We start from the raw sequence: 225,170 nt of genomic DNA, 5'->3' as shown, positions 1-225,170 counted from the left end.
CTGGACGTTCGTCACCTCGTCGGGGCCTTTCTCGATTTCCTTTTTGGTGTCGAGGTACTCCTTCCCGGCCTTGGCGACGGTGTCCTTGGCCGCCTTGCGCTTTTTCTTCGCCATGATCGTGTAGTCGTACACGCCGAGGATCATGACCACCAGGAAGGCAAAGCCCGTCGCGGCCAGCGCCGATCCGCTGAGGTTTCCGATGGCCATCGCCAAGCCGACGAGAAGCAGGATGACTGCTCCGATGCGGATGAACCCGCTGAAGTTCGAGAGGTTGTCCGGCGTGTCGATGTCCGGATGGTCCCCCGCGACCGCTGCCCCGTACAGAACGACCGACAGTAGTTGTGCAACTACCATACGAGGAGGCTGCGAATCGATCACCTTCAATCTTTGCCCGTCCGACATGTTGGCTTTAGAATGTTTTCTCGTGCGTCGCGAGGGCCGGTGAGTCGGGGGGCAGTTCCGTCGCGGGGGACGTCGTCCCGAGCGCGGGCGGTCGGCCGTCGCGCCCGGGGCAACATTTATTCCCATCCTCGTTTCATGTTTCTCGATAACGAGGTTCGACGAGCGCGCCACGGGGGGAGTCCGGCGTGCGTTCGTGAACCACGGGAGATCCAACGAATGCCTTCGACATGCCCGAACTGTAGCGGAAGCGTGCCGTCGGACGGCGACTTCTGTCCGAGCTGCGGGGAGTCGCTGTCGTCGAACTGTCCGAACTGCCGCGAGTCGCTGCCGGTGGACGCGCAGTTCTGTGCCAACTGCGGCCAGGACCTCACCGAGTCCGCGGGCCAGCAGGGGTCGGGGAGCGACGCCCAAGGTGGAAGCTGGCGGCTGGCGGGCGACGAGTTCGCCAAGCGCGTCGACGGGGAGGCGCTCGACGGCGACGGACTGCTCGCCACGCTCAGCCGCCGGAAGGACGTCGAAATCGAGGCGGGGAACCGGGCGCTCCTGCTCCAGAACGGGGAGCTCGTCGAGACGCTCGACCCCGGCAAGCACAAACTCGACAGCCTCGGCAAGCGGATTCGGGAGCTCCGAACCAGTCACAACCTCACGGTCGTACTGGTGCAGGAGGGACGGACCACCGTCGCCCGCTCGTTCGACGACGTTCGCACGGCGGGCGACTACCTCGTCGACGTCACCGTCGAACTCGACGTGGGGATGCACGACCCCGAGACGTTCTTCCGGTCGATGATGGCCGACCGCGAGGTGCTGACGACCGGCACCTTCAACCAGTTGCTCGGGCGGGCGATCCGGAACGCCCTCGAAACAACCCTCTCGGAGTACGAACACGAGGAGCTCTACGGGAGCCGGGAGGTGAAGCGTCGGGTCGCCCGCGAAATCGAGGAGCAGTGTCGGTCGGTCCTCGAGAGCAACGGGCTCGAACTCGTCGAACTGATCTCCTTCGACTACGACGACGACCGCGAGGAGATCCGACAGGGTCGCAAGGACGTCGACATCCGCGAGGACAAAGAGGACATCAAGGACCGCGAGAGCGAACTGGACCGGCGGGGGCGGGAACGCCAGACCGAGGACAAGGTCCACGAGGAGAGCCAGCGCGTCCGTCGGGAGTCCGCGGAGATGAGCGCCGACCACGCGCTCGACGAGCAGGAACTCGAACAGGAACAGGAACTCGACGACAAGCAGCGCCGCCACGGCCACAAGGCCGAACGGGAGAACGTCGAACACGAGGAGGACGTCAAGACCCGCCGGACCGAATCCGAGGTGGAGCGCGAGGACATCCGCCACGAGCAGGAGATGAAAGAGCGGGAGCAGGAACACGAACAGGACGTCGACGAAATCGAGGACCTGATGGACCTCAAGCGGAAGAAAGACGAGCAGAAACTCGACAAGCAGGAGCGAAAGCAGGAGATGGAGATGGAGAAGGAGAGCCACGAGGTCGAAGTGGAGAAAGAGCGCCTCGAGGCTCGCGACGACGTGGACGCCCAGACCCTCGCCAGCATGGACGACGCGGGCGAGGAGATGGCCGACCTCGCGAAGATGGACAAGGCGGAGAACCTGAACGCCGACCAACTCGACTCGCTGGGCGCCCAGAAGAGCGACGAACTGGCGAAGGCCCGACAGGAGGCCAACAAGGCCGAGAAGGAACGCGAACGGGTCGAGGACCAGAAGGAGTTCCGCGAGGAGATGAAAGACATGATGGAGGGGTCGATGGACCGCATGGAGCGGACCACCGACAAGGCGATGGACAGCATGGGCGGCGCGGCGGAGGCGGCCGCGGAGGACACCTCCGACAACGTCATCGTCGGCGGCGAGGGCGGCGGGTCGTCGGGCGGCGACACCACCATCGTGCAGGGCGGCTCCGGTGGGGGCGACGGCGGATCACAGGGCGACGGCGGCAACGCGGGCGGTGGCGACGCACAGGACGACGACCCCGAGAAGCTCCTCGTCTGTCCGAACTGTGGCTCGGAGGAGCCCTACTCCAACGCCTTCTGCATGGAGTGCGGACAGGAGTTCCCGTAAACTACCCCACCCTACTTCGCTCACCGCATACGCGGTTCGCTCGTTGAGGGAGAGGCTTTGATGTGGACTCCCGGCGATCAACTGTCGGCGGTTGGCCGATAGCCGTTGCCGCTCAACTACTGTCTCGTGGTTTGTGTCGTGGAGTGTCGGCTTCCTCCCCGGCCTACCCGCGTCGCGCTTCCGACCAGTCGGAAGCCTCGCTCCTTGAGGTCGGGGGCTCCGCCTCGAAACTGCTGATCGACCCGGACGCGTCGCCGCTCAGCCCTCGGTGACGAAGAAGGCGACCATGGTGTCCTCCCAGCGGGAGAACTGCACGTCCGACACCTCGTGGTGATCGAGGTACGCGTTGATCTGGGACTCCATCTCCTCGATGCTGGTGGACTCGTACTGGAACTCGAGAACCTGCACTTGCATACTCTCCCCTCCGGACGAGGGTCGTATAGGCCTTCGGGCCGTCGATCCTCCCGAAGATCGGGTGCCGATCCGTCGGTCGGAAGATCCGCTCGGAGTCCCCGAATTGGACCCCAATTTTATGTAGCGGGTCGGTAATTTCTGGCCGTATGAGTTATCAGGCACCGGGGATGCTCGGGGGCGATGGTCCGACCGACGGTCGAGTCGCGAGGACCGAGGTGCTAGCCCGAGCGTTTGCCGACGCAGCAGGGGAATTCTTCGAGCGTAGAAAACAGTACGAGGACGCCATCGACGAGGCGGAGGATCGGAAGGACCGGATGAAAGTGATCGGTATCGGAGGGGTCGGCGTCGGCGTCTTCCTCGTGCTGTTCGGGGTGATCGGCGGGAACAGTCCCTCGCTCGCGTTGATCGGGGTCGGACTGCTGGTCGCCGCGGGGAGCGGGGGGTACGCGTACAAACAGTACCAGGAGGCGGTCGAACGGATCGAGGAAAACGAACGCAATCTCCGGGAGAACGAACCGGACGGCGAAGTCTCGTTCGTCTCACAGGTGTCGGTGCCGTTCTACCTGGTCCCGTACCAGGAGCGGTTCATGATCTTCGACGGGCTCAATCAGGCCCCGGAGACGCGACTGGAACTCGCGAACATCGACGGCGACGCGCTGACGACGGAGGGCGAGCGCCTCGAGGAACTGATGGACGCCTACGAGGACACGCTGGGCGGGGAGTCGGTGGTCTCGCCGGAGTTCGCCGAGCAGTTCGCCCCGGACGTGGCCGACCACGGACGGCTCGAACGGCCGCTGCTCGACCAGATGGACCGGATGACCGACATCGCGTCGGACGTCTCCCACGACGTGGTCGACGTGAACGTCCACGCGAACGACGCCAAAAGCGAGAGCATCCGACGGCTCGCCGAGCGGGGCTACCTCGCCGAGGGGAGCGACCTGCCGGGCGTGCCGACCCGACGGTCGGCGGCCGAGAGCGAGGCGGAGGTCGACGAGATCCGGGGCGTCGAGCAGGAGGCGGTGAGCGGCGACCTGCTCTCGCAGGCCCGCGAACAGCGCACGTTCGTCAACGAGCGGGCGACTGCGTTCGCCGAGCGACTCCAGACGAACGAGCAGGCGGTCACCGACCACTACGACGCGTACGCGGAGACGGTCGACGCGGCGGTCCACCGACACGTGTGTGCGGAGTGTCTGGCCGACCGCGTCGAGGACATCGACGGCCGTCTGGATCTCGTATCGGAGATCCTCAGTTCGGAGACGGGGAGTCTCGGGGCGGCCCTGAGCGACCGCGACCTCGACGAGGGGTACGACGGGGAGTTCACGGAGAAGATCCGCAACGACATCCAGCGGGAGATCCCGGAACTCAGCGAGGAACTCAAGCGGGCGTTCAACACCCTCCCCGACATGGGGAGCGACGGCGGGCACTGCGAGATCCACGGCGACGTGGAGACGGCGCGGGTTCCCGACAGCGGCGCCGTCTTCGGGGAGACCTGGCGGAGCCTCTACTACGCGTTCCGCGAACCGATCATGGAGAGCGCCGACGACCTGGAACGCGACGCCGAGGAGGTCAGACAGAACAAAGAGCAGAAGATGATCGACATGACACAGTACGAGCAGATCAAGGAGCGAGCCGAGCGCGACTACCACCAGGTCAGGTCCGACTACGAGGCCGCGAAGACGGTCGAACGGAGGCTGCGATAGATGGCCGAGAAAGTCTCACTCACCAGAAGCAGCGCGAAGCAGGTGGGGAAGGCGGCCGCGAACGGCATCAAAGGCGAGATCTCGGACCTCCGGAGCACGCTGAAGCAGACGAACCGACAGCTCGACAATCTGGAGTCCCGCATCGACCAGCTGGAGCAGAGCTTCGAGCGGATCGAGCAGACGAAAGCCGCCGCCCAGCGGGAGGCGATGGAGGGGCTGGTCGACGACCTCAAGGAGCAGGTCGACGAGAAGCGCGCGGAGTTCGAGCGCCGCCGCAGGGACGTGCTGGAGGATTACCGGGACAGCATCCGCCGCCTGAAGGACCGCTTCGTCGGCGCCATCTCCGGCAACCGCGAGCAGTTCGAGCAGGTGGAGACGGAGTTCACGGACGTCGAGGAACACCGGACCCGGACGGCGGAGGCGTCGAGTCGGCTGAGCGACGGATCGGCGCGGACGTACGACGACCGGCTGGATTCGGTGATCGAGAGCCGAAACGGGTTCCTGTCGGCGATCAACGAGTTCCTCGACGACCGGGAGAAGACCGCGAACACCATCGACTCGCTCCAGACGCCGCTGTCCGGCATCTCCGGGACGACGACGGTCGAGGTCCCGTTCTGGGTGGTCGGCATCGAGCGGAACGGTCACGAGGAGATCAGGGTGCTCCCGGTGCTGACGCGCGGGAGCGCCGACGAGTCGGCGACCCGGGGGCGGCCCTACGTGAACTACCTGCGGGAGCATCCCACCCACAGTTACGGCGACATGGCGGAGGCGGTGACCGAGTACGCCCAGCGCGACGACGTCCGCGACCGGCTCGCCCGACAGGACGGCGAGTTCGCCGATCCGGAGTTCCTGCGCCGGCGCGACGAGACGCTCGACCGCTTCGTCGACGCGCTGGAGGAGTACCAACTGGGCCGCGACACGCGGGGGTCGGGCCGGCCGAGCGACGGGGCCGAGGGGTCGACGGCCCGACGCGAGGTGACGACCGATGCCTGAGGAGGCCAAGGGGGCGATCACCTCCGACAAGGTCGAAACCGACAACACGAACTTCGCGACGGTCAGGGCGGACCAGACCTGTGAGGAGGTGCTCGTCCCTCGCGAGAACGCGTACCGACAGCTCAACTGGCAGGTCACCCTGGAGAAGGGATCGATCTACAAGCCCCAGGAGGACGTGGGCATCTACGCCGACGAGGTGGACTGCAAGTACGGCGTCCAGATCCGCGGCGACGTGTTCGGCCGCAGCGCCGTCAGCCTCGAACACGGCGGCGCGGTCCACTCCGGGGCCGACGACGGCGAGTCGGCACCGGTCGTCGGCGCGCGGGTCGTGGGGTCGGTCGTCTCGGAGGGGCAGGTCGACGTCACGGCGCCGGGGTCGCGGATGGACGACTGGGAGCCGCGGCCGGTGCAGGTGTACGGCGACGTGATCGGCGACCACGTGACGATCGAGGAGCCGACGGTCGTCTACGGGACGGTGTCGGCCGAGACGACGCTGCGTGCGAACGCCCCCCTGGTCGTGGTCGGCGACGTGCGCTCGGAGGGGATCGTCGAGGCGTCGGATCTCGTTGCCGTCTCGGTGAGCGCGCGCGACGACGTGACCCTCGGCCACGACGTCGCGGTGGTCAACCCCGAGATCCGCTCGGACGAGGGCACCCTGACGATCGCCGACCGCGTCGGGATCCTCACGCCGGAACTCCTGGAGCACGTCCGTGCGAACAACGACGTCGACGCCGTCGGCCCGTGGGTGTTCGACGTGGACGCGGTCTGGGAGGGGTCGGCGCTGGTGCCGGCGGACGTCTCGGACCACGGACAGGGACAGATCGCCGACCGCGCCTGGCGGACGGTCGAGGAGCCGACCGAGCGGCGCGCGAAGGTGCGCAAGACCGTCGAGTCGATGATCGAGCGGACCCGCAAACATCCCCCGGACATCGAGGAGTTCCGGTACGCCAGCGTCGGGTCGGTCGGCGGCACGGAGATCACCGTCGAGGGCGACGTGGTCGCCGGCGATCAGCGGAAGACGGTCGACGAGAGCACGACGGCGATCGACCGGAGCACCGAAGTCCACGACGAGAGCACGACCGTCGAGGACAGCGTCGTCAACCGATCCGACATCGCCGGGGACGAACCGGAGGAGTGAACGCATGCCCTACTGCGACGAACACAACGAGGTGTACAGCGGCGCCGAGTGTCCGGCCTGTGCGGGAGGGGCGGACGCCGACGGCGGAGGCGAGAGCCCGAGCGGGGGCGACTCCATCGGCGACGTGGTGGACGACGCCCTCGACGCCGCGAGCGACGCCGTGGAGTCGGCCGAGGCGGACGGCGACGTGGTCGCCGGCGACCAGGAGAAGACGGTCGACCGGAGCACCACCGTCGTCGACGACAGCACGGAGGTCCACGACCGGAGCACCACCGTCGACGACAGCGTGGTGCAGGGCTCGTCCATCGGTGCGGGCGAGGGCGCCGGCGAGGGACGGACCGTCGTCGACGACAGCGTCGTGCAGGACTCGACCATCGGCGGGGAGGGAGAGACGGACGTCTCGGACAGCGTCCTCGACGACGCGACCGTCGGCGACGAACACGTGGAGTCGGCGGTGGGGGACGTCGAGTCGGGGAGCGGGCCGGAACGGGATCCCGATCCGGATCCGGAGCCCGATGGCGCGGAGAACGACGAGTCGGCGTTCTGCATCTACTGCGGCACCGAGATCCCGGCGACCGCCGGCTTCTGTCCCGCCTGCGGTGAGGAGCAATGAGAAGCGCCCACAAGACACTTACCACCCGTTAATGATCCACCAACCACACCGCGACGAGAGCGAACTGGCATGACCGACATCGTCACCGAACTCCGAACGCAGGCGCTCGAATCGACCTACGGCGACGACCGGCGGGACGCGCTGGAGCGGCTGGCGGAGCGGTACGACCGGGCCGACGAGGCCGGCCGCCGCGAGATCCTCGGGACGCTCGCGGACGTGGCCCGGGACGCCACCCACCGGGAGGAGCGCGAACTGGCCCGGGAGCGACTGGAGGACCTCTACGAGCGCGACTCGTCGGCCGCGGGGACGGTCGTCAGCACCTACTGCTGGCTGGCCACCGAGGCGGACTACTCGAGCGAGCGCGAGGCGGCGCTGGACCGCCTCCGTCGGATCGGTCGAGGGGGCGTCTCGGCGGATCTCCGTGATCGGATCGCGGACACCTTCGAGACGGTGAGCGAGGAGGCGACCTACAGCGCCGAGCGGGAGGCGGCCCGGCGCGGGCTGTCGGAACTGCCCGACGACGGAGACGTTGCCGGGGGCGGAGGCGGAAGCGGCGGCGGGAGCGCCGCGTCGGGCGACGACCCGGAGAGCGGCGACGCCTACCTCGCCGTCTCGCTCACCGAACACCTCTCCGCCGCCCGGACCGAGGGAGCGGACGCGTGTCTCACGCGCGCGGAGGAACTCCACGACTTCGTCGACCGCCACCCGCTCGACGACGACGCCTACGGGGAGGTCCGCGACGACCTGTCGTCGCTGGTCGACCAGTTGAGCGTCGTCGCCGACGGCCAGTCGGACCTCGGCGAGGAACGACGCGCACAGGTCGAGCGGGTGGCCGACCGGACCAAGCGGCTCTACCTCCGCGACTGACCGGCGACCGGCACGCCTTTGAGCGGCGCTCCGGAACACGGAGTCATGCCAGACGACTCGGAGGATAGCGTCAGCGTCGGGGTACTCTCGCTCCACAACAGCAAGGAGACGAAGGCGATCCTGAACGCGGTCGAGGACCTGGGTCACGAGCCGGTGTGGCTGCGCCGGGAGAACACGACCGTCTCCATCGAGGACAGCGAGGTGACGGTCGACCCGGACGTGGACGTGGTCGCGAACCGGCTCCTCCTCTCGACGACGAGCGAGCCCGCCGAACTGCTGGGGCTGGCGACGACGTTCAACCGCATCCGGCCGATGCTGAACGAACCGGACGCGGTGCTGACGGCGATCCACAAGTTCGCGACGGCGGCGACGCTCGCGGACTGGAACGTCCGGGTGCCCGACGCCTTCCTCGCGCTGTCGAACGACCGCCTCAACGCCGGCCGGGGGCGGTTCGGCGACGTCGGCGTCTACAAGACGGCCATCGGCACCCACGGCGGCGGCACCTGGAAGGTCGACCTCACCGAACCCGTCAACCCGCGGGTCGGCAACCGGCAGGCGTTCCTGCAGGACCTCGTCGAGCGCGACGAGAGCCGGCACCGAGACCTCCGGGTGTACGTCGTCGACGACGAGATCGTCGGCGCGATGTATCGCTACGCGCCGGAGGGCGACTGGCGGACGAACGTCGCCCTCGGGGGCGACGTGACCGACGCGACCGACGACCTGCCCGAGACGGCGGCGGAGACGGCGCTGTACACGACCGAGGTGATGGGGCTGGACTACGCCGGCGTCGACCTGATCGAGGGGGAGGACGGCTGGTTCGTCCTCGAGGTCAACCCCACGGCGGGGTTCAAGGGGCTCTACCAGGCGACGGGGACGAGTCCGGCGCCCTACGTGGCGAAACTGGCCATCGAGCAGGCTGGCGGGGAGGTCGACGACGAGCGCGTCAGCACGCTGGCGGCGACGCTCGACGACTCGACGCCGTCGTGCAAGCCACGGATCACGCCGCCGGAACAGGAGGACCTCCCGGTCATCGGCTACATCGAGGACGTCATCGTCAGCGGGACGAGCGGCTCGAAGCAGGTGAAGGCCAAATCCGACACCGGGGCGACGCGAACCAGCATCGACACGGGGCTGGCCGCCGACATCGGCGCCGGGCCGATCAAGAGCATGACGCGCGTGAAGTCGGGGAGCGTCAAGTCCGGGAAGGCCCGGCCGGTCGTCGACCTGGTCATCGGCATCGGCGGCACCCAGCACACCGTCACCGCGAGCGTCGAGGACCGGGGCCACATGGACTACCCCCTCCTGCTCGGCCGCGACGTGCTGGAACACTACCGCGTCGACGTCCGGCGGCGGTCGGACGAGGAGGAGCGAAGCGACGGCGAACTGCTGGAGGAGTAGCCTTTTCAGCCTCGTTCCTGAAGTCGGGGGCGATGACGCCGCTGGAACTCGGCTTGCGCCTGATCGCGGGCCTGCTTCTCATCCTCGCGAACGGCTTTTTCGTCGCCATCGAGTTCGCACTCACCAGGGTGCGACAGTACCCCGAAGCGGAGTTCGACACGCCGGGGTTGCGGCGGGCGTGGGAGATGACCCAGGACCTCGAAATCTACCTCACGAGCTGTCAGGTGGGGATCACCGCCTCCAGCATCGCGGTCGGCATCGTCGCCGAACCCGCGCTGGCCGCGCTGTTCGAACCGATCTTCGCGGGGAGCGCGCTAGCAGGGATCGGCGCCGGTGCCCTGATCGCCTACGCCATCATCAACCTCCTGCATCTGACCCACGGGGAGCAGACCCCGACGTACCTGGGCGTCGAGCGCTCGAAGTTCGTCTGTCGGTACGGCGCCCGGCCGCTGTACTGGTTCGCGTGGCTCATCTCCCCGATCATGAAGGTCGGGGACAGCGTCGCCAAGGCGACCCTGTCGGTGTTCGGGATCGAGATGTCCGGCGCGTGGCTGGAGACCGAGGAGGAGGTGATCGAGTCGCGCGCGGAGCTCCGGAACCGGCTCGGCTCCCTGCTCGACGAGGGCGACGTGCCGGAGGAGCGCCGGGAGGAAGTGCTCAACGCCCTCGCCGTCGACGAGATGTCGGTCGCGGAGATCGTGACCGATCCCGACGACATCGTCGCGCTGTCGACGACGGCGTCGGTCGAGGAGAACCTCACGACGATGCGGTCGACCCCCCACACACGCTTTCCGCTCGTCGGCGAGGGCCTGACCGACCTGCAGGGAATCGTCTACACCCCGTCGGTGCTGACCCACCTGGAAGCCCTGGAGCGCGGCGAGCGGACGTTCGCGGACGTCGCGGCGCCGCCGATGACCCTCTCGGCGGACACGACCGTCAGCGACGCCTTCGATCAGTTCCAGGCGCAGGATCAGGAGCTCGCCCTGGTGCTCGAGGACGGCGAGGTGGTCGGCCTCGTGACCGCGACGGACACCCTCGAAGCCGTGATGGGCGACCTGGAGGATCCGCTGGACCGGGCGTACGACTAGCTCTCGTGGTGGTCCCAGACGTACAGCGTGGCGTACGAGCGGTAGGGTCGCCACGGCTCGGCGACCTCGCGCATCTCGGCGCGTGACTCGCAGCCGTAGAGGTCCTCGAGCCCCCGGCGGACGGCGAGGTCGCCGAGGGGGAGGACGTCCTCCCGCGCGAGGACGAAAAGCAGGTACATCTCCGCGGACCACCGACCGATGCCGGTGATCGTCGTGAGTTCGTCGACCACCGCCTCGTCGTCGTGATCGGCGAGGCCCTCGCGCGAGAGGTCGCGGTCCCGGAAGGCCTCGGCGGCGTTGCGGAGGTACTCCACCTTGGTGCCCGAGAGCCCGGCCTCGCGGAGCGCGTCCCGGTCCGCCGCGAGCACCGTTGCGGGCGTCACCTCGCCGAGCAGGTCGAAGACGCGCTCGCGGATCGCCGCGGCGCTCGCCGTCGAGAGCTGCTGGTTGACGATGCTCACGACGAGACGGCGGAACTCGTCGTCGGCCGGCCGGAGCCGTCGGTCGCCGTGGGTCTCGATCAACTCGGCCATCACGGGGTCGCGCCGGAGGACGCGCTGCCAGTCGCTCACGATCCACCCCCCGGAGCCAGCGGGTCGAACCGCTCCGGCCGGTCGAACAGGCGGTCGGCGGCGGCGACGGCGCCCACCGACAGGAGGAGCGTCGCCAGGATCAGGACGAGTCCGGGGTCGTACCGGAGCGGCGGGTGGTAGCCGAGCGCGTAGTCGAAGACGTCGTTGACGAGGAGGGCGCCGAGGGCGAGTTTCAGCGCACGGTCGGTCGTCCGGGCGTAGTAGGGGATCACGAGCGCCTCCGCGACGAACAGGAGGTGCGTGAGGACGATGCCCCAGTAGTCCCAGAGCGCCGCGCCGGCGAACCCGAGATACTGGTCGGGGTGGAGGTTGAGGGCGACGACGGTCCAGAGGCCGTACTTGACCAGCCAGACGAACGCGAAGGTGTGGAGGTAGACCAGCGGGGTGTTGGAGGGGGCGTCCGCGACCCGACGGCGGCCGAGGTTCGGGAGGAGCGTCGCGAGCGAGAGCGTCACGAGCGCGAGCGCGGTCGGCGAGTCGGCAAAGAGGGGATAGAGGAGGGTGGGGACGTCGGCGAGGGAGGTGGGCGTGGAGTGGACGTAGAAGCTGACGCCGACGAGGAAGGCGACGCCGTTGGCGACGAGCAACGTCGAGAGGCTGGGCGCGTTGCCGAGGTAGTACTCCACGTATCGCCCGGCGTCGAACGAAACCGTGACCATCGGTGGGTCACAGGGCCGGTCGGCGGTAAAAGCTGTCGCGTCGACGGGGCGATCCGTCGTTCGACCATTTAAGTAGGCGCCTCGCGGAGTGGGTGTATGACCTCGGACGCGGCCTTCACGTACAACGGCGGGAAGGTCGCCCCCGGCGAACGGCAGAATCTCCGCTATGGAATCAGCGAGACGTATCTCGGCGACCCGGTGCGCATCCCCGTCACGATAGTCAACGGGGAGCGGGCGGGGCCGACGCTGTTCCTCTCGGCGGCGGCCCACGGGGACGAACTCAACGGCATCGAGGTGGTCAGGGAGGTGGCCTTCGAGTGGGACCTCTCGGACCTGACGGGGACCATCGTCTGTCTGCCCGTGTTGAACGTCCCGGGCTTTCTCACCCAACAGCGGTACCTCCCCATCTACGACCGGGACCTGAACCGGTCGTTCCCCGGCGATCCCGACTCGACGAGCGCGAAGCGGATGGCCCACGCCATCTTCCGGAACTTCGTCGAGCCCTGTGACCTCGGCATCGACTTCCACACCTCGACGCGGGGGCGGACGAACATGCTCCACGTCCGGGCCGACATGGCGAATCCCGACGTCGCGAGGCTGGCACACGCGTTCGGGGCGAGCGTCATCGTCGACGGCGGGGGGAGCGACGGGACCCTCCGGGGGGAGGCCACGGGTGCGGGCGTGCCCACGGTGACGGTGGAGATGGGTCAGGCACACCGCTTCGAGCGGTCGCTCATCGACGACGCCCTCGACGGCGTCAAGAGCGTCTTCGCGGAGTACGGCCTCCGGGACCGCGACCTGGTCCGCTGGCCCGGGTGGCGGACGGTGGTGACGGAGAAGACGTGGATCCGGGCCGACGCCGGCGGCATCGTCGACATGCACCACGAGCGCGGGGGGCTGGTTCGCGAGGGGGAACGCATCTGCACCATCACCGACCCCTTCAAGGCCGACGGAACACCGGTCCGGGCGCCGTTCACCGGCGTGTTGATCGGCGTCCTGGAGAACCCGGTGGTCTACCCGGGCAACCCCATCTGTCACCTGGCCGACCTCGACGAGGGGACGGCGCGGATCGTCGAGCGACGACAGGCGGCTCGGTGATCGACGGAATCGGTGGACTGCGACGGGGCGTTCGGGACGGCGCTGTACGTAACTTCTATACGACCCCGGTCCCGACTGCGGGACGAGCATGAGTCAGTCCTACGATCGGGGCCTCATCGAGGACTTCGGCCGGTGGCGGGAGTTCTCGGCGGGAATGTGGGCCTGGATCTTCCACAAGTTTACGGGGTGGGTGCTGATCGGGTATCTGTTCACCCACGTGGCCGTCCTGAGTACGGCCCTCACGTCGGCGAGCGCCGATCCCGCGACGGTCGCGGCGAACCAGGACCTCTACACGCAGACGATCCGGACGCTGGAGAGTCTGCTGGTGGTTCGCGTCCTCGAAGTCGGGCTGTTGGCGGTGGCCGTGTTCCACATCCTGAACGGCACCCGGCTGCTCCTGGTCGATCTCGGGATCGGCCTCGGCTCCCAGGACCGGAGCTTCTACGCGTCGCTGATCCTGACCGGGGCCATCGTCGTCGCGAGCGTGCCCACCTTCCTCGCGGGGGTGTCGCTCTGATGGCCGAGCGCTACTCCTCTTTCACCGCCGGCGGCCGCCTGTGGCTCTGGCAGCGGATCACCGCTGCCTTCCTCATCGTCGTGTTGGCGTTTCACTTCTTCCTCCTCCACTTCGTCCACCACGCGGACGAGGTGACCTTCCTCATGAGCGCCAATCGGATGGAGACGTGGAGTTACTACTCGCTGATGATCCTCTTTCTGGTGACCGCGACGTTCCACGGCGTCAACGGCGTCTACAACGCCCTGATCAACGCGGGGCTGACGGGAACCAAACGGCAGGTCGTCAAGGTGGTTCTCGTGGTCGCGAGCCTCCTCCTCCTGGTGCAGGGCTTCCGCACCGCGAACGCCTGGGCGGGCATCGACCTCCTCCCGATACTATGAGCACGCAACGACCCGAACCCGAGGCCGAGACGGAGAGCGCGGAAACCGACCCCGAGGCCGAGACGGCACAGGACCGCCGCCTCGACGAGAAGCGCCGGCGGGCCGAGGAGCGCGAACGGAAGCGCGTCGAGGAGGCCGAACGCGCCGCCGCCGACGCGGAGCGGTACCACCTGAAGGTGTTCCGCTACGACCCCGAGGTGGAGGGGAAACAGGAGCCCCGCTTCGACGACTTCCACGTCCCCTACGAGACGGGGATGACGGTGCTGGACGCCCTCATCTACGCGCGCGACGAGTTCGACGCCAGCCTCACGTTCCGACACTCCTGTCGGCAGGCCATCTGTGGCTCGGACGCGCTCTTCATCAACGGCTCCCAGCGCCTCGGCTGTCAGACCCAACTGTCGGACCTCGATCAGCCGGTGCGGATCGAACCGCTCCCCCACCAGGAGGTGGTGAAGGATCTGGTCGTGGACATGGAGCACTTCTACGACCAAATGGAGTCGGTCGAGCCGTACTTCCAGACGACCGACCGACCGGACGGGGACCTGGAGGAGCAACGACAGAGCCGCGAGAACCGCGAGAAGATCAAGACCTCGACCCGGTGTATCTGGTGTGGGGCCTGCATGTCCTCGTGCAACATCGCGGCGGGCGACAACGAGTATCTCGGCCCGGCGGCGATCAACAAGGCCTACCGCTTCGCGATGGACGAGCGGGAGGGTGAGGACATGAAACAGCGGCGCCTGGAGATCATCGAACAGGAACACGGCGTCTGGCGGTGCCAGACCCAGTTCTCCTGTACGGAAGTGTGCCCGAAGGACATCCCCCTGACCGAGCACATCCAGGAGCTGAAACGCGAGGCTGTCAAGAGCAACCTGAAGTTCTGGTAACCATGCACGAATACGACGTCATCGTGGTCGGCGCGGGCGGGGCGGGCCTGCGCGCGGCCATCGCGGCACAGGAAGCGGGCGCGGACGTGGCGATGGTCACGAAACTCCACCCCGTCCGGAGTCACACGGGCGCCGCGGAGGGCGGCATCAACGCCGCGCTCCGCGAGGGCGACGACTGGGAGCTCCACGCCTACGACACCATGAAGGGGTCGGACTACCTCGGCGACGCCCCCGCCGTCGAGGCGCTGACCCAGGAGAGTCCCGAGGAGGTCATCCAGCTCGAACACTGGGGGATGGCCTTCTCCCGGGACGACGACGGGCGGGTCTCCCAGCGGCCCTTCGGCGGCCTCTCCTTCCCGCGGACGACGTACGCGGGCGCCGAGACGGGACATCACCTCCTGCACACGCTGTACGAGCAGGTGGTGAAACGCGGCATCGAGGTGTTCGACGAGTGGTACGTCCTGAACCTCGCGGTGTCGGACGAGGACGAGCCGACGGACCGGACCTGTCACGGCGTCGTCGCCTACGAGACGGCGACGGGGAACGTGGAGGCCTTCACGGCCCGCGACGGGGTCATCCTCGCCACGGGCGGGCTGGGACAGGTGTACGACCACACCACGAACGCCGTCGCGAACACGGGCGACGGCGTCGCGATGGCCTACCGCGCGGGCGTCCCCGCCGAGGACATGGAGATGATCCAGTTCCACCCGACGACGCTTCCCTCCACGGGCGTCCTGATCTCGGAAGGGGTGCGCGGCGAGGGCGGCATCCTCTACAACGAGGAGGGCGAGCGGTTCATGTTCGAACACGGGTACGCGAACAACGACGGCGAACTCGCCTCCCGCGACGTCGTCTCGCGTGCGGAGTTGACCGAGGTCAACGAGGGCCGCGGCATCGAGGACGAGTACGTCCACCTCGACATGCGCCACCTCGGCGAGGAGCGCATCGTCGACCGCCTGGAGAACATCCTCCACCTGGCGGAGGACTTCGAGGGCGTCGACGGGCTGGAGGAGCCGATGCCCGTCAAGCCCGGCCAGCACTACGCGATGGGCGGCATCGAAACCGACGAGTTCGGGCGGACCTGCGTCGACGGCCTGTACGCCGTCGGCGAGTGTGCGTGTGCGAGCGTCCACGGCGCGAACCGTCTCGGCGGCAACGCTCTGCCGGAACTGATCGTCTTCGGCAAGCGCGCGGGGCGACACGCCGCGGGCGAGGACCTGGGCGACCCCCGCGTGACCGTCGGCAGGGGAGCCGACGCGGAGCCGGGGACCCTGGAGCCGCCGGTCGAACTGGGCGAGCCGTGGAGCGCGGACGGGGACGCCGTGGCCGACGGCGGCGCGACGGCCGAGACGGCCGAGGCCGTCGTCGAACGCGCCCTCGAACGCGAACGCGAGCGCGTGAACCGCCTGCTGGAACGCGACGAGGGGACCCAGCACGCGGACATCCGCGCGGCGGTCCAGCGGACGATGACGGAGAACGTCAACGTCTTCCGCGAGGAGGACGCGCTGAAGGAGGCGCTGGTCGACATCCACGCCGCCCGCCAGCGCTACCGGGACGTCTACGTCGCGGATCCCTCGAGTACGTACAACACGGACCTGATCCAGACCATCGAGACGCGCAACCTGCTGGACATCGCCGAGATGATCACCGTCGGGGCGCTCGCCCGCGAGGAGTTCCGGGGCGCCCACTGGCGCAAGGAACACCAGGAGCGCCGCGACGACGAGTGGCTCAAACACACGATGGTCTCCTGGTCGGACGGGGCGCCCGAACTCTGGTACAAGCCGGTCGTGCTGGAGGGCGAAGCGAAGACCTACGAGCCGAAAGAGCGGAGCTACTGATACGGGCGATCCTCACGGTTTACCGGTGGGTCACCCAGACGATCCGCCGACCGCAGACGTGTCATCCATCTAATTATTCTGTCTGAGAATTGGCCGCTTGATTTAAAACTCGGGAAGCCGAGGATCCACCGAACACGTCGACGCGTGTCCGTGCGGGAGCATCGATCCCCCCGGCTCCGGCCCGGCGTGTCAAGACAACCATGAATTTCAAGGAACTACTGACGGAGGATCGGGCGGTGAGTCCGGTGATCGGCGTCATCCTGATGGTGGCCATCACCGTCATCCTCGCCGCCGTCATCGGAACGTTCGTCCTCGGACTCGGCGACCAAGTGAGCGAGAGCGCACCGCAGGCCAGCTTCAGCTTCGACTTCTCTGCGGGAGGGGGTAACGGCTTCAACGGCGGTAGCAGCGACTACGTGAACCTCACCCACGAAGGCGGCGAGACCCTCGAGAAGTCCAGCATCGAGGTCGACGGGAGCGACGGGGGCGTGAACCAATCCAGCCCCTTCCCCAACGCCACGATCAGCGCGGGAGACGGGGCCAGTTACAACGAGGTCAACTCCGGCGAGACCATCCGCGTCATCTGGACCAACCCCGCCGGCGGCAGCACCAACACCATCGCCCGCGCCACCGCGCCGCAGTAACCGACGCCGCGACACCGCCATTCTTTCGACGCATCCGACCCGGTGAGCCGCCGGCTCGCCGACGGATCGGCCGTCGCGTGTCCGCGGGAGGACCACGCGCCCAGATATCAATATCGATAATTGACGGGCGAGATTTATCATCCAGCACCGCCTTCGGTCGCACACCACGTCGACGCGTGTCCGTGCGGGAGCATCGATCCCCCCGGCTCCGGCCCGGCGTGTCACTTAACCATGAACTTCAAGGAACTACTGACGGAGGATCGGGCGGTGAGTCCGGTGATCGGCGTCATCCTGATGGTGGCCATCACCGTCATCCTCGCCGCCGTCATCGGCACGTTCGTCCTCGGACTCGGCGATCAAGTGAGCGAGAGCGCACCGCAGGCCAGCTTCAGCTTCGACTTCGACATGAACGACAGCGAGGTAACGATCACCCACGAGGGTGGCGAGACGCTGGAGAGCAGCAACATCGCCGTCGAGGGGAGCAACGGGACACCTAATGGGGCCACCTTCTCCGGTGACACCATCTCGGCCGGGAACTCCTCGACGTTCAGCGGCGTCAACCCCGGCGAGACCATCCGCGTCATCTGGACCAACCCCGCCGGCGGCAGCACCAACACCATCGCCCGCGCCACCGCGCCGCAGTAACCGACGCCGCGACACCGCCATTCTTTCGACGCCGACGCCGGTGAGCCGCAGGCTCTCGGGGAGCAGCCGAAATTAGTATCTCCCGTGATAATTTGCGGGGCGGACTTATGACTCGCCGCCGCGTTTCGCGTCCCACACACGTCGACGTGGGGCTGCACGGGAGGGGCGTCTCCTCGGCTCCGGCCCGGCGTGTCCCACACCCATGCAACTCAAGACCCTACTGACGGAGGATCGGGCGGTCAGCCCGGTCATCGGCGTGATTCTGATGGTGGCCATCACCGTCATCCTCGCCGCCGTCATCGGTACGTTCGTCCTCGGACTCGGTGACCAGGTGAGTGACAGCGCACCGCAAGCCAGCTTCAGTTTCGAGTTCTCGGACACGGGCGACGACGGCTTCGGCGGCGGGGCGGACGACTACGTCAACCTCACCCACGAGGGCGGCGAGACGCTCGAGGCCGCCGATATCGACGTCGACGGCGACGCCGGCGACGTGAATCAATCCAGTCCCTTCCCCAACGCCACCATCAGCGCCGGCGACACCGCCAACTACAACGAGGTCGACGCCGGCGAGACGATCCGCGTGGTCTGGACGAACCCGAACGGCGGGTCGACGAACACCATCGCCCGCGCCACCGCGCCGCAGTAAGCGGCGTCGCGGCCCGTTCTCGAAACCGTCAGTATCAGTAGCGACGGGGTTCTACGTGGCGCCATGGACACCGACGCGTTTCTGAGCCGGGACGTCCTGCTGGTCATCGCCCTGCTCGTGGTCGGCATCGGGGGCTCGGGGATCGCTCGCGCACTACTCCACGAGCAGGGGTACGACACCCTCGGATCCGTCGTGTTCGTGCTCGGCTACGGATCGATGGTCGTCGTGCTGTGGTGGGGGTGGATCAGGCCGCTGGACATCACCGGACCGAGCGGCCGCGGGGAGTAGCGGTCGCCGACGCCCGACCGTAAACGGAACTTTAATGGCCGATTCCGGGCGAGTTGTGAGTACGAATGCTCCCGTTACAGGTCATCGACGGTTTCCTGCTCCAGTACAACGTCGGGCAGGCCCTGCTGTTGATCTTCATCCTCGCCACGGTCGGGACGCTTCCCCTGAAGTCGAGGCGGATCATCGCCGCCAACGTGACCGTGTTCGGCCTCGTGTTCATCATGACGCCGCAGGCGCTGGCGCCGATGCACTACCTGTTTCTCGGCATCGTCCTGCTGGTCGTGGGGCCCGTGTTGTGGGTGACGGCCGAGCGGTGAGGAGCGCGACGTTTAACCGGGCGAGGGCGCAACCGGACGTATGACGAACCCGGGAGTCCCCGGCGACACGCGCGAGATCGACCTCCCCTGCGGGGAGTCCGTTCCCGTCACGGAGTTCGACCTGGGGATGCGGGAGTTCGAGTGCCCCTGTGGCGACGCGCACGCCGTCGTGATGGACGTCCACCCACCGGAGCGGTTCCTGCCGGAGTTCCTGGTCGAGGTGTTGCGGGAGACGGTCGAGACGACCAGCGAGGAGATGCCGGAGTTCGACACGCCCCACCTGCTCGGGGTCGTCCTCGAGGAGTTCCCGGCGAAGGTGGCGACGGCGGACCTCAGCGAGGAGGGTGACGTCGGCTACGCGCTGCTGTGGGTGACGGAGTTCGACGCCCGTCGCCTCCACGAAGTCGTCGTCGAACTCGTGATCGAACTGATGGAGCACGCGGTCAGCCACGCCGAGGACGACGACACGATCCAGGAGTTCGAACGACGGATGCTCGAGTTCGACGTGGCGACGTTCGTCGACCAGTACCGCGAGGAGCGGGACCTGGACGCCGACGACGTCTACGTCTGACAGCCGTCGGACGGTCGTCTCACTGAACACTAAGGCGTTCCCGGCCGTTGTAGGACGTATGCGCCCCCAATCGACGCAGTACGAGCAGCTTCGGGGCGTGCTCTCCGAGGCCGACGAGCCGTTGACCGCCCGCGAGATCCTGTCGTTGCTGGAGGAGCACGAGGAGTTCGAGAGCGCCCACCGCGTCGCGACCGTCCTGGGTCGCTGGGCCGAAGAGGGCGAGGTGGAAGTGCTCCAGGGGAGTCCGTACCGCTACCGGCTGAACACCTGAGCGTCGCACGACGCCGGGATCGGCCGTCCCACGGACGCTCCCCGGCGGCGGGAGAGCCCCTCCGACACGCGTGGGGATTTCGAAATCCGTAATTTAGTTGCGTATCTCGTATCATTTCGTCGGGCTTATTACGATGTGCGGACTCGGATCCGATGATGACCGACGAGGCCACCGTGGCGGGGAGTCCCGCCACCGAATCCGAGAACCGGACCATACTGTTGATCGGAAGCGGCCCGATCCAGATCGGACAGGCCGCCGAGTTCGACTACTCGGGCGCGCAGGCCTGCCGAGCCCTGCAGGAGGAGGGCGCTCGGGTCGTCCTCGTCAACTCGAACCCCGCGACGATCATGACGGACCCGGAGATGGCCGATCGGGTGTACATCGAACCCATCACGACCGAGGCCATCTCGGAGATCATCCGCCAGGAACAGCCCGACGGCGTGATCGCCGGGCTGGGCGGACAGACGGGGCTCAACGTCACCGCCGAACTCGCCGAGGAGGGGGTGCTGGAGGAACACGACGTGGAGATCATGGGCACTCCCCTCGACACCATCTACGCGACCGAGGACCGCGACCTCTTCCGCCAGCGGATGGAGAACATCGGTCAGCCGGTGCCCGCCTCCACCGTCATCTCCCTGGAGGACGACGAGTCCGCCGAGACCATGAGCGAGGACGCGCTGCGTGACCGCGTGGGGGCCGCCGTCGACGAGGTCGGTGGCCTCCCCGTCATCGCGCGCACGACCTACACCCTCGGCGGGTCGGGGTCGGGCGTCGTCGACGACATGGACAAGCTGGTCGAGCGCGTCCGGAAGGGGCTCCGCCTCTCGCGGAACGACGAGGTGCTCATCACCGAGTCCATCGCCGGCTGGGTCGAACTGGAGTACGAGGTGATGCGCGACGCCGACGACTCGACGATCATCATCTGCAACATGGAGAACATCGACCCGATGGGCATCCACACGGGCGAATCCGTCGTCGTCACGCCCTCGCAGGTGATCCCCGACGAAGGCCACCAGGAGATGCGCGACGCCGCGCTCGAAGTCATCCGGGAACTGGGTATTCAGGGCGGCTGTAACATCCAGTTCGCGTGGCACGACGACGGCACCCCCGGCGGCGAGTACCGGGTGGTCGAGGTCAACCCCCGCGTGTCCCGGTCCTCCGCGCTCGCCTCGAAGGCGACGGGCTACCCAATCGCCCGCGTGACCGCGAAGGTGGCGCTGGGCAAGCGCCTCCACGAGATCGAAAACGAGATCACCGGCGAGACGACCGCGGCGTTCGAACCCGCCATCGACTACGTGGTGACGAAGGTGCCCCGGTGGCCGAAGGACAAGTTCGACGACGTCGACTTCACGCTCGGCCCGGCGATGAAGTCGACGGGCGAGGCCATGTCCATCGGGCGGACCTTCGAGGAGTCGCTGCTGAAGGCGCTTCGCTCCTCGGAGTACGACCCGGCGGTCGACTGGGCCGACGTCGACGACGAGGAACTGGAGTCGGAGTATCTGGTGCGGCCGACGCCGGATCGCCCCTACGCCATCTTCGAGGCGTTCGACCGCGGCTACACGGTCGACGAGGTCGTCGAGTTGACCGACATCAAGGAGTGGTACGTCGAGCGGTTCAGGCGCATCTCCGACGCGGTCACGGCGGCCGCCGAGGGCGACTTCACCGAAGCGGCGATCAAGGGCGTCACCAACGCCGAAATCGCGGCGACCGCCGGCGCCGACGTGGGAAGCGTCGAAACCGAGGTGCCGGGGCGGACCTACAAGCAGGTCGACACCTGTGCCGGCGAGTTCGCGGCCCAGACGCCGTACTACTACTCCTCGCGCAAGCCCGAGTTCGTCACCGGGCCCTTCGAGGGCGACGCGGCGGCGGGCGAACTCCGCGTCGACCGCGACGTCGAGAGCGTCGTGGTCGTCGGCGGCGGCCCCATCCGCATCGGGCAGGGCGTGGAGTTCGACTACTGTTCGGTCCACGCCATCCAGGCGCTCCGCGAGGAGGGCATCGACGCCCACGTCGTCAACAACAACCCCGAGACGGTGTCGACGGACTACGACACCTCCGACGGCCTCTTCTTCGAGCCGATCACCGCCGAGGAGGTGGCGGACGTGATCGAGGCCGCGGACGCCGACGGCGTGATGGTGCAGTTCGGCGGCCAGACCTCGGTCAACATCGGCCACCCGCTGGAGGCGGAACTGGAGCGTCGCGGCCTCGACTGTGAGATCCTCGGCACCAGCGTCGACGCCATGGACCTCGCGGAGGACCGCGACCGGTTCAACCGCCTGATGGACGAGCGCGGCATCGCCCAGCCGGAGGGCGGCTCCGCGACCAGCGAGGCCGAGGCGCTCGAACTCGCGAGCGACATCGGCTACCCCGTCCTCGTGCGTCCCTCCTACGTCCTCGGCGGCCGCGCGATGGACGTCGTGTACGACGACGAGGAACTGAAGGAGTACATCGAGGAGGCCGTTCGCGTCTCGCCGGACAAGCCGATCCTCATCGACGAGTTCCTCGCCGACGCGGTGGAACTGGACGTCGACGCCGTCGCCGACGGCGAGGACGTGATCGTCGGCGGCGTGATGGAACACGTCGAGTCCGCCGGCGTCCACTCCGGCGACTCGGCGTGCATGATCCCGCCCCAGGCCGACGAGGTGCTCGACGTGATGGACCGCGTGCGCGAGGTGACCGTCGAGATCGCGCGCGAACTCGACACCGTCGGCCTCCTGAACGTCCAGTTGGCCGTGAAGGACGGTACGGTGTACGTCCTCGAGGCCAACCCGCGGTCCTCGCGGACGGTCCCCTTCGTCTCGAAGGCGACGGGCGTCCCCATCGCCAAACTCGCGGCGAAGGTGATGGCGGGGTACGACCTCGACGACCTCGACGTCCAGGAGCAGGTCCCCGAGAAGGTGAGCGTCAAGGAGGTCGTCCTGCCTTTCGACCGCCTGGAGGGGAGCGACCCGCGCCTCGGCCCCGAGATGAAATCGACCGGCGAGGTGATGGGCACGGCCGAACACTTCGGCAAGGCCTACGAGAAGGCCCAGTCGGCGACGGGCAAGCCCATCCCGACCGAAGGGGTCGCCGTCGTCGACCTCTCGGCGGCGGAGTTCCCCGGTCCCGACACCGAGGAGGGACAGGCCCTGCTCGACGGCTTCGGGGAGTACTTCGACGTGCAGGAGTTCGACGACCTGCGCTCGGCGATCCGCGCCGGCGAGGTGGACGTCATCGTCTCGCGGAACCGCGAGGCCCTCGAAGTCGCCGTCGAGGAGGACGTGACCTACTTCTCGACGCACGCCTCCGCGAAGGCCGTTCTGGAGGGGCTGCGCCACCACGACGACCCCATCGACGTGCAGGCCACCTCGGACCGCCCCAAGCGGCAGACCCAGTGGGGCGGCGAGTAGCGACCGACGCGCGGTCGCTCCGCTAGTCGAGTTTGCCCAGCGCCTCGAAGAAATCCGCGGTCGGCCCGGCGACGCGCATCGGCGAGTCGGCTCGGCCGACGTCGACCGCCGTGGGCGGGTCGAGTTCTCGGAGGACCCGCCCGTCGCCGACGACGACCGCCCGGTCGGCGTTCTCGACGGTCACGCCAACCGTGCTGTCCGGACCGACCACGAGCGGCGGCATGCCCTCGCTCGCACACATCTCGTTGACGACGATGGCCTCGACGCCCGGATGCACGAGCGGCCCGGACTCGCTGAGGTTGTAGGCCGTGCTGCCGGTCGGCGTGGCCACGAGGACGCCGTCGGCGGGACCGGCCGAGTAGCGCGCGCCGTCGATCCGGACGTCCACCTCGACGCCGCCGCCGGGGCCGCGGATGGGTCCCTGGACCACGACCTCGTTCGTGACCGGCGGCGCGGTCCAGTCGTCGCCGCTGGCGGCCAGTCGCGGCGTCTCGCGCACCGACATCTCCCCGGCGCGGAAGGCCGCCACCTCGTCGAGGACGACCTCGACGGCCTCCTCGGGGCCGACCGCGTTGAGAAAGCCCACCTCGCCGAGGTTGACCCCGAGGATCGGCGTACCGTCGGCGCCGCGGGCGGCAAAGAGGAAGGTGCCGTCGCCGCCGATGCTGACCACGAGGTCACAGCCGTCGAACGCCTCGATCGGCGTGCCCTCCAGGTCGAGCGTCTCGGCGGTGGTGGTGTCGACCGCCACCGTCACGCCCTCGTTCCGGAGTCGGCGTCGCAACTCCGCGGCGAGAAAGGCCGCCCGACTGTTGTCCTTCTGGGCGACGAGACCGACGTACATACCCCGCCCTCGCCCCGTGAGAAAAAAAGCCCACCGAACGGACAACATTCATGGCATCTCCGGCCGGAGTCACCCTCGATGGCGAAACACGCGGGGAGAACCGTCGGAAGTGGCCACCGTCGGCGGCCGGGTGGGCGTGAGCGCCCATGAGCGAGGACGACGACTGGTTCGAACGAGCCGTCGGTGAGCCGGACGAGGAGGCCGACGACGACCGGTCGGCGACAGACGGGGAAACCGACGACCGGTCGGCGACAGACGGGGAAACCGACGACCAGTCGGCGACCGACGGGGAGGCCGACGACCGGTCGGCGACCGGGGCGGAGTCGGCCGGGACCGAGGAGGCGGACGTCCCGACCGACCCCCCCAGCGACGCGTTCTCCGGACTCGGCGACGAGGGCACCGAGGACGACGGCGGTGGTTCGCCGTTCGACCAGGATTTCGCGAGCGCCTTCGAGAACGCGCCGGATCCCGCGGGCGGGGTCGGCGGCGGTGGGGCGTTCGGTTCGGGGCCGGAGGGTCCGGGCGGCGGTCCGGGTGGCGGCCCCGAGGGCGGGTCCGCCGACCCGTTCGACGACGAGGAGTTCGAGTCGGCGATCGATCGGATCGACCTCGGGATCGAAGGCCTCGACGACATGATCCTCGGGGGCGTCCCGCGGCGCTCGCTCATCTCGGTCATCGGGTCGGCGGGGACCGGGAAGACGACCTTCGGCCTCCAGTTTCTCAACCGGGCGCTGGCCGACGGCAAGCGGGGCGTCTACGTGACCCTGGAGGAGAGCACGGACCGCATCTACGACACCGCCCGGGAGAAGGGCTGGTCGTTCGCGGAGTACGCCGACGAGGGACGACTCGCCGTCGTCCACCTCGATCCGGTCGAGATGGCGAACAGTCTGGCCAGCATCCGGAGCGACCTGCCGGACCTGGTGAAGGAGTTCGGCGCCGACCGTCTCGTCCTCGACTCCGTGTCGCTCCTGGAGATGATGTACGACCACCCGTCGGACCGGCGGAGCGAGGTGTACCAGTTCACCCGCTCGCTCAAGGAGGCGGGCGTGACGACGCTCGTGACCAGCGAGGCCAGCGGCGACAACCCCTACAACTCGCGGTACGGGATCATCGAGTATCTGGCGGACGCGGTGTTCGTCCTCCAGTACGTCCGCGCGTCGGACTTCCAGGAGACGCGGCTGGCGGTCGAGATACAGAAGATACGCGACGCGAACCACTCCCGGGAGACCAAGCCCTACGAGATCACGAACGAGGGGCTCAGCGTCTACCGGCAGGCGAACATCTTCTAGTCGTCGGCGGTCGCGGGCGACTCGCGGGCGACCGGGTCGAAGCCGTCGAGGTGGACGAACTCATCGGCCGGCCGGCGGAACTTCCGCGGTCGCTCGATGTCGGCGGCCTCGTCCTCGGGGTAGCCGAGCGTGACGAGACAGACGGGTTCGTAGTCGGCGGGCACGTCGAACTCCTCGTGGACGGCGTCGGCGTCGTAGCCGCCCATCGGACAGGAGGCGATGCCGCGGTTCCAGGCGGCGTGCATGAGCGCCATGGTCGCGAGGGTACAGCTCTGGACCGTCCAGACGCGGCGCGTCTCCTCGTCGGCGTTCGCGAGGCCCTCGACGCTGTCGAGGCGGGCCTCGGCCGCCTCCTCGTCGGGGAGGTAGCCCTTCTCCAGCAGGTCCCGCGTGACGCGCTCGGCGTGATCGCTCGGGTCCAGCGTCCCGAGGACCACCACCGCGGCCGCGGCGTCGGTGACGTGTTCCTGGCCGTAGGCGACCGACTGCAGGCGGTCGAGGTCATCGCCACGCACCACGAGGAACTCCCACGGCTGGAGGTTGAACGAGGAGGGCGCGAAGCGCACGTCCTCGAAGAGGTCGTACAGCGTCTCCTCGTCGATGTCGGCGTCGGAATACTGGTGGACGGATCGTCGAGTGTGAATGACGTCGTCGAACTCCATCACCGTCCCCAGGGGTTCGACGGACAAGTACCGGCGGAAGGCGGCCGAACTCGCCGGGTGTGAACCGTTCGCGGACTACCGAACGACGGTCACCGGGACGGGCGAGCGGCGGACGACGTCCTCGGCGACGCTCCCGAGGAGGATGCGTGAAACCCCCTCTCGGCCGTGACTCCCGAGGACGACGTGATCGAACCGGTCCTCGCCCGCCACCTCGACGGCGACGCGGGCGGGGCTTCCCACCTCGATCCGGGTGTCGAGCGGCCGACCGGCCAGTTCGCGGGCCGCGTCGAACTGTTCCTGTGCGGTTTCGCGGGCGCGCTCGTACCACGTCTCCGAACTCCCGGGGAAGGCACGCTGTGCGAACCCGGACGTGACCGGGTCGACGACGTAGAGGAGCGTGACGTCCGCGTCGGGCCACTCCGAGACCACGAACCGCAGCGCCGCCTCGGACTGCGGCGTGCCGTCGAAGGGGACGAGGATACGGTCTACCATACCGACACGTACGCGAGGCGAGTACAAAAACGGTGCCCGCGACGCGAACTGGATCGGGGCGTGGCTTAGGGCGGGGGCGGACGAACCCCCGCTGTGCCCGAACGAACCACGCTCACCGACCTGGACGGCCACCCGCACGCCGAGGTGTTCGAGACGCGTCGCCCCCGGGCAGTGCGACTCGAACTCGACGCCGGGGAGGCGGTGCCCCGACACACCCACGAGGGAACGCACGTCGTCCTCCACCTGCTCGACGGCCGGCTCGAACTCGACCTCGACGACGAGACCTACGACCTCCGCGCGGGGGAGGTGATCCGATTCAGCGGGGACCGGGAGGTGTCGCCGGCGGCGGTCGAGGACAGCACGGCGCTGGTGGTCTTCGCGCCGGCGGGGTGACACACGCAGCCCTTTTCACCCACCGACGCTTACCTGACGTCATGGACTCGGCGGTACTACTCGACCTCCTCGGCAACGAGAACCGCCGGCGGATCCTGCGACTCCTGGCTCGAAAGCCCTGTTATGTCACCGAGATCAGCGAGTATCTCGGGGTGAGCCCGAAGGCGGTGATCGACCACCTCCGGAAGTTGGAGGAGGCGGGGCTGGTCGAGAGCCACACGGACGACCAGCGCCGGAAGTACTTCCACATCTCCCGGAACCTCCGACTGGAGGTGAGCGTCTCGCCGTACGGCTTCGGCGCCAAGAGTGCCTATCCCGCGAGCCCGAGCCTCGACATGGACGGCCGGTGTCGGCACGTCTCGCTCGACGCGCCGGGCGAAACCGACGACGACGTACAGGACCTCGCGACCGCGTTCCAGAGGTTACAGGCGCTGGAAAACGAACTCTCGCTGGCCCAGCGGTGGGTGTACGGCCGGATCACGGAGGTCCTGGACCGGCTGGACGACCACCTCGGCGTCGACGCCGACAACCGCTTTCACGCCGAGGTGCTGGCGGCCGTGGCGACGGGCGCGGACACCACGGAGGAGGTCGTCGAAGCGGTCGACGCCCCGACGGACGCGGTACAGGGAGCGCTCACCACGCTCGCGGATCGGGGAGTCCTCGCCCGTCGCGGCGACGAGTGGCGGGTCGCTCGCTCATAGCGTAGCGATTGAAGCTGGTTGCACATCCGATCGCAGTACGGCGTCCGATCAGATGTGCGATGCCGGTCACTCGCTACGATAGCTCCCGCGTCAGGCCGGCCCGGAGGTCCCGGCCGAAGTAGTGGCCGACGATTCCGGCGGCCAGGCCGGCGGTCGTGCCGACGCCCGCGACCTGGAGGCCGTAGTCGGCGACGACGGGGAGGAGCGCCACGTCGACGGCCGAGAGGACGACCCCGACCCCGCCCGTGAGCGCGCCGGCGAGGCCGGCCTCGGCGTACCGGCGCTCGGAGACGACGAAGGCGAGGACGAACCCGGCGAGGGCGACGCCGAGGAAGCGACCGAGGGCGCCGACGACGGGGACGCTCCCGCCGACGACGAGGCCGGCGACCGAGAGGACGAGAGCGAGGAGGAACGGTCGGACGGCGAAGAGGCCGCCGAGGCGACGGCGGAGGCCGGCGAGGCGGCCGGTCGACTCCTCGGTCTCGGCCTCGTCGCCGGCGGTGTGTGGGCGTTCGGGACGGCGCATACGGGGTCTCGGGGTGGGAGCGGCAAGTGGCTTGCGCCGAGACGAGTGGATTCAAGTCCGCGCGGCCGGTACCGCGGTGTATGAACCCAGGGGATCGCGTCCGCGTCGAACGCGGGAGCGTCGAGAACGAGGGGGTCCTCATGCCCTCGACGACGGCCGACCACCTCGTCGTGAAGCTAGCCGGCGGCTACAACGTCGGCATCGACCGCGAGGACGCGGCGATCGAGGTGCTGGAACGCGACGTCTACGACGTCGAGGGGGCGGACGACGAGGAGGGCGACTCGACCGTCGAGTTCGACGACGACCTGCCGACCGTCTCGCTCATCTCGACCGGGGGCACCATCGCGTCGACGGTCGACTACCGGACCGGCGCGGTGACCGCACAGTTCGACGCCGAGGACGTCCTCCGGGCGGTGCCGGACCTCGCGGGCCGGGCCAACTACCGCGGCCGCGTCGTCGCCAACATCCTCTCGGAGAACATGACGCCCGCGGTGTGGCAGGACCTCGCCCGCGCGGTCCACGAGGAGGTCGAGGCCGGTGCCGACGGCGTCGTCGTCATGCACGGCACCGACACGATGCAGTACACCGCCTCGGCGCTCGCGTTCATGCTCGACACCCCCGTCCCGGTCGTCTTCACCGGCAGCCAGCGCTCGGCGGACCGTCCCTCCAGCGACAACGTGATGAACGCGGTCTGTGCCGTCGAGGCCGCCACGAGCGACCGCGCGGAGGTGCTGGTCTGCATGCACGAGTCGTCGAGCGACGACGCCTGTGCGCTCCACCGCGCCACCCGCGTGCGCAAGAACCACACCTCGCGCCGGGACGCCTTCGAGACGGTCGGCGCGAAGCCGGTCGGCCGCGTCGACTACGGGACCGAAACCGTGAGCTTCCGGCGCGACGGTCCCGAGCGCGGCGAGGCTGACCTCGACATCGCGTCCGACCTGGAGACGAGCGTCGAACTCGTGAAGTTCACGCCGGGGATGAACCCCGCCGCCCTGGACCACCTCGACGACGCCGCGGGCGTCGTGATCGAGGGGACGGGACTCGGCCACGTCGCCACCGACTGGATCGACCGGATCGAGGAACTGATCGAGGCGGGCACCGTCGTGGCCATGACGAGCCAGTGTCTCGAGGGGCGGGTCTGCGACCGGGTGTACGACACCGGTCGGGACCTGCTGGACGCGGGCGTCGTCGAGGCGGGCGACACGCTGCCGGAGACGGCGACGGCGAAGCTGATGTGGGCGCTCGCGAACCGGTCGGATCCGGCCGCGGCGATGCGCGAGTCGCTGGCCGGCGAACTGCAGGACCGGTCGGTGCCGTGGACCTGACCCTGCGGCCGGCGCGGGTCGACGACCACGAGGCCGTCGCCGCCTTCACGCGCGAGACGTGGCCCGACCGGGAACTGGAGGATTACCTCCCCCGGACCTTCCGGGAGTGGGCGGCCGACGACGGCGAGACCAGCCACACGCTCGTCGCCGACGACGGCGGCGAGGCGGTGGGCGTGATCCAGGGGGTCGAACTCTCGGACTGGGAGTCGTGGGTACAGGGACTGCGCGTCCACCCCGACTACCGTGACCGGGGGCTGGCCCGGCAGCTCACGGACGCCGTGTTGACGTGGGCACGGGATCGGGGCGCGGCGGTCTGTCGCAACCTCGTCTTCTCGTGGAACGCCGCCAGCCTCGGCCTCGCGCGGAGTCTCGGCTTCGATCCCTGCACGGAGTTCCGGTGGGCCGAGGTGACGCCGGACGCCGACGCCGACCCGGCTCTCGCGGTGACGGGCGACCCGAACGCGGGGTGGGCGTTCTGGACCGGGAGCGACGCCCGCGACCACCTGCGCGGGCTGACCGTCGACCCCGCGGCGGCGTGGACGCTCTCGGAACTCCGGCCCCGGGACCTGGAGCGGGCGGCCGAGACCGACGGCCTGTTCGTGGTCGGCGAGGGCGGGACGCGGGGACTGACCCTCCGAAGCCGGGTGTTCGAGACGGGCGACGACGGCGACCGCTGGACCGAGTACGCGGTCGGCGCGTGGGCGGACCTCGACGCCGCCAGGAGCCTCGTCGCCGCCGTCGCCCGGGACGCCGCCCGCCTCGACGCGGACCGGGCGCGGCTGCTGGTGCCGGAGACCCCCCGGTTCGTCACCGACGCGGCGGCGGTGCGGGCGGACGTGAGCGGCGACCCCGACTTCGTGCTGGCGGCGGACCTGACCGATCCGGGCGTCGGCGCCTGATCCACAAACGACTTACCCGCGGTCGGCGGAGAAAGCGCATGATCCACGTGGTCGGCGGCGGCATCGCCGGACTGGCCGCCGCCTACCGACTCCAGGGGCACGGCCACGAGGCGACGGTGCTGGAGGCGAGCGACGACCTGGGGGGGCTGGCGGCCACCTACCCCACCGCCGGCGACGACGTCGAGAAGTTCTACCACCACCTCTCGAAGTCGGAGGAGACCATCGTCGACCTGGCCGGGGAACTCGGCCTCGGCGACCGGGTGGAGTGGCGGGTGGGCAAGAACGCCTACTACGTCGACGGGATCGTCCACCCGCTGGACACCCTGCCACAGATCGCCGCCTACCCCCACCTGAGCCTCTACGACACGCTCCGACTGGGGCTCCTGACCCTCGAAATCGACGTTCGCGGCGGCCGTCCCCGGTTCGACACCTACGACGACCTGGAGGCGTTCGAGGACGTCCCGATCAAGCGCTTCCTCCTCGACCACACCACCCGCGGCGTCTACGAGAACTTCTTCGAACCGCTGCTCGACGCGAAGTTCGGCGACCGCAAGGAGGACGTGAGCGCCGCGTGGCTGCTCGGCCGCATCAAGTTCCGCGGCGAACGCGACCTGCGACGGGGGGAGATCCTCGGCTACTTCGAGGGCGGGTTCGCGGTCCTGATCGACGCTCTGGTCGACGCGGTGGGCCGGGAACACATCGAGACGGGGAGCCGCGCGGTCGACCTCGGCGTGACGGACGGCGCGGTCGACTCGATCACCGTCGAGACCGAATCGGGAACCGAAACCCGCGAGACCGACGGCGTCGTCGTCGCGACGATGCCGAACGTCCTCGAATCGCTCACGGGCTACGCCTGCGACGTCGACTTCCAGGGCGCCGTGTGTGCCGTGGTGACGATGGACGAACAGCTCACGGAGACCTACTGGCTCAACGTCGCCCACGACGCCCCGTTCGGCGCGCTCATCGAACACACGAACTTCGTGCCGCCGGAGCGATACGGCGGTGACCACCTGCTCTACGTCGCGAGTTACGTCCAGCGCCCGGAGGAGGCCGTCTGGCGGATGGACGACGCGGAACTGCGGGAGACGTGGCTGGATCACGTCGGGGAGATGTTTCCCGCCTTCGACCGGTCGTCGGTCCGGGAGTTCCGGGTGGCGCGGAACCCGCGGGCCGCGCCGGTGTACGAGCGGGGCTATCTGGAGATGGTGGTGCCGTACGACCTGGAGGAGGAAGTGGCCGACGGGGTCTACTACGCGGGGATGGCGAGTCGGGCGCAGTATCCCGAGCGGAGCCTGAACGGCGGGGTCGTCGCCGGCTTCGAGTGTGCCGATCGGATCGCCGGGGAGTAGCCCCCCGACCGACGGGGAGCGCCGCGGTCGCCGGTCGTGAGGCGGGGGACGTCGCGTCGGCCGCCTACGCGCCCGGTGCCTTGTCCACGTCGACGTCCTCCGGTTCCTCCCGCCCGCCGACCACGACGCCGTCCTCGGTCTCGACGTAGACGTCGTCCGCGAACCCGCCCTCCGCGTGGGGGTGTTCCGGCTCGTCCAACTTCTCCGGGGTCGACGGCGCCTCCGCGATCCCCGCCGGCGGCCGAAACTCGCCGAGCGGATCGTCGATGGTGATCCCGTGTCGCTCGAAGAAGTCCGCGTACCGCTCGTAGTGGTCCGCTACCTCGTCGGTCGGGAACTCCATCATTTCGACCCATCCCCGGTTGAAGAAGGCAAAGTTCGCCTGTATATGCGTGATCTCACGGGCTTCCGCCTCGGTGAATCCCTCGTTCAGCCCCGCGAGGTACGTGTCCATGGTCGCGTCGAAGAAGTCGTCCAGGAAGTCCGTGCGTTCCTCCCGGTGGTCCGCGTCGGCCTTCTCCGAGAACACCCGCGTATGCAGGTCCACCAGCTTGTCGTTGACCCTCTCCCCGACCACCGGGAGCGTCAACGCCTGCCGCGCCGCGAAATGTCGGACGTTCTGTTTCAGTTTCATCGGGGACGGCTACGGTCCCGACGTAAAAGAAGGCGACGGGGCGGTCGGGCTACGAGCCGTCGAGGCGCCCGCCGCCCCCGGGGTAGAGGCGAATTTCGCGGATAGCAACCGACATTAACCCGTACCCCCAAAGTTCCGGGTATGACCAAGTCGTATGTGATCATCGGCGATGGAATCGCGGGGAGTTCGGCCGCCGAAACGCTCCGCGACGAGGCGCCGGACGCCGAGATCACCGTCATCACCGACGAGGGCGAGGCCCTCTACAACCGAATTCTCATCAAGGAGTTCGCCAAGGGGAAACTGCCCGAGATGCCCATCTCGATCCACGAGCCGTCGTGGTACGAGGACCGGGACATCGACCTCCGCCTCGACACGCTGGTCACGAACATCGACCCCGACGGTCATCGACTGCGAACCCACGAGGACGAGATCATCGAGTACGACAAACTCCTCGTCGCCACGGGCGGGACGCCGACGCAACTGCCCGTCGAGAACAGCGACGCGGAAGGCATCCATCACTTCTGGACGTTCCAGGACGCCCGGGCGATCAGGGACCACGCCGAGGCGGCCGACACCGGCATCGTCGTCGGCGCGGGGCTGCTCGGCATCGACCTGGCGGCCATCTGTGGCGAACAGGACATCGAGGCACACTACCTCATGCGCGGCGACTGCTGGTGGCGCTACGCGCTCTCCGTAGAGGGGGCGGAGATCCTCCACGAGGCCATGCGCGAGCGCGGCGTAGAGCCGGTGTTCCAGAGCGGCGTCGACCACTTCGAGACCGACGACGACGGCCACGTGACGGCGGCGATCGACCCCAACGGCGACCGCTACGAGGGCGACTTCGTCGGCATCGCCATCGGGCTGACCTTCAACACCGAACTCCTGCAGGGGACGGGCGTCGAATGCGACGACGGCATCCTGGTCGACGAGTACATGCGGACGAACGTCGAGGACATCTACGCCGCGGGCGACATCACCCGGTATCACGACACCATCCTCGGCGAGCGCGCACAGAACGGCTCGTGGGACAGCGCCAAGTCCCAGGGCACGACCGCCGCGAAGAACATGCTCGATCCGGGCTCCGAACCGTTCCGCTTCGTCTCCTCGTACTCCATCACGCATTTCGATTTCCCCTTCCTCTCCTTCGGCCACCCCACCATCGGCGACGACGAGTGCGAGCGCAAGTACTCCGACACGGAGTGGCGCCGACTGGCGTTCAAGGACGGCAAGATCGTCGGCGGCGTCCTCATCGGGGACCTCTCGCCCCAGAGCGCCTACAAGCGACTGATGGAGGAGGAGCGCGTCGTCGCGGACCAGAAGGAGGCCCTCCTCCAGAAGTCCGTGGACCTCGACGACCTCGCCCCGAGACAGGAACAGTAACCGGCCGCGCCGCCGGCCACCGACCCTCGTTTTCGATCACGGCCGCCTCGTCGCCGACGGACGCGCGAAACGTCCCGAGAATTTATGTGAACAGTCCGAATGCGGTACGTAGTGTGGCAACTGAACTCACGGGTCGTGTGAACACGCAGCGGAGGGATCGGCAGCAGGACGACGCCGCCGGGGGGACGACTCGGCCCCCCGGCGTCACGGGTCGGGGACCGCGACCATGATCGTCGGCGTACCGACGGAGACGGCCGCAGCGGAGCGGCGCGTCGCGATCACGCCGCCGGTGGCGGAGAAACTGATCGACCGCGGGCTGGACGTGTGCGTCGCGAGCGGGGCGGGGCTCGGCTCCGACTGGACGGACGACGACTACCGGGCGGTCGGCTGCGAGGTGGTCGACGGGCGGGACGCGGTGTTCGAGCGGGCCGACGTGATCTGTCAGGTTCGGGGACTCGCCGCGAACGAGGACGAGCCGATGGACCCCTACCGGGAGGGACAGATCGTCGTCGGGACGCTCGGGCCCTACGACCTCGCGGACGAGTCGTACGAGGAACTCGCCGACCGGCGGGTGAGCGCCTTCGCGCTGGAGCTGATGCCCCGGATCAGCCGCGCCCAGAGCATGGACGTGCTGTCCTCGATGGCGAGCATCGGCGGCTACAAGGCGGTGCTGGTCGCCGCCGAGCAGCTCCCGCAGCTCTTCCCGCTGGAGATGACGGCCGCGGGGACGGTGCGCCCGGCGGACGTGTTCGTCATCGGCGCGGGGGTCGCGGGGCTGAAGGCCATCGCGACGGCGGAGCGACTCGGCGCCTCGGTGAAGGGTTACGACATCCGGCTGGAGGTGAAACAGGAGGTCGAGAGCCTCGGCGCGGACTTCGTGGAACTCGACCTCGAAACCGAGGGCTCGGGCGACGACGAGGGGTACGCAATCGAGATGGGCGAGGAGTTCTACGAACAGCAACGCAAGGAACTGGGACGGGTCGTCCCGGAGTCGGACGTAGTGATCACCACCGCGGCCATCCCCGGGGCGCCCGCGCCGGAACTCGTCTCGACCGAGATGATCGAGGGGATGGACGCGGGGTCGGTCGTCGTCGACCTGTCGGCGCCGACGGGCGGCAACTGCGAACCCACGGTGGCCGGGGAGACGATCGAACACGACGGCGTGACGGTGTTCGGGCCGACGAACCTCCCCTCGACCGTCTCTCACACGGCCAGCCAGCTGTTCGCCAACAACCTGAACAACTTCCTGAACCTGCTCGTCGAGGACGGCGAGGTCGACGTCGACCTCGACGACGAGGTGATCGACTCGACGCTACTCACACACGATGGAGAGATACGACGACCGCACGAGGACGACGACGACGAGGAGACGAACGACGAAGCGGCGGACGAACCCACGGAGGACGAGGCCGATGCGTGATCGGAGGCGACCATGACCGACGCCACGACGGTCGTCCTCGCGACGGACGGCGCCGCGGCGTTCGTCCGGAACCTGACGCTGTTCGTCCTCGCGGCGTTCGTGGGCTACGAGATCATCACGAAGATCCCGACCAACCTCCACACGCCGCTGATGTCGGGCGCCAACGCCATCTCGGGGATCACGCTCATCGGGTCGGTCGTCGTGGCCGGGTCGGGCGAGCGGACGATCGCGTCGATCCTGGGCTTCCTGGCGGTGGTCATGGCCACGGTCAACGTCGTCGGCGGCTATCTCGTGACCAACAGCATGCTGGAGCAGTTCCGCAGCGGAGGGGGTGACTGACCGTGGCCGCCATCCTGCCGCTCCCGGAGGCGGCGCTCGCCGCCGTCTACCTCGTCGCCAGCGTGCTGTTCATCCAGGGGTTGCGCGACATGACGCACCCGCGGACGGCGCCGCGGGGGAACCTCATCTCCGCCGGCGGCATGGCCCTCGCCGTCGGGGTGACGGTTCTCAACACCGACATCCTCTCGCCGATCCTGCTGTTCGCGGCGCTGCTCGTCGGCACGGCCATCGGCGGGTGGCTGGCGGCCACGGTGGAGACGACGGAGATGCCCCAGCTCGTCGGGCTGTTCAACGGGTTCGGCGGCGGCGCCTCGGCGCTCGTCGCCGGCGCGGAGCTGACCGGGATGTTCACCGAGGGGAGCTTCGCCGTCGGCGTGACGGCGACGGCCGCGCTCGCGGGCATCATCGGCTCGGTCACGTTCTGGGGGAGCATGGTCGCAGCCGGCAAGCTCCACGGCGTGATCAACGACTCGGCGGTCCGGTACGACGGCGAACAGGTCGTCAAGGGCGTCTTCCTGCTCGTCGCCGTCCTCGCCGGCATCCAGCTCGTCGTCAGGCCGAACCTGTTCGGGCCGATGCCCGGGTGGGTGCCCTCCTACTGGGTGCTGGTCGCCGCCGCGTCGGTCCTCGGCGTCCTCCTGGTGATCCCCATCGGCGGCGCGGACATGCCGGTGGTCATCGCGCTGCTGAACTCCTACTCCGGGCTGGCGGCCGCCACGACGGGGTTCGTCCTCGGCAACTCCGTGCTGATCGTCGCCGGGACGCTCGTCGGCGCCTCGGGACTGATCCTCACGGTCATCATGTGCGAGTCGATGAACCGCTCGCTGGCGAACGTCTTCTTCGGCGGCATCGGCGAGAGCGGCGGGGACGGCGAGGAGATGGAGGACATCTACGAGGGGAACATCACCACCACCTCCACGGAGGAAGTGGAGATGACCCTCGACGTCGCCCAGCGGGTCGTGATCGTGCCGGGCTACGGGATGGCCGTCGCGCAGGCCCAACACGCCGTCGCGGAACTCGCCGAACTGCTCGACGAGAACGACGTCGACGTGGAGTTCGGCATCCACCCCGTCGCCGGCCGGATGCCCGGGCACATGAACGTCCTGCTGGCGGAGGCCGACGTGCCCTACGAGAAGCTCCGCGACCTCGAGGAGATCAACCCGACGTTCTCCCAGACGGACGTGGTGATCGTCATCGGCGCCAACGACGTCGTGAACCCCTCCGCGAACACCGCTGACTCGGGCCCCATCGCCGGCATGCCCGTCCTCAACGTCGGGGAGGCACGGACGGTCATCGTCAACAAGCGGAGTCTCAGCCCCGGCTTCTCCGGGGTCCCCAACCCGCTGTTCGCCCAGGACAACACGAACATGCTGTTCGGGGACGCCAAGGAGTCGATGCAGGAACTGGTGAACGTCTACAAGGAGAACCACTGACGAGGAACGGCGTCGCGCGACCGGCCCCCGACGAAACCTTTATGATTCTTAATGCTAATCGTTGGCACATGGCACGCGCCGTCGACGCAGAATACGACGTGAACCGGACCGACACCGTGCCCGAGAGCGCGCGAGTGCGTCACTTCGACGAACTCGACGAGTCGGCACAGGAGTATCTCGCTCACGTCGCCGAGGGGGTATCGCCGCGGGACCCGGCGAACCTCTCGGGGCTGGACGAGGGCGACGTCGTCGTGTTCACGGACTACTATCACGTCCAGTAGGATCGAAGCCGTTTTGCCCGGCGCCGCGATAACCCGTCCATGGACAGCGGCGGGACGATGACGCTCGCGTTCGAACTCGAGGCGATGAAGGCCCTCGCCGACCCGAACGCGGTGTTCGACGACGCCCGGCAGTGGACCGAATACGTCGGCGTCCTCAGCGACCAGCCGACCTACGTCGTCACCAACTTCACGCGCAAGCGACGCATCCGGCAGGACTTCTTCTCGGGGCCTCGGGGCGTCCGCGAGAGCCTCGACAACGTTGCCGACCAGTTCGACACCGACCGGCACGTCTTCATCGGCACGACCGACGAGGACCGGACCGCCGCCGAGGAGATGGGCTGGGAGTACCTCGACGTCGAGGAGGCGGCGGAGTTCGCCGAGTGGGAACTGGGCGACGAGGTCGAAGAGGACCCCTTCGAGGGCGAGACGCGGGACGACTGGCCGTAGGCGATCACGCGCCGTCGACGTCGGTGAACTCGAAACGGGCGCCGCCGTCGGCGCCGTCGGCGACCGTCACCTCCCAGCCGTGGGCCAGTGCGATCTGCTGGACGCTCACCATCCCCAGGCCGGTTCCGTCCTCCTTGGTGGTGAACCCGGGGTCGAACACGCGGTCACGAGCGGCCTCCGGAATGCCGTCGCCGTCGTCCTCGACGTAGAAGCCGTCGGAGAGGATGCCGATCCGGACCGTCACGTCCCCGTGGTTGTGTTCGACGGCGTTTCGGATCAGGTTCTCGAACAGGCGGGACAGCGCCGTCTCGTCCGCCCGGAGGGACCGGGTCTCCTCGACGACGAGCGTCGCGTCGTCCGTCTCGACCACGTCCCAGCACGACCGACAGACGGGGTCGAGGTCGAGTACCGTCCGATCGCCCGCTAGCTGTCCCTCCTGCATCGCGCTCGCCAGGTCCTCGACCAGGGTCTCGATCCGCTCTAGCGCCCGCTCGGCGGCCGCGAGATGTTCGTCGTCGTCGGTCGTCTCCCGTGCCAGTTCCAGCCGGCCGGCCAGCGTGTTGAGGGGAGTCCGGAGGTCGTGCGAGAGGACGCCGCCGAACGATTCGAACTGACGAAGCTGTCGCTCCAGCTGTCGCGCGTGGCGCTTGCGGTCGGTGATGTCCCGACTGATCGCCAGGAAGCGGATCTCACCCTCGATCTCCAGCCGGAGGAGGTTGACCTCGACCGGGAACGAGGAGCCGTCGCGGCGGACGTACTCCCCTTCGAATCGGCGGCGTTCGTCGAGGTCGAACTCCGAGAGCAGGGCCCGCACCTCCGCCTCGTCGACCAGGCGGTCGAACGCCCAGATCGGCTCGCCGATCACCTCCTCCTCGTCGTAGCCGAGTTCCTCGCGGAAGCGACGGTTCACCTCCAGCAGCGTACCCTCGGAGTCGAGCACGTCGATCATGTCCGGGGAGTTCTCGAAGAGCGCCCGCAGGCGGGAGGTCGTCTCCTCCAGTCGCCCCTCCCGTTCCTTGCGGTCGGTGACGTCCTGAACCGCCCCACGGAGGGTGACGACCTCGCCGTCCTCGACCGTCGGGACCCCGCGGACGCGGAACCAGCGGGTCTGGCCGTCAGCGCGCTGGAACCGCGCCTCCACGTCGAACGGCTCGGCCGCGTCCAGCGCCTCCTCTATCGCCCGCTCGACGCGCGGGCGATCCGCCTCGTGGTACACGTCGAGCGCCTCGTCGAGCGGGGGTTCCTCCCCGTGATCGATGCCCAGGAGGTCGAAGAGGTTGTCGGTCCAGAACACCTCCAGGGTGTCGGTGTCGATCTCCCACCCGCCCACGTCGGCGATCCGCTCGGTGTGATCGAGGAGGTCGCGGGTCCGTTCGAGTTCCCGCAAGCGACGTATCCGGTCGGTGACCTCCCGGAGGTAGAACGCGAGTCCGCCGTGGTCCTCCGGATAGACGTCCACGTCGAACCAGCCGTCGAGTTCGGCGTAGTAATCCACGAAGGAGGTCGGCTCCCGCGTCTCCATCACCCGCCGGTAGACCTCCTCGAACCGCGTGTTGCGTACCTCGGGGAACGCCTCCCAGAAGTCCCGGTCGAGGAGGGTCGCCGCGTCCACGTCGTACAGCTCCTCGGCCTGCTCGTTGAGTAGCGTCAGTCGCCAGTTCGCGTCCACCTCGACGACGGCGTCGGTCACCCGGTCGATGATCTGCTGGCGCTTGTGTTCCAGGTCCGTCCGCTCGGTGATGTCGCGACCCTCGGGGACCAGCAGGATCACCTCACCACGCTCGTCGACGACCGGTCTGACGGAGAAGTCGATCACCGCCTCCCGGTCGGATCCCTGGACTCGGATCTCGTCGCGGAACAGCTCGCCGTCGCGGGCGCGCTCGACCGCCGTCCGTGCCGTCGCCCGAGCCTCCGGGTTCGAGCGGAACCACGCGGCCTCCCACAGCGGTTCTCCGACCACGTCATCCCGGTCGAGACCGCCGAAGGACAGCGCCGTGTCGTTGGCCTCGATTAGGGTGCCGTCCGGCTCCATCAGCCCAGTGAACGTGTAGGTGTTGTTGAAGATGGCCTCGAACCGCTGTTCGTGTTTGCGGCGTTCGGTCACGTCCTGGAACTGCGAGAAGCGGGCGACCACGTCGCCGTCGTCGCCGGTGACGACCCGGTTGTGCCACTCACAGACGATGCGTTCGCCGTCCCGCCGGACTGCCTCGGTGACGACGTGGTAGCCACCCTCGTCCTCGCGGAGGATGGCGGCAGCGTTCTCGACCACCGGTCGACCCGACTCCGTCAGGACGGTCTCCCAGGGCTGCCCGACGAGTTCCGACTCGGGGTAGCCCAGGATCTCCTCCGCGGCGTCGTTGACGCGGAGGAACTCGAAGTCGTCGGTCCACTCGACCGTTCCGAGCGGCGACCGCTCGAAGAGGAGGTCGAGACGCCGCTCCCTGTCGGCGAGCTCCGACTGCGCGCGATACTTCTCGACGGCGTTTCCGATCCGGTTCGCGAGGACGGCGTACTGGCTCGTACCGCTTCCCTTCTGGAGGTAGTCGGTGACGCCCGCCGAGATGGCCTCGCTCGCCACCTCCTCGCTCCCCTTGCCGGTGTAGAGGATGAATGGAAGGTCGGGGCGGGTCTCGCGGACCCTCTCGAGGAACTCGATGCCGGTCAGCCCGGGCATGTCGTAGTCGGAGACGACGCAGTCGAAGTCCCCGTTCTCGAGGCGGTCCAGCCCCTCGCCGGCGTCGCTAGCCACGGTCACGTCGAACCGGTCGTCCTCGCGTTCGACGTAGGTCGCCGCCAACTCCACGAAGTCCCGATCGTCGTCGACGTGCAACACACGGATCGGCTCGGTGGGTGGCTCCATATCCGTGGGTCCAATCCGAACAGTATGGGGAACTACGTCTTAATTCCGGCGGCGATCCGCCGGGATTCCCGCTCGCGATCCCGCCGGCGGGCCGCGGGCACGTCGCCCCGTCACCGTCCGGACCGAAAGCCATAATCGCGGCGCGTCCCTGCCGATAGTCGATGAGTCACCAGTTGCCTGACGTGCAGGCAAGCCAGCCCGACGTGACCGTCGGGCTCAGTCAGGTCGGGGTGACGGGCGTCGAGAAACTCGTCAAACTCGACCGGAACGGCAAACGTCCCATCGTCCTGATGGCGGAGTTCGAAGTGTTCGTCGACCTTCCCAGCGGCCGCAAGGGCATCGACATGAGTCGGAACATGCAGGTGATCGACGAGACGCTGGAGGCGGCCGTCTCGGAACCCTCCTACCGCGTCGAGGAGGTGTGTGGCGACGTGGCCGAACGCCTCCTCGAGAAACACGAGTACACCTCGACCGCCGAGGTGCGGATGGAGGCCGACTACGTCACCCGCGAGTCGACGCCCGCCTCCGGCCTCGATACGCAGAACACGGCGACGATCATCGCCGGCGCCGTCGCGACCGACGAGGGCACCCGCGAGGAGATCGGCGCCCGCGTCACCGGGATGACCGTCTGTCCCTGCTCGCAGGGGATGTCCGAGTCGCGCGCCCGGGACACCCTGACCGACCTCGGCGTCGACGAGGGGACGGTCGAGGCGTTCCTCGACGAGGTCCCACAACCCGGTCACTCACAGCGCGGCCACGCGACCCTCACCGTCACCAGCGACGGCTCGCCCGACGTGGACCTCCGGGACGTGATCGACGTCGCCCGGGACGCCATGAGCGCGCGGATCTACAACCTCGCGAAGCGCCCGGACGAGGACCACATGACCTACCACGCCCACGCGAACGCAAAGTTCGTCGAGGACTGCGTGCGCTCGCTGGCCGAGTCCGTCGTCGAGGAGTTCGGCCACCTCGCCGACGACGCGGTGATCCACATGAAGCAGTCGAACGACGAGTCGATCCACCAGCACAACGCCCACGCGGAGCGGGAACTCACGCTCGAGGCGCTCCGCGAGGAAGTCAACGGCGACGCCTGATACTGTCGGCTGTACCTGTTTCGAGATGTTCGCCACCCCGGAGTGGCGAACATCCCGATCGACTTACAGCCGGCAGTACGACTACGGGGGATCGAGCGGTGTCGACTCCGCCCACTGCTCCTCGAAGACGGTGCGAACGTCGTCGGCGAAGGCGACGTCCTTGAAGTCGATCAGGGCGAAGACCTGACTCGCATCCAGCGGGTTCGGCACCTCGATGCACACCTCCTCGCCGTCGATCAGCGTGAACGTCCCGTCGATGGCCGTCGATTCGCGGATGTGGTACCTGTCGTGTCCACGGAGCCGAGTCTCGAACCGTTCGTTGAGTTCCGCGGGAATCGTCTCGACGAGGTCGGGGTGGATGAGCACCTGGACCGAGACGCCGCGTTCGAGCGCCGCCTCGAACGCCTCGAGCACTCGCTGGCCGACCTCGCCGAGGTCGATCTGTGGGGAGGGGAGTCCGGCGACGTAGTGGATGCGCTCGTCGGCCGCCGAGAGCCGTTCGAGGAACAGTTCGGTGGTCTCCTCGGGACCGACCGACGCGGTCCAGAACTGCCCTTGGACCGAGTCGGCGGCGTCCAGGTCGTCAACCAGGTCCTCGGCGACCGCCTCGTAGCGCTCGGCCTGCTGGTCGAGTTCCCGCTTTCGGGCGTCGACCAGGCGATCCAGGGCGGCCTCGGGTTCGACGGCGACGTACTTCTTCGGTCGACTGGCCGCCTGACTCCGGACCAGACCCGCCCCCTCCAGATCGTTCAGCACGTCGTAGATGCGCCCCATCGGCACGTCGCTGACGGCCGACAACTCCTTCGCCGTTGTGGGGCCGTGATCGAGCAACTCGCGATAGGTTCGCGACTCGTACTCTGAGAGGCCGAGATCTCGAAGGCTCGCCATACACCGACGTGGGCACCGACGAACTAAACCTGACCGGTGGTTTACTCGCCGGCGACGGCAGCAACGGCCTCCGCGAGGGCGGCCGGCGTCTCGACCGTCCGGGAGCGGTCGCCGACGGTCACGCGCGCCGACCCCGGGGCCGGATCGGCGGCCCCCGGGTGGACGACCTTCTCGTGGTCGGCGACCCGCAGGGCGGCCCGGTGGAGGTCGCTGCCGGGGTCGGTCCCCACCTCGATCACCAGCGGGTCGCCCAGGAGTCGCGCGGCGACGGCGCCGTAACCGGCCACCTGCACGCCCAGTCGGTCCCACGCGCCCGCGAAGGCGGCGACGGCGTCGCGGGCCACCTCGCGGTATCGGTCCTCGCCCGTCAGGGCAGCCAGGTCCAGCAACGCGTCGGCCATCTCGACGTTGCCGTCGAGCGGGCGGAACGGCCGGTCGAGCAGTCCCGGCCCCTCGGCCGGCCCGTCACGGAACGACCCGTCGTCGAACAGCCCCTCGACCGTCCGGTCGGCGACCCGGCGGGCGAGCGCGAGGGCGTCCTCGTCGCCGAGCACCTGCGTCGCGCGCACGCCGGCGGCGACGGTCCACGCCTGATCCGCGAGGACGAGCGTCGGCGCCCCGTCGTCGGCCCGGTGGCGGACGGTGCCGTCGTCGGCGACGAACGCCGAGCGGAGCGTCGAGAGCGTCCGGCGGGCGTACTCCCGTGGCCGTTCCGCGTCGGTGTACGCCGAGAGGGTGAGCAGGGCGTCGACCGCGAGGGCGTTCGCGTCCGCGAAGGCAGTCAGATCCGTCCGCGGCCCCGTGTCGCTCTCGGCCTCGGTCGGCCCCTGACTCCCGCCGAACGCCGACCCGTTCCACAGCGCGTCGATCAGGTACTCGACGGTGCGCTCCGCGGGACGGCGATACGCGTCCTCCCCCGTGTAACAGTAGGCGTGGGCGAACGCCCGCACCAGCGCGGCGTTGTCCGCGAGCAGTTTCGCCCGGTCGGGGTCGCCCCAGTCGCGGGTCCGGGCGTACCGGTAGAAGCCGCCCGCGTCCTCGTCGAAGAGGCCGCGGGTGACGGCGTCGAGGGTCTGCCGGGCCTTCGACCGGTCCCGCTTGAGCGCGAACTCGACCGTCCGCGGCAGGGGGAACTTGGGGGCGTCGCCCCAGCCGCCGTACTCGGCGTCGAAGGCCCCCTCGACCTGCCCGGCGAGATGCCCCTCGATGCGGTCGGTCACCGGCCCCCGCGGCGGGTCGTCGTCCGCCAGGGCGCGCGGCAGCCGCCCCGCCTCGGCACCGCTCGTGTCCCAGCGCTCGCGCACCCGGTCGAGCACGTCCCGCATGCCGTCCGGCCCGAGGAAGCCGGCGCTGGCGATCCGTTCCCCGCTCGGCGTGCAGAACACGGTCGCCGGGAAGCCGCCGACGTTGTAGCGCTCGCGGACCCGGGGGTGGCGGTCCACGTCGACGCGGACGGGGACGAACCCGTCGTTCAAGTTGGCCGCGATGCGTGGCTCGCCGTAGGTCCGGGCGTCCATCTCGTGACACTCCCCGCACCACGTCGCCGTCAGCGCGAGCAACACGGGCGCACCGGTGCGGCGGGCCTCGTCGAAGGCCGCCTCACCCCACGGCCGCCACTCGACGCGCGTCCCGTCGGTCATACCGACCCTCCGGGACGGGCGGGCCTAAGGGCTTCGTCATCCGCGCCCGACGAGACGACCCGGGACGGCCGCCCCCGCGTCAAAAGGGCTATGGGTCGGCGTCCGGTAGGGGCACCCATGCGCCTGCGCTGGGTGTTCGTCCTCCTGTTGCTCGTCCCCCTCGCCGACGCCCTGTTGCTCGTCGTCGTCGCCGACGCCGTCGGCGCGCCGGCGACCGTCGCGCTGGTCGTCCTCACCGGCCTCGTCGGGATGTTGCTGGTGCGAGCCGAGGGTCGTCACACCGTCCGGCGCCTCCAGGAGCGACTCGCGACCGGCGAGGTGCCGACCAAGGAACTCATGGACGGCGGCCTGCTGATCGCCGCGGGGGCCTTCCTGCTCACCCCGGGCCTCGTCACCGACGCCATCGGCTTCCTGCTCGGGGTGCCGCTGACGCGTGCGCCCATCCGAGCCCTGCTCGAACGGGTCGTCGTGCGCCCCTATCTGGACCGGAAGAGCGGCGGGTTCGTCACCGGCGGCGTCTACACGGCGGGCTTCCCGGACGACGACGACGTGTACGACGTCGACGGCGGCTCCTACCGCGTCGACGACGAGTAGCATCGGTTACGGCGGCCCCGCGCCGGGCCAGGACGACGTGCGACCGCCCCCTCCGAACGCGAACGGAAACGCTTAACCGACCGACCACGCAAGCAACTGATGCGCTCACCTGGGCCAATAGCTCAGTCAGGTTGAGCGCTCGGCTGATAACCGGGAGGTCCGCGGTTCAAATCCGCGTTGGCCCATCATCGAACTCGTTGGCTTCGTGCCGACGACGGTTGGGGCCACAACTCCCCAGCCACTTCATCTCGGTTCTCACACGTTCGGAGCGTCCGCTCTCCGCACCGGTGTGTTTCGGTGCTTCAGAACTTCGGAGGAGCCCCGTCTCTCGCTTGCGAATGGTTACGTCGCATACTCAATGTGACCCGTTATCACATTTCGACGGTACGCGATGCGGATGTGAAGAGCGACATCGTGACGATTCCGAAAGCCCACCTAGAGCGCGACGGCGTGTTCCACGAACTCCGCGACCGGAAGAATGAGAGTGTTTCGAGCGCGACGAGGTGCGGCTACTGACGCCGCAGGGTCCCTACGACCGCGACCTCAACGGGAGGGGCCGGGCGTGAGTGACGTTACTCGGCCGGTTCGGTCAGCGATGCTCGTCGATCCACGCACACCACGCGTGGAAGTCCTCGGCACCGCACTGATCAGCAATCGACTGGAGCGTTCCGGTCGGGATCTCGTCGGCCGGAGCCATGGGAACGGAGACGATACGAACCTCGTCGGTATCGTCACTCTCCCATCGGAGTTTCAGGTGACTGCCAGTCCGGTCGACAGGGACGTACCCGAAATCAGTCAGTACGCTGGCGATCTCGTGACCGGAGAACGGCGTGCGTACCATTCGTCACTGCATGAATTCGGGAAGTTCCTTGTCGTCGAAGTCGTCGGGGTCGAGACCGAACTCTTCGAGGTCCTCGTCCGTGACGGGGTCGCCGCCCCCTGCGTGGAGTTCGAGTGCCTCGGCGAGCATCCGCAACGCCTCGGCCTTCGTGTCTCCGAAGGAAGCGACGCCGGTCTCCTCGTCACGGGCCGTGATCTTCCCGTCGTCCTCGTAGATGAAGGTCACGCCCTCCTCGCTTCCCTCGTCACGAGTCGTACTCGACATCACTGGAAGAGTACGTGGGAGCCGTGGATAAGCGTTCGGGGGCGCACCCCGAACGGGGGTGTCGCCGCGTGAGCGACGACCTCGACCCACTCTCCCCGGACACCGCGCTGGAACGCTACCTCGACCACCGGAGCGGAGAGATTTCCGACCAGATCCTCCAGACCCACCGCTACCGGCTGGGGTCGTTCGTCGAGCGGTGCGAGGAGGACGACTTCCACAACCTGAACGACCTCACCGGGCGTGACCTCCACGCCTACCGCGTCGAGCGTCGGGAGGAGGGGGACCTGAAACCCGTGACGCTCCAGGGATAACTCTCCACCCTCCGGGTGTTTCTGGAGTTCTGCGCGTCCATCGACGCCGTGCCGGACGACCTCCGGTCGAAGATCCTCCTCCCGACCGTCAGCGGAGAGGAACGGGCCAGCGTGACGACCCTCGACCACGAACGCGCGGAGGCGATTCTGGAGTACCTGGAGACGTACCGCTACGCCTCCCGCGATGCTGGTTTCGCCCGGTCGACGGGCACGTCGACGGCGTGTTTCACGAACTCCGTGATCGGAAGAGCGGGGAGCGGTTCGAGCGCGAGCAGGTGCGCCTGCTCGTCGCGCGCGGTCCCTACGACGAGGATCTCGACGGGAAGGGTCGGGCGTGAGCGACATGGACGAACGCTCCGCCGATCGGAGCGGGAGCGCTGGGATCGGGCGACGACGACCGGCGACGGCTCACTCCTCCATCAGGACGCGGATGCGCTCGCCAATTTCGACGATCAGATCAGATCCCATCCGGAGGTCGTAGTCCTCGACGTCGAAGGGGCGGACGCGCTCGTCGTCGGCCAGCGAGACGGTCAGTTCGTAGGCGCCCGTCCCGTCGATACCGGGGTCGACGGATCGACGGGCGCCCGGTTCGACGACGACGGTCCGGTCGAAGATCCGATCCGCCTCGTGGGTGACGAGCAGTGCGGCGTCGACGGCGGACTCCCGGCCGTTGCTGACGACGATAGCGATGGGGTCCGACCGCGCCGGGGAACCGGAGGGAGTGGGCGTGTCGGTCGACGAGGTCCCGTCAGGCGTCGTCGAGGCCGGCGACGACGTGGACGGCGCGGACTCGGAGTCGATCGAACAGCCGGCGGCAGTGACGAGGAGAGCGGGGGTGAGAGCGAGGAGTTCGCGGCGGTCCATGTGTGCCGTCTCGGCCGATGCAGGAAAAGTCGGCCGGAAGGACGCCGGCCGTCCGGAGGCCCGCCCGGATCGCGAACTCGGCGACGCGTGCCGGGACAGGGCGGTGTGGGGAAGCGTTTTCAGGCGGGCCGACCACCCGCCGCCATGCCCTCCAGTTCTCGGCCGACCGCGACGGTCGGTCGCAGACGCGCCCTCGCGGCACTCGGAGCGTCGATGACGGGAGTCCTGTCCGGCTGTAGCGGGCGGATACCGGGTGCGGGGCCCGCACGGATCGACGCGACCCGGAGCGCGGAGGAGAACGACCTCAGCTGGGAGTATCCGCCGACCGAGGGGGACGATGAGGGGATCGGCTACGCCGCCGTGGAGTACGACGGGCTGGTGCGGCGGGAACGGCTGCCGCCCGCGATGCGCCTCGAATGCAACTCGACCATCGGCGGCATCGCGTCGAGCGAGCCCTACCGCGGCTACGAGCCCGACTGGTTCCGATTTCGGTTCGGCCCGCCGGCCGCCTACGAGGGGAGCGACACCTTCGAGGTACGCGTCCAGCCGCCCGGCCAGTGGGAGGGGTTCGGGGCGTACTACGAGTTCGAGGGAGCCACGCGGTGGTTCGTGATCGAACTGCGGAACGTCGGGACTCAGGGGACCATCCTCGTCCCGGCGGTGTTCGACCCGGGGGCGAAAGCGCTGCCCGACCGCCTCCATTGCTCGTTCGCCGTCCGGGCGTCGCGGCCCGGAGCCCTCGGGCGGACGGTCCGAGTCGACGGCCGGGGCGTCCTCGACCTGAACGTGGGGTGAGGCCGCCGGTCCGGACTCGACCCGACCTCGTCGGGGAGGTGAGACCGCGGATCGAGGCGGCCGGGGGCGACCCGCTGCGAGGCACCGTTCGGAGGAACGGCCCGAGCGAGGGATCGATCCCCGCCGTTCGGCCACAACTTTCTTGTTATGGTGTCTCATACCATGGAGATGGAGAGGTGATGGCACAGTCTATCGACCGAACCCCCACAGCGACATGCCGACGGACGACCAGCCAGCAATCGCGTAGTCCGCCGCTTTTGCGGCCGCTTTCCAGTCCTTCAGCCTCGACGGTCACGGGGGCGTCCCGAACCCCGAACCGTTAACTCGACCGGCCCGAACCGACGTGAGCATGGGCGCGGTACTGACGAGCGTCGTCGCCGACGTGGTCTACGACCTCCGGCGCCTCCACGGACTCTGGATGGCGCTGGCCTTCCCACAACTGCGGGACACCCACCCGGTCGTCGCCCGCTGGACGCCGGAGACGACGTGGGAACGCGCGACGTATCGGCTCTGGGCGCTACTGGGAGGGTTGGGGCTGCTCGTCGGCTATCCGCTCGCCGTCCTCGGCCTGCTGGCCCGATTCAACGTCCGGCGGTTCGACCGGACGGCCACGCGACTCGGGGCGGCGGGCACCGTCGTCCTCGCGGTCCTCCTCTGGGGGGCGCTGACCGCCCTCGCCCGGGTGCGGTTCTCGACCGAGGGCTTCCTCGCCGTCGCCGCCGCGGGCACCGTCGCCGTCGTCTCGACGGTTCTCTCGCTCGGCTTCCGGCGCCTCGGCGGCCGCCTCACGACCGTGATCGTCGCCTATCCCTTCGCCGTGGTCGCCGTCTTCCTGCCGCCGGTGGTGGCCGCGCTCTACTCGCCGGCGCTGGCCGCGACGGTCTTCCCCCGGAGCGAGACGCTCGCAGTGTGGCTGCTCGACACCGTCCTCACCTACCGCGGGGTGAACACGGTCCTCCGCCAGCGGTTCGAACTCGTCGGCCTCGCGTACGTCGGCATGTGGGGGGCGCTCGCCGTGCCCGTCGGCTGGGCGCTCGGCGTGCTGGTGACGCTCGCGAACCTCGTGCGCCCGACGGCCGACGGGAGCGAGGGCGACGACGGCGCGTAAATGGACACCTCCAAGGGGTCGCGGCGACTGGGCGGAGTGTGGTCATCATCGTGACCTGTGAGGAGTGCGGTCGCGGCTACTCGCGCACCCGATTCGTGGGTGAACCGGACCGACACGGCGCGCGACCGATCCAGTGCCCGAACTGTTACGCGTATCTGGGGCGCACGGAGCAGGGATCGGAGTCGTGAACGGGAACACGTAGCCGGAGGGAGATTCGAACCACGGTCGCTCCGCTCCCTGATTCGACTCTACTGGGCGAGTGTTCCGACGGCCGACCCCCTCGTCGCTACGCTCCTCGGTCGAAGTGGCCGTCAGAACATAGCGGGAGGTAGATTTGAACTACCGATCTCCGGGTTATGAGCCCGGCGGAATCTCCTGGCTATCCCATCCCGCTACCGGATCCTATCGGCGAGGCGGCGTTAAGGGTTTTGAAATCGGACCGGTCGGCGGCCGCGGCGAGGCCGACCGCGGCGCGTCACGCCGGAGGCGCCGCGGAGCCTCGCCGCCCCGCGATCACGGCCGCCGAACGTTTAATGAGACTCCGTGCCACACTGAGGGGTATGGTCGAAGCGTTCGTGAGACTGCTGTGTCCCGAGTGTGGCAAGGACTGGGAGGCCGGACCGACCGACCTGCCCGGTCACCGGAAGAACTTCAGTTGCCCGACGTGTCACGCGACACGCCGACTCGCGGAGTTCATGCGAACCGAACGCGATCTCGAACTCGTCAAACAGTTCGAGTGATCACAGCTCCGAGACGGAGGAGAGCGCACCGCAGGCGTCACACTTCAGGACCGTCGCGCCGCGTTCTTCGACCAGTCGGGTGTCGGGCGACCCGCACTCCGAACAGGTCACGAACGTCTCGACGTACTCCTCGAGGGCGTCCGCCACGCGCGAGTGCTTGAAGTCGCCGGTGAAGCGGGCCCGACCCCGGTCGTCGATGCTGGCGCTCGTCCCCAGTTCCGACTGGAAGAACTTGAGCAGGTGCTCCTGCGTCCGGTTCAGACGGTCGTGTGTCCCCGCGAAGTTCTCGTAGACGGTCACGTTACCCTCGGATCGCACCTCCGGATCGGGGACCTGGAACCGGTCGACGGCGTCGCTCATTTCCGGCGTTTCGGTCAGCGCCCGGTCGAGACTATCCTCGTAATCCATGTGCCCACCTGACGGCCGCGGCGACTAAAGCGTTTCAGGACTGCCCGCCTACGGCCCCCTCGACCCGCCGAGGCGCATGTTAACTCCACTCAAGATAATAATATAACCTTCCACTCGCTATGGGACGTTGTTATGAAAAAGCAGGAGCTCATTCACCTGCACGGCCTCCTGGCCGAGGTAGAGAAACAGTGTGCAGCATGGCACGACGACGAAATCGACCTGACGGCGTACGAGGAGATGGGGGTACGACCCACATCGATTCACAAGTCCAAGACCGACCACAAGGCGGCTGTTTTCAAGCTGGCGAACGGAATCACTTCGTCCCTGGACACGTCCGAGGAGCGCGTCGCTCCTCGCGCGGACTGAACGCGTACGCACGGCGCAGTCCCCCGACGCGCACGACCGACCAGCGACGGCGCCGGGCGACGCTCATTCGTCGACGAGTTCCTCGAACTCGGGGATGAGATCCTCGTCCTCGTCGCCCTCGCCCTCGCCCTCGCCCTCCGACGACGTGTCCCCCTCCTCGGTCGCTTCCTCGCCCTCCCCGTCGTCCTCGATGGGGTCGACCGACAGGATCGAGAGCGGGACGTTCGTCATGCGCTGACCGATCTCCTTGCGCGCGATGCGCGAGGCGTGTTCCTCCTGTTCGACGTTGAACACCGTCATCTCGAGTTCGAGGGCGACGAGCGCCTCGTCCGCGGCGATGAAGGCCGGGGGGAGTTCCTCCCCCGACGGGGAGGTCCGTGACCCCATGTCGATCTCCACGTAGTTGAGGTCCGGGTTCAGCATCTCACCGGTCTTGGCGATGGCGATCCGGATCGCCTCGTCCGGGGTCTCTACGTCGTACACCGGAACCGCTGCCTCGACGACGACTCGACAGTCCATACCACACAGAAATTGTATTCCCACCGTCATGAAGCTTCGCCCGAACCTCGCGCGACGAGCGGCGGTCGAGTCCGCATCGACGGCCAAGATAGTTGAATAGTTACTCAACAGTAGATCGCATATTTTTCCTAGATACACCTATTTCGAGAGTTCAAGCCGATTTCGAGGATCTATTATTGAGCATCGAAACAACTAATGCCCCACCGACGGTGGGTCGGAGTGATGGCACAAGGGACCGAGCGGCTCCGGCGATACCTCGAAGACGAACTCGGGGAGTGTCGAAGCGAGGACGTCGAGCGGCGGGTGGAGGAACTCGGGACGCTGGAGGCGGCGCTCGGGACGGCGCGGGTCGAGGCCGAACTCGACGTGCTCTCGGCGCTCGCCGGCGAGACGCGCTACACCCTCGTTCGGACGCTCGTGGCCGCGGGCGAGGAACTGTGCGTCTGCGAACTGAACGCCGTCGTCGACGTGAGCGAGAGCGGGCTCAGTCACGCCCTCTCGACGCTCGTCGACGCCGGGCTCGTGGCCGGGCGAAAGGACGGCCGTTGGAAGAAGTACCGCGCGACCAACCGGGCCGTGGCCCTCGTGACCGTGCTGGAGGGGAGCGTCGGCGATGAGTAACGCGCACGGCCCGAACTGCGACTGCGCGAGCTGTGGCGACCCGCGGTCGATGGACGTCCTCGACAAGTACCTCACGGTCTGGATCTTCGGCGCGATGGCCGTCGGCGTCGGCCTCGGCTTCGTCGCGCCGTCGGTCACGGCGCCGATCCGGGAGTTCCACCTCGTCGAAATCGGCCTCGTGGCGATGATGTACCCGCCGCTCGCGAAGGCCGACTACTCGAAGCTCGGGACGGTGTTCAGCAACTGGCGGGTCCTCGGGCTGAGCTTGATCCAGAACTGGCTCATCGGGCCGACGCTGATGTTCGGGCTCGCGGTCGTCTTCTTCGGCGGCGTCGTCCCCGGCCTGCCGGCCCGCCCCGAGTACTTCCTCGGGCTGGTGTTCATCGGGATGGCCCGCTGTATCGCGATGGTGCTCGTCTGGAACGAACTCGCCGAGGGGTCGACGGAGTACGTGACCGGCCTGGTCGCGTTCAACAGCCTCTTTCAGATCGTCACCTACGGCGCCTACGTCTGGTTCTTCGGGCTCTTCCTCCCGCCCCTGCTGGGCATGGACGCGCTCGTCGCCGGCATCAGCACCGTCGACGTGACGCCGATCCAGGTGTTCGAGGCCATCGTCGTCTTCCTCGGGATCCCCTTCGCCGGCGGCTTCCTCTCCCGATTCGTCGGCACGCGGGCGAAGAGCCGGGCGTGGTACGAGGAGGAGTTCGTCCCCCGGATCGATCCCCTGACGCTCGTGGCCCTGCTTTTCACCGTGATCGTCATGTTCGCCACGCAGGGCGGCAACATCGTCGCCGCGCCGGGCGACGTGCTCCTGATCGCGGTCCCGCTCACCGTCTACTTCGTCGCCATGTTCCTCGTGAGCTTCGGGATGGGCAAGGGAATCGGCGCGGACTACTCCACCACGACCGCCATCGGCTTCACCGCCGCCTCGAACAACTTCGAACTCGCCATCGCCGTCGCCGTCGCGGTCTTCGGCGTCGGCTCCGGCGTCGCCTTCGCCACCGTCGTCGGGCCGCTGATCGAGGTGCCCGTCCTCCTCGCGCTGGTCAACGTCGCCCTGTACTTCCAGCGGCGGCTCGACTGGGGCGACGCCGACACGACCGGCGGCCTCGACGCCGTGACGACCGACGACTGAGCAGACACATGTCCACCGACACCGACACCGACCTGACACGCATCGCCTTCGTCTGCGTCCGGAACGCCGGGCGCTCGCAGATGTCCGCGGCGTTCGCCGAACGCGAGCGCGACCGTCGCGGGCTGGACGTCGAGGTCCTGTCCGGCGGCACCCGTCCCGCCGACGCGGTCCACGGGGAGGTGATCGACGCCATGAACGAGGTGGGGATCGACCTCTCCGACCGGACGCCCCGCGAGATCACGGCCGGGGAACTCCGCTCCTGTGACTACGTCGCCACCATGGGCTGTTCGACGCTCGACCTCGGCGACGCCCCCGGGGTCGACGTCCGCGACTGGGCGCTCGACGACCCCGGCGGACGGGACCCCGAGCGCGTCCGCGCGATCCGCGACGAGATAGCGGAGCGGGTCCGCGCGCTGTTCGACGAGGTCGAGGCGAGCGCGACGCGGTAGGGGGTCCGGCCCGCCGACTCACTCCCCGCCAGCGCGCAGGAGATGGAAGACGTAGGTCTGGGCGTAGCCGGCGTACTCGCCGCCGAAGCGCTCGCGAATCGCCCGCGAGGTCTCGGTGTAGGAGCCACGGTCACAGGCGGGGTAGTGATCGGCGATAGCCGAGCGGATCCAGGTGTCGAGCGGGACGGCCTCGAGATACCCCAGCGAGAACAGCAGGACGCAGTCCGCCACCTTCTCGCCGACGCCGACGAAGCGCGTGAGCGACTCGCGAGCGTCCTCGTAGGGGAGGCCGCGGGCGTCCTCGGGGGCGGCCTCGCCCTCGGCGACCATCTCGGCGGTTCGCCGGACGTAGGGGGCGCGGTAGCCGAGTTTCAGGTCCCGGAGGTCCTCCTCGGAGCGGGCGGCGAGGTCCGCGGGCGTCGGGAAGGCGTGGTAGGTTCGCCCGTCGACGGCGAACTGCTCGCCGTACTCGCGGGCGAGCGCCCGCTGCATGCCGTGGATGCGCGACACACGCATCTGTGCCGAGCAGATGAAGGAGATCAGACAGGGAAAGGGCGGGTCGCGGACCAGCCGCATCCCCGGATACGCGTCGTAGGCGCGTTCGAGGAGCGGGTCGTCCGGCGTCGCGTCGACGATGGCGTCCAGGTCGTCGTCGAGGCGGAGCAGGTGGGTGAGGATCGGCACGGCGTCGGTCGTCGACGCCCACTCCAGCCGTCCCTCGACCTGTCGGACCCGGACGACCGCACGCTCGTTGCCGACGGCGTCGAGCGGCGGGACGACCGTCTCGTACCACGCGTCGCCGCCGTGGGCGTCGGTCCGCTCGTACATCCCCCCGTCGGGACGGTCCCAGAGGTAGCTCTGCCCGCTCTCGACGGTCGCCTGCAGGTCGAAGGGGCCGTCGAGGTCGTCGAGCGGGATGGCGCCGCGTTCCATGCGGTCGGGTCGGGACCGCGGGGTTTCCCGGTTTCGTTTCTACTCCTCGTAGGCCGCGTCGAGGGGCGGCCGGTCGACGCCGCGGTCCGCGCGGTAGTCGGCGGCGACGGCGACGACGGCGACGCCGAGGAGCTCCCAGAGGAGGAGGGCGGGCACCACCGTCGACAGCGGGTCGCGCACGAGGACGGCGTCGTCGACGCCGGCGAGGGCGGGACCCCAGCGCGAGAAGCCGAGCGTGCTGGCCGGATCGAGGGTGGCGACGCGGGCGAGGACGACCCCCGCCGTGGCGAGGCCGGCGAGGGAGACGGCGACGAGGGCGGGCGCGGGGAGGCGGAGGCGACACCGACGGTGTAGTTCCGGCCGGATCAGGGGGAGGGCGCCGACCGACGCCGCGATGGCGGCGTAGCCGACGAAGATGCCGGCGAGCGCGAGATACGAGGCGTAGCCGACCAGATCGAGGGCGACGACGGCGCCGGCGAGCAGGCCGGTGACCGCCAGCGCGGGGTCGGGGACGCCGCGGCGCGTCTCCCGGTCCAGCCCCGGAACCACCTCGGCGACGCCCCGGAGCGTTCGCGCGGGCAGCCACGCCGTCGCGAGCGCGGCGCCGACGCCCGCGAGGGCCGTCCCGGGCACGAGGAGGGTCCGGGGGGCGACGCCGAGGGCGCTCGCCGCCGCCTCCGCGAACGGCGCCGAGACGAACACCAGCCGCGACCAGGGGATGACCCCGAGCGTCACCACCGCCGCGAGGGTGGCGACGGCGCCGGCGAGCAGGACCGCGACGAGCAGCGCCCGGGGGACGGTCCGGCGGGGGTCGTCGACGGCCGACGAGACGGCGGCGCCGGCGTCGAAGCCGGCGAAGCCGAACAGCGCGGCGACCGTCGCCCCGCCGAGGGCGACCAGCGGACGCTCCCGGAGCGGCGGCGTCGGCAGGAGCGGGCTGAAGTTGTCGGGGACGACGGCCGTCGCTCCGACGAGGAGCATGCCCCCGAGGAGGGCGAGGAGGGGCACGGTGACCCACAGTTGGGCGCGACCGGCCGCCGCCGGCCCGAGCGCGTGGACGGCGACGAGGGCCGCGAGGGCGGCAAGCGCGGCGGGCGTCGGCGGCAGGGGGAGGACGGTCGCGGCGGCGGCGCCGAGGCTGGCCGCGAGGGCGGCGAGGACGGCGACGTAGGCGCCGACCGTCGGCCACGCGGCCAGGAAGCCGACCGGCCGGGAGCCCCAGGTTCGCGAGACGGCCGTGTAGAGGGGCGCGTCGCGCTCGACGAGGGGACTCGACAGGAAGACGGCGTAGGCGACGGCGACGGAACCGACGGCGAGCGTCCCGACGAGGTAGGCGACGGGCGTGGCCGGGCCGCCGAGGTTCTCGACGCCGCTCGGGAGGAGGAACACGCCCGCACCGAGCGGGAGGCCGAGGGCGACGGCGACGGCGTGTCGCGGGGCGAGCGGGCGTGAGTCGGACACGGTACCCGTGAGTCGGGGAGCGAGAAATAGCTTGCGCGCGCCGAAGACGCGTGTTCGACAGTATTATTCCGTTCGTCCGATTTCCTCCGGGTATGAGTGAGATCGTAGTGACGCTTCCCGACGGGTCGGAACTCTCCGTCACGGAGGGGTCGACGGTGGAGGACGTCGCCTACGAGATCGGGCCGGGTCTCGGACGCGACACCGTCGCGGGCGTCGTCGACGGCGACCTCGTCGACAAGGCCACCCCCCTCTCGGACGGCGCCGACCTCGTCATCGTCACGGCGGATAGCGACGAGTATCTGCGCGTGCTCCGCCACTCGGCGGCACACGTCTTCGCACAGGCGCTGCAGCGACTGTATCCGGAGGCCAAACTCGCCATCGGGCCGCCGACCGACGAGGGCTTCTACTACGACGTGACCGGCGTCGACCTCGACAGCGAGGACCTGGAGCGGATCGAGGCGGAGGCCGAGGAGATCATCGCCGCGGATCTGGACATCGAGCGCGAGGAGCGCCCGCGCGAGGAGGTCGTCGAGGAGTACGCCGACAACCCCTACAAACTCGACATTCTCGAAACCGAGGCCGACGGCGAGGACCCGGTGAGCGTCTACCGACAGGGCGAGTTCGAGGACCTCTGTCAGGGTCCCCACGTCGAGTCGACCGGCGAGATCGGCGCGTTCAAACTCCTGAACATCTCCTCGGCGTACTGGCGGGGCGACGAGGACAACGACACCCTGACGCGCGTCTACGGCACCGCCTTCGCCGACGAGGCGGAGATGGAGGAGTTCCTCGAGCGCCGGCGCGAGGCCCAGGAGCGCGACCACCGGAAGCTCGGCCAGGAACTCGACATCTTCGCCATCGACGACACGACCGGGCCGGGGCTGCCGCTGTATCACCCCAACGGCAAGCGCGTCCTCGACGAACTGTCGGCGTTCGCCCGCGACCTGAACCTCGACGCGGGGTACGAACCCGTCGAGACGCCCCACCTCTTCCGGACCGAACTCTGGAAGAAGTCGGGCCACTACGAGAACTACGTCGACGACATGTTCCTGCTGGACGTGAACGACGAGGAGTACGGCCTGAAGCCGATGAACTGTCCGGGCCACGCGACCATCTTCGACCAGAAGTCCTGGAGCTACCGGGACCTCCCCGTCCGCTACTTCGAGGACGGGAAGGTGTACCGCAAGGAACAGCGCGGGGAACTCTCGGGGCTCTCCCGGGTGTGGGCATTCACCATCGACGACGGCCACGAGTTCGTCCGGCCCGACCAGATCGAAGACGAGGTGACGCTCGTGATGGACAACATCGTCCGGGTCTTCGAGACGTTCGACCTCGACGCGGAGGTGGCGCTCGCGACGCGGCCGGAGAAGTCGGTCGGGAGCGACGAGATCTGGGAGCGCGCCGAGTCACAGCTCCGCGCCGTGCTCGAGTCCCGTGACATGGAGTACGACGTCGAGGCGGGGGACGGCGCCTTCTACGGCCCGAAGATCGACTTCGCGTTCGAGGACGCCCTCGGCCGGAAGTGGGACGGCCCGACCGTCCAACTCGACTTCAACATGCCCGAGCGGTTCGACCTGACCTACACCGGCGAGGACAACGAGGACCACCGCCCGGTGATGATCCACCGCGCGCTCTACGGCAGTTACGAGCGGTTCCTGATGGTGCTCATCGAGCACTTCGACGGGAAGTTCCCGCTCTGGCTGGCGCCGGAGCAGGTGCGAGTGCTGCCGGTCAGCGACGACAACCTCGACTACGCCCACCGTCTCGCGGACGAACTCGACGACTTCCGGGTCGAAGTCGAGGACCGATCCTGGACCGTCGGCCGCAAGATCCAGCAGGCCCACAGCGACCGCGTGCCCTACATGCTCATCGTCGGCGACGACGAGGAGGCGGCCGGCACCGTCTCGGTGCGCGATCGGAAGGAACGCGAGCGCAAGGACGTCGACCGCGAGGCCTTCGCCGCCCACCTCCGGGCGGAGCGCGACGAGAAGCGCGTCGAACCCGACTTCCTCGACTAGAACATCCCCGTTACTCCGAGTCGAGGGAGGGAGCGTTCGGGAACGACCGCGTCGGCCGCCGAGGCGGCTATCCGTCGTAGATCCGAACCCAGCCGTCGGCGGTGACCGTCACGAGATACGTGCCACAGCGGAACGTGGCGCTGATGGCGCCGCCGGCGGCGTCGACGGTGCCGAAGAGCGCGTGCTCCAGGGACTCCACGTCGATGCAGTCGTACAGCGGCGGGATCGACACCTCCTCCGGGGGGACGCCCTCGACGGTGGCGATGGCGCGAACGATGGCCGTCGAGAGTTCACGGCCGGCCTCGGGATCGTACCGGTGTCGGACGAGGGGCTTCGGGTCGTCGATCGGATCGTCGACGGGCATCGGCATCAGCCGCCTCCGCGGGCGTGGTCGGCACCGCTCGTGACCGGCCGTCGAACGTCGGCGGCGTCGGCCGACGGGACATTCGTGTGCATACCCCACCAACGGGTGACGCCGAGTTAATTCTTCGCAGAGGGCTGGCGGGCGATGGAATTACATGGTAGCCGCGACACCACCGTGTCGTGTCTCGGACGAGCGACGGCGGGGCGGAGGCGACGAAGGACGGCGACGTCACGGTGCTCGTCGTCGACGATCAACCGAACGTGGCGAAGGCGTACGAACTCCACCTCCCGGAGGCGTACACGGTGCGGACCGCCACGGGCGGCGCCGAGGCCCTCGAACTCGTCGACGAGTCGGTCGACGTGGTGTTGCTGGATCGACGCATGCCCGAGATGACCGGCGACGAGGTGCTGGAGACCATCAGGGAACGGGGCTACGGCTGCCGGGTCGCCATGGTCACGGCCGTCGATCCGGACTTCGACATCGTCGAGATGGACTTCGACGCGTACCTCACGAAGACCGTCGCGCCCGAGGAGATCAGGGAGACGGTGGACCGACTGGCCACTCTCTCGGACCTCGACGAGCAACTGCGGGAACACTTCGTGCTCGCCGAGAAGAAGGCGACGCTGGAGGCCACCAAACGCGCCTCGGAACTCGACGAGCACGAGGAGTACGCCGAACTCGTCGAGCGACTCGACGCCCTCGAAACCGAACTGGACTGGGCGAGCCGGGAGTTCGACGACGAGGAGTTCGCCGCCATGTTCCGCGACCCGGAAGGCGGGGGGACGGGCTGATGCGGGGCGGTGTGATCGGGACGGACGGGCAGGGGGAGCCCCCTCGACCCGACGGTAACTGTACATCCGTGGAGGAGGAAGGCGTCCGCTAATGCCGCCGACGGGCTCCTCGGACGACCGACGGATCGCGACCGACGACCTCGTGTCGACCATCCGTGATGCCGAGTTCTTCCGGTCCCTGGTCGAGAACGGCTCGGACGCCATCATCTCCATCGACAGGAACAGCACCATCCTCTTCGCGAACGAGGCGGCCGAGCGGGTGTTCGGCTACGAACCCGAGGAACTGATCGGCGAGAAGCTGACGGTGCTCATGCCCGAGCGGTTTCACGCCCAGCACTTCGACGCCGTCGATCGGTACCTCGAAACCGGCGAGCGACGGCTCGATTGGAACACCATCGAACTCCCCGCCGAACACCGCGACGGTCACGAGGTGCCGCTCTCGATCACCTTCGAGGAACACGTCTACGACGGCGAACGGGTGTTCTCCGGCATCATGCGCGACATCTCGGAACGGGTCGAGCGCGAGCGGGAACTCGAACGCCAGAACGAACGGCTCGAACGCTTCGCGAGCATCGTCTCCCACGACCTCCGGGACCCTCTGAACGCCGCGCGGGCGACGGCCGCGCTCGCGAAGGCCGGCGACGAGGCGGCACTCGACGACCTCGACGACATCTTCGACCGGATGGAGCGGCTGATCGAGGAGGTCCTGACGCTGGCCAAACAGGGACAGACCGTCGGCGACACCGAACCCGTCGACCTCGCGTCGGTGGCCGAGGACGCCTGGACCATCGTCGACGCCGAGGCCGCGACGCTCGTCGTCGCCGACGACCTCCCCGCGGTCGAGGCCCACCCCGAGCGACTGGAGACGCTCCTGGGGAATCTCTTTCGGAACGCCGTCACCCACGGCGGACACGACGTCGTCGTCGCCGTCGGCCCCCTCGACGACGGCCGTGGCTTCTACGTCGAGGACGACGGTGCCGGCTTCGGCGACGTCGACCCCGACCGGCTGTTCGACTACGGATTCACCGGCAGCGACGACGGGACGGGCTTCGGCCTGAGCATCGTCGAGGAGATCGCCGGCGCCCACGGCTGGACCGTGACCGCGACGACGGGTGCGGACGGGGGTGCCCGATTCGAGTTGGCGCTGGATCCGTAACCACGCCGCGCCGCATGCCGACACGGGGTGAAAGGCGACCGTCCGCGCGGAGTATCGGGACGATACTCCGGAACGGGGAGAGGAAGGCGCGGCCTGAAACCATCAGCGATCGGATGTGTCACGGGAGGACGGGGCGGAGACGACAACCGACGTCGACGTGACCGGTCGTTCGGAGCCTCACACGACCGGTCTCCGGGTGTCGGAGTCTCGGAGCTGCTGTATTCTATATGATGTGTTTGCTCCGGAAGCGGTCCCGCCGCTCGCGAGTCACCACCGGAGTCGCGTCCGGCTAATCGGCGGTTACCGTCCCGGTCGGCAGCGACGCTCGACGCCGAGACCTGTCGAAGCACCGATTAATTAACCTCGTGTAATCCGAGTGACTGGTACGGCGAACGGTGATCGCTGACAGGAGATCGAACGATGCCAATCGACAGATACGAACTCTCACGACGACGGATACTGGCTGCGCTCGGGACGATCGGACTCACCTCGGCGGGTGCCGGCCTCGGCACCACCGCGTACTTCTCCGACCAGGAGACGTTCGAGGACAACCGGCTCGTCGCCGGCACGCTCGACATGGGGGTGGGCTACTCGGCCCACTACTCGGACTGGAGCGAGGACGAGGGAGAGGGAGTCGACGTGGTGATGTACGACGGTCCGGCCGACGAGACCGGTACCGCGGAGGAACTCCCCGGGGAGCCGGGGGAGTACGTGGGACTGCCGGCGAACGACGCGTGGCTCGTCGCCGTCGACGACCCCGAACGGTTCCTCGACAACACGCAGGTCGGCGCCTACCCGGACGCGGAATCGGACACGCTGTACCGAGTGAACGCGGGCGGGGACACGCTCACCGCCCTGGACTCCGGGCCGGACTGGGAGGGGGTGAGCGCCTCGTCGACGGCCTACTTCAACGGTGATACGTCGGGCGATACGCCGCCGGGGTCGCCGCCCTCCTCGATCGATGCGAGCGTGCCGGCGGACACGCCCGACGAGGTGTTCGTCGACGAGATCGGCGACCCGCCGGGCGACGAGGAGATGCACTGGGAGTTCGACGTCCCCGCGGGCACGCAGGTCGAAGTGCGTCTCTACCTCGCCGACGAGTGGGCCCAGGATCGCTCCTTCGACGTGGCACTGGAAGGGACGACCGTCCTCGAGGAGTACGATCCCAACGACGACGTCGGCCACAACGTGGGCACGATGAAGTCGTTCACGACGACCAGCGACGGCACGGTCGACGTCGACTTCTTCCACGGGTCGGACGCGTCCGACACGAACCCCTTCGTCAACGCCATCGAGATCGTCCAGACCACCCTCTCGTGTGTGGACGGCGCGGCGTCGGCACAGGCGGACGACGCACCCAAACCCGTCATCGAGGTCGAGGACCTGAAGCCGGGCGACTTCGGCGAGGTCACGTTCGACTTCGTCCTGTGTGACAACCCCGGCTACGTCTGGCTGAACGGCGCCCTGCTCGAAGAACACGAGAACGGCGTCACCGAACCCGAGGCGGACGACCCCGACGAGGAGGAGGGCGTCGTCGAACTCCTCGACGTCGTGCGGGCGGCCATCTGGGTCGACGACGGGAACAACTACCAGAACGGCGACGAGGAGCCCGCCCGAATCGGTACCCTTCGGGAGATCCTGGGCATCGTCGGCGATGCCAACGGTACGGAGCTCACCAGCGCGATGAACGCCGAGCAGGCCGGCGGAACCGGCGATCAGGGCTGTTTCGCCGCCGGGGAGCAGTACTCGGTCGTGTTCGCGTGGTGGGTGCCGGTCGACCACGGCAACGAGATCCAGGGCGATTCGGCCCGGTTCGATCTCGGCCTCTACACCGAACAGTGCCGGCACAACGACGGGAGCGGGCTGAACAACGAGGCGGTCGCGGCGAACGAGACCGACGACTCGTAGCGACCGCGGCCGTCGACGAGGGAGCGGGCCGGGGGGGAGTTGACCCCGATTGCGAGACTCACGCCGTTCGTCTCGCGTGGTTCAACACCCTCGGACGTTTTCACTGCTCACTGACGTTCGCAGGAAAACGGGCCGGGAGGGAGTTGAACGCTCCCTTCGGTCGCCCCGCAGTCGATTACCGGGGCCGCGCTCCCGCTGTGGGCTAACCAGCTATGCACGCTACGGCCCGTCGAACCGGAGAAGCGCCGGGCGTTAGAGCCAGTCCTCGGTCAGATACACGGCAGGTGGCAGTTCCTCAGCTGAAGAGACAACGTCACAGACGGCAGAGAGAATGCGATAAAGTTCGAACGCCGACAGCCGCTGGTTCGGCGCGTAAAGGGTTCTGTCGTCATCCGCCCGAGCCCCCCTTACATAATCGTCGTCGTGAGTCACGACGATCCGATCCGTCGAGTTAGCGTACCGTCGGACTTCGGCATCTTTCGCTCCTCGGCCCAGTTCCGGAACGTCGACGACTCGCTCGACATCGTGACCCTCCTTCTCGCAGAGTCGGGCGAACTTGGCTTCCGTATCCTCGTCGAACAACAGCGACAACGTCACCGACATCCGCTTCCGTTACTCCAGATCCGCGGGACCTGTCGCCACGTTCGGATCGGACTCCGTGCTCTCACGGAGTCGTTTCCGTTCTCGCTCGATCCTCGCCATTTCGTCCGGATGGTCGTGATAGTAGGCCAGTGCACGATACACGTCGGCGACATCGAGGTCGTGTCGATCCGCGACCGTCCGAGGTTCGAGGCCCCGCCGTTCCACCCGTTCGTGGACGAAGTACACCCCGATCCGCGTCCCATCGATGCGCGGTTTACCACCCAGTACGTCCTCGGTACTGACGATCCGAGATTGAGACGTATCGGGGCCCGATTTCGTGCCACTCATATCGCTCTATTGCGCGTCGGCGTATGAAAAGTCTCGCTTCAGTCGTACCCGGTTCACGGACAGAGCCTCGCTGCGTCGTGTGCCCGTCGCAGACTGCCGGGCCAGTCGGTGACTGAGCGAACTGACGGCACTCGCGGAACGGGGGGTACAGACCCTCGTTCCCCGAATTCGGGGGGTACGAACGCTGTAATGCCTCTCGGAGTGACTGAAAAACCGTCGGAGACGGAGCGGGCCGGGAGGGAGTTGAACCCCCGACCGACGGATTAAGAGTCCGTCGCTCTACCTGACTGAGCTACCGGCCCTACGTAGTCTGCTATCCGAGGCCCACTAAAAGGCGTTTCCCTTCGGGTCGACTCACTCCGAGAGGATCTCCCGGAGGTCGTCGGCGTCGACGCGATACTTGAACCGCGGGCGGCCGTCAACGGTCACGTACGGGACCCGGTCGCCGTATCGCTCCCGCAGGTCCGGGTCCGTGTCGACGTCGACGACGTCGATGTCGACCGGCCGCCCGAGGGATGCGGCGACGCGCTCGACGGTCTCGATGGCCTCCGCACAGAGGTGACAGTCCGCGCGCGTATAGACCGTGACGGTGGCCGTCTCACCCGAATCGGCCGCTGGCGTGTCGGACACGGGAGGACGTAGCCGCCGTGGGCTGGTAACTCCTTCGTCACCGGACCGTTCGGGGGCCGCCGGAGGGGCGGAACGCCGGCGTGACGTGGTAAGGCGGCCGCCCGCCGGCGGGGCGGCCGCTCGCGGTGCGCGAAGGGACGACGTTAAGTGAGACGCCTCGATACGTCGGATCACATGAGCAACGCGGCGCCAGTCTCGACGATGTCTTCGTACGCGATCCTCGGCTGTGGGAGCGTCGGCCACGCCGTCGCCGAGGACCTCGCGGAGGAGGGCAAAAGCGTGCTGATCCTCGACCGGGACGAGAGCCGCGTCGAAGCGCTCCGCGATCAGGACCTCGACGCCCGCCGGGCCGACATCCGCGAGGACGAGGTGGCCGACCTCGTCGCCGACCGCGACGTGATCCTGATCCTCGCGTCGGACGTGGAGGCGAACAAGGCGGCCGTCTCCAGGATCCGCGAGCGCGGCGGCGACCAGTTCGTCATCGTCCGCGCCTCCGACCCCGTCTCGGAGGACGAACTCACCGAGGCCGGCGCGGACGTGGTGATCAACCCCTCGCAGGTGATCGCGGAGTCGGCGCTGCGCGCCCTGGAGACGGGCGAACTGGAGTACAAGGCCCAGCAACTCGCCGACATCCTCCGTTCGGGCGACGGGCGACTCGCCATCCTCACCCACGACAACCCCGATCCGGACTCCATCGCCAGCGCGGTGGCGCTGCAGGCCATCGCGGAGGCCCACGACGTCGAGGCGGACATCCTCTATCACGGCGACATCGGCCACCAGGAGAACCGGGCGTTCGTGAACCTGCTCGGCATCGAACTCCTGCCGCTCTCGGAGGTGGAGTCGCTGGACGACTACGCCCTGATCGCGCTGGTCGATCACATGAAGTCCGGCGACCTCGGCCTCGACGCCGGCGTCGACATCTTCATCGACCACTACGAGCCCGAGTCCGACTACGACGCCGACTTCATGGACGTCCGGCCGAACGTCTCCTCCACCTCGACCATCCTCACGAAGTACATCCAGGAGTTCGACCTCTCGCCGAGCGAGGCGGTGGCGACGGCGCTCCTGTACGGCATCCGCGCCGAGACCCTGGATTTCAAGCGGGACACCACGCCCGCTGACCTGACGGCGGCCGCGTACCTGTACCCCTTCGCCAACCACGACACCTTAGAGCAGGTGGAGTCGCCGTCGATGTCGCCGGAGACGCTCGACGTGCTCGCGGAGGCCATCCAGAACCGCCAGGTACAGGGGAGCCACCTCGTCTCGAACGCGGGGTTCATCCGCGACCGCGACGCGCTCGCCCAGGCCGCCCAGCACCTCCTCAACCTCGAGGGCATCACGACGACGGCGGTGTTCGGCATCGCCGACGACACCATCTACCTCGCGGCACGCTCCAAGGACATCCGCATCAACATCGGGAACGTCCTCGACGACGCCTACGGCGCCATCGGCGAGGCGGGCGGCCACTCCACGCAGGGGAGCGTCGAGATTCCGCTCGGCCTCTTCACCGGCATCGAGGCGAGCGAGGACAACCGCGACACGCTCCTGTCGCTCGCCGAGGAGGCGGTGCGCAAGAAACTGTTCGACGCGATGGGTGTCGAGAGCAGCGCGGGCGAGGGCGCGAACGGGAGTTAGGCGACGACTTCCTCGTCCTCGTCCTCGTCGTCCAGCCGTTCGACCACGTCGTTGATGAGGATGACGTCACCCACGGCACGGACCCAGCGGTAGGGGATCATCACGCCCTTGCCGGCCTCGATCCGACCGGCGAACAGTTCCTGGCTCAGTTCGCCGAGCGCGAGTCCCGTGACGGACTCCCCGCCGAGGTCGAGGCGCACGTCCTCGACTTCCCCGACGAATACCCCGTTGTTCGAATACACCTCGCGCCCGACGAGCGTCGTGATCTCCTGTGGCGTGCCGTCCATATGCACTCCCTGTTCGTGACGGGTCTTAATAGTTCGTTGCTGCGGCGAACGCCCGGTCCACCGGACCGTCACGACGGCCGTGAAGGGTAACCGGCCGCCGGTCCTACGGGGGGACGTGCTCTTCGCGACCCACCTCGTCGCCGCCTGGCTCCTCGGTCGGCGGTGGCGGGCGTCGCCGCGGTGGCTCGTCGCCGGCGCGGCGCTTCCGGACGTGGTCGACAAGCCCCTGGCGGCGGCGGGCGTCGTCGACCTGTATCACACCGTCGGTCACTCGGGGGTCACCCTCGCGCTGGCCGTCCCGGTAGCCCTGGTCGGGAGACGGGGGGTCGCGCTCTGGGTCGGCTGGCTGTCGCATCTCCTGCTCGACGCGCTCCACCTCGTCGTCAACGGCCGCGCCGACGACGTCCCGTTTCTCGGCTGGCCGCTGACGGAACCGGCGACCCCGCTCGGGCTCCCACCCGTCGAGTTCGTGGGGTACTACCTCTGGACGCCGTCGTTCTTCCTCGAGACCGTCGTCTGGCTGGCGCTCGGCGTCAGCCTCGTGGCCGCCCGACCGGACGGCGAGCGCGGGTGACCGGAGTGGGGCGGCGGCGCTACCGCGGCGCGACCAGTTCGACGGGGTGTCGGGACGGCCGGGCGAGCAGGGCGTCGAGTTGCTCCAGACAGGAGGTGCCGCTGGCGACCACCGTCCGGTCGCGCGTCTCGGCGGTCGAGAACTGCTCGGCCAGGTCGTCGCCCACGTCCATGCTCAGTTCGTAGTAGGTGTCCTTGTAGCCGAAGGAGCCGGCCATGCCACAGCACTCCACGTCGGAGGTGACCACGTCGTAGTCGAGGGCCTCCAGCACGGCCGTCGTGTGGGCTTCGAGGCCGAGGGTGCGCTGCTGGCAGTGAGCGTGGTAGGCGACCTCGTGACCGTCGCCGCCCCGGAGCGCGTCGGCGTCCGCGCCGTTCTCCAGCAGGCCGTAGACGTACTCCATGATCTCGTAGCTGTGCTCCTGCAGGCGCTCGACGGAGGCGTCCGCGAGGAACCGCTCGTACTCCCGCTCGAACATCGCGAGGTCGGAGGGTTCGATCACGACCACGTCGCGCCCGGCGTCGACGTGTTCGGCGAGCGCGCCGTAGACGTCGTGGGCGTGCGCCTCGGCGGTGGCGATCATGCCCTGCGAGAGCGGCGCGCGACCGCTGGAGGGCATCGAGGGGATCCGCACCGAGACGCCGAGGGCCTCCAGTACCCGCACGGCGGCCTTCCCCCGTTCGACCTGCACGTGGTTGGTGTAGACGTCGGGGTAGAGGACGGCCTCCCGGGTCGGATCGGAGACGGTCGAGACGCGGTTCCGGAACCAGTCGACCAGGGTCTCGCGCTGGAACTCGGGGAGGTCGCGCCGGGAGTCGACGCCGGCGACGCGCTCGAGCGCCCAGCGGGCCGGCCCCGTGTCGGCGAGCCAGTTCGAGACGGGGGCGGTCGCGCTCCCGAGTTTCGCGAGCGTCTCGAAGTTGCCGAACAGGCGCTTGTCGAGGTCGAGGCCGCCGGGCTCCTCGTCGGGCGTCAGCCCCTCGACGAGGAAGTCGTACCCCTCGGGCTCCGTGCCGCGGTTCACCCGGTCGCGCACCACCGTGTTGATCCACGGAATGTCGATCTTGGTGGGACAGCCGTTGACACACCGGGAACAGCCGGTACAGAAGTCGTTGAACTCCGCGGCGGTGTCCAGCCCCTCGATGCCGGCCTCCCAGCCGGTGCCGATGCCGCCGGAGTAGGTCTCGCCGCCGAAGGCGTGCCCGCCGACGTGCTGGAAGTTGGCACAGGAGTTCGAACACTGGCCACACCGGATGCAGTACAGCGTCTCGCGGAGCTGGTCGTCCTCGCGCATCGCCATGCGGCCGTTGTCGACGAGCACGAGGTGGAACTCGCGGTCGGAGCCCCGCTCGGACAGGGGCGTCTCGTCGTCGTCGAAATCGAGGGTCGGGGAGTCGACCGGCGGGGTCAGCAGCGAGACGTAGGCGGTGAGGTCCTGGCCGGTCCCCGAGCGCGCGAGGAGTTCGAGGAACGGCGAGAGGTCGTCCGTCGAGGGGATCACCTTCTCGACGCCCGCGACGGCGACGTGCGTGTCGGGCGCGACGGCGCACTTCCGGGCGTTGCCCTCGCTGGTGACGAGGGCCATCGTCCCGCTGTCGGCGGTGACGAAGTTGGCTCCGGTCACGCCCACGTCGGCGTCGCGGATGAGTTCGCCCAGCCGGTTCCGGGCGAAGGTGGTGAGTTCGTCGGCCGTCTCCGGCGGATCGTCGGGGTCGAACACCTCACGGAACAGGTCGGCGATGCTCTCCCGGGAGCGGTGGATGGCCGGCGCGATGAGGTGGGAGGGCGTCTCGTCGGCCAACTGGACCACCCACTCCCCGAGATCCGTCTCCACCACGTCGACGCCGTCGGCCTCGAGGGCGTCGTTTACCTCCAGTTCCTCGGTGGTCATCGACTTGCTCTTGACGACGCGCTCGGCGCCGTTGTCGGCCACCACGTTCCGGACGTAGCGGTTCGCGTCCTCGGGGTCGTCCGCGACGTAGAGGTGGCCGCCGTTGGCCTCGACGGACTCGCGCAGTTCGTCGATCAGTTCGGGCAGGCGGTCGATGGCGTCCTCCTTGATCTCGCGGGCGCGGGTCCGGAGTTCCTCGTAGTTCTCCAGGTCGGCGACCGCCTCCCGTCGCCGCCGGTTGAAGCCCTTGGTGTTCTCCTCGATGGCCGGGCCTTCGGTCGCCATCAGCCGGCGGATCTCGGCGGCCTTGTCCCCCTTACTCATCGAGCATCACCACGTGGACCGCCTCGGGGCCGTGCGCGCCGAGGACGAGTTCCCCCATGTCTGCGGTGGCGCTGGGGCCGGTGGCGACGACGGTGCTCGCGCCGTTCTCCCGGGCCACGTCGCCGAAGCGGTCCAGCGCCTCGGGCAGGTCCGGGAGGACGTCGCTCGCGCGGACGACGGGGACGTGGAGTTCGGGGTAGAGGGAGACGGGTTCGGCGCCGTCGGCCGTGGAGGGCAGGAGGACGCTCCCGTAGTTGGCCACGCCGAAAGAGGCGGGGGTGACGCCCGTCTCCGCGCGTTCGAGGGCGGCGGGCGTCGGATCGACCGTCACCGAGTCGGGGTACGCGACGTCGAAGGGGAGGGGGACGCCGACGGCCGGATCGCGGACGACGTCGTCGAGGGTCGCCGCGAACTCGTCGGCGGCCGTCCGGGTGAGGTCCACCCCGAGTTCGTCGAGGGCGTCCTCGAACGTCGAGATGGTTGGGTTCGTGGTCGTGGTAGCCATGTACACGACGGTTGGGGTCGGGACGGCTTTGTAGCTTCGGTCCCCCCGTCGGCGTCAGCGGAACGGGCGCGTGCGGTCGGGGGCGGCGTCGACGGTGCCCGCGGCGGCCCGAGTCATCCGCGACGAACTCGGACCGGTCGCCCCCCTACGCGACGGCCACGGGCCTCCTGACGCTGCTGTTCGGATACGTGCTCTTCCCGGGCGTCTTCTGGACCCGCCCTAGTACCCGCATTTTATCCCGGCGTACACCAAGTGGCCGCCGATGGCAACGACAGGCGATTCCGCCGACGACCCCTCGTCGGCGGGGGATTACGACTACCGGAGCGACGACGTGGACCGGCCGGGGATGGTCGACGACCTGGAGGGGCTGATCGACGGGGACGTGCGGTTCGACGACTACTCCCGACAGCTCTACGCCACCGACGCGAGCGCCTACGAGATGACGCCCGTCGGCGTCGTCTTCCCGACGTCCACCGCCGACGTGGCCGCCGTCGTCGAGTACTGCGCCGACCGGGGCGTGCCGGTCCTCCCCCGCGGCGGCGGCACCAGCCTCGCCGGCCAGACCGTCAACGAGGCGGTCGTCCTCGACTTCTCGCGGTCCATGACCGACGTGCTGGAGGCCGACCCCGAGGCGCGCCGCGCCCGCGCCCAACCCGGCGTCAAACTCGGCGACCTGAACGCCGAACTCGCTCCCCACGGCCTGAAGTTCGCCCCCGACCCGGCGTGGGGGGACAAGAGCGTCCTCGGCGGCGCCATCGGCAACAACTCCACCGGCTCGCACTCGCTGAAGTACGGCAAGACCGACGCCTACGTCGAGGAGGTCGAGGCCGTCCTCGCGGACGGGACGGTCACCACCTTCGGCGAGGTGGCCCTCGACGACCTGCGGGCCACCGCCGACCCCGAGGGCACCATCGAGGAGCGTATCCACGCCGAGGTCGTCCGGATAATCGACGAGGAGGCCGACGAGGTGCGCGAGCGGTATCCGGACCTGAAGCGCAACGTCTCGGGGTACAACCTCGATCAACTGATCGAGGAGGCCGAGTCGGGATCGGTCAACCTCGCCCGCCTGCTTGCGGGCAGCGAGGGGACGCTCGCGGTCGTCACCGAGGCGACCGTCGCGCTCGAACCCGTCCCCGAGACGAAGGCCATCGGCCTGCTGACCTACGACGACCTGCTCGACGCGATGGAGGACGTGGCCCCCATCCTCGAACACGACCCCGCGGCGGTGGAGGTCCTCGACGACGTGTTGCTCGACCTGGCGCGCGACACCGCTGAGTTCGCGGACGTGGTCGGCACCCTCCCCGAGGGGACCGACTCCGTGCTGCTCGTGGAGTTCTACGCCGAGAGCGACGCGGCGGGAAAGGCGTTGGTGGCGGACCTGATCGCCGATCGGGTGCCCGACGGCGACCCCGACGCCGACCCGAGCGACGGCGCCGCCGACCGGACGGCCGCCCCCCGACGCGCCCGGGCGGCGATGGAGGCCCACGACGCCGAGACCCGCGAGAAGTTCTGGAAGATGCGCAAGTCCGGGCTCCCCATCCTGCTCGGGCGCACCAGCGACGCCAAACACATCGCGTTCATCGAGGACACCGCCATCCCGGCCGAGAACCTCCCGGACTACGTCGCGGACTTCCAAGCGATGCTCGACGACCACGACACGTTCGCGAGCTACTACGCCCACGCCGGCCCCGGCGTCCTCCACATCCGGCCGCTGGTCAACACCAAGACCGTCGAGGGCGTCGCTCAGATGGAGTCCATCGCCGACGCCGCGACGGATCTCGTGGTGAAGTACGACGGCTCCGTCTCGGGCGAACACGGCGACGGCCGCGCCCGCACCCAGTGGAACCGGAAGCTGTACGGCGACCGCCTGTGGGAGACGTTCCGCGACCTGAAGTCGGCGTACGACCCCGACTGGATACTCAACCCGGGGACGGTCTGTGGCGACGTCGACATGACCGAGAATCTGCGGTTCGACCCCGACTACGAGTTCGACGCCGGCTTCGACCCCGCGCTCGACTGGGACAACGAGAACGGGATGCAGGGCATGGTCGAACTCTGTCACGGCTGTGGCGGCTGTCGCGGCCCGCAGGAGACGACCGGCGGCGTGATGTGCCCGACCTACCGCGCCAGCCAGGAGGAGATCACCGCCACCCGCGGCCGGGCGAACCTGCTCCGGCAGGCCATGAGCGGCGACCTGGACGGCGACGCCACGGACGTGGAGTTCATGCACGAGGTGCTCGACCTCTGTATCGGCTGCAAGGGCTGCTCGAAGGACTGTCCGAGCGAGGTGGACCTCGCGAAGCTGAAGGCGGAGGTGACCCACGAACACCACCAGCGACACGGCGCCAGCCTGCGCGACAAACTGTTCGCGAACGTCGAGACGATGAACCGGCTGGGCTCCGCGCTGGCGCCGCTGTCGAACTGGGCGACGAAGGTGCCGGGCGCCCGCACGCTCTTGGAGAAGACCCTCGGCATCGCGAAGGATCGCACCCTGCCCACCTTCCACCGCGAGTCGCTCGTCGACTGGTTCGACGACCGGGGCGGATCCCGGGTGCCCGAGGCCGAGGCCGACCGCAAGGTCCTGCTCTTCCCGGACGCCTACACCACGTACAACCACCCCGAGTCCGGGAAGGCCGCGGTCAGGGTGCTGGAGGCGGCGAACGTCCACGTCGCGATCCCGCGGGACGTCGCCGGCAGCGGCCGGCCGCCGTTCTCGAAGGGCTTTCTCGACGAGGCACGCGAGCGAGCGGCGACGAACGTCGACGCCCTCGCGCCCCGCGTCCGCGACGGCTGGGACGTGGTGCTCGTCGAACCCTCCGACGCCGTCATGTTCCAGGACGAGTACCGCGACCTGCTCACCGGCGCTGACGTCGACGCCGTGGCCGACGGCACCTACGGGGTCATGGAGTATCTCGACGCCTTCCGCCTCGACGAGCGCCTCGACACCGGCGGCGCCGACGGGTCGCTGACCTACCACGGCCACTGTCACCAGAAGTCGACCAACAGGGACCACCACGCCGTCGGCGTGTTGCGCCGGGCGGGCTACGCGGTCGACCCCCTGGACTCCGGGTGCTGTGGCATGGCCGGCTCCTTCGGCTACGAGGCCGAACACCGCTCGATGAGCCGGGCCATCGGCTCCATCCTCTTCGACCAGGTTGACGGGAGTCCGGGCGAGGAGGTCGTCGCGCCCGGCGCCTCCTGCCGGACGCAGCTCGGCGACCGCTACGACGCGGAGCCGCCGACGCCGGTGGAGAAGCTCGACGCCGCGCTCAGATAGGGTCGAACGGCGTCCCCGCGGCCCACAGGCGCTCGTGGAGCGCCCGCGCCCACCGCGTCGCCGCGGGGTCGTCGTTGCCGACGAAGCCGCGCGCGGCGCCCCCGCGGTAGACGACCAGCCCCACCTCGGGGCCGTCGGGCGTCTCCGCGAGGACGACCGTCAGCGGCTCGTCCCGGTTGGTGCGGCGGATGGCGACCCGCCCGCTCGCGACCGCGTCCCGGGTGTCGACGGGACGGGACGCCGCCAGTCGCTCGATCACCCGTTCGGTCGTGACGAACGCACCGGTCGTCCCCGCCTCCATGATCCGGTCGTGGTAGAGCCGGGCGTGTCGGGAGAGAAAGCGCCCGGTGTAGACCGACACGTGCGTGGCGGTGCCGACGACGTCGGCGACGGCGTCGAGCGGGTCGGTCGGCGCGTGCGGCGTCGCCTCGACGACCGTCGCCCCCTCGAAGACGGCCGGGTCGACGTCGAGCCCCACCTCGACCCCCTCGAACAGGGGGGCGACCGCCGCCAGGGCCTCGATCCGACGGACGTGCCGGTCGCGTCCCGAGAGCGCCAACCGCCCGGGCAGGGTCGGCCGGTAACCCGCCGGCGTCGACGTCACGAACCCGACCGTCGACAGTTCGCGGAGCGCCCGGTCGACCGTCGACCGCGAGACGCCCGCCCGGTCGGCGAGCGTCGCCCTCGACGCCGCCCCCTCGTCGAGCGCCCGGAGCGTGTCGAGGCGGCGGTCGACGACGGCCGCCGGCGACTCGTCGGTCACCGACGCCCCTCCGCGGGCGTCGCGACCCGCCTCGTATGCCGTTCCGCGAAACGCTTATGTGTCACCGGTCAGTCGGTGACGCGTTCGGCGGACGACAACATCAAGTCGTCGATCAGCGTACGGGTTCGTGCCGGGGTGCCTCTGACACGGGGTCGTGGCGGGTTGCCCGGCCCGCCTCCCGATCCGGCGTCCGACCGCCACGCGTTCGCCCGGACGTGAGCGGCGGTCGGACATCCCCGGTCGCCCGACTTCGGGTCGGGACTCAGCTTTTCGACGCCGCTCGGTGTGCCGACCGCACGGTTCCGACCAGTTCCTCGGCCGTCGGCCCCGCGGCGAGGTGGGAGCGACAGCCACAGTCCGAGGCGCCGAACCCCGCGACCGGTCCCTCGGGGAGGCGTGTGGCGACGGCACACTCGGCGTCGACGCCCGCGCTGGTGACGGCGGTCACCAGGCCGGTCGCCGGGTGGCCGGTGAGGTAGTCGACGTGCCAGTGCCGGGTGTCGTGTTCCCCCGCCGCGACCCGGCGGTGTCGGTCGACGCGGGCGAAGCCGCCGCTCCCGAGTGCGCTCCCGGTGTAGGCGTAGGCGCCCGCGGGGAAGCGGTGCCGGCCCAGCGCGCCGACCGTGACGTCGACCGCCCGGGGCAACTCGAGGACGAGGGTGTAGGTGCCGCCGTCGGCGTCCATGTGGGTGAGGTCGGCGGCGAGCGCCAAAACGCGACCGGAACCGGTTTGGTCGGGCCGGCCGGAGCAGGGGTGTGGACGACGTCGTCGACCGACTCCGGGAACGCGCCGAGGACGGACGGGTCGCGGACCACCGCGTCCTGCCGGGACGCGACCCAGTCTACGCCGACTGCGACCTGGAACCGCGGCTGGCCGACGCGCTGGCGGATCGGGGGGTCGACCGCCTCTATCGCCACCAGGTCGACGCCATCGAGGCCGTCCGCGACGGGCGGGACGCGGTGTTGGCGACGCCGACGGCGAGCGGCAAGAGCCTCGCGTACACGGTGCCGGCGTTCGAGCGGGCGATGGAAGACGGCGGCCGAACGCTGTATCTCGGCCCGCAGAACGCCCTGATCGCGGACCAGGCCGAGAGCCTCTCCGACCTGGCCCGCGGCCTCGGCTTCGGCAGTCGCGTCTCGGTCGACACCTACACCGGTCGCCTCTCGAAAGCCGAGAAACGCGACGTCCGGGACCGGCGGCCGACGGTCCTGCTCTCGAACCCGGACATGCTCCACTACGGCCTCCTGCCTCACGGCCACCGGCTGTGGGAGTGGCTGTTCTCGTCGCTGGAGCTGGTCGTGATCGACGAGATGCACGGCTATCGCGGCGTCTTCGGCACCCACGTCTCGCTCGTTCTCAGGCGGCTGGCGCGCCTCTGTGAGCGCTTCGGGAGCGATCCGGCGTTCGTCTGCTGTTCGGCCACCGTCGGCAACCCCGTCGACCACGCGGCGCGCCTGACGGGCCGCCCCGAATCCGGGTTCGCGCTCGTCGAGACGGACGCGAGCGGCCGGGGGCCGCGCCACTGGCTCCTCTGGAACCCGCCCGAACACGAGGGCGACCGGGGGGCGGGCCGCCGCCGGTCGAGCCACGTCGAGACGAAGCGCCTCTTTACCGACCTCGTGGCCGCGGGCCACCAGACTCTCGCCTTCACCCGGGCGCGCCAGACCGCCGAGCGCTACGCCACCGAGAGCGCCGACGCGCTCCGGGAGCGTGGCGAGCGGGACCTGGCGGGACGGATCGAGGCGTACCAGGCCTCGCTGCGCGACGAGCGCCGCCGCGAGGTCGAGGACGGCCTCCACGACGGGCGCGTGCGGGGCGTCTGGAGCACCAGCGCCCTCGAACTCGGCGTCGACGTCGGGGGACTCGACGCCGTGTTGCTGGACGGCTACCCCGGCACCCGGATGTCGGCCTTCCAGCGCGCGGGCCGGGCGGGCCGGGGGGCCGACCCCGCGCTCGTCGCCCTCGTCGCCGGCGAGGACCAGCTCGACCAGTACCTGATGGCCAACCCCGAGACCCTCTTCGAGGGCGACCCGGAGCGGGCGACGGTCGACCCGGGGAACGAACACCTGCTCCCCGACCACGTCGCCGCGGCGGCGGCGGAGAACTGGCTGTCCCGGGCGGACGAGGCCCACTTCGGCGAGGGGTTCGCCGACGTCGTGGCCGACCTGGAAGCCGCCGGTTGCCTGGAGCGCCGCGAGACGGCGGAGGGGGTCCGCTGGACCCACGCCGGCGACCGGAGCCCGCAGCACGCGACGTCCCTCCGGGGCGCCGACGACCGGGAGGTGGACCTGCTGGCCGACGGCGACGTGATCGCCACCCTCGGCTTCGGCGACGCCCTCCGGGACGCCCACCCGGGCGCGATCTACCACCACCAGGGGCAGTCCTACGAGGTGACCGACCTGGATCTGGACCGGGACGTGGCGACCCTGCAGGCGACGTGGGCGGACTACTACACCCGGGTGCTGACCGAGAAGTCGATCGCGGTCGAGCGCGACCGGGAGTCGACGGCGCTCTCGGCCCGCCCCGACGTCGGCGTCCACCTCGCGGACGTGACCGTCACGGAGCGGGTGACGGGCTACGAGCGCCGGGACGCGGGTCGGGGCGAGACGCTGGGCCGCGAAACGCTCACCCTCCCCGAGACGACGTTGTCGACGACGGCGCTGTATTTCACCGTCCCGGCGGACGTGGAGGCCGAGATGCGGGCGGTCGGCGACTTCGACGGCGGCATCCACGCGGCCGAACACGGCCTGATCTCCCTGTTTCCCCTCCACCTGCTCTGTGACCGCGCGGACGTCGGCGGCCTCTCGACGCCGCATCACGCCCACACCGGCGCGCCCACCGTCTTCGTCTACGACGGCTACCCCGGCGGCGTGGGGCTCGCCCGCGGCGGCTACGCGCGCTTCGAGTCGCTCGTCCCCCGGACCGCCCGCTCGTCCCCCGGACCGCCCGGATGATCGACGGCTGTGGCTGTGCCGACGGCTGTCCGGCCTGCGTCCAGTCGCCACACTGCGGGAACGCGAACGAGCCGCTGGCACCCGACCCCGCCGTCGTCCTGCTCGAATCGCTGAGCGAGGCGGATTAGTCCTCGTCCTCGACGGCGGGGGCGTCCACGCCGTCGCCGGCGCGCCCGTCGGCCGTCTCCGGGTCGGCGCCGCCGGCGTCGCGCCCGTCGGTCGGTCCCGCCTCGGCCTCGTCCGCCGACTCAGGGGCGACGAGCAGGTCGCCGGGACTCGCCGGGTGGTCGGTGTCGATCCCGCGCTCGTCGTCCCGGTCGTGGGCCCGGCGGGCGGCGTCCATCAGGACGGACTGGGTGGCCCACTCGGGGTCGTCGCCCGGCGTCCGCTGGTCGTAGCTCCCGTCGGCGTTCATCGTCCAGCGGGTGCGGTTGTCGTTCAGCATCACCTCGAGGACGAACCGGAGTTGCTCGCGGGCGTCGGGGTCGGTGACGGGGGCGACGGCCTCGACCCGGTGGTCGAGGTTGCGGGTCATCCAGTCGGCCGACCCGAGGTAGTACTCGGGGGCGCGGCCGTCGCCGGCCTCCGTCGGGCTCTCCGCCCCCGCGCCGTTCTCGAAGTAGTAGATCCGCGAATGTTCCAGGAAGCGACCGACGACGGAGTGGACGGTGACGGTGTCGCTGATCCCCTCGATCCCCGGCCGCAGGCGGCAGATGTCGCGGACGATCAGGTCGATATCGACGCCGGCCATCGAGGCGCGGTACAGTTCCTCGACGATGGCGGGGTCCTCCAGCGCGTTCATCTTCGCGACGATGCGGGCGGGGCGGCCGGCGCGGGCGTGGTCGGCCTCCCGGCGGATCAGTTCCGTGAACCGCTTTCGCATCGTGACGGGCGCGACGAGCAGTTTGCGGAACTCCTCGTCCAGCGAGGGGCCGGTGAAGAAGTTGAACACCGTCACGAGGTCCTGCCCGACGTCGCGGTCGGCGGTCAACAGGCCGAGGTCGACGTACCCCTTCGCCGTCTCGGAGTGGTAGTTACCCGTGGCGACGTGGGAGTAGAGTTTCACGCCGTCCGCCTCCTCGCGGACGACCAGCGCGGTCTTGGTGTGGGTCTTCAGCCCGACCGTGCCGTAAGCGACGTGGATGCCGTTCTCCTCCAGTTTGCGCACCCACTGGAGGTTGTTCTGCTCGTCGAAGCGGGCCTTGAGTTCGACCATCACCGCCACCTGCTTGCCGTTGTCGGCGGCGTCGATCAGCCGCTGGATCACCTGCGAGTCACTCGCCGTGCGGTAGATGGCGGCCTTGATCGCCAACACGTCGGGGTCGTTGGCGGCGGCGTCGAGGAAGCGCTGGACCGTCCCCTCGAAGGAGTGATACGGGTGATGGAGGAGGACGTCGTCGCGGGCGATCTCGTCGAAGAGGTCGCTCCCCTGGACGGTCACCTCGCCGGCCGGCCCCTCGGCGAACCGGGGATGGGGGAGCGGCGACCAGGGCTCGCGTTTCAGGTCGGGGCGATCGAGGTCCGAGAGCGTCATGAAGTCCCGGTAGTCGAGGGGTCCGGAGCGGTGGACCACCTCCTCCGGGCAGAGGTCGAGTTGCTCGCGCAGGAGGTCGACCATCTCCTCGGGGGCGTCGTCGCCGATCTCCAGGCGGACGGCGGTGGCGAAGCGCCGCTGTTCGATCACCTCCTCGATGGCCTCGATCAGGTCCTCGGCGACCTCCTGGTTGTGTCGGACCTCGGCGTTGCGCGTGATGCGAAACAGGGCGGTGTCGACGACCTCGACGTTGGGCATCAGCAAGTCGAGATGCGCTCGGATGAGGTCCTCGAGGAGGACGTAGCGCGACCCCTCATCGAGGGGGACGAGTCGCGGGCGGTTCTGCGGGACCTTCACGCGGGTGAAGATCGGGTCCTCGCCGGGGTCGTGCCGGACGTAGACGCCGAGCGAGAGGCTGAGGTTGGAGATGAAGGGGAAGGGGTGGGCCGGGTCGAACGCCAGCGGCGTCAGCGTCGGCAACACGGACTCCTCGAAGTAGTCCTGCATCCGGTCGCGCTCCGCGTCGGTCAGGTCCTCGTGGTCGACGATCTCGATCCCCGCCTCGGCGAGGGCGGGCCGAACCACGTCGCGGTAGCAGTCGGTCTGGCGGCCGAACATGGGACCGGTCGTCTCGAGGATCTCGGCCCACTGCTCGCGGGGGGTCCGGCCGTCGACCGTCGGGTCGGTGACGCCCGCGTCGATCTGCTGTTTCAACCCCCCGACGCGCTTCATGAAGAACTCGTCGAGGTTCTTGGTGAAGAGGCCGAGAAAGCGCACCCGCTCGAGGAGCGGCGTCCGGTCGTCGAGCGCCTCGTGGAGGACGCGCTTCTGGAACTCCAGGTGGCTCAGTTCCCGGTTCAGGTAGAACTCGGCGTCGTCGAGGTCGGGGCCGTCGGTGTCGTCGGGTCCGGGCATGGGTGTGGTGTCGGCGACGTCGCCGCCGTCGGCGAGCGAGTCGGTGGGAGGGTGGCGACAGCGGCACAAAGCGGTTGGTATGTCCCCTACGAACACCTATCGAGAAGTATATATCGTCGGCACGGAACGACAGATATTTTAGGTGGGCCTAAAGAAAAGCGGGCAATGAGCGAGGACATCTGCGTCATCGTCCCGACGATCAGGGAGTACGAATGCGTGCGATCCTACGTCGACAACGCCGAGCGCCACGGGGTCGACACGGACCGGCTGGAGTTCGTGCTGGTGACCGAGGACCACTGCCCGACGGGGGAGATGGAGTCGATGCTCGACGACCTGGGCGTCTCGGGCGAGGTGTTCGACGGGAGTCGGCGCGAGGCGTGGCTGGAGGACCACGGGGTCGGCGAGTACGGCCACCTGATCCCCGCCAAGAGCCACGCACAGACGAGTTTCGGGCTGCTCTACCTCTGGGCGCACGACCACCCCTACGGCGTCTTCATCGACGACGACACCCGGCCCCACGAGGACGTCGACTTCTTCGGGACGCACCTCCGGAACCTGCACGCCGACCGGGACGTGGAGTCGGTGCGCTCGGACGAGAACTGGGTGAACGTCCTCTATCACGGCGCCGAGGACCACGGCCTCTACCCCCGAGGGTACCCCTACGCGGCGATGGACGAGACGGTGGAGACGGGGACGACACACGTCGACAGCGTGATCGCCTCGCAGGGCCTCTGGACGAACGTGCCCGACCTCGACGCGGTCCGCATCCTGATGGACGGCGACCTGCAGGGACAGGCCGAGACGCGTCTCGACGCGGCGGACTTCGGCCCGGACTTCGTCGCCGAACCCGGCCAGTACCTCACCGTCTGCTCGATGAACCTCGCCTTCCGCCGGGAGGTGATCCCCGCGTTCTACCAGCTGCCGATGGACGACAACGAGTGGTCGGTCGGCCGGTTCGACGACATCTGGAGCGGCGTGTTCCTCAAGCGAGCGGCGGACCTGCTGGGGAAGGAGATCCTCACGGGCGACCCGCTCTGTCGACACGACAAGGCGCCCCGCTCCACCTTCGACGACCTGCACAACGAGGTGGCGGGACTGGAACTCAACGAACACCTGTGGAAACTGGTCGACGACGCCGACCCGGACGGCGAGGTGACCTACGCGACGGCCTTCGCGGCGATGGCCGACGCCCTGATGGAGGCGGAGGCCGACTACCGCAACGGCGAGTTCCTCGCCTACGTGGGAGAGCACATGCACGACTGGCTGGACTGCCTCGACGAACTGCGGTCCATCGAACGGCCGGTCCCCGCGGACGACTGAGCGCAGTCACGCGAGCGTCGCCGCCCCGCTCCGACGGAAATATCTCGCGTTGGCCGACGAACCCCGCGAACTGGCCGCTGAGTCTTCGAATCGGCAAATATAAGTGGTTTTAGGGTGGCCTAAATCATATGGAGCGAGACACCCGCCTCAGTCGACGACAGGTGCTGGGAACACTCGCAGCTGGCTCGACGGCCGGTCTGGCCGGCTGTTCGGGCCTCTTGGGAGGTGGCGGTGGCGGTGGCGATGGAACCGAAGGAACGAACGGCTCGGGGAACGTCGAGATTCCGGCGCTGAGCGCGTTCCGGGGCTCGGGCGCGCTCGTCGAGGGCCGGTCCGCCCCCGGAGGGACCTCGATCGAGGAGCTTCCGAACCTGTCCGGGTCGCTGAACCTCTACATCGGCGGCGGAGAGGGCGGCATCTACTACGAGTTCGTCGAGATGCTGCAGGAGATCTACCCCGAGTTCCAGGTCTTCGCCAGCAGCGCCTCCTCGTCGTCGCTGGCCCAGACCGTCGTCGAGGAGGTAGAGGCCGGAGCGCCGCAGGCCGACGTCTTCTGGTCCATCGACGCGAGTTCGCTGGGGTTCGTTGCCGACAACGACGCGTACGAACCGCTCCCGGACGAGGTCGTCGAGCCCGTCCCGAGCGGCTTCCGGGGCGAGGACAACGCGTGGGTCGGCGTCGCGGGGCGAGCACGGAGCATCCCGTACAACACCGAGCAGCTGAGCGAGGGCGACGTCCCGAACAAGGTTCGGGAGATTCCGAACACGGACGCGCTCCGCGGAACGATGGGCTGGGCGCCGACGTACGGGGCCTTCAAATCGTTCGTGACCGCGATGCGACTCCTCCGGGGCGAGGACGCCGCCCGGGAGTGGCTCGTCTCGATGCGCGAGGCGGGAACGGAGCAGTACCCGAACGAGTTCGTCATCTCCAGTCAGGTCGCCGACGGTGCGCTCACCGCGGGCTTCGCCAACCACTACTACGCCCTTCGCGTCAAGAACAGCCGCCCCGACGCGCCCCTGGGCCTCGCGTTCACCGAAAACGACGCCGGGGCACTCGTCAACGTCGCCGGAGCACTGCGAATCGAGGGGACGGAGAAAGGCGAACTGGTCAACAACTTCGTTCGCCACCTGCTCTCCTCGGAGGCACAGGAGTTCTTCACGACCGTCAGCTTCGCGTATCCGATGATCTCCGGCGTGGCACCGCCGGGCGATCTGCCCACGGTCGATCAGCTGAATCCGCCGAACATCGACCTCTCGGAGCTGTCGGACCTCGAACCGACGCTCGAACTCATGCGAGAGGCTGACGTACTCGGGTGACCGATGCGGGTCCGGGAGTGGGTCACGTCGTTCGGTTCGCGTGTCACGGCGGACGAAGCGACGTCGATAGGGACGGGGCTGACCCTGCTCGCGGCCGCCGTCTCCGCCACTCTCGTCCTCCCGCTCGGATGGCTCGTCGTCGACGTGTTCACTCTCGGGTCACGAGCCATCGACCTCACGGTCGCGCCGACCACGATGCGGGTCCTGGTGCGGACCGTCGCGCTGGTCGCCGTCGTAACCGGAGCGAGCGTCGTGGTCGGCGTTCCGCTCGCCGTCCTCACGGTACAGGCCAAGCTCCCGCTACAGCGGTTCTGGACCGTCGTCATCGCGCTCCCGCTGGCCATTCCGAGCTATCTCGGTGCCTTCGCCGCCGTCTCGGCGTTCGGTCCGCGGGGGGCACTCACGAACGCGCTGGCGCCACTGGGCGTGCCGAAGCTGCCGACGGTGTACGGATTCGTCGGCGCCGCGGTCGTCCTCACGCTCTACACGTATCCCTACGTCTTTCTGACGACGCGAGCGTCCCTCCTGTCGCTTGACGCCTCGCTCGTCGAGGCGGCCCGCACGCTCAACGCCGGGCGATGGGAGGCGTTCAAGCGCATCACGCTCCCGCAGATCACGCCGGGGATCACCGCCGGCGCGCTGCTGGTTGCTCTCTATACGCTCTCCGACTTCGGCACCCCGAACATCATGCGCGTGGAAGTGTTCACGCAGTTCATCTACGCCCGATACAACGCGTTCATGCGGGACTACGCGGCGCTCCTGTCGCTCCAGCTCTTCGCCGTCACGGCGGTGATCCTGGCCATCGAGTCCAGAATCGGCATCGACGAGTCGGGTGCCTACGAGAGCCGCGGGAACCGGGGCGCGACGACCCTCGACCTCGGTCGCTGGCGGTACCCGGCGACGCTGCTACCGGCAGGAATCGGTGCCGTGGCCATCCTGCTCCCGATCGGCATCTTCGGGATGTGGTTCCTGCGAACCGGCCCCGGATACGCGACCGGCTCCATGTCGTTCTCGTGGTCCTACGGGTGGAACTCGGTGTACGTGTCGCTGCTCGCGGCCGGTGGGGCGATCCTCGTCGCGCTCCCGATCGCGCTCCGGTCGGCGGTCTCCGAGTCCGTCGTCGCGACCGTCGCGGACCGGGCACCGTACGTGGGCTATGCCACCCCGGGGATCGTCCTCGCGATCGCGCTCGTGAGCTTCAGCCTCGACGTGGTCCCGGCGCTGTACAAGACGATCCCGCTGCTCGTGTTCGCCTACGTCGTCCGGTTCATGCCACAGGCCATCGGGCCGATACGGACGTCACGCATGCAGGTTGACCGCGGGCTGGTCGAAGCGGCGCGCACGCTCGGCCGGTCGCGGCTGGCCGCCTTCCGGTCGATAACGTTGCCGCTGGTCCTGCCGGGAATCGCGACCGGGGCGGCGCTGGTCTTCCTCACGACCATGAAGGAGCTACCGGCGACCCTCATCCTCCGTCCGCTCCGGTTCGACACGCTCGTCACCTACATCTGGCGCGTGCAGGAGGCGGGGCTGTACGGGCAGGCGGCCGTGCCGGCGCTCGTGTTGGTCGTCGTGTCCGGGCTCTCGATGGCGGTCATCCTGGCACAGGAGGGTGGTCGGAAGTCCGACCAGTAACGCACGATGACCGACGCCACGACACGACGGCAGGCGACGCTCGATCACGGCCCCGAGACGGGGGTCGCGGGGGACTGAGATGCGCCGTCGGACCTACACCCTCGCCGCCGCGGCAGTCGCCCTCGCCGGTGCGGCGGCCGTGTGGATCGTCTCCACGCAGGTGTTCCCGTACCATTCGCTGAATCACGACGAGGGGGTGTACCTCCAGCAGGCCGCGATGCTCCTCGAGGGGCAGTTGAACCTCCGGCCGCCCCTGGAGGGCGCCTTCAGGCCCTGGTTCTTCGTCGAGAACGGCGACCGACTGTATCCGAAATACACGCCGGTCCCCGCCGCGATGTTCGCGCTGGGTCGGCTGGTCGGCGGGTACCGGTTGGCGCTCGTCGGGATCGCGGCAGCCAATCTCGCGCTCGTCGTCGCGGTCGTCGACGAGGTCTTCGACCGGCCGACCGGGCTGGTGGCCGGCGGGTTCGTCCTCGCGTCGCCGCTCTTTCTCGTCGACTCGTCGGTGTTCCTCCCGTACGCACCGACGACGCTCCTGAACCTCGGGTTCGCGTACGGCTATCTCCGCGCCGACCGAACCGGCGACCGTCGGTGGGCTGCCGTCGCCGGCACGGCCGTGGGACTCGCCTTCTTCGCCCGCCCCTACACGGCCGTCCTGTTCGCGGCGCCGTTCGTCTGTCACGCACTGTGGTCACTCTACCGGGACTGGCAGGGGGCGCTGGAGCGGCAGGCCATCGTCGCGGCGCTCGGACTGGCCGGCGTCGGAACGACGCTCGGATACAACGCCCTCGTAACGGGGTCGGCGTGGCTGTTCCCGTACGAGGCGTTCGCCCCGCGCGACGGGCTGGGCTTCGGTCACCGGGAGATCCTCGCACACGAGATCCACTACACCCCGGAGCTGGCGATGCGAGCGAACGGCAAAGTCGTCGAACTCTTCTTCACGGAGTGGATCGCCGGGGGGGCGCTGGGAGCCGCACTCGCGGTCCTCGGGATCGCCCGCACGGTTCACCGCCGCCCCTCGGCCCGTGAGGGGGTGATCGGCGGGCTGTTCGTCTCGATCGTCGCCGGTAACGTCTACTTCTGGGGGAACTTCAACATCCTGGGCGACATCGACAGGGCCGGGGACGGTCTCGTGTCGGCGTTCGGCCCGTACTATCACTTCGATCTGCTCCTGCCGACGGCGGCGTTCGCGGCCGCGGGGATACTCTGGGGTGGCCGTCTGCTCCATCGCGCTCTCGACGAGCGGGTGGATCGGCGGCTGGCCCGCACGGCGTTCGTCCTCGTCCTGGTCGTGAGTGCGGGGGCGGTCGGATCGGTCACGGCGAACGACCTCGACGAGCGGATCGCGGAGAACATGGAGGCGACCGACACCTACGAGGACGTGTACGAACCGTTCGAGGCGGGCCCGCCGCGGAACTCCCTGGTCCTCCTGCCGGACCCCTACGGCGACTGGCTCAACCACCCGTTCCAACCGCTGCGAAACGACCCCGGGTTCGACGGCCGCACCGTCTACGCCATCGACGACGAACCCTTCGCAGTGGTGGACGAGTTCCCCGACCGACGCGCGTACCGCTACGTCTATCGCGGGGGCTGGGCGCCGTACGCGGGATCGCCGGAGGACGCTCGCCTGCAGCGAGTCCGTGACGTCTCCGGGGGGAGCGTTCGCCTCGATACCGCCGTCGGCATCCCCGACGGGGCGATCGGCGTCACGGCTCGCATCGCGACCGACGAGGGCAGCGTCTACTACGTCGCGCCGAACGTCACCGACAGCCTCGCCGTGAACCTCTCGATCGAGGACGGACGGATCCACGTCGCGGGCGACGTCCGTCCGGTGGAGAACGAAACCGTCGCGGTCGACGGTCGGGACGACGTTCGACTGACCGTGTTCGTCGACTACGGACCCGGCGGCGGGTTCGCGTACCGACTCGACCTCCCCGTGGAGGCCGCCGACGGGACCGTCCGTGCGCTCACGCCCAGAATCGAGCGCTGTCGCAACGCCCGCGCCTGTGGCGGCGCGGCAGCGTACATTCCGTCGTCGGCCCCCGACGGCGTCTTCGTCCGGAGCGAACTGGTCGCCGGCGAACCCAACCCCTAAGTTTAGGTTGACCTAATCCACGCCAATGAGATTGACTCGACGCGATGCGCTCGCGGCGCTGGCGGCCGCCGGCGTCGCCGTGGGCGGTGGTGCGGTCCTTCGGTCGTCGGACGACGAGCGGGGCGGGTCGGGCGACGACGCCGACCGGCCCGTCACCGACGACGAGCTGGCGACGCTGGTCGCCGCCGCGGAGGTTCTCTATCCGTCGGCGGTCGAGAACGTCGACGCGTTCGTCGGCCGATACGTTCGGGGGCGGGCCGAGGACGAGCCGGGCCACGTGGCGGGTGTCGTGGACGCGACCGGGTATCTCGACGAGTACGCGGAGGCGTGGTACGGCGAGGGGTTCGCGGCTCTCGATCGGTCGGATCGCGAGGAGGCGCTCCGACGGATGAACGTCGACACCACCGACCCCGACCCGGAGGGGTCCGACGTCGAACGGGTTCGCTACTACGTCGTCAACGAACTGCTGTTCGCCCTGTACGCGTCCCCGACCGGCGGCGAGCTGGTCGGCATAGAGAACCCGCAGGGACACCCCGGCGGGCTCGCAAGTTACCAGCGGGGGCCACAGCCGTGATGGCGGACCGCGATCGGACGCCCTCCGAGCGGGTCGACGTCTGCGTCGTCGGCGCCGGGCCGGCGGGGGCACTGGTCGCACACACGCTCGCCGAGCGCGGGCACGACGTCGTCGTGCTGGAGGCCGGCGAGCGGTTCGACGCCGACGAACGGCTCGAACGGATGGAGCGGGCGATCCGCCCGGCTCACGGCCCGCTGTCGGTCTGGAACATGGGCGGCGAACGGGACGCGTACTCCTCGACGGGCGAGCGGTTCTATCCGCTCAACCGGGCGCGCGTCAAGGGTGTGGGTGGCACGACGCTCCACTGGCAGGGGATGGTGATGCGCCTCCACGAGGGGGATTTCGAAACGCGGTCGCGGTACGGCGTCGCGTCCGACTGGCCGATCGACTACGAGGACCTCCGACCCTACTACGCCCGCGCGGAGGAGGCCCTCGGCGTCGCGGGTGCGTCGGACAACCCCTTCGCACCGCCACGCGAGCGACCACATCCCATGCCCGCGTTCCCGCCGTCGTACAGCGACTCCATCTTCGCCGACGCGTGCGAACGGCTCGGCGTCGCCATGCACTCGGTCCCGAACGCTCGCAACTCGGAACCGTACGACGGGGAGTCACAATGTGTCGGCTACGGGACGTGCAAGCCGGTCTGTCCGTCCGGCGCGAAGTACGACGCGACCCGCACCGTCGACGACGCGAGGGAGGCGGGGGCGCGAATTCTGGATCGGGTTCCGGTCCAGCGTCTCGAACACGACAGAGCGGGGGAGACGGTCGAGGCGGCGGTGTACGCCACGCCCGACGGCGAGACCCACCGACAGACGGCACGCCAGTTCGTCGTGGCCTGCGGCGGCGTCGAGACGCCGCGGCTGCTCCTGCTCTCGACGTCTGACGCCTACCCGGACGGCCTCGCCAACTCCAGCGGACTCGTCGGCAAGTACCTCATGGACCACCTGTTCGCGGGCACCGGCGGCGTCGTCGACGAGCGGACCCGCCAGAACCACGTCGGGTTTCTCACGAGCGAAACCCACCAGTTCTACGACGATCCGACCGAGGGCACCGAGGAGGGAATCCCGCGGGCCGAGGGCGACCGGGCCGCGTTCACGCCGCTCAAACTGGAGTTCTTCAACTACGCCGGCCCGTCGCCGGTCGAGATGGCGCTCGGGAGCGAGGAGTTCGGCGACGACCTCCTCGCGTCGCTCCGTGACGGCTACGGGAACAGCATCGCGATGGGCGGCCTCGTCGGCCAACGTCCCCGAAAGGGGAACTACGTCGGCCTGGATCCGTCGACGACGGACGATCACGGGAACCCCGTCCCCGAGATCAACTGGGGGATCGACGAGGCGACCGAGCGGTCGCTCCGGCGCGCAAACGAGATTCAGGAGGCGATCCTGTCCGAACTGGGCGTCGAGATCACGTGGCAGGTCGGCCCCGAGGCGACCGGTCCCGCCTTCCACCACATGGGGACCACACGGATGGGGACGGATCCCGACGAGAGCGTCGTCTCGCCCCGGATGCGAACCCACGACCTCGACAACCTCTGGATCGCCGGGAGTAGCGTCTTCGTCACCGGCGGCGCGATGAATCCCACCCTCACGATCGCAGCCCTCGCGCTCAAGGTGGCGGATCACGTCGACGAGGTGCTGTGATGTCTCCGCCCCGTCGATCCCGGACGCGCCGGCGGTGCGTGCGCCGATCGGGCCGTCGACCCGGCGGTCCGACCCGCCGCGGACTCGGGACGAGCGCGTCGCCTTCGAAACCCACCCGCGGGGGGCGTCCGCCGGATCCGAGGATCGGATCACCCGTCCTGCCGACGATCGATGAATTGAACCCACCCGAGGATCTACACGTCACTCGACGGACGACTCCGGAAGGGACGATCCCACCCAGGAACGTCGGAACGCTCCGAGACCCCATGGCCACCGACCACCCCACCATCGACGACCGACCGCGCCCGACGACGGTAGCGAGCGGGCCCGTCGACGCCATCCGACCGCCGCTGGTGTGGCTGCTCCGAGCCGCGCTCGTCGCCCACGTCCGGGCGGCGGCGGACGGCTACGGCCACGTGGCGGCGACCGTTCCCCACGGCGTCCCCGCGTTCTCGACGCCGGTCAGCCTCTCACAGGAGGGATACGATGTCAAATAGCACGATACACGCGACGGAGGAGACGACGGATCGGCCGCTGGACGAGAACGGAACGCCGGTCCTCGAACTGGACGACGTCTCGAAGTCCTACGGGTCCGAGCGGGTCATCGAGGAGCTGTCGCTCTCGGTCCACGACGGCGAGATCCTCACCCTGCTCGGCCCAAGCGGCTGTGGCAAGACGACGACGCTCCGCCTCATCGCGGGGCTCGAACGCCCGAACGTGGGCGAAGTCGCGCTCGACGGGACGACCGTCTCGGGCCCCGACCGATTCGTCGACCCCGAGAGCCGCGGCGTGGGCGTCGTCTTTCAGGAGTTCGCGCTCTTCCCGCATCTCACCACCGCCGAGAACGTCGCGTTCGGCATCGACGACTGGGACGACGGCGCCCGCGAGGCGCGGATCGACGAACTGCTCGACCTCGTGGGGCTGGAGGCCCAGCGCGACTCCTACCCCGACGAACTCTCCGGCGGCCAGCAACAGCGGGTGGCGCTCGCCCGCTCGCTGGCGCCCGAACCGGACGTGCTCCTGCTCGACGAGCCGTTCTCGAACCTCGACGTGGATCTGCGGGTCGAGATGCGCGAGGAGGTCCGACGCATCATCAAAGAGACGGGCGTGACCGCCGTCTCCGTCACGCACGACCAGGAGGAGGCACTGTCCATCTCCGACCGCGTGGCCGTCATGAACGACGGGCGGATCGAACAGGTCGGCGACCCCGAGCAGGTGTTCCAGCAGCCCACATCCCGCTTCGTCGCCGGCTTCCTCGGGCACGCGAGCTTCCTCCCCGGCTACGTCCACGGCGGCGAGGTGACGACGGGGCTCGGTCCGATCCCGCGCGACCAGATCAACGGGCTGGCGAGCACGTACGACCGAACCCGCATCGACGTGCTCGTCAGGCCGGACGACATCCGAGCCGTGCCCACCGACGGCGAGGGCGACGGCCGCGTCGTCTCGCGGCGCTACCTCGGACCGACCATCCTCTACGAGGTTCGCCTCGACGACGACACGACCGTCCAGTGTATGCACAACCACGACGAGACCATCCCGCTCGACTGCTCGGTCCGGATCGAACTCGACGCCGATCACGACCTCGCGTGGTTCCCGAGCGACCAGCGACCCGACGACGCGGCCGAATAGTGTCGGTCACGCGGCCCCGACGCGACCGACTCCTGGCAACCGTCCTCGTCGCCCTCTGTGGCCTCGTCGTCTACTGGCTGGCGATCGATCTCTTTCCGTACCACTCCGTCAACGACGACGAGGCCGTCTACCTCACGCAGGCCGCGATGCTGCTGGAGGGACAGCTCTTCCTCTATCCGGGCGAACTCGACGCGCTGGTGCGGCCCTGGTTCTTCGTGGCCGACACCGCCGGCGCCGACCTCCGCTACTACCCGAAGTACGCACCCGTCGCCGCGGGCGTGTTCGCGGTCGGGAAGGTACTCGGCGACGCGAACCTCGCGCTCGGCCTCGTCGCCGCCGGCAACGCCGGGCTCGTGTACGCACTCGCGGTCGCCGCCTTCGACCGCCGAACCGGACTGCTCGCCGTCCTCGCCCTGATCGGCACCCCCCTGTATCTCTTCATCTCCGCCGTCTTCCTCCCCTACGCCCCGACGACGCTGTGCAACCTCGCCTTCGCGCTCGCGTACGTCCGGACGATGCGCCGCGACTCGCCGCGGTGGGGCGCCGTCGCCGGCGCGGCCATCGGCCTCGCCTTCTTCGCCCGCCCCTACACCGCCGTCCTCTTCGCGGCGCCGTTCGTCGCCCACGCGCTCGGGTCGCTGTGGTGGACGCGGGGGTCGGACCGGTTCCGGCCGACGCTCACCCGCCTGCTCGCCGTCGCCGGCCTCGGACTGACCGGCGTCGGCCTCGCCCTCGCGTACAACGCCGTGGTGACCGGCGACCCGCTTCTCTTTCCCTACAAGGCGTTCGGGCCGGACGACGGCATCGGCTTCGGTCACCACGAACTGCTGGGGTACGAACGGACGTACACGCCGGCGCTCGCCGCCGAGACGACCGCCAGGCTCCTGGGGACGCTGACCGCGGAGTGGACCGTCGCCGGGCCGGTTGGCACCATCCTCGCCCTCGTCGGCCTCGCCGACCTCCCGACCGACCGCGAGGTGATCGCGGATCCCACCCTGTCGGCGCCCGCCCTCCGCGTCGTCGTCGCCGGCCTCGTGCCCAGCGTCGTCCTCGGCAACGCCTACTTCTGGGGGACGCTCAACGGGCTGAACAGCGGCCTGATCGGCCTGCTCGGCCCGTACTACCACTTCGACCTCCTCCTCCCGCTCTCGGCGTTCGGCGCCGCGGGAGCGCTCGTCTGCTGGCGGCGCCTCCGGGCGGCGACCGGCCGACTCGACGGGCAACAGCGGCGGGCCGTCCTCGCCGTCGCCCTCCTCGCTGGCGTCGGCGTGGTCGGCGTGGCTGGCGCCGGCGCCGTCGCCGAGCCGTACGACGAGAACCGCCTCCGAACCGAGAACCTCGCCGCGACGTACGAACCGTTCGAGCAGCGGTCGCTGGAGAACGCCGTCGTCTTCCTGCCCGATCCGTACGGCGACTGGCTCAACCACCCGTTCCAGTACCTCCGCAACGACCCCGGGTTCGGCGGCGACGCGGTGTACGTCATCAACGAGGGCGACGTGGAGCGGTTCCACGCCCTCGACGCGACGGGCGACCGGCGCCCCTATCGGTTCACGTATCGTGGGGAGTGGACCGGCGCGGAGACGTCGGTCGACCCCGTGCTCACCCCGCTGTCGGTCGAGCGCGGCGCGCGCGTGACGGCGACGACGACCCTCGGCGTGCCCGCGCAGGCCACCCGGGCGCGGGCGAGCGTCGTCACCGAGGCGGAGACCGTCCGGTACGAGGTGGGCCGAGTCGACGGACCCGTCACCGTCGACTGGACGGTCGGCGCCGACGGCGTGGCGGTGACGAGCCACGGCGACGCCGGGGCCGCGCGGCTCCCCGCGGGGATCACCGAGGTGACCCTCTTGGTCACGTTCGTGGAGCCGCAGGGACGGACCGTCACCTACCGACAGACCGCGAGCGTCGAGCGAACCGGCGACGGCGTCCGGGTGATCTGGCCGCCCGAGGCGCGGATCTGTGTGGACGCCACCGACTGCGGGCGGGAGGGGACGTACGTCGGCCCGGACGGCGACTACGTCCTCGGCGTGAGCCTCGAGACGGAAGCGAGCGGGAGGGCTACAGCAGCGTCAGCCGAGTCGTGAAGAAGTCGTCGACGGCGTCGTGGAGGGCCGCCTCGGGCTCGCCGGTCGCGTCCACGGCCGCGACGGCGCTGGCCTCGCGATCCAGGTCGTCGAGGACGGTCCGCTCGCCGAGGAGGACGAGCGAGTCCGGGTCCCGGGCGTCGAGGGCGTCCCGGCAGTCCTCGAGGTGGGCGGCGACCTGTTCGTCGCGGCGGCGCTCGAACCGCGCCTGCGAGAAGCCCCCCTTGGAGTGGCTGCCCTGCACGTCCGTCTCGACCGTCTCCACGTCCACGAGGGCGCCGCCGTCGTAGCGCCCGACCGCGAACAGGTCCGAACGCACCAGCGCGACGGTGAGGCCGTCCGGGGGGTGGAACCAGTCGGAATCGAGGCGGAAGCCGTCGCCCCACTCGACGAAGGGTGCGGGCGCGAGCGGCGGGGCGAGGGCGACGCTCACGAGGCCCGCGTCGTCGGTACAGACGAGACAGGGGGCGGCGCGGTCGACGAGGGGGGCCCGGTCGCCGAGGGCGTCGGCGACGGCGTCGGGGACCGACTCGCCGACCATCGCGGTCAGCGCGCCCTCCGACCCGGTCTCGACGCTCCGGAGGCGGGCGAGTACCTCGTCCAGTCTGTCGCCGCGGAGGTCGGTCGTCCCGCGCGGGGCGAGGGTGGCGCCCGCGTCGGCGTCGCCGTCGTCGAGCCGTCCCTCCAGGTCCGCGACCCGGTCCTCGAGGCGATTCACGCGCTCCTCGGCCTCCTGTCGGGCGGTCACGGCGTCGGCGCGGCGGTCGCTCTCGGCGTCGAGTCGACGTTCGAGGTGCCGCTTTTCCTCTTCGAGTTCCTCGATGCGCGCCTTCAGTTCGGCCCGCCCGAGCAACGAGTCGAGCATGGACACACGAGCGAGCGCGGGGGCCTTCTACTCTGCGGCTCAGACGGCCTCGTCCGCCACGCCGCCGGGGTCGTACCCCGAATAGCGCAGGAGTTCGGCGGCGCGGTCGGGTTTGGCCAGGAACACCTCGCACCGGTCCGGGAGGTCGGTGTTGGTGACGCTCGGGGGGAGGCCGAGCGTGCCGGAGGGGACGCCCTCCTCGCCGACCACCGGGAAGTGGCGGCCGTCCAGTTTCATCACGAGCGGTGCGTCGAGGCGTTCGACGCCCTCGCCCGTGGCGTAGAGGCGTTCGTTCATCCGTTCGTGGTCCGTCCGGTGGATGACGGCGTGCTCGCCGTCGTGGGGCTGGACGTACAGCCGTCCGAGGTAGTAGCCGGCGGAGAACTCTTCGAACATGCGGTTCGGTACACGGTACCACACGACACGGCATAAGTCTTGTCGGCAGGACTTATCACGAACCGCCCGCTCAGCGTCGGTCCTTCATCGACCAGACGGCGACGAACCCGAGGACGACCGCCGGGATCATGGGGAGAACGAGCATGGCCGTCCGGTAGTGGGCGCCGAGGACGCTCCCGCCGGCCGGCCAGAGGTAGACCGCCGCGGGGATCACGAGGACGGCGACGACGACGGCCGCGATCAGCACCCACCCAGCCCAGCCGAGGTCGGCGGGTTCGTCGTCGGGGCGGCCGCTCCCGCGTCGTCGCACGCGTCCGTCGCCGTCCGGATCGACGACGGCGTCGCCGTCGCCGTCACCGTCAGTACTCACTGTCCGGGACGACCACGACCTTGCCGAACCCCTCGCGGTTCTCCAGGAGTTCGTGGGCGCGGGCGGCCTCGCTCATGGGCACCACCTCGCGGATCCGGGGTTCGAAGGCCCCCTCCCAGACGAGTTCGAGGGCGTCGTCGACCTGCCCGGGCGTCGCCATCGTCGACCCGATCACCTCCAGTTGGTTCCAGAAGATGCGGTTGATGTCCGTCTCGGGGTTGGGGCCGGTCGTGGCGCCGCAGGTGACCAGTCGGCCGCCCTTCGCGAGGCTCTTCAGCGAGTCGCGCCACGTCTCGGCGCCGACGTGGTCGACGACGACGTCGACCCCGCGCCCGTCGGTCAGTGCCCGCACCTCGCTGGGGAAGTCCGTGGCGGTGTAGTCGACGGTGTGATCCGCGCCGAGGTCGGCCGCGGCCGCGAGTTTCGCGTCGCTGCTGGCGGTGGCGATCACCTCGGCGCCGAGGTAGTCGGCGATCCCCACGGCGGCGTGGCCGACGCCGCCCGAGGCGCCGAGGACGAGGACGGACTCGCCGGGGCCGAGGTCGGCGCGGTCGACCAGCATCCGCCACGCGGTGCCGAAGACGAGCGAGGCCGACCCCGCGACCGTCCAGTCGACGCCCTCGGGGACGGGCACGAGGTTGTCCTCGGGGACGGCGATCTCCTCGGCGTGGACGCCGGGGACGTGTTCGCCGAGGATGTGAAAGGAGACGCACATCGAGGGGTCGCCGCGGCGGCAGAACTCGCAGTCGCCGCAGGCGACGCCCGCGGTGACGGTCACGCGGTCGCCGGGGTCGAACCTGGTCACGTCCGGGCCGACCTCCCGGACGACGCCCGCGGCGTCGCTTCCGGGGACGTGCGGGAACTCGAGGTCGATCCCCGGCAGTCCCCGCCGGGTCCACACGTCGAGGTGGTTGAGCGCGCCGGCCTTCACGTCCACGCGCACCTCGTCCCGGCCGACCTCGGGGTCGGGGACCTCGCCGTACTCGATCACGTCGGGATCGCCGTGTTCCGTGAAGTGGACCGCTTGCATATCGGATGGAATCACGGCGACCGACAAAACGCTGTGGTTCGGGGGTCAGCCGCCGGTCGTGTTCGTGCTGCCACACTCGGGACAGCGAGTGAGTACCCCCAGCGACGGGTGGGTCGCGGTCTCCCACTCGTCGCTCCCGGCCGGCGCCGCGAAGCCACACTCGTAACACGTGACGCGGGTCGCGGTGGTGGGGTCGTCGACCATACGCGCGACTACGGCGCGCGGTTCCAAAGGTGTTACTCGCCCGACCGGACGGATCGGGGACGGCTTTTGTGGACGGCTCCCGAACGCCCGCGTATGGCCGACGATCACGACCACGATCACGACGACGGGGATCACGACCACGAGCATCACGACGACGGGAATCACGACCACGAGCATCACGACGACGGGGATCACGACCACGAGCATCACGACGACGGGGATCACGACCACGATCACGACGACGAGGGTCACGACCACGAGCATCACCACCACGACGTCGAGACCCTCGGCGCCGCGGTCCTGACGGTCTCCACCTCGCGGACCCTCGACGACGACCCGGCGGGCGACGCCATCGCCGCCGCGTTCGAGGACGCGGGCCACGGCGTCGTCACCCGGGAACTCGTCGGGGACGACTACGACCGCGTGCAGGCCTCGCTGAAGAACCTCGCGGGCCGGGGCGACGTCGACGTCGTCGTCAGCACGGGCGGGACGGGCGTGACGCCCGACGACGTGACCGTCGAGGCGGCCGAACCGCTGTTCGAGAAGCGCCTCCCCGGGTTCGGCGAACTGTTCCGGCGGCTCTCCTACGACGAGATCGGGACGAAGGTCGTGGGGACGCGGGCCGTCGCCGGCGTCGTCGACGGGACGCCGGTGTTCTGTCTGCCGGGCAGCGAGAACGCCGCGACGCTCGGCGCCGAGGAGGTCGTCGTCCCCGAGGCGGGCCACCTGTCGGGGCTGGCGAGTCGGGACGAGGCGTGACCGGACCCGTCGGCAGGGTTTTAACACCCCGAGAGAGTAGAGACGAGACATGAGTCAACAGGAACCGGAGCGAGCGGAGTCCGAGTCGGAGGAACCCTACGCCGGAAGCAAGGATCCCGACCTCCGCAGCAGCGAGGTGACCGAGGGGCGGGACCGCGCCCCTCACCGGTCGATGTTTCGCGCGATGGGCTTCGACGACGAGGACCTCGAATCGCCGATGGTGGGCGTCCCCAACCCCGCGGCGGACGTGACGCCGTGTAACGTCCACCTCGACGAGGTGGCCGAGGCGACCATCGACGGCATCGACGAGGCGGGTGGCATGCCCATCGAGTTCGGCACCATCACCATCTCCGACGCCATCTCGATGGGGACCGAGGGGATGAAGTCCTCGCTGATCTCCCGCGAGGTGATCGCGGACTCGGTCGAACTCGTCTCCTTCGGGGAGCGCATGGACGCCCTCGTCACCATCGGCGGGTGTGACAAGAACATGCCCGGGATGATGATGGCCGCCATCCGGACCGATCTGCCCTCCGTGTTCCTCTACGGCGGGTCGATCATGCCCGGCGAACACGACGGCCGCGAGGTCACCATCCAGAACGTCTTCGAGGGCGTCGGCGCCGTCGCCGAGGGCGACATGACCGACGAGGAACTCGACGACCTCGAACGGAGCGCTTGCCCCGGCGCCGGATCGTGCGGCGGGATGTTCACCGCCAACACGATGGCGTCGATCAGCGAGGCCATCGGGTTCTCGCCGCTCGGCTCCGCCTCCCCGCCCGCCGAGGACGAGGCCCGCTACGAGGTGGCCCGCGAGACGGGCGAACTCGTCGTCGACGTGATCGAGGAGCGCCGCAAGCCCTCCGATTTCCTCTCGCAGGAGTCCTTCGAGAACGCCATCGCGCTCCAGGTCGCCGTCGGCGGGTCGACCAACGCCGTCCTCCACCTGCTGGCGATGGCGGCCGAGGCCGGCGTCGACCTCGACATCGAGGACTTCAACCGCATCAGCGCCCGGACGCCCAAGATCGCCAACCTCCAGCCCGGCGGCGAGCGGGTGATGAACGACCTCCACGAGGTCGGCGGCGTGCCGGTCGTCCTGCGGGAACTGCTGGAGGCCGACCTGCTCCACGGCGACGCGCTCACCGTGACGGGTGAGACCATCGCCGAGGCGGTCGAACGCTACGACCCGCCCGCCGTCTCCGAACTGGACGCCGACTTCCTGCACACCGTCGACGACCCGATCCACGAGCGCGGCGCCATCCGCATCCTCACCGGCAACCTCGCCCCCGGGGGCGCGGTCATCAAGATCACCGGCGAGGACCACCTCCACCACGAGGGGCCGGTTCGGGTCTTCGACGTCGAGGAGAACGCCATGGAGTACGTCCAGGAGGGCCACGTCGAGTCCGGCGACGTCATCTGCATTCGGAACGAGGGGCCGCGCGGCGGCCCCGGCATGCGCGAGATGCTCGGCGTCACCTCCGCCGTCGCCGGCCAGGGCCACGCCGAGGACGTCGCGCTCTTCACCGACGGGCGGTTCTCCGGCGCGACCCGCGGGTTCTCGATCGGACACGTCGCCCCCGAGGCGTTCGTCGGCGGCCCAATCGCCGCCCTCGAGGACGGCGACGTGGTGACCATCGACGTCGACGACCTCGAACTCTCCGTGGACCTGACCGACGAGGAGATCGAGGAGCGCCTGGCGGATCACGACCCCGAACCGAACTACACCGCGGGCGTCCTCGCGAAGTACGGCGCGATGTTCGACTCCGCGTCCAACGGCGCGGTGACGGATCCCGGCGCGAAGCGGGAGTGAGGCGGGGAGAGGACTGCTGGCGAGCGCAGCGAGCCAGCAGGGCGTTTTGCTCCAGCTTTTGCTCCAGCTTTTGCGACGAGCGGTCGCGACCCACGGGAGCGACCTCGGGGTCGTCCCACCCTCGGCGGCGACGACGCGTCGAATCGGCGGGGGTGTGACAGCGGGCGACCCAAAGCATACACGGCGCCGGGAGCGAGGAGGCGACATGCATCGACGAGCAGTGCTCGCCCTCTGTGGGTCCGGACTCGCCGGACTCGCCGGCTGTTCCTCGAGGCGAGAGAGCGACGCGCCGACGGGCGGGACCACGGCGACGCCGACCCCGACGGCGTCCGACGCGGAGTTGGCGGTCGAACTCGACGCGCTCGGGCCGGCACTCGTCGAACTGGACACCGATCACTACGAGTTGGTCTCGGGGGGCGACCGCCAGTACCTCGTGCTGGCCGTGTCCGTGGCCTCCGGGACGGCGCCCTCGCGGTCGGCGCTTTCCTTTCGGTTCGACGGGACCGAGTACGCGCCGAGGACGTGGGACCGCATCCCGGCGCGCCAGTCCGAGGGAGGCGACCAGTACGCCGCCGAGAACGGGGCCGGCTGGGTCGCCTTCGAGTTGCCCGCGACCGGCGACGCGGGCGACGCCGCCCTCGTCTGGCCGGGCGGGGAGTGGCGACCGGACGAGACCCTGCGGGCGCGACTGGCCGCGGCGTCGCCGCCGCTCTCGATGACGGGGTGGACCGTTCCGGAGACCGTCCCCCTCGACGGTCGCTCGACGTTCGAGGTCACCGTCCGCAACGAGGGCGAGCACGCCGGTCGATTCGTCGGTGCGATCAACGCGACGGGGTGGCTGCCGCATCGCCCCGTCACGGTCGTCTCCCGTCGGGTGGCGCCCGGCGACTCCGAATCGTGGACGGTCGGTGGGGAGGAACTCACGCTCGTCGAGGAGTCGCTGTCCGAGTCCGTCGGCGACGGCGACCCCGACGTCACCTACGAGTTGGTCTGGACTGGCGGGAGTCGGGAGGGACGGGTGCGCGTCGTCGGAGCGGACTGACCCGACGGGCGTCGCCCGTTCGTCCCGGCGACGCCGCTCATCCCTCGACGGGGACGCGGCGACGGGTCCCGGCGCGACGCGAGCAACCATGCGTTGCTCCAGCGGTTGCGACGAGCGGTCGCGCGGGGGCGACCCGCGGACGGAGGAGGTGATCCTCGGGTGCAACGCGAGGCGGCATCGGAGCGATCCGGACAACGGCGGACCCCGGAACGGTCGACGAACGCGGCCGACATGTTCCCGCTAGTTAATAATTCGTCGTATGCAATGGAAAAACATGTCAGACGAAGCCGATCGAACTAGGGGCGACGACCCGAGCGGGGAAGGCATCCTCAGGCAGAAGTTCAGACGGTTCAGTATCACGGACGACGGCCTCGCGTGGCTGCTGTTGGGATCGCTCATATTCTACGTCGGTCTCAGCGGATCCGAAACCTGGGGCTTTGCGTTCGCGAACATAAATCCGGCCGTAGTAGGCGTGTACATCACTATCGTCGGGGTCGCAACCACGTGGGTGTTCGGCAAACAGGCCGTGAAAACGTGGCGGTCGGGAACCGGCGACGGCTGATCGAGTTCGCGTGCGGACTCCGGAGGCCATCGGGGGGTGGACGCCGTGTGCCGAAACCGCTCACCGGACACCCGTTTCGACGGGTCGGCGACGGGGGGAGCCGGTTCGGTGCTGTAGCCCGACACGACGCGCGACTAGTCGTCCAACTCGCGCAGCGTCTCGTGGACGCCGACGACCATCGTCGGCACCACGAGCATGAACAGGTGCTCCTCCAGCGGGATTCCGAGCAGGTCGATTCCGGTCCGCATCGGAATCGAGAACACGCCGACCGACAGGGTGTACCAGTCCCAGACGTACGCGAACGGATAGCAGGCGGCGACGGTCCGCGCGGCGGCCCACACGGCGTCGGCACGGACGACCAGCGCGACGGCGACGACCCCCCACAGCACCTCGGTCGCGAGGTAGGTGTAGGGACCGAGGGCGGTGACGTCGGGGAGCCGGAGGCCGGCGAGCGGCCGGAACCACACGGCGACGACCAGCATGGCGAAAAAGAGGTAGGAGGCGCGCACGAGCAGCATCGTCGCGGTTTCGGGATCCGCCCGACGGGCGATCAGGGCGACGGCGACGAACGGGAGGACGGCCAGCGCCGATCCGCGGGGAACGACGCCGGTGGCCGACAGCGCGAGGACGGCGACCATGCCCGCGCCCATCAGCGCGCCGGCGACGCGGCGGGCGCCCTCGCGGCCGAGGACGACGGCCACGGTTCGCTTCTCGACCGAGCGGTCGTAGTCGTAGTCGGTGGCGTCGTCGACGACCTTGATCCCCGCGAGGACGGTCACGAAGACGGCGGCGAAGGCGACGGCGGCCGTCGAGAGGGTGCGGGTCTGGACGTAGTAGCCGCCGAGGAGGGCGACGCCGATGCCGACGGGATAGCCGAGCGTCGCGCCGAGGGGGGTGGTGTCCAACTGTGGCGCGTGGAGGACGGCGACCACCCAGCCCGGCAGGGCGAGGAGGGCCGCGAGGGGGTCGACGAGGAGCGCGAGGGCGATGCAGCCGGCGAAAAACAGCGCCGTCGATCCGGCGAGCGCGAGGTGGCAGCCACGCCGGGTCAGCGGGTGGTCGTCGTCCTCGCCGCGGCGGTGGAAGTCGACGAGTCCGTCCTTGACGTGGGCGGTGTAGAGGGCGGCGAAGGCGACGCCGAGGTGGAGGACGGCCAGTTCCGGCGACCCGACCCCGCCGAGGACGGCCCCGAACCCCGAGGCGGCGAGCGGCGGGGCCATGAAGACGGGGTGGATCTGCGAGACGACGGCGTCGAGGGTCGCTCGCGGGCCGGAGCCGTGCCGGGCGATGGCCATGGCACCGTGGGTATGTGCCACATCACCATATACTGCCGGCCGTCCCGGGACCTTTTCGGACCCCCGGTCGTACCGAGCGGTCATGACCGCACGCGAACGGCAGGGACCGCTCGACGGCCTGCGGGTCGTCGACTGCTCGGACATGATCGCCGGGGGGTTCGCCACGACGCAACTCGCCGACTTCGGCGCCGACGTGGTCAACGTCGAACACCCCGAGAAGGCCGACCCGCTCCGGGAGTGGCCGCCATTCGACGAGAGCGAGGAGCCACGCTCCTCGGAAGACAGCGAGGAGCCACGCTCCTCGGAAGACAGCGAGGAGCCACGCTCCTCGGAAGACAGCGAGGAGCCACGCTCCTCGGAGGGGCCGGTGTCGCTGTGGTGGAAGTCCATCGGCCGGAACAAGCGCTGCGTGACGCTCGACCTGAGCACCGCGGAGGGGAGTGCGCTGTTGCTGGACCTGATCGAGGACGCCGACGTCCTCGTCGAGAACTTCCGGCCCGGGACGCTGGAGCGGTGGGGACTGGGGCCGGAGCGCCTCCACGAGGAGAACCCGGGGTTGATCGTGATCCGCCAGTCGGGGTACGGACAGACGGGGCCGCGGGCGGACAAGCCGGGCTTCGGCACCGTCGCGGAGGGCATCACGAACTGGGCACACGTCAACGGCTTCCCGGACAGCAAGCCGCTCCTGCCGCCGATCAGCCTCGCGGACCTCACCGCCGCGACCTTCGCCGTCCAGGCCGCGATGTTCGCCGTCTTCGAACGCGACGTCGGACGCGGGGGAAGCGGCGAGGGACAGGTGATCGACGTCAGCCTCTACGAGCCCCTCTTTCGGCTCTTCCTCTCGGAGGTGGAGGCCTACGACCGCCTCGGCGAGACGCGCGAGCGCATCGGCAACCACCACCCCAACGCGGCGCCGCGGAACGTCTACGAGACGGCCGACGGCCACCTGACGCTCTCGGCGTCGTCCCAGTCCATCTTCGAGAACGTCGCCGAGGCAATCGACCGGCCGGACCTGATCGACGACCCGCGCTTCGCCACCAACGAGGCCCGGGTCGACCACGCCGACGAACTGGACGCGGTGATCGAGGCCTGGACCCGCGAGCGCCCGACCGAGGAGGCCATCGAGACGATGGAGGCGGCCGACGCCATCGTCGGCCCCGTCTACGACATGGCCGACATCTTCGAGGACGACCAGTACCGGGCCCGCGGGGACGTCGTGGAGGTGGCGGACCCCGAACTGGGTCGGCTGAAGACGCCAGCGCCGGTCCCCAAGTTCTCGCGCACGCCGGGGGCCGTCGACCACGCCGGGCCGCGTCACGGCCAGCACAACGACGAGGTGTATCTCGACGAACTCGGCCTCGACGAGGACGAGTACGACCGACTCCGCGAGGCGGGCGTGATCTGATGCCGGCGCTCCGCGACGTGACGATTCGGGAGGGGGCACAGATGCCGGGGCGGGAGTACGACGTCGAGGACCGAGTGAGCGCGGGGCGGGCGCTCGACCGACTGGGCGTGGACGCGATTCAGGCGGGCTTTCCCGCCGTCGGCGGGACGGACCGGCGGGCGATCCGTCGCCTCGCCGCCGACGTCGAGGCGGACGTCGTGGGCATCGCCCGCGCCAGACCCGAGGACGTCGAGGCCGCCCTCGACGCCGGGGTGGACGTCGTCGAGGTGTTCGTGCCGACGTCGGATCGACAGCTCGACGGCGTCCTCGGGACCTCCCGCGCGGAGGCGCTGTCGATGGCGGGCGAGGCGCTGGACCGCGCCCGCGAGGGGGGCGCCCGCGTCCACCTCACCCTCGTCGACGGGTTCCGAACCGACCTCACCCACCTCGCCGACGCGTTCGCGTCGTTCCCGTCGGTGCCCACGGTCACGGTGGCGGACACGGTGGGCGCGCGGACGCCGGACCGGGTCCGCGACGTCGTGGCCGACCTCCGGGAGCGCGGCGTCGACGGCGACCGACTCGGCGTCCACTTCCACGACGACCTGGGAATGGCGGCGGCGAACACGCTGGCGGCGACGGCGGCGGGGGCGACGACGGCGGACGTGAGCGTCGCCGCCCTCGGCGAACGGGCCGGCAACGCGGCGCTCGAGCGGGTGGTCGTCGCGGACGCCGTCGACGGCGCGGGCGACTTCGCCGTCGACCGGTCGGCACTGATCCCGGCGTGTCGGGCGGTCCTCGACGCCCTCGGCGAGTCGGTCGATCCACGGACGCCGGTCCTGGGCGAGGCGGTGACGACCCACGAGTCGGGCATCCACACCGCCGCGATGCTCCGGGATCCGGCCACCTTCGAGCCGTTCGACCCCGCGGCGTTCGGCGGGGAGCGACGCCTCGTCTTCGGGCCGGGGAGCGGTCGCGGGAGCGCCCGCGCACTCCTCGAGCGGGCGGACGTCGACCCGACCGACGAGCGCGTGGCGCGCCTGCTCGACCTGCTGGCCGAGCGCGGGCCGATGGACGCCGACGCCGCGACGGCGCTGGTCGAGGAGCGGTTCTGACCGCCACGACAGCGTTTTGGCGGTTCGCGCCGTCGTGTCAATGGAATGTACGTTGTTCGGGGCGGCGGCCGAGCGCGCGGCGGACCCGGGGGCCGGTGACCGGCGTGACCGACGGCGGGGACGCGGACCGGTCGCGCGTTCGCCCGCCGTCCGACGGACGGCGGGGGTTGCTCCTCGGGGCTCTGGTGGCCCTCGTCGCGGTTCGCCTGCTCTCGCTCCCGGCGGTGATCCACCCGGACGGCGTGGCCCTGCTGTCGAACGACCCCTACTTCTACCGGACGCTCGTGGACCGGACGGTCGCCGCGTCGGCGTTGCCGCCGCGGGCGCGGGTTGGCGAACCGCTGTTCGTGGCGACGCTGGCCGCGGCCGCGGCCCTCGTCGGATCGAGCGGTGTCGCCCTCGCGGTCTACCCGCTCGTGGCAACCGTCCTCTCGGGCTGGCTCGTCCACGCGACGGCGACCCGGGTGACCGACGACCCGCGCGTCGGCCTCGCCGCGGTGCTGTGGCTGGCGACGGTGCCGGTCCACGCCTGGCGGACGTCGCTCGGCGCCGGCGACCACCACGCCTTCGATTACCTCTGGGTGGCGCTGACGCTGTGCTGTCTCGTCTCGCTGCCGACGGCGTCGGGGCGGGAGCGGCGGCTCCTGACCGCCGCCCTCGGCGTCGCGGCCGCGGGACAGGTACTCGCCTGGGAGGCCGGTCCCTTGCTGCTCCTCCCCGCGGCCGTCGGCGTCGCCGGCCTCCCGCTCCGGCGGCCGGCCGACGCCCCGTCGCGACTGCGGCCGGTCGCCGCCGGGTTCGGCGTCGCGGCCGCCCTCGCGGCCGCGGTCCACGCCGGTCTCGGGTGGGGGTCCGCGCCCGTCGTCGCCGCGCCCGCGCTCCTGTGTCTCGGCGCCGCGGGCGCGACGGCGCTGGCCGGGGCGGCGGGGCGGACGGCGCGCCCCCGGGCGACCTACGCGGCCGGCGGCGCGGTCGGCCTCGGCGTCGCGGGCGCGGCGCTGTGGTACGGGGCGCCCGCCTTGCGCGCCGAGGCGGTCACGGGCGCGGCGTTCCTCGGACGCGCCGGCACCTGGGAGATGGCGGGGCTGTTCGGGACGTTCGGCCCCGCGCTCGGCCCGCTGATCCTGCTCGGCTACGCCCCCTTCGTCGCGGTCGCGGCGCTCCCCGCCGCGGCGCGGGGGCTGTGGAATGGGGAGGCCGGCTGGAGCTTCGTGACCGCCTACGCGCTGGTGTTCGGTGCCCTCGCCGCGGACCACCGGCGCTTCGCCGGCGAGTTCGCGGTGCCGCTCGCCGTCCTGTCGGGGGCGGGGCTGGTCGCCCTCCTCGGATACGTCGGCGTCGTCGGGTCCGGGACCGGAGCGACCGAGACGCGGGTGGAGTCCCCGGACCGGCGGCGCGCGCTCCTGCTCGGCGGCGTCGCGCTCGCGGCCTACGCCCCCGGCGTCCACTTCGCGCGACTCGTCGTCGGGGAGATGACCGTCGACCCGCGGCTCTACCGCGCCGCGCGGTGGATCGAGGGGTACGCACGGCGCCGGGGGCTCGACTACCCCGCGAACTACGTCCTGAGCGAGGAGGGGCGCAATCGGATGTTCAACTACTTCGTGAACGGGCGGGGGCTGTCGGCGTCCTTCGCGGCGGAGACGTACGCACCCCTCCTCACCACCGGTCGGCTGTCGTCGTGGCACGCCCGACTCGCCGACCGCGTCGGCTTCCTCGTCGTGCGCACGGTGCCGGCCTACGAGTCGGCGCCCGAGGGACTGGTGTCGAGCGGGCCGCGGAACTACCGACGCCTCCACCACCACCTCGGGAGCGCCGCGGACGGCTTCGACGGCGTCGGCCACTACCGCGCCGTCTACACGAGCCCCGACGGGTTCGTCTCCGTCTTCGAACTCGTGTCCGGGGCGACCATCAGGGGCCGGGGGCCGCCGGGGGAGCGCGTCGTCGTCGGGACGACGGTGGCGCTCCCCCACGGCACCCTCGACTTCCGGCGGGTGGCCGTGACGGGCGACGACGGCGCGTTCGCCGTCACCGTCCCCCATCCCGGGCACTACGAGGTGGGCGGGCGGGTGGTCCGGGTGACCGAGCGGGCGGTGCGACGCGGCGCGACGGTGACCGTCGGCTCCGATGGGGGCGTGTGAGCGCGGCTCACGGAACGGATTTAGGACGCGAGACCCTTTCGAGGCCATGAACTACGATTCTGCCCTCGACCGCGCCTACGACACGCTGCCGGAGCGAACGCGCGAGGCGGGCGACCGCCTGCAGGTGCCGGATCCGGTCGGCCAGACCGACGGCGCCTTCACCCGACTGACGAACCTCGGCGACATCGCGGAGGCGCTGGACCGCGACCCGGAACACCTCCACCGGTCGATCCAGCGGGAACTCGGGACCAACGGCCAGTTCGACGGCGACCGTGCCCGGTACAACGGCTCCTTCTCCGCCGAGGAGTTCGACGCCGCCATCGACGCCTACGTCACCGAGTACGTCACGTGTTCGGAGTGTGGCCTACCGGACACCAACCTCGTTCGCGAGGACGGCGTCGACATGCTCCGGTGTACGGCCTGCGGGGCGTTCCGACCGGTCGCGAAGCGGCCGAAGCAGAGCTCCGACGCCAGCCAGGCCACGCTGGAGGAGGGCGAGACCTACCAGTTCAAGATCACCGGCACGGGACGGAAGGGCGACGGCGTCGCCGAGCGCGGCAAGTACACCATCTTCGTGCCCGGCGCGAAGGAGGGGCAGGTCGTCGAGGCGTACATCGAGAACATCAGCGGGACGCTCGCGTTCGCACAGCTGGCCTGAAGCGAAACCCATAGCCCGCCGGCCGCCGTCGTCGGCCCATGCGACTGGCACGCATCGCCACCCCCGAGGGACCGCTCACCGGCGAGTACGACGACGGCGTCGTCCACGCGGACGGCGAGGCGTACGTCGTCGGCGAGGACGCGCACCTGATGGCCCCGTGTGATCCCGACGCCATCTTCTGTACCGGCCGAAACTTCGGCGCGAAGATCGACCAGATGGGCGAGGGCGACCTCCCCGACCGCCCGGACTGGTTCGTCAAGCCGCCCCACTCGCTGCACCCGCCCGACCGGCCGATCCGGTATCCCGACTGGGTGAGTTCGTTCACCTACGCGGGCGAACTCGCGGCCGTGATCGACGAGCGGTGTCGCGACCTCTCGGTCGAGGCGGTCGACGACGCGCTCCGCGGCTACACCGTCCTGAACGACCTGGACGCGTACGATCAGGACCGCCGGACGGCCCGCAAGGCCTTCGACGGGTCGGCGCCGCTCGGCCCGTGGATCGAGACCGACGTCGACCTCGACGGGATGGCGATGGAGACGGTCGTCTCGGGCGAGCAACGGCAGTCGGCGACGACCGACGAGATGATCTTCCACCCCGAGGAGGTGGTCGCCTTCCTCTCGGAGCGGTACACCTTCCGCCCGGGCGACGTGATCTCCTTCGGCAGTCCGGCCAACCCCGGCCTGCTCGAACGCGGCGACACGGTGTCGATCACCTACGAGGGCGTCGGAACGCTGCGGAACACGGTCGAGTAGGCCGAAACGTCTTTGCCGGGGCGGCCGGGCACGGCACACATGGCCGACCGCCTCGACCTGTCCGACGGGTTCGACGTCCACGACTACCGAGCGGGCCTGAAGCTCCACACACAGGACGGGTCGTCGATGTACCTGGAGAATCGGTCGGGGCTGGAGTGTCCGGCCTGTGGCCGGGAGTTCGGCCGCCTGTTCGTCTCGGCGGACGACCGGGTCACCTTCGGCAACCCGCCCGACGCCCCGTTCTGTCTCGCGCGGACGGCCGAGCGGTTGCTGCTGTTGACCCACTGAGCATCGAGCGCGGAACCGAAAAGGGTGAGAGTGTACGCACGGAATCGACCGGTACCGATGTACGAGGACATCCTGGTGCCGACGGACGGGAGCGAGTCGATGGACGCGGTGGTCGACCACGCCGCCGACATCGCGTCGGGACGCGACGCCACCGTACACGTGCTCTACGTGATCGACGACCGCTCGTTCCTGACGCTGCAGGACGGCATGAAGGCCGACGTGGTGGACGAACTGCGGGCGGAGGGCGAGGCCGCCACCACGTCCGTGGCGGGACAACTCGAAGGCGAAGGGCTCACCGTCCGGACGGAGATCCGCAAGGGCGACCCCGCCGACCAGGTGCTCGCCTACGCCGACGAGGCGGGGATCGACCTCGTCGTCATGGGGACCCACGGCGCCGACTACCAGCAGAACATGCTCGGCAGCGTCTCCCAGAAGGTCGTGACGGTGTCCGACGCCCCCGTACTCACCGTCAACATCGCCGGACAGGGTTAATCGGGGTCGAAGTCGAGGGCGACGGAGTTGATGCAGTAGCGCTCGCCGGTCGGATCGGGGCCGTCCTCGAAGACGTGACCGAGGTGGCCGCCACACCGCGAACACAGCACCTCGGTCCGGGTCATGCCGTGACGGGTGTCCGTCTCCAGTTCCACGGCGCCCTCGACGGCGTCGTAGAAACTCGGCCACCCCGTTCCCGAGCCGAACTTGGTGTCGGCGTCGAACAGGACCGCCCCACAGCCGGCGCAGGTGTAGGTGCCGTCGGCCGTCCGGTCGAGGTGGTCGCCGCTGAACTTGGGTTCGGTGCCGCGTTCGCGCAGGATGTGATACTCCTCGTCGGTCAGTCGCTCGCGCCACTCCTCGTCGGAGAGGTCGGCCAGGGATCGGTCGGACTCGTTCTCGCTCATGGGGGCGGTAGGCGTTCCACGCCCATAGCCTCGGCGGCGCGCGTCGTCGGCGCTCCCGTTGGCGTCGTCAGTCGCTCACCGTGGCCTCGCGCGTCGGCACGCCGTCGACGTCCAGCAGATCGGTCAGGCCGTCGAGTTCGTAGGTGGGGCTGACCGAGAGGTCGTACGACTCGCGGTGGGGGCGACGGAGGAAGGCGGCGTCCAGGCCGGCGGCCCGCGCCGCGAGCACGTCGGACTCGCTGTCGCCGACGAAGAGCGCCGACTCGACGTCCAGGTCGGCGAGCGCCCGGCGGAGGTAGTAGGGTTCGGGTTTCTTGCGGTCCAGGCTCCGGATCGTCGGGGCGCGGCCGTAGGCCGTCCGGAAGAGGTCGCGGGTGGCGAAGAAGTCGTGCATGAACTCGACGGTGTCCTGCTGGTTCGAACTGACGATGCCGCGAGGCGCGTCGATTTCGCGGACGGCGTCGAAGTCGTCGTAGAGGGTGGCACGCCCGGCACGGAGTTCCGCCCGCTGGGCGTGCGAGGAGTGGTAGTCGCGGGCGCGCCAGAACCGCTCAGGGTCGAGGTCGTAGCGCGCACACACCGTCGAGAGGACGTCGGGCGTGACGCCGATGGCGAGTCGGTCCACGTCGTCCGGGTCCGGGTCGGGGACGCCGAGGGCGTCGAAGGCCTCCCACGTGGCTCGCCGGAGGACCGACTTCCCCATCGGTTCCACGAGGACGCCGTCGTTGTCGAACAGGACCGCCTCGTAACTCATACCTCGACGTAGGCGCCGGCGACGAAAAGCGTTTCACCGACCGACCGCACCCCAAGGGGTTTAATTCGGTCGGCACCGATGTCCGCCCCGATGGTCGACGACCGTGTCGGACGGCGCACGCTCCTCGGCGCGGGGGTCGGGTTGCTGGCGTCGCTGGCCGGCTGTTCGGGGCTGTTCATCGAACCGGAGACGACGACGCCGACGGCCGGCGCCGACTCGACGGCCACGGCGACGCCGACGGCGCGGCCCGCGCCGACGGACCGACCCGCGCCGACGGCGAGGCCCACCGCGACCGCCGCGCCGCTCCCGAGCGACCGCATCGAGGTGCGAAACCGCCTGCTGACCGTCGACCGGAGCCAACTGGAGAAGTTCGCGCTCGTGACCTACCGGTTCGACGTGGAGAACGTCGGCCGCCGGACGGTCAGGGACGTCGAGTTCCGGGTCGACGTCCGATACGACCACGAGGAGCTCTCCCGCGTCGTCGCCACCGCCTACCCTCGGTTCGTGTTCGACCCCGGTGGCGACGAGGGAAGCGACGAGGCACGGGAGGGGCTCCAGCCCGACGAAACCGACCGGGTTCGCGGCGAGACGCGGTTCGAGCGCGACGGCCGGGCGGAGAACTCGACCGCGGTCGAACGGTTCGACCTCGAACTCTCCGTTCGGCGGGTTCGCTACCTGTAATCCCCACAAGATACTTAGCCGGCAGCGGGGTACAGTTCCACGATGGGGAGGCAGTCGCAACCACGAAGGCGGCACAGCCGCCGGATCACCCTGGCGGTCGTCGTTCTCCTGCTCACATCGGGAGTCGGGGGCGTGGTCACGGCACAGGACGCCGACGACCTCCAGTTCGAGAGCGCCGTCACGACCGAGCAGCGCGGCGACCTCGCCCGACTGTCGATGCAGGTCGGCGACCGGGATCGGGTGACGCTCATGGTGCGGGCGCCGGACGGGAACTACGACGCCCGGATCCGGGCCGTCGACGCGAACGACGACGGCCACGTCACGGTGACGCTCGACACCTTCCAGGCCGGCTGGACGGCCGACGAATCGGCGGCGTACGCCGTCGAGTCGGGCGACCGCCTCACGTCGGTCAGGCGGCGAACGGACCGCCTCGCCGGCCCGCTGCCGACGGGCCGATACAACCTCGTCGCCGTGGCGGGGGGCGACAGCACGTCCGCGTCGCTCGTCGTGAACCCGGGACGGATCGGCTCGGCGACGGCGGCGACGGTCCCGCGCGACCGCCTCGAACCGGGCGCGGCGAGCGCGGTGCCCGGGACGCCACGGTTCGAGACGGGACGGGTCGCGACCGGTGATCACGCGGTCGTCGCGGTCAACGCCAGCGGCCTGGGCGGCGTCCTCTCGTCGACGCAGCCACCCGGCGAGAACCTCGTGTACCCGACCGACAGCACGCCCGGGGCGTCGACGACCCACACCGTCAGCGTCGACGCCGACCGGACGGTCACGCCCGACTCGATCACCGTCGAGTACGGCGACACCGCGCCCCAGTCCCTGGAGCGCTTCGACGCCGAGCGCGTGCGTCACCTCGGCGTCGACCGGGACGGCGACGGCATCGTCGAGACCGACCTCCGGCCCGCGATAGCCGGCGTCGACGCCACGGAGCGCTCGCTCACGCTCCGCCTCGACACCGAGGCGACGATGGCGGCGAACGAGACGCTGCTCCTGCGGTACCGCGCGACGAACCCCGGTGAGGCGGGAACCTACGGGGTGCGCGCGACGGTCGGCGAGACGGTCGAAACCGACGGACGGGTGGTGTACGGGATGGCGGGTCGCGGCACCCTCGGCTACGGGATCGACCTGGGGCTGGCCGCCGACGGCGACCGGACGGTCGTCGATCCGCTCGCGGCCGTCGAGTACCACTACGACGGCGACCGCCTGTACGCGCTGGTGAACACGACCGGGCTGACCGCGGGCGAGCGCTACACCGTGGGTCTGATCCGGTGGGGCGCGAGTCCGCTGGGGACCGAAACCCGGGCCGCCGCCACGAGCGTGACGATCACCGAACGGCGGGCGACGCTCGTCGACCCGGCGCCCGAAGACCCCTTCGTCGTCGCGAGCGGCGAGCGGACCGTCCGCGTCGAGACGACGCTCGCCCCGACCACCGAGGTGGTGGTCGAAGTCTCCGGATCGGCGCCGAACAGCTTCCTCTTCCGGCAGTCCACGCGGGTCGACGCCGACCGGCGACTCTCGGCGACGTTCGACCTGCCGGCGGCCGAGACGCGCCAGTCGATCACGGTTCGGATCGTCGACGACGGCCGGGTCGTGGGGCAAGCGCGCGGCGAGGTCCGGGCGAATAGTTAAGTCGGTTCGGCATCCCCGATTCGGTGTCCAATGCTCCCGCTCGCCGCGGTCGCTCTCGGCCTCGCACTCGTCCTCGCGGGGGGCGCGTACGCCCTCGCCAGCGTCGACGCCGTCGACCACCGCGCGGCGCTCGTGGGTGCGGTGGCCCTGCTGGCCGTCGGGGGCGTCCTGGCGGGCGCGGGGCCGGTGGGGTCCGACGCTCGGACGGCCGACGGGGCGACGGCCGTCGGCGACCGGTCGCCGGCGACGGCCGCCGCGACGGGCGACGCGGAGCGGGCGGCGACGCGAACGGCGGCGGCGACCGACGCGACGACCGATGCGGCGAACGACACGGTGACCGCCACCGTCGTCGGCGCGTCGGCGGGCGACTGGCTCACGTACCGAACGGCCGCGGGGGCGCGGCGGACGGTCCGGCTGGCCGGCGTCGACGCGCCGGGCGTCGACGGCGACGACCCCCGACAGTTCGACGGCGTGCTGACGGGGAGTCGGGGACGGACGTGCCTCGCAGACCACGGACGGCGGGCGCTGGTGTCGCTGCGGACCGACCTCGTCGGGACGTCGGTGACCGTCGACCCCGTCGAGCGGGCCGACGGCGTCGACGCCGCCGTCGTGACCGTCGACGGGCAGTCGATCAACCGGCGGATGGTGGATCGGGGGCACGCTCGGGCGAGGGGCGGCCGATACGCGGACGCCGAGCGGGCCGCCCGGAGCGCCGACCGGGGCCTCTGGTCGTGTTCGGTCGTCGCGCCGGACCGCCCCCTCCGCGAGTCGAACGTCCCGAACGTCCGCATCGCCGCCGTCCACCCGAACCCGCCCGGCGACGACGGCGCGTCCCTGACCGAGGAGTACGTCGTCATCGAGAACACCGGCCCGGAGACGGTCGACCTCTCGAACTGGTATCTCGTCGACGGCGACGGCCACACCTACTTCTTCTTCGACGGCCGGGAGCTTCGGCCGGGGACGGAACTCGTCCTCCACGTCGGGGCGGGACGGGACCGGGAGGGACACGTCTACTGGGGAGCGTCGACCCCGGTGCTGGACAACGATCACGAGTCGCTGAAACTCGTCGATGGCGACGCTGACCGAGTGGTCAGGTTCTCCTACTGACCGAGACGCACGGAGCGGGTCGACGGCGGCGGTCCCCCGCGAAAAACGGTTCTAACGTTCAATTTCGTTTGAGTTTGATACCTCGGATCGTCATCGTTATCATCGGCCGACCGAAGGTGGCACCATGAGGCGGATCACGGTTCTGGCGGTCGTCGGTCTGTTGCTGGTCGCGCCGGTCGTCCCCGCCGTCGCGTCGACCGTCGTCACCGGGAACCCGGAGCTGAGTTTCAGCGTCGCCGACGACACGTTCAGGGCGAACGAGGAGGCCAGGCTCACGGTCGTCGCCACCAACGACGGGAAGATCGACGACGGAGGCGTCGGCCGGTTCGAGGACCAGGTACAGACCGCACGGAGCGTCCAGGTGGACGTACTCGACCGGCGGATCGACGCGCCCATCGAGGTGAACACGGGCACCGTGACGACCGGGAGTCTCGGGCCGGGCGGCGCCGCCGAGTTCGGCTTCGACCTGGAGATCGGCGACGCCGAACCGGGCACCTACACCGTCCCGGTCGAGGTCACGTACCGACACGCCCGCGCGGTGATCTTCGACCAGACCAGTTCGGGTCCCTCCGAGATCGAGTACGTCTGGCTCGACAAGGAGCGGACGGTCGACCTGACGATCCACATCGAGGAGCGCTCCGAGTTCGGGATCGTCTCCGAAGGGGAGAACGAACTGTTCGCGGGCGACACGGGGTCGCTCTCCTTCACCATCGAGAACGTCGGCGCACAGACGGCGCGGAACGCGACGGTCCAACTGACGTCGAAGGCGTCGGGGCTCTACTTCGGGAGTCCGGCCAACCCGTCACCGACGAACGGCGTGTTCGTGGAGTCGCTCGCCCCGGGCGAGACGCGCCGGGTGTCGGTGCAGGTGGGCGCGACCGACGACCTCTCGCCGGGGACCTACCCGGTCGACGCCGTGGTCTCCTACCGTGACGAGAACGACATCGCGGCGGCGTCGGACACGCTGACGACGGGAGTGCGGGTCCGGCCGGAGCGGAGCTTCGCCATCGAGAACCTGCGGACCGAGCGCTTCCGAGTCGACGAGTCCGAGGCGCGGATCACGGGCGAGGTGGTCAACACGGGTCCCGCGGTCGCCCGGAACGTCGTGGTCCGGATGAGCGGCAGCGAGACGGTGACGCCGACGAACGGCGAGACGGCGGTCGGTGATCTCGATCCGGGCGAGTCGGCGGCCGTGAGCTTCACCACCGCCGTCGCCGGCGACGCCGAACCCGGGACGAACTCCTTCGCGTTCGCGGTGGAGTACGAGAACGCCGACGGCGACGTGCTGACGACGGCGAACCCGCTGCGGAAGACGGTGACCATCGAGCCCGAGCGCGACGCGTTCAGGGTGACGAACGTCTCGACGACGGTGACCCCCGGCGGGACGGCACAGCTCAGCGCGGACGTGGAGTACCTCGGCGACAGCCCCATCTCGGCGGCCAACGCGCGGCTGTTCACGAGCGATCCGCTCTCCACCTCCGACGACGGGGCCTTCCTGGGACGGATGGAGCCCGGCGAGACGGCGACGGCCACCTTCCGGATCAGCGCGACGAGCGACGCCCTCCCCAAGGAGTACGCCGCGTCCATCGAGGTCCGGTACGACGAGCAGGACGGCGACACGGAGTTCACCGAGGGGATGCCCATCGGCGTCGGCGTCGAGGAGTCCTCGGGTGGGCCGCCCGTGCTGCCCATCGCGGCGGGCGTGATCCTACTCCTCGTGATCGGCGGCGGCCTGTGGTACCGGCGACGATGACCGAGCCGTCGGCGGTCGCGAGCGCGAGCCACCGTCGACAGCCGGGGGTGGACTGATGCACGCGCTCCGCGAACTGTTCCGTCGGGTCGGCAACGAGATCCAGGCCCACCCGGCCGCCACGCTGCTGGTCGCGCTGGTGTTGCTCTTCGCCGCCTTCGGGGGCGCCGCACAGATCACGAGCGTCACGGGCGACCAGGCGTTCACCGGCGACAACCCGACCCTCGAGACGTTCACCGACTCGTTCGACCGCGGATCGATCTCGGTGTTGCTCCGGGGGGAGACGACCGAGCCGGCGACGCTCAGGGCGATCGCCAGGTTCGACGACCGGATGTCGGCGGTCGAGAACGTGGCCTACGTCTCCAGCCCGGCCGATCCCGTTCGAGCCGAGTACGGCCGGATCCCCGGCTCCGAGGCGAAGATCGAGCGCGTCCTCGGCACCCCGGACGTCGCGTTCGTGCAGGTGGTGTTCGAACCCGGACTCACACAGCCCGAGGAGCGGCCGATCTACACGGAGGCGCTCGCGGCCGAGGAGTGGGCGCGCTTCCCCGCCGGCGTCGACGTGATCGTCACCGGCTCGGCGGCCTTCTCGGCCCAGCTGTCGGAGCTCATCGGCCAGAGCACCAACCAGTTGCTCGGCCTGGCGGTGGGGCTGATGATCGTCGCCCTCTTTTTCCTCTTCCGGGGGGTTCGGCTGCGGCTCCTCCCCATCGTCGCGGTGTTCACCGGGGTGCTCTACACCTTCGGCGCCATCGGCTACGCGGGCATCCCCAACTCGACGCTGACGAGTTCCGTCTTCCCCATCCTGATCGGGCTGGGCATCGACTACTCCGTCCAGTTCCACGAGCGCTACGAGGAGGAACTGGAGTCGGCGCCGCCGGAGGAGGCGCTCCCGCGGGCGCTCTCGGGGATCGGGCCGCCGGTGTTCGTCGCGATGCTCGCCGCCGCGCTCGGCTTCGGCGCGACCTGGATCTCGACCCTCGGGACGCCCGCGTTCGTCTGGTTCGCCCAGACCTCCATCTTCGGCGTCCTGCTCACGTTCCTCGCGGGGATCATCGTCCTGCTCCCGATCCTGACGCTCTACGCGCGGTTCCGGCGGCGGGGACTCGGCGAACTGGGACTCCGCGAACTCGCGGACGGCGGGGTCGACGGCCCGCCCGGCGGCGACGGGACGGCCGACGACGACGGCTCGACGAACGAGGGTGACCGCGGGGTCGACGGCCCCGATCCCGACGCCGACGACGAGCGGGTCGGCCTGCTCGGCCGGACGCTCGGACGCGTCTCGCGGACGCTCGCGGCCAACCCCGGGGTCGTCCTGCTGGTCGCCCTCCTCCTGATGGGCGCGGGCTTCCAGGCCGGGCAGGGCCTCGAGACGATGGCGGACACCGAGGAGTTCGTCCCGCAGGACCTGCCGGCGTACGTCGACCTCCAGCAGTTCCGCGCCGTGACCGGCGGCGGGACCGCGGTCCAGTACGACGTGCTCGTCACGGGGAGCGACCTCACCCATCCGGCGGTGTTGGAGTGGATGGAGCAGTTCGAGCAGGTGGCCGTCGGCGCACCGCTGATACGGGGCGTGGACACGCCGGCGTCGCTCGTCGCCGAACACAACGGCGGCGAGATACCCGCGACGCAGGCGGGTGTCGAGCGCGTCCTCGCCGACGTGCCCGAACGGGAGCGCGCCCAGTATTACAACGACGGCGTCGCCCACATCACGGTCGTCGGCGCCCAGGACATGACGACCGGCGAGACGCTGTCGTTCATCTCGAACGTCCGCGAGACGATCCGGTTCAGCAACCCGCCGCCGGGCGTCGACGTGACCCTCACGGGGACCGCCGCCATCACGCCGCCGTCGGTCGTCGAACAGATCGAGAGCCGGAACGTGACGACGGGGCTGGGTGTCCTGTTCGTCTTCGGCCTGCTGCTGGCGTACTACCGGAACCTGGTGAAGGCGGTGGCGCCGCTGGTCCCGATGGTGTTCGTCATCGGCTGGCAGAACCTCTACATGGCGGCGCTGTCGATTCCGGTGTCGCCGCTCGGCGCCTCGCTCGGCGCCATGAGCGTCGGCATCGGCGCCGAGTACACCATCATCGTGATGGAGCGATACTACGAGGAGAAGGCCCAGTCGGGCGTGAGCAACCTCGACGCCGTCGAGACGGCCGCGACCCGCGTGGGGAAAGCCATCTCCGTCTCGGGCATGACGACGGTGTTCGGCTTCTCGGCGCTGACGCTCTCGCCGTTCCCCATCCTGGGGGACTTCGGCTACCTGACCGTGGGCGTCATCTTCCTGACGCTGGTGGCGGCGCTGGCGACGCTCCCGCCGACGCTGATCGTCCTCGACGGCGTGGCCGAGCGACTGGCGCCGCTGTTCGGTGAGCGGACGGCCGACCCCGACCCACAGGGGAACGCCTAACTAGCCGCACGTCGAACGCCCGGCCATGCCGACTGCACCCGCAGACTCGGAGTACGGCACCACACTCGTCCCGACGGTCACACCGTTCGCGAACGGATCGGTGGACGCGGACGCGGTGGCCGACCTCACCGAGTTCGTCCTGTCGAACGGCGCGGACGGGGTCGTCCCCTGTGGGACGACCGGAGAGTTCGCCAGCCTCACCCTCGACGAGTACGAGACGGTCGTCTCGGCGAGCGTCGAGGCGGCGGACGGCGCGCCCGTCCTCCCGGGCGCCGCGTCGTCGAGCGTCGCCGGCACCCTGGAACGGATCGACGTCGCGGCCGACTGCGGCGCCGACGCCGTCCTCGTCGTCCTCCCGTACTTCCACGGCGAGAACGGGCCGGGCGGCAACGAGCGGTTCGTCCGTGCGGTCCTCGCGGAGACCGACCTCCCGGTGATCCTCTACAACATCCCCTCCTGTGTCGGGCAGTCCATCGACGCCGACCTGGTCGAGGCGGTCGCCGACCACCCCGACCTCGCGGGGATGAAGGACACGAGCGGCGACCTCACCCACTTCATCGAGGTCATCCGGCGGACCGGTGACGACTTCCACCTGTTCCAGGGCTTCGACAGCCAGCTCGTCCCCGGCGTGTCGATGGGCGCCACCGGCGGGATCAACGCGGTGGCGAACGTCCTCCCCGGGCTGATGGCCGACGCCATCGACGCGGCCGCGTCGGGGGACCGCGAGCGCGCCCGCGAACTCCAGGTGAACCACGTCGGCCCCATCTTCAACACGTCGGTCGAGTACGGCTTCGCCTCGACCACGAAGGCGGCGCTGGTCGAACGGGACGTCATCGACGACGACGCGGTCCGACCGCCGCTGGTCGAACTCGACGACGAGCAGGTGGCGGAGGTCCGCGAGCGTCTCGACGCCACGCTCGGCGTCGCCGCGGAGTAGCCACGAGGCTTATCCTTCGTCCCGGCGAACGGGACGTGTGAGCCAGACGACGATCCGGATCGACCCGCACGTCCACTCGGAGGCCTCCTACGACGGCCACGACCCCGTCGAGTTGCTCCTGGAGCAGGCGGCCGAAATCGGGCTCGACGGCATCGTCGTCACCGATCACGACGTGATCCACGAGTCGCTGCGGGCGGCGGAACTCGCCCCCGAGTACGGACTGCTCGGCATCCCCGGCGTGGAGGTGTCGACGGCGGTGGGCCACCTGCTCGCCATCGGCGTCTCGGAGATGCCGCCCCGGCGCGCCCCGCTCGACGAGACGGTCGCGTGGGTTCGCGATCACGGCGGCGTGGCGGTCGTCCCCCATCCGTTCCAGCGGTCCCGGCACGGGATTCCGCGGCGTCACCTCGTCGACTGCGACGCCGTCGAGGTGTTCAACTCGTGGCTGTTCACGGGGTTCCGAAACCGGCGGGCGCGGCGGTTCGCCGCGGAGCGCGGGTATCCGGCCCTCGCCGCCAGCGACGCCCACTCGGTGCCACACGTGGGGCGGGCCTACACGGAACTCGTGGTCGAGGACGTCGACCGGGCGACCCTCGACGGCGAGGCGGTGCTGTCGGCGATGCGGACGGGCGCGACGCGGATGCGCGGCCGACACCAGCCCATCGCGACGTCGGCGCGACACTACGCCATCGGCTCCGCGCGAAAGAGCGGCTACTACGCGAAGGCCGGCGCACTCAAGGGCGGCGCGGCGGCCAGAGCCGGCGTGATGCGTGGCGCGCAGTTGCTCGCCGAACTCGCCGTTCGCTGACGACCGACGTTTTTTGTAGTGGTATGCCAACCCATAGGCATGGCGAGTAGAATCCGAGCCCTCCTGTCGCGGATCGCACGGTCGTACGTGCTGTTCGTGGCGGTCGGGGTGGTCGTGGGACTCGCACTGGCTCCCGTCGCGTGGAACGCCTCGTCGACGGAGGGCACGGTAGCGGTCGTCCCCATCTCGGGCACCATCGACGGGTCGACCTCGGCGGGCGTCTCGTCGATGCTCCAGCAGGCCCGGAACGACCCGGACGTGAAGGCCGTCGTGTTGCTCGTGAACAGCGGGGGTGGTGGCGCCGCCGCCAGCGAGGAGTTGTACCTCCAGTCCAAGCGGACCGCGGCGGAGATGCCCCTCGTGACCAGCGTCGACGCCTCCGCGGCCTCCGGGGCGTACTACACCATCGCCCCGAGCGACCGCATCTACGCCAAACCGGCGTCGACCGTCGGGAGCGTCGGGGTGCTGGCGACGGCACCGACGGAGCTCGAACCGACGGACCTCATCGCGACGACGGGGCCGAACAAGCTGACCGGCGGCGACGCCCGCGAGTTCGACTACGTCCTCGAATCCCTGGGGAACGCCTTCATCGGGGCGATCTTCGAGCAGCGTGGTGACCGGCTGAACCTCAGCCGGACGGAACTCGAACAGGCGCGCATCTACAGCGGGACCCAGGCGGTCCAGCGGGGCCTCGTCGACGCCATCGGCGGCCGACAGGCGGCGGTCGAACACGCGGCCGACCGGGCGGGGCTCGACCGCTACGACGTGCGGGTGATGCGCCCGGACGGCACGGCGCGGTTCCTCTCGCGGTCGAACTACGTCGCGTCGACGGCGCCGAACAAGACGATGGTGTCGGCGGAGTACCTCTACGGCGAGGACCCGTCGGGGCCCGTCTTCCTGATGGTGCCGGCGACGTATCTCGACGTCTCGAACGACGGCGACGAGACGGTCCACGCGTCCGGCGGCGCGGGGGGCACCCCCCCGGACGTGCCGATGGCGGACGACAGCGGGACGCCCGTTCCGACCGCCGCCGTGGGAGGGACGCATGTGGCGTGAGGCGGGCAAGCGCCTCGCGGCGCTCGTCCTGACGGTGGTCGTCGTGGTCGGCGTCGCGGCCGTCGGGCCGACGCTGCTCGCGCCGAGCGACGACGACGAGGCGACGCTCGAGAACCCCGAGTACGACCCCGACGACGTCGCCCTCGAAACCATGCCGGCGACGGGGACCGTCGACCCGAACCCCGGTCCCGACGCCACCACGAACGGGACGGTGCTCATCGACCGCGGGCACGCCAACCGCGTGACGCGAGCGGACATCGAACCGCTGGTCGACGCGCTGATTCGACACGGGTTCAACGTCGAGTTCCACGGGTCCGGGAACCTGGCGGCACAGCTGGAGGGTGCGGACGCGTTCCTCGTGATCGACCCCGGCTCGGAGTACATGCCGGGCGACGTCGACGACGTGCGGCAGTTCACGGGGAACGGCGGTCACCTGGTGATGGTCGGCGAACCGGATCGAACCGCCATCAGCACCGGGCTCCTCGGCACCACCATCCAGAGCCAGGAGAGTCGCCTGACGACGCTGGCCTCCCCGTACGGGATGAGCGTCGACACGCAGTACCTCTACAACCAGGAACACGCCGACGGCACGTTCAAACACATCGTCGCGCGGCCGACGGGACAGGGGGACCTGGACGACGTCGAGCGGACGACGATGTACACCGCCGCGGCGGTCACCGTCAGCGACGGGACCGTCCTCCTGCGGAGCGCGCCGAACACCCACAAGTCCGGCAGCGACGACGTGACCGGTACGTACCCGGTCGCGGTGCGGACGAACAACGCGATGTTGCTCGGCGACAAGACCTTCCTGCGCGGGGATCGGTACCGGGTGGCCGACAACGAGCAGTTCGTCGCCTACGTCGCGGAGTTCATGCTCCGGGGCGACCACCGGCCGTCGAGCGACGACGAGGACGGCGAGAACGGGGACGACGACGACCGGTCGACGACGCCGACGGCGACCCCGACGGCGACGCCAACGCCCACGCCGACCCCGACGCCCACGCCGACCGACGACTGAGCGCGGCGAGCGCGGTCGCGGTCAGCAACGTTATCCCGCCGGACCGCGAGGGGAACGTATGAGCAATCCGACGGCGACGCTGCACACGACACACGGCGACATCACGGTCGAGCTGTTCGCGGAGCGGGCGCCGAACACGGTCGAGAACTTCGTCGGCCTGGCCGAGGGCACCGACGACTGGGACAGCCCCGTCGAGGCAGGCACGGGCGCGTGGGAGGACCCAGAGAGCGGGGAGAAACGGACCGACCCGCTCTACACCGACGTGCCCTTCCACCGGATCATCTCGGGATTCATGCTCCAGTGTGGCGACCCGACCGGCACCGGCCGGGGCGGCCCGGGCTACACCTTCGACGACGAGTTCCACGACGAACTCCGACACGACGGCGCGGGCGTCCTCTCGATGGCGAACCGTGGCCCGGACACCAACGGCTCGCAGTTCTTCATCACGCTCGACGCCCAGCCACACCTGGACGGCGACCACGCCGTCTTCGGCGAGGTGATCGACGGGATGGACGTCGTCGAGGACATCGGATCCGTGCGGACGGGACCGAACGACCAGCCCGCCGAAGACGTGACGCTGAAGTCCGTGGATGTGGACCGCTGAGCGGGCGGCGACGACGCGGTCAGGCCGACCGACGGAGCGTGCGGGCCGGAGGACGGATCCGTGAGCCCGCGAATCGAAACGTCGCTCGACGCGTTCCGCGCGGCGGCCGACGGCGCGTCGCCGTCGACGCGCGTGCCCGTCGAGGTGCGAATCGACCGCGACCCGTTCGAGGCCTACCGGCGGGCGCGGCGCGAGGCCCCCTCGGTGTTCTTCGAGACGTCGGGCGGGCGGCCGGGGTGGGGCTACTTCGGCGTCGATCCCGACTTCGTCCGCGAGGTGGACGGCGAGGGCGTCCTCGACGCCATCACGGAACTGGTCGATACGGAGTCCCTGGTCCGGGGGGACTGCGAGGTGCCCTATCCGGGCGGCTTTTTCGGGTGGCTCTCCTACGACGCCGTCCGCGAAATCGAGGACCTGCCGGAGACGACCGTCGACGACAGGGGGCTCCCGCGGCTCCAGCTGGCGCGGTACACCTGCCTCGCCGCGTGGCGGGCGGGCGAGTCGACGCTGCGGATCGTCGCGACGCCGCGGGTCGGCGACGACCCCGACGCCGCCTACGAGCGCGGTCTGGCGCGCGCGACGGCCCTGGCCGAGGCGGCGCGGACGGGCGACCCGTCGGTCGGCGACCCCCCGACGACGGGGCCGGTCACCTTCGAGAGTTCGTGTGACCGCGGGGCCTACGGCGACCGGGTGCGGCGGGTCAAGGAGTACATCCGCGACGGCGACACGTTCCAGGCGAACGTCTCCCACCGCCTGACCGCCCCCGCGGCGGTCCACCCGGTCGAGGCCTTCGCGGCGCTCCGGACGGTGAACCCGGCGCCGTACTCCGGGCTGGTGGAGTTCCCGGGCGTGGATCTGGTGAGCGCGAGCCCCGAACTCCTGCTGGAGCGGGCGGGCGACCGACTGGAGACGGAGCCCATCGCGGGCACCCGTCCCCGAGGGGCGGACGAGGCGGCCGACCGCCGACTGAAGGCCGACCTCCGAAACGACGAGAAGGAGCGGGCGGAACACGCGATGCTGGTCGACCTGGAGCGAAACGACCTGGGGAAGGTGAGCGAGTACGGGTCGGTCACCGTCGACGAGTACCGCCGGATCGACCGCTACTCGGAGGTGTTCCACCTCGTCTCGACGGTGTCCGGCCGTCTCCACGAGGGGTACGACCTCGGTGACGCCATCGGCGCCCTGTTCCCGGGCGGGACGATCACGGGCGCGCCCAAGCCACGGACGATGGAGATCATCGACGAGGTGGAGACCCACCGCCGCGGGCCGTACACGGGGAGCATGGCGGCCATTGGCTTCGACGGCCGGGCGACGCTCAACATCATCATCCGAACGCTGGTCCGTCACGGCGAGGAGTACCACCTGCGGGTGGGCGGCGGCGTCGTCCACGACTCGGTCCCGGACCGCGAGTACGACGAGACGCTGGCGAAGGCGCGGGCGCTGATCACGGCCGTCGACACCGCCCTCGGCGACGACGCGGAGATGGACGTGGAGGCGAGCGCCAGATGACCCGCGTCCTCGTCGTCGACAACTACGACTCCTTCGCGTACAACCTCGTCCAGTACGTCGGCGAGGCGGCCGACGAGGTGGTCGTCCGCCGGAACGACGCGGTGGACGTCGCGGGGATCCGGGCGGTCGATCCGGACGCCATCGTCGTCTCGCCCGGACCCGGAACCCCGGCGGACGCGGGGGTGTCGATGCCCGTCTTCGCCGACCTCGAGTATCCCACGCTCGGCGTCTGTCTCGGCCACCAGGCGCTCTGTGCGGTCCACGGCGCGTCGGTCGGCCACGCCCCCGAGGTGGTCCACGGCAAGCGCTCCGTGATCCACCACGACGGCGAGGGGGTCTTCGCCGGCCTCCCCGACCGGATGGAGGTGGGGCGGTACCACTCGCTGGCCGTCGACCCGGACGACGTCCCCCCGGTGTTGGAGGAGACGGCCCACACCGACGACGAGGACGGGGTCGTGATGGGCGTCCGGCACCGGGAGAAACCCCACGTCGGCGTGCAGTTCCACCCCGAGAGTATCCTGACCGACGACGGGCGGCGACTCGTCCGCAACTTCCTGGACCGATGCAGTACCACGTGAACGGCCGCCTCGTGCCCGCCACGGAGGCGACGGTGCGGGTCGACGACCGGGGCTTCCTCTACGGCGACGCCGGCTTCGAGACGTGTCGGGCCTACGGCGGCGACGTCTTCGAGTGGGCGGCCCATCGCGACCGACTCGTCGACACCTGCGAGACCCTGGGGATGGGTGCGGCCGTCCCCGCGGACCTCCGGGAGCGGCTCCGGGAGACGCTCGACGCCAACGGCCTCGACGACGCCTACGTCCGGGTCTCCGTGACGCGGGGGGTCCAACCCGGCAAGCTGACGCCCGACCCCGAGGTCGATCCGTCGGTCGTCGTCGTCGTCAAGCCCCTCCCCCGCGGCGGCGTCGGCGGGGAGGACGTGTGGGACGGTCCCGCGACGCTGCGGACGGTCGAGCGGCGGCGGATCCCGGAGTCGGCGATGCCGGCCGACGCCAAGACCCACAACTACCTCGATGGAATCCTAGCACGACTGGACATCCGCGGGACCGACGCCGACGAGGCCCTGATCCGCGACGCCGATGGGTTCGTGGCCGAGGGGGCGACGAGCAACGTCTTCTTCGTCGACGACGGCGTCCTGAAGACCCCCGCCCTGTCGGGACCGATCCTCCCGGGCGTGACCCGGGCGGTCGTCCTCGACCTGGCGGCGGACCTGGACGTGCCGGTCGAGACGGGCGCGTACGGCGTCGACGCCGTCCGCGAGGCCGACGAGGCGTTCCTGACGAACACGACGTGGGAGGTTCGGCCCGTGGCGACCGTCGACGGCGTCGCCGTCGGCGGCGGCCCGGTGACCGACCGCCTCGCGACGGCGTTCGACCGGCGGGTCGAGGCGGACCACTACGGGTGAGGGGCGGCGAGAATCCGCCGCAGACGTATCAGAAAGGAAATTACTGTCTGACGATGGTTTATGACCACGGGGACCGGTAGCCGAGATATGGACCCGAATCCCATGGAGGCCGACCGGACGGAGTCGAACGGCACGGACCCGAGCGAGGAGGCGACGGCCAACCTCGTCGACGCGGACGACGAGGCGGCCGAGGCGACGGCTGACGACGGGAGCGACGCCGTCGACTCGGCCATCGAGACGGGGAGCGGCGACGTCGAACCGCTGACGATCACGCTTCCCGACGGGAGCGAGAGCGTCTCGGAGGCGATCCTCTCCCACCGGCGGATGCTCACGAACCCGTCCGAACACGGCCTCGTCTCGGCCGAGGAGGCGGACGAGGTACTCGACACCATCGAGGCGCTGTCGGAGGACGTCCCCGAGGATCTGGAGGGTGAACTGGCGGCCCTAGAGACGTCCGTCGAGGGGATGGCCGAGCGACTCGACCGACAGGAGCGTCAGATCGCGGAACTGCAGGAGACGGTGGAGTCCCTCGCCGAGATTCTGGGGGCGTCGGTCGAGTTCCAGCACCGCGACTGAGCGGTGTCGGGGCGCCCCGACGACCGAAAGCCACTTGCGGCAAAGCGGGAAACGGGAACCCGGGCGAGGGTGGCCGAGCCAGGCCAAAGGCGGCGGGCTTAAGACCCGCTCTCGTAGGAGTTCGGGGGTTCGAATCCCCTCCCTCGCACTGCCGCTCCGAACGAACGTGAGGAGCGTGCAGTGCGTCCTGGGGATTCGAATCAGGGAGTGCAGCGAGCGGAGCGAGCGCAACGACCGTGGTTCGAATCCCCTCCCTCGCACTCCCGCCGAACGAACGTGAGGAGCGTGCAGTGTGTCCAGGAGAGTCGAATGGGGGAGTCAGGGGAGTCGAATGGGGGAGTCAGGGGAGCCGAATCGCGGAGTGGAGCGGACAGGCGATGCCACGGCTCGGCGTCGGAGCGGCCGCTCGGTGGCTGTAGCTCGGATATCGAGGTGCAAAAGCGAAAAGCGAGCGTACGGGGAAAGAGGGGTCCGTACGGTCGCTTGCCGCCCTGAATTGGTCCCCGCTGACGCTTCGGCCCTCCAGACGAAGCGTCACACGACACAAGCGGAGGAAGGAACTTAAACGTGCCGCCGTCGGCAGGATGTCGGGGTGGCCGAAAGCCTCCGCACCGACGACGCGAGGGACTTTTCCCCGCTCACGCCCTGTCTCGACCCATGACAGAGGGAACCGGACGGGCGACGCGGGCGTTTCGCGACCACGACGCGTTCGAGGCGGCGGAGGACGGACGGTTCGAGGCGACGACGACGCCCTTCGACGCGGTCGTGCGGGCGGCCGAGAGCGAGGGGCGGATCGACTACGAGGTGGAGGTTCGGGCGCCGTCGCTCTCGGCGGCCGTCGAGGGCGACGTGGCGGCGGTGGTCGAGGAGGGATGGCTGGAGACGTTCGAACTCCGGGTGGCGGACGCCGACGGGGTCGTCCGCGGCGATCACGACTTCGAGCCGACGGTTCGGCTGACGGACGCGGAGGTGATCGTCGAGGTGAGCTTCACCGACATCGACGAGCGGCGGGGCGTCGACGACGCCGCCGCGGTCGTCAACTACGTCGAGGGCACCTACGTCCAGGGGATCGTCCCGGGGTACGACTACACGGGTGCGGTGGCGCGGTTGATCGACCGAGCCCGACAGGGCGCCGAGGGCTAGAAGCGACAGGCCAAAGCCGGTCGAGCCCCCACGTCCACCATGGCGACCCTCCTGGATGTCGGCCTGATGGCCGTCGTCTTCGTGGCCAACACGCTGGCCGCGGCGGTCATGACCCGCTTTTTCCGGATTCAGCTGCACACCCGGTGGGGGACGGTCGTGTACACCGCGCTCCTGGTCCCCCTCGTCCTCGTGATCACGACCATCGTCGCGTTCAGCCTCGGCGTCGGCGTCGACCTGGGGAGCACCGGGGCCGTCATCGGGCTGATGGTCGCCATCCCGATGGCCCTCGGCGTGACCATCGACGTGCTGTACGTGCCCGCGCCGGACGAGTACGAACTCCCCGAGACGACGGGGCGCTAGTCCAGCAGGCGGTCGACCGCGGCCGTCACGTCGTCGAGGACGGCGGCCTGCGGGCGCGTCGCGTCGATGCGGACGAACCGCTCCGGATCGGCGTCGAGCAGTCGCTCGTACCCCTCCCGGACGGCCCGGAGGTGTGCCACCCGCTCGAACTTGTCCGTCCGCCCGCTTCGCTCGGCGGCGGTTTCGGGGTCGACGTCGAGATAGAGCGTCGCATCGGGTGGTCGGGAGACGGGCCCGTGGATCGAGCGGACGTACGCGAAGGGATCGTCGAGGGGCGAGTCCGCGAGCGTCGCCGCCTGGTAGGCGATCCGGGAGTCCGAGTAGCGGTCCGAGACGACGAGCGACCCCTCGGCGAGGGCGGGACGCACCACCCGGGCGAGGTGGTCGGCGTGGTCGGCCATGTAGAGGAAGAGTTCCGCCAGCGGGTCGGCGTCGTCGTCCTCGACGGAGCGGCGGACGGCCTCGCCGTACCACGAGTCGGTGGGCTCGCGCGTGAACACGGCGTCGGGGTAGCGGTCGCGGAGCGCCCGCCAGGCCGTCGTCTTGCCGCTCCCGTCGAGCCCTTCGAGCGTGATGAGCATGCCCGACGATACCGGGGGAAGGGGGTTAACCGTCGGGGTCTCGTCCGGTCGGGCGGTCGCCAGAACTATTGAATATCTGATATTCCTTCGGTCCGACCGACCTGCGGACGAGCCCCGGCGTGTGAACGATTCACAGCGCGTTAGCTTTAGGTCGATTCGCGGAAATGTATAGGGTATGAAGATTCTGGTAACCGGCGGGACGGGGTTCGTGGGGCGACATCTGTGCCGCGAGCTGAAATCCCGGGGTCACTCGGTGACGGCGCTCGCGCGACAGCCGAGCGAGGGGGACCTCCCCGGGGGCGTCGAGAAGGCGATGGGCGACGTGACCGCCTACGACTCGCTTGTCGAACCCATGGAGGGGATGGACGCGGTGGTGAATCTGGTCGCCCTCTCGCCGCTGTTCAAGCCCTCTGGCGGCGACGAGATGCACGACCGGGTCCACCGCCAGGGGACCCAGAACGTCGTCGACGCCGCGGAGGAGACGGGAGTCGAGAAGATCCTCCAGATGAGCGCGCTCGGCGCCGATCCCGACGGGCCGACCGCGTACATCCGCGCCAAGGGCGCGGCGGAGGGGATCGTCGAGTCGTCGTCGCTGCGCTACGTCATCTTCCGGCCGTCGGTGATCTTCGGCGACGGCGGCGAGTTCGTCCCCTTCACCAAGAAACTCGCGCCGCCGTACCTCACGCCCCTGCCGGGCGGCGGGAAGACTCGGTTCCAGCCGATCTGGATCGAGGACCTCGTCCCCATGCTCGCGGCCGGCCTCGAGGACGACACCTACGACGGCGGCGTCTACGAGATCGGCGGCCCCGAGAAACTCACCCTCGCGGAGGTCGCGCGCACGGTCCACGGGAGCGAGGGGCGACCGACGACCGTGATCCCGGTGCCGATGGCCCTCGCCAGGGTCGGGCTGTCGGCGCTCGGATCGCTACCCGGCGCGCCGATGGGGGCCGATCAGTACCGGTCGCTCCAGTTCGACAACACGACGGCGCACAACGACGTGGAGGCGTTCGGCGTCTCGGCAGGGGACCTCCGAACGCTCGGGGACTACCTCGCGGATCGCTGACGGACGGCGGACGTCCGTCAGACGGGGCGAAGTCGGGAGGCGAGCGGACGCCGCCGGGCGATTAGCGGGGCGGTTCGACCGCCCAGAGGGTCCCCCCTCCCACAAGGTTTATGTTCGTTTTGCGCCTGGATTCTTGCCAATGAAGAGGGGTCTGAAACTATGAAACTGGCCATGATCGGTTTCGGGCAGGCCGGGGGCAAGATCGTCGACAAGTTCCTCGAGTACGATCAGCGGACGGGGAGCGAAATCGTCCGCGCGGCGGTCGCCGTCAACACTGCCAAGGCCGACCTGATGGGGCTCGAACACATTCCACAGGAGCAGCGCGTGCTCATCGGCCAGTCCCGCGTGAAGGGACACGGCGTGGGCGCTGACAACGAACTCGGCGCGGAGATCGCCGAGGAGGACATCGGCGAGATCCAGGGCGCCATCGACGGCATCCCCGTCCACGAGGTCGACGCCTTCCTCGTCGTCGCCGGCCTCGGGGGTGGCACCGGGAGCGGCGGCGCGCCGGTCCTCGCGAAGCACCTCAAGCGCATCTACACCGAACCCGTCTACGGGCTCGGCATCCTCCCCGGGAGCGACGAGGGGGGCATCTACACGCTCAACGCCGCCCGCTCGTTCCAGACGCTCGTCAACGAGGTGGACAACCTCCTCGTCTTCGACAACGACGCCTGGCGGAAGACGGGGGAGTCGGTCCAGAGCGGCTACGACGAGATCAACGACGAGATCGTCCGCCGGTTCGGCATCCTGTTCGGCGCGGGCGAGGTCCGCGAGGGTCAGGAGGTCGCCGAATCCGTCGTCGACAGTTCGGAGATCATCAACACCCTCTCCGGCGGCGGCGTCTCGACCGTCGGCTACGCCTCCGAGACGGTCGAACCGCAGAAGAAGAAATCCGGCGGGCTCCTCTCGAAGCTCACGGGCAACGACGAGTCCATCGAGGACCAACTCGACTCCGCCAACACCACCAACCGCATCACGAGCCTCGTCCGCAAGGCCGCCCTGGGTCGGTTGACCCTCCCCTGTGAAATCGACGGCACCGAGCGCGCCCTCCTCGTGATGGCCGGACCCTCCGCCTACCTGAACCGGAAGGGCATCGAGCGCGGGCGGAAGTGGCTCGAAGAGCAGACCGGGAGCATGGAGGTCCGCGGCGGCGACTACCCCGTCAACGACAGCGACTTCGTCGCCTCCGCCATCCTCCTGTCCGGCGTCACGAACGTCCCCCGCATCAAGGAACTGCAACAGGTCGCCATCGAGGCCCAAGACAACATCAGCGAAATCCGCGAAGAGAGCGAAGCCAATCTCCAGAATCTAGTCGAAGATGACGAGGACGAACTCGAATCGCTCTTCTAGGGTCGTCCTCGCCGCGCTGGTCGTGCTGCTCGCCGCGACCGTTCCGGCGGCGGCAGTGTCCGTCACTGGCGAGGACGTCCCCGAGGAGGCGCAGGTCGGCACGCAGATTTCGGCGACGGTCACGCTCGAAGAGCTGTATCAGAACCCCCAGAGCGAGCAGTGGCAGCTCTCGGGGGCGACCGAACTGACCGACGTGTCGTGGACGGTCGTCTTCTACGACCAGACCGGCTCCCAGGTGAACCTGGTCGAACCCACCGGCCAGTCCTTCTCCGGGCTGGACGTCGCCGCGAGCGACGGGACCGCCGAGGTGGAGGTCCGGATCACCGGCACGGTCCCCGAGGTGGACTCCTACACCTACGACCCGCCCCAGGAGTTCCTGTTGATGGAGCTCACGCGGGGCCAGCAGGGCGGAGCCAGCAGCACCGTCGACGCCTGGCGGACCCACCACTACACCGAGACGAGCGCGTCGGCCCGGACCGCCATCGAGGAGGCGGGCACCGCCATCGAGCAGGCGCGCTCCGCCGGGGCGAACCCCTCCGACGCACGGGCCAACTACGACGACGCCGTCGCCGCGTACAACGACGGGAGCTTCGACGTGGCGACCAACCTCGCCAACCGGGCCACACAGCAGGCGAACCAGGCCCAGCAGTCCCAGCAGACCCAGCAGCTGATCATCTACGCCGTCGGAGGGCTGCTCCTCGTCGGCCTGATCGTCGGTGGCGTGGTCTACTGGCGCTCCCAGCAGGGCCCCGAAGACCCGCTCGGCTGAATGCGATTTCTCGTCCCGTTCGAGGCGACGCGGCCCAAGACGCGACTCGACCCGGTTCTCGACGCCGACGAGCGGGCGGCCTTCGCGCGGGCGATGCTCCGTGACGTCATCGACGCGCTCGGAGCGGCCGGACACGACCCCGACGTCGTCGCGACGGCGTCCGTGTCGGTCGATGCCCCGGTGACCGTCGACGAGCGACCGCTCTCGGCGGCCGTGAACGCCCGGCTCGGGGGGTCCGATCCGGTCGGCGTCGCCGTCGCGGACCTGGCGCTGCTCACGCCGGCGGCGGTCGACCGCCTCGTCGACGCCGCGGAGGGGTCCGACGTGGTCGTCGCCCCCGGCCGCGGCGGCGGGACGAACGCCCTCGTCGTCGCCCACCCCGACTTCCGAACCGACTTCCACGGCGTCTCCGTCCGCGACCACCTGCGCGCGGCCCGCGACGCCGGCGCCACCGCGTCGGTCGTCGACTCGATGCGCCTGGCGACCGACGTGGACGAACCCGCGGACCTGGTGGAAGTGCTACTCCACGGCGAGGGCGAGGCGGCGGCGTGGCTCCGGGAAGCGGGGTTCGAACTCGACGCCGGCGAGGGGCGGGTCGGGGTGCGGCGGGCGTGACGCGGTCGGCGACGGGGGACGCCGCGAAACGGGGTGTCCCGGCCGGAGTCAGGCCGTGACGACCTTGTGGATCTCGTCGGCGATCTCCTCGCGGGAGTAGGAACTCGTCACGAGGCTCACGGCGATCAGCGTGATCGAGGAGAGGACGAGCGAGAAGGCGCCGGCGACGACGCCGTGCGGGAGCGAGACGCCGTACAGCGAACTGCTCACGGCCAGTCCGAGGTTGACGACCAGGGAGACGACGACGGCGGCGAGGGCGCCCTCCCGGGTGGCGCCGCTCCAGTTGAGACCGATCCCGAGAAGCGGGACGATGGGGGCCGCGAACAGCGCCCAGCCGACGACGCCGAGGATGCCGACGAGGATCTGGACGTAGTAAGCCAGGAAGAGGGAGATGACGATGATCGCGGCGCTCCCGAGGCGGTTCACCCAGAGTTCCTGTCGGTCGGAGTCGTACTGGAAGCCCAGACTCTCGGGGATGTCGCGCGCGAGGTTCGCGGCGCCGATGTTGATGAACGCGTCGCTAGTGCTCATGATCGCGCCGATGGCGGCGGCGAAGACGACGCCGGCGATGACGGGCGAGACGAAATTCGAGAGGAAGAAGGGCGCGGCCATGTCGGGGTTCGAGAGCGAGTCGAGCGCGCCGGTTTCGACGCCCGCTCGCACGGAGATGCCGATGCCGAGCATCATGAGCGAGGAGAGGAAGTAGGAGAGCCCCGCGATGGGCGCGCCCCACTTCAGCAGGTTCACGTCGCGGATCATGTACAGTTTGTGCGCCATGTGGGGCTGGCCGGAGTTCCCGATGGTGAACAGGAAATACCAGCTCAGCGCGAGCATCACCGGGAAGGTGCCGAAGGCACCGGCGAACTCCGGGGTGTTGCTGGCGAGTTCCTGACTCATCTGCGTGAAGCCGCCGCCGTAATCCAGCGCGTAGAAGAAGACGACGATGCTCCCGACGACCATGATGCCGCCCTGCACGAGGTCGGTGAACACGCCGGCGATCATGCCGCCGCCGATGGTGTAGGCCGCGATGACGACCGTCGCCAGGAGGACGGCGACGAGTTCGCTCGTTCCGAGGATGTCCGCGAGGACGAACCCCATCGCCTTGAGCTGGACGGCCAGATACGATATCACGCCGAGCAGGACCGACAGCGCGACGAAAAAGCGCACCGCGTCGCTGTCGTATCGCGCGTCCGCGGCGTCGGGGATGGTCAGGATCCGCTCCACTTCGGCCATGAGCCGCATCTTCTTCCCGAGGACGAACCACGAAATCGGGAACGCGAGGGGGGCGACGATGGCGATCCAGAGGAACGCGTAGCCGCCGCTGTAGAAGAGGCCCGGACCGCCGATGAAGCCGAACCCGCTCATGATCGACGCGAACGCCGAGAACGCGACCGCCCAGATGCCGAAGCGCTTCCCGCTGATGAGGAAGTCCTCGGTGGACTCGGTCTGTCGGTATCCCCAGATGCCGATGCCGAGCACGATCAGCAGGTAGACGACGACGATGCCGGTGATCAGCGGGTCCGCCGCCATTACGGCTCACCTCCGTCGGTCGCCTCGGGACCGTCCATCCGCCGGAACTCCTCGGCCTCCGCCTCGCTCCAGATGTACGTCTCGAACAGGTACGGGTAGGCGAACATCAACACCAGCGCGGGCGGCAGCCAGAGCCAGTACACGAGGACGGACGTGGCCCGCGGGAACCCGAGCCAGTACTCCGGATTCGTGTACGACGGGTTCGCGAAGTGGAAGTTCCACAGCAGGGCGAACCCGACCGCCAGAATGACCGTGAGAGCGCCGATGACGGCGAGAAACGGCCGGTACGAGTAGCGCTCGGCCGACCCCTCCACCCCGAGCAGGATGTAGAGCCCGAAGAGCGCTATCGTCGCGTACGAAAACAGTATCTGTCCCGTCGATCCCCCTGCGAGCATCGCGGCTAACATGAGTACCAACACCACGAGCACTCCAATCACCGTTCTGTCACGATTCCATCGTTTCGACATGGTAACTGGCAACAATATCATCTAATTTTATAAAATTACCCTTGAGAGATCGGGACAGAAAATGTCGGAGAGAGTACGTTTCGGCGTGGATAGCGCCGGAACCGCCCACCGACGGCCGACCGGTCGGAAGCGTCGTCGCGCCGGCCGGCCGTGCGCGGTCACTCGGGCGTGTCGCCGTAGACGAGCCCCCGAGAAGTTGTCACCGTCGAAACCACTCTCCCCGCCGTCCGGCCGAGCGTCCGTTCCAGTTCGGCCGTGTCGTCGCCCGGCGTCGGGAACGAGACCAGAGTCGCGCGCTCGCCGAAGTCCGACTGTTTCACGCCCAGCGTGTCGGCCCCCTGGACGAGTTCCGTCGACCGGAGCTGTGGCATCGGCCAGCTCGAAAAGCCGAGCGCGTCGAGCAACTCCCCGTAGAAGGTGATCAGTTCCCGCGTCGCCTCGTGGTCGCCGTTCCGGAGGTGTCGCCAGAGCGTCTCGGTCGCCGCGTCGCTCGCGGCCAGCACGTCGTCGTAGAGCGACCCGGTGATCGAGCGCCGGCGCTCGACCTGGCTGCGGATCGCCGCCCTGCTGGGACGGGTCTCGGCGGTGGCGACGAGCACCGGCAGGTCGGCCGTCGTCCGCTCGGTGACGGTCGAGTCGCCGAAGACCAGCCCGCCCGAGACGATGACCGCCGGATCGATGGGGGCGGCGTCCTCGTAGAGGTCGGCCTCGAAGTCGGCGACCAGGTCGGCGACGCGCTCGTTCGACTGTCGCTCCCCGAACGTCTCGGTCAGTGCGGCCGTGAGCGCCACGGTCAGCGCCGTCGACGACGCGAGACCGACGCCGAGCGGGAACGCCTCGTCGACGTCGATGTCGACGGTAAAGCCCGTGAACTCGTCGGGGCCGTCGCGGTCGACCGTCGCCAGGATCCGTCGGAGGAGCGCGTAGATGGGGAGTCGGCGGCCGGACCGACTGACAGTCAGGACGGCGGTCGAGTCGGCCGGGTCGAACAGCGAACCGAGCGTGGTGTCTTTCCGTCCGAGTGGACCGCGAACGATGATCGTGTCGTCGTCGCGTTCGGTGACGCGAACGCGGAGGCGCACGTCGAGTGCGCCGGCGATGCGCGGGCCACCCAGGAGCGTGGAGTGATCGCCGGCGACGACGATGCGCCCGGGGACGGAGACGGTTACACCCATACGCGACCGAGGAGACGCCACACAGTAAACTCTACCTGCCGGCCGGACCGCCGGGAGATCACGGACGGATCTCGACAGTCATCGTACCGCGTCGGGACGCCCGACCTGCAGTAATTTTATATAAGGATCGTTCAATACCGGGGACGAATGGACTCACGCATCCCCGGCTTCTACAAGGAGGATATCGACGCGCGTCGAGAGATCGTGGCGGAGCGTGCGGACCTCTCGGACGACGCGGTCGCCGCACTCGACGGCCGAGGGCTCGATCCGGTCCGCGCCGACACGATCAGCGAAAACGTGATCGGGACGCTGGAGTACCCGCTCTCGGTCGCGACGAACTTCCGCATCGACGGCGAGGATCGGCTCGTCCCGATGGCCGTCGAGGAGACGAGCGTCGTCGCGGCGGCGTCCTACGGCGCGCGGATGGCCCGCGAGCGGGGCGGCTTCACGACGCAGGTCACGGGCCCCCGCATGATCGCCCAGATCCAGGCGGTCGATATCGCGGATCCGTTCGCCGCGAAACAGCGCGTCCTCGAAGCCGAGGACGACCTGATCGACCTGGCGAACGAGCAGGATCCCGTCCTGGTCGACCACGGCGGCGGCTGTGAGGAGGTCACCGCCCGCGTCCTCGATACGGACCGCGGGCCGATGGTCGTCACCCACCTCGTCGTGAACGTACAGGACGCGATGGGGGGCAACGCCGTCAACACGATGGCGGAGGCGCTCGCGCCCGAAATCGAGTCGCTCACCGGCGGCGACGTCGAACTCCGCATCCTCTCGAACCTCGCGGACCGGCGCATCGCGCGGGCGCGGTGTACGATCCCGCCCGAGTCGCTGGCCGAGGACGACGGCGAACTCGACGGTGCGACGGTCCGGGACCGGATGGTCGACGCCGGGGCCTTCGCCCGGAGCGACACCTACCGGGCCGCCACCCACAACAAGGGCATCATGAACGGTATCGACGCCGTGACCACCGCGACGTTCAACGACTGGCGTGCCATCGAGGCCGGCGCGCACGCCTACGCCGCCAGGGACGGCTACGCGCCCCTCTCGAACTACGAGGTGGACGCCGACGGCGACCTCGTCTGCAGCATCGAACTCCCGATCCAGATCGGCACCGTCGGGGGCGCGACCCAGTTACAGCCGGTGGCGGGGGCGGCGATGGAGATCCTCGACGTCGACTCCGCCGACGAGTTCGCGGGCGTCCTCGCGGCCGTCGGTCTCGCACAGAACCTGGCCGGCCTCCGCGCCCTCGTGAGCGAGGGGATCCAGCACGGTCACATGAGCCTGCACGCCAAGAACATCGCCATCCAGGCCGGCGCGCCGGGCCACCTCGTCGACGAAATCGCCGAGCGCATGGTCGCTGAGGACGCGATCCGGGAGGACCGCGCGACCGAACTCGTCGACGAACTCTCGGAATGACCGTCGACATCGCGAACGGCGCGGGGTTCTGGGGGGACTATCCGGACGCCACCGAACGGCTCCTCGAGTACGGCTCCGTCGACTACCTCACCCTCGAGTATCTCGCCGAGGTGTCCATCGGCATCCTGGCGCGTCTGGAACGGTCGGACCGCCCGGGCTACGTGACCGACTTCCTCGAGTTCGTCGTCGACGACCACATCGACACCATCGCCGACCGGGACGTGTCGGTCGTCACGAACGCCGGCGGACTCGATCCGCAGGCGTGTGCCCGCGCGGTCACGGACCGCGCCGCCGACCGCGGCGTCGACGTCCGCGTCGCGGTCGTCACCGGCGACGACGTCCTCGGCCGGCTTCCCGAGATCAAACGCGCGGGAAACGACCTCGCCGACATCGACTCCGGCGAGCCGTTCGACGCGGTCGAATCCGCCAGCGCGGCGGTCGCCTACCTGGGCGCGTTCCCCATCGCGGACGCCCTCGACGACGGGGCGGACGTGGTCGTCACGGGCCGCGTCGCGGACCCGGCGCTCGCGCTCGGTCCCCTGATTCACGAGTTCGGGTGGACGCGCGACGATCACGACCTGCTCGCGGCCGGGACGGTCGCCGGTCACCTCACCGAATGCGGACCCCAGGTGACCGGCGGGAACTACCTGGGAGGGTGGCGGGACGTCTCGTTCGACGACGTGGGCTTCCCCATCGCGGAGGTGGACCGAAACGGCCGGATTACGGTCACGAAACCGCCCGACACCGGCGGCAAAGTGACGACGGGAACGGTGGCGGAGCAGCTCGTCTACGAGATCGGCGACCCGACGGCCTACGTCACGCCGGACGTGGTCGCGGACTTCACCAGCCCGGCGGTGACGCAGGTGGGCGAGGACCGGGTGGCGATCGACGGCGCGACGGGCACCGAACCGACGGACGAGTACAAGGTCACGATCCACTACCCGGCCGGGTTCAAGCTCGCGGGCAAGTTGCTCTACTCCCGGCCGGACGCGCTGGAGAAGGCGCGGCGTGCCGCCGAGATCCTCGAATCGCGCATCGACGAACTCGGGCTGGCGATAGATCGCACCCACGTCGACTACGTCGGCCACGACGCGGCTCACGGCCCGGTCGCCCCGACGCGGGAGTCCTACAACGAGATCCTCCTCCGGTTCGCGGCGAAGAGCGACTCCCGGAGCGATCTGCGCCGGCTGGCGATGGAGTTCGCCCCGCTCTCGCTCGCCGGGCCGCCCGCGGTCGCGGGACTGACCGACCAGGGACGGCCGTCGCCGCGGCGGATCGTCGACGCGTGGCCGACGCTGATCTCGAAGCGCTGGGCGACCCCCGAGGTGACGGTGTATGACTGAGTCGGCGGCGACGGGCGGGTCGAGCGATCCGGATCGCGCCGTCCGCCTCGACGAACTCGCACACGCCCGCTCGGGCGACAAAGGTGACCGGTTCAACGTCGGCGTCGTCGCGTGGACCGACGACGGCTACCGTCGCCTCGACGAGCAACTCACCGCGGAGCGGGTGGCGGCGTTTTTCGGCGACCTGGTCGAGGGCGAGGTTCGGCGCTATCCGATGCCCAACGTCCGCGCGTTCAACTTCGTCTGTGAGCGGGGACTCGACGGGGGCGGCCAGACCAGCCTCCGGTACGACACCCAGGGGAAGACCTACGGCGCGGCGCTACTCACGATGACCCTCCCGCCGCTCTCGACCCCCGATGACGGGGAGTAGCGTCGATCCCCCGGCCGTCGTCTCCTCGCCGGACGGCGACGACCGGCTGTGGGTGAGCGAGTGGTACCGCATCGCACCCCGGACGTTCGAGCAGTTCGAACTCTTCTTCGAACCCGGGACGGTGTACGCCGTGTTCGCCGAGGAGTCGTTCAAGTCGCTCCTGCTGCGTCGCGACGGCCGCGCCCGGGCCGCCCGCGACCTTGGCGATCGGTACCGGTCGGCCACCCGGGCACAGCTGCTCGACGGCGAGCGGAGCTTCGAGGTCCCCGCCGACGAGATGACGGCGATCCGGCTCACGCCCGGGTCGCTGCTCACGAAGCCGCGGCTGACCATCGAAACGTCGGCCCGGGACCACACGCTGTACCACGGGTCGCGGAGCTACGACGTCGAGTCGCTGTGTCGTTCCCTCGACCGGCTCTACGCCGACTCACACGTCGACGTGGCGACCGCCGACCGGGACTGGTTGGCGTTCGTCGGGTGACGCGGGCTCGCCGCAGGTGACACCTTTTTGCCCGTCGGGCGAGGACTCGGTGCCATGTCGCGGGCACCCGAAACCGACGACGAGCGTGTCGATCCCGACTCGCTGGTCGACGCCGGCGCGGTCGACGACCTGCTCGGCGTGACCCCTGCGGACGTCGGCCCGGCGCCCGAACTCACCTTCGCCCGGAACGTCTTCCTCCCGCTCACCACGGCCTGTCGGTACACCTGCACCTACTGTTCCTTCTACGACGTCCCCGGCGAGGCGACGCTGATGAGCCCCGAGACGGTCCGCGAGCAGCTCCGCTTCGGCGCCGCGGCCGGCTGCACCGAGGCGCTCTTTACGTTCGGTGACGCGCCCGACGAGCGGTACACGGCGGTTCACGACCGGCTCGACGACTGGGGGTACGACACCGTCCTCGACTACCTCCACGACGCCTGCGAGATGGCGCTCTCGGAGGGGCTACTCCCCCACAGCAACCCCGGCGACCTTCGCTACGAGGAACTGGACCGACTGGCCGAGGTCAACGCCAGCATGGGCGTGATGCTGGAGACGACGGCGGACGTGAGCGCCCACGCGGGGAGCCGGCGGAAGACCCCCGAGCGCCGACTGGGGACGATCCGGGCGGCCGGCGAGGCGTCGGTGCCCTTCACGACCGGCATCCTCGTCGGCATCGGCGAGTCGCGGCGCGACCGGGCCGAGAGCCTGCTGGCGATAGCCGACCTCCACGACCGCTACGACCACGTCCAGGAGGTGATCGTCCAGCCGGTCGTCCCCAACGAGCGCTCGGACTTCGACCGCCCGGACGTCGGGACGTTGCGCGAGACGGTGGCGATGGCGCGGGTCGCGCTGCCGGCGACGGTGTCGGTGCAGGTGCCGCCGAACCTCGCGCCGACCCGCGAGTTGCTCGACTGCGGCGTCGACGACCTGGGGGGCGTCTCGCCGGTGACGGACGACTACATCAATCCCGATCACGCGTGGCCGGCGGTCGAGGAACTGGAGGCCCTCGCGGACGCCGCGGGGGTGCCGCTCAGGGAGCGGTTGCCGACCCACGGCCGGTACCTGCCGTCGGCACACCGGCCGGCGGGGGTCGAGGCCGCCCCCGGAACGTGGCTCCGGCCGGCGATCCGTGACGCCCTGGCGGCCGACGACGACGCCGGCCGCCGCTACCGCGCCCTACAGTAACCGCTCCTCCACCGCGGGCAGGCGCTTGCGGACGAGGGTGTAGGCGCCGCCGACGGCGATGAACGCGAGGGCGACGCGCCGGACCGTCGGGCCGAAGGCGAACAGGCCGGGCGCGAGACAGACGACGGTGAGCAGGTAGTCCTCGGGCGCGCCGTCGTAGCGCACCCAGTAGCGCGGCGCGAGCCACCGACTCCGGGAGTGGAGGTAGACGGCCTGCGTGGAGGTGCGCTCCCACGGCCGGAGTTCCGTCCCCGCGCCGAAGGCGTCGCTCACGGAGTGGACGGCCGCCGAGAGGAGGAAGAAGGCGACGGCGACGGTTGCGACGCCGGGCGCGAGGGCGGCGGCGACGAGGGCCGGGAGGGCGCCGAGCCAGTAGTAGTCGGGGAAGTGGAGCGTCTTGCGGTGGACGCCGGCAACCAGGTCGAGGTCCGGGAAGACGCCGCCGGCCATCGCGGCGAGGGCGGCGACCGGCGCCAGGTCCGGCGCGACGACGGTGAGGGGAACGGCGAGGAGGAGGCCGACGGCCGCGTGGGTCGTCGCCATCATGTCAGTCGTCCGCCGGAGTGGGGGTGGAGCCGTCGAGCAGCGGCGTCCCGTCGGCCCGGGGGCCGAGACGGGGGCCGTGGGGGTCGTCGTCCGGGTCGACGGGCCGCCGGCGCTCGTAGTCCGTCGAGCGCTCGACCGGCCGGCGGCCGACCGCCGTCACCATGTCGACGTAGTCCGCGACCGACCGGAACTCGCCGTAGTCGCCGCCGGCGCGCTTGGTTATCTCCTCGGAGAGGAGCGTCCCCATGAAGTCGTTGGCGCCACAGGAGAGCGTCTTCAGCGACTTCTCGTCGCCGAACTTCACCCACGAGGTCTGGACGTTCTCGACGTTGTCGAGGAAGAGCCGGGAGACCGCGATCATGAGTTCGTCCTCGGCGTCGGTGGCGCCGCCGTCGACCAGCCCACGCTCGTACAGCGGGGTCCGCTGGTGGACGAAGGAGAGCGGGACGAACTCGGTGATCCCGCCGGTGCGGTCCTGCAGGTCGCGCACCCGCTTCAGGTGCATGACGCGGTGCATCTCGTTCTCGACGTGGCCGTACATGATCGTCGCGGTGACGGGGAGCCCCGCGGCGATGGCCCCCTCCATCGCGTCGATCCACTCCCCCGTCTCCATCTTCCCCGGGCAGATGACCTCGCGCACCTCGTCGACGAGGATCTCCGCGGCGGTGCCGGGCGCGCTGTCGAGGCCCGCCTCGCGGAGGCGGCGGTAGACCGCCTCGTAGGACCAGTCCGTGCCGCGGCGGGCGTGGTAGGCCTCCTCGGGCGTCATCGAGTGGACGTGGACGCCGTCGACGGACATGGCGCGGATCTGCTCGGCGTAGGTGCCCGGCGACGTGGTGTAGGCCTCGGGCGGGCGGTAGTTCACGCGCTCGGGGTTCTCGACCGCCTCCAGCAGTTCGCGGTGGTCGGCGTCGAGCGCGAAGGCGGGGTGGAGGCCGCTGACCGAGCACACCTCGGAGATGCCCCGCTCGACCGCCGCGGCGACGGCCTCGCGGGACTCCGCGGGCGTCTTGGTGAAGCCGCCGTGGTCGTCGGGGGCGTCGGCCTCGAACGCCGACGCGCGGTCCTTGAAGTTGCAGAACCGACAGCCGGTGTCACACGCCGTCGTGACGTTGTTGTTGAGGTTGGCGACGAACGTCACGTCGTCGCCGACGACGTCGGCGCGCCGGCGGTCCGCGGCCTCCAGGACCGCCTCCTTCCGGACGGGGTCGATCCCCGATCGGTCGGTGCCGGTCGTCAGGAGTTCCACCCCGTCGGCGACGGTGAGGCGGCGGCCGTCCCGGGCCTTCGCCAGCGCGTTCTCGAAGTGCTGGTCGGTCTCGGGGACGTGTTCGAACCCCTCGACCGCCGCGGTGGACGGGTCGCTCATCGTCGGAGGTCAGACGCCCGAGGCTAATAGGGGTTGTCGTCACGGAACCGGGATTCGGGGACGGGGACGGGGACGGGGACGGGAGCGGGAGCGAGAGCGAGAGCGAGCGCGGGAGCGAGAGGGACGGACGCCAGGGCGCCGAGGGCGAAGGCGCGACAGGGACGAGGGGCGAGCGACGGATGCCGCATGTCAAAAGACCCATACCGGTCGGGGTCGACACCTCGCACATGCACTCGCGGGTCCGCGATTGGCTCGACGGCGCCTACGAGCGACTCCTCCGTCGCGACATCGACGGCGGGCCCGACCACGTCGCCATCATCATGGACGGCAACCGGCGATACGCCCGCGAACGCGGCGACGAGACGGTCGCCGGCCACCGCGAAGGCACCCGAACGACCGAGCAGGTGCTGGAGTGGTGTCACGACCTCGGCGTCGAGGAACTCACGCTCTACGCCTTCTCGACGGAGAACTTCGACCGGCCGCGGGAGGAGCGGGAACACCTGTTCGACCTCATCGAGTCGAAGCTTCGGGAGTTCGCCGACGCCGACGGCGTCCACGAGAACGAGGTGTGCATCCGCGCCATCGGCGAGGTGGAGCGCCTGCCCGAACGGGTCCGCGACGCCGTCGCCTACGCCGAGCGCCGGACGGAGTCGTACGACCGGTTCCAGTTGAACGTCGCGGTGGCGTACGGCGGGCGGGCGGAACTGCTCGGCGCCGCCCGCGACACCCTGGAGGCGGTGGCCGACGGCCGTCTCGACCCCGCCGACGTCGACGTCGCGGAGATCGACCGCCGGCTGTACGCCCGGCCCGTCCGCGACGTCGACCTGATCGTGCGCACGGGCGGCGCCGAGCGGACGAGCAACTTCCTCCCGTGGCACGCCAACGGCAACGAGGCGGCCGTCTTCTTCTGTGCGCCCTACTGGCCCGAGTTCTCGAAGGTGGACTTCCTTCGGGCGATCCGGACCTACGAGTCCCGGGAGGCGTCGTGGCGACACACCCGAACCGAGCGGGCGGTGGCGCTGGTTCGGGCCGTCGCGGGGTCGTCGCTGGTCGAGACCCGCGACGTCGTCGGTCGCCTCCGCGAGCAGTTGCCCCGCGGCGGCGCCGAGCAACTGGCGGCCGAACTCGACCGGCAGGACCGCACCGCCGAGTAGGCCCCGGCAGGGACCTTTGTACCCTCCAGGCGTGAGTGACCCGTATGCACGTCCTCGCACCGGCGCTCGCACAGGTGACGACCACGCCACCCCCCGTCGTCGGACCGGAGGGACTCACCGACTACTGGCCCGTCCTCCGCCGCGGGGCGTGGTTTCTGGCCGGCTTCGTCGCCGTCGTCCTCGTCGGCTGGTTCGTCGTCGAACCCCTCGTGGCGCGGTTCGTCCGCCGTCGGAACCGGAACAACCCGACGCTCAGGGAGGCCGTCAGGCGGTACGTCCGCCTGGTCGTCCTCGTGGTCGCCTTCTTCGTCGCCGCGGGGACGGCGGGGTACGGCGACCTGGTCGGCGACTCGGCGCTCGTCATCGCCGCCGGGACGCTCGCCATCGGGGTGGCCGGCCAGACGGTCATCGGCTCCATCGTCAGCGGCCTCGTCCTCGTCGCCGACCCCGAGTTCAACGTCGGCAACTACATCGAGTGGACGGACGGCGAGGGAACCGTCCAGTCCATCACCCTCCGGGTGACCCGCGTCCTGACGCCGGACGGCGAACTCATCACGGTTCCCAATACGGTCCTCACGGGACAGGCGATCACCCGCCCGTACGGTCGGAAGCGCCGCCGCATCGTCGACCACGTCGGCGTCGCGTACGAGGCGGACGTGAGCGACGCCCTCGACACCCTCACCGAGGCGACGGCCGCCGTCGAGGACATCGTCGCCGAGCCGACGCCGAAGGCCTACGTCGACGAGTTCGGCGGCGACGCGGTCGTCTGTCGCGTCCACTACTGGATCGAGGACCCGCGACGACAGGACGTCTTCGCCGTCCGGTCCGCCTACGCCCGCGAGGCGAAGGCCCGCCTTGACGCCGCCGGCATCACGATCAGCCCCGCCTCGAAGCGGGAACTGCAGGGACGGATCGACGTCGACGACGCGGGCGAGGGCGACGGCTAGCGGGCGACCGTCGCGAGCAGCAGCCGCTTGATCCCCCGTCGGAGCAGGCCACCGGCCGCCGGTTGCGAGATGTCGAGGGCCGCCGCCACCTCGCCCAGCGTGACCTCGCGGGGCTCCTCGAAGTAGCCGGCGTCGAGTGCGGTCAGCAGCGCCTCCCGCTGTGCGGCGGTGAGGTCGGCCGCGGCGTCGGCGGCGCCGTCGACCGCATCGACCCCGTCGGCGATCCGGCGCAGGCGGACGTCGACGCCGTGATCCTCCGCGAACGCCCAGATCCGCGCCAGTCGCTCCCGGTCCGGGAGCCAGACGGTCATCGTCCACCCGGTGCCGTCGTTCTCGATGTCGAGGGCGAGGCCGTCGGCCCGGGTGAGTTCCGGCGAGAACAGGATGGCCCGCGAGGTGTAGGCGACGCGGTAGAGCACCTCGTCGCCGAGGCGGGTGACCCGCGCGAACGTCTCGACGGTCGGATCGGCGTCGAGCGCCTCTTCGAAGCGCTCGAAGTCGGCCGACTGGACGACGAAGTGGTGGTCGTCCGACTCGGCGTCGGTGCCCGCCTCCCGGACGGGGTGGATCGTCGCGCTCGGGTCCGCGGCGACGGTTTCGGTCAGCGCGAGGTCCGGATGCTCCACCCGGAGGACGGCCGTCAGACCGCCCATCAGCCGATCACCCCCGATCCCAGCCGGTCGCACAGCGTCCGCTCGACGGCCGGCGAGGCGACGACGACGCTCGCGAGGATCAGGAGGCCGCCGCCGAGGACCGACGCCGTGAGCGGTTCGCCGAGGAGCGCGACGCCGAGGACGACGGTGGTCAGCGGCTCGCTCGTACTCACGATGCTGGCCGTGCTCGCCGGGATCCGCGCCAGCCCGGCGGTGAACAGCACCATCGGCAGGAGCGTCCCGACGAGGGTGATGCCGGCGATCAGGAGCCAGTCGGCCCTCGTCGCCGGCGCCGCGAGCGAGCCCGTGACGACGCCGTAGCCGAGGACGACGACGGTCACGCCGAGGAACACGTGGGCCGTGTGGACGAGCGGCGACACCGTCTCGACCACGACCCGGGTGGCCGTCGAGTAGACGGTGTAGGCGAGCGACGCCACCCCGACAAGCGCCAGCCCCGCGACGGCGACGCGCACCCCGTCGCCGCCGGTGGCGGCCACCAACGCGACGCCACCGAGCGCCGACAGCAGGGCGACGGCCTTCGGGACCGTCACCGGTTCGTCGAGGACGGCCGCCGAGACGAGCGTCACCTGCACCGGGTAGGTGAAGAGAACGAGGGCGGCGACGCCCGCGGAGAGCCACGCCAGGCTCTCGAAGTAGGCGACGGACATCACCCCGTAGACCAGCCCGAGGCCGAGTTCGACGGCGAGCGTCCGGCCGCCGAGACGGGCCGACCCCGGCCGCCGGGCGAGATACCCCCAGAGGATCGCCGTGGCGGCGAGAAACCGGACGCCGAGCAGCGTCGCCGTCGAGAGCCCGACGAGACGCGCCGCCTCGCCGAAGATCCCCAGCGTCCCGAACAGGGCCGCGCCGGCGACGACGAGCGCGACGCCGGCACCCTCCGCCGGGTCCGCGATCCGACCGTCCATACCCACACCAGTCGGTCCGGGGACAACTACCTGCCGGATATGCATATAACACGCTTAAGTGGGAGCCTCGCGGCGCCGGCGTTCGGACTACCGTCCGAACCGGCGCTGGCGGTTCTGGTAATCGAGTACGGCCCGGAGGTAGTCGCGCTTGCGCACGTCGCGCCAGTTCACGTCCGTGAAGTAGAGTTCCGAGTAGACGGACTGCCAGATCATGAAATCGGAGAGGCGCTCGGCGCCCGTCTTGACCAGCAGGTCGGGTTCGTCGGGGAACACGAGGCGGCGCTCGACGTCGGCCTCGTCGACGTCCGCGGGGTCGAGGCGGCCGGCGTCCACCTCCTCGGCCAGCGAGCGGACGGCGGCGGCGAACTCCCCCTTGCCGCCGAGGCCGACGTTCATCTGCACGGGCGCCTCGGCGGGTTCGGTGTCGTCGGGGGCCCGGACGGCGACGGGTCGGGGCGCGTCGACCGAGCGGAGTTCGCGCTCCAGCGTCGGCACCACCGCCTCGTCGAGGACGCTCACGCTCACGGTGACGCGCTCGGCGCCGTACTCGAAGGCCCAGCGGAGGACGCGTTCGAGGCGGTCGTACGCCCCCTGTTCCAGCAGGTCGCGCTCGGTGAGCACGAGGGCGACGTGGCCGGGGGGGTCGCCGTCGTGGGTTCGCTGTCTGAGCGCGAGATAGCGGTCGTACAGTCCCACGGCGGAACCAGGATCCGACGGCGCAAAAGCCCACGGATTCGGCGGACTGGCCGACGCCAGCGGGGCGTGTCGGGAGCGTTAAGTGGCCGTCGGGGATACCGGAGGGTGTGACGTCCACCCTTCGGCGGGCAGGAGGGTTCGCGGCCGTCGGGACGCTCTCGCTCGCCGCCCCCGAACTGGGGCGTGCGGCCGCCGCCCCCTTCGCCATCGTGGCGCTCCTCGCCGCGTTCGTCGTGGACGAGGGGCCGGTGTTCGAACTCTTCGCCCGGCCACAGGACCGTCGGGACGGCCGGCTCAACGGCCTGGCGGGCTTCGCGCTCGCGGCGACCGGACTCGCCATCCTGTCGACGGCACCCCGGGAGTCGATGCCAACGGGCGTCTTCGTCGCCGCCGTCCTCGTCGTCGCCTACGGCAAGGTGGGGGCTCGCGCCGTCGAGCGGGTGGACAGCGATCCGGCGCGCTCGGCCGCGGGCTTCGGCCTCGCCGCCTTTCTGGCGGCGCTCGCGGGGCAACTGATCGTCGGGTGGAACCTCGGAACGACCCCGTCGCTGCCCGCCGCCATCTTCCTCGCCGCGGCCGGCGCGCTCGTGGCGGCGCTCCTGCGCTCGATGCTCTACGAGCGCGACGACCCGCTGGTGATGCTCTCGACCGGCCTCCTGCTGTGGCTGTTCGACGCCATCGGCGTGACCGCGGGCCTCACGGAGGTGGGCGTCGCCCTCGCCGTGACCGTCGCCCTCGGCTACCTCTCCTATCGCACCGGCACCGCCTCCGTGCCCGGGATGGTGACCGGCGTGTTGCTCGCCCTCCTCACCATCGTCTTCGGCGGCGTCGGGTGGTTCGCGATCCTCATCGCCTTCTTCGGCATCGGCGGCCTCTCCGCGAAGTACCGCTACGAGGAGAAACGACAGCGGGGCGTCGCCGAGGACAACGAGGGCGCCCGAGGCAGCGGGAACGTCCTCGGCAACGCCGCCGTCGCGCTCGTGGCCGTCATCGGCTTCGCCGCCAGCGGCAGCGTGTCCATGAACCCCGACCTCTTTCGGTTCGCCTTCACCGGCTCCCTCGCCGCCGCCATGAGCGACACGCTCTCCAGCGAAATCGGCGTGCTGTTCGGCGAACCGCGACTCATCACGACCCTGAAGCGGGTCGACCCCGGCACCGACGGCGGGGTGACCTGGCAGGGGTACGTCGTCGGCGTCGTCGGCGCCGCCGTCGTCTCGGGGGTCGCCGTCGGCTTCTTCGCGTTCGATGCGCCCCGACTCGCCGCCCTCGCCGTCGTCTGTGGCGGCGTCGCCGGCATGACCGTCGACAGCCTCCTCGGGGCGACGCTCGAAGGGGGCCGGATCGGGAACCAGACGGTCAACTTCCTCGGCACCCTCGCCGGCGCCGTCGTGAGCGCCGGCCTCGCCCTCTTGCTGTGATCCGCGCCGCACGGCCGGACGACGCCGCCGCGCTCGCCCGCCTCCAGTCGCACCTCCGCGAGCCGAGTCCCGGGTTGCTGGACGGCGCGCTCGCCGACGGCGAACTCTCGCCGGCGACGGCGCTGGTCGCGACGGCCGAGGGGAGCGACGACCCCGTGGGCTACCTGCTCGCCGTGCCCGGCGACGGGACGACCTACGTGGCGGAACTGGTCGTCGACCCGGACCACCGGCGGGAGGGGAGAGCGACGGCGCTGCTGTCGGCGTGTGCGACCGACGCGGAGCGGGTGACGGTCACCGTCGCCCCCGACAACGAGGCGGCGCGGTCGCTGTACCGGCGCCGGGGCTTCGAGGAGGTGCGTCGTCTCCCGGAGTTCTTCGAGGACGGGGCGGCGATACTGTACCGGCGGTAGGTGTGGAGGGCGCGACAGTACCGCCGTCGGTCGGCGGTCGGCGAGTGACGGCGCGACCGTACCGCCGTCACTCGGCGGTCGCCAGCTGGTCGACCGTCCGCACCCGCACGTCGACTGGCGTCTTGACCATCTCCCCCGACGACCGGGCGACGACGTGTTCGACGCCGCGCTGGGCGGCCACGTCGAGCAATCGCTGGGTGAGTTCGCCGTCGATGACCACCGCGTACGGCGCCGTCTCGGCCCCGGAAATCGCGTCGAAGGCGTCGTCCGCGGGCACCGTCCCCGTGGCCGCGAAGTCGTCGTCGAGGAGGCGTGCCGACCCCGTCTCGTCGTCGATCACCGCACGGACGTGGCCGCGGAGCGTCGACGGTTCGTCGCGGGACCCCTGGGTGGCGGTCCCGTCGTCGGGTCCGGTGGCCTCGTCGGGTCCAGTGGCCTCGTCGGGTCCGGTGGCCTCGTCGTCCTCCCGCCCCTCGTCGGCGGGGGCGTCGGCGTCCGACCCGCCAGTTCCGGCTCCGTCGGCATCCGACCCGTCGCCACCGGCCTCGGAGCGGGACGTCTCGGCGACGGACGAGGCGGCGGCGACCGAGACGGCGGCGGTCGGGACCGACTCGGCCTGGTCCTCGACCGCGGCGGGCGCCGGCGGGCTCTCGTCCCCCTCGAAGAGGTCGCCGTAAGGCGTCTTGTCGCGGAGCGCCGACATGACTTCGTGGCGGTCGAGGTCCTCGACCGACTGCCCCTCCGGCGCGAAGACGACGTAGTCGACGTCGCCAACCTGGGCGAGTTCGCGCAGGATGAGTTCGCCGCCCCGGTCGCCGTCGAGGAAGGCCGTGACGGTCCGCTCTTCGGTCAGGTCCGCCACCGCGTCGGGGACGTTGGTCCCCTCGACGGCGACGGCGTTCTTGACCCCGTACTGGAGGAGCGTGAGCACGTCCGCCCGGCCCTCGACGACGATGACGGCGTCGGCGTCGTCGACCCGCGGGCCGGCGGGGAGGCCGCGATACTCGGTGATGTCGTCGATGCGGACGCTCTCGCGGACCTCCTCCAGGATCTTCGAGGAGTCCATGACGCTCTCGTCGAACGACCCCGCGAGCAGTTCCTTGGCGCGGTCGATGACCTTCCGGCGCTTGGCCTCGCGGACGTCCTCGATGTTCGTCACCTCGACGGAGGCCTGACACGGGCCGACGCGGTCGATGGTCTCCAGCGACGCCGCGAGGATGGCCGTCTCCACCTTGTCGAGGCTGCTGGCGATGGTGATTCGGCCGAACGATTGGCCGTTCTCGCTGTCGATTTCGACGTCGATCCGGCCGACTTTCGACGACTGCTGGAGGTCGCGGAGGTCGAGTTCGTCGCCGAGCAGCCCCTCGGTCTGCCCGAAGACGGCGCCGACGACGTCGCTCCGCTCGACCACGCCGTCGGCCGCGATCGATGCGTGAATGAGGTATTTTGCTGTGTCGTCCATTGATGATCCCCTCTGGGGGGTGATGATGGTGATGATGACGACATGGGGCGACCCATGTACGCCTATATACTTTTCGGGCAGGCGGGAAATACCTGTCGTACTCCGGGTCCCCGCCGGACGGCCGCTTCCGCCGCGATTCGGGGGATACATACCCGAACCGACGCACGTGTTCGCGTATGCGACGCCCGTGGGACCGGCTCTCCGACGCGCTTCCCCTCCCCGTGACCGCCGTCGCCGGGATGAGCGTCGTCGTCGGGGCGAACCTCCTCCCGCTCGTCGGCGTCGTGGCCTGGGGCTGGGACCTCACGTCGCTCCTGCTCGTCTACTGGGTGGAGGCGCTCGCGACGGTCGTGATGGCCGCAGTGAAGGCGCTGTTCGCCGAGCGCGGCTCGCCGGGCGTCCCCGGGTCGCTCGAACCGCTACACGAACTCCGCGAGAAGCGCGGCGGCTGGCGGCCGCGGGCGGGGTGGCCGCCGATCTACCCCCGAAACGTCCCGTTCGCGCTCTCGGTCGTCGGGTTCTGGGCCGTGACCGCGCTCCCGCTGACGCTTCTCTACCTGGGAACGGCGGGGCCGAGCGTCGCGCTCTCGCTCGATCTCCTCTTGGGGATCGGTGCCCTGGTGGTCGCGCAGGTCCGGGACTTCCGCGTCGAGTACGTCGGCGGCCGGGAGTACGCGACGGCGTCGGCACAGGAGTTGCTGCGAACGCCGGCACAGCTCGGGGTGGTGGTCCTCTCGGTCGGCCTCCTCGCCGTCGACGGCCGCGCCGGCGGGGTCGCCCTCCTCCTCGGGGTCGTCGTCGCGAAGGCCGGCGCGTCGGCGTATCGCTTCTACGCCGACCACGTCGGGCGGCCGATCCTCCGACTCGGGGAGCGATTCGCCGTCGACGCGAGCGAGCCGCCGCCCGAACTCGACGTTCCGGACGCGCCGGTCCGGGGACGGGTGACCGTCGACGCGCGGTCGGTCCTGCTGTGGAGCGTCCCGGCCATCGCCTTCGGCTTCGCGACCCGGTTCGGCCTCGGCGCGCTCGCCCTGCTCGGGATCGCGGCGCTCGCGGGGCGGCCGGTCTGGATCGCCGCCGGCTGTCTCGCGGTTCTCGGGGTCGTCGTCGGGCGCGTCCTCACGGTTTACTTCAGATACGGGACCGTCGAGTACCGGCGCCGCGGCGACGACCTGGTGGCGTACGACGCGCTGCTCGACGCGCCGCAGTGGATCGTGCCGGTCGAGCCGTCGACGGAGTTCTCGGTGAAAAACGCCATCGTCGACCGGCTCCGCGGCACCGACACGCTCACGGTCGCGGACGTGGCGTCGGCCGACGGTCGGGACGTCCAGATCGGCCCCGTGGCCGACGCCGACGAGGCCATCGAGACGCTCGACCTCCCGGTCGAGCGGACCGACCGCCCGGAGCGCGATCCGGCAGCCATCGTCGCTGCCTCGCTCCTGGCGCTCGCCTTCCTCGCCGTTCCCGCCGGACTCGTGCTCGCGCCGCAGGTCGACGCGGCCACGGCCGCCGGCGTCGGGGTCGCGGTCGGCCCGTTTCTCCTGCTGCCGGTCGGCGTCCTGGTGTGGGCGGCGCTCTCGCGGATCTGAGGTTCGGATCGTGAGGCCGTCGGCGTCGACCCGAAGCGGTCCCGGTGCCCCGCGGCTCGCGGGCCACCGGGACGCGTACCGTTATGTCGCCCTCCGCCGTAGCGCCGACATGGCACACGTCGAGCGACTGCGGCGGTATCCGATCAAGGGACTGGACGGCGCGGACGCCGAGTCGGTCCGGATCACGGCGGCCGGCACCGTCGCCGGCGACCGCGAGTACGCCATGTGTGACCCGACCGCCGACGCCATCGAGACGGGCGATGACGTACGGACGCTCGCCTACAACGGCAAGCAGACCGACCGCGTCCACGACGTGCGGACCCGCCTCGACGACGGAACGCTGACCGTCGAGACGGACGACGACAGCCGGGCGTTCGACCTCTCGACCGACGCGGGACGGGCCGCCGCCAGCGAGTGGTTCTCCGGGTTCGTCGGCGATCCCGTCGAACTCCGCCGCCGCGAACCGCCGGCGTTCGTCGACCGACCCGACGCCGGCCCGTCGGTCGTCAGCACGGCGACCCTGGAGGCGGTGGCGTCGTGGTTCGAGGACGTGACCGTCGAGGGCGCGCGCCGCCGCCTCCGAGCCAACGTGGAGGTGGGGGGCGTCCCCGCGTTCTGGGAGGACCGCTTCGTCGGCGAGGACGCCCCCGGATTCGTCGTCGGGTCGGGCGACGACGCGGTTCGATTCGAGGGCGCCGAGCCCTGTGCGCGGTGTGTCGTCCCCAGTCGCGACCCCGAGACGGGCGAGCCGCTGGAGGGGTTCCGCGAGCGGTTCGTCGAGCGCCGGGCGGCCACCTTCCCGGAGTGGGCCGACCCCGAGGCGTTCCCCCACAACTACACGGTCATGCTCATCGCGCGGGTGCCCGAGGCGAGTCGGGGGCGGACGGTTTCGGTGGGCGACGAGGTCCGGGTGCCCGAACGGGACCGGGAGCAGTGATCGGGGACCCCGACGGTCATCCCTCGATCACCCGGCGGAGCGCGTCCCGGAGGTAGACGATGTCGTCGTACCGCTCCGCTCGCTCCGTCGCCAGCGCCGTGCGGAGGACGTCGTCGAGTTCGGACGGAACGGGGGCCACCTCGCTCGGGGGCGCCGGTGGCCCCTCCGGGATCCGAGACGTCGCGCTGGAGGGCTCGTCCTCGAAGGGCGGTCGGCCGGTGAACAGGTCGTAGAACACGGCGCCGAGCTGGTAGATGTCGGTGATGTCGTCGGTCGGGCCGTAGTCGTCGTCGAACTGCTCGGGGGCGGCGTAGGTGGGGGAGAGCCCCGCCGGGCTCGTGGATCGATCGAGCAGCCGTTTCGAGAGGCCCCAGTCGGCCACCTTCGGGGCGTCCCACGCGCCGTCGACCCGCCGGAACAGGACGTTGTCCGGTTTCAGATCCAGGTGGGCGACCCCGTGGCGGTGGGCGTGCCGAACGCCCCGCGTCACCGCGAGCGCCGTCCACGCCTTCTGGGGGAGGTCCATGTCCGCGGCGCGGTCGCCGAGGTGGCCGCCGTCCATGTACTCCATCGCGATCCAGGGGACGGGGTCGGCGCCGTAGTCGACGACGTCCACCACGTGGTCGTGATCGTCGAGTTTCGCCCACGTCTCGGCCTCGTCCAGCAGGCGCTCGACCGTCTCGGTGTGGATCGTCCCGCTCGTCCGCGGTCGCTTGATCGCCACCGTCACCGACTCCGCGGACGTGGTCACCGTCGCCTCCAGCACGACCGCGTTGCCGCCGGTCCCGATGTGACGCTCGTCGATCACGCGGTCCCGGCTGACGGCCACGTCGGGAGCGGACGGGATCTCGTCGCCGTCCGGGCGGGCCGCGGCGACGCGATCCGGGTCGATCCGGCGGGGCAGGTCGGCCTCCCGCAGGATCGATTCGAGGGCGTCGTGTGCCGGATGCGACGGATCGGCCCGGTCGAACAGATCCCGGACGGCACCGGGGCGGGCCGCGGCGACGGTCGCGAGGCAGGACCGGGCCATCTCACGGGCGTCCGCGAAGTCGTCGCCGAGGAGCGGAACGAGCGACTCCAGGTGGGGGACGACCGGGTCCACGGTCGACTCCGCGAGCGTCGCGAGCGTCCCGGCCGCGAAGTATCGCGTGTGCTGGTTCTCGTCGCGGAGACGGGAGGCGAGCGCCCCCGGATACTCGGCGATCCGCTCCGGATCGACCTCCGAAACCGCGCCGAACGCGTAGGTCGCGTAGTTGCGGATCGTCTCGTCGTCGTCGCCGAGGCGAGGGGCGAGCGCGTCTACGTGGGGCGCGACCGCCCCGGCGTCGGCCTTCGCGGCCTGCTTGAACGCGAACGCCGCGTGGTGACGGGTCGTCCCGTCGTCGTCGCCGAGGCGGGGCGCCAGCGCGTCGAGGTGGGGGACGACCGCCCCGGCGTCGACCTTCGAGACCTCCTTGAACGCGAACGCCGCGTAGTTCCGGGTCGCCGCTCGGCCGTCCCCGAGAGCGGGTTCGAGCGCCGCCAGGTAGCCGCCCACCGCCTCGGCGTCGGCCTTCGAGACCTCCTTGAACGCGAACGCCGCACAGTCGCGTGTCTTCGGGTCCTCGTCCTGGAGGCGGGGTGCGAGCGAATCCAGGAACTCCGCGACTCGCTCGGGGTCGACGGTGGCCACCCCGGAGAACGCGAAGGTCGCGTAGTTGCGGGTCCGTTCGTTGTCGTCGGCGAGACAGGGACCCAGCGCCTCCAGATACGGTCCGACTCGTTCCGGGACGGCCGCCGCGACTTCCATGAACGCGTCGGCCGCGCAGTTCCGGGTCTCCCCCACGCCGTCCCGGAGGCGCGGTTCGAGCGCGCCGAGATATCGGCCCACCGTCTCGGGATCGACCGTCGCGGCGCGCTTGAACGCGAAGGTCGCGTAGTTGCGCGTGTGGTCGTTCCGGTCGCGGAGACACGGCACGAGGGCGTCCAGAAGGTCGACGACCCGCTCCGCGTCCGCCTCCGCGACGCGGGCGAGGGCGTGTGCGACCGCGTTGCGTATCTCCCCGTCGTCCGCGGACAGCCCCGTCCGCACCGTGTCGAGGGCCACCGATTCCGGCTCGCGCTCGGCGCGGCGCCGCAGGGCCTCCGCTCGCTCTCGGTCCATCGCCACGACCGTACGGACGAGTGACACTAAGACCTACCGCGGGCGGGGTCGGCGTCCGGCACGGAAACTGGCCTTTTTACAGATACCGGCCCGAACACCGGTCATGCAGACCCACATCGTCCCGGTCGGCTTCGACTACGACCGGCTGATCGCGCCGCTGATCCGCGACCAGTTCGACGTCGACCGGGTCATCCTGCTCGAGGGCGCCGTCGGGAGCGAGGCCAACGTGGAGTACTCGCGGAACATCTCGGAGAAACTGGAGCAGGACTTCCGGAACCTGCTCGGCGCCGAGACCAGGCGCGTCGTCATCGAGGACGTCTACGACTACGACGCCGCCTTCGAGGACGCCTTCGACCTCATCAACGACCAGTTGGACGAGGGAGCGCCGGACGGCGAGGTGTGGGTGAACGTGAGTTCGATGCCGCGGCCGGTGAGTTTCGCCTTCGCCACCGCCGCCCACTCCATCACCCTCGAACGGCAGGCGGACCGGGACCGCATCCACACCTACTACACCGCCCCCGAGAAGTACCTGGAGACGGAACTCGCGGAGGAGTTGCGGGCGAACCGGGACCTGCTGCGGAGCCTCCTCGACGAGGGGGCGGTCGACGACGAGCGCGTCCGCGAGCGCCTCGACGGGACGACCGAACTCCTCGACGAGTTCGACGAACGGGGCACCACCATCGGCGCCAAGCGCATCGGCGACAACCACATCGTCGAACTCCCGGTCGCCTCCTTCTCGAACGTCAAGCCGTTCGAGGAGGTGATCCTGTTCGAACTCGGCGACCACGGCGAGTTCGAGTCCGTCTCCGAACTCGCCGAAGCCCTCGCGGCCGAACTCGGCGAGGAGTACACCGACAGCTTCCGGTCGAAGGTCATCTACAACGTCGACCGCCTCGGCCCGGGTGGGAAGGGCTACATCGAACAGGAGGAACACGGGAAGTCCTACCGGACGCGGCTCTCCCGCATCGGCGAACTGTGGGTGCGCGCCCACGCCGACCGGGAGGACGTGCCGGTCCGCGACTAGAAGTCCAGTCCGGCCGCGTCGTCGCTCGGGGCCAGCGGGCTCCCCGGCGGATCCGCGGGCAGGTCGGGCAGGTTGTAGCCGCCGGGTGCCACGTCGTTCGGTGCGTCGGGGTAGAACGTCGACGCCAGCGTCTGGATGTGATCCCGGCCCACGCCGAGTTCGAACTGACCGCCGCCGTAGAGCCTCACGTCACGCTCCAGGGCGTACTCGATGGTTTCCAGTACGGACTCGACGGTCCCGAACCGCGAGGGCTTGACGTTGAGCCACCGGGGTGGGAAGGGGAGGTCTCGGACGCTCTCGACGCCGGTGATGGGGGCGTCCCACGAGAGGCGGTCCCTCGCGGATTCGACGACCGGGCGCGTCCCGTCGGTGAGCGCCGGGTCCTCGATCACCGCGTCCGGGAACCCCTCGATCACGCGCTCGTAGAGGGCTGGATCCGGCGGCTGATCCACGGTCGTTCCGACGTAGTGACCCTTGAGGTCGAGGAGGCGGACGGCGCCGGTGTCGGCGAGGGCGGCGACGAGTTCGTCGTCCCAGTCGCTCGTCGGATCGAGTTTCAGGCCGAGGTCGGGATGGCGGTCGAGGATGGCCTCGACCCGATCGGTCGTCGGCGGGTCGCCGAGGCGGGTGCTGACGACGAAGTTCAGGGGGTCGCGCTCGCGTCCCAGCGCCGACGCGAAGTCGGTGTCGGCCTGCCGCAAGGCGAGGTCGAGGGCCGCGCTCTCGACTCCCCAGCGCCGGTAGTGGTGCGCGGAGGGCTGTTCGGGCTCCCCGGTGGGAAAGAGGTCGACGTCGTCCAGCGCGGTCGAGAACTCGTCGAACGTGAACTCGCCGGTGGGCACGAGCGAGTCGGTTTCGGCGAGCGCGTCGTGATCCTCCGTGTCGTAGGTCACGTCCTCGCCGCGGCCGACGTGGCCGTCACCGTGGAGTTCGAAGACGGTCGTCGTGCGGGTGAACCCGCTAGAGGTGTCACGCTCGTGTCGCGTCCGTGTCTCGCGGCCGACCCGGAGCGGGAGGTCCGCGAGGCGGTCGTACAGGGCCATATCCCCGCTACGGATGCCAGCGGAATAACGGTACGCCGGCGTCGGCGTCTCGCCGACCACCAACGGTTATCCTTCCTGACAGCGTAGCAATGTATCTCGTGCCGTGCGCGAGCAGTGAGATCCATGCATCCAGATCCGATCATCCCGTCGACGCTCCTCCAGCAGATACCGCTCCCGGTTCCGGTTTCGCCGGACGTCGCCCTCCGCACCTGGGAGCCACTCGTCCTCAGGGCCGTCGTCATCGTCGTCTACCTCATCTTCATCTTCGAGTTCTATCGCTTCGTCGCCCGACGGGACATCTTCGAACTCCGGTTCCGGCGGTACGCCCGCGGCGTCGTCGGGCGGAGCGTCGAGAGCGTCGGCAACGTCGTCCGAATCGCCCTCTACGTCGTCGAGTACCTCGTCGTCTACCCCGTCCTGACCATGGTCTGGTACGTGTTCTACCTGCTTCTGGTCGTCCTCCTGGCGCCGGGCATCGACGTTCGCCTCCTCCTCGTGACGGCCATGGCCATCGTGACCGCCATCAGGGTGACGGCGTACTACAGCCAGAACCTCTCGCAGGACCTGGCGAAGATGCTTCCGCTGGGCATCCTCGGGGCGCTGATCCTGGAGGGCTCGCCGGCACTCCCCACGGAGATTCCGGTCGACGTCGTCGTCGCGATGGCCGAACAGTGGGAGACGATTCTCCTCTACCTGCTCTTTCTCGTCCTCCTCGAGTTCGTGCTCCGGATCGGACAGGTGCTCGCGACCCAGCGACTCCAGACCGGCAGGCCGGAGGAGGACCCTGGCGGCGACGCCGAGGACTGAGCGAGGCGGTGGCGCCGGGGCGGTCGTCGAGCGACGGGTCCCGCACGCGCCGAACTACCGTGATCGGACCTCCAGTTTCTTCACCCGCGTCGCCAGGGTGAGAAACGTCGCCGTGAGCGTCAGGACGACGGCGCCGGCGGCGGCGAGTTCGTGGCTCGGCGAGACGTGCGTGATCGTGCCGTCGACGATGCGCTGGCCCGGGAGCAGGGTGTGGTGGGGGGTGCCGACCAGCGGCAGGAAGTAGTCCACCAGGTCGTTCAGGCCGTACCACGCGGCGGCGACGGCGACGGCGCCCACGGGGAAGTCGCTGTAGCGGTGGATCACGAACGCCTCGACGACCATCATGAGGTGGCTCCCGAGGAGGAACGCGTACATGGGGAGCGGGGTGGTCGCGAGGAAGCCGTCGGCGAACGCGAGGAGGACGAAGGGCGTCCAGAGGCCGAGTTTCCAGCAGCCGAAGAAGGCCAGCGCGTTCACCGTCTCGTTCGACCGGCCGAGTTTCCAGAGGGCGAGCGAGAGGGCGACGAAGAGCGTGGCGACGGGGCTGTCGGGGACGAGCGGCCAGATGACGAGGGGCTCGGCCGCGAACTGGAAGCGGTAGTACCAGAAGCCGAAGGCGGTTCCGACGAGGTTGGTGGCGACCACCGCCCACGCGAGCGAGAGGCCGAGGTTCTCGACCGGTCGCGGGAGCGGCGCGAGCCACCGGGGGAGCGAGTCGGGCGTGGGGAGGCCGTCGCCGTCCACGAGGGTGGCGATGCGGCCCGTCACCGACTCCGACCCGGAACTCATTGTCGGTGGGAGGGAGCGGGCCGGTAAATCGGTGGCGGTCACGGCCACACGGGGCCGGGGCGATGGCAACATCTTCCGGATGCCCGCCGTTAAGTAGGTCCCCCCGTAACGGGGGGTATGACCGATCTCGAAGAACTGCGGCGCGGCACGGAACTGGTGAAGCGCGGCTTCGCCCGCATGCAGAAAGGGGGCGTCATCATGGACGTCGTCAACGCGGAGCAGGCCCGCATCGCGGAGGACTGCGGCGCCGTCGCGGTGATGAGCCTGGAGGCCGTCCCCGCGGACATCCGCAAGCGCGGCGGCGTCGCCCGGATGGCCGACCCCGCGGCGCTCACCGAGATTCTGGAGGAGGTGTCCATCCCCGTGATGGGCAAGGCGCGCATCGGCCACCGGAAGGAGGCGGAGATCCTGGAGGCCAAGGGCGCGGACATGATCGACGAGAGCGAAGTGCTCACGCCCGCCGACGACGAGTACCACATCGACAAGCGGGAGTTCACCGCGCCGTTCGTCTGCGGGGCGCGGAACCTGGGCGAGGCGCTCCGCCGCATCGACGAGGGCGCGGCGATGATCCGCACCAAGGGCGAGGCGGGCACGGGCGACGTGAACCAGGCGGTCACCCACCAGCGCGCCATCAAGGGCGCCATCCGCGAACTCGACGGGATGGCCTACGAGGAGCGCGAGCGGTGGGCGCGGGAACACGGCGCGCCCCGCGACCTGGTCCACGAGACGGCGGAGATGGGGCGCCTGCCGGTCGTCAACTTCGCCGCCGGCGGCATCGCGACGCCCGCGGACGCGGCGCTCATGATGCACCACGGGTGTGACGGCATCTTCGTCGGCTCCGGCATCTTCGGCGCCGAGAACCCCGAGGCGATGGGCACCGCCATCGTCGAGGCGGTCAACAACTGGGACGACCCCGAACGCCTGGCCGACATCGCGACGAACGTCGGCCGGGGGATGAAGGGGCAGTCGAACGCCGACATGGCCGAAGAGGAGCAGTTGCAGGGTCGCGGGGTCTGACGGACGCCGGCCCGGTCAGGAATCGATCACGACCCGGACCACCCGACCGTCGTGTCTGACGTAGAACTCGGTCGACGGAACGTCCGCGTCACGAACGTCCGCCGTCGTCGCCTCCACGGACGCGGAGCCGGTTCGGAGCGCGTCCTCGACGACGGCCCGCACCGGGCTGTCGTCGGCGAATCCGGACAGCGAGTGCACGTCCTCGGCCGCCGTCTCCGACGGCACCGAGTCGACGACCGTCGCCTCCAGCGTGACCGTCGGGGTGCTCGCCATGCCGAGCAACACCAGGACGACCAACAGGAGGACGCCGGCACCCAGGACGCCGAGGACGAGGTACCGAACCGGCTTGGAGACGACGTGGAGGTCGGGGACCATCGGCAGGCTGTTCGAGTCCACGTCTCGGAGACGGCCGTCGGGGAGAATACGTCTTGTGGCGAGCGGCGGGCGGCCTACGTGTCGGGGTACAGCGTCGCGCCGCGGCCGATCTCGGTCTGGTAGGCCCGGGAGTCGACCCCGACCTCGGCGAACCCCTCGACCATCGCGGCCGCGATCGACCGGCGGTCCTCGGGGTAACACGCCGCGAGGACGCCGGGGCCGGCGCCGCTGACGGTGACGCCGGTGGCGCCGGCGTCGAGGGCGGCCTCGCGCACCTCGTCGTACCCCGAGATGAGGTCGGCCCGGGCGGGCGTGACGAGGCGGTCGTGCATCCCCTTGCCGACGAGGCGGGGGTCGTTCCGACACATGCCCGTCGTCAGCGTCGCCGCCCGGCCGACGGTGTAGACGAGTTGCTCCATCGTCGCCCCCGCGGGCACCACGTCGCGGGCGTCGCGCGTCGAGATGGCGATTTCGGGGAGGCAGGCGACGAGCGGAATGTCGGCGTCGACGGTCGTCACGTCCCGGCCCGTGGCGACGGTGAACCCTCCCAGCAGGGCGGGCGCCACGTTGTCGAGGTGGACCTCGCCGGAGACGGTGGCCTCGCCTTTCCCCGCGATGGGGACGAGTTCCTCGCGCGTGAGGCCGCGGTCGTACAGTTCGTTCAGGGCGAGCGCCGCCGCCGCGGCGCTGGCGCCCGAGGAGCCGAGCCCCGAGGAGGGACGGATCCCCTTGTCGATGCGGATGTGCGCCGGGGCGTCGAGCGCCTCGGCGACTGCCCCGACGGTGTTGTTCTCGGGGTCCTCGGGGATGAACTCGCTCCCGTAGCCCGTCACGTCGATTGTCGTCCGGTCGGCCTTCTCGACGCGAACGACGTCCGCCGGTCGGTCGAGGGCCGCGCCGAACACGTCGAACCCGCTGCCGAGGTTCGCACTCGTCGCGGGAGCCCTGACCGTAATCATGCAACGGAGTTGCGCGAGTCGGGTCAAAAACCTGCCGAAGGTCGACACCCGCCCCACGTCGACGGGAGCTTTTAGGGAGCCGCCCGCGGTCCTTCGGTATGGGTGTCCCCGGCGGCGCGACGGCACGGCCGGTCGTCGAGCGTCCCCGGCGGGGCGTCGCCACCGTGGTGTTCGTCGTCTTTCTGGACCTGGTCGGCTTCGGGGTCGTCATCCCGATCCTCCCCTACTACGTCCGGAGCTTCGGCGTCGGCGACGTCTTCATCGGCCTGCTGGCGGCGACGTACTCCCTGACGCAGTTTCTCGCCGCGCCCGTCCTCGGTCGGTACTCCGACCGCTGGGGGCGGCGGCCGGTGGTCGTCCTCTCGCTCGCCGGGAGCGTCGTCGCGTGGACCGTCTTCGGCCTCGCGGACCTGGCCGGCGACGCCCGCGGGGCCGCCGTCGGCGTCGCCACGCTCTTCGTCGCGCGGGCGCTCGCCGGGGCGATGGGGGGCAACATCGCCGCCGCGCAGGCCTACGTCGCGGACGTGACGCCGCCGGAGCGGCGGGCGAGCGCGCTGGGCCTCGTCGGCGCCTCGTTCAGCCTCGGGTTCATCTTCGGCCCCGCCATCGGCGGCGCGCTGGCGAGCGAGCGGGCGGTGCGGGCGGCGTCGACCCTCCCGATTCCGGCGAGTCGGTTCTCCCTCCCGGCGTTCGGCGCGGCGGCGATGAGCCTCGCCGCGCTCGCCGTCGCGCTGGTCGCCCTGGAGGAACCCGACCGCCACCGGGCGGCCGCCGAGCGGACGACGCTCGTCGGGTCGTTCGCGACGGCGCTTCGCGACCCGGCGCTCCGTGGCCTCGTCCTCGCCTTCTTCCTCGTCTCCGTCGCCTTCGCGGGCGTACAGGTGATGTTCATTCCCTTCGTCGCCGACGCGCCGGCCTACCGGTTCGACGCCTCCGCCGCCGCCCTCTTACTCACGTACGTCGGCGTCCTCGGCGCGCTCAACCAGGGGGTGCTGGTCGGCCGCCTCGCCGAGCGGGTCGGGTCGGCACGGCTGGCCGTCGGCGGCGCGGCGCTACTGCTCGTCGCCCTCGCCGCCCTCCCGTTCGCGCCGGACCTCGGGGCCGCCCTCCCCGCGCCGGGCGGGCCGGCGTGGCTCACCCGCGAGGTGGTGGCGCTGCTCGCCGTGCTCGCCGTGCTCTCGCTCGGCAACGGCCTCCTGAACCCGTCGCTGGCGGCGCTGGTGTCGGCGGGGTCGGGCGCCGACCGGCAGGGGACCGCCTTCGGCGTCACGCAGGGGGCGGGGAGCCTGGGTCGCACCGTCGGCCCGCCCGTCGCGGCCGCGCTGTACGCGCTCGCCTACTGGTCGCCGTTCGTCGCGGGGGCGGCGGTCGTCCTGCCGGTGATCGGATTGCTGGTCGGGGTGGCGCGGCGAGAAGTCGGAGACGGCGCCTAGTCCGAGGTGGCGACGGGCGCGGCGAGAAGTCGGAGACGGCGCCTAGTCCGAGGTGGCGACGGGCGCGGCGAGAAGTCGGAGACGGCGCCTAGTCCGAGGTGGCGACGGGCGCGGCGAGAAGTCGGAGACGGCGCCTAGTCCGAGGTGGCGACGGGCGCGTCCGTCGACACCAGGTCGAGCACGTCGTCGAAGAAGTCGAGCGAGTCGTGCGGGCCGGGGTTGGCCTCGGGGTGGTACTGACGGGTGATGACGCCGAGGTCCTCGTTTTCGAGGCCCTCCGCGGTGCCGTCGTTGACGTTCACCTGCGTCACGTTCAGGCGGTCGCCCGGGTCGCCGACGGTGTAGCCGTGGTTCTGGGTGGTCATGACGACGCGGCCGGACTCCAGGTCGCGGACCGGCTGGTTGACGCCTCGGTGGCCGAAGGACATCTTCTCGGTGCTGCCGCCGAGGGCGTTGGCGACCACCTGCTGCCCGAGGCAGATGCCCGCGATGGGCAGGTCGCCGAGGTACTCGTCGACCAGCGCCTCGGCGGCCCCGAAGTTCTCGGGGTCGCCGGGACCGTTCGAGACGAACAGGAGGTCCGGGTCGACGGCCGCGACGTCCGCGGGGGTGGCGTCGTAGGGCAGGACGTGAACGGTGGCGTCCCGCTCCAGCAGGGACTCGGTGATCGAGCCCTTGGCGCCGCAGTCGATCAGGGCTACCGTCGCGGCCGACCCGCCCTCGTAGACGACGGGGTCGTCGACGCTGACCTGCGCGCCGATGTCCGTGTGCTCGCTCATGCCCTTGCAGGCGTCGAGTTCCGCCTTCGCGTCCTCGGGGGTCGCGTCGGGGCCGACCGCGATGCCACACTTCATCGCCCCCTCCTCGCGGATGGAGGTGACGAGGTCACGGGTGTCGAGGTGGTCGATGGCTGGGGTGTCCTCCTCGTCCAGCCACTCGACGACCTCCTCGGTGAACTCGCGGGCGATGGCGGCACGCGGGTGGACCCGGTCGGACTCGAATCGCTCCTCTCGGACGCCGTAGTTGCCGATGAGCGGGTACGAGAAGGTGAGGACCTGCTCCTCGTAGGAGGGATCGGTCAGGCTCTCCTCGTATCCGGTGTACGCGGTCGTGAAGACCAGTTCGCCACGCGTCCGACCCGGAACGCGGCCACGCGCTTCGACGACGCGGCCGTCCTCCAGGGCAAGGTAGGCGTCCGACATTACGAGAAACACAGGGACGTCCCCGCAATAAGCCTTGCTTTCGAAGCTGAGTTACGAAATTCGTAATCGGTAAGGGGGCCCCAGCACAAGGCGCCGTATGGACGAACTGGACCGCCGGATTCTGTCGATCCTCCGACGGGATTCGCGGACCCCCTACACCGAGATCGCGGATCGGGTGGGCACCTCCGAGGGGACGGTCCGCAACCGCGTCGAGCGACTGATCGACGAGGGGGTGATCGAGCGGTTCACCGTGGCGACGCGCACCGGCAACGTAAAGGCGATGATCGAGGTGTCCGTCGCGGTGGACGTCGACACCACCGGCGTCTCCGACCGGATGGCGGAGTGGGACGAGGTGGACTTCGTCTGGCAGGTGTCCGGCGAGAAGGACATCGTCATGGTGGTCGACGCCGCGGACACGCGCGCCGTCAACGAACTCATCACGAAGGCGCGGGACTTGGACGAGGTGCAGAACACGAAGACGCGGCTGATCCTGGACGAGCGGCTGGGATGAAAACCGTCACGGGTAACACCGTGGCCCGCGCACTCCGACCCATGAGCGACGCAGTCGACGACGACCTCTACCGGCGGACGAAGGCGCTCCTGGAGCCCGGCGACATCGACCTCGCGGGCGCCATCGTCCACACCGACCTCACGGGGTCGGAGGACCTGGAGATGCACGAACTCACGGTCGACCTCAACGAGGTCATCGCCGCCCACGCCGGCAAGGGCGAGACGTACATCTACGCCGGCAACGACGACACGGACTTCTCCTCGAACCAGTTCCAGGGCCTGACCGTCGACGACGACGCGTTCGTCTGGGAGTGCCAGCAGCTCCTCCGGGACGGCACCTTCGACATCGTGTTCTACTACGAGGCGGACGTGGACCAGGAGGCGCTGGTGGCGGACATCCGCGACCGCGGGTACGAGGTGACGAGCGTCGTGCTGGAGGACGACGCCTAGGCGAGACGGCCGTCGGCGCCGACGACGCCCCCGGCGAGCGATCCGAGGGGTGCCGACAGTTCGTACCCGGGCGTGGTGAGCCTGATCGAGTCGGTCGGCGCCACGCCGGCGAAGCGGACGTTCAGCGCGTAGGAGCCGTCGTCGGCGATGGGCGTGACCTCGCGCTGGCCGGAGGGGTCGTGTCGAGCCCACGCCCACTCGCCGGCGAAGTCGGGGTCGGTCCGCCCCTCGACGACGTGGAGGGCCGGCTCCAGGTTCGGCGCACCGCCGGCGACCGGATAGCCCGCGTCCTGCCACGCCCAGAACCCCTCGTCGATGGCGGCCACCCGCTCGTAGCCCGCCTGGATGAGCGCCGCCGCGCGCATCGAGGAGAGGTGGTGCGGACAGCCACAGTAGGTGACGACGAGCGTGTCCGCGGACCAGTCGGCCACGGGGTCGTCGGTCTCCTGTCCGTAGCGCGCGGGGCTCCACACCGCGCCCTCGATGTGTGACTGCCGGTACGCGGCCCGCGAGCGCGCGTCGGCGAAGCGGGCGCGGTCCGATTCGTACCACTCGTGAACGTCGCTCAGGGGGGCGAGCGGCACGGACTGGCCGTCGGTCGTCGTGGACTCGTAGCCGTCGAGGTTCTCGGCACTGCCGCCGCCACCGCCGCCGAGACAGCCGGCGACGCCCCCGAGGGCCACGCCCGCGGTCGCGAGGAGGGTTCGTCGAGAGACGGTCATCGACACGGCGTAAGGAACGGACGCGCATGAGCCTTCCGACGGCCGACACGGGGGATTTTCAGCGACCGGGAGACGACGGGACGTTTAAGACGCCGTATCGCGGAGGGTGGCGTATGCAACGGATCCGGTCGTCGGCGTCGGGGGCGACGACGCCGGGGCGACCCCCGAACCGGACCCCGACGCCGGCGCGGGAGCGGCGGCGTCATTGGAAGAGTTTAGGTAGGACGCGCGCAAACCGTGATGCGAATCGAATCGAATGATCCGCGAGTCCCGAGGTGAGCACCTGTGACGACGGGCGTCATCAGCGGGGTGACGGTGTCCCACCGGCGTGCGACGGTCGACGAGATCGAGTCCGCAGCCGACGACGACGAGTCGACCGCCGTCCGCGACCTGCTGGCGAGCGACGGCGTCGACGAGGCGTTCGCGCTCCAGACCTGCAACCGCGCCGAGGCGTACGTCGTGACGGAGGACGCGGCGGCCGGGCGCGCCGCCCTCGCGGCGTTCGCGCCCGAGGTTCGCGACGGCGCCGTCAGGGAACTGGACCACGAGGCCAGCCTCCGTCACCTGATGCGCGTCGCGGCGGGGCTGGAGTCGCTCGTCCTCGGCGAGGACCAGATCATCGGCCAGCTCCGTACGGCGTTCGAGACGGCCCGGGGCGTCGGCGGCATCGGTCCGGTCCTCGATCCGGCGATCACGAAGGCCCTGCACGTCGGCGAGCGGGCGCGAACCGAGACGACGATCAACGAGGGCGTGGTGTCGCTGGGGAGCGCGGCGGTCGAACTCGCGACCCGCGAGCGCGACCTGGACGGGACGACGGCCCTGGTCGTCGGCGCCGGCGAGATGGGTCGGCTGGCGGCCCAGGCGTTCGACGACACGGGCGTGTCGGAACTCGTGGTCGCCAACCGGACGATACCCCACGCCACCCACCTCGCCGAGGAGGTGGAGACGGCGGCGACGGGCGTCGGCCTCGACCGGGCGGCCGCCGCCGCCGAGCGGGCCGACGTCCTCGTCACCGCCACCGACAGTCCGAGGTACGTCCTCGACCGCTCGGCGCTCGCCGACGCCGGGGAGACGCTCGTCATCGACCTCGCGCAGCCGCGCGACGTCGACCCGGCGGTCGCCGACGTCGACGGCGTCGAGGCCTTCGACATCGACTCGCTGGAGGCCATCACCGACGAGACGCGGGAGCGGCGTCGGGAGGCCGCCGAGACGGTCGAGCGGATGATCGACGAGGAGTTCGACCGCCTGATCGACTCGTTCAAGCGACGACAGGCCGACGAGGCCATCAGCGCGATGTACGAGAGCGCCGAGATGGTCAAGGAGCGGGAACTCCACACCGCGCTGTCGCGGCTGGAGTCCCAGGGCGGGTTGACCGACGAGCAACGCGAGACGGTCGCCTCGTTGGCCGACGCGCTCGTCGGCCAGTTGCTCGCCGCGCCGACCGAGAGCCTCCGGGACGCCGCCGCCGAGGACGACTGGACGACCATCCAGACCGCCCTCGGCCTGTTCGACCCCGAGTTCGGCGGCGACCGCTCGGCGCCGCCCAGCGCCGAGACGCCCCGCGAGGGGATGGACGAGGACATCCCCCAGCACGTCCTCGACGGCCTGCGCGAGGAGTAGGCCACCCCAATCGTTATTCCTCGGCCGGGCGGACGGTGAGACATGCCGAACCGGCTCGACGACGACGAGATCGACCGACAGCTTCCGGACAGTTGGGAGCGAGACGGTGACGAGATCGTCCGCGTCTACCCCTTCGACGACTACCTCGACGGCGTCACCTTCGCCACCCGGGTCGCGGAGGTGGCCGACGAGGAGTTCCACCACCCCGAGATCACGATCCGATACGACGAGGTGGAGGTGCGACTGACCAGCCACGAGGCGGGCGGGATCACCGACACCGACCTCCGTCTCGCGGGCCTGTTCGACGCCGAGCGATAGATGGACGCCGCCTACGTCTTCCGGGTGACGTTCCGCCTCGATCCGACGGACGTGACGGCCGACCCGGACACGTTCGAGACGGTGGTCACCAGCCCCGCCGCCGACCCCGGGACCGAAGGCTGGCTGTTCTTCCGCGACGCGCTGTGGCGCGGCGAGGTGAGCGACGAGGGACACCTCCGCGACCTGGCCGAGGACTGGCTCTCGGTGCCCGTCACGGACGTGACGTTCAGCGAACTCCGAACCGACGAGGCGTACCTCGACGCCCTCCGGGCGGCCGTCGCGGACGACCCGGCGTTCGACGACCCGCCGCGCGAGGTCCTGCACGCACACCTGGGTAGCTCCGTCCGCGTGACCGACTGATCGGGACGGCCGACCCGCGACGGAGACGGCCCGACGGCGCGGGCGGAACACACTTGTTCCGGCCGCGCGTACGGGGAGGCGAATGGTCGACACCGCCTACGACTTCTGGCTGTTCGACCTCGACGGGACGCTCGTGGACGTGGACTGGACGTACGTGCGAGGGACGTTCGACGAGGTCGGCGACCGTCTCGGTCACCGATTCTCCGACGAGACCGCCTACGCCCTGTGGCACGGGATCGGCGACGAGCGACGGCGGCTCCGCGAGTCGGCGGGCGTGAGCGTCGAGCGGTTCTGGGAGGTGTTCGACGAGGTGGACGATCCCCGGGCGCGAGCGGAGGCGACGTACCTCTACGACGACGCCGCCCTCCTGAGCGACTACGACGGACCGCTCGGCATCGTGACGCACTGTCCGGAGCCGGTCACGGGGGTCGTCCTGGACCACCTCGACATCCGCGACTGGTTCGAGACGGTCGTCTGCTGTTCCCCGGACGTCGGGATGAAGCCGAACCCCGATCCGGTGCGAACGGCGATGGGGGGCCTCGGAGCCACCGCCGCGGACGGCGGCGCGCTGGTCGGCGACAGCGCGGTCGACGTCGGGGCCGCCTGGAACGTCGACCTGGACGCGATCCACATCGAACGACACGGCCACGGGCGGCGCGGCCACTGTATCCTCTGCGATCGGCGGATCGAGAGCATCAGGGAACTGCGCGGGCTCAGTCGGCCCGTCGCCTGAGCGGCCGGCAGCAGGAGCCGTCCGCTATGCCGTCGCCGACCGCAGCAGGATCCGCCCGTCGCTGGCCACCGCGAGTTCGTGGCCGGCGAAGGGGAAGCGAACCCGGATCCCGGTTCGTGGCTCGCCCTCCGGACGGCGGAGGAGCGACTCCAGAATCTCGGCGTCGATGCTCTCGTACAGCGGCGCCGCCGTCGACACGTCCCGTTCGGTGTGCTCCTCGACGGCGGTGACGATGGTCGTCGCGAGGTCGGTCCCGGCGCCGTCCCAGTCGTGGTGGCCGACGAGTTCCCAGTCGTCGCCCCCGTCGGCCGCGGAGTGACCCGACGGCTGGTCGGCGACGAGCGCCGAGACGCGTTCGAGGAGCGCGGAGAACTGGTCGGTCGTCCCCTTCCGGACGTACCCCGAGGCCACCCGGCGGGTGTCGGGAGCGACCGCGTCGCGGTCGGTGGCGGTGAACAGCACCACGGGCAGGTCCGGATCGGCGTCGGTCGCCCGGTCGACGAACGAGTCGCCGTCGGGGGTGCGAAGCGAGTCGCTGACGAGGCAGTCGACGTCGTTGTCGGACAGGAGCGTGAGCGCGGCGGCGGGGTCGGACGCCGTCAGCCACGTCAGCCCCTCGTCGCTGGCCCAGTCGCTCGACAGGTCGAGCATCGTTCGGTCGTCGTCGACGTGGAGGACGGTCGGACGGGCGGACACGCCCCGCAGTTGGCCGTCGGCACACATATAGCCCCGGCCACATTATCGGGGTATCGGCCGACACGAACGCGGTGGGGTCGTCAGCTGTCGACCCCGTCGAGCTCGGCGACGGCGTCGTCGAGAGCCGAGTCGAGCGCCCGGTCGAGCGCCCGGACGCCCGCCTTCCCGGTCCGCTCGGGGTTCGCGAGGACGCGCACGGACTCGGTGCCGAGGGGGACGAACCCGCAATCGAGCGCGTCGGCCGTCGCTCGGAGGCCCAGACCGGCGTCGGCCGCGCCCGCGAGCACCTTCCGCGCCGGGCTCTCGAAGCCCTTGACCGTCAGGTCGTAGCCGTCGACGGCGTCGGTGATGTCGGAGCGGTCGACGCCGCGGTCGTCGGCCAAGCGGTCGAGTTCGGCGTCGAGGCTGGCCCGGAGTCCGGAGTCGGTCGCCCGGTTGACGAAGCGCAGGTCGCGGTCGATCAGGTCCGCGAGCCCCGCCACGTCCCGGGGGTTTCCGGCGGGGACGACGAGCCCCCACTCGCGGGTCCAGCCGCCCAGGTCGACGGCGTCGACGTCGCGATCCGAGGGTCCGGAGACGACGGCGACGTCGGGCACGCCGTCACGCAGGCGCCGCCGCCCCTGTCGGCTCCCCACGTCGAGATAGCGGGGGCGCTCGATCCGGTCGAGCAGGCGCGAGAGCGCGGGGTCGTCCTCGCCGACGCCGAGCAGGGTGGGAGGGCGCACGTCCGGCGAGAACAGTTGCACCGTCACCGTCTCGCCCTCGGCGAGGTAGTCGGTGTCGGCGTCCACCTCGACGACGCCGTCGGCCTCGACGAGGCTCGTCGTCGCGCCGCTCCCCTTGTCGACGGGGTAGACGAGCGTGCCGTCGTCGGTCTCCACGAGGCCGACGGGCATGAGCCGGGTCCGTCCCTCGCCGTAGCGCTCGCGGACGGCCATGCGGCCCTCGACGGTCGCCGTTTGCGGGTCGGGGAGGCCGGCGGCCGACCGGATCGCCGGGGCGACGAAGGTACGGAAGATGGTGAGCGCGGAGACGGGGTAGCCGGGGAGGCCGACGTACGCCGAGTCCTCCAGCCGGCCGACGAGCATGGGCTTGCCCGGCTTGACCGACACGCCGTGCAGGAGGAGCTCCCCCTCCGACTCGATGACGCGGTAGATCACGTCGACGGCGCTGGCGGAGGTCGACCCCGAGGAGAGGACGAGGTCGCACTCCTCGGCGGCCTCGACCAGCAGGCGCTCCATCTCGTCGTAGTCGTCGCCGGCGTGGGGGTAGAGGACGGCCTCGCCGCCCGCCTCCTCGACGCCCGCGGCGATGGTGTAGGAGTTGACGTCGTAGATCTGGCCGGCCTCGCTGCGGAGGTCCCCGCCAGGCCGGACGAGTTCGTCGCCCGTCGAGACGATGCCGACCGTGGGGGTCCCGCGGACGGGCACCTCGTCGACGCCGAGCGCGGACAGCAGGCCGATCTCGCGGGGCGTGAGGAGGGTCCCCGGACCGAGCGCCCGCGACCCGGCGGCGACGTCGGCGCCGGCGACCATCACGCGGTCGCCCGGCGCGACCGAGGTGCGCATTGCGATCCCGTCCGCGACCTCGTCCGTGCGCTCGACCATCACGACGGCGTCGGCGCCGGGGGGCATCACCGCGCCGGTCGAGATCTCGGCACAGGTCCCCTCCCGCACCGCCACGTCCGGTTCGACGCCGGCGTGGACGGTGCCGATCCGATCGAGGACGACCGGGTCGGCCTCGTCGGCACCGAAGGTGTCGCGGGCGCGGACGGCGTAGCCGTCGACGCTCGCGCGGTCGAACCCCGGCACGTCGAGTTCGGCGTCGATCCGCTCGGCGAGGACGCGCCCCCGCGCCTCGTCGAGCGGGACCGTCTCGGGGGCCGGCGTCAGGTCGAGGTTCCCGATGGCCTCGCGGGCGGCCGCCGGCGATTCGAGGTCGCGGAACTGTCGGCGGTCGCTCACGCCGACCACTCCCAGTTCTCGACCGCGACGGTCTCCCCGGCGTCGTACCCCTCCCGACCCTCGGGGACGACGACCCAGCCGTCCGCGAGGGCGACGCTGGAGAGGACGCCCGACCCGCTGGCGCGGGTGGGTTCGGCGACGGTTCCGTCCTCGCTCTCGGTCAGGCGCACCCGGGCGAAGGTCCGGGTGCCGGGTTCGCTCGACACCTTCCGTGACAGTTCGGCCTCGACGGTCGGGTGGTCGGGGACGGGCATGTTGCCGACGGTCTTGAGGACGGGGCGGAGGAACTGAACGGCGTTGACGATGCAGGCGACGGGGTAGCCCGGGAGCATGATCACGGGCGTGTCCTCGACGACGCCGAGGGCGACCGGGTGTCCGGGTTTGAGGGCGACGCCGTGGACGAGCACCTCGCCCAGGTCGTCGACCACCTCGGGCGTGTAGTCGCGCTCGCCGACCGACGACCCGCCGGTGGTGACGACGACGTCTTTCGCCAGGTCGCGCTGGATCGCGGCGCGGATGGCGTTGGGGTCGTCGTCGACGACGTTCCGGTAGGTGGGGATCGCCCCCCAGCGGTCGGCCAGTCGGGAGACGGTGAGGCCGTTCGTCTCGATCACCTCGCCCGGGTCGGGGTCCCGCTGGACGAGTTCCTCGCCCGTCGGAATCACGCCGACCGTCGGCGGGTCGTACACCTCGACCCGTTCGACGCCGACGGACTTCAGGAGGCCGAGGTCGGAGGGGCGGATCCGGTGGCCGGGTTCGTAGAGCGTCTCGCCCTCGGCGACGTCCTCGCCGACGTCGCCGACGTTCTCGCCCTCGGCGACGGCGTCGAACACCTCCACCTCGTCGCCGACGAGTTCCGTCCGCTCGATCATCACGACGGCGTCGGCGCCGTCGGGCAGGTCGCTGCCGGTGTGGACGCGGACGGCCTCGCCCGGGGCGACGGCGCCGTCGCCCTCGCGGAGGACCGTCGGGGACCGGTCGCTGGCGCCGAAGGTGTCCTCCGCGCGGACGGCGTAGCCGTCCATCGCCGCGCGGTCGTAGCCCGGGACGGGCGCCGGCGCGGTCACCGTCTCGGCGAGCGTGCGGCCGTCGGCCCGGCCGAGCGCCACCCGGTCGGTTCGGTCGTGGCCCGAGACCGACGCGAGCACGGTCTCTAAGGCCTCGGCGACGCGGGTTCGGTCCTTGAATCCCGCGCGTTCGAGGTCGTCGTGGCTCATACCCGTCCTTGCGTTCGGGGATACAAAAACCCGTAGCCGGCCGGTGGCGAGGGGATGCGGTCCCGTCACACACACACCGCGGCCTTTTTCGATCCCCGTTCCTTATTCCGTCCCATGTCAGCACTGCGGGACGCGCTTCGGGACCTCCCCGAGGCAGTGTTCGCGGATCTGCTCGAGAGCGAGGACGCGTACCTGCTGGTCGTCGATCTTCCCGGCGCGACCGCGGAGACGGTCGACATCCGGATCGAGAAGGGGCGGCTGCACATCGAGGCACGACGGGAGAAGGCGCTCCCCGAGTCGTTCGACTACGTGCGCGAGGACCGGCCGCTGTTTCTGGACGCGGAACTTCCGCTGCCGCCGGACGCGACGGGGGCGGGCGCCGAGGGGGAGATGGAGCGGGGCGTCCTCGAACTCCACCTGCCGAAATACGAGGCCGCGCCGGAGCAGTCCATCCCCATCGAGGACGCGTAAGCCCGGGTGGTTACGCTGGTCAACCTCCGTGCGTACTGGCGCTTCGTCCGCGTCATCCACCAGTTCCTCCCGCTGATCGTCGCGTACGCCCGGGACCGCCGGAAGTACCTGCTGTTCGGCGGTCGGCGCAGCGTCGGCGTCGAGACCCAGCGGGAGCGCGCCGACCGCCTGCTCGACTCGCTGCTCACCCTCGGCCCGACGTTCATCAAGCTCGGACAGTTGCTGTCGACCCGGCCCGACATCCTCCCGCCCGCCTACATCGACGTCCTGACCAAACTCCAGGACGACGTGCCGCCGGCGCCGTGGGCGGAGACCCGGCCGGTGCTGGCGGCGGACGTGGGGCCGGTCGACGAGGTGTTCGACGACTTCGACCGCGAGGCCATCAGCGGCGCCAGCCTCGGGCAGGTGTACCGCGCCACCTACGAGGGCGAGCAGGTGGCGATCAAGGTGCGCCGCCCCGGCATCGAGGACCTCGTCGAGGCGGACCTCCGCGCGATCAAGTGGCTCCTGCCGCTCCTCCTCCGCTTTACCGACGAGGCCCGGAGCTTCTCGGTGTCGAACCTCGCCGACGAGTTCTCCAACACGATCAGAGAGGAGATGGACTACTCGCGGGAGCGCCGCATGCTGACCGAGATCCGCGACAACTTCCGCGACAACGACCGCATCCGCATCCCGGACGCGGTCGACGAACTCTCCGGCGAGCGCGTCCTCGTCATGGAGTACATCGACGGCGTCAAGATCAGCGACGTGGAGCGCCTCGACGAGCGGGGACACGACCGGAGCGACCTCGCCGAGAGCCTCCAGCGCATCTACCTCCAGATGATCATCGAGGACGGCGTCTTCCACGCCGACCCCCATCCCGGCAACCTGTCGGTCGCCGAGGACGGCTCGATCATCTTCTACGATTTCGGCATGAGCGGGACCGTCGACGCGTTCTTCCAGGAGAAGATCGTGGAGTTCTACATCGCGGTCGCCAACCAGGACATCGACGGCATCCTCGACGCGATGGTCGAGATGGGGACGCTCAGCCCCACCGCCGACCGCGAGGTGATGGGACAGGTGATGGAGCTCGCCATCGCGGACGTGCGCGGCGAGGACCTCGAACAGTACCGCGTCCAGCAGGTCATCCAGCAGGTCGAGGACACCATCTACGAGTTCCCGCTGCGCCTGCCGCGGAACTTCGCGCTCATCCTGCGGGTCGCGACGGTCGTCGAGGGGGTGTGTGTCACTCTCGACCCCGACTTCGACTTCATCGCCGTCGCGACCGACTACCTCACCGAACGGGGGTATCGCGAGGAGGGGGTCCGGCAGGCCGTGGAGTCGGCGGGCGACCAACTGGAGGAGACCGCCCGCTCGCTGGTGACCGTCCCCCCGAAACTCGACGACGTGCTCGACCGGGTCCAGCGCGACGACCTGACGGTCCAGGTGCAACTCGACGACGAACACGACGTGCTGGATCGGCTGGCGAAACGGATCGCCTACAGCATCCTGGCCGCGGTGGGCGTGCTCTCGACGGCCATCCTCTACTCCTTCAACGAGGCGCCGGAGGCGGCCGTCGTCGCGGGGGTCGTCACGCTCCCGATCGGCCTCCTGCTCTATCGCTCGCTCCGGCGAAAGCGGGGCGTGCGCGCACGGCCGCAGTTCACCAGACAGGAGATGCGTCGCCGCCGCGACGAGTAGGGCGTCGCCGCCGCGAGTACCCGCCCGCAGGGCTTTCCAAACCGTTTATACACCGGCTTCCGTTATCCGTCCGTATGGCGAGAGAGCAAAAGCAGGTGCGAGAACTGCAGGAGGGGAGCTACGTGATGATGGACGATTCCCCGTGCAAGATCAACGGGTACAGCACGGCCAAACCCGGTAAACACGGCAGCGCCAAGGCTCGCATCGAGGGCAAGGGCGTCTTCGACGGGAAGAAGCGCTCGCTCAGCCAGCCGGTCGACGCGAAGGTGTGGGTCCCCATCGTCGAGCGGAAGGGCGGACAGGTCGTCTCCGTCTCCGGCGACGACGCCCAGATCATGGACCTCGACACCTACGAGACGTTCACGATGCGGATCCCCGAGGGCGAGGACCTGTCGCCGGACGACGAGATCGAGTATCTGGAGTACGAGGGCCAGCGGAAGATCGTTGGCTAATGGGAGCCGTGAACCACGGGCGAGTCGCCGGAGCGTCGCGGCGACCCGCCGGGAGCGGGTTACGGCCACCAGTATGACGTTCCCAGGGGCGACCGCCGACCGCGCGGACGCCGCCTACGTCGTCGTCGGCGCACCGCTCGATATCTCCACGACGTTCCAGCCCGGCACCCGGTTCGGTCCCGACCGGATCCGGCGCTTCGCCGACTCGTTCGAGGACTACGACCACCACACCGACCGACACTTCTCCGAACTCGGCGTTCACGACGCGGGCGACCTCCACGCCTGGACCGACGCCGCCGAGTACGTCGACTTCCTCGCGGGCGAACTGTCGGACGCCCTCGCCGACGGCGCCACGCCACTCCTCCTCGGGGGCGAACACACCGTCACCGTCGCCGGCGTCCGCGCCGTCTCCCCGGACCTGTTCGTCTGTCTCGACGCCCACCTCGACCTCAGACGCGAGTTCGACGGCGACCCCTGGAGTCACGCCACGGTGACGCGACGGGCGCTCGACGTCGCGGAACACGCGGTGATCGTCGGCGTCCGCGCCGGGAGCGAACGCGAGTGGCGGCGGGCGAGCGAGGGGGACGTGACCGTCGTCGATCCCGACGCCGTGGCGGAGCGCGGCGCCGACGCCGTCCGCGAGGCGATGGCCGCGGCGGCCGACCTCGACTCGGCGACGACCTACCTCAGCGTCGACGTCGACGCCGCCGATCCGGCCGTCGCACCGGGAACGGGAACGATGGAACCCGGCGGGCTGTCGGCCCGCGAGATCCGTGGCGTCGTCCGGGCGATCGCCCCCCGCGCCGACGGCGCCGACGTCGTCGAGGTGAACGACCGCGACGACGGGCAGGCCGCGACGCTCGCCGGGGCGCTCCTCCGGGACTTCGTCTTCGCACACGCCGACGCCGCGAGCCCGTAGCTTACAACTCCCCGCCGGCCGACGGGTCGGTATGGACCGCAGCGAGTTCGTCGACCGACTGGACGAACGGCTCCGCACCGACGACTACGCCGACGTGGACGCGAGCGCGAACGGCCTACAGGTCGGCCGCCGGGAGGGGGAAATCGAGCGCGTGGCCCTCGCCGTCGACGCCGCCGAGGCGACGATCGAGGCGGCGGTCGAGCGCGACGCCGACGCCCTGCTCGTCCACCACGGCCTCGCGTGGGGCGGGTTCGACCGACTCACCGGCCTCCACTACGACCGGATCGAACCGCTCGTCCGGAACGACGTGGCGCTGTACGTCTCGCATCTCCCCCTCGACGGCCACCAGGAACTCGGCAACGCCGCCGGCGTCGCCGACGTGCTGGGACTCGACGACCGCGCCCCGTTCGGGAGCCACGGCCCCGAAGTCGTCGGGACGCGGGGACGGGCGGCCGACCCCTACGCCGTCGACGACCTGGCTGCCCTGCTGGACCGGGAACTCGACACCGAGACGCGGGTCCTCGGCTTCGGCCCCGAGGAGATCACGGACGTCGGCATCGTCACCGGGAGCGGCGCCGACTGGATCGAGGAGGCGGCCGCCGCCGGCCTCGACGCGCTGGTGACGGGCGAGGGGAAACAGCAGGCCTACCACGAGGCCCGGGACCGGGGGCTGAACGTCTTCCTCGCGGGCCACTACGCCACCGAGACGTTCGGCGTCCGACGACTGGGCGACCTGATCGAGGAGTGGGGCGTCGAGACGACGTACGTCGAGCATCCGACGGGGCTCTGAGCGCGGCGGCGAGTCCGCGACGGATCGCGCCGTTGAAACCGCTCGGACGCGGATAGGGAGTAATGACCGACGACGACGCCGACGGCGAGGTGCCACGCGAGGAGTTCCACGAGGACCCCATCGGCCACGCCGCGGTGCGGGCGGGCATGACCGCCGGCGACCTCGCGGCGGAGTACGGCAAGGCGGGCATCGGCGCGGCGAAGATGGGGCGTGCGGTGGACGTCTACGCCGAGATGCTGGCTCGCGACGACGTGACCAACTTCTTCGGCCTCGCGGGCGCGATGGTGCCCGGCGGAATGCGGCAGGTGGTGACCGACCTGATCCGTGACGGCCACATCGACGTCCTCGTCACGACGGGCGCGAACCTCACCCACGACAGCATCGAGGCCATCGGCGGCAAACACCACCACGGCCGAACCGGGCCGGAGGGGCAGGAGCGCGACCACGACGAACGGCTGCGCGACGAGGGCGTCGACCGCATCTACAACGTCTACCTCCCGCAGGAACACTTCACGCTGTTCGAGAACCACCTCCGCGAGCACGTCTTCCCGGCGTTCGAGGGGCCGGTCGCCATCAGCGAGTTCACGCGGGAACTCGGCCGCGCGAACGCCGCGGCCAACGCCGACGTCGACGAGGACGCCGGCATCGCCGCCGCGGCCTACGAGAACGACGTGCCCGTCTTCGTCCCCGCGATCCAGGACTCCGTGCTCGGCATCCAGGCGTGGATGCACTCGCAGGTCTCGGAGTTCACGCTGGACGCCCTCGCCGACCTGACGAACGTCACCGACGTGGCGTTCGACGCCGAGCGGACCGGCGCCACCGTCGTCGGCGGCGGCGTGCCCAAGAACTTCGTCCTGCAGACGATGCTCACGGTGCCGGAGGCGTACGACTACGGCGTCCAGCTCACGACCGACCCCGCCTCGACCGGCGGCCTCTCCGGGGCGACCCTCGACGAGGCGCGGTCCTGGGGGAAGTTGGAGAAGTCCGCGCAGAACGTCACCGTCCTCGGCGACGCCACGATCACCCTGCCGCTGCTCGTCGCCGCGGCGCGGGACCGACTGGACTAGACGAGCGACTCGCCGACCGCTCCGAGGGCGTCGAGACCCTCGGCCTCGGCGTCCAGTTCCGGCACGCGCCTGACGGGGTGATCGAAGTCCGCCTCGACGGCCGCGAGGCGCTCGGCGTGTCGGCACTCGTCCCGTCGACACCGGTCGCAGTCGCAGTTCTCGGGGTTCGCAAAGAGCCGATTGACGACGAGTGCGTCGACCGGCACCGCGGCCTCCCGGAGACGGGCGACCAGCCGTTCGGTCTCCGCGATGGCCATCCGCTCCGGCGTGAGAACGACCCGGAACCGGGTGCGGTCGGGATCGCGGAGGAGCGCCCCCACGCGGGCGACCCGGTCGCGGAGGGCCGTCACGGCGTCCTCGTCGTCACCGCCACCCCAGTAGGCGGCCGGGCCGAGGACCACGCTCCGTGCCGCGCGGGCGGTCCGCCGCACCCGCCGCTGCACGTCGCCCGCGACGCCCAGCGTCTCGGAGAGCACGGCCGGCAGGTCAAGCAGGCGGAGCGTGTGCCCCGTCGGCGCCGTGTCGAAGACGACCGTCTCGTAGTCGGCGTCGGCGTAGCGGGCGACGTACTCCAGGGCCGCTACCTCGTCGCCCCCCGGAATGAGTCCCGCCTCGAACAGGCGTTCGAGGTCACCGTCGTCGAGTCGGAGGCCGGCGTCGCGAAACTCGGCGGCGAGCGCCTCGACGACGCCCCGGTAGGCGTCCTGCCCGGTTTCGGGGTCGACCTCCAGCGCCGAGAGCGACCCCTCGATTTCGGTCGGGTCGGCACCCAGGTCGCGGCCGAAGGCGTCGCCGAGCGAGTGGGCCGGGTCCGTCGACACGACGAGCGTCTCGACGCCCGACCGGGCGAGCGCGAGGCCGTGGGCCGCCGCACAGGTCGTCTTCCCGACGCCGCCCTTCCCGCCGTAGAGGACGACGTCGCTCGCGTCGTCGGTCATGAACCCCGGTACGGGCCAGGGCGATACAAAGGCGTGGGTGGAGGGAAACCCGTTTGGGCCTCGGGTACGGAGCGTCGAACGGCCGATGACGAGCGCACCGCTCCGAGTCGGGGTGGCACCCGGCGGCGACGAGCCCTATGAGTGCCGAGGCCGCCATTTCTGACGGTCGAAGCCGTCTCTGAGGGAACTTGGATATGGCCACGGTAGACATAGGCCCCGGTCAGATCTACGCCGGGCAGGCAGACACGGATTTAAGAACGCTGCCGAGCAATCATACGATATGACCGCCGAGATCTCCGGGCGGGTTCGAGAAATCGCCGAAGCCCGCGGTCTTCCGGAGTCCGAAGTATTCGAGCGGGCGCTCGAACGTGGTCTCGAAGACCTGTGGGAGGACCTCGTTCTCGCGCGGTACCTCGACGGCGAACTCGACCGCGAGGAAGCAATCGAACGTGTCGGTCGGACGAAAGTCGAGCGAGCGGAGCGAGAGCGTGAGGTCGTCGAGGAAGACGTCGACTGGGGTCTGAACGCGTGACGCTTGCGGCTGTCTCGGACGCAGGACCGCTCATTCACCTCGCCGAAATCGATTCGCTGGAACTGCTCTCGACGTTCGACACACTCCTCGTCCCAGAGACGGTTTACGAGGAGGTCGACGCCGGTGGTGTTCCGGACCGATTGGCCGACCTCTCGTACGAACTCGTCGAAGCCGACGAAAGCCGAGTCGGAACTGAGGAACTGGACGCTGGAGAACGCGCCGCGATTGCGGTCGCTGAAGAGCGGGGAGGTGTTCTCCTAACCGACGACCTCGCCGCCCGAGAGGCAGCATCCGACGCGGGCGTCGAAGTACACGGTTCTATCGGCGTCATCGCGCTCGGGTACGGCCGCGGATTGCTCGACAGAGACGAAGCGGCATCGCGTATGCGAGCACTCCAGCGTGAGACGAGTCTCTTCGTGACCGAGGCAGTCGTGGAGCGCGGCATCCGGATGCTGGACGAGCAGTAACGGAGCGAGCGAGCTCTACAGGCGTGCTAAACACAGTCACTATGGAGAGATCCCGAGTCGTGAGTGCCGAGGCTGTCGGGGGCGCGGCATCCGTAGCGACTAGAACGTGCGGCGTCTGTAGCCGCGCTAAACCGGTCACGACGGACCGCTCCGGAGTCGTGAGTTCCGAGGCCGCTATTTTTGAACCATAATCTACAAGTGCGTCCCCAGAAAATAATAAATTAGATGCGGCTAATCTACAGTGTTGGTGGTGATCTATGACACGCAAGGAGGACGGCGGACGGGCAGTGACGCGACGGGACGCGCTACGCGCCGGCGGTGCCGCGACGCTCGCGGGGGTGGCCGGATGCACGGCACTGCCGAGCGCGCCAGGACAGGCCGAGAGTAGCGGTGACGGCGGACGCGACGGGCCGGTCGCCGTGGCCTCGTTTTTCAGCTTCTTCGACTTCGGCCGGCAGATCGCCGACGGGACCCCGCTGACGGTGGAGAACCTCGTTCCGACGGGACTGCACGGCCACGGGTGGGAGCCCAACGCCAGTATCACCCAGCGCATCATCGAGGCGGACGCGTTCGTTCACGTCGGGGCAGACTTCCAACCCTGGGCCGACCGCGCCATCCAGACGATCGAAGGGGACGACGTGGACACGGCGCTCATCAACGCCCGGAAGGGCATCGACCTGGTGGATCTCGCCGCGTCCCTCGATCGTGAGGAGGAGGGCGTCGGCGCTCAGCGCGGGAAGGACCCGCATTTCTGGCTGGATCCCCGGCGCGCGAAGGAGTCCGTCGACAACATCGCCGACGGGTTCGCCGAGGTGGTCCCGGAGCACGCCGACGCCTTCCGTGAGAACGCCGAGACGTACAAGTCCGAGGTGCTCGAACGAATCGATTCGGACTACGAGGCCGTCTTCGACCGAGCCGAGCGCGACATCGTCCAGCTGGCCGCGCACAACGCCTTCCAGTACATCGGGGTACGCTACGGCGTGCGAATGCGACCGCTGGTGACGAGCCTGGCGGCGAGCGGCGACGTCAAGCCCGCGGACATACGCGAAGCGGCGGCGGTCATCCGCGAGAACGACATCGAGTACATCGCCAACGGCGTCTTCGAGTCCCAGCGCCCGGCCCAGCAGCTCGTCCGCGAGACGGCCGTGGATGCGTACTTCCCCGTGACGCCGTACGCCGGCGTTCGTGAGGAGTGGGTCGAGGAGAACTGGGGCTACGAGGAGATCGCCTACAACATCAACATGCCCACGTTCGAGATCGTCCTCGGCAACAAAACGCCCGACGACGCGGCGCCGTGGGACGGCTGGGTTGAACAGTGGCGGAACTTCGAGCCGATATGAGCACGCAGGATACCGACTCCCCGAGGGCGGCCGGGTCAGACGAGTCGACGGTCACCGAGACTGATTCGGACGCCACGGCAAGCGAGCCAGTCGTCGACCTCACGGGCGTCACCTTCGGCTACACGGCGACACCGGTGGTCGAGGACGTCTCGCTGACCATCGACCCGGGTGAGTACGCGGCCATCGTGGGGCCGAACGGCTCCGGGAAGTCGACACTGATGCAACTGATGGTTGGTCTGCTCGAACCCGACACGGGGACGGCGCATCTGTTCGGGGAACGTGCCGATCGGTTCGACGACGGCGAGCGGATCGGCTACGTCGCCCAACAGGCCAGCGCCGCGAAGGAGATGCCTATCACCGTCCGCGAAGTGGTGAAGATGGGTCGATTCCCCCACGTCGGGTTTGGCCGACTGTCGAGCGAGGACTGGGCCGTCGTGGACGACGCGCTCGCGACCGTCGGGATGAGTGCGTTCGCCGACCGGCGCGTCACGCAGCTCTCGGGTGGCCAACGCCAGCGCGCGTTCATCGCGCGGGCGCTGGCGAGCGAGGCCGACCTGCTCGTGCTGGACGAGCCGACCGTCGGCGTCGACGCCGAGTCGGTCGACGCCTTCTACGACCTACTGGCGGCGCTCAACGGGCGGGGCATCACCGTCGTTCTTATCGAGCACGACCTCGGGGCAGTCGTCGAGCACGCCGACCGCGTCGTCTGCCTGAATCGCGAAGTCTACTTCGACGGCCCGACCGACGAGTTCGTCGAAAGCGACGCGCTGGCCCGGGCGTTCGGAACCGAGGCACGGTTCCTCGCGGGGGTGGACGGATGAGCGCGGGCGTCGCGGCCACGCTCGTGGCGAGTGTCCTCACCACCGTGGACCCGTCGCTGGTCCTCCCGCTACAGAGCGGGCTTGGGGGGATCGGTGACCTCGTCTTCGGCGTCCTCCTGTGGTTCTTGGAGCAGTGGTACTGGCTGATGGACTGGCTGTACTACGTCACGGGTCTGGAGATGCTGAACCCGCGCTACCGGTTCATGCACCGGGCGATACTCGTCGGGCTCTGCGTCGGCGTGATGGCGCCGCTCATCGGGACCTTTCTCGTCCACCGACAGCTCGCGCTCATCGGCGACGCGCTGGCTCACACCGCGTTCGCCGGGGTCGCCGTGGGGCTGTTCCTGAACGCGGTTATCGACCTCGGGGTGTCACCGTATCTCACTGCCGTCGTCGTGGCGATGATCGCCGCGCTGTTCATCGAACTCATCTCCGAAACCACGGACGCGTACAACGACGTCTCGATGGCGATCGTCCTGTCGACGGGGTTCGCGCTGGGAACGACGCTCATCAGCCTCAACGCAGGTGGCCTCGCCGTCGGCGTCAATCAGTTCCTCTTCGGCAACCTCGCGACGGTGTCGCCGGGGAGCGCGGCCATCCTCCTGGTGCTGTTCGCCGTCATCGTCGGGACGGTGGCCGTCACGCGCAACCAGCTCCTGTACGTGACATTCGACGAAACCGCGGCCGCGGTCTCCGGCATCTCCGTCAACTGGTACAACCGAGTGATGGTGATGCTGACGGCGATGGTCGTGGTCGGCGCGATGCAGATCATGGGTGTCATCCTCGTCGCGGCGATGCTCGTGGTTCCAGTCGCAGGCGCGACCCAAGTGTCTCGGAGTTTCTCCGAATCGCTCGTGGTCTCGGTCGTCCTCGCGGAACTCGCGGTGTTGCTGGGCATTGCCGTGGCCTACTACGCCGGCGTCACGGCCGGTGGCGTGATCGTCCTCGTCGCCGTGGGCATCTACATCTGCGCCGTCGCGCTGGGCAAGGTGCAATCCGCCCGTGGTGAACGGGCCACGGCCGACATGGGTCGCATCGAGGCCGACAGCGCCGATGTCGGTGCCGGAACGGGGGACGACTGATGGGCATAGTCCAAATGCTCCCTGTGAGCACCCTCACGGTCGACCCGTGCAGCGATGGCCGACGTTTCTCTCGCCCCATCACCTCGAACGTATCGCAGCATATGCTGTTCCGTCCGTGAGTCCGCAGCAGTGTCGTGAACGCCGTCCGGTAGGTGTGCGGTGTGAACTTCTTGTGGACCCGGTCCTCGCCGGATACGAGTACCGATAGAGCGCGAAGGGCCGTCTCGGACGCGGGAGCGCTCATCCCCGTCGCCGAGATCGATTCGCTCGAACCGCTCGCGGCGTCCGACGCCCTCCTCGTACCAGGGGCGGGTTACGAGGCCGGCGGTGTTCCGGACGCACCGCCAGCGTGACCGCCACACACATGTTAGTTCAGCAAAAGGTTATGCCAGCGAATCGCGTATGTGAACGTCGGTATGAGCACAGAACCCCGACTCGAAGAGAACAAGCGACTCGCCCGCCGGGTCCCCGAGGAGATCGCCACGCAGCGAAACTTCGACCACTTCGACGAGATCTTCGCCGACGACGTGGTCGAGCACTTCGCGTTCGGACGGGAGATCCGCGGGCGCGAGGCGCTCCGAGAACAGCTCGAAACCTTCTTCGCGGCGTTCCCCGACTTCGAGGCGACCGTCGAGGCGGTCGCCGCCGAGGGCGACCTCGTCGCCATGCGCGTGACGCTCAGCGGGACCCACGAGGGTCCGTTCATGGGCATCGAGCCGACGGGGCGATCGTTCGAGGTCGGGAACATGGTGTTCACCCGGATCGCCGACGGAAAGATCGTCGAGCGCTGGCTACAACCCGACACGCTCGACATGATGCAGCAACTCGGCGTCGTCGACCGTCCGGGAGAGGCAGCGTCGGGCTGAGACGACCGACCCCACCGCAGCGCTCGGCCGGACCCGACGGACGGGCGGGGGCGACGGAGCGCGCTCGCGAGCCCGGCGTCGGCGAACGCGACGCCGTGCGGGAGCGGGGGGACCACGTCCCGACTCGCGGTAGCGGGTGGCGAACGCGTCGGGGTGTCCGCGTCGGGGTCGTGTGAGGGCGAAAGATCCGAGTGGTCGACTGACCGACCTACGGTCGATGTCTCCCACCGAGCGGATCGCCGCGTTCGGCGCGTTCTTCGAGCGGTACGCCCGGACGTGGAAACACGCCGTCGCGACGGCGGCACTGACGGCGTTCGGAACGCTGACGTTTCTGGATCCGCTCTTCGCCGTCGTCGCGCTGCTCGCGTACGTCGTGCCGCCGCTCGTCCTCTACGCCCGGTCGACGGGAGCGGAGGACCCCGACGCCGACCGAGGCGACGACCCGGCGGTCGACGAGGGCCGATCCCGCGACGGGTCTGCGGGGCGCCCCGACCCGAGGTGGACGGCGTCCGCCGTCCCGACGGACGAGACCCTGACCGACGTCGCGGTCGACGGGGACCGCGCCTACGCGGTCGGGTCGGCGGGCACCGTGTTGCGCGACGCCGGCGGCGGGTGGGAACGGGTCGTCGCGGACGGGGCCGACGCGCGGTCGAACGCGCTCGCCGGCGTCGACACGACCGGTTCCGGGGCGGTCTGGTTCGCCGGCGACGCCGGGGCCGTCGGCCGGATCGACGGCTCGGCGGACCGCCACGTGTCCCACTCCGAGCCGAACGGCGACACCACGAACGTCGTCGCGCTCGCCGCCGCCGACGCGGCGGACGGGGAGACCGTCGTGCTCGCTGACGGATCGGGGCGGCTCCGACGTGGCCGCTACCGCGACGGCGAGATGGCGTGGGACGAGCCGACGACGCCGGGGAACGGCTCCAGCCTGAGCGGCGTCGTCCTCCCGACGGCGTCGGTGGGGTACGCCTGTGATACGAGTCAGGCCGTCTTCCGGACGACCGACGGCTGGCGAACCGCGAATCGGATCGGCGTCGACGCGCCGGGGACCCTGACCGACCTCGCGGCGGCCGGTCCCGAGGGCTGTCTGGCGTGTGACGACGGCGGGGTGGTCAGCCGGTACGACGGCGGGCGGTGGACGCCGGAACGGGTCGCCGACGCCGCGCTGGAGTCGGTCGCCGTCCGGAACGGGCGGTGTCTGGCCGGCGGCCGGGAGGGGACGGTGTTCGAGCGGGACGGGACGGAGTGGACGCGGGTGGCGACGCCGGCGACGGTCACGCTGCGCGCCGTGGCGGTGGGCGACTCCAGGGCCGTCGCCGTTGGCGCCGAGGGAACCGTCGTCGAGCGCGACGTCACGACCCCGTGACGGCGTGACCGTCGCTCAGCCGTCGTCGGTGCGGTCCGCAGGCGGGGCGAACGGCCCGACAGAGACGGTCTGACGGGCGATGGTCGCGGCCCGGAACATGTAGGCGATGAACACCGCCATCGGCGTGACGATGACGCCGATTCCGACGCTGACGACAAGCGGGAGCGTCCCCGCCGGGACGGTGACCGAGTCGGGGCGGTAGACGAGCGCCAGCGCGACGCTGACGACCAGGGCGAGCAGGCCCGTGTAGGCGACGACGCGGGAGAGTCGGGCGAAGTCCTGCTGTAGCGACAGCGTCTTGAAGAACTGTCTCGTGACGGCGATGGCCTCGAGCAGGTCCTCGATGGCGTCGAGTTCCGCCGTCGCCGTCTCCGAGAGGCGGTCGCCGTACTCGTTTCGGACCTGTTCCGTCGCGGTGAGGTTCCGGGCGTACTCCGTCCCCAGGATCACTTCGAGGACGTTCACGATGGCCGTCCCGCTCTCGATTTTCGCCGTGATGCTCTCCCCGTAGGCGGCGATACCGGCGGCGTAGTCGCCGAGTTCGTCCGGGAGGTCGGCGTCGGCGTTCCGACGCGCCGAGTCGAGGCGGTTCGCCCGTTCGGTGAGCGTCTCGGCGACGAGGCCGAGAAACTCCGCGGGGTCGTTCGGAACGACGGCGTCGCCGGCGTGGTCCCGGACTCGGCGGCGGAGGTCACGGGTCCCGTCCAGTTGCTCGAACAGTTCGTCGGGGGAGCCGAACACGCGCGAGAGGATGAGCTGATTTATCGACAGCGCGATGGTCACGAGCGTCACCGTCCCGGAGATGAAGCCGCTGGCGAACGCCGAGGCCGCGGCGCTCCGTGGCCCGACGGCGAGGAGGCCCACCTGGGTCAGGGTGGCGAAGACCCCGACGACGGCCGCGAGAAGCACCGCCGCCACGGCGATCCGGTTCCCGCTCAGTACGAGCCAGTGGAGCGCCCGCTCGCCGTAGCCGTCGATGCTCCGGACCGAACTCGCCGTCGTCACCCCTTCACGCATCGTTACTCCCTGTCGAACGCGACACGAGTTCTCGGATCCTTCGAGGCGCTGCTCCTTACCGTTGTGCCTTGCGGACCACGGTCCGCACCCGTACCCGTCCGCGACGAGCCCGAACGCGACGTCGAACGCGAGGGCGTCGGAGTGAACCGGCGCGGAAACTGTGGATTCCTCGGAACGCCGCGGTCGAACCGACGGCTCGGAGGCCGAACGCCGCTCGGCGTTCGGAGATGGGCGTTTTTCCACCGATCCCGGCGTTTTCGGGACGTCCGTAATCGAAACGTGCGATCGGGAAAACGAATACGGAACCCTTAACTGTGGGCTCCGAGTGGTCGTACTTGCAATGGCAAACGGTAAGGTTGATTTCTTCAACGACACTGGCGGCTACGGTTTCATCGAGACTGAGGATGCTGACGACGACGTGTTCTTCCACATGGAGGACGTTGGCGGCGAGGATCTGACCGAGGGGACCGAGATCGAATTCGACATCGAACAGGCCCCCAAGGGCCCGCGCGCGACGAACGTCGTTCGCGTCTAAGCAGGGGGACCGTCGCCGGAAGGCGACAGCGTCGCTCCGTTTTTTGATGACTCACGTCCGGACGAGCGGCGGCGCCGGGGCGCCGCGCCGGCGTGCCGGGGCGTCCGCGGTCGTCCCGTTCTCGGCCGTCCGCTGGACGACGTAGCGACGCCCGACCATCGGGTCGAGGAGGGCGTCGACGGGCGCCCGGTCGTCCCGGAGGACGGGCACGTCGGCCGTCGGCGGCGGCGCCCGGAGGTAGGCGATCTCGCGCTGCAGGTCGATCCCGACGTCCCGGCGGTCGTTGCGGCGCTGCAGGGTTCGTTCGGAGAGGCGCTCCTCCCGTTTCGTGGCGATCACCTCGACGTTCTGGACGACGTTGCCCTCGGCGGTCGGGAAGGTGTACACCTGCGGGAAGACCCGCGCCATCGTCTTGTACTCGGCGCGGTAGAACTTCGAGGCCGGGCCGCCCGGCGCCGAGATGAGGTTCGCGAAGAGGACGCCGTCGGAATCGAGGCGGGACTCCGCGAGGCGCATGAACTCGACGGTGGTCAACTGGAAGGGCACCTTGTCCTTCTTGTAGGCGTCGAGGACGATCAGGTCGTAGGTGCGGTTGGTCTCCTGGAGGAACTGCCGGCCCCCGGTGTTGTAGACGTTCAGCCGGTCGGATTCCTCCAGACGGAAGTACCGCTTCGCCGTCCGGATCACCTCGGGGTCGAGTTCGGCCACGTCGACGGTGACGTCGTACTCGGCGGCGAAGTGTTTCGGGCCGGTGAACCCGCCGCCGCCGACGAACAGCACCCGGTCCACGTCGTCGGTCATGAGGAGGGGGAGGTGAAAGTAGCGGGTGTAATCGAAGACGTGGCGGTCGGGGTCGGAGACGTCCATCGCGGAGTGCGGTTGGCCGTCGAGGTACAGCGTCCGCACGTCCCCCAGTTGCGTGACTTCGAGTTCCTGGTAGGGGGTCTGGGTCTGATAGAGCACGGACCCGCCGGGGGAGACGCCGAGGGCGCCGCTGAACCCCGCGCCGACGACGAGGAGGGCGACGACGACGCCGGCGACGGTCGGCTCCCGACGGTCGGTGCGGCGGACGAGCCACAGCGCCGTGCCGACGAGCAACAGGCCGAAGCCGACGCCGATGGCCTCGACGCTGAGTGCGGGGATCAACACGAACGTCGTGACGAAGGCGCCGACGATGCTGCCGACGGTGCCGACGGCGTAGACGTGACCCGAGGCCGCACCGATCCCCTCGCGGTCCGAGAGTTCGGCGGCGTAGGGGCTGATGAACCCGAGCAGGTAGGTCGGCGGGCCGAAAAGCAGGGTCACGGCGGGGAGCGAGGCGAAGCGGCCGGGGAGGGGGACGGCCCCCGCCGCCGCCAGCATGGTGTCGCTCGCGAACACGACGACGGCGACGTACGCGGCGGTGCCGAGCAGCAGCCACGCGAGGCGACCGTCGGTCGCCCGCTCGGATGCGCGCTGCCCGCCGAGGTGGTAGCCGAGGGAGAGCGCCGCGAGGAAGACGGCGATGATGCTCCCCCAGGTGTAGATGCTGGACCCGAACTGGGGGGCGACGATCCGGCCGGCGAGGATCTCCAGCCCCATGCTGGCCACGCCGGAGACGAACACCGCGAGTCCGGGTCCGGAGGGCGACTCGACGCGAGCGCGGAGCGACGGCATCGTGAGTGGCCTTTCGGCAGCGAGCGGTTAAGCCTTGGCTCGGGGACAGGAGCTTTAACAGCCGGAGCCGCGTAGCCCCGCCGGGCGATGGCCGAGGGCGGCGGCTGCAAGATCGAGGACGTGTGCGCCCGGCGGGGGCTGTCGACGCTCCCCGAGCGGCTGGTGCGGCGGCGGCGGGCGGCGGGCGACAGCCTCCGGGACCTGGAGCGGTTCTTCAACCGCGAACTGCTCGCGGCGGCGATGCGGGCGGCGGGGATGGAACTCCTCGACGACGAGGCGGCGAACGTCTACCGGCTGCTGACCGACGACGGCGTGAGCGACGCGGCGCGCACGGAGGCGACGGACCGGCTGACCCGGGCCGGCGTCGACGTGCAGGCCCTCCGCGAGGACTTCGTGACCTACGGCACCGTCCGCACGCATCTCCGCGAGTGTGCGGGCGTCGACACGGCCCGGGCGTCGGAGCCGGTCGACGCGGGCAGCGTCACCGACACCGTGTTCGCGCTGTTCGGCCGGACGGAGGCGGTCACCGAGCGGGAGCTGTCGCGGCTGGCCGAGACGGAGGCCCTGGAGACGGGACCCCTCTCGGTGTCGCTCGCCGCGCGGGTGACCTGTGAGTCCTGCGGCGAGGAGTATCGGCTGCTGAGCCTGGTCGAACGCGGCGGCTGTGCCTGTGCCGACGCGGGGAGGGGCGCGGGAGAGTCACAAACGTAATAGGTTCGCCCGGACGTACGACGGGTACGTTCGTCCGATCACGGGGCGGTCGGACACGACTCACGATGACAGCCGACGACTCGACCGACGGCGCGGACGGGCTGACGGTTAGCGTCAGGAACGTCGGCGGCATCGAGCGGGCCGAGGTGACCTTCGATCCCGGCATCACCGTCGTCGCGGGGGAGAACGCGTCGAACAAGTCCTCGCTGCTCGGGAGCCTGGGTGCCGCCCTCGGCGGCTCCCACCCGCCGCTCCGGGGCGGCGCCGAGACCGGTTCGGTCACGCTCGCCCTCGACGGCGAGCGGTACGGCGTCGAACTCGCGCGCGAGGGCGGAGAGACCGTCGTCACCGACGCACGGCCGTACACCGAGCGGTCGACGCTCGTCGACCTCTTCGTCCGCCTCGACGAGGACAACCCGATCCGGCGGGCCGTCGTCGACGGGACGGGGCTGCACGACCTGCTCATGCGGCCGGTCGACACCGAGAGGATCGACGCCGAAATCGAGCGACTGCTCGACCGACGGGCGGACCTCGACGAGCGGATCGACGACCTGGAGGAGCGGGCCGACGCCCTGCCGGAACTGGAGGTTCGCGCGCGGCGACTGCGGGAGGAGCTCGACGAGGTGGCGGAGCGACTCGACGAGAAGCGGGCGGCGCTCGACGGGGCGGACCGCCGGGCGGCCGCCGAGGCGACCCGTGACCTCCTCGAGTCCCTCGAAGACGCCCGCTCGGAGCGCGAGCGACTCCGCGACCGACGGGACACCAAGCGACGGGCCATCGACTCCCTGCGGGACGACCTCGACGCCGTCGAGGCGGACCTGTCCGCGCTCGCGGCGGACGTCGACGGGGAGAGCGTCCGGTCGCGGCTCGACGCCGTCGAGGAGGAACTGACGACGCTCCGGGAGCGGAAGGGACGCCTCGACGAGACGATCGACGCCCTGCGGCCCGTCGTCGAGCTGAACCGGGCGTTCCTCGCGGACGATCGACTGCCGGAGGGGTTCGAGGCGGGAGACGTGGTCGACCGCCTCGATCCGGCGTCGGAGACGATCACCTGCTGGACCTGCGGCCAGTCGGTCGAGCGGAGCGAGATCGGCGAGCAGATCGAGGCCGTCGAGGCGATCCTGGAGACGAAACGCGAGGAGCGAACGGTCGTCGAGGCGCGAATCGAGGAGCGTCTCGACGAGCGCGCGGACCTCGAGGAGCGTCTCGACGAGCGCGCGGACCTCGAGACGCGCCGGCGCGAACTCGAGGGGGAGATCGAGGAGCGCGAACGCGCGCTGTCGGAGCTCGAGGACCGCATCGAGGCGGCCGAGGAGCGCATCCGCGACCTGGAGGCGGACCTCGCCGAGGCCGACGCGGACGACGACCTGCTCGAGCGCCACCGCGAGGTGAGCGACCTGGAGTACGAGCGCGGCCGACTCGAGCGCGACATCGCGGCGGTCGAGGACGACGTCGAGGCCGCGGAGGACGCCCGGGCGGAGGTCGAGTCGCTCCGCGAGGAGCGTGCGGCGGTGAACGACCGCCTCGCTGAGCGCCGCGGGCGGGTCGACCGGATCGAGCGCGAGGCCGTCGAGACGGTCAACGAGTGCCTGTCCCGCACCCTGGATCGGCTGGACTACCGCGAGATCGAGCGGGTCTGGATCGACCGCCGGGAGACGGACGAGGGGACGACGTTCGACCTGCAGGTGGTGCGGACCACGGACGACGGCACCGTCTACCGCGCGTCGGTCGACACCCTCAGCAAGAGCGAGCGCGAGGTGGTCGGCCTGGTCATCGCGCTGGCGGGATATCTGGTCCACGACGTGGCCGACGTAGTGCCCGTCGTCGTCGTCGACGCCATCGAGATGCTGGACGCCGAGCGCATCCGCGGGATCCTCTCCGTGTTCGACGACCACGCCCGCTACGTCGTGGCGGCGGCGCTCCCGGAGGAGGCCGAGCGCCTCCGGACGGCGTTCGACACCGTCAGCCCGCGGACGCCGGAAATCGCCAGTCAGTGAGGCTGTGTCGCAGTGTCAGGGGCGGGATCGATCCTCCAACTTATGGGTCGCGAGGCCGTAGCTCGGGCGTCGATGACGACAGTGGACCCCTCCCCCGAACCCGGACCGGCCGCCCGGAGTGCCTTCAGGTTCGGCGTGCTCGTGGCCGCCGTCGCCGGCCTCTCGGTCCTCGCCTGGCTCTACCGGAGCGGTGCGCTCGCGCCGGCAGCGGCGGTGTACGTCACGATCGCCCTCTTTCCCGTCTACCTCCTGGTGGTGGCGTCGGTGCTGAGCGTGTGGCTCGGCTACGACAGGGACCCCACGGACCTCCGGCCGGTCTATCGCTCCCGGTGATCGCCGTCGTCGGAGGGGACGAACCGACCGAGCGGCGTGGCCGCGAGGACGACGGCCGCCCGATCGAGGACGGTCGGATGCCCGCGCTCGTGTCGGCGGAAGGTCCGCGTGAGGCCGTACAGCGAGACGAGCGAGAGGACGGCGAAGGGACCGCCCGTCGCCACCGCCGCGGTCTGTAGCGACTCGCCGCCGCCGACGAGGAGGACGGCGACGGCGACGAGGCCCTGGAGCACGCCCCAGAAGACGATGCTGCCGGTGGTGGGGGCGTGGCCCCGCTCGGTCGCCAGGATGGAGACGACGAGCGTCGACGTGTCGGCGGAGGTGACGATGAAGACGACGATGAGCGCGAGAAACAGGAACATCAGCAGTCGGCTGAGCGGGAGGGCGGCGAAGACGGGAAAGCCCGCGACGGCCTCGGAGCCGCCGCCGGCGGCGACGGCGGCGAGGGCGTCCACCCGGCCCGAGTGCTGGAGCGAGAGCGCCGTCCCGCCGAGCAGGAGGTGCCAGCAGACGGAGGCCGCCGACGTGGCGACCACGCCCGTGAACACGACGGTCCGCACCCGGCGCCCCTTCGAGAGCGCCGCGAGGAAGAGGCCGGCGAAGGGCGCCCAAGAGAACCACCACGACCAGTTCCAGACCGTCCAGTCGGCGGCCCAGTCGCCGCCGGGTGAGAGGCTCATCGCGACGAACTCGGTCGCGTATCGGCCGACGGCGTCGACCCCGGCGTCGAGGACGAAGCCGCGAGGGCCGACGGCGACGAGGAGCATCGAGAGGAGGGCAAAGAGGAGGAGGTTGACGCCGGCGATGCGTCGAATCCCCCGCTGGACGCCGCTCTCCGCGGAGATGCTGTAGATGACGACGAGGCCGGCGACGAAGAGGAGGGCGCCGACGCCGCCGAAGCTCACGCCCCACTGGAACGCCACGCCGGCGAGGAACTGCCGGCCGACGATGGCGACGGAGGTGGCGACGCCGCCGATGGTGGCAAAGACCGCGAGCACGTCCACGAGTTTCGCCGCGTAGCCGTCGAGGCCCTCGACGCCGAGGAAGGGCGTCAGAATCGTCGAGACGCGGAGCGGCGCGCCGTGCCGGTACGTGAAGTAGGCGATCGGGAGACCGACGACGAGGTAGGCGCTCCAGGCGGAGACCCCCCAGTGAAAGAGGGCGTAGCTCAGAGCGACGACCACGGCCGCGTCCGATCGGGGCGCGACGCCGGTCCCGGGCGGCGGCGAGCCGTAGTGAAAGAGCGACTCGGCGGGGCCCCAGAAGACGACGCCGGCGGCGATGCCCGCGGTGAACACCATCGCGAAGTACGTCGGGTAGGTGTAGGTCGGCTCCGCGTCCGGGCCGCCGAGTTTGATCGCCCCCCACGGCCCGACGAGCAGGAACAGGGCGTAGAGGACGGCCAGAAACATCGCCCCGAGGAAAAGCGGGGCGAAGTCGTCGAAGAGCACGCCGTCGACGACGGCCACGGCGGCAGTCGTCGCACCGGGCGCGAGGAGTCGGGCGGCGAAGAAGGCCGCGAGGACGAGGACCGGCACGCCGAACGTGATCGGATCCTGGCGCGCGAGGAAGCCGCTCGCCCAGTCCCGCGGGGAGACGTGCCGGACACGGAGGAGGTAGGGCGCGCCGGGACGGGCGTCCTCGTCGCCCGCCAGTGCGTCGAGGGGGAGGAGCGCGAGGTAGGCCAGCCCGGAGCCGAAAAAGAGGAGGGCGACGACGAGCCACCCCCGGCCGGTCACGACGGAGCCGACGATCCACGGGAAGAAAAAGCCCGAGACGACGACGATACCGGAGGCGGCACACACGGGGAGCAGCGCCGCGCGAACGAGTCGCTCGACGCCGGTCGCGCCGTGGGTCGCCATATCACGACCTGTCGGCGGCCGAGGGTATAGGTGTGTCGTCGACTCACACTTTTTATCTCGGGGTCACGAACGTGAGGCGTGGCGACCGACACGCCCGATCAGCCGAGCGAGACGGCCCTCGACGAGCTGTTCCACCGGCCGGATCGAGTGCCGCTGGTCTACTGGCGGACGTTCTCCGGCGTGCGGACCGCGGTGTGGGTGACGGGCGCGGCCGCCGTCCTCGCCTTCGTCGCCGGTCTCTCCCACCTCAGTCAGGGATCGTTCGTCCCCGCGGGTCCGCTGGCCGGACTCCTCCCGGCTGGAGCGACGGCGGTGGTCCCCCTCGCGAGCATCCTCGGGGCGTTCCTGCTCGTCGTCGTCGCCGCGGGGTTGCGGGCGGGCTATCGCCTCGCGTGGTACGGGGCGCTCGCCCTGTTTCCGGCGCTCCTCGCCGCCCCGCTGGTGACGGGCGACGCCACCGACCTGTTGCTGTTGGTCGCCGGCGCCGTCGGCCTACCGCTGGTGGTCACGAACCGGAGCGGCTTCGACCGCCCGCTCGATCTGACGCCGTTTCAGGCCACCGCGCTCCTCTCCTTCGTTGCGGTGCAGGTGTACGGCACCGTCGGCACCTACGCGATGCGCGAGGACTTCACCGGCGTCGAGAGCCTGACCGACGCCTTCTACTACATCATCGTCACCGGGACGACCGTGGGGTACGGCGACGCGACGCCGACGACGCAGGTGACGAAGCTGTTCACGCTCTCGGTGATCGTCCTCGGGACGGGCGCGTTCACCGTCGCCACGGGGTCGCTGCTCGTCCCGGCCCTCGAATCGCGGATCTCCAAGGCCTTCGGAACCATGACCGCCTCCGAACTCACACTGCTCGAGGACCACGTGCTGGTCCTGGGCCACGGCGAACTGACGGAACCGCTCCTCGACGAACTCGAAGCGACGGCGGACGTGGTCGTCGTGGCGCCCGAGTCCGAGGGGACGAACGCGCTCGACGACCGGGAGGTGAACGTCCTGACCGCCGATCCGACGGACGAGGGGCCGCTGCTCGACGCCCGCATCGACGCCGCCAGGGGCGTGGTCGTCGCCACCGACGACGACGCCCGCGACGCCCTGGCCGTCGTCGCGGCGCGGCAGGCCAACCCCGACGTACGAATCGTCGCCGCGGCGACCGACCAGCGACACGTCGACAAACTCGAAGCCGTCGGCGCCGACGCGGTGGTCAGTCCGGCCGTCATCGGCGGCCGACTCCTCGGGCGGGCGGTTCTGGGCGACGAGAACGGCGGCGCTCTCACCGACCTCTTCGACGACGGGAGCGGGAGCGAGTAGCCGTCGCCGCCCCCAAGTTATTTGCTCCCATCAGGAGAACGACCGGTAAGGGACGTAGCATGTACGAGACGATTCTGATTCCGTTCGACGGAAGCGACGAGGCACGGAAAGGCGCCGAACACGGCATCGACCTCGCGGCCACGTGTGGGGCGACGGTCCACGCGCTGTACGTCATCGACCTCCCGGGTGCGCCACGGACGGTGTACCTGCGGGACGACGAGGACGAGATGCGGGATCGCTACCGCGAGTACGGCGAGGAGGTGACCGGAGAGCTGTGCGAGATGGCGGGCGAGCGCGGCCTCGAGTGTGTCAGCGTGCTCCGGAGCGGGTCGCCCGGCGAGGAGATCGTCGACTACGCGAAGTCCGAAGACATCGACGCCATCGTCCTCGGGAGCGCGTACCGGGGGAAGCTGGGGGCGCTGCTCGGCAGCACGGCCGAGAAGGTCGTCCGGACCGCCGAAACGCCGGTCGTGACGGTGCGCGAGCGGATGAACGACTGACCGGCCGCGACGGAGGGCCTACGCGGACTCCCTGGCGAGCCACCGCTCGCGGAGGTAGATGAGGATGCTCGCGCTCAGGAACGTGAGCCCGGCGAGGCTGAGCCGATCCGCGGCCAGCAGCCACAGCGCCATCGCGAAGGCCGCGACCGTCGCCAGCGCCAGGATCGTCGGGACGGCGTCGGGCATGGGACGTGTCGTCCCACGCGCCGGAGGGTGAAAAGCTCCCACCCGTACGTGCCGGGCGGTCAGTAGAAGTGCTTGAACTCCCAGTGGTACTGGCAGTTGTGACAGGTGGCCCACTCCGGGACCTCGAAGGTCTCCGGGTGGCGCCGGCCGTGTTGCATCCGGGTCCGACAGATCGGACAGGTCAGCGCGAGGAGTTCGAGGTCGGTGAACCGCTCGGGCGGGAGCGTCACCGAACAGGTCGGACAGTCGATGTCCTCGCGCGAGTCGGGTTGCAGGATCCCGGACCCACACTCCGGACACCGGAGCGTCGCGGGCGGTCGGTACGGCCAGCCGGTGTCGCCGTCGATGGTCGTCGTGTGCGTCTCGACGCTCGACAGCCGGAACTTGTTGGGGCCGTCGCCGGTTCGGAGCGGCGCGAGCAACCGCGCGAGGAGCCACCGGAGCGACGCGATCAGCCGACTCCCGGCCGAACCGAGCGCCGCCGCGAGGCCGCGGGGATCGCCGGCCACCACGGGCAATCTGGGGCGGCGAGCGGCATAAATGGCTCGTCGGGGACAGGCTTTCCTCGGGGCCCGTCCAACGGTCGGCCGTGAGCGAACCCACGCCGATCACGTCGACCGCGGCCGCCGTCACCCCGCTCCAGTCGGGAGCGACCGGCCCCGTGCCCGTCCCGGCCACCGCCCCGGTGCGCGCGGCGGCGGCGTGCGTCCTCGTCCTCGCCGTCGGCGCGGCGCTCCGATACCGGTGGCCGGACGCTCTCGACCGGGCGGTCGACGCCACGCTGGAACGGCCGGTTCGATCCCCGATCTACGGCGTGGCGACGGCGGTGCTGGGGTGGCTCGTGGTGGCGTACGCCTTCGGACAGGCGGGGCGCCTCGGCGCCGTCGCCGGCAGGGCGGCGGCCGTCGTCGGGACGGGCGGGGCTCTGGTGGTCGCCGCCGCCGGCGTCGTCGTCGTCGGCACGACGGCCGCGACGGTGGTCGGCGAGGATGCGTGGACCGGCCCGCTCGTCGGCGCGAGCGTCAGCGGCCTGGTGTGGCTGGCGCTGCCGGCGGCGGCGGCGCTCGGCGTCTGGCTGCTGGTCGCCGCGGTCGGCATCGGTGGTGCGGCACGACGGTGGATCCACGCGTCGCGGTCGGTCGAGGCCCGCGTCGAAGGCTGAAAAGGAGCTCCGTCAGTCGCTACTCGCCGGGTCGTCGCCCTCCCTGATGTCCGTCACCATCTCGTCGCCGGAGGTCACCACGTCGACGTTCTCGCGGTCCGAGAGTTCCTCGATGGTCTCGGCGAACTCCTCGGATTCGAGGATCTCGTACTCGTTGCTGAGCCCGAGATAGACGGTGTAACACATCAGACAGAGAATGACGGCGAAGGGCAGCCCGGTCGTGATGGCCGCCGTCTGCAGGGCGGTCAGGCCACCACCGTACAGCAGGATGGCGGCGACGAGGCCCTCGGTGATCGCCCAGAAGATGCGCTGGACCTTCGGCACGTCGTGTTTGCCGCCGGAGGTCAGGTGGTCGACGACAAGCGACCCGGAGTCCGAGGAGGTGACGAAGAAGGTGATGACGAGGAGGGTGGCGAGGATGCCCGAAATCGCCCCGAGGGGGAACTGTTCGAGCATGGCGAACATGGCGACCGTCTGCCCGAGGTCGTTGTAGGTGGCCAGCGCCGCCCCGTTCCCCACGAGCGAGTTGAACAGCGCGCTGCCGCCGAACGTGGACAGCCAGATGGTCGAGAACATGGCCGGCAGCACCAGCACGCCGAGCACGAACTCGCGGACGGTGCGGCCCTTGGAGATGCGGGCGATGAACATGCCGACGAAGGGCGACCACGCGATCCACCAGCCCCAGTAGAAGACGGTCCACGCGGTGACCGTCCCGCCGCCCGGGGCGAGGGTGCCACGGAAGAAGCCGAGCGCGAGGATGTTGTTGAAGTAGACGCCGAGGCCCTCGACCCAGGTGCCGAGGATGAACACCGTCGGGCCGGCGATCAACAGGAACCCGAGCAGCGCGAACATCAGGTAGAGGTTGATCGTGCTCAGGCGCTTGACGCCGCCGTCGAGGCCGGCCGCGACCGAGAGGGTCGCGATGCCGGTGATCCCCGCGATCAGCAGCACCTGCACCAGGGGGGTGTTCGGGATGGAGACCAGTCCGAGGAGGTCCCCGCCGACGTAGGAGAGCCCGGTGTTGACCTGTGCGACCCCGAGGCCGAGCGACGTCGCGAGGCCGAACAGGGTCGCGAACACCGTCACGAGGTCGATGAGGTGACCGGGCCAGCCGTAGATCCGCTCGCCGAGGAGCGGCCAGAAGATGGAGCGGAAGGTGAGCGGCAGGCCGCGGTTGAACGAGAAGAAGGCGAGGCCGAGGCCGACGAGGCCGTAGACGGCCCACGGGTGGAAGCCCCAGTGGAAGAACGTCTGGGCCATCGCCGCGGACGCCGCGGCACCCGTCCCGGCCTCGGCACCGAAGAAGCCGGGGACGTTCTGGAAGTAGTACAGCGGTTCGGAGACGCTGAAGAACATGAGGCCGATCCCCATGCCGGCGCTGAACAGCATCGCCATCCAGGAGAAGTCGCTGAACTCCTTCTCGGCCTGGACGCCACCGATCTTGATCTTGCCGTACTTGCTGAACGCGAAAAAGAGCAGGACGACGATGAAGATGTTCACCGCCAGCAGGTAGAACCAGCCGAAGTTCTCGCCGATGAAGTTGAACAGCCACGTGTAGGCGCCCGCGACGTCGAGGCCGACCCTCGGTCCCAGAATCGTCAGCGCTATGAACGCGCCGATGATCAACAGCGCGACCGGGAACACCACCGGGTGGATGTCGAAGCCGAGCGCCTGGATGTTCGTGTCGCCGGGTTCGCGATCCGACTCGGGGTGGAACAGTTCCACCTGCAGGCCGTCGGACATCGCGCCGGTCGTCTCGTCTGAGTCAGCCATACCGTGCCTCCGTCCGTCGTGAATTGCTCATGGATCGTATGTTCGTGTCTGCACCGTCGGTTGTCGCTCTGTGCGCCGTCCCACCTGACTGCCGTCCCCCGTCACGTCGGTCCCTCGTCGTGCCCCGTGGGCATGGGTAGCCGCCACCATGACAGGGAGCCACATACTTCCCTACTCGTTGTGTCAGATAAAGCTTGGTGTTTTTTCATGGTCGAACCGGGGGGACCGCGGCGGCACGCTCCGGTGGAAGCGCCACGTCGCCGTCGCCCGACCCGCGTCGCGACTACCGCAGGATCTTCTCCCTCCCCGGATCGAACAGCGGTTCCTCGCGCACGGTGGCGTCGTACGTCTCGCCCTCGCAGGTGACCTGCACCGCGGTGCCGGGCTCCGCGTACTCGCTCGGCACGTACGTGTAGGCGATGGACGCGCCGACGCTGTAGCCGTAGTCGGCGGCCTGGACGTAGCCGAGCGTCTCGCCGTCCGCCGTGACGGGGCGGCCGCTCAACAGTCGATCCGTCGAGTCGTCGAGGGTGATTGGGACGATGCGGCTGTCGGGGTCGCCGCCCGCCGCCAAGGCCTCCCTGCCGACGAACTCCGTGTCCATGTCGACGGCGAAGGACAGGCCGGCGGCGAAGGGATCGGTGTCGGTGTCGATGTCCGTCCCCCAGAGCCGGTAGCCCTTCTCCAGGCGCATCGACTCCAGCGCGCCGCCACCCATCGGGCGCACGTCGAGGTCCTGCCCCGCCTCCCACAGCGTCTCCCAGAGTCGGGCGCCGTACTCGGCGGGGGCCCACAGCTCCCAGCCGAGTTCGCCGACGTAGGAGACCCGAAGCGCGATCACGGGCACCTCGCCGACGTACAGGCGCTTGGCCGAGAAGTAGGGGAAGCCCTCGGCGGAGACGTCCGCCTCGGTGACCCGCTGGAGGAGGAGCCGCGACTTCGGCCCCCACAGGCCGATCGTGGAGCGGGCGCCCTCCTCGACGGTGACCGAGACGGTGTCCGGGGCGTGGTTCTCCAGCCACGATCCGTGGATGCCCGGCGAGTTGCCACCGCCGGTGGTCACCATGTACTCGTCGTCACCGAGGCGGACGACGGTCACGTCCGCGAGGACGTTGCCCCCCTCGTTCAGGAGGAGGGAGTAGCGCACCTGCCCCACGTCGATGTCGACGTCGTTGCTACAGACCCGCTGGAGGAAGGCACCGGCCTCGCTCCCCTCGACCATGATCGAGCTGAACGTCGTCATGTCGAACATCGAGACGTGCTCGCGGGTGTGGAGGTGTTCGGCGCCCTCGATCCGCGAGCGGTTGATGCCCTGCCAGCCCTCCTGCTCGGGGATGCGGTCCGCGTAGCGGTCGACGAGGTCGGCGTTGGACTCGTACCACTGGGCCGACTCCCAGCCGCCGCTCTGGACGAAGTGGGCGCCGAGGTCCTCCTGGGCGTGGTAGAAGGGACTGCGGCGGAGGCCGCGGTGGTCGTCGGGTTGCCAGTGGGGTTCGACGATGCTGTAGACCTGCCGGTACCGCGTGGCGCCCCGGTCGACGAAGTAGGGCTTGCTGCCGGCGTGGGGCTCGAACCGGTTGACGTGGATGGCGCCCGTGTCGACGGGGCCGTCGGGCAGCTTCGGCACCCCCGTCTCCATCCACTCCGCGAGGATCTTCCCGTAGCCGCCGGAGTGGGTCCACCAGATGGCGAGGGCGGTCCACAGGCCGGACACGTCCGCCGTCTCGCCGAGGACCGGCATGCCGTCGGGCGTGAACACGAAGATGCCGTTCTCGGTGGCCTGGAAGTCCGCCCCCTCGGAGACGGGGAGGAGTTCCTCGAAGGCCCTCTGCGGTGATTTGTCGCGGTCGGGGTGGGTCGCCCGCTCCCAGTGTTCGTCGGTGAAGTCGTGGACCGAGGCCTGGCGCTCCTCGGTGTTCCCCCCCATGGCGTCCGGGTCGACCGTCAGGGACTCGTGGTTGTACGAGCCGAGGCCGAGGCTGTCGCCGTGGGTGCGGAAGTAGAGGGAGTGGTCCTGGTCGCGGCCGACCGGGCGGCTGGGCGCCTTCCCCATCGCGTCGGTGATGCGGTGGTCGCCCGGAACGTCGAGGGCGTCGGTGTCGACGCGCGTGGCGGGGTCCGCGCCGGCGAGTTCGTCGAGCGGTTCGGTGACCGCGTACTGGTGTTCGACGGGGGCGATGGGCAGGTCCAGCCCCGCGAGTTTCCCCGTCTGGTACCCCCAGTTGTTGGTCGCGACGACACAGCGGTCGCAGTCGATGCGGCCCCGATCCGTCTCGACGGCCCGCACCTCGCCGCCGGCGACGTCGAGGTCGGTCACCGACGTGTGGCCGTGGAAGTCGGCGTCCGACTCCTCGATGTACCACTGGAGGGCGGCGACGCCGTCGACGCGGCCGTCGGTCGGCGAGTAGTAGCCGCCGAGGATGGCGTCCTCGTTCACCAGCGGCAGGTGGTCGGTCACCTCCTCGGGAGTCAGCAGTTGCGGGTCGGGGAGGCCGTAGGCCGTGGCGTGTTCGACCCGTCGCTGGAGGAAGTCCATGCGCTCCTCCGAACGGGCCACCTCGATGCCGCCCACCTCGTCGTAGACGCCCGCGTCGTCGAGGAGGCGGCTGGTGTAGTGAGCCGTCTTCGTCATGAGCTTCGACGGCGACGTCTGGAACATGATGCCGGGGGCGTGCGTCGACGACCCGCCGGTGATCGGCAGGGGCCCCTGATCGACGACGACCACGTCCTCGGCACCGAGTTCCGAGAGGTGGTAGGCGACGCTACAGCCGACGGCGCCGGCGCCGATGACGACCGTCTCGGCGGAGGATGGGAACTTCCTGCTCATCTAAATCAGCGGCTCCTCGCGGACGGTCGCGGCGTATTTCTCGCCCTCGTACAGGACCTCCACGTCGGTGCCTGGATCCGCGAACTCCGGCGGAAGGTAGGTGTAGGCGACGCAGGCGCCGACCGAGTAGCCGTACTCGGCGGAGTGGACGTAGCCGATCGGGTCGTCGGTCGCAGGGTCGAGCACCGGGCGGTCGTCGAGGATCGTCGCCTCGGGGTCGTCGAGCGTGAGGACGGCGACCTCGTGGCGGATGTCGTCGCCGGCGGCGGCGGCCGCGACGGCCTCCTTCCCGACGAAGTCGGTGTCGAGGTCGACGGCGAAGCCGAGGCCGGCCTCGTAGGGGTTGTGTTCGGTGTGGAGGTCCTCACCCCACAGCCGGAACCCCTTCTCGATGCGCAGGGAGTCGAGCGCGCCGTTGCCGTAGGGGCGGATGTCGTACTCCTCGCCCGCCTCCAGAACGTGTTCCCAGAGCGTCTCGCCGTACTCGGCGGGCGTGTACAGTTCCCAGCCGAGTTCGCCCGCGTAGGAGACCCGCAGGGCGGTGACGGGGACGTTCTTCACGTAGAACTGCTGGCTCGTGAAGAAGGGGAAGGCGTCGTCGGAGAGGTCGGCGTCGGCGATCTTCGAGAGGACGTTCCGCGCGTCCGGACCGGTACAGACCATCGCGGCCAAGGAGGACGTAACGTCGTTCACCACGGCCCCCTCGGGCGCCTGCTCGCGCACCCACGCGACATGGTTGTTCCCCACCTCGCGGCCCGTCGTGAGCAGGAGGTAGCGGTCGTCGTCGGTGCGGGTCACCGTGATGTCGGCGCGGACGCCGCCCGCCTCGTTGCACATCAGGGTGTACCGAACCTGTCCCACGTCGAGGTCCATGTCGTTCGTACAGAGCCGCTGGACGAACTCGCCGGCCTCGGGGCCGACGACCTCCATCTTGTTGAACGCCGTCATGTCGTGGAGGCCGACGTGCTCGCGGACGTGGAGGTGTTCGGCGCCCTCGATGGGCGACCAGTATTTCCCCTCCCATCCGTTGCGGTCCGGGATCCGGTCGCCGTACCGCTCTACCAGGTCGGCGTTCGACTCGAACCACTGGGGTTCCTCCCAGCCGGCGGAGGCCCAGAGTTCCGCACCGTACTCCTCGTGGGAGTGGTACATCGGCGTCCGGCGGATGTCGCGCTGCTTGCCCTCCCACACCCACTTGGGGTGCATGATGTTGTAGACGATGCGGTACTCCTCGCCGCCGATGTCGCGGGCGAAGTCCCAGCTTCCCTCGTGGTCGTCGAAGCGATTGACGTCGCAGTGGGCGAGGTCGATCGGGCCGTCGGGGAGGCGCGGCACGCCGTTTTCCATCCACTCCGCGAGCGCCTTCGCCGCGCCGCCGGCGTGGGTGACCCAGATGGCCGCCGCCGTCCACAGCCCGTCGAGTTCCTGTACCGGCCCCATCACGGGCAGGCCGTTGGGCGACTCGGCGAACATCCCGTTGTACTTGAACTCGAGGTCCTTGCCCGCCGTCGCCGGGAGGAGTTCGTCGGCGGCCCGTCGCGGGGCCTTGTGCGGCCGGTCCGGGTGGGTCGGATTCTCCATGTGATACTCCGTGAACTCGTGGACCGATCCCTGCTCGCCGTCGGGGTCGTTGCCGCCCAACTCCTGCGGGTCCGGCACGATGGGCTCGTGGTTGTACGAGCCGATGCCGTAGGAGTCGCCGTGGTTCCGGTAGTACATGGCGTTGTCCTGGTCGCGCAGGATCGGGCGGTCCGGACCGACGAGCAGCCGTTTCGCCTTCTCGCCGGAGACGTTCTCGTAGCCCTCGAACAGCGGGTGGTCGGTGACGTCGACCGCGCTGTCGGCCAGCTCGTCCAGCGACTCGGTCATCGTATACTGGTGTTCGACCGGCGTCACGGGCAGGTGGACGCCCAGTTTCTCGCCCAACTGGCGGGCCCAGATGTTCGTCGCGACGACGACTTCGTCACAGTCGATCGTTCCGCGTTCGGTGACGACCGACTCGACCGAGCCGTCCACGACTTCGACGTCTTCGGTACGGGTGTGTGGGACGAACGTCGCCCCCCGGTCCATCGCCTCGCGGGCCAGCGCGTCGCAGGCGACGACGCCCGACACCTGGCCGTCGGTCGGCGAGTAGTAGCCGCCGAGGATCTGGCTCTCGTCGACGAGCGGCAGGTGGTCGGTCACCTCCTCCGGCGTCAGCAGCTGCGGATCCGGAATGCCCCACGCCGTCGCGTGTTCGACCCGACGCTGGAGGAAGGCCATCCGCTCCTCGCTGCGGGCGACTTCGATGCCGCCCGTCTCGTTGTACGCCTGCTGGCCGTCGCGTCCCTCGAGCTGGGAGTACAGCTGTCGGCTGTAGTTCGCGAACTTCGAGAGCTCCTTCGACTCGGCCGTCTGGAACATGATGCCCGGCGCGTGCGTCGAGGAACCGCCGGTCGTCGGCATCGGTCCCTGGTCGACGACCACCACGTCGTCGCGACCCAATTCGGTGAGTTGGTACGCGAGGTTACACCCGACGATGCCGGCGCCGACGATTACGGTGCCGGCGTCGCTGGGTAGCGTGTTTCCATCACTCATACCGAAATAGTTCGTCCGATGCGTCTTATAATCACACCTCCGCGACGACACCCATTTATATACCGGTGACCCGTGAACGGCCCAAATTTTAACGATGATAGATATGTTAAGCAGGGCGCAGCAGGCGGTCGGTCCTGCGCCGGGGGCCTCTTATATGTACGAGATACCTGTGGCTCACCCTTATGCAGATAGGGATCATCGATGGGGACAGATGACGACCAACGAATCCCAGTCGCTCGACGCACACCCGAACCACCCGGAAATCGATCAGTCGGACCGCGTACTCCCGCGGAACCTGCGACAGACCGGCGATCCGGGCATCGAGATGCTCGTCTCGACGCGCGTCCGCAAGTCCCCCTTCTTCCACAAGTCGTTCAACGAGGAGGGCGCGTGGCGCTGTACGGTCTACAACCGCGTCTACCACCCGCGCGGACTCGTCGAACCCGAGGACGGCGGCGCGATGAAGGAGTACGAGGCGCTGACCGAGAGCGTGACGCTGTGGGACGTGGCCGTGGAGCGCCAGATCCGCGTGAAGGGGCCGGACGCCGAGGCCCTGACCGACTACGTGATCACGCGGGACGCGACGGAAATCGAGTCGATGAAGGGCAAGTACGTCATCCTCTGTAACGAGGACGGCGGCATCCTGAACGACCCGGTCCTCCTGCGAGTCGCGGAGGACGAGTTCTGGTTCTCCATCTCCGACTCGACGCTCATGCAGTGGCTGCAGGGCGTCAACGTCGGCATGGACTTCGACGTCGAGATCGACGAGATCGACGTCGCGCCGATGCAGATTCAGGGCCCGCTCTCGGAGGACGTGATGGTCGAAGTGGTCGGCGAGGAGGTCAGCGACATTCCGTACTACGGCCTCATGGACACGGAGATCAACGGCTGTCCGGTGCTGGTGAGCCAGACCGGCTTCTCCGGCGAGAAGGGCTTCGAGATCTACGTGAAGGACGCGAGCGAGAACGCCGAGCGCGTCTGGGATCCCGTGATGGAGACGGTGAAGGACCACGGCGGCCGCCAGATCGCCCCCGGTCACCACCGCCGGATCGCGGCGGGCATCCTCTCGTGGGGACAGGACATGGACCACGAGACCTCGCCGTTCCAGGTCAACCTCGGCTACCAGGTCCCCGACGACAAGGAGGGCGACTACATCGGCAAGGAGGAACTCGAACGCCAGAAGGAACTGATCGAGGGCGGCGAGTACCCGTTCAACCTGAAGATGGTCGGCCTGAAGATCGCGGGCGAACCGATCCGCGACTACGCGCCGGACTTCTGGATCATCTCCGATCCCGACACCGGGAAGGAGTGTGGGTACATGACCTCGCCGTGGTGGAACCCCGATCTGGAGACGAACATCGGCCTCGGGTTCGTGCCCGCGGAGAAGCTGGAGTCCGAGACGGACGCCCTCCTCAACGACGAGATCTACGAGGAGGACCTCGACCTCGAATTCGCCGTCCACCTGCCCGACGAGTACGCCGAGGAGGACGGCGAACCCGCGTACGCGACGGTCGCGGAGGTGCCGTTCAAGGAGTCGGTGAACCCGAGCGCCCGGGAACAGGCGAAGCTGAACGCCCGGCAGGACGCCGGCGAGTAACCGTTCGACAGCCCGAACCACCACGCGACCCCACGCTCGACGACTGCTGACCACATGCCACTCACCACCTCGACCGAATCCGCCGACGGCGCATCGAGCCTGCTCACCGACCCCCGGTTCGAGCTGATGCCCTTCGACAGCTTCGAGGGGCAGATGGAACAGCTTCCGGAGGGCGCCGAGATCGCGGTCACGGCCTCGCCACAGCTCGGCCTCGACGCGACGGTGGAGTGGTCCGAGCGGGCGGCCGCCCGGGGGTACGACCCCATCCCCCACGTCGCCGCGCGGTACGTGCGCGACGACGACCACCTCGACGAGGTCGCCGGCCGCCTCGTCGACGCCGGCGTCACCGACGTCTTCGTGCCCGGCGGCGACCGCGAGGATCCCGTCGGCGAGTTCGAGTCGGCCCACGACCTCCTCGTGGCGCTCGACGACCTCGGCTACGACTTCGACGAGGTGGGGATCACGGGGTACCCGGAGGGCCACGACTTCCTCGACGACCGGACGCTGGCCGAGTCGATGGCGAAGAAGGCGCCGTACGCCACGTACGTCACGACGCAGCTCTGTTACGACCCGGAGGCCGTCCGGCGCTGGATCGAGGAGATCCGCGACCGCGGGATCGACCTCCCCGTCGAGGTGGGGATCCCGGGCGTCATGAAGTACCAGCGCCTCCTGAACATCTCACAGAAGGTCGGCGTCGGCGACTCGGTGCGCTTCCTGCGGAAGACGAGCGGCATCGTGGGGTTCGTCCGCCAGCTCGTCGGCTCGCGCGGGAAGTACACGCCGGACGACCTGGTCGACGGCCTGGCCCCGTACGCCGGCGACCCGGAGTACGGCATCCGGGGGCTCCACATCTACACCTTCAACCAGGTGGCCGACACCGAGGCGTGGCGGCGCGGACGGCTCGACGCGTGACGAAGTCTCGTCGGTGACGTCCGTTCGTTTTGGAAGTTTTCCCGGTTTTATATCTGATTCGTAAGTTCCCCAGCCGTTTCGGGGGCGAATCGTCAATCCATATTAAAGGCCACACGTGAGACAGGTCAGGGACTTTGATCCCGGGGCGTCGACGTGAGGGTACATGACACGGTGGAACGACGGCGCGGAGGAAGTGAGCGCCGTGAGCCCCGACATCACCGACGAGACGAACGCCCTGCCGGCGAGATACTTCACCGACCCCGACGTCTGGGAGATGGAAAAGGAGAAGATTTTCTCCCGGTACTGGGTCTACGCCGGTCACGAGAACTGCATCCCCGAGACGGGCGACTACTTCACCCGGACCGTCGGCGACAAGCAGGTCGTCGTCGCGCGCGACGAGGACGGCGACGTGCGCGCGTTCTACAACGTCTGTGCGCACCGCGGCTCGAAGATGGTCGAGGACACGCCGATGACCGACCCCGGGAACATGGGGCGGATCCAGTGTCCGTACCACCTCTGGACCTACGACCTGGACGGCGACCTGCGGAGCACGCCCCGGAGCTTCGAGGAGGCGAGTCTCAACCCGGACCTCGACGACGCGGACGTCTCGGGGCTCGATCCCGACGAGAACGGCCTCATGGAGGTTCGCACCGACGACATCGGCCCGCTGGTCTTCCTGAACTTCGCCGACGACCCGCCGCTCACGCTGGCCGAACAGGCCGGGAAGCTGAAGACCCGGCTGGAGTCGCTCCCGCTGTCGGAGTACGAACACGCCCGCCGGTACGTCTCCGAGGTGGAGTGCAACTGGAAGACCTTCGGCGGCAACTACTCCGAGTGCGACCACTGTCAGGCGAACCACCAGGACTGGATCAGGGGAATCCAGCTCGACGAGTCGGAACTGGAGGTCAACGACTACCACTGGGTGCTCCACTACACCCACGAGGAGGACGTCGAGGACGAACTGCGCATCCACGACGAACACGAGGCCCAGTTCCACTACTTCTGGCCCAACTTCACGGTCAACATGTACGGCACCGCGGACGGCTACGGGACGTACATCGTCGATCCGATCGACGAGGGGCGGTTCCAGCTGATCGCGGACTACTACTTCGCGGAGTCGGACCTCAGCGAGGACGAGGAGGAGTTCGTCCGCACCAGCCGCCAGCTTCAGGAGGAGGACTTCGAACTGTGCGAACGGCAGTACGAGGGCCTCCGGTCGGGCGCGCTCGGCCAGGGACAGCTCGGCCCCAACGAACACACCCTCCACCGGTTCCACCGGCTCGCCCAGGAGGCGTACGACGCCTGATGGCCCGGAACGACTCCCCCGTCGCGTCCTGTCCGGACTGCGAGGAGCGGAGGACCGCCGAGGACCCGAACGAGGTGGTGCGGTTCTACCGGCGCCACCACGCGGTCACCGGCCACGACGTGGTGTGGGAGCGACCCCCATCGCTCCCCGACCTCCCGCCGAACGCCGACGTCGAGGACGCCGTCGCCGCCCTCGGTGACCCCGACGCCGCGCTCGGAACCGTCGCCGCGGCGGCGAGCGAGTGGGGCTGGACCGTCGGCGAGACGCTCGATGCGGTCCACGACCGACGGCTGACGGGCGCGCTCTGGGAACCGCGAGACGACCACGTGGCCGTCGTCTGACCGGTCGGCGTCGTACCGGAATTAGTAACTATACTGGAATCCGAGAAGTTTCGAGCGACGCCGGATCGAATCCGCCTCGATAGTCGAGTATCAGCCGTCCGTCATCGTCGGGGTCGAATCCCGGTCTGCGGAGGGTCCCGCGTTTCGCCGAGGGCGAAACCGGACTGAAGGTCAATCGGGCAGCCGACGCTTCGCGTCGGCGACGGACCGACCGGGCGAACCGCCGCGGGTTCCGAGACGTGAGTGACGAGTGCGGCCTCGCGTGTACTGTCACTGGAAAAGCCGATAGCCAGCCGTGTCGGAACGGATATGTTACGCTTCGGCCGTGTCGCGGAGGAACACGGTACCGGTGCTCCGGACGACGACGACGTAGCCGCCGTAGGAGAAGGTGAGACAGCCGGCGGAGGGTCGACCGGGGCCGTCGGTGTCCCAGAGGGCGTCGAGCGCGGCGACGTTGATCCGGGACTCCAGGGGCGGGAGGTCGGCTGGCTCGGTGTCGGCGAGCGAGGCGACGGCCTCGACGAGCGTGACACTCAGCCGCTCGTCCCCGTCCGCGTCGTGGTGGACGTGGTGGATCTCGCCACGATCCGTGGTAGCAGTGCTCATAGTCGACGGTGTTCGGCCGGAGGGTTGACTCTCCGGGTGTCTCACCTGTGGCCTTTAAGCCGGTCACTCGTCCTCGAGGAGCGTCCGCTCGATGAGTCGGGAGGTGCCGCGCCGGATGCGCCCGCCGACGGCGGTGGGGGAGATGCCGAGGTCGTCGGCCAGTTCCTGCAGCGAGGTACCGCGCGGTTCCTCGAAGTAGCCCGCCTCGTAGGCGGTCAGCAGGGCGTCGCGCTGGGCGTCGGTGAGTCCGACGCCGTCGTCGACGGAGAACTCGTCGAGGCTGTAGATGTGGTCGATCTCGAACTCGATCTCCTCGCGGTCGCAGTACTCCCAGAGCGTGCCGAGCGTCTCGCGGTCGGGGAGTTGCATGCGGATCGACCACCCGGTGTCGGTGCTCTCGGCTTCGAGCATGAGGCCGCCCATCTCGGTGGTCGTGGGGGAGACGAGTTTCGTCCCGGGGGTGTGACGGAGCCGGTAGATGCGCGTCGAGGACGCCTCCGCGACCAGCATCGACTCCTCGACCGTGTGGTCGCGTTCGAGGGCCGCCTCGAACGTGGGAAAGGAGTCGGATTCGACGAGGAAGAAGAACATCCCCGTCTCGGGGTCGGTTGCGGTGTGGGAAACCACCTGAATCGACGCGTCCGTCGAGCGGATGGTCGGCGTGAGCGCCAGGTCCGGGTGGTCGATGTCGACGACGGCGATGAGACTCATCCCACCACCCCCGACCGCGGTGTCGTGACCGTAGGGAGGGCGGTCGACCGGCCACCGACGTGCCCGTTCATGTCCACCCTGGGGAGGCGGACTGACTTTACCGTTTGGGAGTCGTCACCGAACGGATTTCCGGCATCGGTGACTCTTTGCCGGACCGCAGTACACGTCGGCGCATGGACCTCGGACTCGACGGCGACGCGGCCCTGGTGACGGCCTCCAGCAGCGGCTTGGGGAAGGCGTCGGCGGCGACGCTCGCCGCCGAGGGCGCGAACGTCGTCCTCAACGGCCGGGACCCCGACCGACTCGACGCCGCCGTCGCGGACGTCCGCGAGACGGCGACCGGCGAGGTGATGGGCGTCCGCGGCGACCTGACCGACCCCGCCGACGTCGAACGGCTGGTCGACCGCACCGTCGAGTCGTTCGGCGGCCTCGACCACCTGGTGACGAACGCCGGCGGGCCGCCGAGCGGCCCCTTCCTCGACACCGACGACGGGGACTGGGACGCCGCCTTCGACCTGCTGGTGATGAGCGTGGTGCGCCTGGTTCGGGAGGCGGCGCCCCACCTCCGGGACGGCGGCGGGACCGTCGTCACCGTCGCCTCGATGAGCGTCAAGGAGGCCATCGAGTCGCTCGTGCTGTCGAACTCGGTCCGGATGGGCGTCGTCGGCCTGGAGAAGACGCTGTCGCGGGAACTCGCCCCCGAGGTGCGGGCGAACGCGGTGTTGCCGGGTATCCACGAGACGCCGCGGATCGAGGAGGTGGTGACACAGGCGGTCGAACGCGGCGACTACCCCGACTACGAGGCGGGACTCGCGGACTGGAGCGCCGGCACCCCGCTCGGCCGGATCGGCCAGCCGTCCGAGTTCGGCGACGTCGTCGCCTTCCTCTCCTCGGAGCGGTCGGGGTACATCAACGGCGCCGCCGTCCCCGTCGACGGCGGCGAGAGCGCCTCGAACCTGTAGGCTTATGTGACGGTGGGCGTATGCCCCCGTCAACCCTCATGGTACTCGGCTTGTCGGGCGAACTGGTGTCGGTCGTGTTGTTCCTGGTCGGGGTGGCCGTCGTCATCGTCAGCGTCGAGACGTTCATCGAGGCGGTCGCCGAGGGGGCGCTCGCGCTCGGCGTCTCCGGATTCTTCCTGACCGTCGTCCTCGCGGGGACGGACCTGGAGAACGTGATCCTCGGCATCGCCGCCGCGTACGACCAGTTACCGGACCTGGCGCTCGGCACCGTCTTCGGCGAGGCGCTGTTCATCCTCGGGGCGGCCGTCGGCCTCGCCGGCGTCCTCGTCCCCTTCGAGACCGACGTGCCGCGGAACTACCTCGGACTCATGCTGCTGGCCCCGTTTCTCTTCTTCGGCCTCGCGCTCGACGGCACCCTCTCCCGGTTCGACGGCGCCGTCCTCACCGCGACGTTCGTCCCCTACCTCGCCGTCGTCTACACGCTCGAGCGGTACACGGACACCCGCTATCTCTCCTCGGAGGAGGTGGAAGTCATGGAGGCAGAGCGGGAGGCGAGCGAGGACGACGACGACGAGGAGTGGTTCGACGTGGATCTGGACCTCGACGTCGACGACCTGGTCGAGGAGCACGTCCCCGAGAGGTACGAGGGTCCGGCGTTTCTCGGCGTCGCCGTCGTCGCCACGGTGGGGATGACCGTCGGCTCCGAACTCGCCGTCGAGGGGGCGAAGGAACTGCTGACGCTCCTCGGGGTGACCGGCCTCGCCTTCGGCGCGACGGTGATGAGCTTCATCGCGTCGCTGGAGGAACTGTTCCTGACGGTCGAGCCCGTCCGCCGGGGGCGACCCCACATCGGCGTCGGCAACGTCGTCGGGAGCATGCTCTTTTTCGTCAGCGCCAACGCGGGGCTGATCGCGCTGGTCCACCCGCTGAACACGACCGGCTCGGTCGTCACCGTCCACTGGCCCTTCTTCTTCGGGACGATGCTCGTCGTCGCCGTCGCGTTCTACCGCGGGAAGGTGGGTCGCCCCACGGGCGCCGTCCTGCTCGCCGCGTACGCCGCGTACTGGGTCGCGAACTACGCGGTGTGAGGGCACGGCTCCGGCGGTCGAAATGGCCGGGGGGACGTTACTCGCCGATCGGGACGCCGCTGAACACGACGAGCGCGATCACCCAGTACGCGACGTAGAGCCCCCCGAGCAGGGCGCCGTGCCACCGCTCGATCTGCCCCTCGTAGAAGAAGTACGCGGCGAGGGCCGTCACGACGATCATGAAGGGCAGGTGGAAGGTGAGGACGGACGAGGAGATGCTCACCTCGCTGAGGAACATGATGACGCCGATGTTCCCCGTCACGGAGAACAGGACGCTCCCGATGACGTTGCCGACGCCGATCTCGGGGAAGCCCCGCCGAACCGGCTCCAGCGTCAGCATGATGTCCTCGAAGGTGAGGATCAGGGTGAGGATGGTCGCCCCGAAGACGGTGCCGGAGAGGCCGAACCCCTCCATCACGACGCCGGAGCCGCCCTCGAGGAGCATGGCCGCGAAGACGATGCCGACCAGCGCCAGGATCGAGAGGACGATCCACACGATCCCGGAGTCCGCGAGGTCGCCGAGGATCCGTTCCTCCGCGATCTCGTCGAGCGCGTCCGCCCGCGTCGCGGTTCCGCCGTCGGGGCGGAGCTGCTTTCCCAGATCCGTGTTCCGGAACACGGGCACGTCGCGCCGGCGCTCCCGGACGATGAAGTAGCCGAACGCGAAGACGAAGAAGGCCGTCAGGACGATCCCGTGGATCGCCGTCAACGTCCCCAGCAGGACGAAGGGGACCAGGATCAGCGGCGCGAGCCCGAAGATGGCGACGTAGTCGTTCGGCAGGTCGACCGGGAACGGCTCGACGAGGGCCGCGAGCGCGAGCGTCACGCCGATGATCGCCAGCCCCGTCCCGAGCGCCGACCCGAGCGCCGCCTCCTCCAGCCCGCCGGCCGACAACACGAGCGCGAGGATCGTGTCGTCGAACTCGAAGCCGGTGAAGATGATGGCGAGCGCGAACAGCGACATCTTCAGGTTGAGCGCGGCGCGGGCGAGGTAACTGATGAGCTTTTCCGTACTGGCGGCCAGCAGGAGGGCGCCGCCGAGCAACACGATCACCGCCCCGACGGTGCCCTGTGCCTCGATGAAGCCCTCGATGGCCCCCTCGATACCGCCCTCTTCCTCCTCACCCTCCTCCTGGGCGAGGACCGGGTCGACGGGGGCCTCGATCCCCACGTCGTCGGCCACCGCCGACGCCGCCGGAGAAGCGACGAGAAGCGACAGCAACAACACGATACCGACAACCATCCGCGTGCGTACCATGGACCGTCGATAGCGGTCGACCGTTATGTATGTTAGTACGCGAGTAGTAACGTGCATTGAATTATTATACACGCGCCGTCGGGAGCGGGGCGGACGTCGCGCTACCGGGACTGTTCGGCCTCGTCGACGTCGACGGCGTGTAGCAGAAACATGGGGTCGGGTTCGGGCGAGGCGCGCAGTTCGATGCGCTTGGTCAGCCGGTAGTACTTCCGTCGGCTGGTCCGGTAGCTCTCGACGATGCCCGCCTCCTCGAGCGTCGAGAGGTGGTGTACCGCGGTCTTGCCGTCCATCCCGACGCGGTCGGCGAGTTCGGAGACGTACCGGGGTTCCGTGGACAGTTCGCGGATGATCTGTAGTCGCGCCTTGCTCCCGAGAACGTCGAACAGGGACATCGGTCGTCCGTCCTTGGGACGCACACTATTTTACCTCTCTCCTCGTATGGCACGGTATGGCCGACCTGCCGGACGCGAACGACGGTCCACGGACCGTCACCGACGGCTACTTCGAGCGGGAGGTGCGCCTCTCCCGGGAGTCGACGGCGGCGTTCCTGCGTGACCTCGCCGACCAGATCGAATCGGAGCCCCGACTCACGATCTCCACCGACGAGTGGGAGATCCCCTTCGAGTTCGACGAACCCATCGAGGTCGAGGTGGAGTTCGTGGGCGAGACCCACCGCCAACTGGAACTCGAACTCGAGTTCGAGTGGTCGCCGTCGGACGACGAGATCGGGGTCAGTTAATAAACGTTTCACCGGAATTTTTATACTATCCGTGTCCTGAGTGGCGCCCATGGAATCCACACCGACGAGACGATCGTTTCTCGTCGCGGCGGGCGCTGCCGGGGCGACGGGGCTCTCGGGATGTCTCGGCGGGACGGACGCCGGGGCCGGCGGGGAGGCGACACCCACCGGCACGGCCACGGGGACGCCGATCCCGGGCGAGTCGTCGCTGCTCCTCAACTGGAAGCCGAGCGGGCTCCACGTCCCCTACTTCACCGCGAAGGCGAAGGGGTTCTACGAGGAGGAGGGGCTGACGCTCGACGCCATCGAGACGGGAGAGGGATCGACGTTCTCGGCGAAGCAGGCCGGCCTCGGCAACGTCGACTTCGCGGTCACGAGCAGCGATCAGGTGCTGAACATCAACAGCCGGGGCCTCTCACCGCAGTCGGTGGGGGTCGTGATGCAGCGGAGTCCGGCGGTGGTGTTCTCGACGCGGGAGACCTTCGGCGGCGAACTGACCGACGTCGAGCAACTCGCCGGCAAGACGGTCGGCACCGGTCCGGGGATGGTGCGGATGCTCACCTCGCTGCTCCTGGCGGAGGCGGGCGTCCGCGAGGACGTCGAGATGGTCGACACCGGCTACGACACGGTCCAGCAGCTCCTCGCGGGCGAGATCGACGCCGCCGGCGGCGTCTTCGGCGACGCCATCAGCGCCGAGGCCCAGGACTACACCGTCGACAGCATCCCCGTCGCGAACGCGATCCCCTCCTACGGCCACGTGATCGCGGCGGAGCGGGACTGGGCCGCAGCCAACCCCGAGGCCGTCCGGGCGTTCCTCCGGGCGACCGCCCGCGGGGCCGCGTGGGCTCAGCAGCGCCCCGGCGAGGCGACCGACCTGCTGGTCGAGGCGAACGGCGTCCTCTCGGAGTCCCGCGACCAGCAGCGCCGGAAGTGGGAGACCATGGCCGGGGAGTTCATGCTGAGCGACGCCGTCAGGGACCACGGCTGGGGGTGGAGCGAGGCCGAACCCTGGCGGGTCGTCCGCGACGCCCTCGCGGACGCGGACGCCCTGGGCGGCGAAGTCGACCCGAGCGCCGTCTGGACCAACGACTACCTCGACACCGACTCCCGATACGTGGGGTCGTACGCCGACGTCGTCTGATGTCGACCTCCGATCGGCGACTCGCGGCCGTCGAGACGCCGACGGTGAGCGGCGGGACCGTCCGGTCGGTCCTCGGCCACGCCTGGCCCCCCGTCGCGGTGTTCGTCGTCGTCGTCGGCTGCTGGCAGTGGTTCGTGACGGCGACCGGCGTCCCGGAGGTGATCCTCCCCTCGCCGGTCGACGTGGCGACGGCGGCCGTGGCGGCCCGGGGGACGCTGCTCGCGGCGACGGGCGTCACGGCGGCGACGGCGGCCCTCGGCCTCGTCGGCGGGGTCGTCGTCGGTCTCACCCTCGCCTTCGCGATGGTCGGGTCGCGGGCGGCGGCCGCGATCCTCCACCCCTACCTGATCGCGCTGCGCATCGCGCCGCTGATCGCGGTCGCCCCCCTCGTCTTCCTCTGGATCGGCGACGGCGTCCTCTCGCGGGCCGCCCTCGTCACCACCATGACCGTCTTTCCCGTCGCAATCGCGTCGGTCGACGGGCTCCGGTCGGTCCCCCGAGAGTACACCGACCTCGCCCGCTCGGTTCGGGCGTCGCCGGCGCGGACCTTCCTCCGGGTCCGGGTGCCCGCGGCCGCGCCGAGCGTCTTCGCCGGCGTGAAACTCGCCGCCGCGCTGGCCGTCGTGGGCACCGTCGTCGCGGAGTTCCTCACCCTCCAGTCCGGGCTCGGCTACCGGCTGTTCCACACCGCCGAGTTCCTGCGGACGAGCGCCACCTTCGCGACCCTGGGCGCCCTCACCCTCCTCGGCCTCGGCTTCTACCTCGTGCCCGCGGCGGTGGAGCGGCGCCTGGACTGGGGCTAGCGACTGGACAGGGGCTAGGCCCACGCGACCGCGCGCTGACAGAGCGTCACGCCGCCGTAGAGGAGGAACCCGATGGGGAGCAACACCGCGAGCGCGGCGAGCATCACGTCCACCTGCACGTTCTCCGAGGCGACGAGGATCAGGGAGCCGAGGCCGTCGTTCGAGAGGATCCACTCCGCGACGACGGCGCCCACGACGGCCAGCGTGACCGCCTGTTTCAGGCCGGCGAAGACGTCGGGGAGGGCGTGGGGCAGCCGTACTGCGAGGAAGGTCCGGACGGGGTCGGCGTCGACCGACCGGAGCAGATCGAGGTGGGCCTCGGGCGTCCGCGAGAGGCCCGCGGCCGTCCCGACGACGACGGGGAAGAAGACGACGAGGGCGACGAAGAGGACGGCCGTCCCGAAGCCGACGCCGAAGTAGATGAGAAAGAGGGGCGCGACCGCGATCTTCGGGAGGACGCGCATCGCGACGAGGTAGGGGTAGATCGCCCGCTTGAGCAGGGGGATCGTGGCGACGAGGACGGCGATGGCGAAGCCGGCGACCACCCCGACGGCGCCGCCGACGAGGACCTTCCGGAGCGTCTCGGCGGCGCTCGACAGGTAGAGCGCGGGGTCGCCGGCGAGGCGGGCGGCGACGGCGGCCGGCGACGGCAGGAGAAAGGGGGGAATGGCGAAGGCGACGGTGACCGCCCACCAGCAGCCGACGGCGGCGACCAGTCCCGCGACCGGGAGCGTCACGTCGGGGAGCGGAACGCGTTCCGCGACGCTCATGCGTCGTCGTGGAGCGCCCGGCGCACCTCGGCGACCTGGGTCCCGAAGGCCTCGGAGCCGAACACCGACTCGTCGCGGGGACGCGGGAGGTCGACGTCGAACTCGCCGACGATCCGACCGGGCGCGTCGTCGCCGGCGGCCGGGTCGGCGCCGGACGACCCCGAGACCACGATGCAGCGGTCGCCGAGGAAGACGGCCTCGGGGACGCTGTGGGTGACGAACACGACGGTCTTTCGGTTCTCGCGCCAGAGGCGGAGGATCTCGACGCTCATCTCGTCGCGGGTGATCTCGTCGAGTTCGCCGAACGGTTCGTCCATGAGCAACACCTCGGCGCCGAGGTGGATGGCGCGGGCGATGGCGACCCGCTGTTTCATGCCCCCGGAGAGTTCGCCGGGGCGGGCGTCCTCGAAGCCGTCGAGCCCCGTCGTCGAGAGCAGGTCGCGGGCGCCCTCGGGGTCGGGGTCCTTCCCCGCCATCCGCCGGAGGAAGGTGACGTTCTCGACGGCGGTCTTCCAAGGCAACAGGGTGTGCTCCTGGAAGACGAAGCCGAGGCGGGCGTCCGACTGGGCGACCTCGGGCGGGTCGCCGTCGACGGTGACGCGGCCCGTCGTCGGCTCCTCCAGCCCGCCGATGGTCCGAAGGAGCGTGGTCTTGCCACAGCCCGAGGGGCCGACGACCGTGACGAACTCGCCGTCGGCGACGTCGAGGGAGACGTCGGCGAGCGCGCGGAGGTCGCCGTAGGTGACCGACAGATCCTCGACCCGAATCATAGCGCGTCCGCCTGATCGAGGGCGATCCGGAGCCGCTGCCACGTCTCGACGGAGTGCCACCCCCAGCCGTTCTTCTCGACGGCGTCGCTGTCCGCGAAGCGGTCGAGCGCCTGGGCGAGTTTGCGCCGCTCGGCCGCGTCCCGCTCGCCGCCTCGTCCGTCGAGGGCGTCGACCGCCGCCGCGGGGTCGACCTTGGCGGCGCTCCAGCCGGCCATCGCGCCTTCGAGGAACCCCCGGAGCGCGGCGGGACGGTCCCGGAGCGTCTCCCGGCGGACGACGAAGGCGGGCCCGGGGACCGGGAAGTGGTCGGCCACGAGCACCGAATCCACGTCGTGGCCGGCGGCCTCCAGTTCCAGCGGATCGGTGAAGACGCCGGTCGCCACGTCGGCGTCGCCGTCGAGCAGCGCCTCGCGCTCCTCGCCGTCGGCGCGGACGACGGTCACGTCGTCGACGACGCCGGCCTGTGACAGGAAGAGCCGCCCGAGCGCCCCCGTCTCGGAGCCGGCGGGCATGGCGACCCGACGGCCGCGCACGTCCTCCACGCTCCGGAGCGGACCCCCGAACGTCTCGCGGGTGGTGTAGAGGACGACCATCGCCCGCTGGTAGTAGAGCGCGAGGGGGATCACGTCGTGACCGTCGGCGTGGGCGCGAAGCAGCGTCGCGGCGCCGGTGAGCGCCACGTCGACGTCGCCGTCGGCCACCGCGGACAGCGCGGCGCGGGAGCCGCGACGGCCCGTGAAGCTCACGTCGACGTCGTAGCGCCCCGCGAACAGGGGCGCGTGGAGACCGTTGGGCTCCCAGTTGAGCCCCACCGCGACCGGATCGAGGGTCCCCGACCGTGCGCCGGCGTCGACGCCGACGTCGTCGCCGAGGCTCGCGGCGACCGACGCCGCCCGGTCGAGCAGCGCCTCGGAGTGGAGGGCGCGCACGCGCTCGACCGTCCGGTCGTGGCCGGCGTCGGCGCGCCAGCCCTTGGGGGGACGGCCCGGCGCCTCGCTCTCGACGGTCGTCTCGGTGACCAGACCGCTGTCGGTGAGCGTGGCGAGGACGTCGGAGACCCGGCCGCGACCCAGGTCGACGCCGACGCGGACGGCCAGCCGCGACGCCGCCTCGCCGGAGAAGCGGTCGGTGTCCTCGCGCCCGACCAGATAGGCGAGGACCCGCGCCGCCTCGCGGTCGAGTCCCGCGGCGAACGCCTCGACCGCTCGTTCGTCCTCGTCGCCGAGGACGGGAAACTCTCGAACTCGCACGGTGGATGCTTGGTCCCACGCCATATATAAACTGCCGGCGAACGGCCGCGATCTGGTAGCGGATCGGACATGTCCGGGCGTGTGTGTGGGAGTCCCTGACGCGACTTCATCAGGTTTATTAGACGCAAACCGAAGTTCGAGTCGATGGTCTCAAAGCAGTCGAACGAGTTCCTGTCGCGGCGGAAATTCGCAGCCACGTTCAGCAGTGTCGTTCTCGCCGGGCTCGCGGGCTGTTCCGGCGGCAACGGTGGCGGTGGCGGAGAGGCGACGGCGACGGCGACGGCGACCGACACCCCGGAACCGACGGCCACGGCGACGGCGACGGCCACGTCGACGCCGGCGCCGGAGCCGGACGCGACGATCTCCGTCGGTCCGGGTGGCAGCCTCCAGTTCGAACCGGCGAACACCGCGGTGTCACAGGGCGACACCGTCGAGTGGGTCTTCGACTCTGGCGGCCACAACGTCTCGGGACACCCCGACGCCGCGAGCGACGTCGAACTCCCGGAAGGTGCGGAGCCGTTCGCGAGCTACGACATCTCGGGCGAGAACGTCAACCACCTCTCGCTCAACGCGGCCGGAACGTCGTACTACCACACCTTCGAAACGACCGGCGACTACACCTACGTCTGTGTCCCCCACGTGGCGTCCGGGATGATCGGTCAACTCACGGTCCGATAACCCGAACAAATTCGACAACGGCGGATAGACGGTCCCATCCTCTCGGCAGCGCACGTTTCCGCTATAGCCCCTTATACACTCATATTTAATTAACGTCTTCAATTGTGAAATATATCACAAAGTTAAATATAGACAATTCCTACGCTACGTACGGAGTGGTATGGCATGTCGCAATATGTAAACGGAATGCCCCAGATCGACCAAGAGGACCGCCGACAGTTCCTCAAGGTCGTCGGGTTGACCGGCGCAGTGGCAGCAGGTAGTGAGTTCACCCTGAGCGACCTCAGGGGAGAAGTAGAAGGGGAGACGGCGGGGGAACTCGCCGCGATGGGCGAGGCCATCAGCGAGGACCTGACCGGAGAACTGGACGCGGGTCTGCTGGGTAGCGAACTCGCCGCCCTGGAAGGACAGATCGCTCAGCTGGACGAGCTCCGCGCGATGGGCGTCCCGGCCGAGGACAGCACGGCCTATCAGGAGCTCGCCGAGCCCGGCTGGGCGATCCACGAGCATCTCGTCGAAGTCGGCTTCTTCGAGAGCGTCGAGGAGAACCTGCCGGAGTTCACGCCCGAGCACATCGCCGCGACGGCGCGCGAACTCATCAGCACGGGCGCGCTCGCGTCCGCGCTCCTCGAACTCGGCTACACCGAGGAGGAGCTGACGTCGACGGTCGTCAACGTCGTCAACAACAAGGAACGGCTGGCCATGTGGGTGCCGACGAAGAACATCCCGGCCGGCGTCGAGGGGTTCGACCCCGCCAACATCGCTCCGCTCCACCAGCGAGCGGCGGCGGGCGTCCTGCTGTGGACGGACTACCTCGATACGTACCTCTGGCAGAACGAGGTACTCCTGACGGACACCATCCTCGACAACAACTACGGGGACCTCAAGCAGATGTACGCCGGACTGCATCTGCTCGCCAACGCCGCCGAGGACCTCGCCGGCGCTCAGGAGCTGAGCGACGCGCAGCTCACCGCCGCGCTGTCGGCCGGTGCGGCGATGATGATCGTCGGACAGGAGGATCTCACGAACGACGTGATGCGCATCACGGACGAAATGCGCGCCCCGCGCACGGGAGGTGCGTAACGCATGGCTAGCATTCAGGAAGTAGACAAAGCGGCTCAGGCGGCACAGAACATCGAGATGGTGGAGGTCGAGGACGGGTACACGCTGACGAACCTGCCCGACGAGTCGATCACCCACCAGTTCGACATCGAGCAGATCCCCCAGCGAGACGTCACCCAGGAGGATCTCCACGCCTCGGCGGTCGACAACCCCGAGAGCTGGCTGATGTACGGCGGGAACTACCAGCAGCAGCGGTACACGTCCGCCGACGTGATCACGCCCGACAACGTCGAGAACCTCCAGATGGAGTATCTGGTACAGAGCGGCGTCGCCTCCAGCATGGAGGGCGTCCCCATCGTCGTCCCCGGGGATCCGCCGGTCATGTACCAGACCAACGGGCCGAACCACGCGAAGGCGATCAACGCCCGCACCGGCGAGACCCTCTGGAGTTACACGTACGCGAACCCGCAGGGGCTCCTACTCTGCTGTGACGCGAACAACCGTGGCTTCGCCGTCTACGGCGACAAGGTCTACATGACCACGCTCGACTCCGGTGTCGTGGCGCTCAACCGCTACACCGGCCAAGAGGCGTGGTACAAGTCGACCGGTGACCACGAGATCGGCTACTCCGCCACCTGGGCGCCCGTCGTCTACGAGGGCCAGGTCATCACCGGCTCCGCCGGCGGCGAGTACGGCGTCAGCGGGTTCGTCGCGGCGCTCGACCCCGAGAGCGGGGACGAGATCTGGCGAACCAACACGACGCCGCCCGAGGAGTGGGCCGGCGACTCCCACGAACACGGCGCCGGTACCGTGTGGATGACGCCGACCATCGATCCCGACAGCGGCATGATCCACGCGCCCGTCGGGAACCCCGGCCCGGACTTCGACGGCACGGTCCGTCCGGGTCCGAACCGCTACACCATCGGGACGCTGACCCTCAGCGCCGACGACGGGTCCATCCAGTGGCACTACGGCGAGTCCCCCCACGACGTGTGGGACTACGACTCCTCGGCGACCAAGATCCGCGTCAACGACATGGAGATGGGCGACGAGACGCGCGACGTCGTCCTCAGCCCCGGCAAGACCGCCTGGGTCTACACGATGGACGCCGAGAACGGTCGCCTGCTCGAGCGCTCCGAGGAGACGACCCAGCACATCAACATGTGGAAGATGATTCCACACACCGACGAGGACCGTCGGGTCGCCTTCGTGCCGGGCGCACACGGTGGCAACGACTGGCAGCCGCCGTCGTACAGCCACGAGACGGGCCTGATGTACATGAACCAGAACAACGCGCCTCACGAGATCTTCTGGGAGGAGGCGCAGTACGAGGCCGGCCAGACCTACTGGGGCGGCGGCCTCAACGACTGGCCCGACGTCACCGAACCGGCCGACTGGAACGGCAACCTCAGCGCCATCGTCGCCGTCGACCCGGCCTCGGGCGACGTCGTCTGGCGCGACTGGATCTCCCAGGAAGTCACCAGCGACTACCTCTGGGGCGGGTCGATCACGACCGCGACCGGCCTCATGTTCACCGGCACCCAGAACGGGAACATCATCGCCTACGACGGCGAGAGCGGTGACCGCCTCTGGCAGTTCCAGCTCGGCGCACCGATCTGCTCGTCGCTCTCCAGCTGGTACGACCCCGGCGAGGGCAAACAGTACGTCGCGGTCCAGGTCGGCGGCTCCGGCTGGCTCCACGGCGGTCGCCGTGGCTCCACCATCGCCGTCTTCGGCCTCAGCGAAGAGTAACCCGACCGACTTCTCCGTTTTTTCGCGACTCGATAGCGGCGCATTTAGCTATTGTGAGAGTGAAACTCACGGATACTATCCCGTAATTTTATTTGATGCGGGATACACGGTGCGGACATGGCGACGCGAAGAAAGTTCCTGATCGGTGCTGCAGCAACGACGGCAGGGTTAGCCGGCGCCGTGGGATCGACGACGGCACAGGCAACGACGTTCGAACTGGAGCTGACGGAAGAAGGGTTCGTCGGCCGCGCCCCCTCCAGCATCGCGGGGACGACCAACCCGACGCTGGAAGTCGAAGCGGGCAGTCAGTACTCCATCGAGTGGACCACCAGCTTCATCCCCGAGAGCAGTCAGGCAGGCACGTCACGCCACAACCTCGTGGTCGCGGCGGAGGACGGCATCGTCTACCGCGGCGAGTACGTCTTCGAGACCGGCGTGACCCGCTCGGCGTCCTTCCAGGCTACCGGCGGCCTCACGGAATACTTCTGTGAGGAACACATGGGCGAAGGTGGCGAGTTCAGCGTCTCCGGCGGCATGACGGCGACGCCCACCGAAACCGACGGCGGCGGCATGGACGACGGCGGCGACGCGACGGCGACGCCCACGGAATCCGACGGCGACATGGGCGACGGCGACGGCGGCGACGGCGGTGACGGCGGCGACGGCGGCGGTGAGACCTCCGGCGGCGGCCCCGGCTTCGGCGTCGGCGCAGCCCTGACCGCGATCGGTGCGGGCGCCTACGGCGCGCTGAAGCGCAACGGCGACGAGTAGTCGTTCGGCACGCAGGTTTTTTCGAGGTGTACCCACTACCGGACAGCGATGCGTAACGAACTCACCGCTGTCGGCGATCGACTGCGGCGTCCCGAGTACACCGGGGAGAACCGATGTCTCCCCTGTACGGTGGTGAACGTCGTCCTCTCGCTTCTCGCCGCCGCCGCCGTCGCGGCGGGTCTGGGGGTCGCGGGCGGCATCGTCGTGCTGGTGGGTGCGCTCGGTGCGATCTACTTCCGCGGCTACCTCGTCCCCGGAACGCCGGAACTCACCGTCCGCTATCTGCCGCCTCGGGTCCTCGAACTGTTCGGCAAGGAACTCCGCCTGCCCGAGACGCTCGATCCCGTCGAGGGGACGGCCGTCCGGGCGACGCCCGGCGGGGGGCGCCTCCGGGACTCGTTCGCGTCGGCGTGGGACGACCGCATCGAACGGATGCGGGACGCGGGCCCGACCGACGACGACGTGGCGACGCTACTCGGCGTCGACGAGGCGTCGAACGTCGGCGAGGCGGCCTACGTCGCCGACGGCGGGTTGAGACGGTGGCTCTCGCCGGCCGCGCTCCTCGCCGACGCCGCGGCCGCGGCGGTCCTCGAATCGCGTGGCGACGAGCGCTGGACGGCGCTCGACCCAGACGAGCGGGTGGCGACGCTCCGTGACCTGCGGAAGTATCTCGGCTACTGTCCGCTCTGTGGCGGCGGCCTCGACGACGAGCGGACGGAGACGATAGAGACGTGCTGCACCGAATCCGAGCGCGTCCTGATGGCGACCTGTGTGGACTGTGACGTTCGACTGATAGAGGACGTCGGCGACGGGGAGCGGAACCCGTAACCTTAGTCGTCCGCCGGGGCGTCGGCGGTGTCGACCGTGACCTCGATCTCCGCGGCTGCGGCCTTGTACTCGGGGATCTTCGCCCGCTCGTCGAGCACGTCGTTCGTGAGCCGGTTGCCAGCGGCGTCGGCGAAGTGCGGCGTCGTCCACACCGTCCCCTCCTTGATGTCCTCGGTGACGCGAGCCTCGACCTCGATTTCCCCGCGCCGGGACCGAAGGGTCACGTAGTCGCCGTCCTCGATGCCGTAGTTCTCGGCGTCGTTCGGGTGGACGTCGACGAAGTTCTCGGGCTCGACGCGGTTGAGCGTCTCGGAGCGACGGCTCATCGTCCCCGTGTTGTAGTGTTCGATGATCCGACCGGTGGTGAGGATCAGCGGGTACTCGTCGTCGGGCACTTCCTTCGGCGGCTGGTGGCGCACACCCTCGATCTGACCGAGGCCGCTCTCGGTGGTGAACCCGTCCTCGTAGAGGTAGGGGTCGCCCTCGTCGCCGGGTTCGTAGCAGGGCCAGTGGACCCCCTCCTCGCCGAGCACGTCGTAGGTCATGCCGTGGAAGATGGGCGCGACCTGCCGGAGTTCCTCGAACACCTCCTCCGGACCGTCGAAGTCGAAGCTGCCGTCGCCGAACAGGCGGTTCCCGACGTCACAGAGGATCTCGAGGTCGTGTTTCGTGTTCGGGTGGACCTTGTCGACCCCGCGCATCCGCTGGGTGCGGCGGTCGGTGTTGACGACCGTTCCGTCGCGCTCGGCCCACGAGGTGGCGGGCAGGATCACGTCGGCGTACTCGGCGGTCTCGGTCTTGTAGATGTCCTGGACCACCATGAAGTCCAGTTCCTCCAGGCGCTTCTCGACCTGGTTGGTGTCGGGTTCGCTCATCACGGGGTTCTCGCCCATGATGTAGAGCCCGTGGATCGTCTCGCCGATCTCGTGGGAGACCTCGACGTTCGTCAGCCCGGGCGTCGAGGGGATCTCGAAGTCCCACACCTCCTCGACGTCGGCGCGAACCTCGGGGTCGGAGACGTCGCGGTAGCCGGGGAGGACGTTCGGCATCGCGCCCACGTCGGAGGCACCCTGCACGTTGTTCTGGCCGCGGAGGGGGTTGACGCCCGTGCCCGGACGGCCCAGGTTCCCGGTGATGAGGGCGAGGTTGATCTCGTTTTGCACGTTGTCGACGCCGCAGGTGTGCTGGCTCATCCCCATGCCCGTGAAGATGGCCGCGTTGTTCGCCTTGGCGTACTTCTCGGCGGCGAGTTCGATGTCCTCCAGGGGGACGCCACACTCCTCGGCGGCCTCCTCCTTGTCGAAGTCCGCCAGCGTCTCCTCCAAGTGCTCGAAGCCCTCGGTGCGCTCCTCGACGAACTCCTCGTCGACCCAGCCGTTCTCCAGTACGGTCTTGATGACGACGTTCAGCAGCGGGATGTCCGTCCCCGGTTCGAGCTGGAGGTGCATGTGGCGGTCGGTCTCGTCGATCTCGAACGACCGCGTCGTCTTGTTCGCGTGCGGGTCGACCTGGATGACGGTCGCCCCCTCCAGCACCGCCTGTCGGAAGTACTGGCTGTTGGCGATGGGGTGCTGTTCGCCGGGGTTGGCGCCCTGGATCCAGAACACGTCCGCGGCCTCCTCCAGGTCTGCCATGCTGTTGGTCATCGCGCCCTCGCCGAGGCTGTTCTTGAGCGCGTACACCGTCGAGGAGTGACACATCCGCGTACAGGTGTCGACGCTGTTGGTGCCGTAGCGACGGGCGAGCTTCTGGATGAGGTAGTTCTCCTCGTTCATCGCCTTCGAACAGCCGTAGAAGCCCATCGCCTGCGCGCTGTGGTCGTCGCGGATGCGCTCCATCTCGTCGACGACCAGGTCGTAGGCCTCGTCCCAGGAGGCTTCACGGAGTTCGCCGTCGTCGTCGCGGATCAGCGGGTCGGTCAGCCGATCCTCGTGGTTGACCGACTGGGTCGCCGCCCCGCCCTTGATGCAGATGCTCCCCTCGTTGACCGGCGCGTCGCCCCACGGCCGGAAGTTGACTTCCCCGTCGTCGTCCTGCGTAATCTGGATCCCACACCCCACGCCGCAGTACGGGCAGATCGTCTTGGTCGGCCCGTCCTGTTCGCCGCTTGATTCGGATGACATTGTGTGTAAAAATCAGGACGGTCGAACATCAATGTTGTCATCCCGTACCGTACGAAAACCGCCCAATCGGCGCCTCGCGTCGGTACACGCGGGTATTTTCGAAAACGGAAACGTTCACCCGTTCGGGTCCGTACGGAACGGTATGAGCGACCGAGACGGATCGTCGGTCGACGACCTCACCTCGGGGACGGTCGACGACCTGGCCGCGGCGTACGAACGCGAGGAGCCGTTCGACATGGTCGAACGCGAACACACCGAGACGCTGCCCCGGGCGTTCGCCGACGGGGAGTTCGGCCGTCGCGACGCCGAGTGGGTCGTCCAGTGGTACTACCGCCGCCGGGCCGTCCCGGACGCGGAGCGACGGGCGGCCGAGGAGCGGTTCCTCGACAACGACTACGAGGCGATGGTCGACGCCATCACCGGGGCGGCGGCCGCGTCCGACCGGGAGCGTAAGCTCGAGCGATTAACCGCGTTAACCGGCGTCGACGTCGCGGTGGCGTCGGCGTTTCTGGCGTTCACCCACCCCGAGGCGTACGTCGCCGTCGGTGACCGGGAGTGGGAGGGCCTCCGCGCCGCCGGGGAACTGGCCGCACCGTCCCCGGACCCGATCACGCCCGCCGACTACTGGCAGTATCTCGACGCGGTGACGGCGGTGGCCGACCGAATCGACCGCGACCCCTGGACGGTCTACCGCGCGCTGTGGCGACTCGGGGGCTAGCGTCCGATCCGGTCGGCGTAGTTCGCGATCACCGGATCGTCGTCGTCGACGTACTCGTTCGTCCACGCCGCCCCGGGGTCGACGGGCGATTCGAGCAAGTCCGTCTCCGCCAGCATCTCGGCCAGGTTCTCCCAGCGTCCGCCGTCGAAGTGTCCCCAGCCCGCCTCGCGGACGAACTCGGTGAACTGGAGGTCCTCGGCGGACGCGAGGAACTTCATGTGTTCGACCTCGCGGTTGTGTTCGAGCTGGGCGTTCCGGTCGATCAGCGCGTCGACGGCCCGATCGGGGTCGTTCGTCGCCAGTTCCCACCCCCGGGCGGTCGCTCGCAGGAACGAGCGGATCGTCCCCGGGTTCGACGCCGCGAACTCGGGGTTGGTGACGACCGTCATGCCGTAGACGTCGAGGTAGTCCCCGATCAGGAGTTCGTCGGCCGTCCGGTCGTACTCCCGTTCGAGTTCCTTGCCGTTGGTGACGACCCCCACCGCGGCGTCGACGTCGCCGTCGAGCAACTGGTGTTCGACGCGGTGGTGCGTGTGTTTCTGGACGTCGTTGACCGTCACCTCGTCGCGGATGCCCCGGTCCTCCAGCAACTGGAGGGTGAGGATCCGGGTCTTGGTCGCCGACGGGCCGACCGTCCGTCCCCGGAGCTGTTCGGGATCGGTGAACGGCTCGCCGAAGACGTCCCGGAGGCTGTAGACCGTCGCCGGCGTCTTCTGGCTGACCGCGGCGACCGCCAGCGGTTCGAGCCCCTGGCTCCGCACCGAGAGGACGGCGCTCCCACCGGCGAGGCCGAGGTCGCTTCGACCCTTCGCGGTCTGTTCGGCGGCGAAGGGCGAGCCGTGACCCTCGACGAACTCCACGTCGAGGCCCTCCTCCTCGTAGAAGCCCTCGCGGCGCGCGAGGAAGTACGGTGCCTGGAAGCCGTTCGGCTCCCAGTTCAACTGGAAGGTGACCGTCTCCGTCATGGATCGACCTCGAAGGTGCCCTCGGGGATCTCCCCGACGCCGAGCGCCTCGGCGCCGGCGACTGACTTCAGGTGGTCGAACAGCCGGTACATCCCCTCGACGCTCTCGGCGTCCCAGTCGCGGACCACCATGTCGCGCCAGCCGTCACGCACCGCGCGCATCACGTCGGGGTCGTCGTAGCTCATGAGTTGCTCGCTGATCTCCGCCCATATCTCGTCGTCCTCGACGAGGCGGTCGACCGCGTCGCGGTACGCCTCCGTGAACGCCCGCACCGTCTCGGTCTCCTCGCGCAGGTACGACTCGCTGGTGAGGAAGGCCGCCACGGGGAGTTTGTTGTCCGTCTCGGAGAGGCGCTGGACCAGTTCCGAGACGGGCAGGACGTTCTCGTAGGGGCCCGTCTCCGTGATCTCCGGGACGATCTGCCAGAACTGGAAGCCGGCGTCGACCTCGCCCTCCTCGATCATCCGCGTGAGTTCGACCTTCGACCCGGCCTCGACGGGGGTGGCCGTCTCGTCGGGGTCGAAGCCGTGGAACTCCCGGCAGGCCGCCCGCGTCAGGATCCAGTTCTTGTCGAGGCGGCGGACGACGCCGATCCGGTGACCGGACAGGTCCGCCAGCCCGTCGATGTCGGCGTCCTCCGGGGCGACCAGCCCCCCCACCGTCCGCCCGTAGGGGTGGAAGGCGACGATGTCCGCCCCCTCGGCGCGCTCCCGGGCGATGGAGATGTAGTCGATGTCGATGAGGTCGGCGTGCCCCTCCTGCAGCTGGGCCTCGACGGTCTCGATGCCGTCTTCGAGGGCGTCGGAGACGAGTTCCACGTCGAGGTGGAAGCCGTGCGCCCGGTCGAGGCCGAACCGCTTGATCGTATAGAGGAGGTATCGCGGGCTCCCGTTGTGCTCGAACCGCGCCCGCATGACCGGCAGTTCCCCCGGATCGTCGTGGTGCGCGTCGAGGGCGGCCTGCTGGGCGTCGACGTGGCCCCGGGTCATCGGTCACCGGGCCGTGGAGCGGTCACCTGGCGCGTCGACTCGGGGGCGGCACACGCCGCGGCGCCGGGCGATCCCAGACGGGGCGCCGCGAGACTCTCGTCGGTCGGCATACCCGCAGGTACGACTGTACCCTGATAAAAGTTCCTTGGAAACGTTCATACCGGTGGTCGAACCACGGCACACCGGTCACGGATCCGGGCGGAGGGTTCCCTCGGGGATCCCCTGGACGCCCAGCGCCTCCGTGCCGGCGACGGATTTCAGGTGGTCGAACAGCCGGTGCATTCCCGCCACCGTCTCCGCGTCCCAGTCGCGGACCGCCATGTCGCGCCAGCCGTCCCGGACCGCCCGGACGACCCGGGGGTCGTCGTCGGCCATCAGGCGCTCGCCGAGTTCCACCCAGAGGTCGTCGTCGGCCCGGAGGCGGTCGGTCGCGTCGCGGGCGGCGCGGGCGAACGCCCGCACCGTCTCGGTCTCCTCGCGCAGGAACGACTCGCCGGTGAGAAACGTCGCCACGGGGAGTCTTCGGTCGGTGCCGGAGAGCCGCTGGACCAGGCCGGCCACCGGGAGGACCTCCGTGTACGGTCCGGTCCGCGTGAGTTCGGGCACGAGCGGCCAGAACTGAAAGCCGGCGTCGACCTCGCCCTCGCGGATCAGGTCGGTGAGCCCGTCGCGCGACCCCGCCTCGACGAGGGTGACGGTGTCGGCGGGGTCGAAGCCGTGGAACGCCCGGCAGGCCGCCCGCGTCAGGATCCAGTTCTTGTCGAGGCGGCGGGTGACGCCGACGCGGCGATCCCGGAGGTCCGCCAGTCCCTCGATGTCCGTCCCCTCGGGGGCGACCAGCCCGCCGACCGTCCGCCCGTAGGGGTGGACGGCGACGACGTCGGCGCCCCCGGCACGCTCCCGGGCGGCGGAGATGAAGTCGGTGTCGACGAGGTCGGTTCTCCCCTCGTCCAGTCGCTCCCGGATCGTCGTCAGCCCGCTTTCGAGGTCGTCCGAGACGAGTTCCACGTCGAGGTGGAAGCCGTGCGCCCGGTCGAGGCCGAACCGCTTGATCGTATAGAGGAGGTACCGCGGGCTCCCGTTGTGTTCGAACCGCGCCCGCACGACCGGCAGGTCGCCGGGGTCCCCGTGGTACTCGTCGAAGGCGGCCTGCTGGGCGTCGACGTGGCGCCGGCTCACCGCACCGGGGAGACGATGGCGTCGATGTCGGCGTCGGCGTCGATCAACTGCCGCCGTTTCATCCAGTCGAGGTGGTAGTCCAGGTCCTCGCGGTCGGCGAGTTCGGGCACCTCGTACTCGGGCACCTCGATGGCGTCGCGGACGGCCTCGGCGTCGACGTCCTCGAACAGGTCCGGCGCGACGTCGCTGTCCTTCCAGAGCATGTCGAGATACCGGTCGCGATAGGCCGACGGCTCGGCGTTGATCGTCTCGACCGCCCGACGATAGGCGCACATGAAGGCGTCGAGGGTCTCCCCCTCCAGTCCCTCGGCGCCGACGACGCCCATGTGGTTCTCGAACTCCAGGACCTTCTCGAAGCCGAGGTGTTCGGCGAGGGTGATGTGCGGGTCGAGGAGGGAAACCGCCTCGACGTCGCCGTCGCGTAGCGCCCGCAGGCGGTCGGTCGGCATCCCGTGACCCTCGACGATCACCTCGTCCTCGTCCATGTGTTCCTCGAGCGCCCTGATCGCGGTGTACTCCTGGCCCGTCCGTCGGTTGACGCCGACGGGCGTGTTCGCCAGATCGGCCGGCGTCTCGACGTCCGAGTCGGGGCGCACGAAGACGGCGTAGGGCTGGTCCGCGAACGTGCCCTTGGCGACGATGCGGCCGTCGTCGAACTCCCAGGTCCGCTTGAGGCTCTCCCACTTGCAGATGGGATAGAGGTCGACGTCGTTGTCGCCGGTCAGCGTCTCCTCGGCGGGGATGTACTTGTTCGTCACGCAGGTCCGGTCCCGCTCGATCAGTTCGACGTCGAGCCCCTCGTCGGCGAAGTAGCCCCGGTCGGCCGCGACGCGCTGGGGCAACATGAACGAGAAGGGTAGGTGAAACACCCGAATCGTGTCGTCGGCTGACATACCCGCAGGGTACGACTGTAATTATATAAAAGTTCCTCAGGAACCTTTATTAACTCCCCTCCGCATCTCG

Annotated in this window: 224 protein-coding genes, 4 tRNA genes and 1 pseudogene (1 of these 229 running past the window's edge); 149 read left to right on the top strand and 80 right to left on the bottom strand. The window is 69.8% G+C overall.

The genetic code is table 11. The features are described 5' to 3' along the window. A protein-coding gene (locus NBT67_RS15845) for a zinc ribbon domain-containing protein (RefSeq protein ID WP_251342728.1) crosses the window boundary here: on the bottom strand, positions 1-354 show its 5' portion. It extends 528 nt beyond the left edge of the window; the window shows 354 of its 882 coding nt (coding positions 1-354); its start codon is at positions 352-354; its stop codon lies beyond the left edge, outside the window. 60 nt (positions 355-414) lie between these two features. Here NBT67_RS15845 and NBT67_RS18075 point away from each other — a divergent pair, with 60 nt between their 5' ends. After that, entirely contained in the window at positions 415-2,478 is a 2,064-nt protein-coding gene (locus tag NBT67_RS18075; RefSeq protein ID WP_343218019.1) for a double zinc ribbon domain-containing protein, read from the top strand. A gap of 258 nt (positions 2,479-2,736) precedes the next feature. On the opposite strand, the gene NBT67_RS15830 is transcribed toward NBT67_RS18075, so the two are convergent. Next, positions 2,737-2,892, bottom strand: a complete 156-nt coding sequence (locus NBT67_RS15830) for a hypothetical protein (protein WP_251342727.1) — start codon at positions 2,890-2,892, stop codon at positions 2,737-2,739. A gap of 146 nt (positions 2,893-3,038) precedes the next feature. On the opposite strand from NBT67_RS15830, the gene NBT67_RS15825 reads away from it, so the two are divergent. From NBT67_RS15825 to NBT67_RS15795, 7 genes are all read left to right on the top strand, one after another. After that, positions 3,039-4,592 (top strand): hypothetical protein, encoded by a 1,554-nt coding sequence (locus NBT67_RS15825; RefSeq protein WP_251342726.1) that lies wholly within the window; start codon positions 3,039-3,041, stop codon positions 4,590-4,592. Beyond that, positions 4,593-5,585: a hypothetical protein gene (locus NBT67_RS15820; protein ID WP_251342725.1), complete on the top strand. Its 993-nt coding sequence runs from the start codon at positions 4,593-4,595 to the stop codon at positions 5,583-5,585. Continuing rightward, positions 5,578-6,723 carry a hypothetical protein gene (locus NBT67_RS15815; RefSeq protein ID WP_251342724.1) on the top strand — a complete coding sequence of 382 codons (1,146 nt, stop codon included), beginning with the start codon at positions 5,578-5,580 and terminating at the stop codon, positions 6,721-6,723. Before NBT67_RS15820 ends, NBT67_RS15815 begins: the two co-directional genes overlap by 8 nt. 4 nt (positions 6,724-6,727) lie before the next feature. After that, positions 6,728-7,336, top strand: coding sequence for a zinc ribbon domain-containing protein (locus NBT67_RS15810; protein WP_251342723.1), 609 nt, complete (start codon positions 6,728-6,730; stop codon positions 7,334-7,336). A gap of 69 nt (positions 7,337-7,405) precedes the next feature. Then, on the top strand, positions 7,406-8,203 hold the full coding sequence (locus NBT67_RS15805; RefSeq protein ID WP_251342722.1) for a hypothetical protein: 798 nt from the start codon (positions 7,406-7,408) through the stop codon (positions 8,201-8,203). A 45-nt stretch (positions 8,204-8,248) separates the two neighbouring features. Beyond that, positions 8,249-9,601 carry a putative ATP-dependent zinc protease gene (locus NBT67_RS15800; RefSeq protein WP_251342721.1) on the top strand — a complete coding sequence of 451 codons (1,353 nt, stop codon included), beginning with the start codon at positions 8,249-8,251 and terminating at the stop codon, positions 9,599-9,601. Positions 9,602-9,633: 32 nt separating this feature from the next. Next, positions 9,634-10,689 carry a CNNM domain-containing protein gene (locus tag NBT67_RS15795; RefSeq protein WP_251342720.1) on the top strand — a complete coding sequence of 352 codons (1,056 nt, stop codon included), beginning with the start codon at positions 9,634-9,636 and terminating at the stop codon, positions 10,687-10,689. On the opposite strand, the gene NBT67_RS15790 is transcribed toward NBT67_RS15795, so the two are convergent. Both NBT67_RS15790 and NBT67_RS15785 read right to left on the bottom strand, forming a co-directional pair. Next, entirely contained in the window at positions 10,686-11,264 is a 579-nt protein-coding gene (locus NBT67_RS15790) for a DNA-3-methyladenine glycosylase family protein (protein ID WP_425498924.1), read from the bottom strand. The genes NBT67_RS15795 and NBT67_RS15790 overlap by 4 nt on opposite strands. Beyond that, entirely contained in the window at positions 11,258-11,941 is a 684-nt protein-coding gene (locus NBT67_RS15785; protein ID WP_251342719.1) for a DUF1405 domain-containing protein, read from the bottom strand. The genes NBT67_RS15790 and NBT67_RS15785 overlap by 7 nt, the downstream gene beginning before the upstream one ends. Positions 11,942-12,037: 96 nt before the next feature. Here NBT67_RS15785 and NBT67_RS15780 point away from each other — a divergent pair, with 96 nt between their 5' ends. From NBT67_RS15780 to carB, 13 genes are all read left to right on the top strand, one after another. Then, positions 12,038-13,039, top strand: a complete 1,002-nt coding sequence (locus NBT67_RS15780; protein ID WP_251342718.1) for a succinylglutamate desuccinylase/aspartoacylase family protein — start codon at positions 12,038-12,040, stop codon at positions 13,037-13,039. An 88-nt stretch (positions 13,040-13,127) separates the two neighbouring features. Next, entirely contained in the window at positions 13,128-13,556 is a 429-nt protein-coding gene (sdhC, locus tag NBT67_RS15775; RefSeq protein ID WP_251342717.1) for a succinate dehydrogenase, cytochrome b556 subunit, read from the top strand. Then, a complete protein-coding gene (locus NBT67_RS15770; RefSeq protein ID WP_251342716.1) occupies positions 13,556-13,936 on the top strand; it encodes a succinate dehydrogenase/fumarate reductase transmembrane subunit in 381 nt (126 codons plus the stop codon). Before sdhC ends, NBT67_RS15770 begins: the two co-directional genes overlap by 1 nt. Continuing rightward, positions 13,933-14,820 (top strand): succinate dehydrogenase/fumarate reductase iron-sulfur subunit, encoded by an 888-nt coding sequence (locus NBT67_RS15765; RefSeq protein ID WP_251342715.1) that lies wholly within the window; start codon positions 13,933-13,935, stop codon positions 14,818-14,820. Before NBT67_RS15770 ends, NBT67_RS15765 begins: the two co-directional genes overlap by 4 nt. Before the next feature lie 2 nt (positions 14,821-14,822). After that, the gene (locus NBT67_RS15760; RefSeq protein ID WP_251342714.1) at positions 14,823-16,658 is read left to right on the top strand and encodes an FAD-binding protein; all 1,836 of its coding nucleotides are present in this window, start codon (positions 14,823-14,825) and stop codon (positions 16,656-16,658) included. A gap of 200 nt (positions 16,659-16,858) precedes the next feature. Next, on the top strand, positions 16,859-17,302 hold the full coding sequence (locus NBT67_RS15755; protein WP_251342713.1) for a type IV pilin domain-containing protein: 444 nt from the start codon (positions 16,859-16,861) through the stop codon (positions 17,300-17,302). A gap of 231 nt (positions 17,303-17,533) precedes the next feature. Beyond that, on the top strand, positions 17,534-17,947 hold the full coding sequence (locus NBT67_RS15750) for a type IV pilin domain-containing protein (protein WP_251342712.1): 414 nt from the start codon (positions 17,534-17,536) through the stop codon (positions 17,945-17,947). Positions 17,948-18,149: 202 nt separating this feature from the next. After that, positions 18,150-18,593 carry a type IV pilin domain-containing protein gene (locus NBT67_RS15745; RefSeq protein ID WP_251342711.1) on the top strand — a complete coding sequence of 148 codons (444 nt, stop codon included), beginning with the start codon at positions 18,150-18,152 and terminating at the stop codon, positions 18,591-18,593. Positions 18,594-18,656: 63 nt separating this feature from the next. Next, on the top strand, positions 18,657-18,881 hold the full coding sequence (locus NBT67_RS15740; protein WP_251342710.1) for a DUF7996 family protein: 225 nt from the start codon (positions 18,657-18,659) through the stop codon (positions 18,879-18,881). 65 nt (positions 18,882-18,946) lie between these two features. Beyond that, complete coding sequence (locus tag NBT67_RS15735) at positions 18,947-19,198, top strand: DUF8006 family protein (RefSeq protein ID WP_251342709.1); 252 nt, start codon at positions 18,947-18,949, stop codon at positions 19,196-19,198. A gap of 40 nt (positions 19,199-19,238) precedes the next feature. Continuing rightward, complete coding sequence (locus NBT67_RS15730; protein WP_251342708.1) at positions 19,239-19,769, top strand: DUF5815 family protein; 531 nt, start codon at positions 19,239-19,241, stop codon at positions 19,767-19,769. A gap of 58 nt (positions 19,770-19,827) precedes the next feature. Then, complete coding sequence (locus tag NBT67_RS15725; protein WP_251342707.1) at positions 19,828-20,040, top strand: hypothetical protein; 213 nt, start codon at positions 19,828-19,830, stop codon at positions 20,038-20,040. Between the two features lie 155 nt (positions 20,041-20,195). Then, a complete protein-coding gene (gene carB / locus NBT67_RS15720) occupies positions 20,196-23,429 on the top strand; it encodes a carbamoyl-phosphate synthase large subunit (protein WP_251342706.1) in 3,234 nt (1,077 codons plus the stop codon). A gap of 22 nt (positions 23,430-23,451) precedes the next feature. Here the strand turns inward: carB and NBT67_RS15715 are convergent, their stop codons facing one another. After that, positions 23,452-24,273 carry an NAD(+)/NADH kinase gene (locus NBT67_RS15715; RefSeq protein ID WP_251342705.1) on the bottom strand — a complete coding sequence of 274 codons (822 nt, stop codon included), beginning with the start codon at positions 24,271-24,273 and terminating at the stop codon, positions 23,452-23,454. Between the two features lie 146 nt (positions 24,274-24,419). On the opposite strand from NBT67_RS15715, the gene NBT67_RS15710 reads away from it, so the two are divergent. Next, the gene (locus NBT67_RS15710; protein WP_251342704.1) at positions 24,420-25,562 is read left to right on the top strand and encodes a KaiC domain-containing protein; all 1,143 of its coding nucleotides are present in this window, start codon (positions 24,420-24,422) and stop codon (positions 25,560-25,562) included. On the opposite strand, the gene NBT67_RS15705 is transcribed toward NBT67_RS15710, so the two are convergent. Both NBT67_RS15705 and NBT67_RS15700 read right to left on the bottom strand, forming a co-directional pair. Next, entirely contained in the window at positions 25,559-26,224 is a 666-nt protein-coding gene (locus NBT67_RS15705) for a nitroreductase family protein (RefSeq protein ID WP_251342703.1), read from the bottom strand. The two genes, NBT67_RS15710 and NBT67_RS15705, sit on opposite strands and share 4 nt — an antisense overlap. 75 nt (positions 26,225-26,299) lie before the next feature. Next, on the bottom strand, positions 26,300-26,716 hold the full coding sequence (locus tag NBT67_RS15700) for a universal stress protein (protein WP_251342702.1): 417 nt from the start codon (positions 26,714-26,716) through the stop codon (positions 26,300-26,302). A gap of 93 nt (positions 26,717-26,809) precedes the next feature. Between NBT67_RS15700 and NBT67_RS15695 the strand changes: the two genes are divergently transcribed. Continuing rightward, positions 26,810-27,109, top strand: coding sequence for a cupin domain-containing protein (locus NBT67_RS15695; RefSeq protein WP_251342701.1), 300 nt, complete (start codon positions 26,810-26,812; stop codon positions 27,107-27,109). A gap of 41 nt (positions 27,110-27,150) precedes the next feature. After that, a complete protein-coding gene (locus tag NBT67_RS15690) occupies positions 27,151-27,810 on the top strand; it encodes an ArsR/SmtB family transcription factor (RefSeq protein ID WP_251342700.1) in 660 nt (219 codons plus the stop codon). A gap of 73 nt (positions 27,811-27,883) precedes the next feature. On the opposite strand, the gene NBT67_RS15685 is transcribed toward NBT67_RS15690, so the two are convergent. After that, on the bottom strand, positions 27,884-28,336 hold the full coding sequence (locus tag NBT67_RS15685) for a hypothetical protein (protein WP_251342699.1): 453 nt from the start codon (positions 28,334-28,336) through the stop codon (positions 27,884-27,886). Positions 28,337-28,416: 80 nt separating this feature from the next. On the opposite strand from NBT67_RS15685, the gene gatD reads away from it, so the two are divergent. The 3 genes from gatD to NBT67_RS15670 are packed head-to-tail and all read left to right on the top strand — an operon-like array spanning position 28,417 to position 31,909. Beyond that, on the top strand, positions 28,417-29,661 hold the full coding sequence (gene gatD, locus NBT67_RS15680) for a Glu-tRNA(Gln) amidotransferase subunit GatD (protein WP_251342698.1): 1,245 nt from the start codon (positions 28,417-28,419) through the stop codon (positions 29,659-29,661). Then, on the top strand, positions 29,652-30,560 hold the full coding sequence (locus tag NBT67_RS15675) for a GNAT family N-acetyltransferase (protein WP_425498885.1): 909 nt from the start codon (positions 29,652-29,654) through the stop codon (positions 30,558-30,560). Before gatD ends, NBT67_RS15675 begins: the two co-directional genes overlap by 10 nt. Positions 30,561-30,598: 38 nt before the next feature. After that, positions 30,599-31,909 (top strand): NAD(P)/FAD-dependent oxidoreductase, encoded by a 1,311-nt coding sequence (locus tag NBT67_RS15670; RefSeq protein ID WP_251342697.1) that lies wholly within the window; start codon positions 30,599-30,601, stop codon positions 31,907-31,909. A gap of 64 nt (positions 31,910-31,973) precedes the next feature. Here NBT67_RS15670 and NBT67_RS15665 read toward each other — a convergent pair whose 3' ends face one another. Beyond that, positions 31,974-32,543, bottom strand: coding sequence for a DUF6149 family protein (locus NBT67_RS15665; protein WP_251342696.1), 570 nt, complete (start codon positions 32,541-32,543; stop codon positions 31,974-31,976). Between the two features lie 141 nt (positions 32,544-32,684). Here NBT67_RS15665 and NBT67_RS15660 point away from each other — a divergent pair, with 141 nt between their 5' ends. From NBT67_RS15660 to NBT67_RS15635, 6 genes are all read left to right on the top strand, one after another. After that, positions 32,685-33,923 carry an NAD(P)/FAD-dependent oxidoreductase gene (locus tag NBT67_RS15660; RefSeq protein ID WP_251342695.1) on the top strand — a complete coding sequence of 413 codons (1,239 nt, stop codon included), beginning with the start codon at positions 32,685-32,687 and terminating at the stop codon, positions 33,921-33,923. 226 nt (positions 33,924-34,149) lie between these two features. Beyond that, positions 34,150-35,343 (top strand): Re/Si-specific NAD(P)(+) transhydrogenase subunit alpha, encoded by a 1,194-nt coding sequence (locus NBT67_RS15655; RefSeq protein WP_251342694.1) that lies wholly within the window; start codon positions 34,150-34,152, stop codon positions 35,341-35,343. Between the two features lie 12 nt (positions 35,344-35,355). Continuing rightward, on the top strand, positions 35,356-35,682 hold the full coding sequence (locus NBT67_RS15650) for an NAD(P) transhydrogenase subunit alpha part 2 (protein WP_251342693.1): 327 nt from the start codon (positions 35,356-35,358) through the stop codon (positions 35,680-35,682). 2 nt (positions 35,683-35,684) lie between these two features. Further along, on the top strand, positions 35,685-37,115 hold the full coding sequence (locus NBT67_RS15645) for an NAD(P)(+) transhydrogenase (Re/Si-specific) subunit beta (RefSeq protein WP_251342692.1): 1,431 nt from the start codon (positions 35,685-35,687) through the stop codon (positions 37,113-37,115). 68 nt (positions 37,116-37,183) lie between these two features. Further along, a complete protein-coding gene (locus tag NBT67_RS15640) occupies positions 37,184-37,396 on the top strand; it encodes a DUF7979 domain-containing protein (RefSeq protein WP_251342691.1) in 213 nt (70 codons plus the stop codon). Positions 37,397-37,435: 39 nt separating this feature from the next. After that, positions 37,436-37,843: a DUF7124 domain-containing protein gene (locus NBT67_RS15635; RefSeq protein WP_251342690.1), complete on the top strand. Its 408-nt coding sequence runs from the start codon at positions 37,436-37,438 to the stop codon at positions 37,841-37,843. Positions 37,844-37,847: 4 nt separating this feature from the next. On the opposite strand, the gene NBT67_RS15630 is transcribed toward NBT67_RS15635, so the two are convergent. Then, positions 37,848-40,703, bottom strand: coding sequence for a hybrid sensor histidine kinase/response regulator (locus NBT67_RS15630; RefSeq protein ID WP_251342689.1), 2,856 nt, complete (start codon positions 40,701-40,703; stop codon positions 37,848-37,850). A gap of 161 nt (positions 40,704-40,864) precedes the next feature. Here NBT67_RS15630 and mptA point away from each other — a divergent pair, with 161 nt between their 5' ends. Beyond that, positions 40,865-41,797 carry a GTP cyclohydrolase MptA gene (gene mptA / locus NBT67_RS15625; RefSeq protein WP_251342688.1) on the top strand — a complete coding sequence of 311 codons (933 nt, stop codon included), beginning with the start codon at positions 40,865-40,867 and terminating at the stop codon, positions 41,795-41,797. 81 nt (positions 41,798-41,878) lie between these two features. Here mptA and NBT67_RS15620 read toward each other — a convergent pair whose 3' ends face one another. Further along, positions 41,879-42,685 carry a TrmB family transcriptional regulator gene (locus tag NBT67_RS15620; RefSeq protein ID WP_251342687.1) on the bottom strand — a complete coding sequence of 269 codons (807 nt, stop codon included), beginning with the start codon at positions 42,683-42,685 and terminating at the stop codon, positions 41,879-41,881. Between the two features lie 41 nt (positions 42,686-42,726). Continuing rightward, the gene (locus NBT67_RS15615; RefSeq protein WP_251342686.1) at positions 42,727-44,325 is read right to left on the bottom strand and encodes a DUF255 domain-containing protein; all 1,599 of its coding nucleotides are present in this window, start codon (positions 44,323-44,325) and stop codon (positions 42,727-42,729) included. Positions 44,326-44,442: 117 nt separating this feature from the next. Here NBT67_RS15615 and NBT67_RS15610 point away from each other — a divergent pair, with 117 nt between their 5' ends. Then, positions 44,443-44,919: an FxsA family protein gene (locus NBT67_RS15610; protein ID WP_251342685.1), complete on the top strand. Its 477-nt coding sequence runs from the start codon at positions 44,443-44,445 to the stop codon at positions 44,917-44,919. Between the two features lie 111 nt (positions 44,920-45,030). After that, positions 45,031-45,104: transfer RNA gene (locus NBT67_RS15605), tRNA-Ile, on the top strand. 404 nt (positions 45,105-45,508) lie between these two features. Here the strand turns inward: NBT67_RS15605 and NBT67_RS15600 are convergent. Both NBT67_RS15600 and NBT67_RS15595 read right to left on the bottom strand, forming a co-directional pair. Then, on the bottom strand, positions 45,509-45,760 hold the full coding sequence (locus NBT67_RS15600; RefSeq protein ID WP_251342684.1) for a type II toxin-antitoxin system HicA family toxin: 252 nt from the start codon (positions 45,758-45,760) through the stop codon (positions 45,509-45,511). A gap of 3 nt (positions 45,761-45,763) precedes the next feature. Next, positions 45,764-46,024, bottom strand: a complete 261-nt coding sequence (locus NBT67_RS15595) for a type II toxin-antitoxin system HicB family antitoxin (protein WP_251342683.1) — start codon at positions 46,022-46,024, stop codon at positions 45,764-45,766. A 68-nt stretch (positions 46,025-46,092) separates the two neighbouring features. On the opposite strand from NBT67_RS15595, the gene NBT67_RS15590 reads away from it, so the two are divergent. After that, on the top strand, positions 46,093-46,335 hold the full coding sequence (locus tag NBT67_RS15590) for a hypothetical protein (RefSeq protein WP_251342682.1): 243 nt from the start codon (positions 46,093-46,095) through the stop codon (positions 46,333-46,335). Positions 46,336-46,743: 408 nt separating this feature from the next. Here the strand turns inward: NBT67_RS15590 and NBT67_RS15585 are convergent, their stop codons facing one another. Then, positions 46,744-47,199, bottom strand: coding sequence for a hypothetical protein (locus NBT67_RS15585; RefSeq protein ID WP_251342681.1), 456 nt, complete (start codon positions 47,197-47,199; stop codon positions 46,744-46,746). Positions 47,200-47,343: 144 nt separating this feature from the next. Here NBT67_RS15585 and NBT67_RS15580 point away from each other — a divergent pair, with 144 nt between their 5' ends. Both NBT67_RS15580 and NBT67_RS15575 read left to right on the top strand, forming a co-directional pair. Further along, on the top strand, positions 47,344-47,994 hold the full coding sequence (locus tag NBT67_RS15580) for a hypothetical protein (RefSeq protein ID WP_251342680.1): 651 nt from the start codon (positions 47,344-47,346) through the stop codon (positions 47,992-47,994). Between the two features lie 349 nt (positions 47,995-48,343). Further along, entirely contained in the window at positions 48,344-49,102 is a 759-nt protein-coding gene (locus NBT67_RS15575; RefSeq protein WP_251342679.1) for a hypothetical protein, read from the top strand. A gap of 319 nt (positions 49,103-49,421) precedes the next feature. On the opposite strand, the gene NBT67_RS15570 is transcribed toward NBT67_RS15575, so the two are convergent. Continuing rightward, positions 49,422-49,496, bottom strand: a tRNA-Met gene (locus tag NBT67_RS15570). A 166-nt stretch (positions 49,497-49,662) separates the two neighbouring features. On the opposite strand from NBT67_RS15570, the gene NBT67_RS15565 reads away from it, so the two are divergent. Further along, positions 49,663-49,842 carry a DUF7836 family putative zinc-binding protein gene (locus NBT67_RS15565; RefSeq protein WP_251342678.1) on the top strand — a complete coding sequence of 60 codons (180 nt, stop codon included), beginning with the start codon at positions 49,663-49,665 and terminating at the stop codon, positions 49,840-49,842. On the opposite strand, the gene NBT67_RS15560 is transcribed toward NBT67_RS15565, so the two are convergent. Next, the gene (locus NBT67_RS15560; protein ID WP_251342677.1) at positions 49,843-50,250 is read right to left on the bottom strand and encodes a translation initiation factor IF-2 subunit beta; all 408 of its coding nucleotides are present in this window, start codon (positions 50,248-50,250) and stop codon (positions 49,843-49,845) included. 132 nt (positions 50,251-50,382) lie between these two features. On the opposite strand from NBT67_RS15560, the gene NBT67_RS15555 reads away from it, so the two are divergent. Further along, positions 50,383-50,616: a UPF0058 family protein gene (locus NBT67_RS15555; protein ID WP_251342676.1), complete on the top strand. Its 234-nt coding sequence runs from the start codon at positions 50,383-50,385 to the stop codon at positions 50,614-50,616. A 63-nt stretch (positions 50,617-50,679) separates the two neighbouring features. Here the strand turns inward: NBT67_RS15555 and NBT67_RS15550 are convergent, their stop codons facing one another. Continuing rightward, entirely contained in the window at positions 50,680-51,135 is a 456-nt protein-coding gene (locus NBT67_RS15550) for a DUF555 domain-containing protein (protein WP_251342675.1), read from the bottom strand. Between the two features lie 222 nt (positions 51,136-51,357). Here NBT67_RS15550 and NBT67_RS15545 point away from each other — a divergent pair, with 222 nt between their 5' ends. Genes NBT67_RS15545 through NBT67_RS15535 form a run of 3 tightly spaced genes read left to right on the top strand, consistent with a single transcriptional unit; the run spans position 51,358 to position 53,340 of the window. Further along, positions 51,358-51,756, top strand: a complete 399-nt coding sequence (locus NBT67_RS15545; protein ID WP_251342674.1) for an ArsR/SmtB family transcription factor — start codon at positions 51,358-51,360, stop codon at positions 51,754-51,756. After that, positions 51,749-52,891, top strand: a complete 1,143-nt coding sequence (arsB, locus tag NBT67_RS15540) for an ACR3 family arsenite efflux transporter (RefSeq protein WP_305881848.1) — start codon at positions 51,749-51,751, stop codon at positions 52,889-52,891. The genes NBT67_RS15545 and arsB overlap by 8 nt, the downstream gene beginning before the upstream one ends. Positions 52,892-52,899: 8 nt before the next feature. Beyond that, entirely contained in the window at positions 52,900-53,340 is a 441-nt protein-coding gene (locus NBT67_RS15535) for an arsenate-mycothiol transferase ArsC (RefSeq protein ID WP_251342673.1), read from the top strand. An 18-nt stretch (positions 53,341-53,358) separates the two neighbouring features. Here the strand turns inward: NBT67_RS15535 and NBT67_RS15530 are convergent, their stop codons facing one another. Both NBT67_RS15530 and NBT67_RS15525 read right to left on the bottom strand, forming a co-directional pair. Continuing rightward, positions 53,359-54,273, bottom strand: a complete 915-nt coding sequence (locus NBT67_RS15530; protein WP_251342672.1) for a DNA-3-methyladenine glycosylase family protein — start codon at positions 54,271-54,273, stop codon at positions 53,359-53,361. Positions 54,274-54,312: 39 nt separating this feature from the next. Then, a complete protein-coding gene (locus NBT67_RS15525) occupies positions 54,313-55,734 on the bottom strand; it encodes an APC family permease (RefSeq protein ID WP_251342671.1) in 1,422 nt (473 codons plus the stop codon). 92 nt (positions 55,735-55,826) lie between these two features. Between NBT67_RS15525 and thrS the strand changes: the two genes are divergently transcribed. Then, positions 55,827-57,749, top strand: a complete 1,923-nt coding sequence (gene thrS, locus NBT67_RS15520) for a threonine--tRNA ligase (protein ID WP_251342670.1) — start codon at positions 55,827-55,829, stop codon at positions 57,747-57,749. A gap of 67 nt (positions 57,750-57,816) precedes the next feature. On the opposite strand, the gene NBT67_RS15515 is transcribed toward thrS, so the two are convergent. Next, complete coding sequence (locus tag NBT67_RS15515) at positions 57,817-58,119, bottom strand: HalOD1 output domain-containing protein (RefSeq protein ID WP_251342669.1); 303 nt, start codon at positions 58,117-58,119, stop codon at positions 57,817-57,819. Between the two features lie 173 nt (positions 58,120-58,292). Here NBT67_RS15515 and NBT67_RS15510 point away from each other — a divergent pair, with 173 nt between their 5' ends. The 3 genes from NBT67_RS15510 to NBT67_RS15500 all read left to right on the top strand — a co-directional run bounded on the left by NBT67_RS15510 (position 58,293) and on the right by NBT67_RS15500 (position 61,968). Then, positions 58,293-58,904, top strand: coding sequence for a response regulator (locus NBT67_RS15510; protein WP_251342668.1), 612 nt, complete (start codon positions 58,293-58,295; stop codon positions 58,902-58,904). 91 nt (positions 58,905-58,995) lie between these two features. Then, on the top strand, positions 58,996-60,060 hold the full coding sequence (locus NBT67_RS15505) for a PAS domain S-box protein (protein ID WP_251342667.1): 1,065 nt from the start codon (positions 58,996-58,998) through the stop codon (positions 60,058-60,060). A 420-nt stretch (positions 60,061-60,480) separates the two neighbouring features. Continuing rightward, positions 60,481-61,968, top strand: a complete 1,488-nt coding sequence (locus NBT67_RS15500; RefSeq protein ID WP_251342666.1) for a SipW-dependent-type signal peptide-containing protein — start codon at positions 60,481-60,483, stop codon at positions 61,966-61,968. A 252-nt stretch (positions 61,969-62,220) separates the two neighbouring features. On the opposite strand, the gene NBT67_RS15495 is transcribed toward NBT67_RS15500, so the two are convergent. From NBT67_RS15495 to NBT67_RS15480, 4 genes are all read right to left on the bottom strand, one after another. Next, a complete protein-coding gene (locus NBT67_RS15495; protein ID WP_251342665.1) occupies positions 62,221-62,571 on the bottom strand; it encodes a DUF5615 family PIN-like protein in 351 nt (116 codons plus the stop codon). 9 nt (positions 62,572-62,580) lie between these two features. Further along, complete coding sequence (locus tag NBT67_RS15490; RefSeq protein WP_251342664.1) at positions 62,581-62,898, bottom strand: DUF433 domain-containing protein; 318 nt, start codon at positions 62,896-62,898, stop codon at positions 62,581-62,583. 228 nt (positions 62,899-63,126) lie between these two features. Then, positions 63,127-63,200 (bottom strand) — tRNA-Lys (locus NBT67_RS15485). 52 nt (positions 63,201-63,252) lie between these two features. Next, positions 63,253-63,528, bottom strand: coding sequence for a glutaredoxin family protein (locus NBT67_RS15480; RefSeq protein WP_251342663.1), 276 nt, complete (start codon positions 63,526-63,528; stop codon positions 63,253-63,255). Between the two features lie 174 nt (positions 63,529-63,702). Here NBT67_RS15480 and NBT67_RS15475 point away from each other — a divergent pair, with 174 nt between their 5' ends. Next, positions 63,703-65,163: a DHH family phosphoesterase gene (locus tag NBT67_RS15475; protein ID WP_251344391.1), complete on the top strand. Its 1,461-nt coding sequence runs from the start codon at positions 63,703-63,705 to the stop codon at positions 65,161-65,163. Here the strand turns inward: NBT67_RS15475 and NBT67_RS15470 are convergent. Then, positions 65,160-65,450 (bottom strand): PRC-barrel domain-containing protein, encoded by a 291-nt coding sequence (locus NBT67_RS15470; RefSeq protein WP_251342662.1) that lies wholly within the window; start codon positions 65,448-65,450, stop codon positions 65,160-65,162. The genes NBT67_RS15475 and NBT67_RS15470 overlap by 4 nt on opposite strands. Positions 65,451-65,565: 115 nt before the next feature. Here NBT67_RS15470 and NBT67_RS15465 point away from each other — a divergent pair, with 115 nt between their 5' ends. After that, a complete protein-coding gene (locus tag NBT67_RS15465; RefSeq protein WP_251342661.1) occupies positions 65,566-66,024 on the top strand; it encodes a metal-dependent hydrolase in 459 nt (152 codons plus the stop codon). A 19-nt stretch (positions 66,025-66,043) separates the two neighbouring features. On the opposite strand, the gene NBT67_RS15460 is transcribed toward NBT67_RS15465, so the two are convergent. Together NBT67_RS15460 and NBT67_RS15455 are read right to left on the bottom strand one after the other, a co-directional pair. Beyond that, positions 66,044-68,239 carry an LUD domain-containing protein gene (locus NBT67_RS15460; RefSeq protein ID WP_251342660.1) on the bottom strand — a complete coding sequence of 732 codons (2,196 nt, stop codon included), beginning with the start codon at positions 68,237-68,239 and terminating at the stop codon, positions 66,044-66,046. Next, complete coding sequence (locus NBT67_RS15455) at positions 68,232-68,744, bottom strand: LUD domain-containing protein (RefSeq protein ID WP_251342659.1); 513 nt, start codon at positions 68,742-68,744, stop codon at positions 68,232-68,234. Before NBT67_RS15455 ends, NBT67_RS15460 begins: the two co-directional genes overlap by 8 nt. 262 nt (positions 68,745-69,006) lie before the next feature. Between NBT67_RS15455 and NBT67_RS15450 the strand changes: the two genes are divergently transcribed. Beyond that, positions 69,007-72,021: an FAD-binding and (Fe-S)-binding domain-containing protein gene (locus NBT67_RS15450; protein WP_251342658.1), complete on the top strand. Its 3,015-nt coding sequence runs from the start codon at positions 69,007-69,009 to the stop codon at positions 72,019-72,021. Here the strand turns inward: NBT67_RS15450 and NBT67_RS15445 are convergent. Further along, on the bottom strand, positions 72,014-72,784 hold the full coding sequence (locus NBT67_RS15445; protein WP_251342657.1) for a helix-turn-helix transcriptional regulator: 771 nt from the start codon (positions 72,782-72,784) through the stop codon (positions 72,014-72,016). The two genes, NBT67_RS15450 and NBT67_RS15445, sit on opposite strands and share 8 nt — an antisense overlap. A gap of 262 nt (positions 72,785-73,046) precedes the next feature. Next, on the bottom strand, positions 73,047-73,469 hold the full coding sequence (locus NBT67_RS15440) for a GIY-YIG nuclease family protein (protein WP_251342656.1): 423 nt from the start codon (positions 73,467-73,469) through the stop codon (positions 73,047-73,049). 71 nt (positions 73,470-73,540) lie between these two features. On the opposite strand from NBT67_RS15440, the pseudogene NBT67_RS15435 reads away from it, so the two are divergent. Beyond that, a pseudogene (locus tag NBT67_RS15435) lies at positions 73,541-75,867 on the top strand (DEAD/DEAH box helicase). Here the strand turns inward: NBT67_RS15435 and ppk1 are convergent. Then, positions 75,864-78,188, bottom strand: a complete 2,325-nt coding sequence (gene ppk1 / locus NBT67_RS15430; protein ID WP_251342655.1) for a polyphosphate kinase 1 — start codon at positions 78,186-78,188, stop codon at positions 75,864-75,866. The pseudogene NBT67_RS15435 and the gene ppk1 sit on opposite strands and share 4 nt — an antisense overlap. Positions 78,189-78,353: 165 nt before the next feature. Between ppk1 and NBT67_RS15425 the strand changes: the two genes are divergently transcribed. The 9 genes from NBT67_RS15425 (at position 78,354) to NBT67_RS15385 (ending at position 90,475) form a co-directional block, all read left to right on the top strand. Next, the gene (locus tag NBT67_RS15425; RefSeq protein ID WP_251342654.1) at positions 78,354-79,508 is read left to right on the top strand and encodes an alpha-1 4-glucan-protein synthase; all 1,155 of its coding nucleotides are present in this window, start codon (positions 78,354-78,356) and stop codon (positions 79,506-79,508) included. A gap of 128 nt (positions 79,509-79,636) precedes the next feature. Beyond that, the gene (locus NBT67_RS15420; RefSeq protein WP_251342653.1) at positions 79,637-80,824 is read left to right on the top strand and encodes an extracellular solute-binding protein; all 1,188 of its coding nucleotides are present in this window, start codon (positions 79,637-79,639) and stop codon (positions 80,822-80,824) included. A gap of 3 nt (positions 80,825-80,827) precedes the next feature. Then, positions 80,828-82,456 (top strand): ABC transporter permease, encoded by a 1,629-nt coding sequence (locus NBT67_RS15415; protein WP_251342652.1) that lies wholly within the window; start codon positions 80,828-80,830, stop codon positions 82,454-82,456. A gap of 79 nt (positions 82,457-82,535) precedes the next feature. Then, on the top strand, positions 82,536-84,551 hold the full coding sequence (locus tag NBT67_RS15410) for an ArnT family glycosyltransferase (protein ID WP_251342651.1): 2,016 nt from the start codon (positions 82,536-82,538) through the stop codon (positions 84,549-84,551). Positions 84,552-84,576: 25 nt separating this feature from the next. Beyond that, the gene (locus NBT67_RS15405) at positions 84,577-85,125 is read left to right on the top strand and encodes a gluconate 2-dehydrogenase subunit 3 family protein (RefSeq protein WP_251342650.1); all 549 of its coding nucleotides are present in this window, start codon (positions 84,577-84,579) and stop codon (positions 85,123-85,125) included. Then, positions 85,125-86,765, top strand: a complete 1,641-nt coding sequence (locus tag NBT67_RS15400) for a GMC family oxidoreductase (protein WP_251342649.1) — start codon at positions 85,125-85,127, stop codon at positions 86,763-86,765. Before NBT67_RS15405 ends, NBT67_RS15400 begins: the two co-directional genes overlap by 1 nt. Before the next feature lie 266 nt (positions 86,766-87,031). Then, a complete protein-coding gene (locus NBT67_RS15395) occupies positions 87,032-87,262 on the top strand; it encodes a hypothetical protein (RefSeq protein WP_251342648.1) in 231 nt (76 codons plus the stop codon). Further along, entirely contained in the window at positions 87,252-88,394 is a 1,143-nt protein-coding gene (locus NBT67_RS15390) for an ABC transporter ATP-binding protein (protein WP_251342647.1), read from the top strand. Before NBT67_RS15395 ends, NBT67_RS15390 begins: the two co-directional genes overlap by 11 nt. Further along, complete coding sequence (locus tag NBT67_RS15385; RefSeq protein WP_251342646.1) at positions 88,394-90,475, top strand: DUF7846 domain-containing protein; 2,082 nt, start codon at positions 88,394-88,396, stop codon at positions 90,473-90,475. The genes NBT67_RS15390 and NBT67_RS15385 overlap by 1 nt, the downstream gene beginning before the upstream one ends. Here NBT67_RS15385 and NBT67_RS15380 read toward each other — a convergent pair. From NBT67_RS15380 to NBT67_RS15360, 5 genes are all read right to left on the bottom strand, one after another. Then, on the bottom strand, positions 90,450-91,340 hold the full coding sequence (locus tag NBT67_RS15380; RefSeq protein ID WP_251342645.1) for a Vms1/Ankzf1 family peptidyl-tRNA hydrolase: 891 nt from the start codon (positions 91,338-91,340) through the stop codon (positions 90,450-90,452). The genes NBT67_RS15385 and NBT67_RS15380 overlap by 26 nt on opposite strands. A gap of 39 nt (positions 91,341-91,379) precedes the next feature. Continuing rightward, positions 91,380-91,736: a DUF5802 family protein gene (locus NBT67_RS15375; RefSeq protein ID WP_251342644.1), complete on the bottom strand. Its 357-nt coding sequence runs from the start codon at positions 91,734-91,736 to the stop codon at positions 91,380-91,382. 70 nt (positions 91,737-91,806) lie between these two features. Further along, on the bottom strand, positions 91,807-92,106 hold the full coding sequence (locus NBT67_RS15370) for a DUF7977 family protein (RefSeq protein ID WP_251342643.1): 300 nt from the start codon (positions 92,104-92,106) through the stop codon (positions 91,807-91,809). Beyond that, positions 92,096-93,136: a zinc-binding dehydrogenase gene (locus tag NBT67_RS15365; RefSeq protein ID WP_251342642.1), complete on the bottom strand. Its 1,041-nt coding sequence runs from the start codon at positions 93,134-93,136 to the stop codon at positions 92,096-92,098. The genes NBT67_RS15370 and NBT67_RS15365 overlap by 11 nt, the downstream gene beginning before the upstream one ends. 45 nt (positions 93,137-93,181) lie before the next feature. Then, positions 93,182-93,340, bottom strand: a complete 159-nt coding sequence (locus NBT67_RS15360; RefSeq protein ID WP_251342641.1) for a hypothetical protein — start codon at positions 93,338-93,340, stop codon at positions 93,182-93,184. A 93-nt stretch (positions 93,341-93,433) separates the two neighbouring features. Here NBT67_RS15360 and NBT67_RS15355 point away from each other — a divergent pair, with 93 nt between their 5' ends. From NBT67_RS15355 to NBT67_RS15340, 4 genes are all read left to right on the top strand, one after another. After that, positions 93,434-94,099, top strand: a complete 666-nt coding sequence (locus NBT67_RS15355; protein WP_251342640.1) for a MogA/MoaB family molybdenum cofactor biosynthesis protein — start codon at positions 93,434-93,436, stop codon at positions 94,097-94,099. A 49-nt stretch (positions 94,100-94,148) separates the two neighbouring features. Then, positions 94,149-95,903, top strand: a complete 1,755-nt coding sequence (gene ilvD, locus NBT67_RS15350; protein ID WP_251342639.1) for a dihydroxy-acid dehydratase — start codon at positions 94,149-94,151, stop codon at positions 95,901-95,903. Between the two features lie 205 nt (positions 95,904-96,108). Beyond that, the gene (locus tag NBT67_RS15345) at positions 96,109-96,945 is read left to right on the top strand and encodes a hypothetical protein (protein ID WP_251342638.1); all 837 of its coding nucleotides are present in this window, start codon (positions 96,109-96,111) and stop codon (positions 96,943-96,945) included. A gap of 274 nt (positions 96,946-97,219) precedes the next feature. Next, entirely contained in the window at positions 97,220-97,507 is a 288-nt protein-coding gene (locus NBT67_RS15340) for a hypothetical protein (RefSeq protein ID WP_251342637.1), read from the top strand. A gap of 134 nt (positions 97,508-97,641) precedes the next feature. Here NBT67_RS15340 and NBT67_RS15335 read toward each other — a convergent pair whose 3' ends face one another. Further along, positions 97,642-98,802, bottom strand: a complete 1,161-nt coding sequence (locus NBT67_RS15335) for a lycopene cyclase domain-containing protein (protein WP_251342636.1) — start codon at positions 98,800-98,802, stop codon at positions 97,642-97,644. Between the two features lie 82 nt (positions 98,803-98,884). Between NBT67_RS15335 and NBT67_RS15330 the strand changes: the two genes are divergently transcribed. The 7 genes from NBT67_RS15330 to NBT67_RS15300 all read left to right on the top strand — a co-directional run bounded on the left by NBT67_RS15330 (position 98,885) and on the right by NBT67_RS15300 (position 105,626). Then, positions 98,885-100,207: a CaiB/BaiF CoA transferase family protein gene (locus tag NBT67_RS15330; protein ID WP_251342635.1), complete on the top strand. Its 1,323-nt coding sequence runs from the start codon at positions 98,885-98,887 to the stop codon at positions 100,205-100,207. Next, a complete protein-coding gene (locus NBT67_RS15325; protein ID WP_251342634.1) occupies positions 100,207-101,298 on the top strand; it encodes a LeuA family protein in 1,092 nt (363 codons plus the stop codon). Before NBT67_RS15330 ends, NBT67_RS15325 begins: the two co-directional genes overlap by 1 nt. A 95-nt stretch (positions 101,299-101,393) precedes the next feature. Next, the gene (locus NBT67_RS15320) at positions 101,394-103,436 is read left to right on the top strand and encodes a hypothetical protein (RefSeq protein WP_251342633.1); all 2,043 of its coding nucleotides are present in this window, start codon (positions 101,394-101,396) and stop codon (positions 103,434-103,436) included. Positions 103,437-103,482: 46 nt separating this feature from the next. Then, positions 103,483-104,094, top strand: a complete 612-nt coding sequence (locus tag NBT67_RS15315; protein WP_251342632.1) for a translation initiation factor IF-2 subunit beta — start codon at positions 103,483-103,485, stop codon at positions 104,092-104,094. A 38-nt stretch (positions 104,095-104,132) separates the two neighbouring features. Then, the gene (locus tag NBT67_RS15310) at positions 104,133-104,846 is read left to right on the top strand and encodes a fumarylacetoacetate hydrolase family protein (protein ID WP_251342631.1); all 714 of its coding nucleotides are present in this window, start codon (positions 104,133-104,135) and stop codon (positions 104,844-104,846) included. Positions 104,847-104,885: 39 nt separating this feature from the next. Then, the gene (locus NBT67_RS15305; protein WP_251342630.1) at positions 104,886-105,134 is read left to right on the top strand and encodes a DUF7385 family protein; all 249 of its coding nucleotides are present in this window, start codon (positions 104,886-104,888) and stop codon (positions 105,132-105,134) included. Positions 105,135-105,191: 57 nt separating this feature from the next. Beyond that, on the top strand, positions 105,192-105,626 hold the full coding sequence (locus tag NBT67_RS15300; protein ID WP_251342629.1) for a universal stress protein: 435 nt from the start codon (positions 105,192-105,194) through the stop codon (positions 105,624-105,626). On the opposite strand, the gene msrB is transcribed toward NBT67_RS15300, so the two are convergent. Together msrB and NBT67_RS15290 are read right to left on the bottom strand one after the other, a co-directional pair. Continuing rightward, positions 105,623-106,033, bottom strand: a complete 411-nt coding sequence (gene msrB, locus NBT67_RS15295) for a peptide-methionine (R)-S-oxide reductase MsrB (RefSeq protein ID WP_251342628.1) — start codon at positions 106,031-106,033, stop codon at positions 105,623-105,625. The two genes, NBT67_RS15300 and msrB, sit on opposite strands and share 4 nt — an antisense overlap. A gap of 67 nt (positions 106,034-106,100) precedes the next feature. Continuing rightward, a complete protein-coding gene (locus tag NBT67_RS15290; protein WP_251342627.1) occupies positions 106,101-106,787 on the bottom strand; it encodes an HAD family hydrolase in 687 nt (228 codons plus the stop codon). Positions 106,788-106,877: 90 nt separating this feature from the next. On the opposite strand from NBT67_RS15290, the gene NBT67_RS15285 reads away from it, so the two are divergent. The 17 genes from NBT67_RS15285 (at position 106,878) to NBT67_RS15205 (ending at position 123,807) form a co-directional block, all read left to right on the top strand. Next, complete coding sequence (locus NBT67_RS15285) at positions 106,878-107,468, top strand: hypothetical protein (RefSeq protein WP_251342626.1); 591 nt, start codon at positions 106,878-106,880, stop codon at positions 107,466-107,468. 132 nt (positions 107,469-107,600) lie between these two features. Beyond that, on the top strand, positions 107,601-109,106 hold the full coding sequence (locus NBT67_RS15280; RefSeq protein ID WP_251342625.1) for a DUF7827 domain-containing protein: 1,506 nt from the start codon (positions 107,601-107,603) through the stop codon (positions 109,104-109,106). Between the two features lie 30 nt (positions 109,107-109,136). Further along, positions 109,137-110,213, top strand: a complete 1,077-nt coding sequence (locus NBT67_RS15275) for a lamin tail domain-containing protein (RefSeq protein ID WP_251342624.1) — start codon at positions 109,137-109,139, stop codon at positions 110,211-110,213. Positions 110,214-110,337: 124 nt separating this feature from the next. Further along, entirely contained in the window at positions 110,338-111,966 is a 1,629-nt protein-coding gene (locus tag NBT67_RS15270; protein WP_251342623.1) for a COG1361 S-layer family protein, read from the top strand. Between the two features lie 55 nt (positions 111,967-112,021). Then, entirely contained in the window at positions 112,022-114,373 is a 2,352-nt protein-coding gene (locus NBT67_RS15265; RefSeq protein ID WP_251342622.1) for an efflux RND transporter permease subunit, read from the top strand. A gap of 25 nt (positions 114,374-114,398) precedes the next feature. After that, entirely contained in the window at positions 114,399-115,310 is a 912-nt protein-coding gene (locus NBT67_RS15260) for a dihydrodipicolinate synthase family protein (protein WP_251342621.1), read from the top strand. 37 nt (positions 115,311-115,347) lie between these two features. Further along, complete coding sequence (locus NBT67_RS15255; protein WP_251342620.1) at positions 115,348-116,118, top strand: CehA/McbA family metallohydrolase; 771 nt, start codon at positions 115,348-115,350, stop codon at positions 116,116-116,118. Between the two features lie 39 nt (positions 116,119-116,157). After that, the gene (locus NBT67_RS15250) at positions 116,158-117,174 is read left to right on the top strand and encodes a S49 family peptidase (protein WP_251342619.1); all 1,017 of its coding nucleotides are present in this window, start codon (positions 116,158-116,160) and stop codon (positions 117,172-117,174) included. Continuing rightward, positions 117,164-118,192, top strand: coding sequence for a DUF4350 domain-containing protein (locus NBT67_RS15245; RefSeq protein WP_251342618.1), 1,029 nt, complete (start codon positions 117,164-117,166; stop codon positions 118,190-118,192). Before NBT67_RS15250 ends, NBT67_RS15245 begins: the two co-directional genes overlap by 11 nt. 58 nt (positions 118,193-118,250) lie before the next feature. Further along, positions 118,251-118,796 carry a peptidylprolyl isomerase gene (locus NBT67_RS15240; RefSeq protein WP_251342617.1) on the top strand — a complete coding sequence of 182 codons (546 nt, stop codon included), beginning with the start codon at positions 118,251-118,253 and terminating at the stop codon, positions 118,794-118,796. 60 nt (positions 118,797-118,856) lie between these two features. Continuing rightward, positions 118,857-120,305, top strand: a complete 1,449-nt coding sequence (gene pabB, locus NBT67_RS15235) for an aminodeoxychorismate synthase, component I (RefSeq protein ID WP_251342616.1) — start codon at positions 118,857-118,859, stop codon at positions 120,303-120,305. Beyond that, the gene (locus tag NBT67_RS15230; protein ID WP_251342615.1) at positions 120,302-120,883 is read left to right on the top strand and encodes an anthranilate synthase component II; all 582 of its coding nucleotides are present in this window, start codon (positions 120,302-120,304) and stop codon (positions 120,881-120,883) included. The genes pabB and NBT67_RS15230 overlap by 4 nt, the downstream gene beginning before the upstream one ends. Then, entirely contained in the window at positions 120,868-121,728 is an 861-nt protein-coding gene (locus NBT67_RS15225; RefSeq protein WP_251342614.1) for an aminotransferase class IV, read from the top strand. The genes NBT67_RS15230 and NBT67_RS15225 overlap by 16 nt, the downstream gene beginning before the upstream one ends. 87 nt (positions 121,729-121,815) lie before the next feature. Further along, positions 121,816-122,304: a hypothetical protein gene (locus NBT67_RS15220; RefSeq protein ID WP_251342613.1), complete on the top strand. Its 489-nt coding sequence runs from the start codon at positions 121,816-121,818 to the stop codon at positions 122,302-122,304. Between the two features lie 63 nt (positions 122,305-122,367). Further along, positions 122,368-122,452, top strand: a tRNA-Leu gene (locus NBT67_RS15215). A gap of 509 nt (positions 122,453-122,961) precedes the next feature. Beyond that, entirely contained in the window at positions 122,962-123,447 is a 486-nt protein-coding gene (locus NBT67_RS15210) for a DUF5813 family protein (protein ID WP_251342612.1), read from the top strand. 39 nt (positions 123,448-123,486) lie between these two features. Next, positions 123,487-123,807, top strand: a complete 321-nt coding sequence (locus NBT67_RS15205; RefSeq protein WP_251342611.1) for a DUF7991 family protein — start codon at positions 123,487-123,489, stop codon at positions 123,805-123,807. On the opposite strand, the gene tmk is transcribed toward NBT67_RS15205, so the two are convergent. Further along, positions 123,804-124,388 carry a dTMP kinase gene (gene tmk / locus NBT67_RS15200; RefSeq protein WP_251342610.1) on the bottom strand — a complete coding sequence of 195 codons (585 nt, stop codon included), beginning with the start codon at positions 124,386-124,388 and terminating at the stop codon, positions 123,804-123,806. The two genes, NBT67_RS15205 and tmk, sit on opposite strands and share 4 nt — an antisense overlap. Before the next feature lie 175 nt (positions 124,389-124,563). Here tmk and NBT67_RS15195 point away from each other — a divergent pair, with 175 nt between their 5' ends. The 4 genes from NBT67_RS15195 to cofC all read left to right on the top strand — a co-directional run bounded on the left by NBT67_RS15195 (position 124,564) and on the right by cofC (position 128,185). Then, positions 124,564-125,451 carry a complex I NDUFA9 subunit family protein gene (locus tag NBT67_RS15195; protein WP_251342609.1) on the top strand — a complete coding sequence of 296 codons (888 nt, stop codon included), beginning with the start codon at positions 124,564-124,566 and terminating at the stop codon, positions 125,449-125,451. 159 nt (positions 125,452-125,610) lie between these two features. Beyond that, positions 125,611-126,801: a tubulin/FtsZ family protein gene (locus NBT67_RS15190; protein ID WP_251342608.1), complete on the top strand. Its 1,191-nt coding sequence runs from the start codon at positions 125,611-125,613 to the stop codon at positions 126,799-126,801. Then, the gene (locus NBT67_RS15185) at positions 126,770-127,570 is read left to right on the top strand and encodes a hypothetical protein (protein WP_251342607.1); all 801 of its coding nucleotides are present in this window, start codon (positions 126,770-126,772) and stop codon (positions 127,568-127,570) included. Before NBT67_RS15190 ends, NBT67_RS15185 begins: the two co-directional genes overlap by 32 nt. Continuing rightward, complete coding sequence (gene cofC, locus NBT67_RS15180) at positions 127,571-128,185, top strand: 2-phospho-L-lactate guanylyltransferase (RefSeq protein WP_251342606.1); 615 nt, start codon at positions 127,571-127,573, stop codon at positions 128,183-128,185. Positions 128,186-128,233: 48 nt separating this feature from the next. Here the strand turns inward: cofC and NBT67_RS15175 are convergent, their stop codons facing one another. From NBT67_RS15175 to NBT67_RS15165, 3 genes are all read right to left on the bottom strand, one after another. Beyond that, positions 128,234-129,715 carry a sodium:solute symporter family transporter gene (locus NBT67_RS15175; protein ID WP_251342605.1) on the bottom strand — a complete coding sequence of 494 codons (1,482 nt, stop codon included), beginning with the start codon at positions 129,713-129,715 and terminating at the stop codon, positions 128,234-128,236. Continuing rightward, complete coding sequence (locus tag NBT67_RS15170) at positions 129,715-130,122, bottom strand: hypothetical protein (protein ID WP_251342604.1); 408 nt, start codon at positions 130,120-130,122, stop codon at positions 129,715-129,717. The genes NBT67_RS15175 and NBT67_RS15170 overlap by 1 nt, the downstream gene beginning before the upstream one ends. Before the next feature lie 218 nt (positions 130,123-130,340). Next, a complete protein-coding gene (locus NBT67_RS15165) occupies positions 130,341-131,357 on the bottom strand; it encodes a mevalonate kinase family protein (protein WP_251342603.1) in 1,017 nt (338 codons plus the stop codon). 147 nt (positions 131,358-131,504) lie between these two features. On the opposite strand from NBT67_RS15165, the gene NBT67_RS15160 reads away from it, so the two are divergent. Genes NBT67_RS15160 through cofG form a run of 5 tightly spaced genes read left to right on the top strand, consistent with a single transcriptional unit; the run spans position 131,505 to position 136,155 of the window. Then, positions 131,505-132,779 carry a hydroxymethylglutaryl-CoA reductase, degradative gene (locus tag NBT67_RS15160; RefSeq protein WP_251342602.1) on the top strand — a complete coding sequence of 425 codons (1,275 nt, stop codon included), beginning with the start codon at positions 131,505-131,507 and terminating at the stop codon, positions 132,777-132,779. After that, positions 132,776-134,122: an acyclic terpene utilization AtuA family protein gene (locus NBT67_RS15155; RefSeq protein ID WP_251342601.1), complete on the top strand. Its 1,347-nt coding sequence runs from the start codon at positions 132,776-132,778 to the stop codon at positions 134,120-134,122. Before NBT67_RS15160 ends, NBT67_RS15155 begins: the two co-directional genes overlap by 4 nt. Further along, entirely contained in the window at positions 134,115-134,492 is a 378-nt protein-coding gene (locus NBT67_RS15150) for an AtuA-related protein (RefSeq protein WP_251342600.1), read from the top strand. Before NBT67_RS15155 ends, NBT67_RS15150 begins: the two co-directional genes overlap by 8 nt. After that, positions 134,479-134,973, top strand: coding sequence for a hypothetical protein (locus NBT67_RS15145; protein WP_251342599.1), 495 nt, complete (start codon positions 134,479-134,481; stop codon positions 134,971-134,973). The genes NBT67_RS15150 and NBT67_RS15145 overlap by 14 nt, the downstream gene beginning before the upstream one ends. Positions 134,974-135,027: 54 nt before the next feature. Beyond that, entirely contained in the window at positions 135,028-136,155 is a 1,128-nt protein-coding gene (cofG, locus tag NBT67_RS15140; protein WP_251342598.1) for a 7,8-didemethyl-8-hydroxy-5-deazariboflavin synthase subunit CofG, read from the top strand. Here the strand turns inward: cofG and NBT67_RS15135 are convergent. Further along, complete coding sequence (locus NBT67_RS15135; RefSeq protein WP_251342597.1) at positions 136,147-136,701, bottom strand: metal-dependent hydrolase; 555 nt, start codon at positions 136,699-136,701, stop codon at positions 136,147-136,149. The genes cofG and NBT67_RS15135 overlap by 9 nt on opposite strands. A gap of 1 nt (position 136,702) precedes the next feature. Beyond that, positions 136,703-138,070, bottom strand: a complete 1,368-nt coding sequence (cofH, locus tag NBT67_RS15130) for a 7,8-didemethyl-8-hydroxy-5-deazariboflavin synthase subunit CofH (protein ID WP_251342596.1) — start codon at positions 138,068-138,070, stop codon at positions 136,703-136,705. A 227-nt stretch (positions 138,071-138,297) separates the two neighbouring features. On the opposite strand from cofH, the gene uppS reads away from it, so the two are divergent. Then, the gene (gene uppS, locus NBT67_RS15125) at positions 138,298-139,224 is read left to right on the top strand and encodes a polyprenyl diphosphate synthase (protein ID WP_251342595.1); all 927 of its coding nucleotides are present in this window, start codon (positions 138,298-138,300) and stop codon (positions 139,222-139,224) included. 44 nt (positions 139,225-139,268) lie between these two features. Next, the gene (locus NBT67_RS15120; RefSeq protein WP_251342594.1) at positions 139,269-140,171 is read left to right on the top strand and encodes a mechanosensitive ion channel family protein; all 903 of its coding nucleotides are present in this window, start codon (positions 139,269-139,271) and stop codon (positions 140,169-140,171) included. Here the strand turns inward: NBT67_RS15120 and NBT67_RS15115 are convergent. From NBT67_RS15115 to NBT67_RS15105, 3 genes are all read right to left on the bottom strand, one after another. Beyond that, positions 140,168-140,824 carry a helix-turn-helix domain-containing protein gene (locus tag NBT67_RS15115; protein ID WP_251342593.1) on the bottom strand — a complete coding sequence of 219 codons (657 nt, stop codon included), beginning with the start codon at positions 140,822-140,824 and terminating at the stop codon, positions 140,168-140,170. The genes NBT67_RS15120 and NBT67_RS15115 overlap by 4 nt on opposite strands. Then, a complete protein-coding gene (locus NBT67_RS15110; RefSeq protein ID WP_251342592.1) occupies positions 140,824-141,750 on the bottom strand; it encodes a DMT family transporter in 927 nt (308 codons plus the stop codon). The genes NBT67_RS15115 and NBT67_RS15110 overlap by 1 nt, the downstream gene beginning before the upstream one ends. Before the next feature lie 87 nt (positions 141,751-141,837). Then, positions 141,838-142,446, bottom strand: a complete 609-nt coding sequence (locus NBT67_RS15105; protein ID WP_251342591.1) for an undecaprenyl diphosphate synthase family protein — start codon at positions 142,444-142,446, stop codon at positions 141,838-141,840. 107 nt (positions 142,447-142,553) lie between these two features. Here NBT67_RS15105 and NBT67_RS15100 point away from each other — a divergent pair, with 107 nt between their 5' ends. Both NBT67_RS15100 and NBT67_RS15095 read left to right on the top strand, forming a co-directional pair. Continuing rightward, complete coding sequence (locus NBT67_RS15100) at positions 142,554-143,864, top strand: DUF92 domain-containing protein (protein WP_251342590.1); 1,311 nt, start codon at positions 142,554-142,556, stop codon at positions 143,862-143,864. Further along, on the top strand, positions 143,861-144,274 hold the full coding sequence (locus NBT67_RS15095; protein ID WP_251342589.1) for a GNAT family N-acetyltransferase: 414 nt from the start codon (positions 143,861-143,863) through the stop codon (positions 144,272-144,274). The genes NBT67_RS15100 and NBT67_RS15095 overlap by 4 nt, the downstream gene beginning before the upstream one ends. Positions 144,275-144,341: 67 nt before the next feature. On the opposite strand, the gene dnaG is transcribed toward NBT67_RS15095, so the two are convergent. Further along, positions 144,342-145,736: a DNA primase DnaG gene (gene dnaG, locus NBT67_RS15090; protein WP_251342588.1), complete on the bottom strand. Its 1,395-nt coding sequence runs from the start codon at positions 145,734-145,736 to the stop codon at positions 144,342-144,344. A 176-nt stretch (positions 145,737-145,912) separates the two neighbouring features. On the opposite strand from dnaG, the gene NBT67_RS15085 reads away from it, so the two are divergent. Both NBT67_RS15085 and NBT67_RS15080 read left to right on the top strand, forming a co-directional pair. Then, positions 145,913-147,325, top strand: a complete 1,413-nt coding sequence (locus NBT67_RS15085) for a DUF6498-containing protein (protein WP_251342587.1) — start codon at positions 145,913-145,915, stop codon at positions 147,323-147,325. A gap of 109 nt (positions 147,326-147,434) precedes the next feature. Continuing rightward, positions 147,435-148,262 carry an MOSC domain-containing protein gene (locus NBT67_RS15080; protein ID WP_251342586.1) on the top strand — a complete coding sequence of 276 codons (828 nt, stop codon included), beginning with the start codon at positions 147,435-147,437 and terminating at the stop codon, positions 148,260-148,262. A 16-nt stretch (positions 148,263-148,278) separates the two neighbouring features. On the opposite strand, the gene NBT67_RS15075 is transcribed toward NBT67_RS15080, so the two are convergent. After that, a complete protein-coding gene (locus NBT67_RS15075; RefSeq protein ID WP_251342585.1) occupies positions 148,279-150,405 on the bottom strand; it encodes a protein kinase domain-containing protein in 2,127 nt (708 codons plus the stop codon). A 103-nt stretch (positions 150,406-150,508) separates the two neighbouring features. Here NBT67_RS15075 and NBT67_RS15070 point away from each other — a divergent pair, with 103 nt between their 5' ends. After that, positions 150,509-151,429, top strand: coding sequence for an HFX_2341 family transcriptional regulator (locus NBT67_RS15070; protein WP_251342584.1), 921 nt, complete (start codon positions 150,509-150,511; stop codon positions 151,427-151,429). On the opposite strand, the gene NBT67_RS15065 is transcribed toward NBT67_RS15070, so the two are convergent. After that, positions 151,426-152,472, bottom strand: coding sequence for an enolase-like domain-containing protein (locus NBT67_RS15065; protein WP_251342583.1), 1,047 nt, complete (start codon positions 152,470-152,472; stop codon positions 151,426-151,428). The genes NBT67_RS15070 and NBT67_RS15065 overlap by 4 nt on opposite strands. Before the next feature lie 123 nt (positions 152,473-152,595). On the opposite strand from NBT67_RS15065, the gene NBT67_RS15060 reads away from it, so the two are divergent. After that, the gene (locus NBT67_RS15060) at positions 152,596-153,279 is read left to right on the top strand and encodes a hypothetical protein (protein WP_251342582.1); all 684 of its coding nucleotides are present in this window, start codon (positions 152,596-152,598) and stop codon (positions 153,277-153,279) included. A gap of 54 nt (positions 153,280-153,333) precedes the next feature. On the opposite strand, the gene NBT67_RS15055 is transcribed toward NBT67_RS15060, so the two are convergent. Next, positions 153,334-154,068 (bottom strand): DUF1405 domain-containing protein, encoded by a 735-nt coding sequence (locus tag NBT67_RS15055; RefSeq protein WP_251342581.1) that lies wholly within the window; start codon positions 154,066-154,068, stop codon positions 153,334-153,336. Between the two features lie 117 nt (positions 154,069-154,185). Between NBT67_RS15055 and pdxS the strand changes: the two genes are divergently transcribed. Beyond that, positions 154,186-155,085 carry a pyridoxal 5'-phosphate synthase lyase subunit PdxS gene (gene pdxS, locus NBT67_RS15050; protein ID WP_251342580.1) on the top strand — a complete coding sequence of 300 codons (900 nt, stop codon included), beginning with the start codon at positions 154,186-154,188 and terminating at the stop codon, positions 155,083-155,085. A gap of 15 nt (positions 155,086-155,100) precedes the next feature. On the opposite strand, the gene NBT67_RS15045 is transcribed toward pdxS, so the two are convergent. After that, complete coding sequence (locus NBT67_RS15045; protein ID WP_251342579.1) at positions 155,101-155,481, bottom strand: hypothetical protein; 381 nt, start codon at positions 155,479-155,481, stop codon at positions 155,101-155,103. 53 nt (positions 155,482-155,534) lie between these two features. Beyond that, a complete protein-coding gene (locus NBT67_RS15040; RefSeq protein ID WP_251342578.1) occupies positions 155,535-156,419 on the bottom strand; it encodes a homoserine kinase in 885 nt (294 codons plus the stop codon). Between the two features lie 98 nt (positions 156,420-156,517). Between NBT67_RS15040 and NBT67_RS15035 the strand changes: the two genes are divergently transcribed. Continuing rightward, complete coding sequence (locus NBT67_RS15035; RefSeq protein WP_251342577.1) at positions 156,518-157,852, top strand: MFS transporter; 1,335 nt, start codon at positions 156,518-156,520, stop codon at positions 157,850-157,852. Between the two features lie 134 nt (positions 157,853-157,986). Here the strand turns inward: NBT67_RS15035 and carA are convergent, their stop codons facing one another. Next, positions 157,987-159,054 (bottom strand): glutamine-hydrolyzing carbamoyl-phosphate synthase small subunit, encoded by a 1,068-nt coding sequence (gene carA, locus NBT67_RS15030; protein WP_251342576.1) that lies wholly within the window; start codon positions 159,052-159,054, stop codon positions 157,987-157,989. 97 nt (positions 159,055-159,151) lie between these two features. Between carA and NBT67_RS15025 the strand changes: the two genes are divergently transcribed. Then, positions 159,152-159,565, top strand: a complete 414-nt coding sequence (locus NBT67_RS15025; RefSeq protein ID WP_251342575.1) for an Lrp/AsnC family transcriptional regulator — start codon at positions 159,152-159,154, stop codon at positions 159,563-159,565. Between the two features lie 41 nt (positions 159,566-159,606). Beyond that, positions 159,607-160,014 carry a DUF5778 family protein gene (locus NBT67_RS15020; RefSeq protein ID WP_251342574.1) on the top strand — a complete coding sequence of 136 codons (408 nt, stop codon included), beginning with the start codon at positions 159,607-159,609 and terminating at the stop codon, positions 160,012-160,014. On the opposite strand, the gene NBT67_RS15015 is transcribed toward NBT67_RS15020, so the two are convergent. Next, positions 160,011-160,736, bottom strand: a complete 726-nt coding sequence (locus NBT67_RS15015; protein ID WP_251342573.1) for a rhodanese-like domain-containing protein — start codon at positions 160,734-160,736, stop codon at positions 160,011-160,013. The genes NBT67_RS15020 and NBT67_RS15015 overlap by 4 nt on opposite strands. Positions 160,737-161,021: 285 nt before the next feature. Between NBT67_RS15015 and hemA the strand changes: the two genes are divergently transcribed. From hemA to NBT67_RS14995, 4 genes are all read left to right on the top strand, one after another. Continuing rightward, complete coding sequence (gene hemA, locus NBT67_RS15010) at positions 161,022-162,356, top strand: glutamyl-tRNA reductase (protein ID WP_251342572.1); 1,335 nt, start codon at positions 161,022-161,024, stop codon at positions 162,354-162,356. Between the two features lie 42 nt (positions 162,357-162,398). Then, on the top strand, positions 162,399-162,674 hold the full coding sequence (locus NBT67_RS15005) for a 4a-hydroxytetrahydrobiopterin dehydratase (RefSeq protein ID WP_251342571.1): 276 nt from the start codon (positions 162,399-162,401) through the stop codon (positions 162,672-162,674). Next, the gene (gene lwrS / locus NBT67_RS15000) at positions 162,675-163,034 is read left to right on the top strand and encodes an LWR-salt protein (RefSeq protein WP_251342570.1); all 360 of its coding nucleotides are present in this window, start codon (positions 162,675-162,677) and stop codon (positions 163,032-163,034) included. A gap of 82 nt (positions 163,035-163,116) precedes the next feature. Next, positions 163,117-163,767 carry an HAD family hydrolase gene (locus NBT67_RS14995; protein ID WP_251342569.1) on the top strand — a complete coding sequence of 217 codons (651 nt, stop codon included), beginning with the start codon at positions 163,117-163,119 and terminating at the stop codon, positions 163,765-163,767. Between the two features lie 24 nt (positions 163,768-163,791). Here NBT67_RS14995 and NBT67_RS14990 read toward each other — a convergent pair whose 3' ends face one another. The 3 genes from NBT67_RS14990 to NBT67_RS14980 all read right to left on the bottom strand — a co-directional run bounded on the left by NBT67_RS14990 (position 163,792) and on the right by NBT67_RS14980 (position 167,644). Next, positions 163,792-164,463: a HalOD1 output domain-containing protein gene (locus NBT67_RS14990; protein ID WP_251342568.1), complete on the bottom strand. Its 672-nt coding sequence runs from the start codon at positions 164,461-164,463 to the stop codon at positions 163,792-163,794. 80 nt (positions 164,464-164,543) lie between these two features. After that, entirely contained in the window at positions 164,544-166,427 is a 1,884-nt protein-coding gene (locus tag NBT67_RS14985; protein ID WP_251342567.1) for a molybdopterin biosynthesis protein, read from the bottom strand. Beyond that, positions 166,424-167,644 carry a molybdopterin molybdotransferase MoeA gene (locus NBT67_RS14980; RefSeq protein ID WP_251342566.1) on the bottom strand — a complete coding sequence of 407 codons (1,221 nt, stop codon included), beginning with the start codon at positions 167,642-167,644 and terminating at the stop codon, positions 166,424-166,426. Before NBT67_RS14980 ends, NBT67_RS14985 begins: the two co-directional genes overlap by 4 nt. A gap of 114 nt (positions 167,645-167,758) precedes the next feature. On the opposite strand from NBT67_RS14980, the gene NBT67_RS14975 reads away from it, so the two are divergent. The 6 genes from NBT67_RS14975 (at position 167,759) to NBT67_RS14950 (ending at position 173,023) form a co-directional block, all read left to right on the top strand. Beyond that, positions 167,759-168,115, top strand: a complete 357-nt coding sequence (locus tag NBT67_RS14975; RefSeq protein ID WP_251342565.1) for an Hsp20/alpha crystallin family protein — start codon at positions 167,759-167,761, stop codon at positions 168,113-168,115. Between the two features lie 6 nt (positions 168,116-168,121). Further along, positions 168,122-169,795, top strand: coding sequence for an ABC1 kinase family protein (locus tag NBT67_RS14970; protein ID WP_251342564.1), 1,674 nt, complete (start codon positions 168,122-168,124; stop codon positions 169,793-169,795). A gap of 74 nt (positions 169,796-169,869) precedes the next feature. After that, on the top strand, positions 169,870-170,247 hold the full coding sequence (locus tag NBT67_RS14965; RefSeq protein WP_251342563.1) for a translation initiation factor IF-5A: 378 nt from the start codon (positions 169,870-169,872) through the stop codon (positions 170,245-170,247). Between the two features lie 73 nt (positions 170,248-170,320). Beyond that, positions 170,321-171,166: an agmatinase gene (speB, locus tag NBT67_RS14960; protein ID WP_251342562.1), complete on the top strand. Its 846-nt coding sequence runs from the start codon at positions 170,321-170,323 to the stop codon at positions 171,164-171,166. Positions 171,167-171,197: 31 nt separating this feature from the next. After that, positions 171,198-171,956: a Nif3-like dinuclear metal center hexameric protein gene (locus NBT67_RS14955; RefSeq protein ID WP_251342561.1), complete on the top strand. Its 759-nt coding sequence runs from the start codon at positions 171,198-171,200 to the stop codon at positions 171,954-171,956. A 62-nt stretch (positions 171,957-172,018) separates the two neighbouring features. Then, a complete protein-coding gene (locus NBT67_RS14950; RefSeq protein ID WP_251342560.1) occupies positions 172,019-173,023 on the top strand; it encodes a deoxyhypusine synthase in 1,005 nt (334 codons plus the stop codon). On the opposite strand, the gene NBT67_RS14945 is transcribed toward NBT67_RS14950, so the two are convergent. Next, complete coding sequence (locus NBT67_RS14945) at positions 173,020-173,961, bottom strand: ArsA family ATPase (protein ID WP_251342559.1); 942 nt, start codon at positions 173,959-173,961, stop codon at positions 173,020-173,022. The two genes, NBT67_RS14950 and NBT67_RS14945, sit on opposite strands and share 4 nt — an antisense overlap. A 280-nt stretch (positions 173,962-174,241) precedes the next feature. Between NBT67_RS14945 and NBT67_RS14940 the strand changes: the two genes are divergently transcribed. The 7 genes from NBT67_RS14940 to NBT67_RS14910 all read left to right on the top strand — a co-directional run bounded on the left by NBT67_RS14940 (position 174,242) and on the right by NBT67_RS14910 (position 180,435). Further along, entirely contained in the window at positions 174,242-174,493 is a 252-nt protein-coding gene (locus NBT67_RS14940; protein ID WP_251342558.1) for a hypothetical protein, read from the top strand. Then, positions 174,490-174,960, top strand: a complete 471-nt coding sequence (locus tag NBT67_RS14935; protein WP_251342557.1) for a PIN domain-containing protein — start codon at positions 174,490-174,492, stop codon at positions 174,958-174,960. Before NBT67_RS14940 ends, NBT67_RS14935 begins: the two co-directional genes overlap by 4 nt. Before the next feature lie 287 nt (positions 174,961-175,247). Then, positions 175,248-176,300, top strand: a complete 1,053-nt coding sequence (locus NBT67_RS14930; protein WP_251344390.1) for a metal ABC transporter substrate-binding protein — start codon at positions 175,248-175,250, stop codon at positions 176,298-176,300. Next, entirely contained in the window at positions 176,297-177,121 is an 825-nt protein-coding gene (locus tag NBT67_RS14925) for a metal ABC transporter ATP-binding protein (RefSeq protein ID WP_251342556.1), read from the top strand. Before NBT67_RS14930 ends, NBT67_RS14925 begins: the two co-directional genes overlap by 4 nt. Continuing rightward, positions 177,118-178,203, top strand: coding sequence for a metal ABC transporter permease (locus tag NBT67_RS14920; RefSeq protein ID WP_251342555.1), 1,086 nt, complete (start codon positions 177,118-177,120; stop codon positions 178,201-178,203). The genes NBT67_RS14925 and NBT67_RS14920 overlap by 4 nt, the downstream gene beginning before the upstream one ends. A gap of 416 nt (positions 178,204-178,619) precedes the next feature. Then, positions 178,620-179,069 (top strand): ester cyclase, encoded by a 450-nt coding sequence (locus NBT67_RS14915; protein ID WP_251342554.1) that lies wholly within the window; start codon positions 178,620-178,622, stop codon positions 179,067-179,069. 217 nt (positions 179,070-179,286) lie between these two features. Further along, a complete protein-coding gene (locus tag NBT67_RS14910; RefSeq protein ID WP_251342553.1) occupies positions 179,287-180,435 on the top strand; it encodes a beta propeller repeat protein in 1,149 nt (382 codons plus the stop codon). Positions 180,436-180,450: 15 nt separating this feature from the next. On the opposite strand, the gene NBT67_RS14905 is transcribed toward NBT67_RS14910, so the two are convergent. After that, a complete protein-coding gene (locus tag NBT67_RS14905) occupies positions 180,451-181,452 on the bottom strand; it encodes a DUF7972 family membrane protein (protein WP_251342552.1) in 1,002 nt (333 codons plus the stop codon). Between the two features lie 340 nt (positions 181,453-181,792). Here NBT67_RS14905 and NBT67_RS14900 point away from each other — a divergent pair, with 340 nt between their 5' ends. After that, complete coding sequence (locus tag NBT67_RS14900; RefSeq protein WP_049937282.1) at positions 181,793-181,987, top strand: cold-shock protein; 195 nt, start codon at positions 181,793-181,795, stop codon at positions 181,985-181,987. A gap of 51 nt (positions 181,988-182,038) precedes the next feature. On the opposite strand, the gene NBT67_RS14895 is transcribed toward NBT67_RS14900, so the two are convergent. Then, the gene (locus NBT67_RS14895) at positions 182,039-183,643 is read right to left on the bottom strand and encodes a spermidine synthase (RefSeq protein ID WP_251342551.1); all 1,605 of its coding nucleotides are present in this window, start codon (positions 183,641-183,643) and stop codon (positions 182,039-182,041) included. 87 nt (positions 183,644-183,730) lie between these two features. Here NBT67_RS14895 and rdfA point away from each other — a divergent pair, with 87 nt between their 5' ends. From rdfA to NBT67_RS14880, 3 genes are all read left to right on the top strand, one after another. Further along, a complete protein-coding gene (gene rdfA / locus NBT67_RS14890) occupies positions 183,731-184,354 on the top strand; it encodes a rod-determining factor RdfA (RefSeq protein ID WP_251342550.1) in 624 nt (207 codons plus the stop codon). A gap of 65 nt (positions 184,355-184,419) precedes the next feature. Next, the gene (locus NBT67_RS14885) at positions 184,420-186,351 is read left to right on the top strand and encodes an archaea-specific SMC-related protein (RefSeq protein WP_251342549.1); all 1,932 of its coding nucleotides are present in this window, start codon (positions 184,420-184,422) and stop codon (positions 186,349-186,351) included. Positions 186,352-186,423: 72 nt separating this feature from the next. After that, the gene (locus tag NBT67_RS14880) at positions 186,424-186,684 is read left to right on the top strand and encodes a hypothetical protein (RefSeq protein ID WP_251342548.1); all 261 of its coding nucleotides are present in this window, start codon (positions 186,424-186,426) and stop codon (positions 186,682-186,684) included. Here the strand turns inward: NBT67_RS14880 and NBT67_RS14875 are convergent. Next, the gene (locus NBT67_RS14875; protein WP_251342547.1) at positions 186,669-188,546 is read right to left on the bottom strand and encodes a BCCT family transporter; all 1,878 of its coding nucleotides are present in this window, start codon (positions 188,544-188,546) and stop codon (positions 186,669-186,671) included. The two genes, NBT67_RS14880 and NBT67_RS14875, sit on opposite strands and share 16 nt — an antisense overlap. A gap of 78 nt (positions 188,547-188,624) precedes the next feature. Between NBT67_RS14875 and NBT67_RS14870 the strand changes: the two genes are divergently transcribed. Further along, a complete protein-coding gene (locus tag NBT67_RS14870) occupies positions 188,625-189,863 on the top strand; it encodes an NAD-binding protein (RefSeq protein WP_251342546.1) in 1,239 nt (412 codons plus the stop codon). A 59-nt stretch (positions 189,864-189,922) separates the two neighbouring features. Beyond that, positions 189,923-190,363 carry a universal stress protein gene (locus tag NBT67_RS14865; protein WP_251342545.1) on the top strand — a complete coding sequence of 147 codons (441 nt, stop codon included), beginning with the start codon at positions 189,923-189,925 and terminating at the stop codon, positions 190,361-190,363. 18 nt (positions 190,364-190,381) lie between these two features. On the opposite strand, the gene NBT67_RS14860 is transcribed toward NBT67_RS14865, so the two are convergent. Continuing rightward, entirely contained in the window at positions 190,382-190,549 is a 168-nt protein-coding gene (locus NBT67_RS14860) for a hypothetical protein (RefSeq protein ID WP_251342544.1), read from the bottom strand. 59 nt (positions 190,550-190,608) lie between these two features. Further along, positions 190,609-191,058, bottom strand: coding sequence for a hypothetical protein (locus NBT67_RS14855; protein ID WP_251342543.1), 450 nt, complete (start codon positions 191,056-191,058; stop codon positions 190,609-190,611). 80 nt (positions 191,059-191,138) lie between these two features. Here NBT67_RS14855 and NBT67_RS14850 point away from each other — a divergent pair, with 80 nt between their 5' ends. Continuing rightward, positions 191,139-191,711 carry a hypothetical protein gene (locus tag NBT67_RS14850; protein ID WP_251342542.1) on the top strand — a complete coding sequence of 191 codons (573 nt, stop codon included), beginning with the start codon at positions 191,139-191,141 and terminating at the stop codon, positions 191,709-191,711. A gap of 12 nt (positions 191,712-191,723) precedes the next feature. Here NBT67_RS14850 and NBT67_RS14845 read toward each other — a convergent pair whose 3' ends face one another. The 3 genes from NBT67_RS14845 to NBT67_RS14835 form a co-directional block, all read right to left on the bottom strand. Then, entirely contained in the window at positions 191,724-193,484 is a 1,761-nt protein-coding gene (locus NBT67_RS14845; protein WP_251342541.1) for a BCCT family transporter, read from the bottom strand. Between the two features lie 283 nt (positions 193,485-193,767). Beyond that, complete coding sequence (locus tag NBT67_RS14840) at positions 193,768-196,311, bottom strand: GcvT family protein (RefSeq protein WP_251342540.1); 2,544 nt, start codon at positions 196,309-196,311, stop codon at positions 193,768-193,770. Beyond that, positions 196,312-198,888, bottom strand: a complete 2,577-nt coding sequence (locus NBT67_RS14835) for a GcvT family protein (RefSeq protein WP_251342539.1) — start codon at positions 198,886-198,888, stop codon at positions 196,312-196,314. Between the two features lie 211 nt (positions 198,889-199,099). Here NBT67_RS14835 and NBT67_RS14830 point away from each other — a divergent pair, with 211 nt between their 5' ends. The 4 genes from NBT67_RS14830 to NBT67_RS14815 all read left to right on the top strand — a co-directional run bounded on the left by NBT67_RS14830 (position 199,100) and on the right by NBT67_RS14815 (position 203,044). Then, positions 199,100-200,485 (top strand): aminomethyltransferase family protein, encoded by a 1,386-nt coding sequence (locus NBT67_RS14830; RefSeq protein WP_251342538.1) that lies wholly within the window; start codon positions 199,100-199,102, stop codon positions 200,483-200,485. Between the two features lie 54 nt (positions 200,486-200,539). Next, positions 200,540-201,397, top strand: a complete 858-nt coding sequence (locus tag NBT67_RS14825; protein WP_251342537.1) for a methylenetetrahydrofolate reductase — start codon at positions 200,540-200,542, stop codon at positions 201,395-201,397. Between the two features lie 163 nt (positions 201,398-201,560). Beyond that, positions 201,561-202,703 (top strand): aromatic ring-hydroxylating oxygenase subunit alpha, encoded by a 1,143-nt coding sequence (locus NBT67_RS14820; RefSeq protein ID WP_251342536.1) that lies wholly within the window; start codon positions 201,561-201,563, stop codon positions 202,701-202,703. After that, complete coding sequence (locus tag NBT67_RS14815; RefSeq protein WP_251342535.1) at positions 202,703-203,044, top strand: hypothetical protein; 342 nt, start codon at positions 202,703-202,705, stop codon at positions 203,042-203,044. Before NBT67_RS14820 ends, NBT67_RS14815 begins: the two co-directional genes overlap by 1 nt. 312 nt (positions 203,045-203,356) lie before the next feature. Here the strand turns inward: NBT67_RS14815 and ddfA are convergent, their stop codons facing one another. Both ddfA and NBT67_RS14805 read right to left on the bottom strand, forming a co-directional pair. Further along, positions 203,357-203,650: a DdfA family disk-determining factor gene (ddfA, locus tag NBT67_RS14810; RefSeq protein ID WP_251342534.1), complete on the bottom strand. Its 294-nt coding sequence runs from the start codon at positions 203,648-203,650 to the stop codon at positions 203,357-203,359. Between the two features lie 63 nt (positions 203,651-203,713). Beyond that, entirely contained in the window at positions 203,714-204,361 is a 648-nt protein-coding gene (locus NBT67_RS14805) for a helix-turn-helix domain-containing protein (protein WP_251342533.1), read from the bottom strand. 173 nt (positions 204,362-204,534) lie between these two features. Here NBT67_RS14805 and NBT67_RS14800 point away from each other — a divergent pair, with 173 nt between their 5' ends. Together NBT67_RS14800 and NBT67_RS14795 are read left to right on the top strand one after the other, a co-directional pair. Then, positions 204,535-205,323: an SDR family oxidoreductase gene (locus tag NBT67_RS14800; protein WP_251342532.1), complete on the top strand. Its 789-nt coding sequence runs from the start codon at positions 204,535-204,537 to the stop codon at positions 205,321-205,323. Positions 205,324-205,388: 65 nt separating this feature from the next. Continuing rightward, positions 205,389-206,411 (top strand): sodium:calcium antiporter, encoded by a 1,023-nt coding sequence (locus NBT67_RS14795; protein WP_251342531.1) that lies wholly within the window; start codon positions 205,389-205,391, stop codon positions 206,409-206,411. A 37-nt stretch (positions 206,412-206,448) separates the two neighbouring features. Here the strand turns inward: NBT67_RS14795 and NBT67_RS14790 are convergent, their stop codons facing one another. Both NBT67_RS14790 and NBT67_RS14785 read right to left on the bottom strand, forming a co-directional pair. Next, positions 206,449-207,669 (bottom strand): sodium:calcium antiporter, encoded by a 1,221-nt coding sequence (locus NBT67_RS14790; RefSeq protein WP_251342530.1) that lies wholly within the window; start codon positions 207,667-207,669, stop codon positions 206,449-206,451. A gap of 101 nt (positions 207,670-207,770) precedes the next feature. Continuing rightward, entirely contained in the window at positions 207,771-208,061 is a 291-nt protein-coding gene (locus NBT67_RS14785; protein ID WP_251342529.1) for an ArsR/SmtB family transcription factor, read from the bottom strand. A gap of 56 nt (positions 208,062-208,117) precedes the next feature. On the opposite strand from NBT67_RS14785, the gene NBT67_RS14780 reads away from it, so the two are divergent. From NBT67_RS14780 to NBT67_RS14770, 3 genes are read left to right on the top strand one after another with little or no spacing between them, the layout of a single operon-like run. Further along, positions 208,118-208,408, top strand: coding sequence for an amphi-Trp domain-containing protein (locus NBT67_RS14780; RefSeq protein ID WP_251342528.1), 291 nt, complete (start codon positions 208,118-208,120; stop codon positions 208,406-208,408). Positions 208,409-208,457: 49 nt separating this feature from the next. Beyond that, positions 208,458-209,549, top strand: a complete 1,092-nt coding sequence (locus NBT67_RS14775) for an ABC transporter substrate-binding protein (protein ID WP_251342527.1) — start codon at positions 208,458-208,460, stop codon at positions 209,547-209,549. After that, positions 209,549-210,352: an ABC transporter permease gene (locus NBT67_RS14770; RefSeq protein WP_251342526.1), complete on the top strand. Its 804-nt coding sequence runs from the start codon at positions 209,549-209,551 to the stop codon at positions 210,350-210,352. Before NBT67_RS14775 ends, NBT67_RS14770 begins: the two co-directional genes overlap by 1 nt. 14 nt (positions 210,353-210,366) lie before the next feature. Here NBT67_RS14770 and NBT67_RS14765 read toward each other — a convergent pair whose 3' ends face one another. From NBT67_RS14765 to NBT67_RS14755, 3 genes are read right to left on the bottom strand one after another with little or no spacing between them, the layout of a single operon-like run. After that, the gene (locus NBT67_RS14765; protein WP_251342525.1) at positions 210,367-211,122 is read right to left on the bottom strand and encodes an ABC transporter permease; all 756 of its coding nucleotides are present in this window, start codon (positions 211,120-211,122) and stop codon (positions 210,367-210,369) included. Next, positions 211,119-211,892, bottom strand: coding sequence for an ABC transporter ATP-binding protein (locus NBT67_RS14760; protein WP_251342524.1), 774 nt, complete (start codon positions 211,890-211,892; stop codon positions 211,119-211,121). The genes NBT67_RS14765 and NBT67_RS14760 overlap by 4 nt, the downstream gene beginning before the upstream one ends. Beyond that, on the bottom strand, positions 211,889-213,142 hold the full coding sequence (locus NBT67_RS14755; protein ID WP_251342523.1) for an ABC transporter substrate-binding protein: 1,254 nt from the start codon (positions 213,140-213,142) through the stop codon (positions 211,889-211,891). Before NBT67_RS14755 ends, NBT67_RS14760 begins: the two co-directional genes overlap by 4 nt. A 144-nt stretch (positions 213,143-213,286) precedes the next feature. Between NBT67_RS14755 and NBT67_RS14750 the strand changes: the two genes are divergently transcribed. From NBT67_RS14750 to NBT67_RS14730, 5 genes are all read left to right on the top strand, one after another. Further along, on the top strand, positions 213,287-213,820 hold the full coding sequence (locus tag NBT67_RS14750) for a plastocyanin/azurin family copper-binding protein (RefSeq protein WP_251342522.1): 534 nt from the start codon (positions 213,287-213,289) through the stop codon (positions 213,818-213,820). A 186-nt stretch (positions 213,821-214,006) separates the two neighbouring features. Beyond that, positions 214,007-214,903, top strand: coding sequence for a hypothetical protein (locus tag NBT67_RS14745; protein WP_251342521.1), 897 nt, complete (start codon positions 214,007-214,009; stop codon positions 214,901-214,903). Positions 214,904-214,906: 3 nt separating this feature from the next. After that, on the top strand, positions 214,907-216,634 hold the full coding sequence (locus NBT67_RS14740) for a pyrroloquinoline quinone-dependent dehydrogenase (protein ID WP_251342520.1): 1,728 nt from the start codon (positions 214,907-214,909) through the stop codon (positions 216,632-216,634). Positions 216,635-216,751: 117 nt separating this feature from the next. Beyond that, positions 216,752-217,405, top strand: coding sequence for a PGF-CTERM sorting domain-containing protein (locus NBT67_RS14735; protein ID WP_251342519.1), 654 nt, complete (start codon positions 216,752-216,754; stop codon positions 217,403-217,405). A gap of 48 nt (positions 217,406-217,453) precedes the next feature. Then, the gene (locus tag NBT67_RS14730; protein WP_251342518.1) at positions 217,454-218,233 is read left to right on the top strand and encodes a DUF8054 domain-containing protein; all 780 of its coding nucleotides are present in this window, start codon (positions 217,454-217,456) and stop codon (positions 218,231-218,233) included. Positions 218,234-218,235: 2 nt separating this feature from the next. Here NBT67_RS14730 and fdhF read toward each other — a convergent pair whose 3' ends face one another. Further along, complete coding sequence (gene fdhF, locus NBT67_RS14725) at positions 218,236-220,356, bottom strand: formate dehydrogenase subunit alpha (protein WP_251342517.1); 2,121 nt, start codon at positions 220,354-220,356, stop codon at positions 218,236-218,238. 142 nt (positions 220,357-220,498) lie between these two features. On the opposite strand from fdhF, the gene NBT67_RS14720 reads away from it, so the two are divergent. Beyond that, complete coding sequence (locus tag NBT67_RS14720; protein ID WP_251342516.1) at positions 220,499-221,074, top strand: hypothetical protein; 576 nt, start codon at positions 220,499-220,501, stop codon at positions 221,072-221,074. Here NBT67_RS14720 and NBT67_RS14715 read toward each other — a convergent pair. From NBT67_RS14715 to NBT67_RS14700, 4 genes are all read right to left on the bottom strand, one after another. After that, complete coding sequence (locus tag NBT67_RS14715) at positions 221,071-222,039, bottom strand: ABC transporter substrate-binding protein (protein ID WP_251342515.1); 969 nt, start codon at positions 222,037-222,039, stop codon at positions 221,071-221,073. The two genes, NBT67_RS14720 and NBT67_RS14715, sit on opposite strands and share 4 nt — an antisense overlap. Next, positions 222,036-223,028, bottom strand: coding sequence for an ABC transporter substrate-binding protein (locus NBT67_RS14710; protein WP_251342514.1), 993 nt, complete (start codon positions 223,026-223,028; stop codon positions 222,036-222,038). Before NBT67_RS14710 ends, NBT67_RS14715 begins: the two co-directional genes overlap by 4 nt. A 186-nt stretch (positions 223,029-223,214) precedes the next feature. Next, complete coding sequence (locus NBT67_RS14705; protein WP_251342513.1) at positions 223,215-224,207, bottom strand: ABC transporter substrate-binding protein; 993 nt, start codon at positions 224,205-224,207, stop codon at positions 223,215-223,217. Next, positions 224,204-225,100: an ABC transporter substrate-binding protein gene (locus NBT67_RS14700; RefSeq protein WP_251342512.1), complete on the bottom strand. Its 897-nt coding sequence runs from the start codon at positions 225,098-225,100 to the stop codon at positions 224,204-224,206. Before NBT67_RS14700 ends, NBT67_RS14705 begins: the two co-directional genes overlap by 4 nt. Between the last annotated feature and the right edge of the window lie 70 nt (positions 225,101-225,170).

It is taken from the genome of Haloplanus sp. GDY1 (genome assembly GCF_023703775.1).
Classification (GTDB): Archaea; Halobacteriota; Halobacteria; order Halobacteriales; family Haloferacaceae; genus Haloplanus; species Haloplanus halophilus.
This window is presented reverse-complemented; position numbering and strand designations above follow the sequence as displayed.

Coding starts and splice junctions, on each gene's coding strand:
- NBT67_RS15500 (WP_251342666.1), top strand. CDS start 60,481: ATGCCAATCGACAGATACGAACTCTCACGACGACGGATACTGGCTGCG.
- NBT67_RS15315 (WP_251342632.1), top strand. CDS start 103,483: ATGAACTACGATTCTGCCCTCGACCGCGCCTACGACACGCTGCCGGAG.
- NBT67_RS14965 (WP_251342563.1), top strand. CDS start 169,870: ATGGCGAGAGAGCAAAAGCAGGTGCGAGAACTGCAGGAGGGGAGCTAC.
- NBT67_RS15330 (WP_251342635.1), top strand. CDS start 98,885: ATGACCGCACGCGAACGGCAGGGACCGCTCGACGGCCTGCGGGTCGTC.
- NBT67_RS14830 (WP_251342538.1), top strand. CDS start 199,100: ATGACGACCAACGAATCCCAGTCGCTCGACGCACACCCGAACCACCCG.
- NBT67_RS14740 (WP_251342520.1), top strand. CDS start 214,907: ATGGCTAGCATTCAGGAAGTAGACAAAGCGGCTCAGGCGGCACAGAAC.
- NBT67_RS15065 (WP_251342583.1), bottom strand. CDS start 152,472: ATGGCCCTGTACGACCGCCTCGCGGACCTCCCGCTCCGGGTCGGCCGC.
- NBT67_RS14835 (WP_251342539.1), bottom strand. CDS start 198,888: ATGAGTGATGGAAACACGCTACCCAGCGACGCCGGCACCGTAATCGTC.
- NBT67_RS15610 (WP_251342685.1), top strand. CDS start 44,443: ATGCGCCTGCGCTGGGTGTTCGTCCTCCTGTTGCTCGTCCCCCTCGCC.
- NBT67_RS15705 (WP_251342703.1), bottom strand. CDS start 26,224: ATGGAGTTCGACGACGTCATTCACACTCGACGATCCGTCCACCAGTAT.
- NBT67_RS15305 (WP_251342630.1), top strand. CDS start 104,886: ATGGCCGACCGCCTCGACCTGTCCGACGGGTTCGACGTCCACGACTAC.
- NBT67_RS14780 (WP_251342528.1), top strand. CDS start 208,118: ATGGCCGACCTGCCGGACGCGAACGACGGTCCACGGACCGTCACCGAC.
- NBT67_RS14895 (WP_251342551.1), bottom strand. CDS start 183,643: ATGCCGTCGCTCCGCGCTCGCGTCGAGTCGCCCTCCGGACCCGGACTC.
- NBT67_RS15310 (WP_251342631.1), top strand. CDS start 104,133: ATGCGACTGGCACGCATCGCCACCCCCGAGGGACCGCTCACCGGCGAG.
- NBT67_RS15690 (WP_251342700.1), top strand. CDS start 27,151: ATGGACTCGGCGGTACTACTCGACCTCCTCGGCAACGAGAACCGCCGG.
- NBT67_RS15025 (WP_251342575.1), top strand. CDS start 159,152: ATGGACGAACTGGACCGCCGGATTCTGTCGATCCTCCGACGGGATTCG.
- NBT67_RS14925 (WP_251342556.1), top strand. CDS start 176,297: ATGAGCACGCAGGATACCGACTCCCCGAGGGCGGCCGGGTCAGACGAG.
- NBT67_RS14875 (WP_251342547.1), bottom strand. CDS start 188,546: ATGGCGACCCACGGCGCGACCGGCGTCGAGCGACTCGTTCGCGCGGCG.
- NBT67_RS15815 (WP_251342724.1), top strand. CDS start 5,578: ATGCCTGAGGAGGCCAAGGGGGCGATCACCTCCGACAAGGTCGAAACC.
- NBT67_RS15335 (WP_251342636.1), bottom strand. CDS start 98,802: ATGGCCATCGCCCGGCACGGCTCCGGCCCGCGAGCGACCCTCGACGCC.
- NBT67_RS15225 (WP_251342614.1), top strand. CDS start 120,868: ATGCAGTACCACGTGAACGGCCGCCTCGTGCCCGCCACGGAGGCGACG.
- NBT67_RS15800 (WP_251342721.1), top strand. CDS start 8,249: ATGCCAGACGACTCGGAGGATAGCGTCAGCGTCGGGGTACTCTCGCTC.
- NBT67_RS15190 (WP_251342608.1), top strand. CDS start 125,611: ATGAAACTGGCCATGATCGGTTTCGGGCAGGCCGGGGGCAAGATCGTC.
- NBT67_RS15250 (WP_251342619.1), top strand. CDS start 116,158: ATGGCGAGTAGAATCCGAGCCCTCCTGTCGCGGATCGCACGGTCGTAC.
- NBT67_RS14735 (WP_251342519.1), top strand. CDS start 216,752: ATGGCGACGCGAAGAAAGTTCCTGATCGGTGCTGCAGCAACGACGGCA.
- NBT67_RS15340 (WP_251342637.1), top strand. CDS start 97,220: ATGTCAGACGAAGCCGATCGAACTAGGGGCGACGACCCGAGCGGGGAA.
- NBT67_RS15415 (WP_251342652.1), top strand. CDS start 80,828: ATGCGGGTCCGGGAGTGGGTCACGTCGTTCGGTTCGCGTGTCACGGCG.
- NBT67_RS15170 (WP_251342604.1), bottom strand. CDS start 130,122: ATGTTAGCCGCGATGCTCGCAGGGGGATCGACGGGACAGATACTGTTT.
- NBT67_RS15515 (WP_251342669.1), bottom strand. CDS start 58,119: ATGCCGATGCCCGTCGACGATCCGATCGACGACCCGAAGCCCCTCGTC.
- NBT67_RS15535 (WP_251342673.1), top strand. CDS start 52,900: ATGTCCACCGACACCGACACCGACCTGACACGCATCGCCTTCGTCTGC.
- ppk1 (WP_251342655.1), bottom strand. CDS start 78,188: ATGCCCGGACCCGACGACACCGACGGCCCCGACCTCGACGACGCCGAG.
- NBT67_RS15135 (WP_251342597.1), bottom strand. CDS start 136,701: ATGATGGCGACGACCCACGCGGCCGTCGGCCTCCTCCTCGCCGTTCCC.
- NBT67_RS15220 (WP_251342613.1), top strand. CDS start 121,816: ATGGACCCGAATCCCATGGAGGCCGACCGGACGGAGTCGAACGGCACG.
- NBT67_RS15460 (WP_251342660.1), bottom strand. CDS start 68,239: ATGAGTAAGGGGGACAAGGCCGCCGAGATCCGCCGGCTGATGGCGACC.
- NBT67_RS15155 (WP_251342601.1), top strand. CDS start 132,776: ATGACCGTCGACATCGCGAACGGCGCGGGGTTCTGGGGGGACTATCCG.
- NBT67_RS14885 (WP_251342549.1), top strand. CDS start 184,420: ATGACAGCCGACGACTCGACCGACGGCGCGGACGGGCTGACGGTTAGC.
- NBT67_RS14820 (WP_251342536.1), top strand. CDS start 201,561: ATGACACGGTGGAACGACGGCGCGGAGGAAGTGAGCGCCGTGAGCCCC.
- NBT67_RS14825 (WP_251342537.1), top strand. CDS start 200,540: ATGCCACTCACCACCTCGACCGAATCCGCCGACGGCGCATCGAGCCTG.
- NBT67_RS14815 (WP_251342535.1), top strand. CDS start 202,703: ATGGCCCGGAACGACTCCCCCGTCGCGTCCTGTCCGGACTGCGAGGAG.
- sdhC (WP_251342717.1), top strand. CDS start 13,128: ATGAGTCAGTCCTACGATCGGGGCCTCATCGAGGACTTCGGCCGGTGG.
- NBT67_RS14760 (WP_251342524.1), bottom strand. CDS start 211,892: ATGATTCGGGTCGAGGATCTGTCGGTCACCTACGGCGACCTCCGCGCG.
- NBT67_RS15360 (WP_251342641.1), bottom strand. CDS start 93,340: ATGGTCGACGACCCCACCACCGCGACCCGCGTCACGTGTTACGAGTGT.
- NBT67_RS14950 (WP_251342560.1), top strand. CDS start 172,019: ATGACCGACGACGACGCCGACGGCGAGGTGCCACGCGAGGAGTTCCAC.
- NBT67_RS15075 (WP_251342585.1), bottom strand. CDS start 150,405: ATGGACCGAGAGCGAGCGGAGGCCCTGCGGCGCCGCGCCGAGCGCGAG.
- NBT67_RS15565 (WP_251342678.1), top strand. CDS start 49,663: ATGGTCGAAGCGTTCGTGAGACTGCTGTGTCCCGAGTGTGGCAAGGAC.
- NBT67_RS15635 (WP_251342690.1), top strand. CDS start 37,436: ATGGACAGCGGCGGGACGATGACGCTCGCGTTCGAACTCGAGGCGATG.
- NBT67_RS15660 (WP_251342695.1), top strand. CDS start 32,685: ATGACCAAGTCGTATGTGATCATCGGCGATGGAATCGCGGGGAGTTCG.
- NBT67_RS15700 (WP_251342702.1), bottom strand. CDS start 26,716: ATGGTAGACCGTATCCTCGTCCCCTTCGACGGCACGCCGCAGTCCGAG.
- NBT67_RS15145 (WP_251342599.1), top strand. CDS start 134,479: ATGACGGGGAGTAGCGTCGATCCCCCGGCCGTCGTCTCCTCGCCGGAC.
- NBT67_RS14750 (WP_251342522.1), top strand. CDS start 213,287: ATGGTCTCAAAGCAGTCGAACGAGTTCCTGTCGCGGCGGAAATTCGCA.
- NBT67_RS15685 (WP_251342699.1), bottom strand. CDS start 28,336: ATGCGCCGTCCCGAACGCCCACACACCGCCGGCGACGAGGCCGAGACC.
- cofH (WP_251342596.1), bottom strand. CDS start 138,070: ATGAGCGACCCGTCCACCGCGGCGGTCGAGGGGTTCGAACACGTCCCC.
- NBT67_RS14790 (WP_251342530.1), bottom strand. CDS start 207,669: ATGGTACGCACGCGGATGGTTGTCGGTATCGTGTTGTTGCTGTCGCTT.
- NBT67_RS14800 (WP_251342532.1), top strand. CDS start 204,535: ATGGACCTCGGACTCGACGGCGACGCGGCCCTGGTGACGGCCTCCAGC.
- NBT67_RS15005 (WP_251342571.1), top strand. CDS start 162,399: ATGCCGAACCGGCTCGACGACGACGAGATCGACCGACAGCTTCCGGAC.
- NBT67_RS15060 (WP_251342582.1), top strand. CDS start 152,596: ATGCATCCAGATCCGATCATCCCGTCGACGCTCCTCCAGCAGATACCG.
- gatD (WP_251342698.1), top strand. CDS start 28,417: ATGAACCCAGGGGATCGCGTCCGCGTCGAACGCGGGAGCGTCGAGAAC.
- NBT67_RS15290 (WP_251342627.1), bottom strand. CDS start 106,787: ATGAGTTACGAGGCGGTCCTGTTCGACAACGACGGCGTCCTCGTGGAA.
- NBT67_RS15300 (WP_251342629.1), top strand. CDS start 105,192: ATGTACGAGGACATCCTGGTGCCGACGGACGGGAGCGAGTCGATGGAC.
- uppS (WP_251342595.1), top strand. CDS start 138,298: ATGCACTCGCGGGTCCGCGATTGGCTCGACGGCGCCTACGAGCGACTC.
- speB (WP_251342562.1), top strand. CDS start 170,321: ATGACGTTCCCAGGGGCGACCGCCGACCGCGCGGACGCCGCCTACGTC.
- NBT67_RS15650 (WP_251342693.1), top strand. CDS start 35,356: ATGACCGACGCCACGACGGTCGTCCTCGCGACGGACGGCGCCGCGGCG.
- NBT67_RS15080 (WP_251342586.1), top strand. CDS start 147,435: ATGGCACACGTCGAGCGACTGCGGCGGTATCCGATCAAGGGACTGGAC.
- NBT67_RS15615 (WP_251342686.1), bottom strand. CDS start 44,325: ATGACCGACGGGACGCGCGTCGAGTGGCGGCCGTGGGGTGAGGCGGCC.
- NBT67_RS15750 (WP_251342712.1), top strand. CDS start 17,534: ATGAACTTCAAGGAACTACTGACGGAGGATCGGGCGGTGAGTCCGGTG.
- fdhF (WP_251342517.1), bottom strand. CDS start 220,356: ATGTCATCCGAATCAAGCGGCGAACAGGACGGGCCGACCAAGACGATC.
- NBT67_RS14940 (WP_251342558.1), top strand. CDS start 174,242: ATGACCGCCGAGATCTCCGGGCGGGTTCGAGAAATCGCCGAAGCCCGC.
- NBT67_RS15735 (WP_251342709.1), top strand. CDS start 18,947: ATGCTCCCGTTACAGGTCATCGACGGTTTCCTGCTCCAGTACAACGTC.
- NBT67_RS15375 (WP_251342644.1), bottom strand. CDS start 91,736: ATGTTCGAAGAGTTCTCCGCCGGCTACTACCTCGGACGGCTGTACGTC.
- NBT67_RS15770 (WP_251342716.1), top strand. CDS start 13,556: ATGGCCGAGCGCTACTCCTCTTTCACCGCCGGCGGCCGCCTGTGGCTC.
- NBT67_RS15160 (WP_251342602.1), top strand. CDS start 131,505: ATGGACTCACGCATCCCCGGCTTCTACAAGGAGGATATCGACGCGCGT.
- NBT67_RS15715 (WP_251342705.1), bottom strand. CDS start 24,273: ATGTACGTCGGTCTCGTCGCCCAGAAGGACAACAGTCGGGCGGCCTTT.
- NBT67_RS15195 (WP_251342609.1), top strand. CDS start 124,564: ATGAAGATTCTGGTAACCGGCGGGACGGGGTTCGTGGGGCGACATCTG.
- dnaG (WP_251342588.1), bottom strand. CDS start 145,736: ATGGACGACACAGCAAAATACCTCATTCACGCATCGATCGCGGCCGAC.
- NBT67_RS15420 (WP_251342653.1), top strand. CDS start 79,637: ATGGAGCGAGACACCCGCCTCAGTCGACGACAGGTGCTGGGAACACTC.
- NBT67_RS15020 (WP_251342574.1), top strand. CDS start 159,607: ATGAGCGACGCAGTCGACGACGACCTCTACCGGCGGACGAAGGCGCTC.
- NBT67_RS15175 (WP_251342605.1), bottom strand. CDS start 129,715: ATGGCGGCGGACCCGCTGATCACCGGCATCGTCGTCGTCTACCTGCTG.
- NBT67_RS15345 (WP_251342638.1), top strand. CDS start 96,109: ATGCATCGACGAGCAGTGCTCGCCCTCTGTGGGTCCGGACTCGCCGGA.
- NBT67_RS14770 (WP_251342526.1), top strand. CDS start 209,549: ATGTCGACCTCCGATCGGCGACTCGCGGCCGTCGAGACGCCGACGGTG.
- cofC (WP_251342606.1), top strand. CDS start 127,571: ATGCGATTTCTCGTCCCGTTCGAGGCGACGCGGCCCAAGACGCGACTC.
- cofG (WP_251342598.1), top strand. CDS start 135,028: ATGTCGCGGGCACCCGAAACCGACGACGAGCGTGTCGATCCCGACTCG.
- NBT67_RS15115 (WP_251342593.1), bottom strand. CDS start 140,824: ATGGGCGGTCTGACGGCCGTCCTCCGGGTGGAGCATCCGGACCTCGCG.
- NBT67_RS14845 (WP_251342541.1), bottom strand. CDS start 193,484: ATGGCTGACTCAGACGAGACGACCGGCGCGATGTCCGACGGCCTGCAG.
- NBT67_RS15655 (WP_251342694.1), top strand. CDS start 34,150: ATGATCGTCGGCGTACCGACGGAGACGGCCGCAGCGGAGCGGCGCGTC.
- NBT67_RS15285 (WP_251342626.1), top strand. CDS start 106,878: ATGGTCGACGACCGTGTCGGACGGCGCACGCTCCTCGGCGCGGGGGTC.
- NBT67_RS15530 (WP_251342672.1), bottom strand. CDS start 54,273: ATGGAACGCGGCGCCATCCCGCTCGACGACCTCGACGGCCCCTTCGAC.
- NBT67_RS15410 (WP_251342651.1), top strand. CDS start 82,536: ATGCGCCGTCGGACCTACACCCTCGCCGCCGCGGCAGTCGCCCTCGCC.
- NBT67_RS14955 (WP_251342561.1), top strand. CDS start 171,198: ATGGACCGCAGCGAGTTCGTCGACCGACTGGACGAACGGCTCCGCACC.
- NBT67_RS15550 (WP_251342675.1), bottom strand. CDS start 51,135: ATGGACTGTCGAGTCGTCGTCGAGGCAGCGGTTCCGGTGTACGACGTA.
- NBT67_RS15405 (WP_251342650.1), top strand. CDS start 84,577: ATGAGATTGACTCGACGCGATGCGCTCGCGGCGCTGGCGGCCGCCGGC.
- NBT67_RS15795 (WP_251342720.1), top strand. CDS start 9,634: ATGACGCCGCTGGAACTCGGCTTGCGCCTGATCGCGGGCCTGCTTCTC.
- thrS (WP_251342670.1), top strand. CDS start 55,827: ATGAGTGAGATCGTAGTGACGCTTCCCGACGGGTCGGAACTCTCCGTC.
- NBT67_RS15475 (WP_251344391.1), top strand. CDS start 63,703: ATGAGCAACGCGGCGCCAGTCTCGACGATGTCTTCGTACGCGATCCTC.
- NBT67_RS14920 (WP_251342555.1), top strand. CDS start 177,118: ATGAGCGCGGGCGTCGCGGCCACGCTCGTGGCGAGTGTCCTCACCACC.
- NBT67_RS15810 (WP_251342723.1), top strand. CDS start 6,728: ATGCCCTACTGCGACGAACACAACGAGGTGTACAGCGGCGCCGAGTGT.
- NBT67_RS14860 (WP_251342544.1), bottom strand. CDS start 190,549: ATGCCCGACGCCGTCCCGACGATCCTGGCGCTGGCGACGGTCGCGGCC.
- NBT67_RS18075 (WP_343218019.1), top strand. CDS start 415: ATGTTTTCTCGTGCGTCGCGAGGGCCGGTGAGTCGGGGGGCAGTTCCG.
- rdfA (WP_251342550.1), top strand. CDS start 183,731: ATGGCCGAGGGCGGCGGCTGCAAGATCGAGGACGTGTGCGCCCGGCGG.
- NBT67_RS15040 (WP_251342578.1), bottom strand. CDS start 156,419: ATGATTACGGTCAGGGCTCCCGCGACGAGTGCGAACCTCGGCAGCGGG.
- lwrS (WP_251342570.1), top strand. CDS start 162,675: ATGGACGCCGCCTACGTCTTCCGGGTGACGTTCCGCCTCGATCCGACG.
- NBT67_RS15670 (WP_251342697.1), top strand. CDS start 30,599: ATGATCCACGTGGTCGGCGGCGGCATCGCCGGACTGGCCGCCGCCTAC.
- NBT67_RS15640 (WP_251342691.1), top strand. CDS start 37,184: ATGGCACGCGCCGTCGACGCAGAATACGACGTGAACCGGACCGACACC.
- ddfA (WP_251342534.1), bottom strand. CDS start 203,650: ATGAGCACTGCTACCACGGATCGTGGCGAGATCCACCACGTCCACCAC.
- NBT67_RS14785 (WP_251342529.1), bottom strand. CDS start 208,061: ATGTCCCTGTTCGACGTTCTCGGGAGCAAGGCGCGACTACAGATCATC.
- NBT67_RS14805 (WP_251342533.1), bottom strand. CDS start 204,361: ATGAGTCTCATCGCCGTCGTCGACATCGACCACCCGGACCTGGCGCTC.
- NBT67_RS15825 (WP_251342726.1), top strand. CDS start 3,039: ATGAGTTATCAGGCACCGGGGATGCTCGGGGGCGATGGTCCGACCGAC.
- carB (WP_251342706.1), top strand. CDS start 20,196: ATGACCGACGAGGCCACCGTGGCGGGGAGTCCCGCCACCGAATCCGAG.
- NBT67_RS14880 (WP_251342548.1), top strand. CDS start 186,424: ATGACGACAGTGGACCCCTCCCCCGAACCCGGACCGGCCGCCCGGAGT.
- NBT67_RS15740 (WP_251342710.1), top strand. CDS start 18,657: ATGGACACCGACGCGTTTCTGAGCCGGGACGTCCTGCTGGTCATCGCC.
- NBT67_RS15585 (WP_251342681.1), bottom strand. CDS start 47,199: ATGGACCGCCGCGAACTCCTCGCTCTCACCCCCGCTCTCCTCGTCACT.
- NBT67_RS15820 (WP_251342725.1), top strand. CDS start 4,593: ATGGCCGAGAAAGTCTCACTCACCAGAAGCAGCGCGAAGCAGGTGGGG.
- NBT67_RS15725 (WP_251342707.1), top strand. CDS start 19,828: ATGCGCCCCCAATCGACGCAGTACGAGCAGCTTCGGGGCGTGCTCTCC.
- NBT67_RS14865 (WP_251342545.1), top strand. CDS start 189,923: ATGTACGAGACGATTCTGATTCCGTTCGACGGAAGCGACGAGGCACGG.
- NBT67_RS15395 (WP_251342648.1), top strand. CDS start 87,032: ATGGCCACCGACCACCCCACCATCGACGACCGACCGCGCCCGACGACG.
- NBT67_RS15425 (WP_251342654.1), top strand. CDS start 78,354: ATGAGCGAGGACATCTGCGTCATCGTCCCGACGATCAGGGAGTACGAA.
- NBT67_RS15620 (WP_251342687.1), bottom strand. CDS start 42,685: ATGGCGAGCCTTCGAGATCTCGGCCTCTCAGAGTACGAGTCGCGAACC.
- NBT67_RS15595 (WP_251342683.1), bottom strand. CDS start 46,024: ATGTCGAGTACGACTCGTGACGAGGGAAGCGAGGAGGGCGTGACCTTC.
- NBT67_RS15760 (WP_251342714.1), top strand. CDS start 14,823: ATGCACGAATACGACGTCATCGTGGTCGGCGCGGGCGGGGCGGGCCTG.
- NBT67_RS15575 (WP_251342679.1), top strand. CDS start 48,344: ATGGGCGCGGTACTGACGAGCGTCGTCGCCGACGTGGTCTACGACCTC.
- NBT67_RS15380 (WP_251342645.1), bottom strand. CDS start 91,340: ATGCTCGACTCGTTGCTCGGGCGGGCCGAACTGAAGGCGCGCATCGAG.
- NBT67_RS15230 (WP_251342615.1), top strand. CDS start 120,302: ATGACCCGCGTCCTCGTCGTCGACAACTACGACTCCTTCGCGTACAAC.
- NBT67_RS14910 (WP_251342553.1), top strand. CDS start 179,287: ATGTCTCCCACCGAGCGGATCGCCGCGTTCGGCGCGTTCTTCGAGCGG.
- NBT67_RS14900 (WP_049937282.1), top strand. CDS start 181,793: ATGGCAAACGGTAAGGTTGATTTCTTCAACGACACTGGCGGCTACGGT.
- NBT67_RS15210 (WP_251342612.1), top strand. CDS start 122,962: ATGACAGAGGGAACCGGACGGGCGACGCGGGCGTTTCGCGACCACGAC.
- NBT67_RS15785 (WP_251342719.1), bottom strand. CDS start 11,941: ATGGTCACGGTTTCGTTCGACGCCGGGCGATACGTGGAGTACTACCTC.
- NBT67_RS15450 (WP_251342658.1), top strand. CDS start 69,007: ATGGCAACGACAGGCGATTCCGCCGACGACCCCTCGTCGGCGGGGGAT.
- NBT67_RS15560 (WP_251342677.1), bottom strand. CDS start 50,250: ATGGATTACGAGGATAGTCTCGACCGGGCGCTGACCGAAACGCCGGAA.
- NBT67_RS15390 (WP_251342647.1), top strand. CDS start 87,252: ATGTCAAATAGCACGATACACGCGACGGAGGAGACGACGGATCGGCCG.
- NBT67_RS15240 (WP_251342617.1), top strand. CDS start 118,251: ATGAGCAATCCGACGGCGACGCTGCACACGACACACGGCGACATCACG.
- arsB (WP_305881848.1), top strand. CDS start 51,749: ATGAGTAACGCGCACGGCCCGAACTGCGACTGCGCGAGCTGTGGCGAC.
- NBT67_RS15275 (WP_251342624.1), top strand. CDS start 109,137: ATGCTCCCGCTCGCCGCGGTCGCTCTCGGCCTCGCACTCGTCCTCGCG.
- NBT67_RS14765 (WP_251342525.1), bottom strand. CDS start 211,122: ATGAGCGTCGCGGAACGCGTTCCGCTCCCCGACGTGACGCTCCCGGTC.
- NBT67_RS15110 (WP_251342592.1), bottom strand. CDS start 141,750: ATGGACGGTCGGATCGCGGACCCGGCGGAGGGTGCCGGCGTCGCGCTC.
- NBT67_RS15265 (WP_251342622.1), top strand. CDS start 112,022: ATGCACGCGCTCCGCGAACTGTTCCGTCGGGTCGGCAACGAGATCCAG.
- NBT67_RS15185 (WP_251342607.1), top strand. CDS start 126,770: ATGACGAGGACGAACTCGAATCGCTCTTCTAGGGTCGTCCTCGCCGCG.
- NBT67_RS15325 (WP_251342634.1), top strand. CDS start 100,207: ATGCCGGCGCTCCGCGACGTGACGATTCGGGAGGGGGCACAGATGCCG.
- NBT67_RS15630 (WP_251342689.1), bottom strand. CDS start 40,703: ATGGAGCCACCCACCGAGCCGATCCGTGTGTTGCACGTCGACGACGAT.
- mptA (WP_251342688.1), top strand. CDS start 40,865: ATGAGTCACCAGTTGCCTGACGTGCAGGCAAGCCAGCCCGACGTGACC.
- NBT67_RS14915 (WP_251342554.1), top strand. CDS start 178,620: ATGAGCACAGAACCCCGACTCGAAGAGAACAAGCGACTCGCCCGCCGG.
- NBT67_RS15440 (WP_251342656.1), bottom strand. CDS start 73,469: ATGGACGCCGACGGCGGCACCTACACCCTCGTCCTCGAGTTGCCCCGG.
- NBT67_RS15400 (WP_251342649.1), top strand. CDS start 85,125: ATGGCGGACCGCGATCGGACGCCCTCCGAGCGGGTCGACGTCTGCGTC.
- NBT67_RS15665 (WP_251342696.1), bottom strand. CDS start 32,543: ATGAAACTGAAACAGAACGTCCGACATTTCGCGGCGCGGCAGGCGTTG.
- NBT67_RS15365 (WP_251342642.1), bottom strand. CDS start 93,136: ATGCAAGCGGTCCACTTCACGGAACACGGCGATCCCGACGTGATCGAG.
- NBT67_RS15505 (WP_251342667.1), top strand. CDS start 58,996: ATGCCGCCGACGGGCTCCTCGGACGACCGACGGATCGCGACCGACGAC.
- tmk (WP_251342610.1), bottom strand. CDS start 124,388: ATGCTCATCACGCTCGAAGGGCTCGACGGGAGCGGCAAGACGACGGCC.
- NBT67_RS15490 (WP_251342664.1), bottom strand. CDS start 62,898: ATGAGTGGCACGAAATCGGGCCCCGATACGTCTCAATCTCGGATCGTC.
- NBT67_RS14775 (WP_251342527.1), top strand. CDS start 208,458: ATGGAATCCACACCGACGAGACGATCGTTTCTCGTCGCGGCGGGCGCT.
- NBT67_RS14715 (WP_251342515.1), bottom strand. CDS start 222,039: ATGACGGAGACGGTCACCTTCCAGTTGAACTGGGAGCCGAACGGCTTC.
- NBT67_RS15545 (WP_251342674.1), top strand. CDS start 51,358: ATGGCACAAGGGACCGAGCGGCTCCGGCGATACCTCGAAGACGAACTC.
- NBT67_RS15245 (WP_251342618.1), top strand. CDS start 117,164: ATGTGGCGTGAGGCGGGCAAGCGCCTCGCGGCGCTCGTCCTGACGGTG.
- NBT67_RS14700 (WP_251342512.1), bottom strand. CDS start 225,100: ATGTCAGCCGACGACACGATTCGGGTGTTTCACCTACCCTTCTCGTTC.
- NBT67_RS15755 (WP_251342713.1), top strand. CDS start 16,859: ATGAATTTCAAGGAACTACTGACGGAGGATCGGGCGGTGAGTCCGGTG.
- NBT67_RS15015 (WP_251342573.1), bottom strand. CDS start 160,736: ATGACCGTCTCTCGACGAACCCTCCTCGCGACCGCGGGCGTGGCCCTC.
- NBT67_RS14840 (WP_251342540.1), bottom strand. CDS start 196,311: ATGAGCAGGAAGTTCCCATCCTCCGCCGAGACGGTCGTCATCGGCGCC.
- NBT67_RS15730 (WP_251342708.1), top strand. CDS start 19,239: ATGACGAACCCGGGAGTCCCCGGCGACACGCGCGAGATCGACCTCCCC.
- NBT67_RS15780 (WP_251342718.1), top strand. CDS start 12,038: ATGACCTCGGACGCGGCCTTCACGTACAACGGCGGGAAGGTCGCCCCC.
- NBT67_RS15555 (WP_251342676.1), top strand. CDS start 50,383: ATGAAAAAGCAGGAGCTCATTCACCTGCACGGCCTCCTGGCCGAGGTA.
- NBT67_RS15580 (WP_251342680.1), top strand. CDS start 47,344: ATGCCCTCCAGTTCTCGGCCGACCGCGACGGTCGGTCGCAGACGCGCC.
- ilvD (WP_251342639.1), top strand. CDS start 94,149: ATGAGTCAACAGGAACCGGAGCGAGCGGAGTCCGAGTCGGAGGAACCC.
- NBT67_RS15150 (WP_251342600.1), top strand. CDS start 134,115: ATGACTGAGTCGGCGGCGACGGGCGGGTCGAGCGATCCGGATCGCGCC.
- carA (WP_251342576.1), bottom strand. CDS start 159,054: ATGTCGGACGCCTACCTTGCCCTGGAGGACGGCCGCGTCGTCGAAGCG.
- NBT67_RS15745 (WP_251342711.1), top strand. CDS start 18,150: ATGCAACTCAAGACCCTACTGACGGAGGATCGGGCGGTCAGCCCGGTC.
- NBT67_RS15070 (WP_251342584.1), top strand. CDS start 150,509: ATGCAGACCCACATCGTCCCGGTCGGCTTCGACTACGACCGGCTGATC.
- NBT67_RS14710 (WP_251342514.1), bottom strand. CDS start 223,028: ATGACCCGGGGCCACGTCGACGCCCAGCAGGCCGCCCTCGACGCGCAC.
- NBT67_RS15455 (WP_251342659.1), bottom strand. CDS start 68,744: ATGGCTACCACGACCACGAACCCAACCATCTCGACGTTCGAGGACGCC.
- NBT67_RS15600 (WP_251342684.1), bottom strand. CDS start 45,760: ATGGTACGCACGCCGTTCTCCGGTCACGAGATCGCCAGCGTACTGACT.
- NBT67_RS15120 (WP_251342594.1), top strand. CDS start 139,269: ATGCACGTCCTCGCACCGGCGCTCGCACAGGTGACGACCACGCCACCC.
- NBT67_RS15055 (WP_251342581.1), bottom strand. CDS start 154,068: ATGAGTTCCGGGTCGGAGTCGGTGACGGGCCGCATCGCCACCCTCGTG.
- NBT67_RS15830 (WP_251342727.1), bottom strand. CDS start 2,892: ATGCAAGTGCAGGTTCTCGAGTTCCAGTACGAGTCCACCAGCATCGAG.
- msrB (WP_251342628.1), bottom strand. CDS start 106,033: ATGAGCGAGAACGAGTCCGACCGATCCCTGGCCGACCTCTCCGACGAG.
- NBT67_RS14905 (WP_251342552.1), bottom strand. CDS start 181,452: ATGCGTGAAGGGGTGACGACGGCGAGTTCGGTCCGGAGCATCGACGGC.
- pdxS (WP_251342580.1), top strand. CDS start 154,186: ATGACCGATCTCGAAGAACTGCGGCGCGGCACGGAACTGGTGAAGCGC.
- NBT67_RS15165 (WP_251342603.1), bottom strand. CDS start 131,357: ATGGGTGTAACCGTCTCCGTCCCCGGGCGCATCGTCGTCGCCGGCGAT.
- NBT67_RS15085 (WP_251342587.1), top strand. CDS start 145,913: ATGCGACGCCCGTGGGACCGGCTCTCCGACGCGCTTCCCCTCCCCGTG.
- NBT67_RS15035 (WP_251342577.1), top strand. CDS start 156,518: ATGGGTGTCCCCGGCGGCGCGACGGCACGGCCGGTCGTCGAGCGTCCC.
- NBT67_RS14945 (WP_251342559.1), bottom strand. CDS start 173,961: ATGACCGACGACGCGAGCGACGTCGTCCTCTACGGCGGGAAGGGCGGC.
- NBT67_RS14995 (WP_251342569.1), top strand. CDS start 163,117: ATGGTCGACACCGCCTACGACTTCTGGCTGTTCGACCTCGACGGGACG.
- NBT67_RS15355 (WP_251342640.1), top strand. CDS start 93,434: ATGGCCGACGATCACGACCACGATCACGACGACGGGGATCACGACCAC.
- NBT67_RS14975 (WP_251342565.1), top strand. CDS start 167,759: ATGTCAGCACTGCGGGACGCGCTTCGGGACCTCCCCGAGGCAGTGTTC.
- NBT67_RS15765 (WP_251342715.1), top strand. CDS start 13,933: ATGAGCACGCAACGACCCGAACCCGAGGCCGAGACGGAGAGCGCGGAA.
- NBT67_RS14720 (WP_251342516.1), top strand. CDS start 220,499: ATGAGCGACCGAGACGGATCGTCGGTCGACGACCTCACCTCGGGGACG.
- NBT67_RS14745 (WP_251342521.1), top strand. CDS start 214,007: ATGCCCCAGATCGACCAAGAGGACCGCCGACAGTTCCTCAAGGTCGTC.
- NBT67_RS15805 (WP_251342722.1), top strand. CDS start 7,406: ATGACCGACATCGTCACCGAACTCCGAACGCAGGCGCTCGAATCGACC.
- NBT67_RS15470 (WP_251342662.1), bottom strand. CDS start 65,450: ATGGACGGCACGCCACAGGAGATCACGACGCTCGTCGGGCGCGAGGTG.
- NBT67_RS15260 (WP_251342621.1), top strand. CDS start 114,399: ATGCCGACTGCACCCGCAGACTCGGAGTACGGCACCACACTCGTCCCG.
- NBT67_RS14730 (WP_251342518.1), top strand. CDS start 217,454: ATGCGTAACGAACTCACCGCTGTCGGCGATCGACTGCGGCGTCCCGAG.
- NBT67_RS14980 (WP_251342566.1), bottom strand. CDS start 167,644: ATGAGCCACGACGACCTCGAACGCGCGGGATTCAAGGACCGAACCCGC.
- NBT67_RS15495 (WP_251342665.1), bottom strand. CDS start 62,571: ATGTCGGTGACGTTGTCGCTGTTGTTCGACGAGGATACGGAAGCCAAG.
- NBT67_RS15710 (WP_251342704.1), top strand. CDS start 24,420: ATGAGCGAGGACGACGACTGGTTCGAACGAGCCGTCGGTGAGCCGGAC.
- NBT67_RS15270 (WP_251342623.1), top strand. CDS start 110,338: ATGAGGCGGATCACGGTTCTGGCGGTCGTCGGTCTGTTGCTGGTCGCG.
- NBT67_RS15205 (WP_251342611.1), top strand. CDS start 123,487: ATGGCGACCCTCCTGGATGTCGGCCTGATGGCCGTCGTCTTCGTGGCC.